At 54.3% G+C, this 230,686-nt stretch carries 181 protein-coding genes, 4 tRNA genes, 3 rRNA genes and 1 riboswitch (2 of these 189 running past the window's edge); of the genes, 115 read left to right on the top strand and 73 right to left on the bottom strand.

All coding sequences use genetic code 11. The features are described from left to right. The 5 genes from rapA to araB all read right to left on the bottom strand — a co-directional run. Positions 1–1,864, bottom strand: the 5' portion of a protein-coding gene (gene rapA, locus NQ842_RS20570) for an RNA polymerase-associated protein RapA (RefSeq protein WP_014830623.1). Its footprint begins 1,043 nt before the window's first position; 1,864 of the gene's 2,907 nt are visible here — the first part of the coding sequence; its start codon is at positions 1,862–1,864; its stop codon lies beyond the left edge, outside the window. A gap of 128 nt (positions 1,865–1,992) precedes the next feature. Continuing rightward, positions 1,993–4,350: a DNA polymerase II gene (polB, locus tag NQ842_RS20565; protein ID WP_257256268.1), complete on the bottom strand. Its 2,358-nt coding sequence runs from the start codon at positions 4,348–4,350 to the stop codon at positions 1,993–1,995. A 74-nt stretch (positions 4,351–4,424) separates the two neighbouring features. Next, positions 4,425–5,120, bottom strand: coding sequence for an L-ribulose-5-phosphate 4-epimerase (gene araD / locus NQ842_RS20560; RefSeq protein ID WP_014830625.1), 696 nt, complete (start codon positions 5,118–5,120; stop codon positions 4,425–4,427). Between the two features lie 86 nt (positions 5,121–5,206). Next, positions 5,207–6,709 (bottom strand): L-arabinose isomerase, encoded by a 1,503-nt coding sequence (gene araA / locus NQ842_RS20555; protein ID WP_020688483.1) that lies wholly within the window; start codon positions 6,707–6,709, stop codon positions 5,207–5,209. Positions 6,710–6,719: 10 nt separating this feature from the next. Continuing rightward, on the bottom strand, positions 6,720–8,429 hold the full coding sequence (gene araB, locus NQ842_RS20550; protein WP_257256267.1) for a ribulokinase: 1,710 nt from the start codon (positions 8,427–8,429) through the stop codon (positions 6,720–6,722). A gap of 336 nt (positions 8,430–8,765) precedes the next feature. Between araB and araC the strand changes: the two genes are divergently transcribed. After that, on the top strand, positions 8,766–9,611 hold the full coding sequence (gene araC, locus NQ842_RS20545; RefSeq protein WP_013095551.1) for an arabinose operon transcriptional regulator AraC: 846 nt from the start codon (positions 8,766–8,768) through the stop codon (positions 9,609–9,611). A gap of 128 nt (positions 9,612–9,739) precedes the next feature. Continuing rightward, complete coding sequence (locus tag NQ842_RS20540) at positions 9,740–10,507, top strand: DedA family protein (RefSeq protein WP_046889342.1); 768 nt, start codon at positions 9,740–9,742, stop codon at positions 10,505–10,507. Here the strand turns inward: NQ842_RS20540 and thiQ are convergent. From thiQ to sgrR, 4 genes are all read right to left on the bottom strand, one after another. Next, positions 10,497–11,198: a thiamine ABC transporter ATP-binding protein ThiQ gene (thiQ, locus tag NQ842_RS20535; RefSeq protein WP_014830629.1), complete on the bottom strand. Its 702-nt coding sequence runs from the start codon at positions 11,196–11,198 to the stop codon at positions 10,497–10,499. The two genes, NQ842_RS20540 and thiQ, sit on opposite strands and share 11 nt — an antisense overlap. Continuing rightward, complete coding sequence (thiP, locus tag NQ842_RS20530; protein WP_257256266.1) at positions 11,182–12,792, bottom strand: thiamine/thiamine pyrophosphate ABC transporter permease ThiP; 1,611 nt, start codon at positions 12,790–12,792, stop codon at positions 11,182–11,184. Before thiP ends, thiQ begins: the two co-directional genes overlap by 17 nt. After that, the gene (gene thiB, locus NQ842_RS20525; protein WP_257256265.1) at positions 12,768–13,751 is read right to left on the bottom strand and encodes a thiamine ABC transporter substrate binding subunit; all 984 of its coding nucleotides are present in this window, start codon (positions 13,749–13,751) and stop codon (positions 12,768–12,770) included. The genes thiP and thiB overlap by 25 nt, the downstream gene beginning before the upstream one ends. 31 nt (positions 13,752–13,782) lie before the next feature. Continuing rightward, a riboswitch (TPP riboswitch) is annotated at positions 13,783–13,883 on the bottom strand. A 36-nt stretch (positions 13,884–13,919) separates the two neighbouring features. Next, entirely contained in the window at positions 13,920–15,575 is a 1,656-nt protein-coding gene (gene sgrR / locus NQ842_RS20520; protein WP_046889339.1) for an HTH-type transcriptional regulator SgrR, read from the bottom strand. A gap of 88 nt (positions 15,576–15,663) precedes the next feature. Between sgrR and sgrT the strand changes: the two genes are divergently transcribed. The 3 genes from sgrT to NQ842_RS20505 all read left to right on the top strand — a co-directional run bounded on the left by sgrT (position 15,664) and on the right by NQ842_RS20505 (position 17,484). Beyond that, a complete protein-coding gene (sgrT, locus tag NQ842_RS20515; RefSeq protein ID WP_013095557.1) occupies positions 15,664–15,816 on the top strand; it encodes a glucose uptake inhibitor SgrT in 153 nt (50 codons plus the stop codon). A 120-nt stretch (positions 15,817–15,936) separates the two neighbouring features. Next, entirely contained in the window at positions 15,937–17,115 is a 1,179-nt protein-coding gene (locus NQ842_RS20510; RefSeq protein WP_257256264.1) for a sugar efflux transporter, read from the top strand. A gap of 216 nt (positions 17,116–17,331) precedes the next feature. Continuing rightward, entirely contained in the window at positions 17,332–17,484 is a 153-nt protein-coding gene (locus tag NQ842_RS20505; protein ID WP_010427008.1) for a Hok/Gef family protein, read from the top strand. 91 nt (positions 17,485–17,575) lie between these two features. Here the strand turns inward: NQ842_RS20505 and leuD are convergent, their stop codons facing one another. The 5 genes from leuD to leuL form a co-directional block, all read right to left on the bottom strand. Then, on the bottom strand, positions 17,576–18,181 hold the full coding sequence (gene leuD, locus NQ842_RS20500; protein ID WP_182381927.1) for a 3-isopropylmalate dehydratase small subunit: 606 nt from the start codon (positions 18,179–18,181) through the stop codon (positions 17,576–17,578). Positions 18,182–18,191: 10 nt separating this feature from the next. After that, a complete protein-coding gene (gene leuC / locus NQ842_RS20495; RefSeq protein ID WP_014830635.1) occupies positions 18,192–19,592 on the bottom strand; it encodes a 3-isopropylmalate dehydratase large subunit in 1,401 nt (466 codons plus the stop codon). Positions 19,593–19,594: 2 nt separating this feature from the next. Continuing rightward, on the bottom strand, positions 19,595–20,686 hold the full coding sequence (gene leuB, locus NQ842_RS20490) for a 3-isopropylmalate dehydrogenase (protein ID WP_014882533.1): 1,092 nt from the start codon (positions 20,684–20,686) through the stop codon (positions 19,595–19,597). Beyond that, a complete protein-coding gene (gene leuA / locus NQ842_RS20485) occupies positions 20,686–22,257 on the bottom strand; it encodes a 2-isopropylmalate synthase (RefSeq protein ID WP_257256263.1) in 1,572 nt (523 codons plus the stop codon). Before leuA ends, leuB begins: the two co-directional genes overlap by 1 nt. 91 nt (positions 22,258–22,348) lie before the next feature. Further along, positions 22,349–22,435 (bottom strand): leu operon leader peptide, encoded by an 87-nt coding sequence (gene leuL / locus NQ842_RS23445; RefSeq protein WP_071830037.1) that lies wholly within the window; start codon positions 22,433–22,435, stop codon positions 22,349–22,351. Positions 22,436–23,072: 637 nt separating this feature from the next. Between leuL and leuO the strand changes: the two genes are divergently transcribed. The 23 genes from leuO to mutT all read left to right on the top strand — a co-directional run bounded on the left by leuO (position 23,073) and on the right by mutT (position 50,251). Further along, positions 23,073–24,017: a transcriptional regulator LeuO gene (gene leuO / locus NQ842_RS20480; protein ID WP_046889336.1), complete on the top strand. Its 945-nt coding sequence runs from the start codon at positions 23,073–23,075 to the stop codon at positions 24,015–24,017. 379 nt (positions 24,018–24,396) lie between these two features. Beyond that, positions 24,397–26,121 (top strand): acetolactate synthase 3 large subunit, encoded by a 1,725-nt coding sequence (gene ilvI, locus NQ842_RS20475; RefSeq protein WP_063426370.1) that lies wholly within the window; start codon positions 24,397–24,399, stop codon positions 26,119–26,121. Between the two features lies 1 nt (position 26,122). Then, a complete protein-coding gene (gene ilvN, locus NQ842_RS20470) occupies positions 26,123–26,614 on the top strand; it encodes an acetolactate synthase small subunit (RefSeq protein ID WP_014830640.1) in 492 nt (163 codons plus the stop codon). Positions 26,615–26,793: 179 nt separating this feature from the next. Next, positions 26,794–27,798: a catabolite repressor/activator gene (gene cra, locus NQ842_RS20465; protein WP_013095565.1), complete on the top strand. Its 1,005-nt coding sequence runs from the start codon at positions 26,794–26,796 to the stop codon at positions 27,796–27,798. Between the two features lie 601 nt (positions 27,799–28,399). Next, positions 28,400–28,858 carry a division/cell wall cluster transcriptional repressor MraZ gene (mraZ, locus tag NQ842_RS20460; RefSeq protein WP_014830641.1) on the top strand — a complete coding sequence of 153 codons (459 nt, stop codon included), beginning with the start codon at positions 28,400–28,402 and terminating at the stop codon, positions 28,856–28,858. Between the two features lie 2 nt (positions 28,859–28,860). Then, positions 28,861–29,802: a 16S rRNA (cytosine(1402)-N(4))-methyltransferase RsmH gene (rsmH, locus tag NQ842_RS20455; protein ID WP_014830642.1), complete on the top strand. Its 942-nt coding sequence runs from the start codon at positions 28,861–28,863 to the stop codon at positions 29,800–29,802. Then, a complete protein-coding gene (ftsL, locus tag NQ842_RS20450) occupies positions 29,799–30,164 on the top strand; it encodes a cell division protein FtsL (protein ID WP_014830643.1) in 366 nt (121 codons plus the stop codon). Before rsmH ends, ftsL begins: the two co-directional genes overlap by 4 nt. Positions 30,165–30,179: 15 nt before the next feature. Continuing rightward, positions 30,180–31,946 carry a peptidoglycan glycosyltransferase FtsI gene (locus tag NQ842_RS20445; protein WP_014830644.1) on the top strand — a complete coding sequence of 589 codons (1,767 nt, stop codon included), beginning with the start codon at positions 30,180–30,182 and terminating at the stop codon, positions 31,944–31,946. Beyond that, positions 31,933–33,420, top strand: coding sequence for a UDP-N-acetylmuramoyl-L-alanyl-D-glutamate--2,6-diaminopimelate ligase (murE, locus tag NQ842_RS20440; protein WP_047360414.1), 1,488 nt, complete (start codon positions 31,933–31,935; stop codon positions 33,418–33,420). Before NQ842_RS20445 ends, murE begins: the two co-directional genes overlap by 14 nt. Next, on the top strand, positions 33,417–34,775 hold the full coding sequence (gene murF, locus NQ842_RS20435) for a UDP-N-acetylmuramoyl-tripeptide--D-alanyl-D-alanine ligase (protein WP_047360413.1): 1,359 nt from the start codon (positions 33,417–33,419) through the stop codon (positions 34,773–34,775). The genes murE and murF overlap by 4 nt, the downstream gene beginning before the upstream one ends. Then, positions 34,769–35,851 carry a phospho-N-acetylmuramoyl-pentapeptide-transferase gene (gene mraY, locus NQ842_RS20430; RefSeq protein WP_008501985.1) on the top strand — a complete coding sequence of 361 codons (1,083 nt, stop codon included), beginning with the start codon at positions 34,769–34,771 and terminating at the stop codon, positions 35,849–35,851. The genes murF and mraY overlap by 7 nt, the downstream gene beginning before the upstream one ends. Positions 35,852–35,853: 2 nt before the next feature. Next, positions 35,854–37,170, top strand: a complete 1,317-nt coding sequence (gene murD / locus NQ842_RS20425) for a UDP-N-acetylmuramoyl-L-alanine--D-glutamate ligase (protein WP_014830648.1) — start codon at positions 35,854–35,856, stop codon at positions 37,168–37,170. Next, positions 37,170–38,414 (top strand): cell division protein FtsW, encoded by a 1,245-nt coding sequence (gene ftsW, locus NQ842_RS20420; protein ID WP_046889332.1) that lies wholly within the window; start codon positions 37,170–37,172, stop codon positions 38,412–38,414. Before murD ends, ftsW begins: the two co-directional genes overlap by 1 nt. Further along, complete coding sequence (gene murG / locus NQ842_RS20415) at positions 38,411–39,475, top strand: undecaprenyldiphospho-muramoylpentapeptide beta-N-acetylglucosaminyltransferase (RefSeq protein ID WP_046889331.1); 1,065 nt, start codon at positions 38,411–38,413, stop codon at positions 39,473–39,475. Before ftsW ends, murG begins: the two co-directional genes overlap by 4 nt. A 57-nt stretch (positions 39,476–39,532) precedes the next feature. Continuing rightward, on the top strand, positions 39,533–41,008 hold the full coding sequence (gene murC / locus NQ842_RS20410) for a UDP-N-acetylmuramate--L-alanine ligase (RefSeq protein ID WP_013095575.1): 1,476 nt from the start codon (positions 39,533–39,535) through the stop codon (positions 41,006–41,008). After that, positions 41,001–41,921, top strand: coding sequence for a D-alanine--D-alanine ligase (locus NQ842_RS20405; RefSeq protein ID WP_257256262.1), 921 nt, complete (start codon positions 41,001–41,003; stop codon positions 41,919–41,921). Before murC ends, NQ842_RS20405 begins: the two co-directional genes overlap by 8 nt. A 1-nt stretch (position 41,922) precedes the next feature. Next, positions 41,923–42,765 (top strand): cell division protein FtsQ, encoded by an 843-nt coding sequence (ftsQ, locus tag NQ842_RS20400; RefSeq protein WP_014830652.1) that lies wholly within the window; start codon positions 41,923–41,925, stop codon positions 42,763–42,765. Continuing rightward, a complete protein-coding gene (ftsA, locus tag NQ842_RS20395) occupies positions 42,762–44,018 on the top strand; it encodes a cell division protein FtsA (RefSeq protein ID WP_006173845.1) in 1,257 nt (418 codons plus the stop codon). The genes ftsQ and ftsA overlap by 4 nt, the downstream gene beginning before the upstream one ends. Before the next feature lie 63 nt (positions 44,019–44,081). Then, positions 44,082–45,233 carry a cell division protein FtsZ gene (ftsZ, locus tag NQ842_RS20390; protein WP_008501978.1) on the top strand — a complete coding sequence of 384 codons (1,152 nt, stop codon included), beginning with the start codon at positions 44,082–44,084 and terminating at the stop codon, positions 45,231–45,233. Positions 45,234–45,334: 101 nt separating this feature from the next. Then, complete coding sequence (gene lpxC / locus NQ842_RS20385; protein ID WP_013095578.1) at positions 45,335–46,252, top strand: UDP-3-O-acyl-N-acetylglucosamine deacetylase; 918 nt, start codon at positions 45,335–45,337, stop codon at positions 46,250–46,252. A gap of 281 nt (positions 46,253–46,533) precedes the next feature. Further along, entirely contained in the window at positions 46,534–47,037 is a 504-nt protein-coding gene (gene secM, locus NQ842_RS20380; protein WP_072094895.1) for a secA translation cis-regulator SecM, read from the top strand. 59 nt (positions 47,038–47,096) lie between these two features. After that, positions 47,097–49,802, top strand: a complete 2,706-nt coding sequence (gene secA, locus NQ842_RS20375; protein ID WP_013095581.1) for a preprotein translocase subunit SecA — start codon at positions 47,097–47,099, stop codon at positions 49,800–49,802. Between the two features lie 56 nt (positions 49,803–49,858). Beyond that, on the top strand, positions 49,859–50,251 hold the full coding sequence (gene mutT / locus NQ842_RS20370) for an 8-oxo-dGTP diphosphatase MutT (protein WP_014830654.1): 393 nt from the start codon (positions 49,859–49,861) through the stop codon (positions 50,249–50,251). Between the two features lie 34 nt (positions 50,252–50,285). Here mutT and yacG read toward each other — a convergent pair whose 3' ends face one another. From yacG to coaE, 3 genes are read right to left on the bottom strand one after another with little or no spacing between them, the layout of a single operon-like run. After that, on the bottom strand, positions 50,286–50,480 hold the full coding sequence (yacG, locus tag NQ842_RS20365) for a DNA gyrase inhibitor YacG (protein ID WP_003856332.1): 195 nt from the start codon (positions 50,478–50,480) through the stop codon (positions 50,286–50,288). A gap of 9 nt (positions 50,481–50,489) precedes the next feature. Next, positions 50,490–51,233: a cell division protein ZapD gene (gene zapD, locus NQ842_RS20360; RefSeq protein ID WP_014830655.1), complete on the bottom strand. Its 744-nt coding sequence runs from the start codon at positions 51,231–51,233 to the stop codon at positions 50,490–50,492. Further along, the gene (gene coaE / locus NQ842_RS20355) at positions 51,233–51,853 is read right to left on the bottom strand and encodes a dephospho-CoA kinase (RefSeq protein ID WP_063412586.1); all 621 of its coding nucleotides are present in this window, start codon (positions 51,851–51,853) and stop codon (positions 51,233–51,235) included. The genes zapD and coaE overlap by 1 nt, the downstream gene beginning before the upstream one ends. 228 nt (positions 51,854–52,081) lie before the next feature. Here coaE and NQ842_RS20350 point away from each other — a divergent pair, with 228 nt between their 5' ends. Beyond that, the gene (locus NQ842_RS20350; RefSeq protein ID WP_046889326.1) at positions 52,082–53,125 is read left to right on the top strand and encodes a GMP reductase; all 1,044 of its coding nucleotides are present in this window, start codon (positions 52,082–52,084) and stop codon (positions 53,123–53,125) included. 32 nt (positions 53,126–53,157) lie between these two features. On the opposite strand, the gene hofC is transcribed toward NQ842_RS20350, so the two are convergent. From hofC to nadC, 4 genes are all read right to left on the bottom strand, one after another. After that, complete coding sequence (gene hofC / locus NQ842_RS20345) at positions 53,158–54,342, bottom strand: protein transport protein HofC (RefSeq protein WP_257256260.1); 1,185 nt, start codon at positions 54,340–54,342, stop codon at positions 53,158–53,160. After that, complete coding sequence (gene gspE / locus NQ842_RS20340; RefSeq protein WP_083021517.1) at positions 54,332–55,714, bottom strand: type II secretion system protein GspE; 1,383 nt, start codon at positions 55,712–55,714, stop codon at positions 54,332–54,334. Before gspE ends, hofC begins: the two co-directional genes overlap by 11 nt. A 12-nt stretch (positions 55,715–55,726) precedes the next feature. Next, positions 55,727–56,164 carry a prepilin peptidase-dependent pilin gene (ppdD, locus tag NQ842_RS20335; RefSeq protein ID WP_046889323.1) on the bottom strand — a complete coding sequence of 146 codons (438 nt, stop codon included), beginning with the start codon at positions 56,162–56,164 and terminating at the stop codon, positions 55,727–55,729. 175 nt (positions 56,165–56,339) lie between these two features. Beyond that, complete coding sequence (gene nadC / locus NQ842_RS20330) at positions 56,340–57,233, bottom strand: carboxylating nicotinate-nucleotide diphosphorylase (RefSeq protein WP_257256259.1); 894 nt, start codon at positions 57,231–57,233, stop codon at positions 56,340–56,342. An 87-nt stretch (positions 57,234–57,320) separates the two neighbouring features. On the opposite strand from nadC, the gene ampD reads away from it, so the two are divergent. Then, a complete protein-coding gene (gene ampD / locus NQ842_RS20325) occupies positions 57,321–57,872 on the top strand; it encodes a 1,6-anhydro-N-acetylmuramyl-L-alanine amidase AmpD (RefSeq protein WP_257256258.1) in 552 nt (183 codons plus the stop codon). Positions 57,873–57,881: 9 nt separating this feature from the next. Further along, on the top strand, positions 57,882–58,736 hold the full coding sequence (gene ampE, locus NQ842_RS20320; protein ID WP_257256257.1) for a beta-lactamase regulator AmpE: 855 nt from the start codon (positions 57,882–57,884) through the stop codon (positions 58,734–58,736). A gap of 18 nt (positions 58,737–58,754) precedes the next feature. On the opposite strand, the gene NQ842_RS20315 is transcribed toward ampE, so the two are convergent. The 3 genes from NQ842_RS20315 to aroP form a co-directional block, all read right to left on the bottom strand. Next, positions 58,755–59,705: a family 43 glycosylhydrolase gene (locus NQ842_RS20315; RefSeq protein WP_014830664.1), complete on the bottom strand. Its 951-nt coding sequence runs from the start codon at positions 59,703–59,705 to the stop codon at positions 58,755–58,757. After that, a complete protein-coding gene (locus tag NQ842_RS20310) occupies positions 59,698–61,110 on the bottom strand; it encodes a glycoside-pentoside-hexuronide (GPH):cation symporter (protein WP_257256256.1) in 1,413 nt (470 codons plus the stop codon). Before NQ842_RS20310 ends, NQ842_RS20315 begins: the two co-directional genes overlap by 8 nt. A 166-nt stretch (positions 61,111–61,276) precedes the next feature. After that, positions 61,277–62,647, bottom strand: a complete 1,371-nt coding sequence (gene aroP / locus NQ842_RS20305) for an aromatic amino acid transporter AroP (RefSeq protein WP_257256255.1) — start codon at positions 62,645–62,647, stop codon at positions 61,277–61,279. Between the two features lie 537 nt (positions 62,648–63,184). Here aroP and pdhR point away from each other — a divergent pair. From pdhR to lpdA, 4 genes are all read left to right on the top strand, one after another. Further along, positions 63,185–63,949, top strand: a complete 765-nt coding sequence (gene pdhR, locus NQ842_RS20300) for a pyruvate dehydrogenase complex transcriptional repressor PdhR (RefSeq protein WP_013095596.1) — start codon at positions 63,185–63,187, stop codon at positions 63,947–63,949. 123 nt (positions 63,950–64,072) lie between these two features. After that, on the top strand, positions 64,073–66,736 hold the full coding sequence (aceE, locus tag NQ842_RS20295) for a pyruvate dehydrogenase (acetyl-transferring), homodimeric type (protein WP_063412581.1): 2,664 nt from the start codon (positions 64,073–64,075) through the stop codon (positions 66,734–66,736). Positions 66,737–66,750: 14 nt separating this feature from the next. Continuing rightward, a complete protein-coding gene (gene aceF / locus NQ842_RS20290; protein ID WP_257256254.1) occupies positions 66,751–68,643 on the top strand; it encodes a pyruvate dehydrogenase complex dihydrolipoyllysine-residue acetyltransferase in 1,893 nt (630 codons plus the stop codon). A 197-nt stretch (positions 68,644–68,840) separates the two neighbouring features. After that, the gene (gene lpdA, locus NQ842_RS20285) at positions 68,841–70,265 is read left to right on the top strand and encodes a dihydrolipoyl dehydrogenase (RefSeq protein WP_014830669.1); all 1,425 of its coding nucleotides are present in this window, start codon (positions 68,841–68,843) and stop codon (positions 70,263–70,265) included. Positions 70,266–70,317: 52 nt separating this feature from the next. Here lpdA and NQ842_RS20280 read toward each other — a convergent pair whose 3' ends face one another. Continuing rightward, positions 70,318–71,109, bottom strand: coding sequence for a DUF2950 family protein (locus tag NQ842_RS20280; protein ID WP_248060478.1), 792 nt, complete (start codon positions 71,107–71,109; stop codon positions 70,318–70,320). Between the two features lie 10 nt (positions 71,110–71,119). Continuing rightward, on the bottom strand, positions 71,120–72,664 hold the full coding sequence (locus NQ842_RS20275) for a DUF3300 domain-containing protein (protein ID WP_257256253.1): 1,545 nt from the start codon (positions 72,662–72,664) through the stop codon (positions 71,120–71,122). Between the two features lie 891 nt (positions 72,665–73,555). Between NQ842_RS20275 and acnB the strand changes: the two genes are divergently transcribed. Next, complete coding sequence (gene acnB, locus NQ842_RS20270; RefSeq protein WP_257256252.1) at positions 73,556–76,153, top strand: bifunctional aconitate hydratase 2/2-methylisocitrate dehydratase; 2,598 nt, start codon at positions 73,556–73,558, stop codon at positions 76,151–76,153. A gap of 189 nt (positions 76,154–76,342) precedes the next feature. After that, on the top strand, positions 76,343–76,705 hold the full coding sequence (yacL, locus tag NQ842_RS20265; RefSeq protein ID WP_014830673.1) for a protein YacL: 363 nt from the start codon (positions 76,343–76,345) through the stop codon (positions 76,703–76,705). 31 nt (positions 76,706–76,736) lie between these two features. Here yacL and speD read toward each other — a convergent pair whose 3' ends face one another. From speD to NQ842_RS20250, 3 genes are all read right to left on the bottom strand, one after another. Then, on the bottom strand, positions 76,737–77,531 hold the full coding sequence (gene speD, locus NQ842_RS20260) for an adenosylmethionine decarboxylase (protein ID WP_013095609.1): 795 nt from the start codon (positions 77,529–77,531) through the stop codon (positions 76,737–76,739). After that, positions 77,532–78,401 (bottom strand): polyamine aminopropyltransferase, encoded by an 870-nt coding sequence (gene speE, locus NQ842_RS20255; protein WP_257256251.1) that lies wholly within the window; start codon positions 78,399–78,401, stop codon positions 77,532–77,534. Positions 78,402–78,516: 115 nt separating this feature from the next. Continuing rightward, entirely contained in the window at positions 78,517–78,864 is a 348-nt protein-coding gene (locus NQ842_RS20250; protein WP_014830675.1) for a YacC family pilotin-like protein, read from the bottom strand. Between the two features lie 145 nt (positions 78,865–79,009). Here NQ842_RS20250 and cueO point away from each other — a divergent pair, with 145 nt between their 5' ends. Next, on the top strand, positions 79,010–80,578 hold the full coding sequence (gene cueO, locus NQ842_RS20245; RefSeq protein ID WP_257256250.1) for a multicopper oxidase CueO: 1,569 nt from the start codon (positions 79,010–79,012) through the stop codon (positions 80,576–80,578). A gap of 91 nt (positions 80,579–80,669) precedes the next feature. Here cueO and NQ842_RS20240 read toward each other — a convergent pair whose 3' ends face one another. Then, on the bottom strand, positions 80,670–83,060 hold the full coding sequence (locus NQ842_RS20240; RefSeq protein WP_046889312.1) for a glucose/quinate/shikimate family membrane-bound PQQ-dependent dehydrogenase: 2,391 nt from the start codon (positions 83,058–83,060) through the stop codon (positions 80,670–80,672). Positions 83,061–83,268: 208 nt separating this feature from the next. Between NQ842_RS20240 and hpt the strand changes: the two genes are divergently transcribed. Then, positions 83,269–83,805, top strand: a complete 537-nt coding sequence (hpt, locus tag NQ842_RS20235) for a hypoxanthine phosphoribosyltransferase (protein ID WP_013095614.1) — start codon at positions 83,269–83,271, stop codon at positions 83,803–83,805. A gap of 60 nt (positions 83,806–83,865) precedes the next feature. On the opposite strand, the gene can is transcribed toward hpt, so the two are convergent. Continuing rightward, positions 83,866–84,528, bottom strand: a complete 663-nt coding sequence (can, locus tag NQ842_RS20230; RefSeq protein WP_014830678.1) for a carbonate dehydratase — start codon at positions 84,526–84,528, stop codon at positions 83,866–83,868. Between the two features lie 107 nt (positions 84,529–84,635). On the opposite strand from can, the gene NQ842_RS20225 reads away from it, so the two are divergent. The 4 genes from NQ842_RS20225 to NQ842_RS20210 all read left to right on the top strand — a co-directional run bounded on the left by NQ842_RS20225 (position 84,636) and on the right by NQ842_RS20210 (position 88,188). Then, positions 84,636–85,562 carry an ABC transporter ATP-binding protein gene (locus tag NQ842_RS20225; protein WP_047360401.1) on the top strand — a complete coding sequence of 309 codons (927 nt, stop codon included), beginning with the start codon at positions 84,636–84,638 and terminating at the stop codon, positions 85,560–85,562. Next, a complete protein-coding gene (locus NQ842_RS20220; RefSeq protein ID WP_013095617.1) occupies positions 85,559–86,329 on the top strand; it encodes an ABC transporter permease in 771 nt (256 codons plus the stop codon). The genes NQ842_RS20225 and NQ842_RS20220 overlap by 4 nt, the downstream gene beginning before the upstream one ends. Positions 86,330–86,436: 107 nt before the next feature. After that, positions 86,437–86,877 (top strand): PTS sugar transporter subunit IIA, encoded by a 441-nt coding sequence (locus NQ842_RS20215; RefSeq protein ID WP_083021511.1) that lies wholly within the window; start codon positions 86,437–86,439, stop codon positions 86,875–86,877. 63 nt (positions 86,878–86,940) lie between these two features. Beyond that, positions 86,941–88,188, top strand: coding sequence for a polysaccharide deacetylase family protein (locus NQ842_RS20210; RefSeq protein WP_046889398.1), 1,248 nt, complete (start codon positions 86,941–86,943; stop codon positions 88,186–88,188). 1 nt (position 88,189) lies between these two features. On the opposite strand, the gene NQ842_RS20205 is transcribed toward NQ842_RS20210, so the two are convergent. The 16 genes from NQ842_RS20205 to thpR form a co-directional block, all read right to left on the bottom strand. Then, positions 88,190–89,263, bottom strand: coding sequence for a fimbrial protein StkG (locus NQ842_RS20205; RefSeq protein WP_153907988.1), 1,074 nt, complete (start codon positions 89,261–89,263; stop codon positions 88,190–88,192). Positions 89,264–89,287: 24 nt separating this feature from the next. Beyond that, complete coding sequence (locus tag NQ842_RS20200) at positions 89,288–89,893, bottom strand: fimbrial-like protein (protein WP_257256249.1); 606 nt, start codon at positions 89,891–89,893, stop codon at positions 89,288–89,290. Positions 89,894–89,922: 29 nt separating this feature from the next. Further along, positions 89,923–90,480 carry a fimbrial protein gene (locus NQ842_RS20195; RefSeq protein ID WP_014830684.1) on the bottom strand — a complete coding sequence of 186 codons (558 nt, stop codon included), beginning with the start codon at positions 90,478–90,480 and terminating at the stop codon, positions 89,923–89,925. A gap of 24 nt (positions 90,481–90,504) precedes the next feature. Next, the gene (locus NQ842_RS20190) at positions 90,505–91,083 is read right to left on the bottom strand and encodes a fimbrial protein (protein WP_014830685.1); all 579 of its coding nucleotides are present in this window, start codon (positions 91,081–91,083) and stop codon (positions 90,505–90,507) included. A gap of 13 nt (positions 91,084–91,096) precedes the next feature. Then, complete coding sequence (locus NQ842_RS20185) at positions 91,097–93,676, bottom strand: outer membrane usher protein (protein ID WP_257256248.1); 2,580 nt, start codon at positions 93,674–93,676, stop codon at positions 91,097–91,099. A gap of 65 nt (positions 93,677–93,741) precedes the next feature. Further along, entirely contained in the window at positions 93,742–94,479 is a 738-nt protein-coding gene (locus NQ842_RS20180) for a fimbrial chaperone (protein WP_257256247.1), read from the bottom strand. A gap of 61 nt (positions 94,480–94,540) precedes the next feature. Continuing rightward, entirely contained in the window at positions 94,541–95,128 is a 588-nt protein-coding gene (locus NQ842_RS20175; RefSeq protein WP_014830688.1) for a fimbrial protein, read from the bottom strand. Positions 95,129–95,530: 402 nt separating this feature from the next. Beyond that, complete coding sequence (panD, locus tag NQ842_RS20170) at positions 95,531–95,911, bottom strand: aspartate 1-decarboxylase (protein ID WP_003856284.1); 381 nt, start codon at positions 95,909–95,911, stop codon at positions 95,531–95,533. A 59-nt stretch (positions 95,912–95,970) separates the two neighbouring features. Continuing rightward, complete coding sequence (panC, locus tag NQ842_RS20165; protein WP_014830689.1) at positions 95,971–96,822, bottom strand: pantoate--beta-alanine ligase; 852 nt, start codon at positions 96,820–96,822, stop codon at positions 95,971–95,973. Positions 96,823–96,833: 11 nt separating this feature from the next. After that, positions 96,834–97,625 (bottom strand): 3-methyl-2-oxobutanoate hydroxymethyltransferase, encoded by a 792-nt coding sequence (gene panB / locus NQ842_RS20160; protein ID WP_014830690.1) that lies wholly within the window; start codon positions 97,623–97,625, stop codon positions 96,834–96,836. Positions 97,626–97,748: 123 nt separating this feature from the next. Then, positions 97,749–98,228 (bottom strand): 2-amino-4-hydroxy-6-hydroxymethyldihydropteridine diphosphokinase, encoded by a 480-nt coding sequence (gene folK, locus NQ842_RS20155; protein ID WP_014830691.1) that lies wholly within the window; start codon positions 98,226–98,228, stop codon positions 97,749–97,751. Next, entirely contained in the window at positions 98,225–99,622 is a 1,398-nt protein-coding gene (gene pcnB, locus NQ842_RS20150) for a polynucleotide adenylyltransferase PcnB (protein ID WP_072094893.1), read from the bottom strand. The genes folK and pcnB overlap by 4 nt, the downstream gene beginning before the upstream one ends. 42 nt (positions 99,623–99,664) lie before the next feature. Further along, a complete protein-coding gene (gluQRS, locus tag NQ842_RS20145; protein WP_047360392.1) occupies positions 99,665–100,555 on the bottom strand; it encodes a tRNA glutamyl-Q(34) synthetase GluQRS in 891 nt (296 codons plus the stop codon). A 59-nt stretch (positions 100,556–100,614) separates the two neighbouring features. Then, the gene (gene dksA, locus NQ842_RS20140; RefSeq protein ID WP_013095632.1) at positions 100,615–101,070 is read right to left on the bottom strand and encodes an RNA polymerase-binding protein DksA; all 456 of its coding nucleotides are present in this window, start codon (positions 101,068–101,070) and stop codon (positions 100,615–100,617) included. 176 nt (positions 101,071–101,246) lie between these two features. Then, positions 101,247–101,951: a DNA/RNA nuclease SfsA gene (sfsA, locus tag NQ842_RS20135; protein ID WP_014830694.1), complete on the bottom strand. Its 705-nt coding sequence runs from the start codon at positions 101,949–101,951 to the stop codon at positions 101,247–101,249. Next, complete coding sequence (gene thpR, locus NQ842_RS20130; RefSeq protein ID WP_047360391.1) at positions 101,941–102,495, bottom strand: RNA 2',3'-cyclic phosphodiesterase; 555 nt, start codon at positions 102,493–102,495, stop codon at positions 101,941–101,943. The genes sfsA and thpR overlap by 11 nt, the downstream gene beginning before the upstream one ends. Before the next feature lie 73 nt (positions 102,496–102,568). On the opposite strand from thpR, the gene hrpB reads away from it, so the two are divergent. From hrpB to fhuB, 6 genes are all read left to right on the top strand, one after another. Further along, positions 102,569–104,998, top strand: a complete 2,430-nt coding sequence (gene hrpB / locus NQ842_RS20125) for an ATP-dependent helicase HrpB (protein WP_257256246.1) — start codon at positions 102,569–102,571, stop codon at positions 104,996–104,998. A 144-nt stretch (positions 104,999–105,142) separates the two neighbouring features. Beyond that, the gene (mrcB, locus tag NQ842_RS20120) at positions 105,143–107,671 is read left to right on the top strand and encodes a bifunctional glycosyl transferase/transpeptidase (RefSeq protein WP_014830697.1); all 2,529 of its coding nucleotides are present in this window, start codon (positions 105,143–105,145) and stop codon (positions 107,669–107,671) included. Positions 107,672–107,902: 231 nt separating this feature from the next. Beyond that, the gene (gene fhuA, locus NQ842_RS20115) at positions 107,903–110,113 is read left to right on the top strand and encodes a ferrichrome porin FhuA (RefSeq protein ID WP_257256245.1); all 2,211 of its coding nucleotides are present in this window, start codon (positions 107,903–107,905) and stop codon (positions 110,111–110,113) included. Between the two features lie 50 nt (positions 110,114–110,163). Then, positions 110,164–110,961: a Fe3+-hydroxamate ABC transporter ATP-binding protein FhuC gene (fhuC, locus tag NQ842_RS20110; RefSeq protein ID WP_014830699.1), complete on the top strand. Its 798-nt coding sequence runs from the start codon at positions 110,164–110,166 to the stop codon at positions 110,959–110,961. Next, positions 110,961–111,854, top strand: a complete 894-nt coding sequence (fhuD, locus tag NQ842_RS20105; protein ID WP_083021502.1) for a Fe(3+)-hydroxamate ABC transporter substrate-binding protein FhuD — start codon at positions 110,961–110,963, stop codon at positions 111,852–111,854. Before fhuC ends, fhuD begins: the two co-directional genes overlap by 1 nt. Continuing rightward, positions 111,851–113,833, top strand: a complete 1,983-nt coding sequence (gene fhuB, locus NQ842_RS20100) for a Fe(3+)-hydroxamate ABC transporter permease FhuB (RefSeq protein ID WP_063411462.1) — start codon at positions 111,851–111,853, stop codon at positions 113,831–113,833. The genes fhuD and fhuB overlap by 4 nt, the downstream gene beginning before the upstream one ends. 94 nt (positions 113,834–113,927) lie before the next feature. On the opposite strand, the gene hemL is transcribed toward fhuB, so the two are convergent. After that, positions 113,928–115,208 carry a glutamate-1-semialdehyde 2,1-aminomutase gene (gene hemL / locus NQ842_RS20095; RefSeq protein ID WP_050859450.1) on the bottom strand — a complete coding sequence of 427 codons (1,281 nt, stop codon included), beginning with the start codon at positions 115,206–115,208 and terminating at the stop codon, positions 113,928–113,930. A gap of 175 nt (positions 115,209–115,383) precedes the next feature. Here hemL and clcA point away from each other — a divergent pair, with 175 nt between their 5' ends. Both clcA and erpA read left to right on the top strand, forming a co-directional pair. Beyond that, positions 115,384–116,784: a H(+)/Cl(-) exchange transporter ClcA gene (gene clcA, locus NQ842_RS20090; protein WP_257256244.1), complete on the top strand. Its 1,401-nt coding sequence runs from the start codon at positions 115,384–115,386 to the stop codon at positions 116,782–116,784. Between the two features lie 85 nt (positions 116,785–116,869). Continuing rightward, entirely contained in the window at positions 116,870–117,214 is a 345-nt protein-coding gene (gene erpA / locus NQ842_RS20085; RefSeq protein WP_013095643.1) for an iron-sulfur cluster insertion protein ErpA, read from the top strand. Positions 117,215–117,307: 93 nt separating this feature from the next. Here the strand turns inward: erpA and NQ842_RS20080 are convergent, their stop codons facing one another. The 3 genes from NQ842_RS20080 to mtnN are packed head-to-tail and all read right to left on the bottom strand — an operon-like array spanning position 117,308 to position 119,450. Next, the gene (locus NQ842_RS20080; protein WP_013095644.1) at positions 117,308–117,931 is read right to left on the bottom strand and encodes a TRIC cation channel family protein; all 624 of its coding nucleotides are present in this window, start codon (positions 117,929–117,931) and stop codon (positions 117,308–117,310) included. A 27-nt stretch (positions 117,932–117,958) separates the two neighbouring features. Then, entirely contained in the window at positions 117,959–118,759 is an 801-nt protein-coding gene (gene btuF / locus NQ842_RS20075; protein ID WP_014830704.1) for a vitamin B12 ABC transporter substrate-binding protein BtuF, read from the bottom strand. Continuing rightward, a complete protein-coding gene (mtnN, locus tag NQ842_RS20070; protein WP_013095646.1) occupies positions 118,752–119,450 on the bottom strand; it encodes a 5'-methylthioadenosine/S-adenosylhomocysteine nucleosidase in 699 nt (232 codons plus the stop codon). Before mtnN ends, btuF begins: the two co-directional genes overlap by 8 nt. 82 nt (positions 119,451–119,532) lie before the next feature. On the opposite strand from mtnN, the gene dgt reads away from it, so the two are divergent. The 3 genes from dgt to cdaR all read left to right on the top strand — a co-directional run bounded on the left by dgt (position 119,533) and on the right by cdaR (position 123,919). After that, entirely contained in the window at positions 119,533–121,047 is a 1,515-nt protein-coding gene (gene dgt / locus NQ842_RS20065) for a dGTPase (RefSeq protein WP_014830705.1), read from the top strand. Between the two features lie 131 nt (positions 121,048–121,178). Further along, entirely contained in the window at positions 121,179–122,615 is a 1,437-nt protein-coding gene (gene degP / locus NQ842_RS20060) for a serine endoprotease DegP (RefSeq protein WP_014830706.1), read from the top strand. Positions 122,616–122,761: 146 nt separating this feature from the next. Next, the gene (gene cdaR, locus NQ842_RS20055; protein WP_023620759.1) at positions 122,762–123,919 is read left to right on the top strand and encodes a DNA-binding transcriptional regulator CdaR; all 1,158 of its coding nucleotides are present in this window, start codon (positions 122,762–122,764) and stop codon (positions 123,917–123,919) included. Between the two features lie 88 nt (positions 123,920–124,007). Here the strand turns inward: cdaR and NQ842_RS20050 are convergent, their stop codons facing one another. The 4 genes from NQ842_RS20050 to map form a co-directional block, all read right to left on the bottom strand. Further along, complete coding sequence (locus NQ842_RS20050) at positions 124,008–124,394, bottom strand: DUF3461 family protein (protein ID WP_014168696.1); 387 nt, start codon at positions 124,392–124,394, stop codon at positions 124,008–124,010. A gap of 111 nt (positions 124,395–124,505) precedes the next feature. After that, positions 124,506–125,330, bottom strand: coding sequence for a 2,3,4,5-tetrahydropyridine-2,6-dicarboxylate N-succinyltransferase (gene dapD, locus NQ842_RS20045; protein ID WP_013095650.1), 825 nt, complete (start codon positions 125,328–125,330; stop codon positions 124,506–124,508). Between the two features lie 32 nt (positions 125,331–125,362). Next, a complete protein-coding gene (gene glnD / locus NQ842_RS20040) occupies positions 125,363–128,038 on the bottom strand; it encodes a bifunctional uridylyltransferase/uridylyl-removing protein GlnD (protein WP_014830707.1) in 2,676 nt (891 codons plus the stop codon). Between the two features lie 63 nt (positions 128,039–128,101). After that, positions 128,102–128,896: a type I methionyl aminopeptidase gene (map, locus tag NQ842_RS20035; RefSeq protein WP_013095652.1), complete on the bottom strand. Its 795-nt coding sequence runs from the start codon at positions 128,894–128,896 to the stop codon at positions 128,102–128,104. A 321-nt stretch (positions 128,897–129,217) separates the two neighbouring features. Between map and rpsB the strand changes: the two genes are divergently transcribed. The 20 genes from rpsB (at position 129,218) to tilS (ending at position 152,702) form a co-directional block, all read left to right on the top strand. Further along, positions 129,218–129,943, top strand: coding sequence for a 30S ribosomal protein S2 (gene rpsB, locus NQ842_RS20030; RefSeq protein ID WP_013095653.1), 726 nt, complete (start codon positions 129,218–129,220; stop codon positions 129,941–129,943). A 117-nt stretch (positions 129,944–130,060) separates the two neighbouring features. Then, entirely contained in the window at positions 130,061–130,912 is an 852-nt protein-coding gene (gene tsf / locus NQ842_RS20025) for a translation elongation factor Ts (RefSeq protein ID WP_014830708.1), read from the top strand. Between the two features lie 151 nt (positions 130,913–131,063). Next, on the top strand, positions 131,064–131,789 hold the full coding sequence (gene pyrH / locus NQ842_RS20020; RefSeq protein ID WP_003856194.1) for a UMP kinase: 726 nt from the start codon (positions 131,064–131,066) through the stop codon (positions 131,787–131,789). A 167-nt stretch (positions 131,790–131,956) separates the two neighbouring features. Next, entirely contained in the window at positions 131,957–132,514 is a 558-nt protein-coding gene (gene frr, locus NQ842_RS20015) for a ribosome recycling factor (RefSeq protein ID WP_008501909.1), read from the top strand. Positions 132,515–132,609: 95 nt separating this feature from the next. Then, positions 132,610–133,809 carry a 1-deoxy-D-xylulose-5-phosphate reductoisomerase gene (gene ispC, locus NQ842_RS20010; RefSeq protein WP_014830709.1) on the top strand — a complete coding sequence of 400 codons (1,200 nt, stop codon included), beginning with the start codon at positions 132,610–132,612 and terminating at the stop codon, positions 133,807–133,809. Positions 133,810–133,995: 186 nt separating this feature from the next. Next, positions 133,996–134,754, top strand: a complete 759-nt coding sequence (gene ispU, locus NQ842_RS20005; protein WP_014830710.1) for a (2E,6E)-farnesyl-diphosphate-specific ditrans,polycis-undecaprenyl-diphosphate synthase — start codon at positions 133,996–133,998, stop codon at positions 134,752–134,754. A 12-nt stretch (positions 134,755–134,766) separates the two neighbouring features. Then, on the top strand, positions 134,767–135,624 hold the full coding sequence (gene cdsA / locus NQ842_RS20000) for a phosphatidate cytidylyltransferase (RefSeq protein WP_014830711.1): 858 nt from the start codon (positions 134,767–134,769) through the stop codon (positions 135,622–135,624). Between the two features lie 11 nt (positions 135,625–135,635). Beyond that, complete coding sequence (gene rseP, locus NQ842_RS19995; RefSeq protein WP_014830712.1) at positions 135,636–136,988, top strand: sigma E protease regulator RseP; 1,353 nt, start codon at positions 135,636–135,638, stop codon at positions 136,986–136,988. A 31-nt stretch (positions 136,989–137,019) separates the two neighbouring features. Further along, complete coding sequence (gene bamA / locus NQ842_RS19990) at positions 137,020–139,437, top strand: outer membrane protein assembly factor BamA (protein ID WP_014830713.1); 2,418 nt, start codon at positions 137,020–137,022, stop codon at positions 139,435–139,437. Positions 139,438–139,559: 122 nt separating this feature from the next. Continuing rightward, complete coding sequence (gene skp, locus NQ842_RS19985; protein WP_014830714.1) at positions 139,560–140,054, top strand: molecular chaperone Skp; 495 nt, start codon at positions 139,560–139,562, stop codon at positions 140,052–140,054. 3 nt (positions 140,055–140,057) lie between these two features. Continuing rightward, complete coding sequence (gene lpxD / locus NQ842_RS19980; protein WP_063426417.1) at positions 140,058–141,083, top strand: UDP-3-O-(3-hydroxymyristoyl)glucosamine N-acyltransferase; 1,026 nt, start codon at positions 140,058–140,060, stop codon at positions 141,081–141,083. A gap of 104 nt (positions 141,084–141,187) precedes the next feature. After that, the gene (gene fabZ / locus NQ842_RS19975) at positions 141,188–141,643 is read left to right on the top strand and encodes a 3-hydroxyacyl-ACP dehydratase FabZ (protein WP_010426706.1); all 456 of its coding nucleotides are present in this window, start codon (positions 141,188–141,190) and stop codon (positions 141,641–141,643) included. Between the two features lie 3 nt (positions 141,644–141,646). Then, entirely contained in the window at positions 141,647–142,435 is a 789-nt protein-coding gene (lpxA, locus tag NQ842_RS19970; protein WP_013095662.1) for an acyl-ACP--UDP-N-acetylglucosamine O-acyltransferase, read from the top strand. Next, a complete protein-coding gene (lpxB, locus tag NQ842_RS19965) occupies positions 142,435–143,583 on the top strand; it encodes a lipid-A-disaccharide synthase (protein ID WP_014830715.1) in 1,149 nt (382 codons plus the stop codon). Before lpxA ends, lpxB begins: the two co-directional genes overlap by 1 nt. Beyond that, the gene (rnhB, locus tag NQ842_RS19960; protein ID WP_047360381.1) at positions 143,580–144,176 is read left to right on the top strand and encodes a ribonuclease HII; all 597 of its coding nucleotides are present in this window, start codon (positions 143,580–143,582) and stop codon (positions 144,174–144,176) included. Before lpxB ends, rnhB begins: the two co-directional genes overlap by 4 nt. Before the next feature lie 38 nt (positions 144,177–144,214). Next, a complete protein-coding gene (gene dnaE / locus NQ842_RS19955) occupies positions 144,215–147,697 on the top strand; it encodes a DNA polymerase III subunit alpha (protein WP_014830717.1) in 3,483 nt (1,160 codons plus the stop codon). A 12-nt stretch (positions 147,698–147,709) separates the two neighbouring features. Then, on the top strand, positions 147,710–148,669 hold the full coding sequence (gene accA, locus NQ842_RS19950; protein ID WP_014830718.1) for an acetyl-CoA carboxylase carboxyl transferase subunit alpha: 960 nt from the start codon (positions 147,710–147,712) through the stop codon (positions 148,667–148,669). Positions 148,670–148,769: 100 nt separating this feature from the next. After that, entirely contained in the window at positions 148,770–150,902 is a 2,133-nt protein-coding gene (locus tag NQ842_RS19945) for a lysine decarboxylase LdcC (RefSeq protein ID WP_046889291.1), read from the top strand. A 65-nt stretch (positions 150,903–150,967) separates the two neighbouring features. Beyond that, a complete protein-coding gene (locus NQ842_RS19940; RefSeq protein WP_046889290.1) occupies positions 150,968–151,357 on the top strand; it encodes a VOC family protein in 390 nt (129 codons plus the stop codon). A 58-nt stretch (positions 151,358–151,415) separates the two neighbouring features. After that, positions 151,416–152,702: a tRNA lysidine(34) synthetase TilS gene (gene tilS, locus NQ842_RS19935; RefSeq protein WP_257256242.1), complete on the top strand. Its 1,287-nt coding sequence runs from the start codon at positions 151,416–151,418 to the stop codon at positions 152,700–152,702. A gap of 28 nt (positions 152,703–152,730) precedes the next feature. On the opposite strand, the gene rof is transcribed toward tilS, so the two are convergent. Further along, entirely contained in the window at positions 152,731–152,991 is a 261-nt protein-coding gene (gene rof / locus NQ842_RS19930; protein WP_014830722.1) for a Rho-binding antiterminator, read from the bottom strand. Beyond that, on the bottom strand, positions 152,978–153,178 hold the full coding sequence (locus NQ842_RS19925) for a YaeP family protein (protein WP_008501889.1): 201 nt from the start codon (positions 153,176–153,178) through the stop codon (positions 152,978–152,980). The genes rof and NQ842_RS19925 overlap by 14 nt, the downstream gene beginning before the upstream one ends. Positions 153,179–153,374: 196 nt before the next feature. On the opposite strand from NQ842_RS19925, the gene NQ842_RS19920 reads away from it, so the two are divergent. Genes NQ842_RS19920 through nlpE form a run of 3 tightly spaced genes read left to right on the top strand, consistent with a single transcriptional unit; the run spans position 153,375 to position 155,072 of the window. Continuing rightward, complete coding sequence (locus NQ842_RS19920; RefSeq protein ID WP_014830723.1) at positions 153,375–153,920, top strand: YaeQ family protein; 546 nt, start codon at positions 153,375–153,377, stop codon at positions 153,918–153,920. Further along, on the top strand, positions 153,917–154,339 hold the full coding sequence (arfB, locus tag NQ842_RS19915; protein ID WP_046889287.1) for an alternative ribosome rescue aminoacyl-tRNA hydrolase ArfB: 423 nt from the start codon (positions 153,917–153,919) through the stop codon (positions 154,337–154,339). The genes NQ842_RS19920 and arfB overlap by 4 nt, the downstream gene beginning before the upstream one ends. Before the next feature lie 34 nt (positions 154,340–154,373). Beyond that, entirely contained in the window at positions 154,374–155,072 is a 699-nt protein-coding gene (gene nlpE / locus NQ842_RS19910; RefSeq protein WP_046889286.1) for an envelope stress response activation lipoprotein NlpE, read from the top strand. A 50-nt stretch (positions 155,073–155,122) separates the two neighbouring features. On the opposite strand, the gene proS is transcribed toward nlpE, so the two are convergent. The 6 genes from proS to metN all read right to left on the bottom strand — a co-directional run bounded on the left by proS (position 155,123) and on the right by metN (position 160,703). Next, positions 155,123–156,841 carry a proline--tRNA ligase gene (gene proS, locus NQ842_RS19905; protein WP_014830726.1) on the bottom strand — a complete coding sequence of 573 codons (1,719 nt, stop codon included), beginning with the start codon at positions 156,839–156,841 and terminating at the stop codon, positions 155,123–155,125. A 112-nt stretch (positions 156,842–156,953) separates the two neighbouring features. Further along, complete coding sequence (tsaA, locus tag NQ842_RS19900; protein ID WP_014830727.1) at positions 156,954–157,661, bottom strand: tRNA (N6-threonylcarbamoyladenosine(37)-N6)-methyltransferase TrmO; 708 nt, start codon at positions 157,659–157,661, stop codon at positions 156,954–156,956. Beyond that, positions 157,658–158,062, bottom strand: a complete 405-nt coding sequence (rcsF, locus tag NQ842_RS19895) for an Rcs stress response system protein RcsF (RefSeq protein WP_014830728.1) — start codon at positions 158,060–158,062, stop codon at positions 157,658–157,660. Before rcsF ends, tsaA begins: the two co-directional genes overlap by 4 nt. A gap of 106 nt (positions 158,063–158,168) precedes the next feature. After that, on the bottom strand, positions 158,169–158,984 hold the full coding sequence (metQ, locus tag NQ842_RS19890) for a methionine ABC transporter substrate-binding lipoprotein MetQ (RefSeq protein ID WP_014830729.1): 816 nt from the start codon (positions 158,982–158,984) through the stop codon (positions 158,169–158,171). 41 nt (positions 158,985–159,025) lie between these two features. Then, positions 159,026–159,679, bottom strand: a complete 654-nt coding sequence (locus NQ842_RS19885) for a methionine ABC transporter permease MetI (protein WP_014830730.1) — start codon at positions 159,677–159,679, stop codon at positions 159,026–159,028. Then, positions 159,672–160,703: a methionine ABC transporter ATP-binding protein MetN gene (metN, locus tag NQ842_RS19880; RefSeq protein ID WP_014830731.1), complete on the bottom strand. Its 1,032-nt coding sequence runs from the start codon at positions 160,701–160,703 to the stop codon at positions 159,672–159,674. Before metN ends, NQ842_RS19885 begins: the two co-directional genes overlap by 8 nt. Before the next feature lie 188 nt (positions 160,704–160,891). Between metN and gmhB the strand changes: the two genes are divergently transcribed. From gmhB to dkgB, 8 genes are all read left to right on the top strand, one after another. Beyond that, a complete protein-coding gene (gene gmhB, locus NQ842_RS19875; RefSeq protein WP_046889285.1) occupies positions 160,892–161,458 on the top strand; it encodes a D-glycero-beta-D-manno-heptose 1,7-bisphosphate 7-phosphatase in 567 nt (188 codons plus the stop codon). A 371-nt stretch (positions 161,459–161,829) separates the two neighbouring features. Beyond that, a 16S ribosomal RNA gene (locus tag NQ842_RS19870) occupies positions 161,830–163,369 on the top strand. A 70-nt stretch (positions 163,370–163,439) separates the two neighbouring features. Next, positions 163,440–163,516 (top strand) — tRNA-Ile (locus NQ842_RS19865). Positions 163,517–163,622: 106 nt separating this feature from the next. Continuing rightward, a tRNA-Ala gene (locus tag NQ842_RS19860) sits at positions 163,623–163,698 on the top strand. A 171-nt stretch (positions 163,699–163,869) separates the two neighbouring features. Next, a 23S ribosomal RNA gene (locus NQ842_RS19855) occupies positions 163,870–166,773 on the top strand. Positions 166,774–166,842: 69 nt separating this feature from the next. Next, positions 166,843–166,958: ribosomal RNA gene (rrf, locus tag NQ842_RS19850) — 5S ribosomal RNA — on the top strand. The 16S, 23S and 5S rRNA genes sit together here with 3 tRNA genes alongside, the layout of an rRNA operon. 55 nt (positions 166,959–167,013) lie before the next feature. Next, a tRNA-Asp gene (locus NQ842_RS19845) sits at positions 167,014–167,090 on the top strand. 163 nt (positions 167,091–167,253) lie between these two features. After that, positions 167,254–168,057 carry a 2,5-didehydrogluconate reductase DkgB gene (gene dkgB, locus NQ842_RS19840; RefSeq protein ID WP_014830733.1) on the top strand — a complete coding sequence of 268 codons (804 nt, stop codon included), beginning with the start codon at positions 167,254–167,256 and terminating at the stop codon, positions 168,055–168,057. Positions 168,058–168,086: 29 nt separating this feature from the next. On the opposite strand, the gene yafC is transcribed toward dkgB, so the two are convergent. After that, positions 168,087–168,992, bottom strand: coding sequence for a DNA-binding transcriptional regulator YafC (gene yafC, locus NQ842_RS19835; RefSeq protein WP_063412777.1), 906 nt, complete (start codon positions 168,990–168,992; stop codon positions 168,087–168,089). Positions 168,993–169,096: 104 nt separating this feature from the next. Between yafC and NQ842_RS19830 the strand changes: the two genes are divergently transcribed. From NQ842_RS19830 to NQ842_RS19820, 3 genes are all read left to right on the top strand, one after another. Then, positions 169,097–170,272: an MFS transporter gene (locus tag NQ842_RS19830; protein WP_014830735.1), complete on the top strand. Its 1,176-nt coding sequence runs from the start codon at positions 169,097–169,099 to the stop codon at positions 170,270–170,272. Positions 170,273–170,409: 137 nt separating this feature from the next. Beyond that, entirely contained in the window at positions 170,410–171,207 is a 798-nt protein-coding gene (locus NQ842_RS19825) for an endonuclease/exonuclease/phosphatase family protein (protein WP_014830736.1), read from the top strand. Positions 171,208–171,284: 77 nt separating this feature from the next. Beyond that, on the top strand, positions 171,285–172,058 hold the full coding sequence (locus NQ842_RS19820) for a class I SAM-dependent methyltransferase (protein ID WP_014830737.1): 774 nt from the start codon (positions 171,285–171,287) through the stop codon (positions 172,056–172,058). A gap of 50 nt (positions 172,059–172,108) precedes the next feature. On the opposite strand, the gene mltD is transcribed toward NQ842_RS19820, so the two are convergent. After that, positions 172,109–173,473, bottom strand: coding sequence for a murein transglycosylase D (mltD, locus tag NQ842_RS19815; protein WP_257256241.1), 1,365 nt, complete (start codon positions 173,471–173,473; stop codon positions 172,109–172,111). Between the two features lie 68 nt (positions 173,474–173,541). Continuing rightward, positions 173,542–174,300 carry a hydroxyacylglutathione hydrolase gene (gene gloB / locus NQ842_RS19810; protein ID WP_257256240.1) on the bottom strand — a complete coding sequence of 253 codons (759 nt, stop codon included), beginning with the start codon at positions 174,298–174,300 and terminating at the stop codon, positions 173,542–173,544. A 32-nt stretch (positions 174,301–174,332) separates the two neighbouring features. On the opposite strand from gloB, the gene NQ842_RS19805 reads away from it, so the two are divergent. Further along, positions 174,333–175,049 (top strand): class I SAM-dependent methyltransferase, encoded by a 717-nt coding sequence (locus NQ842_RS19805; RefSeq protein ID WP_182382054.1) that lies wholly within the window; start codon positions 174,333–174,335, stop codon positions 175,047–175,049. Here the strand turns inward: NQ842_RS19805 and rnhA are convergent, their stop codons facing one another. Then, positions 175,050–175,517, bottom strand: coding sequence for a ribonuclease HI (gene rnhA / locus NQ842_RS19800; RefSeq protein ID WP_014830741.1), 468 nt, complete (start codon positions 175,515–175,517; stop codon positions 175,050–175,052). Positions 175,518–175,581: 64 nt separating this feature from the next. Between rnhA and dnaQ the strand changes: the two genes are divergently transcribed. The 4 genes from dnaQ (at position 175,582) to NQ842_RS19780 (ending at position 195,819) form a co-directional block, all read left to right on the top strand. Further along, positions 175,582–176,313, top strand: coding sequence for a DNA polymerase III subunit epsilon (gene dnaQ, locus NQ842_RS19795; RefSeq protein WP_047360741.1), 732 nt, complete (start codon positions 175,582–175,584; stop codon positions 176,311–176,313). A 131-nt stretch (positions 176,314–176,444) separates the two neighbouring features. Then, positions 176,445–176,521: transfer RNA gene (locus NQ842_RS19790), tRNA-Asp, on the top strand. A gap of 482 nt (positions 176,522–177,003) precedes the next feature. Continuing rightward, positions 177,004–194,778, top strand: a complete 17,775-nt coding sequence (locus NQ842_RS19785) for an Ig-like domain-containing protein (protein ID WP_257256239.1) — start codon at positions 177,004–177,006, stop codon at positions 194,776–194,778. Between the two features lie 201 nt (positions 194,779–194,979). After that, positions 194,980–195,819 (top strand): OmpA family protein, encoded by an 840-nt coding sequence (locus tag NQ842_RS19780; protein ID WP_303245924.1) that lies wholly within the window; start codon positions 194,980–194,982, stop codon positions 195,817–195,819. Between the two features lie 110 nt (positions 195,820–195,929). On the opposite strand, the gene NQ842_RS19775 is transcribed toward NQ842_RS19780, so the two are convergent. Continuing rightward, positions 195,930–196,625, bottom strand: a complete 696-nt coding sequence (locus tag NQ842_RS19775; RefSeq protein WP_043951568.1) for a LuxR C-terminal-related transcriptional regulator — start codon at positions 196,623–196,625, stop codon at positions 195,930–195,932. Positions 196,626–196,989: 364 nt separating this feature from the next. Between NQ842_RS19775 and NQ842_RS19770 the strand changes: the two genes are divergently transcribed. The 20 genes from NQ842_RS19770 (at position 196,990) to NQ842_RS19675 (ending at position 221,469) form a co-directional block, all read left to right on the top strand. Beyond that, positions 196,990–198,129 (top strand): polysaccharide export protein, encoded by a 1,140-nt coding sequence (locus tag NQ842_RS19770; RefSeq protein ID WP_014830746.1) that lies wholly within the window; start codon positions 196,990–196,992, stop codon positions 198,127–198,129. A gap of 1 nt (position 198,130) precedes the next feature. After that, positions 198,131–198,580 (top strand): protein tyrosine phosphatase, encoded by a 450-nt coding sequence (locus NQ842_RS19765; protein ID WP_257256238.1) that lies wholly within the window; start codon positions 198,131–198,133, stop codon positions 198,578–198,580. Between the two features lie 17 nt (positions 198,581–198,597). Beyond that, positions 198,598–200,745: a polysaccharide biosynthesis tyrosine autokinase gene (locus NQ842_RS19760; protein WP_257256237.1), complete on the top strand. Its 2,148-nt coding sequence runs from the start codon at positions 198,598–198,600 to the stop codon at positions 200,743–200,745. Positions 200,746–201,042: 297 nt separating this feature from the next. Continuing rightward, positions 201,043–204,915: a filamentous hemagglutinin N-terminal domain-containing protein gene (locus NQ842_RS19755; RefSeq protein ID WP_257256236.1), complete on the top strand. Its 3,873-nt coding sequence runs from the start codon at positions 201,043–201,045 to the stop codon at positions 204,913–204,915. Positions 204,916–205,245: 330 nt separating this feature from the next. Then, positions 205,246–206,622, top strand: a complete 1,377-nt coding sequence (locus NQ842_RS19750) for a ShlB/FhaC/HecB family hemolysin secretion/activation protein (protein ID WP_257256235.1) — start codon at positions 205,246–205,248, stop codon at positions 206,620–206,622. A gap of 16 nt (positions 206,623–206,638) precedes the next feature. Beyond that, positions 206,639–207,007 (top strand): holo-ACP synthase, encoded by a 369-nt coding sequence (gene acpS / locus NQ842_RS19745; protein WP_014830751.1) that lies wholly within the window; start codon positions 206,639–206,641, stop codon positions 207,005–207,007. 20 nt (positions 207,008–207,027) lie between these two features. Then, on the top strand, positions 207,028–207,783 hold the full coding sequence (locus tag NQ842_RS19740) for an SDR family NAD(P)-dependent oxidoreductase (protein WP_047360748.1): 756 nt from the start codon (positions 207,028–207,030) through the stop codon (positions 207,781–207,783). A gap of 3 nt (positions 207,784–207,786) precedes the next feature. Beyond that, on the top strand, positions 207,787–208,335 hold the full coding sequence (locus NQ842_RS19735) for a 3-hydroxyacyl-ACP dehydratase FabZ family protein (protein WP_013095700.1): 549 nt from the start codon (positions 207,787–207,789) through the stop codon (positions 208,333–208,335). Between the two features lie 21 nt (positions 208,336–208,356). Beyond that, positions 208,357–208,638: an acyl carrier protein gene (locus NQ842_RS19730; protein WP_013095701.1), complete on the top strand. Its 282-nt coding sequence runs from the start codon at positions 208,357–208,359 to the stop codon at positions 208,636–208,638. Between the two features lie 29 nt (positions 208,639–208,667). Beyond that, positions 208,668–209,828 (top strand): aminomethyltransferase family protein, encoded by a 1,161-nt coding sequence (locus tag NQ842_RS19725; protein ID WP_257256234.1) that lies wholly within the window; start codon positions 208,668–208,670, stop codon positions 209,826–209,828. A gap of 93 nt (positions 209,829–209,921) precedes the next feature. Continuing rightward, a complete protein-coding gene (locus NQ842_RS19720; RefSeq protein WP_257256233.1) occupies positions 209,922–212,480 on the top strand; it encodes a beta-ketoacyl-[acyl-carrier-protein] synthase family protein in 2,559 nt (852 codons plus the stop codon). 4 nt (positions 212,481–212,484) lie between these two features. After that, positions 212,485–213,702 (top strand): beta-ketoacyl synthase, encoded by a 1,218-nt coding sequence (locus tag NQ842_RS19715; protein ID WP_014830755.1) that lies wholly within the window; start codon positions 212,485–212,487, stop codon positions 213,700–213,702. A gap of 18 nt (positions 213,703–213,720) precedes the next feature. Beyond that, positions 213,721–214,671 carry an ATP-binding protein gene (locus NQ842_RS19710; RefSeq protein WP_072095031.1) on the top strand — a complete coding sequence of 317 codons (951 nt, stop codon included), beginning with the start codon at positions 213,721–213,723 and terminating at the stop codon, positions 214,669–214,671. 10 nt (positions 214,672–214,681) lie between these two features. Continuing rightward, positions 214,682–215,389 (top strand): ABC transporter ATP-binding protein, encoded by a 708-nt coding sequence (locus NQ842_RS19705; protein ID WP_014830757.1) that lies wholly within the window; start codon positions 214,682–214,684, stop codon positions 215,387–215,389. After that, positions 215,373–216,020, top strand: coding sequence for a hypothetical protein (locus NQ842_RS19700; protein ID WP_014830758.1), 648 nt, complete (start codon positions 215,373–215,375; stop codon positions 216,018–216,020). Before NQ842_RS19705 ends, NQ842_RS19700 begins: the two co-directional genes overlap by 17 nt. Next, positions 216,021–217,331, top strand: coding sequence for an ABC transporter permease (locus NQ842_RS19695; RefSeq protein WP_063427254.1), 1,311 nt, complete (start codon positions 216,021–216,023; stop codon positions 217,329–217,331). A gap of 9 nt (positions 217,332–217,340) precedes the next feature. After that, complete coding sequence (locus NQ842_RS19690) at positions 217,341–218,129, top strand: outer membrane lipoprotein-sorting protein (protein WP_257256232.1); 789 nt, start codon at positions 217,341–217,343, stop codon at positions 218,127–218,129. Next, entirely contained in the window at positions 218,126–219,514 is a 1,389-nt protein-coding gene (locus tag NQ842_RS19685) for a hypothetical protein (RefSeq protein ID WP_257256231.1), read from the top strand. The genes NQ842_RS19690 and NQ842_RS19685 overlap by 4 nt, the downstream gene beginning before the upstream one ends. 10 nt (positions 219,515–219,524) lie before the next feature. Further along, positions 219,525–220,457: an ACP S-malonyltransferase gene (locus tag NQ842_RS19680; RefSeq protein ID WP_257256230.1), complete on the top strand. Its 933-nt coding sequence runs from the start codon at positions 219,525–219,527 to the stop codon at positions 220,455–220,457. A 10-nt stretch (positions 220,458–220,467) separates the two neighbouring features. Further along, on the top strand, positions 220,468–221,469 hold the full coding sequence (locus tag NQ842_RS19675; RefSeq protein WP_047360754.1) for a hypothetical protein: 1,002 nt from the start codon (positions 220,468–220,470) through the stop codon (positions 221,467–221,469). 73 nt (positions 221,470–221,542) lie between these two features. Here the strand turns inward: NQ842_RS19675 and NQ842_RS19670 are convergent, their stop codons facing one another. The 5 genes from NQ842_RS19670 to NQ842_RS19650 all read right to left on the bottom strand — a co-directional run bounded on the left by NQ842_RS19670 (position 221,543) and on the right by NQ842_RS19650 (position 228,580). Beyond that, complete coding sequence (locus NQ842_RS19670; protein WP_257256229.1) at positions 221,543–223,264, bottom strand: TolC family protein; 1,722 nt, start codon at positions 223,262–223,264, stop codon at positions 221,543–221,545. A gap of 4 nt (positions 223,265–223,268) precedes the next feature. Continuing rightward, on the bottom strand, positions 223,269–224,621 hold the full coding sequence (locus NQ842_RS19665) for an HlyD family type I secretion periplasmic adaptor subunit (RefSeq protein ID WP_052950831.1): 1,353 nt from the start codon (positions 224,619–224,621) through the stop codon (positions 223,269–223,271). Then, on the bottom strand, positions 224,618–226,867 hold the full coding sequence (locus tag NQ842_RS19660; RefSeq protein ID WP_194516937.1) for a type I secretion system permease/ATPase: 2,250 nt from the start codon (positions 226,865–226,867) through the stop codon (positions 224,618–224,620). Before NQ842_RS19660 ends, NQ842_RS19665 begins: the two co-directional genes overlap by 4 nt. Positions 226,868–227,126: 259 nt before the next feature. Then, on the bottom strand, positions 227,127–227,762 hold the full coding sequence (locus NQ842_RS19655; RefSeq protein WP_014830768.1) for a hypothetical protein: 636 nt from the start codon (positions 227,760–227,762) through the stop codon (positions 227,127–227,129). A 155-nt stretch (positions 227,763–227,917) separates the two neighbouring features. Beyond that, complete coding sequence (locus tag NQ842_RS19650; protein WP_038418730.1) at positions 227,918–228,580, bottom strand: hypothetical protein; 663 nt, start codon at positions 228,578–228,580, stop codon at positions 227,918–227,920. A gap of 811 nt (positions 228,581–229,391) precedes the next feature. Between NQ842_RS19650 and NQ842_RS19645 the strand changes: the two genes are divergently transcribed. Together NQ842_RS19645 and NQ842_RS19640 are read left to right on the top strand one after the other, a co-directional pair. After that, positions 229,392–230,111, top strand: coding sequence for a FadR/GntR family transcriptional regulator (locus NQ842_RS19645; protein ID WP_046888780.1), 720 nt, complete (start codon positions 229,392–229,394; stop codon positions 230,109–230,111). Next, positions 230,108–230,686: the 5' portion of an ABC transporter ATP-binding protein gene (locus tag NQ842_RS19640; RefSeq protein WP_257256228.1), read on the top strand. The gene runs 435 nt beyond the window's last position; 579 of the gene's 1,014 nt are visible here — the first part of the coding sequence; its start codon is at positions 230,108–230,110; its stop codon lies beyond the right edge, outside the window. Before NQ842_RS19645 ends, NQ842_RS19640 begins: the two co-directional genes overlap by 4 nt.

The following is a 230,686-nucleotide window of genomic DNA, read 5'->3' as shown; positions in this document are numbered from 1 at the left end:
CCAGCACCGACTGGGCAGTTTTTTCCAGGTAAGGAACGTGGATCTGAATATCATGCGCCTGACCGATACGATCCAGACGACCGATACGCTGTTCCAGCAGGTCGGGGTTGAACGGCAGATCGAACATCACCAGGTTGCTGGCGAACTGGAAGTTACGCCCTTCAGAACCGATTTCAGAGCACAGCAGAACCTGTGCGCCGCTGTCTTCTTCACTGAACCAGGCCGCGGCGCGGTCGCGCTCGACGATGGACATCCCCTCGTGGAACACGGCGGCTCGAATACCTTCACGCTCGCGCAGAACCTGCTCCAGTTGCAGCGCGGTGGCCGCTTTGGCGCAGATCACCAGCACTTTCTGTGAACGATGAGCCGTTAAATAGCCCATCAGCCATTCAACACGCGGGTCGAAGTTCCACCAGGTTCCGGTATCGCCTTCAAATTCCTGATAAATCTGCTCCGGGTAGAGCATGTCGCGCGCACGTTCTTCCTGGCTTTTGCGCGCCCCCATAATGCCGGAGACTTTTATCGCCGTCTGATACTGCGTCGGCAGCGGCAGCTTGATGGTATGCAGTTCGCGTTTCGGGAAGCCCTTCACGCCGTTACGGGTGTTACGGAACAGCACGCGGCTGGTGCCGTGGCGGTCCATCAGCATATCGATCAGTTCTTTACGCGCGGATCCCGCGTTGTCGCTGTCACTGTTGGCTGCCTGCAGCAGCGGCTCAATGTCCTGTTCGCCAATCAGATCGCTCAGGGTGTTCAGTTCGTCATTCGAGAGGCGTTTGCCCGCCAGCAGCATGGCGACAGCATCGGCAACCGGGCGGTAATTATTCTGTTCTTCGACAAACTGCTCAAAGTCATGGAAACGGTTTGGATCGAGCAGGCGCAGACGCGCGAAGTGGCTCTCCAGCCCCAGCTGCTCCGGCGTTGCGGTCAGCAGCAGGACGCCCGGCACGCGCTCGGCAAGCTGTTCAATCGCCATGTATTCACGGCTCGGTGCCTCTTCGCTCCAGACCAGGTGGTGCGCTTCGTCGACCACCAGCAGATCCCACTCTGCGTCGCACAGATGCTCAAGACGCTGCTTGCTGCGGCGCACGAAGTCCAGGGAGCAGATGACCAGCTGTTCGGTTTCAAACGGGTTGTCCGCGTCATGCTGGGCTTCGGCGTAGCGCTCGTCGTCAAACAGCGAGAAACGGAGGTTAAAGCGGCGCAGCATCTCAACCAGCCACTGATGCTGCAGCGTTTCCGGTACCACGATCAGCACGCGCTCGGCGGCGCCAGAGAGCAGCTGTTGATGCAGGATCATACCGGCTTCAATGGTTTTACCGAGGCCCACTTCGTCTGCCAGCAGTACGCGAGGCGCATGACGACGGCCAACGTCATGGGCGATATTCAGCTGATGAGGGATCAGGCTGGTACGTTGACCACGCAGGCCGCTCCACGGCATGCGGTACTGTTCACTCTGGAACTTACGCGCGCGATAGCGCAGAGAGAAGCGATCCATACGGTCGATTTGCCCGGCAAACAGGCGATCCTGCGGCTTGCTGAAAACCAGTTTGCTGTCGAGCAGCACTTCACGCAGGATGACATTGCTCTCGTCAGTGTCGAGGCGAGTCCCAATATAGGCGAGCAGACCATTCTCTTCTTTTACGTCTTCAACCTTTAGCTGCCAGCCGTCGTGGCTGGTCACGGTGTCACCTGGATTGAACATCACGCGGGTAACAGGGGAGTCATTGCGAGCGTACAGGCGGTTTTCACCGGTAGCAGGGAAAAGGAGGGTGACCATGCGTGCGTCGACTGCAACCACGGTTCCCAATCCAAGTTCGCTTTCTGTATCGCTGATCCAGCGTTGACCAAGTGTAAAAGGCATATGTGTTCGGCTCTAATCTTTAATTGCAGGCAATAGTTCAACCACCGTCAAAAAAGACGGTCATCGAAAAATGGGTCCGGGAGTGGAAAGGGCGCTATGGTACTGGATGGCAGCGATTTCGTCACGTGTCAAAATAGGCCAAGTTGCCCTGTCACTAGTGTAGCAAAATCGTCGTCAATGAAAGGCAAAATTCCATCCGCGACGGGCTGAAGCTGGCGCGTCAGGTAGTGATCGTAATCCAGCGGAGACTGCTGATAATCTACCGGCTCTGGCCCGTTAGTCGTCCAGACATACTTGATGGTACCCCGGTTCTGATACTGCGGCGCGCGCCCACGACGGACGTTCTCTTCATCCGCCAGACGCGCGGCACGGACGTGCGGCGGAACGTTACGCTGATACTCCGCCAGCGGGCGACGCAGGCGTTTGCGATACACCAGCTGGTCGTCGAGCTCGCCGGCCATCAGGCTGGCTATCGTCTCGCGGACATAGTCCTGATAAGGCTCATTGCGAAAGACCCGCAGATAGAGCGTTTGCTGGAACTGTTGCGCCAGCGGTGTCCAGTCAGTACGCACCGTCTCCAGCCCTTTAAACACCATGCGCTGCTTTTCACCTTCCTGAATCAGTCCGGCATAGCGCTTCTTGCTGCCCTGATCGGTTCCGCGAATGGTGGGCATTAAAAAGCGGCTGAAATGTGTTTCAAACTCCAGCTCTAACGCACTGGTTAACCGCTCTTTTTGCAAATGCGCTTGCCACCAGTCATTCACGAAGGCGACCAGTTGTTTGCCAATTCGCGCGGCATCCTCTTCGGCGTGCGCGCCTTTCAACCAGACGAAGGTGGAGTCGGTATCGCCATAGATCACTTCATAGCCCTGGGATTCGATAAGCGCCTTTGTCTGACGCATAATCTCATGCCCGCGCATGGTGATGGAGGAGGCGAGACGCGGGTCGAAGAAGCGGCAGGCGCTGGTGCCCAGCACACCGTAAAAGGCGTTCATGATAATTTTTAGCGCCTGAGAAAGCGGCTTGTTGCCATGGCGCTTGGCCTCATCGCGACCGTGCCAGATCTGCCCCACGATCTCCGGCAGGCAGTGTTTCTCTCGTGAGAAACGCGCCCCCAGAAACCCGTCGGTGCTGTGCGTATCGTCCGGCTGCGCCATCCCCTCAACCAGCCCCACCGGATCAATCAGAAAGGTGCGGATAATAGACGGATAGAGGCTTTTGTAGTCCAGCACCAGCACGGAGTCATACAGCCCCGGCCGGGAATCCATCACGTAGCCGCCAGGGCTTGCCTGCGGCGGCACATCACCCAAATTAGGGGCGACGTAACCTGCCCGGTGCATACGGGGGAAGTAGAGGTGGCTAAATGCAGCCACGGACCCGCCGTGCCGGTCCGCGGCAAGACCGTTCACGGTGGCGCGTTCCAGCAGAAACGGCATGATCTCGGTTTTGTGGAAAATTTGCGTAACCAGTTCACAATCTTTCAGGTTGTAGGTGGCCAGTGCCGGTTTGTCTTCGTTGAAGCGGCGGTCGATCTCATCCATTCGGTCCCATGGGTTATCGATGGATTTCCCTTCACCCAGCAGCTCCTGCGCCACCGCCTCCAGCGAGAAGGAGGAGAAATTCCAGAACGCCGATTTCAGCGCCTCGATGCCGTCGATGATCAGGCGACCGTTGGCCTGTGCGAAGAAGACGCCGTTTTTGAAACCGTGCTCGCGCCATTCCAGTTCGCTATGACCCCGCCCAAGCATGAGCGGGATGCGGTAACGCTCGGCGTGTTTTTGCAGTACCCGCAGGTCGAACTGCACCACGTTCCAGCCGATCAGGACATCGGGATCGCGATCGGCAAACCACTGGTTCAGTTTCTCCAGCAGCTGCGGCCGGCTGTTGACATACTCCAGCCGGAAGTCCAGCGCGGAGGCATCACCATTCGGTGGCCCGAGCATATAGACAACCCGGTCGCCGCAGCCTTCAAGGCCAATACAGTACAGTTCACCGTGACGGGTGGTTTCGATATCCAGTGAGACCCATTTCAGCGGCGGACGGTAATGTGGGTTGGGCTTCAGACGGGCATTAATCAGCCCACCGTTGTGCGCCGTGCCATCAACCCAGACAGGGGCGGTAATAAACCGCTCCATCAGGAAACGTTCCGGGGGACGAATATCGGCTTCGTATAGCGTGACGCCCGCCTCGCGCAGCAGTTTCTCATAGCGCATGAGCTGGCGATGGGCACGACAATAGAGACCGTAAACCGGCTGGCGATGGAAATCTTTCAGCTCAAGTGGCGTGATGCGCCAGTTGTTTTCCCCGCGCAGTAGCGGCTTTACTTTGTCGACGTGGGCTTCAGGAATAAACGCCACGGACTCCTGTGGCGGCAGCGTAACGTGCAACGGGCCGTTGTCCGTTGCCAGCCAGAACTCCACCTCTGTTCCCTGAGGCGTATCCCGCCAGTGTCGGGTCAATAAAAAACCTTCTTGCGCCTGCGTCACGCCGTTATCCCATAAAACAAAACCAGGCCTGATTATAGCCTGGTTAGCGGTTTTATGCTGGGTTTATATACAGTTTATTGCCCGTAATAGGCTTTTGCACCGTGCTTGCGCAGGTAGTGTTTGTCCAGCAGCGTCTGTTGCATATCCGGCAACTGTGGTGCCAGTTGACGACAGAAGATGCCCATATAGGCTACCTCTTCCAGCACAATCGCGTTATGCACTGCATCCTCCGCATTTTTGCCCCACGCAAACGGACCGTGGGAATGCACCAGCACCCCGGGCATCTGTGCTGCGTCGATGCCCTGTTTTTCAAAGGTTTCGACAATCACATTGCCGGTTTCCCATTCATACTCGCCGTTGATTTCCGCATCGGTCATCAGGCGGGTGCACGGGATGGTGCCGTAAAAGTAGTCTGCGTGCGTGGTACCGGTAGCCGGGATGGACTGGCCTGCCTGCGCCCAGATAGTCGCATGACGCGAGTGGGTATGCACAATGCCGCCGATGGTCGGAAATGCCTGATACAGCAGGCGATGGGTGGGGGTATCGGAGGAGGGTTTTTTCTTCCCTTCCACCACTTCACCGGTTGCAATGCTGACCACAACCATATCGTCAGCGGTCATTATCGTATAATCCACGCCGGAAGGCTTGATGACGAACACCCCTTTTTCGCGGTCAACGGCGCTGACGTTGCCCCAGGTCAGGGTCACCAGATTATGTTTAGGCAGCGCCAGGTTAGCTTCGAGTACCTGGCGTTTGAGATCTTCTAGCATTGTTGTCTCCCGCCGGACGGCGCTTCGCTTATCCGGCCTACATAATCGTAGGCCCGGTAAACGCAGTGCCACCGGGCACGTCGTACTTAACGTTTCGAACCGTAATAGACTTCATTCCAGCGCAGCGCGTCTTTAAACGCGGGCAGGCGGGTATCGTTATCGATCACAGTCAGTTCGATATCGTGCAGTTCAGCGAACTGACGCATATCGTTGAGATCCAGCGCGTGACTGAAGACGGTATGGTGCGCGCCCCCGGCGACGATCCAGGCTTCGGAGGCGGTTGGCAGGTCGGGCTGCGCTTTCCACAGGGCGTTGGCGACCGGCAGTTTTGGCAGCGCGTGTGGCGTTTCAACCGCATCCACACAGTTCACCAGCAGGCGGAAACGATCGCCCAGGTCGATCAGGCTGGCGTTGATGGCCGGGCCGGTACGGGTGTTGAAGATCAAACGTGCCGGATCCGCTTTACCGCCAATGCCGAGATGCTGCACGTCGAGGATCGGTTTCTCTTCGACGGCAATGGACGGGCAGACTTCCAGCATGTGTGAACCGAGTACCAGGTCGTTGCCATTTTCGAAGTGGTAGGTGTAGTCCTCCATAAAGGAGGTGCCGCCCTGCAGACCGGTTGACATCACTTTCATGATGCGAAGCAGAGCGGCAGTTTTCCAGTCGCCTTCGCCCGCAAAGCCGTAGCCCTGCTGCATCAGACGTTGTACTGCCAGACCCGGCAGTTGTTTCAGACCATGAAGATCTTCAAATGTCGTGGTAAAGGCGTGGAAGCCGCCCTGTTCCAGGAAGCGTTTCATCCCCAGTTCAATGCGTGCTGCATCCAGCACGTTCTGGCGTTTGTCACCCTTCACCTGCGCCGCTGCAGTGAGGCGATAGCTGCTTTCGTATTCGTCGACCAGCGCGCTCACGTCGCCATCGCCGATCTCATTCACGACCTGCACCAGGTCACCCACGGCCCAGGTGTTCACGGAGAAACCGAACTTGATCTGCGCGGCAACTTTGTCACCGTCAGTGACTGCCACTTCACGCATGTTGTCGCCAAACCGCACCACTTTCAGGTGGCGGGTATCCTGTTTGGATACGGCCTGACGCATCCAGGAGCCGATGCGTTTCTGCGCATGTTGATCCTGCCAGTGTCCGGTTACTACGGCGTGCTGCTGACGCATGCGGGCACCGATGAAGCCGAACTCACGGCCACCGTGTGCGGTCTGATTCAGGTTCATAAAGTCCATATCAATGCTGTCCCATGGCAGGGAGGCGTTGAACTGGGTATGGAATTGCAGCAGCGGTTTGTTGAGGATAGACAGACCGTTGATCCACATTTTGGCGGGTGAGAAGGTGTGCAGCCACACCACCAGACCCGCGCATTTATCGTCGTAGTTCGCGTCACGGCAGATATGGGTGATCTCATCCGGCGTGGTGCCAAGCGGCTTCAGCACCAGTTTGCACGGCAGTTTGGCTTCCGCGTTCAGCGCGTTAACGACGTGCTCCGCGTGTTTCGTCACCTGTTGCAACGCTTGCGGTCCGTACAAATGCTGGCTGCCAATCACAAACCACACTTCATAATTATCAAAAATGGTCATCGTCGAGTCCTTAATGGGTCAGGGTTGCCGTCGTGTCCGCGGTGTGTTTTGACGGGGCGGCGACAGGGAGATAGTGAAGTTCGGCGCTTTTTGCCCATTGCTGGTAGCGCTGATAAAGCTGTTCAAAGCGTTGCGCCTGTTGAGCACGCGGCTGAAGGGTGTTTTCGACCGCGCTTGCCATATGCTGCTGTGCAGTCGGGATATCGGCGTGTACGCCCGCGGCAACGGCGGCGAAAATGGCCGCACCCAGCGCGCAACATTGATCGGACGCGACAATCTGCAGCGGACGGTTCAGCACGTCGCAGCAGGCCTGCATGATCACCGGGTTTTTACGGGCGATACCGCCCAGCGCCATGACGTTGTTGACGTCGATGCCCTGTTCGGTGAAGCACTCCATAATCGCACGGGCACCGAAGGCGGTGGCTGCAATCAGGCCGCCAAACAGGGCCGGGGCATCGGTCGCCAGATTGAGATCGGTGATAACGCCTTTAAGACGCTGGTTGGCAAATGGCGTACGGCGGCCGTTGAACCAGTCGAGCACCACCGGCAGGTGTTCAAGAGACGGATTTTTCGCCCACGCGGCGGTGAGCTGGGGCAGCAGCTGTTTCTTACTCTCGGCAATCTGGGTTTTCAGTTCCGGGTGCGCGGTCGCGAGCTGGTCCAGCGGCCAGCCCAGTACCCGACCAAACCAGGCGTAAATATCGCCAAACGCAGACTGGCCGGCTTCCAGACCGATAAAGTCCGGCACCACGCTGCCGTCGACCTGGCCGCAGATACCTTTCACTGCGCGGTCGCCGACGCTGGCTTTATCCGCCGTCAGGATGTCGCAGGTGGAGGTACCGATCACTTTCACCAGCGTATTGGGTTGGGCTCCAGCGCCCACCGCGCCCATATGGCAATCAAACGCACCGCCGGAGATTGCCACGTTTTGCGGCAGGCCCAGGCGTGTTGCCCACTCTTCGCAGAGCGTGCCCACCGGAATATCGGCGGTAAAGGTGTCGGTAAAGAGCGGGTATTTCAGGCTCTTGTTGATAATGGGATCGAGTTCATCGAAGAAGGCTGCTGGTGGCAGACCGCCCCAGCTTTCATGCCATAGCGATTTATGCCCGGCGCTGCAGCGGCCGCGGCGAATATCCTGCGGACGGGGGGTACCCGAGAGCAGGGCAGGAACCCAGTCACACAGTTCAATCCACGATGCGGCTGCCTGTGCAACCGCTGCGTCAGCGCGGGTGACATGCAAGATCTTGGCCCAGAACCATTCACTGGAATAAATTCCGCCGATGTAGCGCGAATAGTCGGTTTTGCCCGGCTGGTGGCACAACCGGGTGATGGCTTCGGCCTCTTCGACGGCGGTATGGTCTTTCCACAGCACAAACATGGCGTTCGGGTTGTCGGCGAACTCAGGACGCAGCGCCAGCACCCGGCCTTCCGCATCCACTGGCGCGGGGGTAGAACCGGTGCTGTCTACGCCGATCCCAACCACCTCTGCACGCTGTTCGTCAGTCAGTTCTGCCAGCACGGTTTTGATTGCCGCTTCCATCGACTCGATATAGTCGCGTGGATGGTGACGGAACTGGTTGTTTGGCGCATCGCAGTAGCGCCCCTCTTGCCAGCGTGGGTACCACTCAACGCTGGTTGCTATCTCCTGGCCGGACGTACAGTCCACTGCCAGGGCGCGAACCGAGTCGCTGCCAAAATCGAGGCCAATCGCAATTGCCATGGTGTTGCTCCATCAGAAAACAGGTATGAGAGAACATTAGAGACTGGGGGCGAAAATCGTCAGGCAGGATCCGCTAATCTTATGGACTAAATTGCTGTTGCGATGGAAAGTGTGACGCCGTGCAAATATTCAATGTGGACATTTCTGCCGCAGTTATAGACACTTTTGTTACTGCTTATCTGCCCACTCTGGCGGAGAAATCAGGGGGAAAGGCTGAAACATGGCGGACGTAAAAGAGGCGTGATACTTTTTGGATCTTTTCGCAGGCCATTTTTATGCGGCTTTTAACGATATGGACAATTGGTTTCCTTCAGGACCGTTGGGAGAACTGAATCTATGGCCGAAACGCAAAACGATCCCTTACTGCCGGGTTATTCGTTTAACGCCCATCTGGTGGCGGGGCTGACCCCTATCGAGGCTGAGGGATATCTCGATTTTTACGTTGACCGTCCGCTCGGGATGAAAGGGTACATTCTGAACCTGACCGTGCGTGGGGAAGGGATAATCAAAAACAACGATCAGCAGTTCGTCTGTCGTCCCGGCGATATGCTGCTGTTTCCGCCTGGCGAGATCCACCATTACGGGCGTCATCCGGATGCCAAAGAGTGGTATCACCAGTGGGTCTACTTCCGCCCCCGCGCCTACTGGCAGGAGTGGCTATCCTGGCCGGCCATTTTTGCGCACACCGGTTTTTACCGCCCGGACGACGCTCATCTGGCCCAGTTCCGCGAGCTGTTTGCCCAGATTATTGAGGCAGGGCAGGCGGGTGGGCGCTACGCTGAACTGCTGGCGATTAATTTGCTTGAACAGGTTTTACTGCGCCGGATGGAGGCAATTAACGCGTCGCTTAATCCGCCGCTGGATAACCGTGTGCGCGATGCCTGCCAGTACATCAGCGATCACCTTGCCGACAGCCAGTTTGATATCGCCAGCGTTGCCCAGCATGTCTGCCTGTCGCCGTCGCGGCTTTCGCACCTGTTCCGGCAGCAGTTGGGGGTCAGCGTGCTGAGCTGGCGCGAGGATCAGCGTATCAGCCAGGCTAAACTGCTGCTCAGCACCACCCGGATGCCCATCGCCACCGTAGGGCGCAATGTGGGATTCGAAGATCAGCTCTATTTTTCCCGCGTATTTAAAAAATGCACGGGGGCCAGCCCCAGCGAATTCCGGGCAGGATGTGAATAAACGGTAAAAAAAGATAAACAAGCAGGTGAACAACGGAAGCAACCTGTAAACTATTCAGACAATTGTTGTCTTGACGCGGTGCAGGGTGCTAAGCAGAATCCCTGATTCGTTTTCTGACCGGAATAGTTATGCAGGCATTGCTGGAACATTTTATTACCCAGTCCGTTATGTATTCGCTTATCGCCGTTGCGCTGGTGGCATTTCTGGAATCGCTGGCGCTGGTTGGGCTTATCCTGCCCGGCACTGTGATGATGGCGGCGTTGGGCGCGTTGATTGGCAGCGGTGAGGTCAATTTCTGGCAGGCGTGGCTGGCCGGTATTATCGGCTGCTTACTGGGCGACTGGATCTCCTTCTGGCTGGGCTGGCGTTTCAAGAAGCCGCTGCACCGCTGGTCTTTCATGAAGAAGAACAAAGCGTTGCTGGATAAAACCGAGCATGCGCTGCATCAGCACAGCATGTTTACTATTCTCGTGGGACGTTTTGTCGGGCCAACGCGTCCGCTGGTGCCGATGGTGGCCGGGATGCTGGATCTGCCCGTCGCAAAATTCGTTGTGCCGAACATTATCGGTTGCGTCTTCTGGCCTCCGTTTTACTTCCTGCCGGGGATCCTGGCGGGGGCGGCAATTGATATTCCTGACGATATGCAAAGCGGCGGTTTTAAATGGCTACTGCTGGCAACAGCGCTGCTGTTATGGCTCGCGGCATGGTTGTGCTGGCGACTATGGCGCAGCGCGAAAGCGAATGTCGATCGTCTTACGCGCTATCTGCCTCGCTCGCGTTTGCTGTGGCTGGCACCGCTGACGCTGGGTGTTGCCGTCGTGGCGCTGATTGCGCTGGTTCGTCATCCGCTGATGCCGGTGTACGGTGAGATCCTGTTAAAGGTTGTCAGCCGTTAAGGATCCCCAGCAGGTGCGACGCGCTTGCTTTGCCACTCATCAACTCTTCGGTTTCACCATCCCACACGATACGCCCCTCCGCGATCACCACCGATCGCGGGGCGATGCGTGCGGCATCCTCGATACTGTGTGACACCATCAGCATCGTCAGCTGCTGACGCTGGCAGACCTCCTGTACCAGCGTGAGCATCTCCTGGCGCAAGGCAGGGTCGAGTGCAGAGAAGGGCTCATCCAGCAGCAGCACCGGTTGTTCGCGTACCAGACAGCGAGCCAGCGCCACGCGCTGACGTTGTCCGCCAGAGAGCTCTCCGGGGAGCCGGTCAATAAACGTGGTGATGCCCATTTGCCCGGCAATCCTCTCCAGCTTCTGGCGCTGGGCGTCGTTCAGTTTCAGCCCCGGATCCATACCCAGCGCGATGTTTTGCCGCACCGTCAGATGGGTGAACAGATTATTTTCCTGGAACAGCATCGAGACCGGACGCCTGGCGGGCGGGGTGAGGGTATGGTCGTTGTTTTCAATCTCTATTGACCCGCTCGCCGGTTGCAGAAAACCGGCAATCAGATTGAGCAAGGTGCTCTTGCCTGCCCCGCTTGGGCCAAGTACGGCAATCATCTCCCCCTGACGCACAGAGAGGGTGAAACGCATAGGCAGATGCTGGTAGAGCCAGGTGACATCAGTCAGTTTTAACATTGCGCCCCGGAAGTTTTTCGATAACGGTAAATAAGGCAAAGCACAGCAACAGCAGTAACAGCGCCGTGACGGCCCCCTCCTGGCTGCGGTAGGACCCGATCTGCTGATACAGCCAGTACGGCAGCGTGCGGAAATCTTCATTGCCGAAGAGCGCCACCACACCAAAGTCACCAATGGAGAGCACACAAGCGAAGGCCAGCGCCTGAGCCAGCGGGCGTTTTAGCGCGCGCAGTTCGACTACCTTTAGCCGCTTCCAGCCCTGCATGCCGAGCGACTGACACAGCAAAGCATAGCGGCTGTTGATGTCGCGCATGGGATTTTCCAGAACCTTCAACGCATAGGGGATGGCCATCAGGGCGTTGGTAAAAATCACGATCCCGTCGGCGCTTTCCGGCAGACCAACCGTACTGTTGAACACTAAAAAGAAGCCGGTTGCCAGGACGATGCCCGGCATTGCCAGGATCAACATTCCCGTCAGCTCCAGCGCTTGCCCGGCTTTGCGCGCCTGGCGTGCATAAAGTTCACGGCTGCTCCACAGCAGCATCATGGTCAGCACGACACACAATAGCCCGGCAGCCAGCGCAATGCGCAAGGATGTCCAGGTCGCCTGCCAGAGGACGGGCTGTTGCAACACGGAGACGAGGTTAAGGTTAACGCCATCGACGATAACGGCCAGCAGCGGCGGCAGAAGCAGCAGCAGGGCCAGTACGATCAACATCCCATCCGCGATTCGGCTGTGCAGGCTGTCCTGTGGATCGCGCCAGCCTGTAATCTGATGACTGCCCGGTGGAATGGCTTTGCTCAGACGCTGACTCAGCAGGACCAGCACAAGACAGCACAGCATCTGTACCAGAGCCAGAAGCGCAGCGCGGCCGGGGTCGTAGTCGTAACTCAGCGCCTGGTAAATCGCCAGTTCGATGGTGGTGGCCTGTGGCCCGCCACCAAGTGAAAGTACGGTGGCGAAACTGGCAAAACAGAGCATAAAGATCAGCGCCGCAACCGGAGGGATTTGACGGCGCAGCCATGGCCATTCGACAAAGCGGAAGAATGACCAGCCGCGCATACCCAGCTGTGCCGCAAGCTGACGCTGCTCGCCGGGGATAGCCTCCAGCGCCTGTAAAAAAAGCCGGGTCGCCATGGGCATGTTGAAAAAGATGTGTGCCAGCAGAATACCTTTCAGCCCGTAAGGGGAGAAGGTCCACTCCAGACCAAGCAGGTTAAAGAGAGCGGCCAACCAGCCCTGACGACCATACACGCTCAGGATCCCAAATACCGCCACCAGAACGGGCAGGATCAGCGTCATGGCGCACAGTCTCAACAGCGCCTCCCTGCCGGGGAAGCGTCTGCGGTAGAGCGCCCGCGCGAGAAAAATGGCCGGGATCACCGACAGCAGGGCAGAGAGAAACGCCTGCCAGAAAGAGAACCGGATGACATGCCAGAGATAGCTGTCGTGCCAGAGGGAGAGCAGATCACTCTCCGGCGCGTTAAACCACAATGCCAGAAAAGCGCCGAGACTGACCGCCACCATCACTACGGCGGCGAGCAGTCCGGGAAATAACCAGCCGGGAATTAGCGGCTGACGGCGCGTTGCCATTCACTTACCCATGCTGCTCGCTGCGCGGCGACCTGCTGCGGCGTAAACTCCAGCGAGGTTTGCGGTTTGGTCAGTTGCTCAAAGCCGGCAGGCAGCGTCACGTTGGTCACCGGATACATCCAGTTACCCGTTGGGATCGCATTCTGGAACGCCGGGGAAACCATGAATTTCAAAAACTTCTCGGCCAGTTCCGGCTGCTTGCTGGCGGCAGTGCGGGCGGCCACTTCCACCTGCAGATAATGTCCTTCAGCGAAATCAGCGGCGGCGTAGTTGTCTTTCTTCTCGGCGATAATGTGATAAGCCGGGGAGGTGGTGTAGCTCAGCACCAGGTCGCTCTCCCCTTTCAGGAACAGACCATAGGCCTCGCTCCAGCCTTTGGTGACGGTCACGGTTTTGGCGGCCAGCTTCTGCCACGCTTCCGGCGTTTTATCACCATAGACCTTCTGCATCCACAGCAGCAGACCCAGACCCGGCGTGCTGGTGCGCGGATCTTCATAAATCACGCGCCATTTTTGGTCGCTTTCCACCAGCTCCTTCAGGCTTTTCGGCGGATTCTTCAGCTTGTTTTTATCGTAGACAAACGCAAAATATCCGTAATCGAACGGCACAAAGGTGTCGTTCTTCCAGCCGCCCGGCACGTTAACCGCCTCTGCCGCCACGCCGCTTTTGGCGAACAGTTTTGTTTGCGACGCCGCATCCAGCAGGTTGTTATCCAGGCCGAGTACCACGTCGGCCTTACTGTTTTTGCCTTCCATACGCAGACGATTAAGCAGCGAGACGCCATCTTCCAGCGCCACGAATTTCAGTTCGCAGTCGCAGTCGGCTTCAAAGGCTTTTTTGACTACCGGGCCTGGGCCCCAGTCGGCAGAAAAGGAGTCGTAGGTGTAGACCGTCAGGACGGGTTTTGCGAAAGCAGGCAGCGCAAACAGCGCCAGCAGGGGAAGCACTTTTTTTAACACTTTGCACCTCAAGGTTGAGTGGCAAAGGATTTTGAGCGACAGCCTCAAATCCCTTCGCCGGCGTTATCCGGATCAGGTTCGACGGGTATTATCTCAGCGCACATCAGTGATGCAGCACCCCGTTGAGAACGGCGGTATTGTAATGATTTGGCGAATATTACGAAAGTGTTATGGCTCGGGTGGCGCAAACCAGGCGGATTTAAAATCAAACCAGCCGAGCGTATTCATCCGTAACCCCCGCATACTGCGTTGACCCTGGATCATCAGCCAGTGGTGGATCAGCGGCACGATCGCCTGTTCGGCCAGCAGCGCCTGACACCATGTGGCCAGATTCATCTCGCCCGCGCGCCACTGTGCGGCGTCCTGCTGCCAGTCCCGATCGATACAGTGCTGGATCAGCGGGACTTCATACAGGTGTGAGAAGAGCGAGAAATCGAGCGGCAGGGTGAAGTTGGCGCTGTTCAGCCAGATATCGCTTACGATATCGCCACGATGCCACTCATCATAGTCGACCTCCTGGATCGTCAGCTGAACACCTTCTGCGGCCAGCAGTCTGGTCATGATTCTGGCGATAAAACGATGCTCCACGTGCTCGCGGTAGTAGGTCAGAGTGATGGACTCCAGCCCTGCCGGCTTGTCACACTGCACTGGCCGGGCGTGATGCCAGCGGGGAAGCAGACCGTACGCCGGGAACCAGTACGTCTGATACTGCTCTTCCGCATGGTAAATCAGATTGGAGGGGGATAAGACATGGCTAATCCATTTGCGTACCGCCTGATTGGCTCCCCGGTGGGTGCGACTGTCAAACAGCAGATAGTAGCAGCCCTCTTCAAGGCGACTTTCCACCGCCTTTTCACCCGTAGTGGGACCTTCAAGCGTCAGCCCGGCGCTGAGCTCTTCATTGAGATCCGGTAATACCCAGACGTTCACTTCGTCGATCAGCGCCCGGTAACCAAAATAGTCATCAAACGCGCGAATTTTCAGCTGGTTATTATTATTACGCGACACGGCATAGGGGCCGGTGCCAATAGGTTGACTGGCAAAATTGTCCAGTGATCCCCATTCACCGGGCAGAATCATCGAGGGCACATAGCCCAGCAACCAGGGAAGCCATTTGTCCGGCTGAGACAGTTCAATATCCAGCGTCCAGGCCGTAGGGGAGTGAATCCGCGAAATGTGCGAGTAGAGCGGAAGCTTGCGGGCACGTTCCAGAGACGCGATGACATCGCGCATTTCCAGCTCGCGGCCGTGATGAAAGTGGATGCCGGGACGTAAGAAGAAGCGCCAGTGAAGCGGGGAAAGTTGCTGCCAGTGGTGCGCAATATCAGCTTCCAGTTCCCCGTTTTCCTCATTTATCCGCGTCAGGCCGCTGAAAATTTGTCGGGCCATATGGGTTTCTGAACGGCGTAATGCCGTGCCGGGGAGCAGATTTTTCATCGGACGATAGTAGAGCACGCGCAGGATGTGGCGGCCCTGACGGAAACTTCGCCCGAGATGAGAGACCAGCATTTGACGTACTGCGGCTTTATCGCCCACCAGTTGCACCAGCTGATCGATTCGGTCCTGTTCCAGCAGATCTTCCGCTCGCTGTTGCTGCAAGGCCAGGCCGGTATAGAGAAAGGTCAGGCGTGAGCGTTTGCCGCGTCCTGCTTCGGCTTCCCAGTTTAACCAGCCCTGTTGCTGCATGGTGTTAAGCAGCGTGCGCATATGACGTCGGGAGCAGTTAAGGAGCTCTGCCAGTTCGTTGAGCGTGGTCTCCTGCGATTGCCCTTCGCAGCACTGCCAGAGGCGGATAAATTGTTGTTGCAGACGACCAGAAGGCATAAAAGGGGAACTCCTGACAAAAAATCAGCAATTTATTAATCCCTATATTAAGCCAATAATTCTTCCTGATGAAGTGAGGAGGTAAATTATGAAGAGGTCTACCGCTCGTCAGTTTTATCAGCAGTACTTTTCAGCGACAAAAGGAACGTCCTGGCTGGCCCGTCAGTGTGCTGAGCAACGGCTGAAAATGTTAGAAGAATTGATGCAGTGGGACGTTACGAAACCGACCTCTTCTCGCTAACTCGCCTCGATCATGTGTGACTGAGTATTGGTGCTTATCACCCGCCAGCAAAATGTTTTTTGCTGGCTTTTTTCGTTTATTCTTTCACCCAATTCGATTCGCTTTCACAAGGACTTGCAGATGCTCTGGTTAATGACAATGGGGCGACGCCTGAACGGCGTGTATGCCGCTTTTATGCTGGTGGCCTTTATGATGGGCGTGGCGGGGGCGTTGCAGGCACCGACGCTGAGTCTTTTTCTCAGTCGGGAGGTGGGGGCGCAGCCGTTCTGGATCGGTCTGTTTTATACCGTGAACGCCATCGCCGGGATCCTGGTCAGCCTGTGGCTGGCGAAACGATCCGACAGCCAGGGCGATCGCCGTAAGTTGATCCTCTTTTGTTGCGCCATGGCCGTGGGTAACGCGCTGCTGTTTGCCTTTAATCGTCACTACCTGACGCTGATCACTTGCGGCGTGCTGCTGGCCTCACTGGCAAACACCGCCATGCCGCAACTCTTCGCGCTGGCCCGGGAATATGCCGATAATTCGGCGCGGGAAGTGGTGATGTTTAGCTCGGTGATGCGTGCGCAGCTCTCTCTTGCATGGGTCATTGGTCCGCCGTTGGCCTTTATGCTGGCGCTGAATTACGGTTTTACCGCCATGTTTTCCATCGCTGCGGGGATTTTTGCCATTAGTCTGGCACTGATTGCCTTCGCGCTACCGTCAGTGGCGCGTGTCGAACAGACAGCGGATAAACCCATTACACAGGTGAGCGGCTGGCAGGATAAAAACGTCCGTATGCTGTTTATCGCTTCCACGCTGATGTGGACCTGCAACACCATGTATATCATCGATATGCCGCTATGGATCAGCAGTGATCTGGGGCTGCCTGATAAGCTCGCCGGGATCTTAATGGGGACGGCTGCCGGGCTGGAAATTCCGGCGATGATTCTGGCGGGGTACTACGTCAAATATCTCGGAAAACGCCGGATGATGGTGGTAGCCGTAGCGGCCGGGGTGCTGTTCTACCTGGGGCTCATTTTCTTCCATTCACGAGAGGCGTTGCTGGCACTGCAGCTGTTTAATGCTGTGTTTATCGGGATTGTGGCCGGAATAGGGATGCTCTGGTTCCAGGATCTAATGCCCGGGCGGGCGGGTTCGGCGACCACACTCTTTACCAACAGCATCTCCACGGGGGTGATTCTGGCGGGGGTGATTCAGGGGGCGCTGTCACAAAGCTACGGACATGCAGCGGTGTACTGGATGATAGCGGCCATATCTGTTCTTACGCTGATGCTGACCTGGCGCGTAAAAGACGTTTGATTCTGGAAGGCGTCTTCACGAAATGAAACGATTTTCTGACAGGACCTGAGAAGACACATAGAGTGCGTGGCGGGTGCTTGAGGCTGTTTGCCTCAGGCTTTCGCAAGAGGCAAACAGTGGAGAGTCCCACATCAAAAAACTGATGGGGAGACCAACTTCACAACCAACATTGCGAGGTTAGTCTCTTCATTGCCGAAAAGCAATAAGGAGGCTGGAATGCCAAAACGTACTCTGCTGTTAGGTTTGTTTCTGATCTGTACAACGCTGTTGATCTTCACCTGGATGGTGCGTGATTCACTGTGTGAACTGCATTTCAGACAGGAGAAAACAGAGCTGGCAGCAGTGTTGGCTTACGAAGCAAAACGTTAGCGGTATGGGCGGGGAAAGTTCCCCGCCTCTCCAGAGTGGTTGAGCCTCAATGCACCCTTATCAATGGCCCGCATCGTGCGGGCCATTGCCTTTAGCCCATAAACGCAGGCTGTTTTTTCTCGTACGCGGAGATGGCGTGTTCGTGCTGAAGCGTCAGGCCAATGCTGTCCAGGCCGTTCAGCATACAGTGACGACGGAAGGCATCGATGCTGAAGTTATAGATCTTATCCCCGGCTTTCACCACTTCCGCTTCCAGATCCACTTCAAACGACATGCCCGGATTTGCCTTAACCAGCACGAACAATTCATCCACTTGCTCGTCACTCAGCGTCACTGGCAGAAGCTGGTTGTTGAAGCTGTTGCCGTAGAAGATATCCGCAAAGCTCGGGGCGATCACGACTTTAAAGCCGTAGTCGGTCAGTGCCCATGGCGCGTGCTCGCGCGATGAACCGCAGCCAAAGTTTTCCCGCGCCAGCAGAATGGAGGCGCCTTTATATTCCGGGAAGTTCAGTACAAATTCCGGGTCAGGAACCTGGCCTTTATCATCCAGAAAACGCCAGTCGTTAAACAGATGAGCGCCAAAACCGGTGCGGGTGACCTTCTGCAAAAACTGCTTCGGAATGATTGCATCGGTGTCGACATTAGCGGCGTCCAGGGGGACAACCCGGCCTGTATGTTGGGTAAATTTCTCTGCCATGATTGTCTCCTTATTTCAGGCTGCGAATATCGGCGAAATGGCCGGTAACTGCCGCAGCGGCGGCCATGGCCGGGCTGACCAGATGGGTGCGCCCACCGCGGCCCTGGCGGCCTTCAAAGTTACGGTTACTGGTGGAGGCACAACGTTCGCCAGGATTCAGGCGGTCATTGTTCATGGCCAGACACATGGAGCAGCCAGGCAAGCGCCACTCGAAGCCCGCTTCGATAAAGATCTTATCCAGGCCTTCGGCTTCCGCCTGCGCTTTTACCGGGCCAGATCCTGGCACGACCAGCGCCTGTACGCCTGGTGCCACTTTACGGCCTTTGGCGATCTCCGCCGCGGCGCGCAAATCTTCGATGCGCGAGTTAGTGCAGGAGCCGATAAAGACTTTATCAATCGTCACATCGGTCAACGGCACGCCGGGTTTCAGGCCCATATAAGCCAGCGCTTTTTCGGCGCTGGCGCGTTCGACCGGATCGGCAAATGAGGCCGGATCGGGGATGGTGTCATTCACGGAAATGACCTGACCCGGATTGGTCCCCCAGGTCACCTGCGGGGCAATCTCTTCCGCCTGCAGGGTAACAACGGTATCAAAGACAGCGCCATCGTCAGTTTTCAGGGTTTTCCAGTACGCGACGGCGTCAGCGTAATCCTGACCTTTCGGCGCATGCAGACGCCCTTTCACATAGTTAAACGTGGTTTCGTCTGGCGCCACCAGGCCTGCTTTTGCCCCCATCTCGATGGCCATATTGCACAGAGTCATACGACCTTCCATGCTCAGCGCCTGAATAGCCTCACCGCAGAATTCAACAACGTGCCCCGTACCGCCGGCGCTGCCCGTTTTACCAATGATGGCCAGCACGATGTCTTTCGCGGTGATCCCTGGTGCGGCTTTGCCTTTCACTTCAATCTTCATGGTTTTGGCTCGGCCCTGTTTCAGGGTCTGCGTAGCCAGAACATGCTCAACTTCAGAGGTGCCAATACCGAACGCCAGGGCACCGAATGCACCGTGTGTGGCGGTATGGGAGTCACCGCAGACGATGGTCATGCCGGGCAGGGTAATACCCTGCTCTGGCCCCATGACGTGAACGATACCCTGATACGGATGGTTCAAATCGTAGAGCTCAACGCCAAACTCGTTACAGTTCTTAATCAACTCCTGCATCTGAATACGCGCCATTTCACCCGACGCATTGATATCTTTGGTCTGAGTGGAAACGTTGTGATCCATTGTCGCGAAGGTTTTACCCGGCTGACGTACCGGGCGTTTGTGCGCACGCAGGCCGTCAAATGCCTGTGGAGAGGTCACTTCATGTACCAGATGCCTGTCGATATACAGCAGTGGGGTTTCGTTTGGTGCCTCGTAGACAACGTGCGCATCAAACAATTTTTCATATAACGTCTTCGCCATGATTACACCCCTTCAGCGACATAGCGGGCAATGATGTCGCCCATTTCATCGGTACTGACTGCCGCCGTGCCGCGTGCTAAATCACCGGTACGGACGCCTTCTTCTAACGCGCGATTAATGGCGTTTTCAATTGCGGTCGCTGCATCGCCTGCATCCAGGCTGTAGCGCAGCAGCAGAGCCAAAGAGAGGATCTGCGCAATTGGGTTAGCAATGTTTTTACCTGCGATATCCGGCGCGGAGCCACCTGCCGGCTCGTACAGACCAAACCCTTCTTCATTCAGGCTCGCTGATGGCAGCATGCCCATGGAGCCGGTGATCATCGCGCACTCATCCGAGAGAATATCGCCGAACAGGTTAGAGCACAGCAGCACGTCAAACTGGGACGGATCTTTAATCAATTGCATTGTCGCGTTGTCGATGTACATATGCGACAGCTCAACGTCAGGGTATTGCTTCGCGACTTCACTGACGATTTCACGCCACAGGATGGAAGACTGCAGCACGTTCGCTTTATCAATAGAGGTCACTTTATGGCGGCGTTTGCGCGCAGACTCGAAAGCGATATGGGCGATACGTTCAATTTCGAAACGGTGATAAACCTCGGTATCAAAGGCTTTTTCATGCTGACCGCTGCCTTCGCGACCTTTTGGCTGGCCAAAATAGATGCCGCCAGTCAGTTCACGCACGCACAGTATATCGAAGCCATTGGCGGCAATATCCGCACGCAGTGGGCAGAACTCTTCCAGGCCCTGATAGAGCTTCGCCGGACGCAGGTTGCTGAACAGCTTAAAGTGTTTACGCAGCGGCAGCAGCGCACCGCGCTCTGGCTGCTCTGCGGGTGGCAGGTGTTCCCATTTCGGGCCACCCACGGAACCAAACAGGACGGCATCGGCGTTCTCGCAGCCCTCAACGGTTGCCTTTGGCAGCGGCGTACCGTGATTATCGATAGCAATACCGCCCACGTCGTAGTGGCTGGTGGTAATTTTCATCGCAAAACGCGAGCGAACGGCTTCCAGTACTTTCAGCGCCTGTGCCATCACTTCCGGGCCAATACCGTCACCCGGCAACACAGCAATATGGTAATTCTTCGACATTACACGGTTTCCTTGTTGTTCTCTTTATTCTGAGCTTTGTGTTGCAACTCTTTTTCAACTTCAGCGGCGCGCCAGATATTGTTCAGGACATGCACCATCGCTTTGGCAGAGGATTCGACGATATCGGTCGCCAGACCTACACCATGGAAGCGACGGCCGTTATAGTTGACCACGATATCCACCTGACCGAGCGCGTCTTTGCCATGGCCTTTGGCCGTCAGGTCATATTTGACCAGTTCAACGTCGTATTCGGTGACGCGATTAATGGCCTGGTAGATGGCATCGACAGGACCATTACCATTTGCCGCTTCCGCTTTAATCTCATCCCCACAGGCCAGCTTAACGGACGCCGTCGCGATATCGCTGGAGCCGGACTGCACGCTGAAGTAATCCAGGCGGAAGTGTTCTGGCTCTTCCTGCTGCTTATTAATGAAGGCCAACGCTTCCAGGTCATAGTCGAACACCTGACCTTTTTTGTCGGCCAGCTTCAGGAACGCGTCATACAACTGATCCATGTTGTAATCGCTGTCTTTGTAACCCATTTCTTCCATACGGTGCTTCACTGCCGCGCGACCTGAGCGGGACGTCAGGTTCAACTGTACCTGGTTCAGACCAATGGATTCCGGGGTCATGATTTCGTAGTTTTCGCGGTTTTTCAGCACGCCATCCTGATGAATACCGGAAGAGTGCGCGAATGCGCCGGTACCAACAATCGCTTTGTTGGCTGGAATAGGCATGTTGCAAATCTGGCTGACGGTCTGACTGGTACGCCAGATTTCATTGTGATTGATGCGGGTGTGCACGTTCATGATGTCTTTGCGCACCTTAATTGCCATGATCACTTCTTCCAGTGAACAGTTACCTGCACGTTCACCGATACCATTCATCGCACCTTCTACCTGTCGGGCACCGGCGTGAACGGCGGCGATGGCGTTCCCGACGGCCAGGCCTAAATCGTCGTGGGTATGAACAGAGATAATCGCCTTATCAATGTTTGGCACACGTTCATACAAGCCAGTAATGATGTTGGAGAATTCAAACGGCATGGTGTAGCCGACGGTATCCGGGATGTTGATGGTTTTGGCGCCGGCATTGATGGCGGCTTCCACTACCCGCGCCAGATCGTCAATTGGCGTGCGGCCTGCATCTTCGCATGAGAATTCAACATCATCCGTATAGTTACGTGCACGTTTGACCATGTATACCGCGCGTTCAATCACCTCGTCGAGCGTACTGCGCAACTTGGTGGCGATGTGCATGGGGGATGTGGCAATAAAAGTATGGATACGGAAGGCTTCAGCCACTTTCAGTGACTCGGCGGCAACGTCGATGTCTTTCTCAACGCAGCGTGCCAGACCACAGACGCGGCTGTTTTTGATGGTGCGTGCGATGGTCTGTACCGATTCGAAATCACCCGGAGAAGAGACAGGGAAACCCACCTCCATCACGTCGACACCCATACGTTCGAGAGCCAGCGCGATCTGCAGTTTCTCTTTCACACTCAGGCTCGCCTGTAATGCCTGTTCACCGTCACGTAAAGTGGTATCGAAAATAATGACTTGCTGGCTCATGGGTTAGGTCCTTGTCAGTCTTAGGGCGCCTTGCTACGAGCATAAAAAAACCCGCGCAATGGCGCGGGTTTCTAGTCTTACTGGTGACGATTCAACGCTGAATTTCGCCCGCCAGTCTACCGCGCACAGAGGATGCGTTTAGTAGTAGTAGACCGGTGAAACGAATGGTGCGAATCATGAATCGTGCTCCGTTAAATTCAATATGCTTTTAGTGGTACTGGATATGGTGGTTGATGTCAACCCCTGAAGAGAAAAACGAGCCCGAACGGAGAAAGTCGTGGTGAGTTTGTATTAGCTAATTGTGCTGGTTTTTATCTTTTATGCCTTTCGAAAAGTCTATTTTTGGACTGGAGATTCATCTTTGGAACGATTTAAATATAATTAGTATCAATTCAACATAGGTCTGTAATGGATGGGGTGGGCGAGAAAAGCAGTTTAAATTCATTAATTTATAATTGCGGTGAATGGTTTTGTAGCAAATAAGACGTGAGCATTGATACGACTTTGTTAATTGTTTGCTGTGCGATCAGGTGAATAGTTTAATAATACTAAAGTTATCATTAACTGAAGGGTGATTGAGTATTTGTCTTAATTATGGTTTCATGCAAACCATAATGTCATTGTTATCATTCATACTCAATTTCACCTCGTCATCAATAAGATGTGTAATGTCACTCTTTTGAAGCGGTGTTCTTTATATTTTCCGAATTTTAAATAATTCTCTTTCGCTGGTTGTATCTGCATGGTAAATCATATTTTTCGAGTTTATTACAGTAAATTGGCAAAGGGAGTTTAGCGTGACAGTGGAGCCAGGAATGCCAGAAAATAATATTAATCAACCTCAGGTTTATAATGGGGTCAAACCTCAGCTACGCACCGTTGATCTCAATCTGTTGACCGTCTTTGACGCGGTGATGCAGGAACAGAATATCACGCGAGCAGCGCAGTCTCTGGGGATGTCTCAGCCTGCCGTCAGCAATGCGGTATCCCGGCTTAAGCTGATGTTTAACGACGAATTGTTTGTTCGTTACGGCAGGGGGATTCAACCCACGGCGCGTGCATTTCAACTGTTTGGCTCCATCCGCCAGGCGCTGCAGTTGGTGCAGAACGAGCTGCCGGGATCGGGTTTTGAGCCCTTAAGCAGTGAGCGTGTTTTCCATCTTTGTGTATGCAGTCCGTTAGACAATTATTTGACATCGGTTATATACAATAAAGTGGAAGAAATAGCGCCAAATATTCACCTGGTATTTAAATCATCGCTTAATCAGAACACGGAGCATCAGCTTCGGTATCAGGAAATTGAGTTTGTTCTGGGATACGAAGAATTTCGTCGGCCGGAATTTTCCTGCGTACCTCTGTTTAAAGATGAAATGGTACTGGTTGCCAGTAAAACGCATCCGCGAATGAATACGCCACTGCGTGAAAGTGATGTTTATAACGAGCAGCACGCCGTGGTTGCCCTCGACCGATATGCCTCATTTAGTTTGCCGTGGTATGACACTGCGGATAAGCAGGCGAGCGTGGCTTATCAGGGAATGGCAATGGTCAGCGTATTAAACGTGGTTTCTCAAACCCACCTGGTGGCGATTGCACCGCGTTGGCTGGCAGAGGAGTTTTCTGAACAGTTAAATCTGCAAATTCTGCCGTTGCCACTCAAGCTCAATAGTCGTACCTGTTATCTTTCCTGGCATGAAGCAGCAGGCCGGGATAAAGGCCATCAGTGGATGGAAGAGCTGCTTATTAGCATTTGTCGCCGATAAGCGCGTCAGGGTAAATCGCATCCTGGTGTGTGGTTTATCCTGTGTGTTTTTATTTTTCCGGTGTTTTGTGCTGTTGTTATTTTTTCTGGCTGTTGCCAGGCTCGCAAAAATAGATGATTTCCTGAAACGTCGCGCTTTTCAACGATGATTTATCACCTCATCAACGAATCACAGAGGAATTAACCATATCCTCTCCTGAAGCCTGTCTTTTCTGCTTTATGCACCGTTTATCTCGCCTGGTTTGCTAATTGCCTGCCTCATAACGAGCGGTTAAGGTAACGATCACTCTGCAAAATATAAGATTGGTTCATCACGATCGTAAGACGGTGTGGAAATGAATTCTGCAGTCCGTCTATAACAAAATGCCTGGAGGCAAAGCATGGAGATGTTGTCTGGCGCGGAAATGGTCGTCCGATCGCTAATCGATCAGGGCGTGAAACAAGTGTTCGGCTATCCAGGAGGCGCCGTTCTCGATATTTATGATGCGCTCCATACGGTTGGCGGCATTGACCATGTTTTGGTGCGCCACGAACAGGCGGCGGTGCACATGGCTGACGGGCTGGCGCGTGCGACGGGTGAAGTGGGGGTGGTATTGGTCACCTCGGGTCCCGGTGCCACAAACGCGATTACCGGCATTGCGACGGCATATATGGACTCCATTCCGCTGGTCATTCTTTCCGGCCAGGTCGCAACATCCCTGATTGGCTACGATGCGTTTCAGGAGTGCGACATGGTGGGGATTTCCCGTCCTGTTGTGAAGCACAGTTTCCTGGTGAAGCAAACTGAAGACATTCCCGGCGTACTGAAAAAAGCGTTCTGGCTGGCGGCGAGTGGGCGTCCAGGTCCTGTGGTGGTTGATCTGCCGAAGGATATACTGAACCCGGCAAACAAACTGCCGTATGTCTGGCCGGAAACGGTAAGCATGCGCTCCTATAACCCAACGACTCAGGGACATAAAGGCCAGATCAAGCGGGCGTTGCAAACGCTGCTGTCCGCGAAAAAGCCGGTAGTCTATGTGGGAGGCGGCGCAGTTAACTCTGCGTGTGAAACGCAGTTGCGTGCGCTGATTGAAAAATTGAATCTCCCTGTCGCCTCTTCACTGATGGGACTGGGGGCGTTCCCGGCGACGCATCGCCAGGCTTTGGGTATGTTGGGGATGCACGGTACCTATGAAGCCAACATGACGATGCACCATTCTGATGTGATCTTCGCCGTCGGCGTGCGCTTTGACGATCGCACGACCAACAACCTGGCGAAATATTGCCCGAACGCCACCGTGCTGCATATTGATATCGATCCGACTTCTATCTCGAAAACGGTGCCAGCAGATGTGCCGATTGTTGGGGACGCCCGACAGGTCCTGGAACAAATGCTGGAGTTGCTGGCGCAGGAAACCCCTTCACAACCGTTGGATGAGATCCGCGACTGGTGGCAGCAGATTGAGCAGTGGCGTGCGCGTCAGTGCCTTAAATACGATACGCAAAGCGAGAACATTAAGCCGCAGGCGGTGATCGAAACCCTCTGGCGTCTGACAAAAGGTGAAGCGTATGTCACATCAGATGTGGGTCAGCATCAGATGTTTGCCGCCCTCTATTATCCGTTCGATAAACCACGTCACTGGATAAACTCGGGTGGTCTGGGGACGATGGGCTTTGGATTGCCTGCCGCGCTGGGCGTCAAGCTTGCGCTGCCGGATGAAACCGTCGTCTGCGTCACGGGTGATGGCAGTATTCAGATGAATATCCAGGAGCTTTCCACCGCGTTGCAATATGAGCTGCCGGTACTGGTTCTGAACCTCAATAACGGTTATCTCGGTATGGTGAAGCAGTGGCAGGATATGATCTACTCTGGTCGCCATTCTCAATCTTACATGAAGTCACTGCCGGATTTTGTTCGTCTGGCCGAAGCCTATGGTCATGTCGGGATGAGGGTGACCGAGCCGGCAGAGCTTGAAGCGAAACTTGCTGAAGCACTTGAACACGTTAAAAACAACCGCCTTGTTTTCATGGATGTCATTGTTGATGGCTCAGAGCACGTTTATCCGATGCATATTCGCGGTGGTGGCATGGATGAAATGTGGTTAAGTAAAACGGAGAGAACCTGATATGCGCCGGATATTATCTGTATTACTGGAAAACGAGTCTGGTGCACTGTCACGCGTCATTGGACTCTTTGCACAACGCGGCTACAACATCGAAAGCCTGACCGTGGCACCCACCGAGGATCCGACGCTGTCGCGCATGACGATCCAGACCGTCGGTGACGCCAAGGTGCTTGAGCAGATCGAGAAACAGTTACATAAGCTTGTCGATGTTCTGCGCGTGAGCGAGCTCGGGCAGGGGGCTTATGTTGAACGTGAGGTCATGCTGGTGAAAATCCAGGCCAGTGGCTACGGGCGTGAAGAAGTTAAACGCAATGCGGATATCTTCCGTGGGCAGATCATTGACGTCACGCCTTCTCTTTATACGGTTCAGCTGGCGGGAACGAGTGACAAGCTGGATGCTTTCCTGGCGTCTGTCCGGGATGTGGCAAAAATTGTTGAGGTTGCGCGATCGGGCGTTGTCGGTCTTTCGCGCGGCGAGAAAATCATGCGTTAGGTGTCAATAAGGTTCGCCTCTTTCTGCCCGGTCACCAAAGCCGGGCTTTTTTTTGCGTAATACGCCGATAACACAGATAAAAGCGGTTGCCGCGAAGGCTATTCTGCGTTTAGATGTTAAAAGATTTAACCATAACCTTGACAGGGCCATGGACTCTTTTCTTTTTTTAAGGGGCAATTGTGAAACTGGATGAAATCGCCCGGCTAGCCGGCGTGTCACGAACTACGGCCAGCTATGTGATTAACGGTAAAGCAAAGCAGTACCGTGTCAGCGACAAAACCGTTGAGAAAGTCATGGCGGTGGTTCGTGAGCATAACTACCATCCGAATGCTGTCGCAGCCGGCTTACGCGCCGGGCGCACCCGATCGATTGGTCTGGTGATCCCTGATCTGGAAAACACCAGCTACACCCGTATCGCTAACTATCTTGAACGTCAGGCTCGCCAGCGCGGCTATCAGCTCTTGATTGCCTGCTCAGAAGATCAGCCTGATAACGAGATGCGCTGTATTGAGCATCTGCTCCAGCGTCAGGTCGATGCCATCATTGTTTCGACCTCCTTACCGCCAGAGCATCCGTTCTATCAACGCTGGGCGAACGATCCCTTCCCGATTGTCGCACTGGATCGTGCCCTGGACAGAGAGCACTTCACCAGTGTCGTCGGCGCCGATCAGGATGATGCGGAAATGCTGGCCGCGGAGCTGAGAACCTTCCCGGCTGAAACCGTGCTTTATCTTGGCGCGCTGCCTGAGCTTTCCGTGAGCTTCCTCCGTGAGCAAGGTTTCAGGACGGCGTGGAAAGACGATCCGCGCGAGGTTCACTACCTCTATGCCAACAGTTATGAGCGTGAAGCCGCCGCGCAGTTGTTTGAGAAATGGCTGGAGACCCACCCGATGCCTCAGGCGCTGTTCACCACCTCATTTGCCTTACTGCAGGGCGTAATGGATGTTACCTTGCGTCGGGACGGTAAGCTGCCATCCGATCTGGCTATCGCCACCTTCGGTGATAACGAACTGCTCGACTTCCTGCAATGCCCGGTACTGGCCGTCGCGCAGCGCCATCGTGACGTGGCTGAGCGTGTGCTGGAGATCGTCCTGGCGAGTCTGGATGAACCGCGTAAACCGAAGCCGGGGCTGACGCGTATCAAACGTAATCTTTACCGTCGCGGAATTTTGAGCCGCCATTAATGAATGAGGGGGAGTGAAAACTCCCCCTTGTTTTGCCTGGATAATTCTGTCGAATAATTCCCGGAGAAAAATTAGGACGATTCCTTAGGAATCAGAATCTGCTATTTTTTTAATTCTTTTTGGCCTTTTAAAATGGCCTTGAAAGAAGATTTATACGATTTATAAAGCCTCTCTTTGTATTGTTTTGTTACAAAGCTGCCCGGTCGATGAATATTCAGACGTTTTTTCCCCTACCCTGGCGTGCTCGCCTGCCAGCCGGTTCGTTCATTGCGTGCTGTGGTGAATCTGGCGCTGTTATCCCCTGTGAATATGTCTTAAAATGCTGCCCGCGTCGCAAACTGACACTTTATATTTCGCTGCGATGATATTGAGTGAGCCTTAACGCTAGTGTGCATATTCGGTTTTTTTCTTACAAATATTCATAACGTTAATTTTGCCTCGCCAGTTGTGCAGTTATTAACCAGGACTGTTTATCTCTGTAAATAGAGGGCTTTCGGGCTTCTATAGAGAGAGTCCTGGCTTGACAAGCTTTTCCCTCGCTCCGTAAACTCCTTTAGGTGGGAATTTGTGGGTTAAAGTGGTGAGGAGGGGTAAGACTGGCATGTTCCGTGGAGCAACGTTAGTCAATCTCGACAGTAAAGGGCGTTTATCGGTACCAACCCGATACCGCGACCAGCTGATCGAGAACGCTTCGGGTCAACTGGTTTGCACCATTGACATCAACTCCCCCTGCCTGCTGCTTTACCCCTTGCCTGAATGGGAAATTATTGAGCAAAAGCTGTCGCGACTGTCGAGCATGAACCCACAGGAACGCCGCGTGCAGCGGTTGTTATTGGGACATGCCAGTGAGTGTCAGATGGATAGTGCAGGGCGATTACTGATTGCGCCCGTGCTGCGGCAACATGCCGGTCTGACCAAAGAAGTGATGCTGGTCGGGCAGTTCAACAAGTTTGAACTGTGGGACGAAACGACCTGGTATCAACAGGTCAAGGAAGATATCGACGCTGAGCAGTCTGATTCCGCAACCTTGTCGGAACGGCTGCAGGACTTGTCTCTATAAATATGATGGAAAATTATAAACATACAACGGTGTTGCTGGATGAGGCCGTCAACGGCCTGAATATTCGTCCGGACGGCATCTACATTGATGGCACTTTTGGTCGCGGTGGCCACTCGCGTTTGATCCTCTCCCAACTGGGAGCGGACGGACGTCTGCTGGCAATCGACCGCGATCCGCAGGCGATTGCCGTTGCGCAAACCATCGATGATCCACGCTTTTCCATCGTGCATGGACCTTTCTCTGCGCTGGCAGATTACGTTGCTGAGCGCGGCCTGACGGGCAAGATCGACGGGATTCTTCTCGATCTTGGCGTCTCTTCACCCCAACTTGATGATGCTGAACGCGGTTTCTCCTTTATGCGCGACGGCCCGCTGGACATGCGCATGGATCCTACGCGCGGTCAGTCTGCCGCCGAGTGGTTACAGACTGCGGATGAAGCGGATATTGCCTGGGTGATCAAAACCTTTGGTGAAGAACGTTTTGGCAAGCGCATCGCGCGCGCCATTGTTGAGCGCAATCGTGTTGAACCGATGACCCGCACGAAAGAGCTGGCCGAGGTGATTGCGGCGGCAACACCGGTGAAGGATAAACACAAACATCCCGCGACCCGTACCTTCCAGGCGGTGCGCATCTGGGTAAACAGTGAACTGGAGGAAATAGAGCTGGCGCTAAAAAGCTCGCTCGACGTGCTGGCCCCGGGTGGGCGGTTATCCATCATCAGCTTCCATTCGCTGGAGGACCGTATTGTGAAGCGCTTTATGCGTGAACAAAGCCGCGGTCCACAGGTTCCAGCAGGGCTGCCGATGACGGAAGAACAACTCAGGAAGCTGGGTGGCCGTCAGTTGCGAGCATTAGGCAAGTTGATGCCGGGCGAAGAAGAGGTGGCAGAGAATCCACGCGCCCGTAGTTCAGTGCTGCGTATTGCAGAGAGGACGAACGCATGATCAGCAGAGTGACAGAGACCCTAAGCAAAGTTAAGGATTCGTTAGGAAGCAACGAGCGCCATGCCTTGCCTGGCGTGATCGGCGACGATCTTTTGCGGTTTGGGAAGCTGCCACTCTGCTTGTTCATTTGCATCATTGTGACGGCAGTAACGGTGGTCACTACAGCCCACCATACACGTTTATTGACTGCGCAACGCGAGCAGATGGTACTGGAACGCGATGCGCTGGATATTGAATGGCGAAATCTGATCCTTGAAGAAAACGCGCTCGGCGATCACAGCCGGGTTGAACGGATCGCAACGGAAAAGCTGCAATTGCAGCATGTTGATCCTTCCCAGGAAAATATCGTAGTACAAAAATAAGGGAAAACGCGACGCATGAGAGCAGCGGCAAAAACGCTAAAACCAAAACGTCAGGAAGAACAGGCCAACTTTGTAAGTTGGCGTTTTGCGTTGCTTTGCGGCTGCATTTTACTCGCGCTGGGCTTCCTGCTGGGACGCGTGGCGTGGCTACAAATCGTCGCGCCTGACATGCTGGTACGGCAGGGCGATATGCGCTCGCTGCGCGTACAGGAAGTCTCCACATCCCGCGGAATGATCACCGACCGTTCCGGCCGTCCGCTGGCGGTGAGCGTACCGGTGAAGGCGATCTGGGCCGATCCAAAAGAGCTGCACGATGCTGGCGGTATTACGCTCGACAACCGCTGGAAAGCGCTGTCTGATGCCCTGAAAATGCCGCTGGATCAGCTTGCCTCCCGTGTTAACGCCAACCCAAAAGGGCGCTTTATCTATCTGGCGCGTCAGGTTAACCCTGACATGGCCGATTACATCAAAAAACTGAAGCTACCGGGTATTCATCTTCGTGAAGAGTCTCGCCGTTACTATCCTTCAGGCGAAGTGACTGCTCACCTCATTGGCTTTACCAACGTCGATAGCCAGGGGATCGAAGGGGTAGAAAAAAGCTTTGATAAGTGGCTTACCGGTCAGCCGGGCGAGCGAATCGTGCGAAAAGACCGCTATGGTCGCGTAATTGAAGATATCTCTTCCACAGACAGCCAGGCTGCCCACAACCTGGCGTTGAGCATTGATGAGCGTCTGCAGGCGCTGGTGTATCGCGAGTTGAACAATGCCGTGGCCTTTAACAAGGCGGAGTCGGGCAGCGCCGTGCTGGTGGATGTCAGCACCGGTGAAGTGCTGGCGATGGCCAACAGTCCGTCCTACAACCCGAACAACTTTACCGGTACCGCCAAAGATGCAATGCGTAACCGGGCCATTACTGACGTGTTCGAACCCGGCTCCACGGTGAAACCGATGGTGGTGATGACGGCGCTGCAACGCGGCATCGTCAATGAGAACACGGTTCTGAACACCATTCCTTATCGTATTAACGGCCACGAGATCAAAGACGTGGCGCGCTACAGCGAATTGACCCTGACCGGGGTATTACAGAAGTCGAGTAACGTCGGTGTTTCAAAGCTGGCGTTAGCGATGCCGTCCTCAGCGTTAGTAGAGACTTACTCACGTTTTGGGCTAGGAAAGGCGACCAATTTGGGGTTGGTCGGAGAACGCAGTGGCTTATATCCTCAAAAACAACGGTGGTCTGACATAGAGAGGGCCACCTTCTCTTTCGGCTACGGGCTAATGGTAACCCCGTTACAGTTAGCGCGAGTCTACGCAACGATTGGCAGCTATGGCGTTTATCGCCCGCTGTCAATTACCAAAGTTGATCCACCGGTTCCGGGCGAGCGTATCTTCCCGGAATCTATCGTTCGTACCGTTGTGCATATGATGGAAAGCGTGGCGCTACCTGGCGGCGGCGGCGTGAAGGCGGCGATCAAAGGCTATCGCATCGCCATTAAAACCGGTACAGCGAAAAAAGTGGGGCCAGACGGCCGCTACATCAACAAATACATTGCCTATACCGCAGGCGTTGCGCCTGCAAGCAATCCGCGTTTTGCGCTGGTGGTCGTGATTAACGATCCACAGGCGGGTAAATACTACGGCGGCGCCGTTTCCGCGCCTGTGTTTGGCGCCATCATGGGCGGCGTATTGCGCACCATGAACGTTGAACCGGATGCGCTGGCAACGGGCGAAAAAAGTGAATTTGTAATTAATCAAGGCGAGGGTACAGGTGGCAGATCGTAATTTGCGCGACCTTCTCGCTCCGTGGGTGCCAAACGCACCTGAGCGAGCGCTACGGGAGATGGTACTGGACAGCCGTGTGGCTGCTTCCGGCGATCTTTTTGTGGCTGTAGTTGGTCATCAGGCGGACGGGCGTCGATATATCCCGCAGGCGATTGCGCAAGGTGTAGCTGCCATTATTGCTGAGGCTAAAGATGAGGCAACCGACGGTGAAATCCGTGAAATGCATGGTGTGCCGGTTATCTATCTTAGCCAGTTAAATGAGCGACTCTCCGCACTGGCGGGACGTTTCTATAACGAGCCTTCAGACCAACTGCGTCTGGTGGGCGTGACGGGCACCAACGGAAAAACGACGACCACTCAGTTGATGGCGCAATGGGCGCAGTTGCTGGGTGAAACCGGCGCCGTGATGGGCACCGTGGGGAATGGGCTGTTGGGTAAAGTGAGCCCGACGGAAAACACCACCGGCTCCGCGGTTGACGTGCAGCATGTGATTGCCGGGCTGGCAGGGCAGGGCGCGACCTTTGCGGCGATGGAAGTCTCCTCTCATGGTCTGGTACAGCATCGTGTAGCGGCGTTGAAATTTGCCGCCTCCGTGTTCACGAACCTGAGTCGCGATCATCTTGATTATCATGGTGATATGGAGCATTACGAGGCCGCGAAATGGCTGCTCTTCTCCACGCATCACTATGGACAAGCCATCATCAACGCTGACGACGAAGTCGGGCGCCGCTGGCTTGCGAAGCTGCCGGATGCGGTGGCGGTGTCGATGGATGACCATATCAACCCGAACTGCCATGGCCGTTGGCTTAAGGCGGTTGAGGTTAATTATCATGACAGCGGCGCGACGATTCGCTTTGCCTCTTCCTGGGGGGAAGGCGAAATTGAAAGCCGCCTGATGGGGGCCTTTAACGTCAGCAACCTGCTGCTGGCACTGGCTACATTGCTGGCGTTGGGCTATCCGATGGCCGAACTGCTGAAATCCGCAGAGCGTCTGCAGCCAGTCTGTGGCCGTATGGAAGTGTTCAGTGCGCCAGGTAAACCGACCGTGGTTGTCGATTATGCCCACACGCCCGATGCGCTGGAAAAAGCGCTCGAAGCGGCACGCCTGCACTGCACCGGTAAGCTCTGGTGCGTGTTTGGCTGTGGAGGCGATCGCGACAAGGGCAAGCGTCCGTTGATGGGAGCCATTGCCGAACAGTTCGCGGATATTCCGGTTGTGACCGATGACAACCCGCGCACTGAAGAGCCGCGCGCCATTATCAACGATATCCTGGCCGGTATGCTGGACGCAGGACGTGCCCGCGTGGTGGAAGGCCGTGCAGAAGCCGTGACCAACGCCATTATGCAGGCGCAGGAGAACGACGTTGTGCTTCTGGCGGGTAAAGGCCATGAAGATTATCAGATTGTTGGCAACCGTCGTCTGGACTATTCGGATCGTGTAACGGCAGCGCGTCTGTTGGGAGTGGTGGCATGATTAGCTTAACGCTCGGCAAGGCGGCAACCCTCCTGCAGGGTACGTTGCATGGTCAGGACCTCACCATTGACGCCGTGACAACAGATACCCGCAAAGTGACCGCCGGGTGCCTGTTTGTGGCGCTGAAAGGCGAACGTTTTGACGCCCACGATTTTGCTGAACAGGCGAAAGAAAACGGTGCGGGTGCGCTGCTGGTGAGCCGCAAACTCGCTATCGATTTGCCACAGCTTGTGGTGAAGGATACGCGTCTGGCCTTTGGTGAGCTGGCTGCCTGGGTTCGTCAGCAGGTCCCGGCTCGCGTTGTCGCCCTGACGGGGTCGTCGGGTAAAACGTCGGTCAAAGAGATGACGGCGGCCATACTCAGTCAGTGCGGTAACACACTTTACACCGCAGGCAATCTAAATAATGACATCGGTGTGCCGATGACATTACTTCGCCTCACCAAAGAGCATGAGTTTGCGGTGATTGAATTAGGGGCAAATCATCAGGGCGAAATCGCCTGGACCGTGAGCCTGACGCGTCCGGAGGCCGCGCTGGTGAATAACCTGGCTGCTGCACATCTGGAAGGTTTTGGTTCACTCGAAGGCGTGGCAAAAGCCAAAGGCGAGATCTATACCGGCCTGCCGGATGATGGTATCGCCATTATGAATGCCGACAATAATGACTGGCTGAACTGGCAGAGCATTATTGGTTCGCGTAAGACGTGGCGTTTCTCGCCAAATGCGGCCAACAGTGATTTTACCGCAACCAATATCCATGTGACCTCGCATGGCACGGAATTCACACTCAATACCCCAACGGGGGGCATTGAGGTTCTGCTGCCACTGCCCGGGCGCCATAACATCGCCAATGCGCTCGCTGCCGCGGCGTTGTCGATGGCTGTAGGCGCGACACATGACGCGATAAAAACCGGTCTGGCAAATTTAAAAGCCGTACCGGGGCGTCTGTTTCCCATCCAGCTTGCAGAAAACAAACTGCTGCTGGATGACTCCTACAACGCGAACGTCGGTTCGATGACGGCGGCCGTACAGGTGCTGTCCGAAATGCCGGGTTATCGTGTGATGGTCGTTGGCGATATGGCCGAGTTGGGCGATGAAAGCGAAGCCTGTCATACCCAGGTGGGTGAAGCCGCGAAAGCGGCGGGGCTGGATTGTGTCCTGAGCGCCGGAAAACTGAGCCAGGCGATTAGCCATGCCAGCGGTGTTGGCGAACATTTTGCCGATAAAGCCGCACTGATTGAACGTCTGAAGGCGTTGATTGCTGAAAAACAAATGGTGACTGTGTTAGTGAAAGGTTCACGTAGTGCCGCCATGGAAGAGGTTGTGCACGCATTACAGGAGAACGGGACATGTTAGTTTGGCTGGCCGAACATTTGGTCAAATATTACTCAGGCTTTAACGTCTTTTCCTATCTGACGTTTCGCGCCATTGTCAGCCTGCTGACTGCGCTGTTCATCTCATTGTGGATGGGCCCGCGCATGATTGCCCGTCTGCAAAAACTCTCTTTTGGCCAGGTCGTGCGTAACGATGGTCCGGAATCGCACTTCAGTAAACGCGGTACGCCAACCATGGGCGGGATTATGATCCTGACCGCGATCGTGGTTTCCGTGCTGCTGTGGGCCTATCCATCCAATCCGTACGTCTGGTGCGTGCTGACTGTGCTGGTGGGCTACGGAATCATTGGGTTTGTCGATGATTATCGCAAAGTGGTGCGTAAAGACACGAAAGGTCTGATCGCCCGCTGGAAATATTTCTGGATGTCGGTGATTGCGCTGGGCGTGGCCTTCGCGCTGTATCTGGCAGGAAAAGACACTCCCGCTACCGAGCTGGTGGTGCCGTTCTTTAAAGACGTCATGCCGCAACTGGGGCTGTTCTACATTCTGCTGGCGTATTTCGTGATTGTGGGCACCGGTAACGCGGTGAACCTGACAGATGGTCTGGATGGTCTGGCGATTATGCCAACGGTCTTCGTGGCCGCAGGTTTCGCGCTGGTGGCGTGGGCGACCGGCAACATGAACTTTGCTAATTATCTGCACATTCCGTACCTGCGTCACGCGGGCGAGCTGGTGATCGTCTGTACGGCCATTGTCGGGGCGGGGCTGGGCTTCCTGTGGTTCAACACCTATCCGGCCCAGGTCTTTATGGGTGACGTCGGTTCACTGGCTCTGGGTGGCGCGCTGGGCATTATTGCCGTGCTGCTGCGCCAGGAGTTCCTGCTGGTGATCATGGGTGGGGTATTTGTGGTTGAAACCCTGTCGGTGATTCTGCAGGTCGGTTCCTTTAAGCTGCGCGGGCAGCGCATCTTCCGTATGGCGCCGATTCACCATCACTATGAACTGAAAGGTTGGCCAGAGCCGCGCGTCATCGTGCGCTTCTGGATTATTTCGCTGATGCTGGTGCTGATTGGCCTGGCAACGCTGAAGGTACGTTAATCATGGCAGATTACCAGGGCAAAAAAGTCGTTATCATCGGGTTGGGCCTTACTGGCCTGTCCTGCGTGGACTTTTTCCTCGCGCGCGGCGTGACGCCACGGGTGATGGATACGCGTGTTTCTCCGCCGGGTCTGGACAAACTGCCGGAACAGGTTGAACGCCACCTTGGTGGTCTGAATGATGACTGGCTGCTGGCAGCCGATCTGATTGTGGCCAGCCCCGGTATGGCGCTGGCGCACCCTTCACTGAGCGCCGCAGCCGATGCGGGCGTTGAGATTGTTGGTGATATCGAGCTGTTCTGCCGCGAAGCGCAGGCGCCTGTTATCGCCATTACTGGTTCTAACGGAAAAAGCACCGTCACTACCCTGGTCGGGGAGATGGCGAAAGCGGCGGGCATGAACGTTGGCGTTGGCGGAAATATCGGCCTGCCTGCACTGATGCTGCTGGACAAGGGCTGTGAACTGTATGTCCTGGAGCTTTCCAGCTTCCAGCTGGAAACAACCTCCAGCCTGCATGCGGCAGCGGCGACGATCCTCAACGTGACCGAAGATCATATGGATCGCTACCCATTTGGCCTGCAGCAGTATCGCGCCGCAAAACTACGCATTTATGAAAACGCGAAGGTCTGCGTCGTTAATGCCGATGATGCCCTGACCATGCCGGTACGCGGTGCCGACGAGCGCTGCATCAGCTTTGGTATCACCATGGGTGATTATCATCTGAACCGCCAGTTGGGGGAAACCTGGCTGCGCGTGAAAGGCGAGAAAGTGCTGAACGTGAAAGAGATGAAGCTTTCCGGCCAGCATAACTACACCAATGCGCTGGCGGCGCTGGCGCTGGCGGATGCCGCCGGTCTGCCACGCTCTTCCAGCCTGCAGGCGTTAACCACCTTTACCGGTCTGGCGCACCGTTTCCAGCTGGCGCTGGAGCATAACGGGGTGCGTTGGATCAATGATTCCAAAGCCACCAACGTAGGCAGTACTGAGGCCGCGCTGAATGGTTTGCAGGTTGAAGGTACCCTGCATCTGCTGCTGGGGGGCGACGGTAAATCCGCTGATTTCTCCTCACTGAAACAGTATCTTTCTGGCGATAACATCCGTCTGTACTGCTTTGGTCGTGACGGCAGTGAACTGGCTGAACTGCGCCCTGAAATTGCCGAGCAGACTGAAACCATGGAACAGGCCATGCGCCTGATTGCCCCTCGCGTGAAGCCGGGCGATATGGTGCTGCTCTCCCCGGCATGCGCCAGCCTCGATCAATTCAAGAATTTCGAACAGCGTGGTGATCTCTTTACCCGCCTGGCGAAGGAGTTAGGCTGATGCGTTTATCTCTCCCTCGCCTGAAAATGCCGCGCTTCCCAGGATTTGGTATCCTGGTGTGGTTGTTTGCGGCACTGAAAGGCTGGGTGATGGGCTCTCGTCAGAAAGATAACGACAGCCTGATTATGTACGATCGTACGCTCTTCTGGCTCACCCTGGGGCTGGCGGCGGTCGGCTTTATCATGGTGACGTCAGCATCGATGCCCGTCGGGCAGCGACTGGCGAACGATCCTTTCCTGTTTGCCAAGCGTGATGGTCTGTACATCATCCTGGCGTTCTGTCTTGCGCTGGTAACCTTACGTCTGCCAATGGCGTTCTGGCAGCGACACAGCACCGCGATGCTGATCGCCTCGATCATTATGCTGCTGATCGTCCTGGTGGTAGGTAGCTCCGTAAACGGGGCATCGCGCTGGATCGCCTTTGGCCCGCTGCGTATTCAGCCGGCAGAATTTACCAAACTGTCCCTGTTCTGCTACCTGGCGAACTACCTGGTGCGCAAAGTGGATGAAGTGCGTAACAACCTCCGCGGCTTCCTGAAACCGATGGGCGTGATTCTGGTGCTGGCGGTCTTACTGCTGGCACAGCCTGACCTCGGTACCGTGGTGGTACTGTTTGTAACGACGCTGGCGATGCTGTTCCTGGCGGGAGCGAAACTGTGGCAGTTCATCGCCATTATCGGGATGGGGATTTCAGCCGTTGTCCTGCTGATCCTCGCCGAACCCTACCGTATCCGCCGTGTAACCTCGTTCTGGAACCCGTGGGAAGACCCGTTTGGCAGTGGCTATCAGCTGACGCAGTCACTCATGGCGTTTGGCCGCGGTGAAGTCTGGGGACAAGGCCTGGGCAACTCGGTACAGAAACTGGAGTATTTACCCGAAGCGCATACTGACTTCATCTTCTCCATTATTGCGGAAGAACTGGGTTATATCGGTGTGGTATTAGCGCTATTAATGGTATTCTTCGTCGCTTTCCGCGCCATGTCGATTGGGCGGAAAGCGCTGGAGATCGATCACCGCTTCTCAGGTTTCTTAGCCTGCTCAATTGGTATCTGGTTTAGCTTCCAGGCATTGGTTAACGTCGGGGCCGCAGCGGGTATGCTGCCAACCAAGGGCCTGACGTTGCCGTTGATCAGTTATGGTGGTTCCAGTCTGTTGATTATGTCGACGGCCATCATGTTTTTGTTACGCATAGATTATGAGACGCGTCTGGAGAAAGCCCAGGCGTTTACACGAGGTTCACGATGAATCAACCGAAGCGGTTAATGGTGATGGCAGGCGGTACCGGTGGACATGTGTTCCCGGGGCTGGCGGTTGCGCACCATTTAATGGATCAGGGCTGGCAGGTACGCTGGCTGGGAACCGCAGACCGCATGGAAGCCGACCTGGTACCGAAGCACGGTATTGAGATCGACTTTATTCGTATTTCTGGCCTTCGTGGCAAAGGTATTAAGGCCCAACTTCTGGCGCCGGTGCGCATTTTCAACGCGTGGCGTCAGGCGCGCAGCATCATGAAGCGCTTTCAGCCTGATGTGGTGCTGGGCATGGGCGGTTATGTTTCAGGTCCGGGGGGACTTGCCGCGTGGTCGTTGGGCATTCCCGTCGTATTACATGAGCAGAATGGTATCGCCGGCCTGACCAACAAATGGCTGGCGAAAATCGCCACCAAAGTGATGCAGGCGTTTCCTGGTGCGTTCCCGAAAGCGGACGTCGTGGGTAACCCGGTGCGCGTGGACGTACTGGCGCTGCCGTTACCGGATGCCCGCATGGCTGGCCGTGAAGGACCGGTCCGTGTATTGGTCGTCGGTGGATCGCAGGGGGCACGTATCCTGAACCAGACGATGCCGCAGGTTGCCGCAAAGCTGGGTGATGCCGTGACGATCTGGCATCAAAGCGGAAAAGGTGCTCAGCAGACCGTTGAGCAGGCTTATGCGGCAGAAGGCCAGCCGCAGCACAAAGTAACAGAGTTTATCGACGATATGGCAGCAGCGTATGCCTGGGCCGATGTCGTGGTCTGCCGCTCTGGCGCATTAACGGTCAGTGAAATTGCCGCTGCAGGTTTACCGGCCCTGTTTGTGCCGTTCCAGCACAAAGACCGACAGCAGTACTGGAATGCGCTGCCGCTTGAAAAAGCCGGTGCCGCGAAAATTTTTGAGCAGCCACAATTTACCGCCGATGCGGTCGCCACCACCCTGGCGGGCTGGAACAGAGAAGCATTAATGGAGATGGCGCAACGCGCACGTGCGACAGCCATTCCTGATGCAACGGAACGGGTGGCAAAAGAAGTGAGCCTGGCAGCCCAGGCTTAACCCTCGCAGCGCGTGTTGCGCTGCACGAATTTTTAAGTAGTCGATGGCGTTTAGAGAATGAATACACAACAACTGGCAAAACTGCGTTCAATCGTGCCCGAGATGCGTCGCGTCCGGCACATTCACTTTGTTGGCATCGGTGGTGCTGGCATGGGCGGTATTGCCGAAGTGTTAGCTAACGAAGGCTATCAGATCAGCGGGTCTGACCTGGCGCCAAACCCTGTTACGCAGCAACTGGCGTCGCTTGGGGCGACTATCTATTTCAACCATCGCCCTGAAAACGTGCGCGATGCGAGTGTGGTGGTGGTATCCAGCGCCATCTCCTCTGATAACCCGGAAATCGTGGCCGCGCATGAAGCGCGTATTCCGGTGATCCGCCGCGCGGAAATGCTGGCAGAACTGATGCGTTTCCGTCACGGGATTGCGATTGCCGGGACGCACGGTAAAACAACGACGACGGCGATGGTGTCCAGTATTTATGCCGAAGCGGGTCTCGACCCGACCTTCGTTAACGGCGGCCTGGTAAAAGCAGCAGGTGTGCATGCACGTCTGGGCCACAGCCGTTATCTGATTGCGGAAGCAGATGAGAGCGATGCGTCGTTCCTGCATCTGCAGCCGATGGTGGCGATTGTCACTAACATCGAGGCTGACCACATGGATACATACCAGGGCGACTTCGAGAACTTAAAGCAGACCTTTATCAACTTCCTGCACAACCTGCCGTTCTATGGACGCGCGGTAATGTGTGTGGACGATCCGGTCATTCGCGAGTTGCTGCCGCGGGTTGGTCGTCAGATCACCACCTATGGCTTCAGCGAAGACGCGGATGTCCGCGTGGAAGAGTACAAACAGATTGGTGCGCAGGGGCATTTCACCCTGGCGCGTCAGGACAAAGAACTCCTGCACGTGACGCTGAACGCTCCAGGACGTCATAACGCCCTGAACGCAGCCGCGGCGGTGGCCGTCGCGACGGAAGAAGGCATTGATGACGATGCGATCCTGCGTGCGCTGGAAAGCTTCCAGGGAACCGGGCGTCGTTTCGACTTCCTGGGTGAGTTCCCGCTGGATGCCGTGAACGGCAAACCGGGCACCGCCATGCTGGTGGACGACTATGGCCACCATCCGACCGAAGTGGACGCGACCATCAAGGCGGCGCGTGCGGGCTGGCCAGAGAAGAACCTGGTGATGATCTTCCAGCCGCACCGTTTTACGCGTACGCGCGATCTGTATGACGATTTCGCCAGCGTGCTGTCGCAGGTGGACACATTGCTGATGCTGGATGTTTATTCTGCGGGCGAAACGCCGATCCCGGGTGCGGACAGCCGTTCTCTGTGTCGAACCATTCGCGGACGCGGCAAAGTAGACCCTATTCTGGTTTCTGATCCTGCTCAGGTCGCCGAAATTCTGGCGCCGGTACTTACAGGTAACGATTTGATTCTGATTCAGGGTGCGGGAAATATCGGCAAAATCGCCCGTACCTTAGCTGAAATCAAACTGAAGCCGCAAACGCAGGAGGATGAGCATCATGGCTGATAAGATTGCTGTCCTGTCTGGCGGCACCTCCGCTGAGCGCGAGGTTTCCCTGAATTCAGGCGCTGCTGTACTGGCGGGCCTGCGTGAGGCTGGCGTTAATGCACATCTGGTCGATCCGAAAGAGGTCGATGTGACGCAACTGAAAGCCATGGGCTTCGATAAAGTCTTTATTGCTTTGCACGGTCGTGGCGGTGAAGACGGTACCCTGCAAGGATTGCTGGATTTAATCGGTATGCCTTACACCGGCAGCGGCGTGATGGCCTCCGCCATCTCAATGGATAAACTGCGCAGTAAACTGCTGTGGCAGGGCGCCGGTTTGCCCGTCGCGCCGTGGGTTGCGCTGACGCGTCGCGAATTTGAAATGGGCCTTCAGGACAGCGTTAATACACGCATTGCTGAGCTGGGCTTACCGGTTATTGTAAAGCCCAGCCGTGAAGGGTCGAGCGTGGGGATGTCCAAAGTGGATAAAGCTGACGATTTATCGGCTGCGTTAGCGCTGGCATTTCAACACGATGAAGAAGTTCTCATTGAAAAATGGCTCAGCGGACCGGAATTTACCGTGGCGATGCTTGGCGAAGAAATTTTACCATCGATTCGCATCCAACCTGCTGGCGTATTCTATGATTATGAGGCGAAGTATCTCTCTGACGAGACGCAATATTTCTGCCCTGCAGGTCTTGAAGCAGAACGTGAAGCCGATTTACAGTCCCTGGTGCTTAAAGCCTGGCATGTTCTTGGGTGCAGTGGCTGGGGCCGCATTGATGTGATGCTCGACAGCGATGGGCAATTTTATTTGCTGGAAGCGAATACTTCTCCAGGCATGACCAGCCACAGCCTTGTGCCGATGGCCGCGCGTCAGGCGGGGATGAGCTTCTCGCAGTTAGTCGTACGTATTCTGGACCAGGCGGGCTGATATGTCTCAGGCTGCATTGAACACGCGCAACCGCGATGACGAGGAAGAATATTCTTCTTCACGCCGGAGTAATGGAACGCGTCTTGCAGGGATTATTTTCCTGCTCGGGGTGCTGTGCACCGTGTTTATCAGCGGCTGGATGGTACTGGGCTGGATGGAAGATGCGCAGCGGTTGCCGCTGTCGAAGCTGGTGGTCACCGGTGAACGCCACTACACGCGTAACGATGATATTCGCCAGTCGATTCTGGCACTGGGGTCGCCTGGCACCTTTATGACGCAGGATGTCAACATTATCCAGAGTCAGATTGAACGTCTGCCCTGGATAAAACAGGCGAGTGTAAGAAAGCAATGGCCTGATGAATTGAAGATTCATCTGGTTGAATATGTGCCCATTGCGCGTTGGAATGATCAGCACATGGTTGACGTAGACGGAAATTCCTTCAGCGTCCCGGCCGATCGTGTCAACAAGCAAAATTTACCGATGTTGTATGGTCCTGAAGGCAGCGAAAACGAAGTGTTACAGGGTTTTCGCGAGATGGGGCAAGTGCTGGCGAAGGACAGGTTTACGTTAAAAGATGCAGCGATGACGGCGCGCCGTTCATGGCAGCTCACCTTAACGAATGGCATTAAGCTCAACCTGGGCCGCGGCGACACAATGAAGCGTCTGGCGCGTTTCGTAGAACTTTACCCGGTTTTACAGCAGCAGGCACAGACTGACGGCAAACGGATAAGCTACGTTGATTTGCGCTATGACTCAGGCGCAGCAGTCGGTTGGGTACCGGCTCCGGTCGAGGAACCTAATCAGCAACAGAATCAGGCACAGGTACAGGCAGAACAACAATGATCAAGGCGACGGACAGAAAACTGGTAGTTGGACTGGAGATTGGCACCGCGAAGGTTGCCGCTTTAGTAGGGGAAGTTCTGCCCGACGGTATGGTCAATATCATTGGCGTGGGCAGTTGCCCGTCCCGTGGTATGGATAAAGGTGGGGTAAACGATCTTGAGTCGGTGGTGAAATGCGTCCAGCGCGCCATCGATCAGGCTGAATTAATGGCAGATTGCCAGATTTCCTCTGTCTATCTGGCCCTCTCTGGTAAGCATATCAGCTGCCAGAACGAAATCGGCATGGTGCCCATTTCTGAAGAAGAAGTGACGCAGGAAGACGTTGAAAACGTAGTACACACGGCGAAATCTGTGCGTGTCCGCGATGAGCACCGCGTATTGCACGTGATTCCGCAAGAGTACGCGATTGACTACCAGGAAGGGATCAAGAACCCGGTTGGCCTTTCTGGCGTGCGTATGCAGGCAAAAGTGCACCTGATCACATGTCACAACGATATGGCGAAGAACATCGTAAAAGCCGTTGAACGTTGTGGCCTGAAAGTTGACCAACTTATTTTCGCCGGTCTGGCGGCAAGCTATTCCGTGCTGACCGAAGATGAACGTGAACTGGGCGTCTGTGTGGTCGATATTGGTGGTGGTACAATGGATATGGCCGTGTATACCGGCGGTGCCCTGCGCCACACCAAAGTAATCCCTTACGCAGGGAACGTGGTAACCAGCGATATTGCCTACGCGTTTGGTACGCCGCCAAGCGATGCAGAAGCGATTAAAGTGCGCCACGGTTGTGCGCTGGGGTCTATCGTTGGTAAAGATGAGAGCGTTGAAGTGCCAAGCGTGGGCGGTCGTCCGCCGCGTAGCCTGCAGCGCCAGACGTTGGCAGAGGTGATTGAGCCACGCTATACCGAGTTGCTCAACCTGGTCAACGAAGAGATTTTGCAATTACAGGAACAGCTTCGCCAGCAGGGCGTAAAACATCATCTTGCGGCGGGGATTGTATTAACCGGCGGTGCAGCGCAAATTGAAGGTCTTGCGGCCTGTGCGCAACGTGTATTCCATACGCAGGTGCGTATTGGCGCACCGCTGAATATTACCGGTTTAACGGATTATGCCCAGGAGCCTTACTATTCAACGGCTGTGGGCCTGCTCCACTACGGGAAAGAATCCCATCTCAGTGGTGAAGCAGAAGTGGAAAAACGCGTCTCAGTGGGGTCGTGGGTCAAACGACTGAACAACTGGCTGCGAAAAGAGTTTTAATTTTTTTAAGAGGCCGGAGAGAATTAACGGTCTCGGGCGACAGGCACAACGGAGAGAGAAATTATGTTTGAACCTATGGAACTGACCAACGACGCGGTGATTAAAGTCATCGGCGTCGGTGGCGGCGGCGGTAACGCCGTAGAGCATATGGTGCGCGAGCGCATTGAAGGTGTCGAATTCTTTGCGGTTAACACCGATGCACAGGCACTGCGTAAGACGGCTGTAGGCCAGACGATTCAGATCGGTGGTGGCATCACTAAAGGTCTGGGCGCAGGGGCTAACCCGGAAGTGGGCCGCAATGCGGCTGAAGAAGATCGTGAGGCCCTGCGTGCGGCACTGGAAGGTGCGGACATGGTCTTTATCGCAGCAGGTATGGGCGGCGGTACAGGTACCGGCGCAGCACCTGTTGTGGCCGAAGTGGCTAAAGATTTGGGGATCCTGACCGTTGCTGTCGTGACCAAGCCTTTCAACTTTGAAGGCAAGAAGCGTATGGCATTCGCGGAGCAGGGTATCACCGAGCTGTCCAAGCATGTGGACTCGCTGATCACTATCCCGAACGACAAACTGCTGAAAGTGCTGGGTCGCGGTATCTCCCTGCTGGATGCCTTTGGCGCAGCAAACGACGTGCTGAAAGGCGCGGTTCAGGGTATCGCTGAACTGATTACCCGTCCTGGCCTGATGAACGTTGACTTTGCTGACGTTCGCACCGTGATGTCCGAAATGGGCTACGCGATGATGGGCTCCGGCGTGGCGAGCGGTGAAGACCGTGCGGAAGAAGCAGCAGAAATGGCTATCTCTTCTCCGCTGCTGGAAGATATCGATCTGTCGGGTGCGCGTGGCGTGCTGGTCAACATCACCGCTGGCTTTGACCTGCGTCTGGATGAGTTCGAAACCGTGGGTAACACCATCCGTGCGTTCGCCTCTGACAACGCTACCGTGGTAATCGGTACATCCCTTGACCCGGAAATGAACGACGAGCTGCGTGTGACGGTTGTAGCTACCGGTATCGGCATGGACAAGCGTCCTGAAATCACCCTGGTGACCAACAAGCAGACTCAGCAGCCGGTTATGGATCGTTACCAGCAGCACGGTATGTCTCCTCTGACTCAGGAGCAAAAACCGGCCGCGAAAGTGGTTAATGACCCAACGCCGCAAACGGCGAAAGAGCCAGATTATCTGGATATCCCGGCGTTCCTGCGTAAGCAAGCTGACTAAGAATTGGCTGGAATTTGGGGATTTCCGCTCTTTGTGCTAAACTGGCCCACCGTTAGTGATATACACTCTCGGTTGGATAGTTAATTTGGCGAGATTATACGATGATCAAACAAAGGACACTTAAACGTATCGTTCAGGCGACGGGTGTCGGTTTACATACCGGCAAGAAAGTCACCCTGACGTTACGCCCTGCGCCGGCCAATACCGGGGTCATCTATCGTCGCACCGACTTGAATCCACCGGTAGATTTTCCGGCCGATGCCAAATCTGTGCGTGATACTATGCTCTGTACTTGTCTGGTGAACGAGCATGACGTGCGGATTTCTACCGTAGAGCACCTGAACGCCGCCCTGGCGGGTCTGGGTATCGACAACATTATTGTTGAAGTCGATGCACCAGAAATCCCGATCATGGATGGTAGTGCTGCTCCGTTCGTTTATCTGTTGCTGGATGCCGGCATCGAAGAACTGAACTGCGCGAAGAAATTTGTTCGCATCAAAGAGACCGTTCGCGTCGAAGATGGCGACAAGTGGGCTGAATTCAAACCGTACAATGGTTTCTCGTTGGACTTCACCATCGATTTTAACCATCCGGCGATTGATGCCAGCACCCAACGCTATGCGATGAACTTCTCTGCTGATGCGTTTATGCGCCAGATCAGCCGTGCTCGTACTTTCGGCTTCATGCGTGATATCGAATATCTGCAGTCCCGCGGCCTGTGCCTGGGCGGCAGCTTCGATTGTGCCATCGTTGTTGACGATTATCGCGTACTGAACGAAGACGGTCTGCGTTTCGAAGATGAATTCGTTCGCCACAAAATGCTTGATGCAATTGGCGACCTGTTCATGTGTGGTCACAACATTATCGGTGCCTTTACCGCGTTCAAATCCGGTCATGCACTGAATAACAAACTCTTGCAGGCCGTCCTGGCAAAACAGGAAGCCTGGGAGTATGTGACCTTCGAAGACGAAGCTGAACTGCCACTGGCCTTCAAAGCGCCTGGCCTGGTTCTGGCGTAACGGTTCAAGCCGTTTCGTAAAAAAATCGACTGGTTAACCTGGTACTCTCTCCGACCAGGAAGACCAGTCGTTTTTATTTTTACCCTTCTAAGATTTGCCCCCAGTTTCTCCTTTCGCTTGGCAGGCGTAGAAAATCTGTGCGTTAGCTGCATTCTTGACCGTTTTTCCCCGCTGCAGTACGTCATTCCTGCTGCTGTGTATTGGCTTTAGTGGTAATATCTGGGCGCTTAAAAGAATAACTGAAATCAGCCTGTTTAAGACGGGCTTATGTGGTGGAGCAAGTGAGCGGAATTCTGACGCGCTGGCGACAATTTGGCAGACGTTACTTCTGGCCGCATCTCTTATTAGGGATGGTCGCGGCGAGTTTCGGCTTGCCTGCGCTCAGCAACAGCGCTGAAGCTGCCACACCGGCAAAGACGTCAACCACCAAACACGATCTCACCGCGCGCGTTAATTTCACCAATCTTGCGTGGCTTGAAGCCAGCCGCCGTCCTAACTTTTCGGTAGATTACTGGCAGCAGCACGCCATCCGCACGGTTATCCGCCATCTGTCATTTGCAATGGCCCCGCAGGCCATACCGGTTGCTGAAGAGACGCTACCGGTGCAGGCGCAACACCTTGCGCTGCTGGATACGCTCAACGCGCTGTTGACTCAGGACAGCCAGCCTGCTGTTACCGTTCAGCAGACAGCACAATCCGCCGTGGTTTCACCCGCCACTTTCTCTGTCTCGACGTGGATAAGCCAGGTTCACGGTATCCGCGCCGGGCCACAACGCCTCAGTTAAATTAACCTTTTTCAATACCTTAATTTATCTGCCCAGTATGGGGCGTTTGAGAATTTATTATGCTAATCAAATTATTAACCAAAGTTTTTGGTAGTCGTAACGATCGTACCCTGCGCCGTATGCGCAAAGCTGTCGCTGTCATCAACGGTATGGAACCGGCGATGGAAAAGCTGTCTGATGACGAGCTGAAAGCGAAAACCGCAGAATTCCGCGCACGCCTGGAAAAAGGCGAAACCTTAGAAAGCCTGATTCCGGAAGCCTTCGCGGTTGTGCGTGAAGCGAGTAAACGTGTATTCGGCATGCGTCACTTTGACGTACAGCTGCTGGGCGGTATGGTGCTTAACGAACGCTGCATCGCGGAAATGCGTACCGGTGAAGGTAAAACCCTGACTGCAACGCTGCCTGCGTACCTGAACGCACTGACCGGTAAAGGCGTGCACGTCGTGACCGTCAACGACTATCTGGCACAGCGTGACGCCGAAAATAACCGTCCATTGTTCGAATTCCTGGGGATGACCGTCGGCATCAACATGTCCGGCCTTCCTGCGCCTGCCAAGCGCGAAGCGTATAACGCCGATATCACCTACGGTACCAACAACGAATATGGCTTCGACTACCTGCGTGACAATATGGCGTTCAGCCCTGAAGAACGCGTGCAGCGTAAACTGCACTATGCGCTGGTGGATGAGGTGGACTCCATCCTGATCGATGAAGCGCGTACCCCGCTGATCATCTCCGGCCCGGCCGAAGACAGCTCTGATATGTACCGTAAAGTCGACAAAATCATTCCGCACCTGCTACGTCAGGAGAAAGAAGACTCCGATACCTTCCAGGGCGAAGGTCACTTCTCCGTCGATGAAAAAGCGCGCCAGGTGAACCTGACCGAACGCGGTCTGGTTAAAATTGAAGAGCTGTTAGTGGCTGAAGGCATCATGGAAGAGGGCGAGTCTCTCTACTCCCCGAGCAACATCATGCTGATGCACCACGTGACTGCCGCACTGCGCGCTCATGCGCTGTTCACTCGTGACGTCGACTACATCGTCAAAGACGGCGAAGTCATCATCGTTGATGAGCACACCGGCCGTACCATGCAGGGTCGTCGCTGGTCTGACGGTCTGCACCAGGCCGTTGAAGCCAAAGAAGGCGTGGATATTCAAAACGAAAACCAGACGCTGGCGTCAATCACCTTCCAGAACTACTTCCGCCTGTACGAGAAGCTGGCAGGGATGACCGGTACAGCAGATACCGAAGCGTTTGAATTCAGCTCCATCTACAAACTGGATACCGTTGTTGTTCCAACCAACCGTCCAATGATCCGTAAGGACATGCCGGACCTGGTATACATGACCGAAGCGGAAAAAATTCAGGCAATCATCGAAGATATTCGCGAACGTACTGCTAAAGGCCAGCCGGTGTTGGTGGGGACCATCTCCATCGAGAAATCCGAGGTGGTGTCTAATGAGCTGACCAAAGCGGGTATCAAGCACAACGTATTGAATGCCAAATTCCACGCCAAAGAAGCAGATATCGTTGCGCAGGCGGGTTATCCGGCGGCCGTGACCATCGCCACCAACATGGCGGGTCGTGGTACCGATATTATGCTGGGCGGTAGCTGGCAGGCTGAAGTGGCTGAGCTGGAAAACCCAACGCCGGAACAGATTGCGCAGATCAAAGCCGACTGGCAGGTGCGTCATGACGCGGTTCTGGCATCTGGTGGTCTGCACATCATTGGTACTGAGCGTCACGAATCACGTCGCATCGATAACCAGCTGCGTGGTCGTGCAGGTCGTCAGGGTGATGCCGGTTCTTCCCGCTTCTATCTGTCGATGGAAGATGCCCTGATGCGTATCTTCGCCTCTGACCGTGTTTCCGGCATGATGCGTAAGCTGGGGATGAAACCTGGTGAAGCCATTGAGCACCCATGGGTGACCAAAGCGATTGCCAACGCGCAGCGTAAAGTGGAAAGCCGCAACTTCGATATTCGTAAGCAGTTGCTGGAATATGACGACGTCGCCAACGATCAGCGTCGTGCTATCTATACCCAGCGTAACGAACTGCTGGACGTATCCGACGTGAGCGAAACCATCAACAGCATTCGTGAAGATGTGTTCAAAGCGACTATCGATGCGCACATTCCGCCTCAGTCTCTGGAAGAGATGTGGGATATCGAAGGCCTTCAGGAGCGCCTGAAAAACGATTTCGACCTCGACCTGCCAATCAAAGAGTGGCTGGATAAAGAGCCTGAGCTGCACGAAGAGACCCTGCGCGAACGTATCTACGAAACCGCGCTGGAGGTATATAAGCGTAAGGAAGAGGTTGTGGGCGCAGAGATGATGCGTCACTTCGAAAAAGGAGTGATGCTGCAGACGCTGGACTCACTGTGGAAAGAGCACCTGGCGGCGATGGACTACCTGCGTCAGGGGATCCACCTGCGTGGCTATGCGCAGAAAGATCCTAAGCAGGAGTACAAGCGCGAATCCTTCTCTATGTTTGCCTCCATGCTGGAATCGCTGAAATATGAAGTTATCAGCACCCTGAGCAAAGTGCAGGTGCGTATGCCGGAAGAAGTGGAAGCGATGGAGCAGCAGCGTCGTGAGGAAGCTGAGCGTCTGGCACAGATGCAGCAGCTCAGCCATCAGACTGACGATAGCGAAGCCGCAGCGGCGATTGCCGCGCAGACCGGCGATCGCAAAGTGGGGCGTAACGATCCGTGCCCATGCGGTTCCGGTAAAAAATATAAGGCGTGCCACGGCCGTCTGAGCTAAGTTCATAAAAAACGAAAAGGCGCAGAAATCTGCGCCTTTTTTATGGAAGTGACAATATGAAAATACTGCAAATTGCCGTCGGGATTATTCGCAACCCGCAAAACCAAATCTTTATTACGCAACGCGCCGCTGACGCCCACATGGCAAACAAGTGGGAATTTCCCGGCGGGAAAATCGAGTCCGGTGAAACGCCAGAGCAGGCGCTGGTACGTGAGCTGCAGGAAGAGGTCGGCATTACTCCGATTGGCGCAACGCTGTTTGATAAGCTGGAATACCAGTTTCCGGATCGTCACATCACGCTGTGGTTCTGGCTTGTGGAAAGCTGGGAGGGGGAACCCTGGGGGAAAGAGGGGCAACCGGGTGGCTGGGTTTCGCTTCACGCGAGTGATGCCGAAAAATTTCCTCCGGCAAATGCGCCCGTCATATCCCGTCTAACGGGCAACCAGTAGGCCTGCGAAGCGAAACGCCAGCAGGCTTTGAACTTTACTGCTGGTTCTCGCTCCAGTCATCGCTATCCGAGAGATCGCCTTCACTTGGAATGCGTTTCTCCTCCGCCGCCCATTCGCCCAGGTCAATTAACTGACAGCGCTTACAGCAGAATGGGCGAAACGGACTTACCTCTCCCCAGACAACAGTTTTGCCACAGGTTGGGCAGTTTACGGTGGTGACATCAGACATAGGCACTCCTTAACAACAGGCCAGTTCAAAATCGAGGCGTTCCGGCACGGTGCCATTTTCACTATCCAGCGGCATAAAGCGAATCGCAAAACGACTCTTATGCCCGGAGATTTGCGGGTAAAGCTGTTCACCCAGAGAGAGGTTCAGACGCAGCAGATCCGCATCATCACCGTTGTCCTGATAGAAACCGTTCAGGCTGGTTTGCTTGCGGAATGGCGCCGAGTTACGGATGAGATCGAGGATCAGGGATAACGTCTGATGCATCGGCTCCAGGCTGTCCAGCCAGCTTTTCACCTGTGCATCACGCTGAACCTGCGGCATATGCAACCACATATGCAGTGTCGGCAGGTCAAAGCTGCAGCAGCCGCCCGGGATACTCAGGCGCTGGCGCACCAGCCCGATTAAGCGGTCTTCGCGTAAAAACTGCCCGACGCGGGGAGCGGCCATCAGCGTACTGCTGCTGTTTTTAAGCTGCTGACGGAGTGAATCAATGCGGCTCTGGTCAACGCCCGGGACTTCGGCCCAGGCCTGTAATTTACGCTGCTGGCGCTCCAGCTCTTTCAGGAGCTCTGTGCGGACGTCGCCCCGCTCAATCACATCCAGAAGATCGCCCACATTGCGGAAGAAGTGCAGCGCCGCCGCGTGATCGTTGATGGGCAAATGTTGTGAGAGTTGTTGAATCAGAAATTCGATACGCAGCCAGGTACGCATTTTTTCGTTGAGCGGATGCTCAAAAAGGATGTGGGTCGACATTATGGTTTTTCCTGTGCAACGGCCTGCGCGGCATACGTCAGATACTGCGCGTGCAGGCGGGCAACATCCGATGCAATGGCATCTGGTGCGCCGTTATTATCAATAACATCATCCGCAACGGCAAGGCGCTGAGCGCGCGTGGCCTGAGCGGCAAGAATTTGTTCAGCCTGTTCGCGCGAGACATGGTCGCGCGCCACGGTGCGCTGGATTTGCGTTTCGGGTGAGACATCAATGACCAGTACCCGGTCCGCTTTATTGTGCAGTTGATTCTCTACCAGCAGCGGAACCACCCACAGAACATACGGTGAGCGGGCTGCGGCAATCTGACGCTGGGTTTCCTGGTGGATAATGGGGTGGAGCAGAGCATTAAGCCAGGCCTTTTCTGAAGAATCAGAAAAAATGCATTCGCGAAGCTTACGACGGTTTAGCGTGCCATCCGCATTGATAATTGCCTGACCAAAATGTGCCTGAATGGCGTTTAGTGCGGGTGTATCTGGCTCTACCACCTGACGGGCAATAATATCGGCATCGATTATGGTGATACCCAGACGAGAAAATGCGTCCGCAACGGTACTTTTCCCGCTACCGATGCCGCCGGTTAATGCGACGATATACCCCATTAAATCAAATCCTGGGAATTATTCATTATTAAAATCAGTTGGTTAAAATTCAAACGTGCGCCAGCCACTGTTTGGCTCTCTTTACCGGCTTTTTACCAGGTAAATTTATAGGATTGTAGCGTAAAAAAAGAGAATTTCGCAGTCTTGCGGAGCAGGTATTAGTGCGTATGATAACGTCACTGGAGTTGTGCTTTTAACATATTTGCCTCTAACCCCAGGAATCCGCACATGCGTATCGAAGAAGATCTGAAGTTAGGTTTCAAAGACGTTCTTATCCGCCCTAAACGCTCTACACTGAAAAGTCGCTCAGACGTTGAACTCGAACGTCAATTCACCTTTAAACATTCCGGTCAGACCTGGTCTGGCGTGCCGATTATCGCAGCCAATATGGATACGGTGGGAACCTTCGAGATGGCAACCGCGCTGGCGAAATTCGATATCCTCACCGCTGTGCATAAGCACTACACCCCGGAAGAGTGGAATGCCTTTATCGCCTCTGCATCCGATGATGTGGTGAAGCATGTCATGGTTTCCACCGGTACCTCCGATGCCGATTTCGAGAAGACCAAACAGATTCTCAACGCTAATCCGGCGCTCAATTTTGTCTGTATTGATGTGGCAAATGGTTACTCCGAGCACTTCGTGCAGTTTGTCAGCAAGGCACGTGAGGCCTGGCCCACCAAAACCATCATTGCGGGCAACGTGGTGACGGGGGAAATGTGTGAAGAGCTGATCCTTTCCGGTGCTGATATCGTGAAAGTCGGGATTGGTCCGGGTTCCGTGTGTACCACGCGTGTGAAGACCGGCGTGGGTTATCCTCAACTTTCCGCGGTCATTGAGTGTGCAGATGCTGCGCATGGTCTGGGCGGCCAGATCATCAGCGACGGCGGTTGCACCATGCCGGGTGATGTCGCGAAAGCCTTTGGCGGCGGCGCGGACTTCGTGATGCTCGGCGGTATGCTGGCGGGCCATGAAGAGAGCGGCGGTACCGTGGTTGAAGAGAACGGCGAGAAGTTCATGCTGTTCTACGGCATGAGCTCTGAATCGGCAATGACCCGTCACGTGGGCGGCGTGGCAAAATACCGTGCCGCCGAAGGCAAAACCGTGAAGCTGCCCCTGCGTGGCCCGGTTGAAAACACGGCTCGTGACATCCTGGGTGGCCTGCGTTCCGCATGCACCTACGTTGGGGCATCCCGTCTGAAAGAGCTGACAAAACGAACGACGTTTATCCGCGTTCAGGAACAGGAAAACCGCGTATTCAATAGCCTGTAATGTTTCCGCTGGCGTATGTCCGTACGCCAGCGTTATCCCGCGCTCATTGCATCCCCAAGATGGAAAATGGGCAGATACATCGCCACCACCAGCGTACCGATAATCACCCCCGTTACAATCAGTAGCGCCGGCTCCAGAAGGGCAGCCAGATTATCTGCCAGCTGAAAAGTTTGCTCCGTATGATGGCGGGCAAGGTTTTCCAGCATAATGTCGAGTGCCCCTGAGACCTCTCCGGTTCGGATGAGTTGAATGCACAGCGGGGTAAAGACCGCCGCTTTCTGAAATGACGACCAGACGGTAATGCCTTTTTCAATGTCCTCACGAACGCTGCGCAGTATGTCTTGCCAGTAGCGGCTATCAACGGTCTCTTCCGCGCTCTGTAATCCCTGTAAAAAGGGGATGCCTGCCTGCTGCGTGAGTGACAGTACGGTAAAGATCTGCCCCAGTTTTTGCCCTCTCGCCAGCCTTCCCGTCACGGGAATATGCATCAGGATGCGCTGCCAGCGCGGATCCTGTCGTAGCGCCCAGGCGATGGCCACGGGAATAAGCAGCAGCATGAACAGGGCGATGGCGTATGTCTGGATAAACGCCGAGAGGCCCATGACCATCTGTGTCAGCAGCGGCAGGGGAGTATTAAACGTTTTGTAGATGGCCGCGAACTCCGGCAAGACCAGGGTGACCATGGCCAGAACGACAAGAACGGCCAGCGCCAGGATGATCGTCGGATAGCGCAACGCCTTCTTCACTTTCGCTGTGAGTTGCTGCTGGGATTGTTGCTGCTGAGCGAGCTGGCGGCAGCACGTTTCCAGTTTCCCCGTTAGCTCCCCTGTTTTTACCATCGAGACATACAGCGGGCTAAATACCGCAGGCCATCGCTTCAGCGCCTCTGAAAAGGCACATCCCTCGCTCAGATCATCATTCATGTTTTCCAGCAGCGCCTGCCAGTGTTTGACAGGATGTTGATCGGCCAGCATTTGCAGACTTTGCGATAACGTCAGGCCAGCCTGCAACAGTGTGGCAAGCTGGCGAAACAGCTCATAGCAATGATGGGGTCGCCAGCGGTGCGTCAGCGAGCATCGGGTGAGCGAAAGTGGGTGTAACTCTTTACGCATCAGCCTGACGAAGGCCGTTTCGCGATCTAGCGCCCACAGTACCCCACACAGAGATTCGCCTTCACTGGACAGCGCCCGCCAGCGCCAGAGATGATTAACACTCATTAGGCATTCCCAGCACGCGCAGCAACTCTTCCAGCGTGGTCAGCCCTTGCTCAACGGCCAGACAACCCTGCTCAAATAACGATGTCATTCCCGCCTGACGGGCGCTGGCTTTGATGACCTCTATCGAGGCACCACTGGCGATGGCCTGCCGGAGCGTGGTGTCAATGGCGAGGACTTCAAAAATGGCGACGCGACCATAAAAGCCGTGATAGCAGCGATCGCAGCCGCCAGGTTGCCAGCGAGGAAGCGGTCGGGGCCATACGGTGCGCGGTAATTCTGCGCAGCTGTTGGCTTCCTGCCGACAGTGAGGGCACAGACGACGCACCAGCCGCTGGGCAATCACCAGCGAAAGTGCAGAGGAGATCATCCAGCGTGCGACCCCCATCTGCTGCAGGCGAATTAAGGTTTCCGTCGTGGAGTTGGTGTGCAGCGTCGACAGCACCAGATGCCCGGTCTGCGCGGCGTTAATGGCAATTTCTGCCGTTTCACCATCGCGGATCTCGCCTACCATAATGATGTCCGGATCCTGGCGCAGAAGCGCCCGCAGGACGCTCTGAAAGGTTAACCCCGCACGGGGATTGATCTGCGTTTGGTTCAGCCCCGCCAGCGGGATCTCAATAGGATCTTCCACGCTGCAGATGTTGACGTCAGGGGTATTACGCGCCTGCAAGGCGCTATAGAGCGTCACCGTTTTTCCGCTACCGGTGGGGCCCGTGACTAAAATCAGCCCCTGCGGTTGACGGAGGATCTCATTAAAGCGGGCCAGTTGTTCTGGGCTCATTCCCAGTTTTTCGGGTTCCAGCGCCTGATGCACCTGATGCAGCAGGCGCAGCACAATTTTCTCTCCGCCGCTGCAGGGAAGCGTGGCGATGCGAAAAGAGACCGGCTCGCTTGCCAGTTCAATTGTAAATTGACCATCCTGCGGTAAACGGCGCTCCGCAATATCCAGTTGGCCCAGCACTTTTAAGCGCGCGGTGAGGGTATTTGCCACCGCTGCAGAAAGCGGGGGCAGCGGGCAAAGCACACCGTCAACACGCAAGCGGACCTGACAGATATCCCCCATCGGTTCGATATGAATGTCAGATGCGCGCTGGTTGATCGCCTGCTGCAGGGTGTGGTTGAGAATATCCACCGTGTTGTGCGGCGTTAAAACAACCGGGAGGTGTGATTGCGCGGTTAACTGCCGGTGTTTTTCCATGCGCTCCGCTGTCCAGCATTCAATATCAATACGTTTTTGGGTGGCGAAACGCAGCGCTTCCATCAGTTCAGCGCCGGGATTTCCCACGACGGCGATGCTGATCATGTCGGTGTCGCTGGCGAGTAGCAGGGCATGGTGGCGCTGGCACAGGGCGATGAGTTGATCTGAATTCATTATTCACTCCTGTCAGTGACTGTCGAAGCGGAAAACGTCTTCACAGGCTTGTTTGAGCGCGCCGTCGTTACTGATATTGCAGCTACGGTTCCAGCCCGTCATACCGTTGCCACTGCTCCATTGCGGCGTCACTACCACCTCTAGTCCGTTAAGGCTCTCCTGGCCCGTTAACGACACGACGCCCTGCGTCACGCTCATTCCAGAGACATACCGTGTTGTCGTGGGGGAAGGGATACCGTTACTGCCGCCGTCACAGCTCGTTACGCCGCCATGTTCCAGCGCACAAAGCTCAATGGCCGTACGATAGGGCACGAACGTTTGCAGCATGTCGGTCAGGGCCGCTTTTCGCAGGTAGTTCTGGTAGGCGGGAATGCCGATGGCGCTCAAAATGGCAATAATGCCGATCACGACCATCAGCTCAATGAGCGTAAAGCCTTGTTGTCTGTCCATATCTGCTCCTCAGAGTTAAGTGGCACAACTCTGACAGAGGCAAAAAAAGTAGACGAGGGACAAAAAAAGGAACGTGAAGCGGCTTTCAGGGATTTCTCGCAGGCTTGCAAAGAAGAGCAGTGAATTTGCGAGTGAGGCTGAAATTTCCCCTCTCCGGGTGAGAGGGGAATAGACGTTATTTGAAGCGCATGGAGAGGTCGAGGGCGCGAATGTGCTTGGTCAGCGCGCCAACGGAGATGTAATCCACGCCAGTCTCGGCGAATTCGCGGATGGTCTCGAACGTCACGTTGCCGGACACCTCCAGCTGTGCCTGCCCGTTGGTGAGCTTCACCGCCTCACGCATCTGCGCTGTTTCAAAGTTATCGAGCATGATGATATCGGCGCCGGCCTTAATGGCCTGCTCCAGCTCTTCGAGGTTTTCGACTTCCACTTCAACCGGCACATCCGGATGCAGCCAGAAGGCTTTCTCCACCGCCTGACGCACGGAGCCAGAGGCAATAATGTGGTTCTCTTTAATCAGGAAGGCGTCGGACAACCCCAGACGGTGGTTGGCTCCCCCGCCACAAAGCACCGCGTACTTTAATGCCGTGCGCAGACCCGGCAGCGTTTTACGGGTGTCCAGCAGCTGCGTGCGGGTGCCGGCCAGCAGGTTAACGTAACGACGCACTTCGCTTGCCACACCAGACAAGGTCTGCACGAAGTTAAGGGCGGTACGTTCGCCAGTCAGCAACACGCGTGACGGGCCTTCAAGCTCAAACAGCGGCTGGTTTGCGATAATCGCGTCACCGTCTTCAACATGCCAGGTGATTTGCACTTCATCGCCAGCCAGTTGAGTAAAGACCTCTTCAACCCAGCGCTTGCCGCAAAACACGCCATCTTCACGGGTGATGATCACGGCGTGTGAGCGCGTCTCTTTCGGCAATAATTGTGCGGTAATATCGTTGTCCGCGCTGACGTCACCGCCCAGATCTTCTTTCAAAGCATGGGCAACGCTTGCCGGAATATCCATATTAATACGTTCCAGAAGCGCTTCACGTCGGTGGTCGGGGTTGTAGCGGCGAGGCGGCATGATAAAACTCCAAATTGGTAACGAATCATAATATTGAAACATGCTACTCTGAACCGAGTAACAGCACCATACATAAGGAGTTCCAGCATGTTGTTAGAAGACGGATGGCTGGTGGATGCGCGGCGTGTACCCTCGCCGCACCACGATGGCCGCCCGGAGGATGAAAAGCCCACACTGCTGGTGGTTCATAACATTAGTCTCCCGCCGGGTGAGTTTGGCGGTCCGTGGATCGATGCGTTATTCACGGGAACGATAGATCCCGATGCCCATCCTTTCTTTGCTGAGATTGCGCATCTGCGCGTATCGGCGCACTGCCTGATCCGTCGCGATGGCGAAGTGGTTCAGTATGTTCCTTTTGATAAGCGCGCCTGGCATGCGGGTGTCTCGATGTATCAGGGGCGCGAGCGTTGCAATGATTTTTCCATTGGGATTGAACTGGAAGGCACTGACACCACCCCTTATACCGATGCACAGTACCAACGGTTGGTGGATGTCACCCAAACGCTGATCGGGCTTTACCCTGAGATTGCAGAGAACATGACAGGACACTGTGATATCGCCCCGGCGAGAAAAACCGATCCTGGCCCTGCATTTGACTGGTCCCGGTTTCGCGCCATGCTTACCGCGTCGTCAGAATAAGGAGATAACATGACGTTGTTTACCATGCTGCTGGTCATCATCGCAGAACGCTTGTTCAAACTCGGTGAGCACTGGCATCTGGATCACCGGCTGGAGGTGCTTTTCCGCCGGATTAACCATTTTTCCATGCTGCGTACGCTGCTGATGACCGCGGGCGTGATGGTGATTACGTTCTTGCTGCTGCGCTCACTATACGGCCTCTTTTTCAACGTGCCGCTACTGGTGGTGTGGATCCTGCTCGGCGTGTTGTGCATTGGCGCAGGCAAAGTGCGTATGCACTATCACGCTTATCTGAAAGCCGCTTCCCGTGATGATGCGCATGCACGTAGCGCCATGGCCAGTGAGCTGACGATGATTCACGGCGTGCCGCCGGATTGTGATGAACGCGAGTTCCTGCGTGAACTGCAAAACGCGCTGCTGTGGATTAACTTCCGCTACTATCTGGCGCCGCTGTTCTGGTTTGTGGTGGGGGGCCCGTGGGGGCCGGTACTGCTGATGGGATATGCATTCCTGCGTGCCTGGCAGACCTGGCTTGCCCGCTATCTCACCCCGCATGAACGTTTGCTCTCCGGCATTGATGCGATCCTGCACGTGCTCGACTGGCTTCCGGTTCGTCTGGTGGGCGTGGTCTACGCGCTTATTGGGCACGGCGAGAAAGCGCTCCCGGCGTGGTTCGCGTCGCTTGGCGACCATCATACCTCGCAGTACCAGGTGCTCACACGCCTGGCGCAGTTCTCTCTGGCGCGTGAGCCGCATACCGACAAGATAGAAACGCCGAAAGCGGCGGTCTCGATGGCGAAGAAAACGTCGTTTGTGGTGGTCGTTGTTGTGGCGTTGCTGACCATTTACGGCACGCTGGTCTGAACCCGCGCGCCGTAGCGGTTACGGTGTATCAGCAGGCGGGATGCCAAAATCAGGCATCCCGTTTTCGTGCCAGCGGACGAGCTTCAGGCGGGTATGACGATTGGGGTCATAAAGCGGATCGCCTTCAATTTCGGTGTAATTTCGCGCGTGATACACCAGCACATCTTCTCCTTCCGGCGTTTGGGTAAAGCTGTTATGGCCTGGCCCATACTGGCGGTTTTCGTAGCTGGTGACGAAGACCGGGCGTGAGGCTTTGTGCCAGTTCGCTGGGTTTTGCGGATCGGCATTGATCTCTGTCCAGAGCAGCCCCATGCAGTAGTTCTCGTCGGTCGCGCTGGCGGAATAGCTGATAAACAGCCTGTCGCCGTGGAACAACACCGCCGGACCTTCGTTGACCCAAAAGCCCCGGCACTCCCAGTCATATTCCGGTTTACTGAGCATCACCGGCTCGCCTTTCAGCGTCCACGGGTTCTCCATTTCACATAAATAAAGGTTGGAGTTTCCGGAGATATCCGGGGCTTTTTGCGCCCACAGATACCAGCGTTTCCCCTGATGCACGAACGTGGTGGCATCCAGCGCAAAGGTGTCGAACGGCGTTTTTACCTGGCCTTTTTCAGTCCACGTGCCGGTTAGCGGGTCGCGGTCGGCACACTCCAGCACAAACATGCGGTGCTGGAACATGCCCAGACCGTCCAGCGCCTGGGTGTGCGCGGCGGCAAAATAGATGTACCACTTGCCGTCGATATGATGCAGTTCCGGCGCCCAGATAAGCTGGCTCATTGGGCCGGTCTGCGGTTTGCGCCATACGACCACCTCGTCGGCACTGCGCAGCCCTTCCAGCGACGCTGCCCGGCGGATCGCCAGCCTGTCGTATTGCGGCACGGAGGCGATAAAATAGTATTGCCCTTCATGACGCAGAATGTACGGGTCGGCGCGTTGTTCAATAAACGGGTTAGGCCAGTTATGCATGCGGCGTTCCTTCTTTTGTTTCGACTCTCGTTTCCTGCCAGGCGTTCAGTTCGCGGTAATTGGCGCGGCGTTTCTCCAGGTCGAGCTGGATCTGTTTCATGGTTTCCCGATCCACTTTCAGCAGTCGCACTACGCCGGCAGTGATCAAATACCCCACGCCCGGGATCACCGTAAACAGCAGGACGATCCCGTTAATAGCATCCGCGCTTTGTGCTTTCGCGCCGGCGTCGTAGCCATACCAGGAGAGCAGGAAGCCCACCATCGCGCCAGCAATCGCCAGCCCCAGCTTGAGGAAGAAGATATTGCCCGAGAAGCTGATCCCGGTGATGCGTTTACCGGTTTTCCACTCGCCATAGTCGTCCACATCGGCCATTAGCGACCAGTGTAGCGGAGATGGGATCTGGTGAAGAATGTTAAGCAGGAAGTAGAGCACCACGATGGTGACGGTGGCTTTCGGGTCGAAGAAATAGAACGCGCAGGAGAAAATCGCCAGCACGATGTTGGTCCAGAAGAACACTTTCAGCTTACACCAGCGGTCGGTCAGCACTTTCGCCAGCATACTGCCGAACATCATGCCCACCACACCCAGGCTGATAAACAGGGTGGCAAAGTGGGTGCTCTGGCTCATCACCCAGGTGACGTAATACATGGTGGCCGCCATGCGGATAAAGCCCGGGCAGACGTTGCAGAGGGTCAGCAGCAAAATGCGTACCCACTGGTCGTTTTTCCACACGTCCTTCAGATCGTTTTTCAGCTCATCATGGGTCTGTACCGCCGGACGCACACGCTCACGCACGGTGGAGAAGCAGAACAGGAACATACAGGTGCCAATCAGCGCCAGCACGGTCATCGCCATCTGATAACCTTTGGCTTTGTTATCGCCACCAAACCAGTCGGCCATCGGCAGGAGCGTGAGCGACAGCAAAAGCGTGGCAATACCGACCATGACAAAGCGATAGGACTGGCAGGCCACGCGCTCTTTTGGATCGTTGGTAATCACGCCGCCCAGCGAGCAGTAAGGAATGTTGATGGCCGTATAAGTTAACGAGAGCAGGAAGTAGGTCACAAAGGCATAGATAACTTTGCTGTTATAGCTCCACTCAGGGGTGGTGAACATCAGGATACTGAACAGCGCATAAGGGAACGCAATCCACAATAGCCATGGACGAAACCGCCCATACTTACTGCGGGTACGGTCCGCGATGGCCCCCATGATCGGGTCCGTAACGGCATCAATGACGCGCACAGACAGCAGCAAGACGCCGACCAGCGCAGGTGCCAGACCAAAAATGTCGGTATAAAAATAATTAACAAACAACATGATGGCGCCGAAGATGATATTGCATCCTGCATCGCCCATCCCATAGCCGATCTTCTCTTTTACTGACAGTTTATTGTTATCCATTGACTGCTCTCCGGGTGACGGTATGGAGAGAATTATTTGCTGGCTAATCGATATATGCGTTGCAGTATCAGGGCGGTGATATGGATAAAGCGGCTGACGAGGTGAATTTGTGAGGAAGGTAACAAACGCTCAGCACCCGCGAAGCGAGTGCTGAGCTGAAGGGCTATTAATGTGCTTTTACGGCTTTGCCGTTTTTCTGTTTAACCAGATAACCCACGCCGAGGATCGCAATCCAGACCGGGATCAGGTAAACGGAAATCGCCATGCCTGGGGTGATCAGCATAATCACCAGCACACCCGCCATAAACAGCAGGCAAACCCAGTTGCCCAGCGGATAGAGCAGGGCAGGGAAGCGGGTGGTTACGCCCTGCTGCTGTTTCGCGCGGCGGAACTTGATGTGCGCCAGGCTGATCATTGCCCAGTTAATCACCAGGGCCGAGACCACCAGGGCCATCAGCAGACCAAACGCCGATTCAGGTGCCATGTAGTTAATCAGCACGCAAAGCGCCGTCACGATAGCCGAAACAATGATGGTATTGACCGGCACGCCGCGCTTATCGACGTTGAGCAGCGCTTTTGGTGCGTTACCCTGCTGCGCCAGGCCGAACAGCATACGGCTGTTGCAGTATACGCAGCTGTTATATACTGAAAGCGCTGCCGTCAGCACGACGATATTAAGCGCATTCGCCACAAAGGTATCGCCCAGTTCGTGGAAGATCAGAACGAACGGGCTGGTGTCGGCCGTGACGCGCGTCCACGGCAGAAGCGAAAGCAGAACGGCCAGCGAACCCACATAGAAAATCAGGATACGGTAGATAACCTGGTTAGTGGCTTTTGGGATGCTCTGCTCCGGATTGTCGGCTTCAGCGGCGGTGATCCCCACCAGCTCCAGCCCCCCGAAAGAGAACATGATAATCGCCATCATCATCACCAGGCCGGTCATCCCGTGAGGCAGGAATCCCCCTTGCTCCCAGAGGTTACGCACTGTGGCCTGTGGACCGCCGTTGCCGCTGAACAGCAGCCAGCCGCCAAAGATGATCATCGCCACCACGGCAATCACTTTGATAATGGCAAACCAGAACTCCATCTCACCGAACACTTTGACGTTGGTCAGGTTGATGGTGTTGATAATAACGAAGAACGCTGCCGCAGAAGCCCAGGTTGGGATCTCGGGATACCAGAACTGAATGTATTTCCCCACGGCAGTCAGTTCTGCCATGGCCACCAGAACGTAAAGTACCCAGTAGTTCCAGCCTGAGGCGAAACCGGCAAAACTGCCCCAGTATTTGTAGGCAAAGTGGCTGAAAGAGCCTGCAACCGGCTCTTCAACGACCATCTCACCGAGCTGGCGCATGATCAGAAACGCGATGAAACCTGCGATAGCGTAACCCAGAATAATGCCCGGGCCGGCCGACTGAATGACGGATGCGCTTCCCAGAAACAGGCCAGTGCCGATAGCACCACCCAGTGCGATGAGCTGAATATGGCGGTTTTTAAGGCCGCGCTTTAGCTGATCGCCGTGCTGTTGAGCTTCCATTTGAAACCTCGTGTGTGGTTGTTATGTTCACGCTGTGCGTGTGTAATTATGAATATCCGTTTTCTGTATTTATTTCTTTACGGTTAATGAGACCGAAAAAAGCGGAGATGTCTTCCGTAAGCGCAAGAATAGTGGTAAGCGCCTGTGAATGCACCTGCTTTATGAAGGGCTGATGACGAGTTGAATAAAAAGAAAGCATTTGTAAATCGCACCGTTAATTCTCACTACCCCAACCTATAGAATAGAAATGCCTCAAAAGTGGGCGAATTTTCATTATTTGCCTTGTTGAATCGCTTCAGATTGCAAAAACCCTCGTTTCATTAAGGTTAAAACTCCCTCTTTAGTAGTAATCAACTCTTTTGTGCAAAGTTACATTTCTGAAACGTTATTTCTGTAAGGTTGTTAAAATGTGCAGGGTTTACTGATTTCAATCAAAACCAATATGGACAGAAGGTGAATACTTTGTTACTTTAGCGATACGAACTTGAAATTGGTAAGACCAATTGACTCCGGGCAAAAAGGCGTAAGACAGGGAATATGGCCTACAGCAAAATTCGCCAACCAAAACTATCTGATGTGATTGAGCAGCAGCTGGAGTTTTTAATCCTCGAAGGGACACTGCGCCCGGGTGAGAAACTTCCGCCAGAACGCGAGCTGGCTAAACAGTTCGACGTATCCCGTCCCTCTCTGCGTGAGGCAATTCAACGCCTCGAAGCAAAGGGCTTGCTGCTTCGTCGCCAGGGCGGCGGAACCTTTGTACAAAACAGCCTGTGGCAGAGCTTCAGCGATCCGCTGGTAGAACTTCTCTCTGACCACCCAGAATCCCAGTTTGATCTGCTTGAGACCCGTCACGCGCTTGAAGGTATCGCGGCCTATTACGCCGCCCTTCGCAGCACTGATGAAGATCGCGTGCGTATCCGCGAACTGCATCAGGCCATTGAACGGGCACAGCAGTCCGGCGACTTAGACGCCGAGTCCAATGCCGTCGTCCAGTATCAGATTGCCGTCACCGAAGCGGCACACAACGTGGTGCTCCTCCATCTGCTACGCTGCATGGAGCCGATGCTGGCCCAGAACGTTCGTCAGAATTTTGAATTGTTGTATGCCCGTCGGGACATGCTCCCACTGGTAAGCAACCATCGCACCCGAGTATTCGAGGCGATAATGGCCGGGGAACCGGAGCAGGCGCGCGAAGCGTCGCACCGACATCTGGCTTTCATTGAGGAAATCTTGCTGGACCGCAGCCGAGAACAATCGCGTCGCGAACGTTCATTACGCCGCATACAGCAACGAAAGGATTAAGCGCCAGGTACTTTTAGAGCGCGGCAACTAAACGCAGAACCTGTCTTATTGTGTTTTCTGACGAAAATACAATGGGACAGGTTCCAGACAAATCAACGTATTAGATAGATAAGGAATACCCCCATGTCAGAACGTCTCCAAAATGACGTGGATCCGATCGAAACTCGCGACTGGCTACAGGCGATCGAATCGGTCATCCGTGAAGAAGGTGTTGAGCGCGCTCAGTATCTGATTGATCAGCTGCTTTCTGAAGCCCGCAAAGGCGGCGTGAAGGTTGCTTCAGGTGCAGGGGCTAGCAACTACGTAAACACGATTGCCGTTGAAGACGAACCGGAATACCCGGGCAATCTGGATCTGGAACGCCGTATCCGTTCTGCCATCCGCTGGAACGCCATCATGACCGTTCTGCGCGCGTCCAAGAAAGATCTGGAATTGGGTGGCCACATGGCGTCCTTCCAGTCCTCTGCGACCGTTTACGAAGTGTGCTTCAACCACTTCTTCCGTGCAGCCAACGAGAAAGACGGCGGCGATCTGGTGTACTTCCAGGGCCACATCTCTCCGGGCATCTATGCACGTGCATTCCTGGAAGGTCGTCTGACTGAAGAGCAGATGAACAACTTCCGTCAGGAAGTTCACGGTAAAGGTCTGTCTTCTTATCCGCACCCTAAACTGATGCCTGAATTCTGGCAGTTCCCGACCGTATCCATGGGTCTGGGCCCAATTGGTGCGATCTATCAGGCGAAATTCCTGAAGTACCTGGAACACCGTGGTCTGAAAGATACCTCTGAGCAAACCGTTTACGCCTTCCTGGGCGACGGCGAAATGGATGAGCCAGAGTCTAAAGGTGCGATCACCATCGCTACCCGTGAGAAGCTGGATAACCTGTGCTTCATCATCAACTGTAACCTGCAGCGTCTGGATGGTCCGGTAACCGGTAACGGCAAGATCATCAACGAACTGGAAGGCATCTTCGCTGGTGCTGGCTGGAACGTTATCAAAGTGATGTGGGGTTCCCGTTGGGACGAACTGCTGCGTAAAGACACCAGCGGTAAACTGATCCAGCTGATGAACGAAACCGTTGACGGTGACTACCAGACCTTCAAATCCAAAGACGGTGCCTACGTTCGTGAGCACTTCTTCGGCAAATATCCTGAAACCGCCGCACTGGTTGCAGACTGGACTGATGAACAGATCTGGGCGCTGAACCGTGGTGGTCACGATCCGAAGAAAATCTACGCTGCACTGAAAAAAGCGCGCGAAACCAAAGGTAAAGCGACTGTAATCCTGGCCCACACCATCAAAGGTTACGGCATGGGTGATACCGCAGAAGGTAAAAACATCGCTCACCAGGTTAAGAAAATGAACATGGACGGCGTGCGCTACATCCGCGACCGTTTCAACGTGCCAGTGACCGATGAGCAGGTAGAAAACCTGTCTTACATCACCTTCCCGGAAGGTTCTGAAGAGTACAAGTACCTGCACGAACGTCGTCAGGCGCTGAAAGGCTACCTGCCAGCTCGTCAGCCTAACTTCACCGAGAAACTGGAACTGCCAGCGCTGGAAGACTTCTCTCAGCTGCTGGAAGAGCAGAACAAAGAGATCTCCACCACTATCGCTTTCGTTCGTGCCCTGAATGTGATGCTGAAGAACAAGTCGATCAAAGATCGTCTGGTGCCAATCATCGCTGACGAAGCGCGTACTTTCGGTATGGAAGGTCTGTTCCGTCAGATCGGTATCTACAGCCCGAACGGCCAGCAGTACACCCCGCAGGACCGTGAGCAGGTTGCTTACTACAAAGAAGACGAGAAAGGTCAGATCCTGCAGGAAGGTATCAACGAGCTGGGCGCAGGCGCATCCTGGCTGGCTGCTGCGACCTCCTACAGCACCAACAACCTGCCGATGATCCCGTTCTACATCTACTACTCCATGTTCGGGTTCCAGCGTATCGGTGACCTGTGCTGGCAGGCAGGCGACCAGCAGGCTCGCGGCTTCCTGATTGGTGGTACTTCCGGTCGTACGACCCTGAACGGTGAAGGTCTGCAGCACGAAGATGGCCACAGCCACATTCAGTCTCTGACTATCCCTAACTGTATCTCTTACGACCCGTCTTACGCGTACGAAGTGGCAGTCATCATGCATGACGGTCTGCAGCGCATGTACGGCGAAGCGCAAGAGAACATTTACTACTACATCACCACCCTGAACGAAAACTACCACATGCCGGCAATGCCAGCAGGTGCCGAGGAAGGTATCCGTAAAGGTATCTACAAACTCGAAACCCTCGAAGGTAGCAAAGGTAAAGTTCAGCTGCTGGGCTCCGGTTCTATTCTGCGTCACGTTCGTGAAGCAGCGCAGATCCTGGCGAAAGACTACGGTGTGGGTTCCGACGTATACAGCGTGACCTCCTTCACTGAACTGGCGCGTGATGGCCAGGATTGTGAGCGCTGGAACATGCTGCACCCAATGGAAACCCCACGCGTTCCGTACATCGCTCAGGTGATGAACGACGCGCCAGCGGTGGCGTCTACTGACTATATGAAACTGTTCGCTGAGCAGGTTCGTACTTACGTTCCAGCTGATGATTATCGCGTACTGGGTACTGACGGCTTCGGTCGTTCTGACAGCCGCGAAAACCTGCGTCACCACTTCGAAGTTGATGCTTCTTACGTGGTTGTAGCAGCACTGGGCGAACTGGCTAAACGTGGCGAAATCGATAAGAAAGTGGTTGCGGACGCAATTACCAAATTCAACATCGATGCAGAAAAAGTTAACCCGCGTCTGGCGTAAGAGGTAAAAGAATAATGGCTATCGAAATCAATGTACCGGACATCGGGGCTGATGAAGTTGAAATCACCGAGATCCTGGTCAAAGTTGGCGACAAAGTTGAAGCTGAACAGTCGCTGATCACCGTAGAAGGCGACAAAGCCTCTATGGAAGTCCCGTCTCCTCAGGCTGGCATCGTTAAAGAGATCAAAGTCTCTGTTGGCGATAAAACCGAGACTGGCAAACTGATCATGATTTTCGATTCCGCCGACGGTGCAGCAGCTGCTGCACCTGCGCAGGAAGAGAAGAAAGAAGCTCCGGCCGCCGCTGCTCCAGCAGCTGCCGCGGCAGCGAAAGAAGTTAACGTGCCTGACATCGGCGGTGACGAAGTTGAAGTCACTGAAATCCTGGTGAAAGTGGGCGATACCGTTGCGGCTGAGCAGTCTCTGATCACCGTAGAAGGCGATAAAGCGTCTATGGAAGTGCCGGCGCCGTTCGCAGGCACCGTTAAAGAGATCAAGATCAACACCGGTGACAAAGTGTCTACCGGTTCTCTGATCATGATCTTCGACGTGGCGGGTGCTGCACCTGCCGCTGCGCCAGCTCAGGCTGCTGCTCCGGCTCCTGCGGCTGCACCAGCAGCAGGCGGCGTGAAAGACGTTAACGTTCCTGACATCGGCGGTGACGAAGTTGAAGTGACCGAAGTGATGGTGAAAGTGGGCGACAAAGTTGCCGCTGAACAGTCACTGATCACCGTTGAAGGCGACAAAGCGTCTATGGAAGTGCCTGCGCCGTTCGCGGGTACCGTTAAAGAGATCAAAATCAGCACCGGCGACAAAGTGTCTACCGGCTCTCTGATCATGGTCTTCGAAGTGGAAGGCGCTGCGCCTGCCGCAGCTCCGGCTGCCGCGGCTGCTCCAGCACCGGCTGCTGCACCGACTCAGGCTGCTAAACCAGCGGCACCTGCTGCAAAAGCGGAAAGCAAATCTGAGTTCGCTGAAAACGACGCTTACGTCCACGCGACCCCGCTGATTCGTCGCCTGGCGCGCGAATTCGGCGTGAACCTGGCGAAAGTGAAAGGGACTGGCCGTAAAGGTCGTATCCTGCGCGAAGACGTTCAGGCTTATGTGAAAGACGCGGTGAAACGCGCTGAAGCTGCACCAGCTGCAGCCGCAGGCGGCGGTATCCCGGGCATGCTGCCATGGCCGAAAGTGGACTTCAGCAAGTTCGGCGAAATTGAAGAAGTGGAACTGGGCCGCATCCAGAAAATCTCTGGTGCTAACCTGAGCCGTAACTGGGTAATGATCCCGCACGTTACGCACTTCGACAAAACCGATATCACCGATCTGGAAGCGTTCCGTAAACAGCAGAACGCCGAAGCTGAGAAGCGTAAACTGGACGTGAAATTCACCCCAGTGGTCTTCATCATGAAAGCGGTTGCTGCGGCTCTGGAGCAGATGCCACGGTTCAACAGCTCCCTGTCCGAAGATGGTCAGAAGCTGACGCTGAAGAAATACATCAACATCGGTGTTGCGGTTGATACGCCAAATGGTCTGGTTGTTCCGGTCTTCAAAGACGTGAACAAGAAGAGCATCACTGAGCTGTCCCGTGAACTGACCACCATCTCCAAAAAAGCGCGTGATGGTAAGCTGACTGCCGGCGAAATGCAGGGCGGCTGCTTCACTATCTCCAGCATCGGCGGCCTGGGTACCACCCACTTCGCACCGATTGTTAACGCGCCGGAAGTGGCTATCCTCGGTGTGTCCAAGTCCGCGATGGAGCCAGTGTGGAATGGCAAAGAGTTCGTGCCGCGTCTGATGATGCCAATCTCTCTGTCCTTCGACCACCGCGTGATCGACGGTGCTGATGGTGCGCGTTTCATCACCATCATCAACAACATGCTGAGCGACATTCGCCGCCTGGTGATGTAAGTGAAAAGCCGGCCAGTCGGCCGGCTTTTTTCTGTTAATCTCATGTGGTTTGTGAGGTTATTGGCGAAAGCGACAATTCGTGAGCCGTTTGTTGTTTCAAAATTGTTAACAATTTTGTAAACTGCGGGCGGATAGAACGTCCCGGTGGATGAAGGGCGACAAGTACCTGGACCGCCGGAAATCAATAAGAGGTCATGATGAGTACTGAAATCAAAACTCAGGTCGTGGTACTTGGGGCAGGTCCCGCAGGTTACTCTGCAGCCTTCCGTTGCGCTGATTTAGGTCTGGAAACCGTCATCGTAGAACGTTACAACACCCTCGGCGGTGTTTGTCTGAACGTAGGTTGTATCCCTTCTAAAGCGCTGCTGCACGTCGCGAAAGTTATCGAAGAAGCCAAAGCGCTGGCTGAACACGGTATCGTCTTCGGCGAGCCGAAAACCGATATCGACAAAATCCGTACCTGGAAAGAGAAAGTTATCACTCAGCTGACCGGTGGTCTGGCGGGTATGGCGAAAGGCCGTAAAGTGAAAGTGGTTAACGGTCTGGGTAAATTCACCGGTGCGAACACCCTGGAAGTGGAAGGCGAAAACGGCAAAACCGTAATCAACTTCGACAACGCGATCATCGCGGCGGGCTCTCGTCCTATCGAACTGCCATTCATTCCACATGAAGATCCACGCGTGTGGGATTCCACCGATGCCCTGGAACTGAAAACCGTTCCAAAACGCCTGCTGGTTATGGGCGGCGGTATCATCGGTCTGGAAATGGGTACCGTGTACCATGCACTGGGTTCCGATATTGACGTGGTTGAAATGTTCGACCAGGTTATCCCGGCTGCGGATAAAGACATCGTTAAAGTCTTCACCAAGCGTATCAGCAAGAAATTCAACCTGATGCTGGAAACCAAAGTGACTGCCGTTGAAGCGAAAGAAGACGGTATTTACGTTTCCATGGAAGGTAAAAAAGCGCCATCCGAACCACAGCGTTACGACGCCGTGCTGGTGGCGATCGGCCGTGTGCCGAACGGTAAAAACCTCGACGCGGGCAAAGCTGGCGTGGAAGTGGACGACCGTGGCTTCATCCGCGTTGACAAACAGCTGCGCACTAACGTGCCGCACATCTTTGCTATCGGCGATATCGTTGGTCAGCCAATGCTGGCGCACAAAGGTGTTCACGAAGGTCACGTTGCCGCTGAAGTTATCGCCGGCATGAAACACTACTTCGATCCGAAAGTGATCCCATCTATCGCGTACACCGAGCCAGAAGTGGCATGGGTAGGTCTGACCGAGAAAGAAGCGAAAGAGAAAGGCATCAGCTACGAAACCGCCACCTTCCCGTGGGCTGCTTCTGGCCGTGCTATCGCTTCCGACTGCGCAGACGGTATGACCAAACTGATCTTCGACAAAGAGACCCACCGCGTTATCGGTGGTGCGATTGTCGGTACCAATGGCGGCGAGCTGCTGGGTGAAATCGGTCTGGCGATCGAAATGGGTTGCGACGCAGAAGACATCGCGCTGACCATCCACGCTCACCCGACTCTGCACGAGTCCGTGGGCCTGGCGGCAGAAGTGTTTGAAGGTAGCATCACCGACCTGCCAAACGCGAAAGCGAAGAAGAAATAAGTTTCTTCAGACAAAAAAAGCGGCCTCTGGCCGCTTTTTTTATGTGCTGGATTCAGGGAGCCACAGGCTGCCAGGTTTTATCCGGGTTATAAGCAGTTAACGCCCGGGCTTTCTGCTCAGAATCATTGCCGAGATCGGCCTGGTACACCTTGTCATCCTGGTTTATCACAAAGCTCATGACGCCGGTCTGACCATAGCTGACGGGCCATGCCACCATCGCAAAGCCTTTCTCATCAGGCAGGATACGGAACCGATAGCCGTGATAGCCTGCACCGGGCTCTTTGGGGCTGAAGGCCGGCCCCAGCGGGCTGGGGGCTTCACCCGGCGAAACGGGCCAGTAGAGACCATCTTTTTTCCCTTCAGAGCTGACAATTTTCTGCGCGTATTTTTGATTCATGGCGAAATAGCTCTGCTGGGCATCCACATAGGCATGTAATGCTTCGATGGCGGCAAGCTCGTTACGCCCGATCTCGCGGGTCAGGATCTCCTCGGCGCCCTCCTTGATATCGAATTGCCATCCGGCAGCGGTTTTGACAACCGGGATGGGCAGCTGCCAGTCGTTATTTCCGACAACCAGATGCGCCGTATTACCGTCGATAACCGTGTTGTGCCGCACCTTCCAGTCACGCAGGAAACGATCGACGGCATCAGGATCGACCCCTTCAGGCGGCAAAAAATCGCGCCAGTTCTCTCCAAGCAGATTGTTCATCGCCGTTTCATTCTGTTCACTGATGGCCTGCGCCAGCGCATCGGTCGCCTGAGCGGGCGTGCTGAAGGATTGCTGTGCCATCGCAGCGGCGGACATCATGAACAACACCATTCCACAGACAAGATTCGTTTTCATGTTGGCTCCCTTAACGATGACGGAATTCACGGTGTTCAGCACGTCCGGCAGGGGCCTGACGCGGCTGCTGATGACGGGCAGCCAGTTGTCTGCTTTGCGTACCCCTTTGCTGCTGGGCTTGCCAGTTGGCAGAGCGGCTGTCGTTACCGCTCAGCGCATTCGCGCGAGGCTGGCTGGTTCGCTGCGGGATATGGCGTTGCTGAGCAGGCTGCGCGATCCGTTTCTCCTGTCGCTGGGTTACGGCATGGCGATTATCACGCTGCTGCGAGGTGGTTCGCTTTGCCGTTTGCGATCTGGTGTCGTAGCCACGGTAGTTGTTGCGCTGGGATATCTGCTTCAGCTGTTCGCCTGAAGCCTGGCGCTGTGCATCTTTGGTTCCCGGACGCGCGGTTTGTGGGAAGGTTTTACCCGTCGATTTCTCCATCTGGCTCAGGGCCGCCTGACGCTGGCTGTCGCGGTTAACCGGTTTTTGCTGCGTAGAACTGAGCCCCGTTACCATGTCAGTGGAATGGAAGCGGTTATTGAGCTGGCTGGTGGGGTAGGGCACACCTTCCCGATATGCCGGGTTATGCTGCCAGGTGCGGTTGGCATCCGTCAGGCGTTGGCCACTGATTTTATTGAAGTTCTCAACGTTGATATTGATATTGTTATCACCGTTGCGGTTATAGCCGCCGTGATTCCAGTCATCGTCATGATGGTGGTCCCAGTCGTCGTCATCATCCCAGTCGATGTTGCTGAAGATGGCGTAGGTTGTCGCCACGCCCAGGCTGAAGCCTAAGCCTTTAACCAGACTGTCCGTAAACTGCTCTCCCGGAGAAGGAGGAAGATAGGTTGGCGGGTAGGCAGTGTTTGGCCAGGTACCGTAGACGGTATTGGGGTTATAGGTGGGGACGTAAACGACCTGCGGATCCGCGGATTCAATTTTGATCACCGTCGGGGCAGGCGTGGTGGAAGTCGTCGATTCGCTGGTGGCCGATTTGGCCGGGGCAGGTTTTGTCACGGTGGTGACCGTCTGCTGAGGCGTTGATTGTAAGGCGCCGGTCTTTTGTGCCAGCGCGCGCAGGCGTTGGACGGAATCCATGACATCTTTCGGTTGCGCGAGAAACGCATCCCCCAGATTTTGTACCCACGGCGGGTTTTCACCCATCAGCGACATCAGTTGAGGAAACGCGACCAGTGATTTTACGCTGGGATCCCAGGGCTGGCTGGCAACGGCCTGAATAGCGGCGTCTCCTTCCATTTTAGGGTTGTCTTTGGACCACTGCGCCGCCTGGATGACGTTGGCCGGGTAGGTCGAGGCCATTAAAATTTGTGACAGCAGGGCATCCGGATAGAGCGCGATGGGAGCAACCCACTGATCGATTTGCGCAGCCGTATAGGCTGGAGCGACGACGGGGGCGGGTTGCGCTGCTGCGGGGGTTACCGGTTGTTGTGCGACGGGAGCGGGGACGGCAGGCTCTGTCGCCCGACTTTTGACAAACATGACGCCTGAGGCGGCAAACAGCCCGGCACTGCACAGAAGAACAAGCAGATGGGGTTTAAAGGGCAACTTCATAAAATGACTCCAACGAGACAAGCGCTGTGCCGTGAGGCGTTACGGTTGGCGTGAGTATTATTCACTCGCCTTTTACTGTTTTGACTTTTGTTGGGGAGCTGCCGGTACGTCCGGATAAAGAGTGTGAGTATTTATTACACAATTATATGTGATAGCTGAAAAGCCGCTGGGATTTCAGAAGGCCGCTCTTGCGAGCGGCCAGCAGCTAGTTGCCGAGGTTGACAACAAACAGCACCGTGATGTCGGATATGTTCCAGCCACCGTGCAGTGCCGTAAGCAGTAAACCGAGCGCAACGATCAGCGCAGTGATTCGCATCTCCATTGCGTGCGTTGCTTTACAGGCTACGCGGGTTCATTCTTCACCGGGAAAGGCAGAACCAGGCAAATTGGGATTGCCGCGTAGGTTACGGAACTGCTTCCGGGCCCGGTGACTGGTTGCTACACCAGCGAAGCAGGCCGTGGAGAAGAGTAATCGACTCGGTAGTAATTCAGAAGGCTAAAAATGAAGTTAAAAGGGTTTTCATTCGAAACAGGAAGACGCTACGCAAAACTGACATGATGGCTTGCAAGCCAGCGGGTTGTGATGCAAAATTCATCGCGTTGGGATTGCCGCAAATCTGCCAACCCGGTGTGCTACCACCGCAAGGCAACAAATAAACCGCTTTCAGGCGGTTTTTTTGTTGCCAAAATTCCCCCCGTCAGCCCTCTACACCATGCTTAACGATTCAGCAAATTTTTTAATGTTGCTTTTTTGTAAACGGATTAACACTGTGCAGAAATCCTGCTATGCTGCCCGACGCGGTATCGGGCATTTACCCTACAAACTGCTGTCTCACAGGAGCGTGAAGGGAACGCCCGCCGCATATGACAATGAGAGCGAGGAGAACCGTCGTGCTAGAAGAATACCGTAAGCACGTAGCAGAACGTGCCGCCGAGGGAATTGTACCCAAACCGTTAGATGCAACCCAAATGGCCGCGCTCGTCGAGCTGCTGAAGAACCCGCCTAAGGGCGAAGAAGAATTCCTGTTAGATCTGCTGATCAACCGCGTACCGCCTGGCGTAGATGAAGCTGCCTACGTAAAAGCCGGATTCCTTGCTGCTATCGCCAAAGGCGAAGCCACCTCCCCACTGGTTACTCCTGAAAAAGCCATTGAACTGCTCGGCACCATGCAGGGTGGTTATAACATTCATCCGCTGATTGACACGCTGGATAACGACACGCTGGCCCCAATTGCCGCTAAAGCGCTCTCTTCAACGCTGCTGATGTTCGATAACTTCTACGATGTGGAAGAAAAAGCCAAAGCAGGCAACGTCTATGCGAAGCAGGTGATGCAGTCCTGGGCCGATGCCGAATGGTTCCTGAACCGTCCTGCGCTGGCTGAAAAAATTACCGTTACCGTATTCAAAGTTACCGGTGAAACCAACACCGATGACCTCTCTCCGGCACCGGATGCATGGTCTCGTCCGGATATCCCGCTGCACGCCCTCGCGATGCTGAAAAACGCCCGTGAAGGCATTGAGCCGGATCAGCCTGGCGTTGTCGGCCCGATCAAACAGATCGAAGCGTTGCAGAAAAAAGGCTTCCCGCTGGCATACGTCGGTGACGTTGTCGGTACCGGTTCTTCCCGTAAATCCGCAACCAACTCCGTCCTGTGGTTTATGGGTGACGACATTCCGCATGTGCCGAACAAACGCGGCGGCGGTCTGTGCCTGGGCGGTAAGATTGCCCCAATCTTCTTCAACACCATGGAAGATGCTGGCGCACTGCCAATCGAAGTGGATGTGTCTAACCTGAACATGGGCGACGTGATTGACGTTTACCCATACAAAGGTGAAGTCCGTAACCACGACACCAACGAACTGCTGGCGAGCTTCGAGCTGAAAACCGACGTGCTGATCGACGAAGTGCGTGCCGGTGGCCGTATCCCGCTGATCATCGGTCGTGGCCTGACCACCAAAGCGCGTGAAGCGCTGGGTCTGCCGCACTCAGACGTGTTCCGTCATGCGAAAGACGTCGCAGAAAGCAATCGTGGCTTCTCGCTGGCGCAGAAAATGGTTGGCCGCGCGTGCGGCGTAGCCGGCGTCCGTCCGGGGGCTTACTGCGAGCCGAAGATGACCTCCGTGGGTTCTCAGGACACCACAGGCCCAATGACCCGTGACGAACTGAAAGACCTGGCGTGCCTGGGCTTCTCGTCTGACCTGGTCATGCAGTCCTTCTGTCACACGGCGGCCTATCCGAAGCCGGTTGACGTAACCACGCACCACACGCTGCCAGACTTCATCATGAACCGTGGCGGCGTCTCCCTGCGTCCGGGCGACGGCGTTATCCACTCCTGGCTGAACCGTATGCTGCTGCCGGATACCGTCGGTACCGGCGGTGACTCCCATACCCGTTTCCCGATTGGTATCTCCTTCCCGGCTGGCTCCGGTCTGGTGGCGTTTGCCGCAGCGACCGGCGTGATGCCGCTGGATATGCCGGAATCGGTACTGGTGCGCTTCAAAGGTAAAATGCAGCCGGGTATCACCCTGCGCGACCTGGTTCACGCTATCCCGCTGTATGCCATCAAACAGGGCCTGCTGACCGTTGAGAAGAAAGGTAAGAAAAACATCTTCTCTGGCCGCATTCTGGAAATTGAAGGGCTGCCGGATCTCAAAGTTGAGCAGGCGTTCGAGCTGACCGATGCGTCTGCAGAGCGTTCCGCTGCGGGTTGTACCATCAAGCTGAACAAAGAGCCGATCATTGAGTATCTGAACTCTAACATTGTCCTGCTGAAGTGGATGATTGCGGAAGGCTACGGCGACCGTCGTACGCTGGAGCGTCGTATTCAGGGGATGGAGAAATGGCTGGCGGATCCGCAACTGCTGGAAGCCGATGCTGACGCAGAATATGCGGCGGTGATCGACATCGATCTGGCAGACATTAAAGAGCCAATTCTCTGTGCACCGAACGATCCTGACGATGCGCGTCTGCTGTCTGACGTGCAGGGCGATAAGATCGACGAAGTGTTCATCGGTTCCTGTATGACCAACATCGGCCACTTCCGTGCTGCCGGTAAACTGCTGGATACTCACAAAGGCCAGCTGCCGACCCGCCTGTGGGTGGCACCGCCAACCCGTATGGATGCGGCACAGCTGACCGAAGAGGGCTATTACAGCGTGTTTGGTAAGAGCGGTGCGCGTATCGAAATCCCTGGCTGTTCCCTGTGTATGGGTAACCAGGCGCGCGTGGCAGACGGTGCGACGGTGGTCTCCACCTCTACCCGTAACTTCCCGAACCGTTTAGGTACCGGTGCTAACGTCTACCTGGCGTCTGCTGAGCTGGCAGCGGTTGCGGCACTGATTGGCAAACTGCCAACGCCGGAAGAGTACCAGACCTTTGTGGCTCAGGTTGATAAGACAGCGGTGGATACCTATCGCTATCTGAACTTCGACCAGCTCTCTCAGTACACCGAGAAAGCTGACGGGGTGATCTTCCAGACGGCGGTATAAAAGCAAAACCGTCTCTACGAGAAGGTTTTTAGTGTTTGCACCCTCTCCCGTGGGAGAGGGACGGGGTGAGGGCATCAGGCCGCAGGGTCTTGCTCTCACCTTTTTATTTTCATTCCTCCCGCCTCACACGCTTTTTTTCTTCCTCTCTGCTGCGATAATTACCGTAATGGCTTTGCAGAGGAAAATACTATGGATTACGAATTTCTGCGCGACATCACCGGGGTGGTGAAAGTGCGTATGTCGATGGGCCACGAAGCCGTTGGACACTGGTTTAACGAAGAGGTGAAAGAAAATCTCGCGCTTCTTGATGAAGTTGAACAGGCGGCGAATACGGTGAAAGGCAGTGAACGCTCCTGGCAACGCGCGGGTCATGAATACACGCTGTGGATGGATGGCGAAGAGGTGATGGTGCGAGCCAACCAGCTGGAATTCTCGGGCGACGAGATGGAAGAGGGGATGAGCTACTACGACGAAGAGAGCCTGTCGCTGTGCGGCGTGGAGGACTTTCTGCAGGTCGTGGCGGCGTACCGGGCGTTCATGAAACAGAAATAGCACACGGGAGCGTCCTTGCTCCTCGCGCGTCTTACACGGCCGGAATATTGCGGCCGTAGTAGATTTCGCGCATCTCTTTCCAGAGCAGGTCGGTAATGACCTTGCGCTCTTCTTCGCTTAAATCTTCTGGCTTTGTGTGGAACATGTAGTGCTTAAGGTCAAACTCCTTAAGCAGCATCTTGGTGTGGAAGATGTTCTCCTGGTACACGTTCACGTCCATCATGTCGTACAGCGATTTCATGTCCTCGGACATAAAGTTCTGAATGGAGTTGATCTCGTGATCGATAAAGTGCTTCATGCCGTTGATATCACGCGTGAAACCACGCACACGATAATCAATGGTAACGATATCGGATTCCAGCTGGTGGATTAAATAGTTCAGCGCATTTAACGGCGAGATCACGCCGCAGGTGGATACTTCGATATCAGCGCGGAACGTACACAGTCCGCCTTCCGGGTGGCTTTCCGGGTAGGTATGTACGCAGATATGGCTTTTATCGAGATGCGCGACAACCACTTCCGGCAGCGGGCCTGGATGCTCGGTTTTATCGATTAGTTTTGGGTCGACCGGCTCTTCGCTGACCAGAATGGTCACGCTGGCGCCCTGGGGTTCATAATCCTGGCGGGCGATGTTCAGGATATTAGCGCCGATAATGGAACAGGTTTCCGACAGGATCTCGGTCAGTCGGTTGGCATTGTAGAGTTCATCGATATAGGCGATGTAGCCATCGCGCTCTTCCGCTGTTTTGGCGTAGCAGATATCGTAAATACAAAAACTCAGGCTTTTGGTCAGGTTGTTAAAGCCATGCAGTTTAAGCTTTTTCAATTAGTTCACCCCCTGGGAGGACAGTGCATCTTGCAGGTACTGCGGCAAGGCAAAGGCTGCGGTATGAACCGCGGGATTGTAGTAACGGCACTGGAGACCCGCCTGATGGAAGCGCGCCTGGATAATTTCCGTGGACAGATGGCGCAGGACATCGTTATCCGTCGCCCATGCAAAGGTCATGATCCCGCCGTAGTAGGTCGGAATGGCAGCCTGATAGAAGCTGACATCGCCAAAATAGGTGCTCAGTTTGCGGTGGCTGTCGAGCGCTTCATCCTGCTGCAGGAAGCAGACGCCATTTTGCGCCACAAAGATACCGCCAGGGTTCAGGCAACGCTTGCAACCTTCGTAGAACGACGAGGTAAACAGCGACGCGCCGGGGCCGATAGGGTCGGTACAGTCAGAGATAATGACGTCAAACGTCTGGGTCGTCTGGTTGACGAAGTTCACGCCATCGTCAATCACCAGCTTAAAGCGCGGATCGTCGTAGCTACCCGCATTATGGTTGGGCAGGTACTGACGACAGAATGAGACCACGCCCGCATCGATCTCCACCATGGTGATGCTTTCAATGGACTGGTGGCGGGAGACTTCGCGCAGCATCGCCCCGTCACCACCGCCGATAATCAGCACGTGTTTTGCGTGCCCATGCGCCAGCAGCGGGACGTGGGTCATCATCTCATGATAGATAAACTCATCCCGCTCGGTGGTTTGCACCACGCCGTCCAGCGCCATTACGCGGCCAAAAGCGGCATTCTCGAAGATGATCAGATCCTGATGATCGGTTTTCTCATGATAAAGCACGTTATCAACGGCAAAGTACTGACCAAACTGGTCATGCAGTGTTTCATGCCACAACGTGTGGTCGGCCATACGCGGACTCCTCCTTCGTTAACATCCGTTACACTCACGAAAAATGAGCGAAACATGATAGCTAACTATAACCGTGGTTGCACGGTTCCAGGCGAAACAAGAGGCGTCGGGAAGGTTATTTCACGTAGGCGAGCAGGCTAAGCGAATCGCGGGCCAGCGCTTTGCATTTTTTTGCCGTAGGGATACCGATACCGCTTAAATCGCGGTAGCTATCTTCACCGAGCGCTTTCATGTCAAAGCTGTCGTAGTTGCTGAGATCCCATTGGTTCTGCTGGGCAAAAAAGACCAGTGCGCGACGAATTTGCCCGTTGGGTAAATTCTGGTAGCCACAATCATTTTTCAGGAACACAAAAACTGCCGTCAGATCGGCCATATCTTCCGCTTCATTTTCACTGAGCGCATAGCTGTTCGCACACATTGCCATCAGGCTGGTGAACAAAATTGTCCTGAAAAACGTCTTCATTGCTTCTACCACTGCATCACGGAAAATCAACGTTAGCATATTTGGTGCCAGTGCGACGATCTTTATTATTGCCGCGTTACTTGACCTTCCGGTAAGGGGAGGGTTTATGCTCAAAAGATCGTCTGCACGAAATAAGGAAATGAATATGCAACGTCGTGAATTTCTAAAATATTCCGTTGCGTTGGGGGTTGCCAGCGCATTACCACTGTGGAGTCGCGCGGTTCTGGCGGCCGACAGACCTGCCTTACCCATTCCTGATTTATTGACCGCCGATGCCCGTGGCCGTATCCAGCTAGTGGTTCAGTCCGGTAAAACGGCGTTTGGCAAATATAACGCCACCACCTGGGGCTATAACGGCAATCTGCTTGGCCCGGCGCTGCAGTTGCGCAGAGGGAAAGCCGTCACCGTTGATATTCACAACACGCTGGCAGAAGAGACGACGCTGCACTGGCACGGACTGGAAGTGCCGGGCGAGGTTGACGGCGGCCCGCAAGGGATTATTAAAGCGGGCGGGAAGCGCACCGTGACTTTTACCCCCGAGCAGCGGGCGGCGACCTGCTGGTTCCACCCGCATCAGCACGGCAAAACAGGTCATCAGGTGGCAATGGGGCTGGCAGGCCTGGTGCTGATTGAAGATGACGAAAGCCGCCTGCTGCGTCTGCCCAAACAGTGGGGTATCGATGATGTGCCGGTTATTGTGCAGGACAAAAAATTTACCGCAGACGGTCAGATTGATTATCAGCTCGATGTGATGAGCGCGGCGGTCGGCTGGTTTGGCGACACGCCGCTGACTAATGGCGCGATTTACCCCCAGCACGCCGCGCCAAAAGGCTGGTTGCGGTTACGTCTGCTCAACGGATGTAATGCGCGCTCGCTGAATTTTGCCGCCAGCGATAAACGCCCGCTGTACGTGGTGGCGAGCGACGGTGGACTGCTGCCTGAGCCGGTCAAAGTGCAGGAACTCCCTATGCTGATGGGCGAGCGCTTTGAGGTGCTGGTGGACATCAGCGACGGTAAGCCGTTTGACCTGGTGACGCTCCCGGTCAGCCAGATGGGCATGGCCGTTGCGCCATTTGATAAGCCTCATCCGGTATTACGCATTCAGCCTCTGCAGATCGCCGCATCCGGGATCCTGCCAGATACCTTAACCACTTTGCCAGCCCTCCCGTCGCTTGATGGTCTAACCCAGCGCAAACTGCAGCTTTCGATGGATCCGATGCTCGATATGATGGGCATGCAGGCGCTGATGAAGAAATATGGCGACCAGGCGATGGCGGGGATGCACCACGGGCAGATGATGGGCCATATGAATATGGACCATGGCAAAATGGGTGGAATGGGCAACATGAATCACGGCGGTCACGGGTTTGATTTCCACAACGCCAACATGATAAACGGCCAGGCGTTCGACATGAACACGCCGATGTTCGCTGCCACAAAAGGGCAGTTTGAGCGCTGGGTGATTTCAGGCGAAGGCGACATGATGCTGCATCCGTTCCATATTCACGGCACCCAGTTCCGTATTCTTTCAGAGAACGGCAAAGCGCCGGATGCGCATCGCGCGGGCTGGAAAGATACAGTGAGAGTGGAAGGCGGCGTCAGCGAGGTGCTGGTGAAGTTTGACCATGCTGCGCCGAAGGAGTTTGCCTATATGGCGCACTGCCATCTGCTGGAGCATGAAGATACGGGGATGATGCTGGGTTTCACGGTTTAGGCACCCGCGGCCTGATGCCCTCACCCTGGCCCTCTCCCTGTGGGAGAGGGAACAAACATAAAAAACGGCAACCGAGGTTGCCGTTTTGCATTTATTTTGCGTCGTCCGGCAACGCATACGCGACAATATAGTCGCCCATCTTCGTGCCAAACGAACCGTGACCGCCCGCAGAGATGACAACGTACTGCTTGCCATTCACTTCATAGGTCATCGGCGTTGCCTGTCCACCGGCTGGCAGACGGCCTTGCCACAGTTTCTCACCGTTGGTCATGTTGTACGCGCGCAGGTAGTTATCTGCGGTTGCCGCGATGAACAGCACGTTACCGGCGGTGGAGATTGGGCCACCCAGCATTGGCATACCCATGTTGAACGGCACCGGAACCGGCATCGGGAACGGCATGCTGTCCTGCGGGGTACCAATACGTTTTTTCCACACGATCTGGTTGGTTTTCAGATCCAGACCGGAGATATATCCCCAGGCAGGCTGTTTACACGGCAGACCAAACGGAGACAGGAATGGATTCAGGGTGACGCCAAACGGTACACCATACTGCGGCTGAATACCGGCTTCGGTACCGCTGCCTTTCGCGTCTTTTGGCTGCTCCATCGGGTTACCTGGACCACGTGGGATCAGTTTAGAGACAAACGGCAGCGCCATCGGGTTGGCAATCGCCACCTGACGATTAGGGTCAACGGAGATCCCGCCCCATTCGAACATCCCCAGGTTACCCGGGAAGACCAGCGTACCCTGCTCAGAAGGCGGGGTGAAGATGCCTTCATAGCGCAGCTGATGGAACATCACGCGGCATACCAGCTGGTCAAACATGGTGGCACCCCACATGTCTGCCCCGCTGAGATCTTTCTTCGGACGGAAGCTCAGGTCAGAGAACGGCTGCGTTTTCGTGACGTAATCGCCTTTTGCCGCGCCCTGAGGAACCGGTTTTTCCGGTGCAGGCACAACCAGCTCGCCGTTACGACGGTCCAGGACGAAGATGTTACCGGTTTTCGCCGGAGCATAAATCACCGGAACGGTTTTGCCGTTAACGGTAATGTCCGCCAGCGTTGGCTGGGACGGCATATCCATATCCCACAGATCGTGGTGTACGGTCTGGTAACTCCAGGCCAGTTTACCGGTGGTCGCGTTCAGCGCCAGAATGGAGCTGGCATAACGTTCCTGCTCAGGGGTACGGTTACCGCCCCAGATATCAGGCGTGGTCACGCCCATTGGCAGGTAGACCAGATCCAGCTTCGCGTCATACGCGGCCGGTGCCCAGGAGTTTGGCGAGTTAAAGGTAAAGGTGTGTTCATCAGACGGGATCGCGTTAGGATCTTTCGCGCCCGGATCGAAGGCCCACAGCAGTTTACCGGTGTTCACGTCGAAACCACGGATAACGCCAGAGGTTTCGCGGGTGGAGAAGTTATCCGTGACCGAACCAGCAATCACAATAGTCTTATCTGTGATGATGGGCGGTGAGGTGGGTTCATACAGACCCGGCGTGGTGTCCGGCATGTTGGTCTGCAGATTCAGGATACCTTTGTTGGCGAAGGTTTCGCACAGCTTGCCCGTTTCGGCGTTAATCGCGAACAGGCGGCCATCGTTCACCGGCAGCATAATGCGGCGAGGACAGTCGGCAATGACGTCCGGGCTGGCATTGTCCGCGCGCGCTTCGTGGTAAGAGACGCCACGGCAGGTGATGTGCTGGAACGACGGGTTGGAGTTCAGCTGCGGATCGAAGTGCCATTTCTCTTTACCGGTGGCCGCGTCGAGCGCGAACAGACGCTGGTGCGCCGTACACAGATAAAGCATGTTGCCCACTTTAATCGGCGTCACTTCGTTGGTCAGCTCACCTGGATCGTTCGGCATCTTCAGATCGCCGGTACGGAATACCCAGGCTTCTTTCAGGTTTTTCACGTTGTCCGCGTTGATTTGCTTCAGCGGGGAGTAGCGCTGACCTTCCTGGTTACGCCCATACGCCGGCCAGTCACCGTCCGCGACCTGCGAGATAGCCGCAGCAGGGGTTGACTCTGCGTTCAGCGTTCCGTTGATCTCCTGCGGGTCGTTAAAGCCGGCCCAGGTCAGGATGCCGCCACTGATGAGCAGCGCAACCACCAGCGCCGCAACGGCACCGCTGGAAGGCACGATCAGGCGACGCCAGACGAACGGCAGGATCAGCCAGATACCGAAGAAGACCAGAATGTCACTGCGCGGCGTCAGTGCCCAGAAGTCGAAACCGACTTCCCAGACGCCCCAGATCATGGTGGCGAGGAGTAATGCAGCATAGAGCCACAGTGCGGATTGTTTTCTACGCCAGAGCAGGACGGTTACGCCAAGCATAACCAGACCCGCTATCGGGTAGTACCAGGAGCCGCCGATTGCGACCAGCCAGACGCCACCGATTAACAGGTACAGGCCGCAGAAGGCGGCGAATAACGCTGTTAGTGTCACCAGTAGACGCGGCTGTTTAGAGTTTGTTTCAGCCATAGAAAGTGTACTCGTCAGTTTTTGTTAATAATTTGCTAGCAACTAATTATAGGTATTAACAAGTGTGATCGGAATCACAATATTTGCTTTTTATAACTCATGCGCCAGGCTTAGCCATTTGCTGATATAATGGCTGGCTTGCGTATCGATGCCGGAATAACGTTCATCCGCATTGAGAGATTTTCATTAAAATCATATGGTTAGTAATATGAAACATACTGTTGAAGTGATGATCCCGGAAGCCGAGATCAAAGCGCGTATCGCCGAACTGGGTCGTCAAATCACCGAACATTACAAGGACAGCGGCAGCGAAATGGTGCTGGTCGGTCTGTTGCGTGGCTCTTTCATGTTCATGGCAGATCTGTGCCGTGAAGTGCAGGTGTCACATGAGGTCGATTTTATGACCGCCTCCAGCTACGGCAGCGGCATGTCCACAACCCGTGATGTGAAAATCCTGAAAGACCTGGATGAAGATATTCGTGGCAAAGATGTGTTGATCGTCGAAGACATCATCGACTCCGGTAACACGCTTTCTAAAGTGCGCGAGATCCTGAGTCTGCGTGAGCCGAAATCCCTGGCCATCTGTACTCTGCTGGATAAACCAGACCGCCGTGAAGTGCAGGTGCCGGTGGAGTTTGTGGGCTTCTCCATTCCGGACGAATTCGTCGTCGGTTACGGCATTGACTATGCGCAGCGTTATCGTCATCTGCCGTATGTTGGGAAGGTTGTGCTTCTGGACGAGTAGTGCGGCCTGGTGCCTTCACTCCAGCCCTCTCCCACAGGGAGAGGGAGAAAACCCCCGGCTTTATTTATGGTTCACGTGCTTAAGCTTAAGGTTGGCAATTCCTGAACGGTAACGCTGTTCCAGCGTTTCGCGGTTGGTGGCGGTCACTTCGAGGTTACGCAGCAGACCGTCATGAATACCGTATGCCCAGCCGTGGATAGAGACCTTCTGCCCGCGCTTCCACGCTGACTGCATGATCGTTGAATGACCCAGGTTATACACCTGCTCCATCACGTTCAGTTCACACAGCGTGTCCATCCGGCGTTCCTGCGGCATTTCACCCAGCAGTGAGCTATGTTTGAACCAGATATCGCGGATGTGCAGCAGCCAGTTATCGATGAGCCCCAGTTCCGGATTTTCGACCGCCGCCTGCACGCCACCGCAGCCGTAGTGACCGCAAATAATGATGTGCTCGACTTCCAGAACATCAACGGCGTACTGAACCACAGACAGGCAGTTGAGATCGGTATGAATCACCAGGTTGGCAACGTTACGGTGAACAAACAGTTCGCCGGGCTCAAGGCCCGTCAGGCGCTCAGCCGGAACACGGCTGTCGGAACATCCAATCCAGAGAAAGCGTGGATTCTGCGCTTGCGCAAGCTTTTCAAAAAATCCGGGGTCTTCCTCCACCAGCATTTTTGACCATAGTGCATTGTTGCTGATGAGTGTATCTATGTTGTTCATGGAGGTTAGCGACCTGTAACCGAGTGATTGCGTTGCGCTACTATAGGGTAACCCGACTTTTAATGAAACCACACAACGTGTGTCAGAACCTAAGGTAAGTTTAATTCATGGCGATTGCACTGGAGCTTGAGCAGCTTAAAAAAACCTATCCGGGCGGCGTTCAGGCGCTACGCGGGATAGATCTCAAAGTAGAGGCAGGGGATTTCTATGCGCTTCTGGGGCCGAACGGCGCGGGGAAATCGACGACCATCGGCATTATCAGTTCGCTGGTCAATAAGACCTCTGGCCGGGTCAGCGTCTTTGGTTACGATCTGCAAAAAGATGTGGTCAACGCTAAACGTCAGCTTGGTCTGGTACCGCAGGAGTTTAACTTCAACCCGTTTGAGACGGTGCAGCAGATCGTCGTCAACCAGGCGGGCTACTACGGCGTAGAGCGAAAAGAAGCGTTAGCACGCAGTGAAAAGTACCTGAAACAACTCGATCTATGGGAAAAGCGTAACGAACGTGCGCGTATGTTGTCTGGCGGCATGAAGCGCCGTCTGATGATTGCTCGTGCGCTGATGCATGAGCCGAAACTGCTGATCCTCGACGAGCCCACCGCCGGGGTAGATATTGAGCTGCGTCGCTCAATGTGGGGGTTCCTGAAGGATCTCAACGACAAAGGCACCACCATTATTCTGACGACGCACTACCTTGAAGAGGCGGAAATGCTGTGCCGCAACATCGGCATCATTCAGAACGGTGAGCTGGTGGAAAATACCTCGATGAAGGATCTGCTCTCGAAGCTGAAATCAGAGACGTTCATTCTCGATCTGGCGGCAAAAAGCGCGCTGCCGAAGCTTGAAGGGTACCAGTATCGTCTGGTCGATACCTCCACGCTGGAAGTCGAAGTATTGCGGGAGCAGGGCATCAACAGCGTCTTCTCCCAGTTGAGTGCCCAGGGCATTCAGGTTTTAAGTATGCGCAACAAAGCGAACCGACTGGAAGAGCTGTTTGTCTCTCTGGTGCAGGATAAACAAGGAGACAAGGCATGACGCATCTTTATTGGGTCGCGCTGAAAAGCATCTGGGCGAAAGAGATCAACCGCTTTATGCGCATCTGGGTACAAACCCTGGTGCCACCGGTGATCACCATGACGCTCTATTTCATCATCTTCGGTAACCTGATTGGTTCCCGCATTGGTGAGATGCACGGCTTTACCTATATGCAGTTTATCGTTCCGGGTTTGATCATGATGGCGGTGATCACCAACGCCTACGCCAACGTGGCTTCGTCATTCTTTAGCGCTAAGTTCCAGCGCAACATTGAGGAGCTGCTGGTGGCGCCGGTACCAACGCATGTGATCATCGCGGGCTACGTCGGCGGCGGCGTGGCGCGCGGCCTGTGCGTCGGGATCCTGGTGACGGCTATCTCCTTATTCTTCGTGCCGTTCCAGGTGCACTCCTGGCTGTTCGTGGGGCTGACGCTGCTGCTGACGGCGATCCTGTTCTCGCTTGCCGGTCTGCTGAACGCGGTGTTTGCCAAAACGTTTGACGATATCAGCCTGATCCCGACCTTTGTCCTGACCCCGCTGACCTATCTGGGTGGGGTGTTCTACTCCCTGACGTTGCTGCCGCCGTTCTGGCAGGCGTTGTCGCACCTGAACCCGATTGTCTACATGATCAGCGGGTTCCGCTTCGGCTTCCTCGGTATTACTGACGTTCCGCTGTTTACCACAGTGGCGGTGCTGGTGGTGTTTATCGTCGCCTTCTACCTGCTGTGCTGGTATTTAATCCAGCGCGGGCGCGGACTGCGCAGCTAACCTTCCGCCCGGTGGCTTTCTGGTTGCCGGGCACTTTTCTTTGACTGTTATCACCGTAAGCTAATCTTCACTCCGCTAAACTACTCGCCTGCTAAGGAGAGAACGTTATGCTGGGATGGGTCATTACCTGCCACGATGAACAGGCGCAGGAGATGTTGATAAAGCTTGAAGCCAGGTTTGGTCCACTGGCGCAGTGTCGCGCGGTGAATTACTGGCAAGGGCTGAGCACCAACATGTTGAGCCGGATGATGTGCGATGCTCTGCATGAAACCGACACCGGCGAAGGTGTTATCTTTCTCACCGATAAATCGGGTGCAGCGCCGTATCGCGCCGCCTCCTTACTGAGCCACAAACACGACTGCTGTGAAGTGATCTCCGGCATTAACCTTCCCTTACTGGAGTTAATGTATCCACAGCGTGAATTATTAAGCAGCGCAGAGTTTCGCCATGCCATCGTGGCACAAGGTGAGCTGGGCGTCAGCAGCTTGTGGCATCAACAGCAGAAAAATCCTCCCTTTGTCCTGCTTCACGACCTGTATAAGAATTAAACATTGGTATTGATGGTGCATTTGTTACAATGGCATCAGTTTATTCGTACCGATATCACAGACATGTTCACGCGTATTTTGTTCCTGTTCCTGCTGGTTCTCTCTGGTGGGGCATCAGCCAGTTTATTAAGTCAGCAAGGTCTTCCAGCCCAGTACATGCAAACCACCGAGGATGCGGCTATCTGGGCGCAGGTGGGTAATGAAGTCGTGAACGTCGGCCATGTCAGCGCCGGACAGATCCTCGCCGTTGTGCCTACCGCTGCGGATTACTACGAGTTTCGCTTCGGATTTGGGACAGGCTTTATTGATAAAGGCCATCTGGAGCAGGTGCAGGGAAAGCAGCGCGTTGAGGACAGCCTTGGCGATCTTAATAAGCCGCTCAGTAATCAAAACCTGATCACCTGGAAAGACACACCGGTGTACAACGCGCCGTCCAGCGGCAGTGCGCCATTCGGAACGTTGAGCGCCAATCTGCGTTACCCGGTTTTAAGCAAACTCAAGGACCGCTTAAACCAGACCTGGTACCAGATTCGCATCGGTAACCGTCTGGCGTGGATCAGCAGCCTGGATGCGCAGGAAGATAACGGCCTCCCGGTTCTGACCTACCATCATATTTTGCGTGATGAAGAGAACACGCGTTTTCGACATACGTCTACCACCACCAGCGTGCGTGCGTTCAATAACCAGATGGCCTGGCTGCGCGACCAGGGGTATACCACCCTGACGATGTATCAACTGGAAGGGTACGTGCGTAACAAAATGAACCTGCCTGCTAAATCGGTGGTGATCACCTTTGATGACGGGCTGAAATCCGTGAGCCGCTACGCTTACCCGATTCTGAAAGAGTACGGGTTTAACGCCACGGCATTTATCATCTCATCGCGCATTAAGCGCCATCCCCAGAAGTGGGATCCAAAATCGCTGCAGTTTATGAGCGTTCAGGAGCTGAAGGGCATCCAGGACGTGTTCGATATTCAGTCCCACACGCACTTCCTGCACCGCGTCGATGGTAATAAACATCCGATTTTACTGAGCCGCAGCTACCACGTGATTTTGTTTGATTTTGAACGCTCGCGGCGGGGGCTGGCGCAGTTTAACCCGCGCGTACTGTATCTCTCTTATCCCTTTGGTGGCTACGACAACAAAGCGATAAAAGCCGCGAATGACGCCGGTTTTCATCTGGCCGTCACGACGGTGAAAGGGAAGGTTAAGCCGGGGGATAATCCGTTCTTACTGAAACGCCTGTATATCTTAAGAACGGATTCGCTGGAGACGATGTCGCGGCTGATCAGTAACCAGCCGCAGGGATAAATTACTCATAGGTGAACTGCAGGGTGCCGATGGCGCTGAACGTGCCAGAGGTGACTTTTTCTGTACCAGACTTAACTAACCGGGCCGTAAGTAACCGGCTGAATAATGCAATGGTGGTGTTCTCCCGCGTGGTATAGCTGTTAGTGGAATTAGGCACCACCTGGCTGTTGTCCGGCCACATCAGAAACACTCCTACGCCTTTTGCTGCATTCGAGGATGCGGTATTGGCGAGTAATGTGCCATCAGTGCCGGTGGTCTTACTGGTGGTCAACTTCATGGTGATTTTACGTGTGTTGGTGCAATTCCCGGACACCGCCGCATATACGTTTAAGGTGTTATCGTTCTCCAGGTCGGATACACCATAATCCCCCAGATCCACGGTTTTGGGGGCCGTAAGGGTGCAGGTTGGTTTTATTATTGGTGTTGTGAATGCCATGTCGGCAATGCTGATGGTTGTGCCTGGATGGTCATCATTAGGTGCATAGGGATCGCCAATACCAAAGTCTCCGATAGTCCCTCCGGCAGGGCCAACGGAGACCACCTCCGCGGGAACCCCGGCAAAGCTGGGAAGCTGATAAAACTCGACCGCGGCCTCCCAGGTTCGGTATTGCAATAATTCATCCTGATCCTCCAAATGTAACGTCAGAAACCAGTTTGTGCTGGGGGCAAAATAGGCCGTGACTCCCGTACCTATTGTTCGAAACGCCAGGGCATAAGCAATGCCGGTCACATTGGTTTTGAATAAGGCTTTACCGTCGATGCTGCCCACCTGCAGGGTAGCCCGTGTTGCGGTAAAGATGTTTTCTCCATGTTGTCCACCTGAGCATACGCTCATCAACCGGGGGGTTAGGCTTAAGGGATAGAGGGTACTGATTTTTGTGGGAGCGGTGACGGCATCCACCGCTCTTAACGTCGGTTTTCCACCCGTAAAATCGCCAACCGCACGTGGCTTAGCACTCCCAATCTGGCACTCCTCGGCTGCACTGGCGTAAAAGGCACTCATGGTTAAGCACATAAATAAAATAATAAAACCGTAAAAACGTGGGGAAACAGTTATCCCAGGACGCTGTGCCATAGTTCTTCCTTTTAGCGTTGCCTGTTAGCGATATGTCACGCTGACCAATGCGCGCGCGGTCACTTTTCCTGCGCTGACCGGGCCGTAATTTTGGTAGCGGGCGTAAAAGTTATACGCTTTCAAATAGCTTTGCGGGTCTGAAGGCGTGGCTATTTTGACTGCCACATCAGACTGCCCCTCGCTGTCGAGGACGTTTTGATTACTGGATTCTGAAAAAATGACAATCCCCACATTCTCTGCGCCGCCTGCGATGGCGGACGTCTCATTACTGAATATTTGTTTGGAAATGCCATCAATTTGGGCAGACTGTGGTTTAAAGGTAAAGTGCAGCGCTTGCCCGGCTCCGGATTCATCCCCGCTACAGTCCAACACCTGAATCATGAAGCGTGTTCCTCCTGCGGGGTCCGCTGGCTTAAGGCGATCGGCGCCATCCGCAGTATAAAACCACGCCCTTCCCACCGTTGGCAGCGTTACGTTTCCGTTATCAGGAATACTCACCTGGCACGTATTGTTGATAATGTTTGCCGTCATATCCATTTCCAGGCTTGAGGTAATCCCCGCAGCGGGAAAACCCAGGCAGAGGGTGAGCCAGGACACCCTATTTTTAATAAAGAAGCGGGAGTGGAACATCCTGTTTAAGCTACCTGTCTGAATTAACATTATTGATAGGTCACGATAAACGTCACTGGTGCGCTGACCGACCCCGTGGTCACGTCAGAAATCGTTTTATCTTGCGCAATGACGATGCGCGCATCCATTTCAAACTTCCCCGTCCCGTTAGAGAGGTTGACGAGAGAGGTCGGGGCTGTGGCGCAGTTCAACAGGGAGCCTGAGTCGACAGTGCCTTTCCAGATTTCAAAACCGACGTTATGCCCGGCGGCATACGAGGTTCCATTTTTAGCATTACCGGTACACGACCCGCCTGCCCCCGGCGTGGCCTGAATGGCGGCATTTTTGACCCCGGCACAATTGGTGAACGCGATTTTGAATGCCCCTCTTCGGTTCTTGCTCACAAGGTCGGACTTAAACACGTCGCCAAACGGTAAAATGCTTATAGGTGCTCCGCCGGCATCTTGTATCTCCGCATTGCAGGTGCCGGCCTCTATGGTGGACGTAAACGTGGCCTCAACGCTTGTGGTGCCTGTAATGGTGCTTAACGCAACGGAAGGCAGGGTGGCAGTCATCGCAAGCACCAGTAATGTCATTTTCTTTTTCATCTCAACGCTCCGTATTGCTGCCAGTTATTCATAGGTGAAATTAAACGTAGCGATACCGCTAAAGTTGCCGGTCGTGCCTTGCCCGCTTGCGGTTTCCACCAGCGTCGCCAGGAGTGAAACCTCGCCAGCACTTATTTCTCCGCTCGACCAGATGAGGCGCTGCGTATCGGTGAATGAATTGATGACAAACGGGGCATCCGGGGTGGCGGTGCGGGAAATCGCCACACCAATATGCTCCGCGCTGCCTTCGCCGGAGAGTGAGTTCTTAATGGCCGTAGTTACAGGGCTGGCACTACCGCTAATGGTTGTTTTCAGCGATGTCAGACTTGACGGGCAGGAGACCATTTTGAGTTTAAAGTTGGTCGTCGCTTTGGCATTTTTCAGGATGATGTAATCCAGGCGCACCTTGCCGTTAGTGCCAATGGGGATAACGTTGCTGCTGCCATCACCGCTGCCGCCTTCAATTTTCATATCGCAGGTGGTGTCGCGGATATTAGCGGTAAAAGTAATATCGAGTGTGTCCGCGTATGATTCCAGTGACAGGGCCATCAGCCCTGTACTTAAAATAAAGAATCCTGTTTTTTTCCAGGCTTTAAAAAGCATGTTTTAACTCCCTTTATAAGGCTGTAACGTGGCAGGTCTGGCCCGTCAGCAGCGTTGTCGGTCCAATCTTTTTCGCATCCGGTGGGATCTGGTAGGTGGCGCTACAGGATGAGCCCGGCTCACTTCCCCAGACGATGTTTAACGTTCCTTTATCTTCAATTCCGCGGATCCAGGCTTGCCCGGCCTGACCCACGCTACCCACGGATACGCCCTGGTCGGTTTGCACATCGGCGCCTAATGGAATAAATCCACCGTCGTCACGCGTCAGTTCCATTAACACGGAACGCCCCTGATCGGTTTCAAAGTTAACCAGCACAACGGCACCGCTGCGGGGAACGGTGGTGGAGCGGGTATTTTTCACTTCCACGTCAGAGCGCATCTCGCTGATATCAAGACCTACGCTGTTTTCACGGTAGGCGGACAGATAGGGCATAACGGCATAGCCTGAGGCGCCGATTTCGCCATTACCGGTAGAGACGCGGGCACCGTCTGCTCCCTCTGCTTTAATCAACGCAAGCGTATCGCTTTCGCTGATGCTGCCGGGTGCAAGTGTTACGCCACCCGAGTGCAGAACCAACCCGCCGCTGTAGCTGGCAGAATATTGCCGCGAATCGTCATCTGAGGCTGAGACGGAAAGGCTCATCGGTCCATGCGGGCCGTTGTAACTGCCGTAGCTGCTGAGCTGGTTTAACGTATCGTCATTACGCGTGGTGCTTTCGGTAATGCTGTAACTGAAGCGATTATCTTCAGTGCTGCCATTGGCGCTGGCGTTAAAACTCCCGCCACCTTGTAAATCGCTGCCGATGCCCGTCGTGAGTGAGGAGAATCCGCCCGCACGCTTGCCGTTACCCATCAGCGTGTCGAATGGAATAGTGAGGTTCAGATAGACACTGTCATCTTTTTCCCCGAACTCATTGTAGGTGCGCTGCACGGAGAGGCTATAACTTCCCCAGCTTAGCGAATGACTGTGGCCAACGGAGTATTGCGCGGACGAACTACTTTCATTCCAGTAGTCCTGCCAGGTTGAGTTGACATACAGCGATCCCAAATCAAGGTCAGCCATTTTCAACGGCTGGCTGATATTTACCTGGATCTGGTTTTTCATGCGCTGGAAGGTCTGATACACGTCGCGGTTATTACGTTCAGGGTTACGTTCCCTGTCACGGTATTTGATCTCATTGGTCAACGAGGCTGCATCATTCAGGCTGAGGTAGTCAGACGTTGAAAACCGGTAAGCGGCGACGTTGAAAGAGGTATTCGTGGCTTCCATGAGTTTGCTGTAGGAGATGCGATAACTTTCGCCGGTGAGATGTCGTAAGCCGTCAATCCGGGCGTCAGAATGCGTGGCATCAAAGGCGAATGCACCCACACGGGTATTCATCGCAATACCCAGCAATGCGGCGTAGAAATCGCTATCGGTGTATTCCAGCCCTGCATAGCCCGTGAAGGTATTGGTTAAGCCATAATACCCCGTGGCATATCCCACCATTGGTTTGTCGTGCAGGCTGTCGTCACGCAGTTCACCTACGCCGATATCCCATCGCGAGTAGCCAGGGCGAAGCATTTGCGCGACGGAAGAATAGGCGACTGAGAAGGAACGTTTGCTCCCATCCGTCTCTTCTACCGTGACGATAAGATCGCTTCCGTAACCTGTTGTACTGAGATCCGAGATTTCAAATGGCCCTGGCGGTACGGACGTTTCGTAAATCGTATTGCCACTTTGGGCGATCGTGACTTTGGCATTACTGTTTGCGACTCCCCGGATCACCGGCGCATAGGTTGATATGCCGTTAGGAAGCATACGGTCATCGTTATATAAACGCGCCCCGCGCAGGCTAATGGAATCGAAGGCGTCACCACGGGTATAGGAATCTCCGGCGATAAACTGCGCTTTAAGGGGCGTGATATCACGCTGAAGATAAATGTCCTGGCTGGCGTAATGGGTACCGGAATCCTGATCCCAGTTCAGGTTGCCGCGTGCGCGGAGTCGCCATGGCCCCAGATTTGCCCCATAGCGTAAGCCTGCATAGGCCGTATCAGTGCTGGAGTCAGGCGTGTCGGCGTGCCAGCCATTGAGATCCCAGGAGAGCATGGCTACCGGGATACCGTCTTCCCAAAGCGAAGGATCGACAAACCCTGAGGGACGCTGAATAACGAAAGCCTGCGGAATGGAAAGGTCTAACTCCTGAGTGGAAGGATCGTAAGCCACGCGTGACCCGGGATAGGCGTTCGACACAGAGACACAGGTGTCCTCAGAATCTCCCTCTGCTTGTTTAAGTTGCTCGATGGTGACATTTGCCTGAGTGAGCAGTTTAGGGGTGATACAGGGCGTGGCGCGTGGAGTACCATTCTCCTTAAAGAGAAGGTCCGTGGTAACGGAAGGTTTCCCGTTAATAATCACCTTCACCTTATATGTTCCGGCAATTACAGGGTTGCCCTTTGAAAAGCGACTGACATCAATTGATGCACCGGTGTTATAAAGAAACTGCTCGTTAAACTGCACGTCTTCTTCTTTATTATTTTCAGCAGCAAATGCACATAACGGCAATACCGCACTTATCGATAAACATAGTAGCGAACGTCTAAAGTGCATGATGAACTCTGTCCAAGAGCAAAGCCAATTATAGTTCTTGCGAATGATATGAAATGAATACAGGGTCAATTCTGTATAAACTCATATTTATCAATTCCACCGTAATCATTGATGGCTTGCCAGGTTATTTTGCTATTGCCTGTCAGGGGGGCGTTTTTCACATTCATTGTCTGGCTTGAGAACGGCTCAATATAATGCGTTTCGATCTCGTAACGTTTACCGCCTGAAATAAGCGATGCACTCGCCAGCGAAACATAATACGGCGAGTCATTTTTCGCACTTAAAACGACTTTTTGCCCTTGTCGGGTTTGAGACCATTTAAGATTTTTGGCTGCCTCTGTCGGTTCCCCTTTCAACCCTGTAGGACGGAAAAAGAGTTTTATGCGGGTACGGAAAGCAAGCTGAAGCATGCTTTGGTTGTCGCTCTCCTTTGCTTTTGGCGGAACTTCCAGAACGTTAAACCAGAACAGGGACTCTTTATCTTTTGGCAATGTCTGACCAAGCCAGGTGATTCTGACGGTTTGCCCTTTTTGCGGTTCAACACGCGAAACCGGGGGGGTAACAATAAAGGGAAGTTTGAGCTCCTGAGGATTGGTGCTATCTCTTCCGTCGTCGAGCCAGGTTTGTACCAGTAAAGGCCGGGTGCCACGGTTATCCATCGATACCGTTACGTCCTTTGCCGATTCAGGATAAATGATACGGGTGGCAGAAATGACAATATCTGCACTGGCGTTAAGAGCAAAAACGCTCACCGAGGCCAGCAGCAGGGCTTTTAATCCGCTCTTAATATTCAGTACGTACATGTATATTCTCGAAAAAATACGAAAAATGTGCCCAGCGGGGCACATTAGCGGCAGGGATAAATTATTCGTAGCTCATGGTGAAGTAAGCGTTGGCGCTGACTTTACCTGACTGCACAGGATTCGTGTCTTTCACCCAGTTGGCGCCAGGGACATAAGCAACGCGGTAGAACAGTTTAGCGGAACCTGCATTCAGGTCGGCTTTCTGCGTATTATTGTCTGGCTGGCCGACCATAATACGAGAAGAGGTTGTTGGGGCATTGTTATACAGGGCAAGTGCAACGTTCGTTGCTGCGCCTGCTACGCCGGCGTCAGGTTCAATGGTACCGTTTGCAATGGCACCCATATTTTTAGACATGAAGTTTGCAGACGCACTCTTTAATGTTTCAGGGCAGTTGGTGAGCAGCAGTTCAAAATTCTTAGAGCCGACGCCGGTATCGACGGTGGTGGATTCAACCTCAGATTTTTTAACAACCGGTAAGGTGATGGTGATATTGTTTTGTGCTTCACCATTAGAAGTGGAAATATTACATGTTGTATCAGTTACTGCACCATCAAAGGTGATTAAACCCAGATCTGTGTCTGCAGTTGCTGAAAAAGAACCTGTTACGAATAAAGTTACAACTGAAGCTAATAGCGTTTTTTTTAACATGATTAAAATTCCATTTAAAAAACATTTCACTGATGTAATTCAAGCAAAAAAGATGATAGGGATCTCTGAATGCGTTGGGTATTTAAAATTGCTTAATATCATCGTTAGAAAAAGTGAGGGTCCGGATAAGTTACTGAAAATGATCTTGAAAATTCTATAAAAGAATGCAGGGAGGAGTTTTTTTAGCGCGTCGAACGCATTCTGGTACGATATAAATTATAAATGGTAAGGATCATTTCCATTATTATATTATTTAGGGAAATGTATTTTTTAAAAAAAACAGGCGCGATGGGGGAGGGAAACAGGATAAATAAATGAGGAGTGATGTTATTAGCGATAAAAGTATGAAGTACTTATCGTCACTTAAGGAGCGGATCCTGAGAAATCCGCTCCTCACCGGATTCAGGCAACCTGCACCGGGATCGCCTTCGCGGTGCGTTTCATCTCGTTGTCACCTTCAAAGTAGGCCACTTTAGGCTGCCAGCGGCGCGCCTCTTCGTCGGACATCATGACGAAGCTCGCGATGATCACAATATCACCCACGTCGGCACAGTGCGCGGCGGCACCGTTAACGGAGATAATTTTAGATCCGCGCTCGGCAGCGATAGCGTAGGTGGAGAAACGTTTACCGTTGTTCACGTTCCAGATATCAATGGCTTCGTTTTCAAGAATACCCGCCGCGTCGAGAAAATCCTGATCGATCGCGCAGGAGCCTTCATAGTGCAGGTCGGCCTGCGTGACTTTCACACGGTGAAGCTTACCTTGCAGCATTTTGCGAATCATTACGTGTACCTTTAATCATCATGCGTTAACCCCTCTCGTAAGAGGGGAGGGTAAGAATACTACGCCAGCTCGACCACTTTATTGTCGATGAGTCGCGCCTGACCGAGCCATGCTGCCACCAGAATAACCGCGCGTTTGCTGGCGTCGGTCAGCTCAAGCAGGGTGTCGGCATCACGGATTTGAATGTCGTCAGCACGGAAGCCTTTATCGTTCAGCGCTTGCTCAGCGAGGGCGACAATCTCCTCTGCGGACAACTCTTTGGCTAACAGTTGCTCTGCCATGGTGTTCATGACTTTGCTTAATCCTGGGGCAATCTTACGCTGCTCAGCGGTCAGATAACCGTTACGGGAGCTGAGCGCCAGACCATCTTTAGCCCGCACAATCGGCACGCCCACGATCTCGATATCATAGCCCATATCGGCCACCATCTTGCGGATCAGCGCCAGCTGCTGGAAATCTTTCTCACCGAAACAGGCGACGTCAGGCTGCACCAGATTGAACAGCTTGCTGACGATGGTCGATACGCCGCGGAAATGGCCTGGACGGCTTGCCCCTTCGAGCATGGTGGAAATACCCGGGACGTCAACGTACGTTGCCTCTCCCGTACCCTGAGGGTACACATCCGCAGGTGCCGGTGCGAAGACGAAGTCCGCATGGCGTTTTTTCAGTTTTTCGCAATCTTCCTGCAGCGTACGAGGATAGCGCGCCAGGTCGTCTGCGCGATCGAACTGCATTGGATTAACGAAGATACTGACCACCACGATATCTGCGCGGGCTTTCGCTTCGTCGACCAGTTTCATATGGCCGTCATGCAGGTTACCCATGGTCGGGACCAGTGCAATACGTTTACCTTCCTGTCGCGCACGACGGATATGCTGGCGAAGCAGCGGCAGGGTTTCAATGATTAGCACAACGAGACTCCTTAATGGAAACTGTGTTCTTCACCCGGGTAAACACCGGATTCGACGTCGGCAATATACTGCCTGACCGCGGCGCGCATGTCGCCCGCTTCAGTAAGGAAATTTTTGGCGAATTTCGGGATATGACCGCCGGTAATACCAAAGGCGTCATGCATTACCAGAATCTGACCGTCGGTGACGTTGCCCGCGCCAATCCCAATCACCGGAATCGACAGCGCGTCGGTGATGCGTTTTGCCAGTTCCACCGGGACACATTCCAGTACCAGCAACTGTGCGCCAGCCGCTTCCAGCGCGAGGGCATCATCAAACAGCGTCTGCGCGGCATCACCACGGCCTTGCACCTTGTAACCGCCAAAGATATTGACGGACTGTGGCGTCAGGCCTAAATGACCGCACACCGGCACGGCGCGCTCGGTGAGCATTTTTACCGTTTCCACAAGCCAGGCGCCGCCTTCGATTTTGACCATGTTGGCACCGGCACGCATCACGGCCGCCGCATTGTCGAAAGCTTGCTCTGGCGTGGCGTAGGCCATAAACGGCAGATCGGAAAGCAGCAGGCAAGCGGGGGCGCCACGGCGCACGGCACGGGTGTGGTAGGCAATATCCTCGACCGTGACCGGCAGGGTGGAGTCATGCCCTTGTACCGTCATCCCTAACGAATCCCCGACCAGCATGACGTTGATACCCTCTTCGGCAAACAGTCTGGCGAAGCTGTAGTCATATGCGGTGATGGTGGCGAAGCGTCTCTTTTCCTGTTTGCATTTCTGCAGTAAGGAGATGGTGGTTGGTTTCATACTGTTTCCTGATAGCCCAAAAGCGAATCTTTGCGCATTCTAACAGTAACATTCGAGGGAACAATGATTTTAGGTAGTCGATTAGCCACAATTATTTTATGGCTAATGGGCAGGGTTGCAGGCTTACCAGCGAGCGGGTTTTTCCGCGTGGAGGTTGTCCAGAATGTCCCTGAGCGGAATGCCGTCCGGGAAGGTGAGATCGGGGGCAACTTCAAACAGCGGCCAGAGCATAAACCCACGATTTTTCATGTCGTAATGCGGCACAATCAGGCGTGGGGTGTTAATCACCTCGTTGCCAAACAGCATAATGTCGAGGTCCAGGGTTCGGGGTCCCCAGCGTTCGGCTTTGCGCACGCGGCCCTGCTGCAACTCGATTCGCTGGGTGTTATCCAGCAATGTTTCGGCATCCAGCGCGGTATCCAGCACCACGGCGGCGTTCAGGTAGTCAGGCTGATCCTGAGGTCCCAGCGGTGGTGTGCGGTAAAAAGAGGAGACAGCGACGATCCGGCTCTGGGGGATCTCACCCAGCGCCTGAACGGCAGCATTAACCTGCTCCAGCGGAGAGGCCAGATTGCTGCCGATAGCGATATACGCGAGGGTCATGCGGTGCCTTCGCGACGCGGTGCGCGCTTGCGCGGACGACGGTGACGACGACGCGGTGCCGGCTCTTCATCAAGGCCGGTAAGCATATCTTTTTGCTCCGGCGGTGCGGAGACCTGGAACTCGGCCCACCACTGCGCCAGACGCTGCAGCTCCTGATTGCGTTCAATTTCAGCACGCAGAGAGAGCAGATCAAAGGCCGCGCGGAACTTAGGATGCTCCATCAGCTTCCAGGCGCGTTTGCCCTGACGACGGGACATACGCAGCTGAAGCTGCCAGATATCGCGCACCAGCGTGGTGATCCGTTTCGGGATGGCCAGCGTACGACAGCCTTCGTCCAGCACGTCGTTTGCCGCCAGCGCGAAAGCATCGTAATAGGCGAGACCGCTTTCCTGGGTAATGCGTTGAGCGGTTTCCAGCAGCGGATACCAGAACATTGCCGCAAACAGGAACGCCGGGTTCACGCGCATATCGTTGCGGATACGGGTGTCGGTATTCTTCAACACCTGTGCAATCATGCGTTCCATTGGGCTGTCACCATTTTCGGTGAAGTAGCGGGTAATGGTCGGGAATAACGGCTGGAAAAGGTTATATTCGCGCAGCAGGTTGTAGGTTTCAAATCCGTGACCGGCTTGCAGCAGTTTTAGCGCTTCTTCAAACAGACGGGCAGGTGGCACGTCGTTGATAAGTGTCGCCAGACGCGGGATCGGCTCTGCCGTCTCCGGGCTGATGCGCATATCCAGCTTGGCGGCGAAACGCACGGCGCGCAGCATACGCACAGGATCTTCGCGATAGCGGGTTTCCGGCGTACCGATCAGGCGAATCAGACCTTCTTTCAGATCCTGCATGCCGCCGACGTAATCACGCACGGTGAAATCCGCCACACTGTAGTAAAGGCTGTTGATGGTGAAATCGCGACGCTGAGCATCTTCTTCGATAGAACCGAAGATGTTGTCGCGCAGCAGCATACCGTTCTGGCCGCGCTGGGAGGTCGTGCGATCGGATGCCCCCGCTTCGTGGTGTCCACGGAACGTCGCCACCTCAATAATTTCTGGCCCGAACATGACGTGAGCCAGACGGAAACGGCGGCCAACGAGACGGCAATTGCGGAATAATTTACGCACCTGCTCGGGCGTGGCGCTGGTCGTCACGTCGAAATCTTTGGGTTTTTTGCCCAGCAGTAAATCACGTACTCCACCGCCAACGAGATAGGCCTCGTAGCCCGCTTTATTCAGACGATAGAGCACCTTGAGGGCATTTTCACTGATATCTTTGCGGGAAATATTGTGCTGCTCACGCGGAATAACCGACATGTGGGGTTGCGCAATAGCGTCATTCGCCATGCTCTCTTCGCGGCTTAGCACTTTACGGCAAAAATTAGCGACTCGGGTAAAAATGGTACACCTCGTAGTGTGTTTTGTTATGAAAAAAGCGGCTAATCATAGCTCAGCGCAACGCATTTGAGAATGCTGGATTTTTGGCACTGCCCTGAGCGTCCAGTTGGCAATGGCCATTTTCAGCAGTTCGTCAATGTGCAGATCCTGCCATTCATGGGTTACATTCTGGTTGAGAAATCGCAACGCGTCGATCAAAACGGGGCGCGGATCGCCGTCTGGCAGGGCAGGGGCGTGGTTTTGCTTTGACAGCTTACTGCCCCGTTCGTTGACGGCCAGCGGCAGATGAATGTAATCCGGCGCGGTCCAGCCAAACTGGTGATACAACGCTATTTGCCGCACCGTAGGCTCAACTAGATCGGCCCCGCGCACAATTTCGGTGACGCCCTGAAAGTGATCATCCACCACCACCGCCAGGTTATAGGCAAACAGTCCGTCACGGCGGTGAATAATAAAATCTTCCCGCGCCAGGCGCTCATCCGCCTGAATGTCACCGGAGAGCAGGTCGTTAAAGTGGAGCACGGGAGCGCGCTGCAACAGACGTACGGCGGCGTGTTCCGGGCCGTGATTGAGCGTGCGGCAATGGCCGTCATAGACGCCCCCCACGCTCTGGATGCGCGCGCGGGTGCAGGTGCAGTTATAGGACAGCCCCTGCTCCGCGAGCCAGGCCAGACGTTCCCGGTAGGCGTCGTGACGTGTTGACTGCCAGAGAACGTCGCCGTCCCAGTGAAGACCGTAATGTTCCAGCTGACGCAGAATGGTGTCTGCTGCACCGGGAACTTCACGCGGAGGATCAATATCTTCAATGCGAACGAGCCATTTGCCCAGGCTTGCGCGCGCCTGCAGGTAGCTGCCGAGAGCGGCAATTAACGAGCCGAAATGTAATTCACCGGAGGGGGATGGCGCGAAGCGCCCGATATAGTGAGATTCAGACATATCAACAGTAATAAGGCGGGAGAGACTCCCGCCTTTGGAGTGGGTAAACAGGACCGGGATTAACCCGCCATCTGTTTTTCGCGGATTTCTGCCAGCGTTTTACAGTCGATGCACAGATCGGCGGTTGGACGCGCTTCAAGGCGACGAATGCCGATTTCAACACCACAGGATTCGCAGTAGCCAAAATCTTCGTCCTCGACCTTCTTCAGCGTTTTTTCGATCTTTTTGATCAGTTTGCGCTCGCGGTCACGGTTACGCAGTTCCAGGCTGAACTCTTCTTCCTGAGCGGCACGATCTACCGGATCCGGGAAGTTAGCCGCTTCATCCTGCATATGACTAACGGTGCGATCGACTTCATCCCTGAGTTGATTACGCCATGCTTCAAGAATACGCTTGAAGTGCGACAGCTGGGCTTCATTCATATACTCTTCGCCCGGCTTCTCTTGATACGGCTCCACCCCAGCGATGGCGAGAATACTCAGGGACGATGTTTTACGGTTTTGCCCTTCTTGCATGTTGCTTCTCCTTAACACGCACTATCGATCCCCGTGTTGGGGGAAAAATCAGGTCGCTATAAATAGCAGATGCTTTTCCGTATGGCAATTATCTAAACGTAACACTTGACAAGCCTGTGAGGAAAAGCGTATTTGCGCACGCGGCCAGAACACTTAATCATCAATCATCTAATCCCTTATAAGACAATGGGAAGAGAGGATCTCAGAGTCATATTATCGGCAGAAAGTTCCGCTTTATAAGCCAAAACCTCTACCCCCTGCTTTTGTGCCTCATTCAACAATTGCGCGTATTTGAGATCAATATGGCGGGCTGGAGAAAATCGTTCAATGGCTGAGTGCAAAACCGCAAACAGCAATACGGCGCGTTTGCCCGCCGCCGCAACACTCATCAGCTCCCGCAGATGCTTCTGTCCCCGTAGCGTGACCGCATCCGGGAAGAAGCCGTTTTCCTGTTCCGCTAACGTGACTGATTTGACTTCAATATAGCACTCGGGGCGGTCTTCCGCCTGTAACATAAAGTCAATTCTGCTGCCTTCATCGCCATATTTCACTTCTGATTTATGCGTGCCGTAACCCACCAGTTCGGGAAGGGTTCCGTTGGTCAGGGCTTCCTTAACTAATTGATTCGCACGCAGGGTGTTAACGCAAATAAATGCCCCTTGCTGGGTTTGCGTCATTTCCCAGGTATAGGGATATTTGCGTTTAGTATTTTCTGACGTGGAATACCAGACCGTGTCACCCGGTGTCGCACATCCTGTCATTGCCCCGGTATTGGGGCAGTGCAGCGTTAACTGTTCCCCTTCAGGGGTAATGACATCGGCGAGAAAACGCTTGTAGCGTTGGATAAGCGTGGCGCGTTGCAGTGCAGGACTAAACTTCATCAGAATTCCTTAGGGTATCGCCCAGCGTCCAGCGCTGGAGCGGCGTATAGCGGGTGCGTCCTTGTGAAAAAACAGATTCGTACAGCGCGAATGAGGTCACCGGAAAGGCCCAGTGAAAACCCGGTGGCGGTATGGCAACGGCCTGACCGGCATCGCGCAGCAGCGTAATATGGGGATGAAACGGCTGCGGGCTCTGGTAACAGCCGCTACGCGCCGCCTGGGCGCGCAGCATATTTGCAAGCTGTAATAATCCGCGCGGCGGCTGGCGCGTCCCCAGCCAGACGACGCGGGAGCGGAGCCATTGCCTCGCATCATCAAGGGTCAGCGTGAACCCCGGCTGGGAAATCCGACCGGCCATCGCCGCCAGGGCGCGCTGTTTCTCTCCACTGACGTCGCCCAGAAAAGCCAGCGTCAGGTGGAGGTTTGCGGCGGCAACCGGGCGGCCCGCTTCGGGCGGGAAGTGTTCGGCGCGCCAGCGAACAATTTGTCGTTGGATCGGCGTGGGCAACTCAATGGCGAAAAACAGCCGTTTCGACTCAGACATACAGGGGACTCGGTAATGATATGCGCCGATGCTACAATGTACGCCGACTAATGTTAACCCTCTGGAGCTGTTAGTGTCCTCATTGCCGGTCGCCGTCGTCCTTCCTGAACTGCTCGCTGCCTTGCAGGATGCCCCGCAGGTTTTACTTAACGCCCCTACGGGTGCCGGTAAGTCCACCTGGTTACCGCTGCACATCCTCAACGCAGGAATTATCAGCGGGAAGATTATCCTGCTGGAGCCGCGCAGACTGGCCGCACGCAACGTGGCACAGCGCCTGGCGGAACTGCTGAATGAAAAACCGGGCGAAACGGTGGGCTACCGTATGCGCGCCGAAACCTGCGTTGGCCCGTCTACACGGCTTGAAGTGGTGACTGAAGGGATCCTCACCCGTATGCTGCAAAACGATCCGGAACTGACCGGCATCGGGCTGGTGATTCTGGATGAATTCCACGAGCGCAGCCTGCAGGCGGATCTGGCGCTGGCGCTGTTGCTGGATGTCCAGCAGGGGTTACGGGACGATCTTCGACTGCTCATCATGTCGGCCACGCTGGATAACGAGCGGCTACAGCAGACGTTACCGGAGGCGCCGGTCATCACCTCCGAAGGGCGTGCGTTTCCGGTTGAGCGCCGCTATCAGCCCCTTCCTGCCCATCAGCGTTTCGATGAAGCGGTGGCTATCGCCACTGCCGACTTGCTGCGTCAGGAATCCGGTTCGCTGCTGCTGTTTTTGCCGGGCGTTGGCGAAATCCAGCGGGTGCAGGAGCAGCTTGCCGCCCGCGTGGGCAGCGACGTAATGCTCTGCCCGCTCTACGGCGCACTGTCGTTGAGTGACCAGCGCAAGGCCATCCTTCCCGCGCCGACGGGGCAGCGTAAAGTGGTACTGGCCACCAATATTGCCGAAACCAGTTTGACCATTGAAGGCATTCGCCTGGTGGTGGACAGCGCCCAGGAGAGAGTAGCCAGTTTTGACCCGCGCACCGGGCTGACAAAGCTGCTGACGCAACGCATCAGCCAGGCGTCAATGGTACAGCGTGCTGGCCGCGCCGGGCGTCTTGAGCCTGGCATCTGTTTGCATCTCATCAGCCCAGAACAGGCCGAACGCGCGGCTGTGCAGAGCACGCCGGAAATTTTACAAAGCGATCTTTCGGGGCTGATCGTGGAACTGTTGCAGTGGGGGTGCCCCGAGCCCGCACAGTTGACCTGGCTCAATATGCCCCCGGCGGTAAACCTGGCGGCGGCGCGCGCCTTACTGACTCAGTTAGGCGCGCTGGACGGCGACAGGTTATCATCGCGCGGGCAGAAAATGGCCGCGCTGGGTAACGATCCCCGGCTGGCGGCGATGCTGGTGGCCGCGCAGGGCGATGATGAAATTGCCACGGCGGCAAAACTGGCGGCTATCCTTGAGGAGCCGCCTCGTGGTGCAAATTCTGATCTGGCCCAGGCCTTTTCGCGCAATCAGGGGAACTGGCAGCAGCGCGCGCAGCAACTCTGTAAACGGCTTAACAGCCGTGGTGGTACGCCGGACGCTGACAGCATTGCGCCCCTGCTGGCGCAGGCGTTTGCCGACAGGATCGCGCGTCGTCGCGGGCTGGATGGACGTTATCAACTGGCAAACGGCATGGGTGCTATGCTGGACAGCGATGACGCCCTGACGCGCCATGAATGGCTGATTGCGCCGCTCTTACTGCAGGGTAGCCACTCTCCTGATGCCCGTATTTTGCAGGCCGTGGCTGTGGATATTGATGCCCTCACGCGGGCGTGTCCGCAACTGCTTCAGCAGTCCGACATCGTTGAGTGGGATGATGTGCAGGGCACCCTGAAGGCATTTCGTCGTAGTCAGATAGGTAAACTGACCCTGGGGACGAAGCCGCTGGCAAAGCCGTCGGAAGAGGAGTTGCACCAGGCGATGCTGAACGGTATCCGGGAAAAAGGATTAGGTGTTCTGAACTGGACACCGGAGGCCGAGCAGTACCGTATTCGTCTGCTCTGTGCCGCACGCTGGTTGCCGGAGTATGCCTGGCCGGCGGTGGATGATGACTCGTTACTTGCGTCGCTGGAAAGCTGGCTACTGCCGCAAATGAGCGGTGTACACTCGCTGCGGGCGCTGAAAGCGCTTGATGTTAAGGTGGCGTTACAGAATTTACTCGACTGGTCATTACGTCAACGTCTGGATAGTGAACTGCCTGGGCATTACACTGTGCCGACCGGCAGCCGGATTGCCATTCGTTATCACGAGGATAATCCACCGGCGCTGGCGGTACGGATGCAGGAGATGTTTGGCGAGGCGACCACGCCGTCCATCGCCGAGGGGAGCGTGCCCATGGTGCTTGAGCTGTTGTCACCTGCGCATCGCCCGCTGCAGATCACCCGCGATTTGGGCGCATTCTGGGCGGGGAGCTACCGTGAAGTGCAAAAAGAGATGAAAGGGCGTTATCCCAAACATGTCTGGCCGGACGATCCGGCGAATACGGCGCCGACACGGCGGACGAAGAAATATTCGTAAAAGGGGAGTGCGGCCTGATGCCCTCACCCCGACCCTCTTCCACAGGGAGAGGGAGAAAAGCAATTTTGAGAGATTTCTTCTTTCACAGGTCAGTGGAAGAAAAGAGAATCGGGCCTTTGCGCCTGAACGTTGCGGAGAAAAAGCATGGCGGGGAATGACCGCGAGCCAATTGGGCGTAAGGGAAAACCAACGCGTCCGGCGAAAGAAAAGGTGAGCCGTCGTCGCCTCAGAGATGAGGACTATGACGATGACTATGAAGACGAGTATGAGGATGAAGAACCGATGCCGCGTAAAGGAAAAGGCAAAGGGCGTAAGCCTCGGGGCAAACGCGGTTGGTTCTGGCTGCTGCTGAAGCTGTTCATTGTTTTTGTTGTGCTGATGGCGATCTACGGCGTTTATCTGGATCAGAAGATCCGCAGCCGTATCGACGGGAAAGTCTGGCAGTTGCCTGCGGCGGTGTATGGCCGCATGGTGAACCTTGAGCCGGACATGTCGATCAGTAAGAACGAGATGGTGAAACTGCTGGAAGCCACCCAGTATCGTCAGGTGTCGAAAATGACGCGTCCTGGCGAATTTACCGTGCAGGCGAAAACCATTGAGATGATCCGCCGTCCGTTCGATTTCCCGGACAGCAAAGAGGGGCAGGTGCGTGCGCGTCTGACCTTTGACGGCGATCGTCTGGAAACCATCGAGAACATGGATAACAACCGCCAGTTCGGTTTCTTCCGTCTCGATCCGCGACTGATCACTATGCTTTCATCAGCGAACGGCGAGCAGCGTCTGTTCGTGGCGCGTAACGGCTTCCCGGACCTGCTGGTGGACACCCTGCTGGCTACCGAAGACCGTCACTTCTATGAGCACGATGGTATCAGCCTCTACTCCATTGGCCGTGCGGTGTTGGCTAACCTGACTGCCGGACGTACCGTGCAGGGGGCGAGTACGCTTACCCAACAGCTGGTGAAGAACCTGTTCCTCTCCAGCGAGCGCTCTTACTGGCGTAAAGCCAACGAAGCGTACATGGCCGTGCTGATGGACGCGCGTTACAGCAAGGATCGTATCCTTGAGCTGTATATGAACGAGGTCTATCTCGGTCAGAGCGGTGATAACGAAATCCGCGGCTTCCCGCTGGCGAGCCTGTACTACTTTGGCCGCCCGGTGGAGGAGCTGAGCCTTGATCAGCAGGCGCTGCTGGTGGGCATGGTGAAAGGGGCGTCCATTTATAACCCATGGCGTAACCCGAAACTGGCGCTGGAACGTCGTAACCTGGTGCTGCGTCTGCTGCAACAACAGCAGGTGATTGACCAGGAGCTGTACGACATGCTGAGCGCACGTCCGCTTGGCGTGCAGCCGCGCGGCGGTGTGATCTCACCTCAGCCTGCGTTTATGCAGCTGGTGCGTCAGGAGCTGCAGAGCAAGCTCGGTGATAAAGTGAAAGATCTCTCCGGCGTGAAGATCTTTACCACCTTTGACTCCGTGGCGCAGGATGCGGCAGAGAAAGCGGCCGTTGAGGGCATTCCGGCGCTGAAGAAACAGCGTAAGCTGAGCGATCTGGAAACCGCGATGGTGGTGGTTGACCGTAACACGGGTGAAGTCCGTGCGATGGTGGGCGGGGCTGAGCCGCAGTTTGCAGGCTACAACCGTGCTATGCAGGCGCGCCGTTCGATCGGTTCACTGGCGAAGCCCGCAACCTATCTCACTGCCCTGAGCCAGCCAAATCTGTATCGCCTGAATACCTGGATTGCCGACGCGCCGATCTCCCTGCGTCAGCCTAACGGCCAGGTCTGGTCACCGCAGAACGATGATAAACAGTTCAGCGGCCAGGTAATGCTGGTGGATGCGTTGACCCGCTCCATGAACGTGCCGACGGTAAACCTGGGGATGGCGCTGGGTCTGCCGGCGATTGTCGACACCTGGCAGAAACTGGGCGTCGCCAAAGATCAGCTGCACCCTGTACCAGCCATGATCCTGGGGGCGTTAAACCTGACGCCAATCGAAGTGGCACAGGCGTTCCAGACCATTGCCAGCGGCGGTAACCGTGCGCCGCTGTCAGCCCTGCGTTCGGTGATCGCCGAAGATGGCTCCGTGCTGTACCAGAGCTTCCCACAGGCGGAACGTGCCGTTCCGGCGCAGGCAGCCTATATGACGCTGTGGACGATGCAGCAGGTTGTGCAACGTGGTACCGGCCGTCAACTGGGTGCGAAGTATCCGGGCCTGCATCTGGCGGGTAAAACCGGGACCACCAACAATAACGTCGATACCTGGTTTGCCGGTATTGATGGTCGTGAAGTGGTGATCACCTGGGTGGGCCGCGATAACAACCAGCCAACCAAACTGTATGGTGCGAGCGGGGCGATGTCGATTTACCAGCGTTATCTGGCGAATCAGTCGCCGGTGCCGCTGGATCTGGTTGCACCGGAAGATATCGTGGATATGGGCGTGGACAGTTCCGGAAACTTTGTCTGTGGCGGCGGTATGCGTACCTTGCCTGTCTGGACCACCAACCCGGATTCCCTGTGCCAGCAGAGCCAGCCAGAGCAGCCGACGGGCAACCCGTTCGACCAGTCTTCTCAGCCTCAGCAGCCGCAGCAGCAACAACAGCCGCAGCAGCAGAACGAGAAGAAAGACAGCGACGGTGTCGCGGGCTGGATTAAAGATATGTTCGGCGGTAACTAACTGTTCCAGATCCCCCCGAAAGGGGGGATTTTTTTACCCGTTTTCCCCATTTTATTAACCCTCGTTTTAATTCTGATTAACCCTTCGTTTTCTCCTGGTTATTTCTTAAACCCTTAATTCTCGTAGGGCCGCTTACTGCTTGCTATACGGCCAACGTTTCGCCTATTATGCTGCGGTCATAATAATAATTCTCGTTTACGTTATCATTCACTTTTCCATCAGAGATACACCATGGCGCTTTCCAATACTGCTCAGCCAATTAACACGTCGCTGCGTAAAATCGCAGTTGTCGTAGCCACAGCGGTTGCCGGCATGTCTGCTTATACCCATGCTGCCGAAACCCCGAAAAAAGAAGAAACCATCACTGTCACTGCCGCTCCGGCTGCACAGGAAAGTGCCTGGGGGCCTGCACCAACGATTGCGGCGAAACGCACCGCGACGGCGACCAAGACCGATACACCTATAGAAAAGACGCCGCAGTCGATTTCCGTCGTTACGCGTGAAGAAATTGACATGAAGCAGCCGGGAACGGTCAAGCAAGCGCTGGCTTATACGCCGAGCGTTTTTGCCACCCGCGGCGCCTCAACGACATATGATGTGGTGTCGATTCGTGGTTTCACCACTTCCAGTACCGTGAATACCAACCAGTATCTCGATGGGATGAAGCTGCAGGGCGATAACTATTCTGAAGCGTCCATGGATCCGTACTTCCTTGAGCGCGTGGAACTGCTGCGTGGCCCAACGTCTGTACTGTACGGCAAAAGCCATCCGGGCGGTGTTGTGAGCATGGTCAGCAAGCGACCGACCACTGAGCCGCTGAAAGAAATTCAGTTCAAGATGGGCACCGATAACCTGTGGCAGACCGGGTTTGATTTCAGCGATGCGATTGATGATGACGGCGTGTGGTCATACCGCCTGACCGGTCTGGGTCGTAGTGAAAATGCGCAGCAGGAGATGGTCAAATCCACTCGCTATGCCATTGCACCTGCTTTCAGCTGGCGTCCTGACGACAAAACCGATTTCACTTTCCTGAGCAACTTCCAGAGCGATCCGGACGCGGGCTATTACGGCTGGCTGCCGCGGGAAGGGACCGTTGTGCCTTACTATGATGCCAACGGAAAAGCGCACAAGCTGCCGACCGATTTTAACGAAGGCGAGGAAGACAATAAGATCTCCCGTCGCCAGAAAATGGTGGGATACAGCTTCTCGCATGCGTTTGATGACACTTTTACCCTGCGTCAAAACCTGCGCTACACCAAAATCAACACCCTTTATCGTTCCGTCTACGGCAACGGCTATATCGCTCCGGCGCAAATCAGCCGCGCGTATGTACGTTCAGACGAAGATCTCAACTCGTTCACCGTTGATACTCAGCTCCAGTCAAAATTTGCGACCGGTGCCGTGGATCATACCCTGTTAACCGGGGTCGATTACCTTCGTATGCGTAATGATATCAACGCAGACTACGGTACTGCCGATCCGATCAGCATGACAAAGCCTGCGTATGGCAATTCGAATGTTGACGTTTACTACCTGTACAAAGTGCTTAATCGTCAGGAACAAACCGGCCTGTACGCGCAGGATCAAGCAGAGTGGGATAAGTGGGTACTCACAATGGGTGGCCGCTATGACTTTGCGAAAACCTCTGCGCTGACCCGTACTACCGGTTCTACCGCGGAAATTAACGATCAGGCATTCACCTGGCGCGGCGGGATTAACTACCTGTTCGACAACGGTATCACGCCGTACTTCAGCTATAGCGAATCATTCGAACCGATTTCGGGCACCACTCAGGGCGGAAAACCGTTCGATCCGGCGCGCGGCAAGCAATATGAAGCCGGTGTGAAATACGTACCGAAAGATCTGCCTGTGGTGGTGACGGCCGCGGTGTATCAGCTGACCAAAAACAATAATCTGACGGCCGATCCGGCTAACCCGACCAGCGGCTTCAGCGTGCAAGGGGGCGAAATTCGTTCCCGTGGTGTTGAGCTGGAAGCGAAAGCGGCCGTATCAGCCAACGTGAACGTGACGGCTTCGTACAGCTTCACCGATGCGAAATACACACACGATACCTGGTATGAAGGTCGTCGCCCGGCGGAAGTGCCGCGTAACATGGCCTCTCTGTGGGCGGATTACACCTTCCACGAGACGGCACTGAGCGGTCTGACGCTGGGGGCGGGTGCGCGCTACATCGGCAACACCGTTTCCTACTACTCCTCAACGTCTCCGAAAGCCTACGAATCGTTTAACGTCGCGGGTTACGCGCTGGCGGATGCGACAGTGAAATACGATCTGGCGCGCTTTGGGCTGCCGGGATCTTCAGTTGGCGTCAACGTGAACAATATCTTTGACCGTGAGTACGTTTCCAGCTGCTATAGCGAATACGCATGCTACTGGGGAGCTGGACGTCAGGTTGTGGCCACCGCGACCTTCCGCTTCTAATCTCTCTTCGGGCACGGTTCGCCGTGCCCTTTTTATTTAAGTTGGCTGATATGCAGGACAATAAAACGCACTCCGACACCACTTTTACGCTCAATCAACTCTCCTTTCGTGTTCCCGGGCGCACCTTGCTGCACCCGCTCTCGTTGACGTTCCCCGCAGGTAAAGTTACCGGCCTGATTGGTCACAATGGTTCCGGTAAATCGACGTTACTGAAAATGCTGGGCCGTCATCAGCCGCCTTCAGAAGGGGATATTTTGCTGGATGAACAGCCGCTGGAGAGCTGGAGCAGTAAAGCCTTTGCACGCAAAGTCGCGTATCTGCCGCAGCAACTGCCCCAGGCGGAAGGGATGACGGTGCGTGAGCTGGTGGCGATTGGGCGTTATCCGTGGCATGGCGCGCTCGGGCGCTTCGGTGTCGCCGACAGAGAGAAAGTGGAAGAGGCGATTGCGCTGGTGGGATTAAAGCCGTTGGCGCACCGTCTGGTCGACAGCCTTTCCGGGGGTGAACGTCAGCGAGCATGGATTGCGATGCTGGTTGCGCAGGACAGCCGCTGTCTGCTGCTCGACGAACCGACTTCCGCACTGGATATCGCTCATCAGGTTGATGTGCTTGCGCTGGTGCATCGCCTGAGCCAGCAGCGTGGCCTGACGGTTATCGCGGTCCTGCACGATATCAACATGGCGGCGCGCTACTGCGATTATCTTGTCGCACTTCGCGGCGGGGAGATGATTGCTCAGGGGACACCGTCGGAACTGATGCGAAGTGAAACCCTGGAACACATTTACGGTATTCCCATGGGGATCCTGCCTCATCCTGGTGGGGCTGCTCCGGTGAGCTTTGTTTACTGATGCTGAATTCTACTTTGTTGAGCCGCCGCCGCTTGCTGACGGCCATGGCACTTTCACCGCTGCTGTTAAAGATGAACCTCGCGCGGGCAGCGGCTGCCGTCGATCCGCACCGTATTGTGGCGCTGGAGTGGTTGCCTGTTGAACTGATGATGGCACTGGGCGTCACGCCGTATGGTGTCGCCGATATTCCCAACTACAGGCTGTGGGTGAACGAGCCGGCGCTGCCCGATTCGGTCATTGATATTGGTCTGCGAACGGAGCCTAACCTTGAGCTGCTGACGCAGATGAAGCCGTCATTTCTGTTCTGGTCTGCGGGGTATGGCCCGTCAGAAGAGACAATGGCGCGTATTGCGCCTGGGCGGGGGTTCTCCTTCAGTGACGGAAAAAAACCGCTCACGATGGCGAAAAACTCCATCAACGAGATGGCGCATTTCCTCAATCGTGAGGCGGAAGCCAAACAACATTTCGCTGAGTTTGATGCTCTGATTGACTCCCTGAAGCCGCGTTTTGCCCATCGCGGAGACCGCCCGCTGCTGATGGTGACGCTGCTGGATGCGCGCCATATGCTGGTGTTCGGTAAAAACTGCCTTTTCCAGGAAGTGCTCGATAGTTTTGGTATTCGTAATGCCTGGGAAGGGGAGATGACCTTCTGGGGCAGCACCGCCGTCGGTATCGACCGTCTGGCGGCGTTCCGCGATGTGGACGTGCTGTGCTTCGATCACGGCAACGAGCGTGAAATGCAGGCGCTGATGGCGACACCGCTGTGGCAGGCGATGCCGTTCGTGCGTGAGCAACGCTTTATGCGTGCACCGGCGGTCTGGTTCTACGGCGCGACGCTGTCGGCCATGCACTTCGCCCGGGTGCTGGATAACGCGCTGGGGGGAAAAGCATGAGTACGCGTATTGCCCGTTTCCCGGCGCTGTTGTTGGCTCTGATTTTCCTGACCGCGCTGGCGTTGACCTGGTTTAACCTCTCGACCGCCTTACCGCGGGGGCAGTGGGGCGCGGCCCTGGCTACGCCGGATATCGATAATATTCAGCAAATGCTGTTCCACTACAGCCTGCTGCCGCGTCTGGCGATTTCGCTGCTGGTCGGGGGGGGGCTAGGGCTGGTGGGCGTCCTGTTCCAGCAGGTTTTGCGTAACCCGCTGGCCGAGCCTACAACGCTTGGCGTCGCGACCGGTGCCCAGCTTGGGATCACGGTGACCACGCTGTGGGCACTGCCTGGCGCGTTAACCTCGCAGTTTGCCGCGCTTGCGGGCGCGTGCGTGGTCGGCGCGCTGGTCTTCGGCGTGGCCTGGGGGAAACGTCTCTCGCCCGTGACGCTGATCCTCGCAGGGCTGGTCGTCAGCCTGTACTGCGGGGCAATCAACCAGCTGCTGGTGCTGTTCCATCACGATCAGCTGCAAAGCATGTTCCTGTGGAGTACCGGTACGCTGACCCAGACGGACTGGAGCATTGTGCAGCGCCTGTGGCCGCAGCTCGTTGGCGGCGCCATGTTGACGCTGCTGCTGTTACGTCCGCTGACGCTGATGGGGCTGGATGACGGCGTAGCCCGCAATCTGGGGCTGGCGCTCTCCCTGGCGCGTCTGGCGGCGCTGACGCTGGCGATTGTCCTCAGCGCATTGCTGGTTAATGCGGTTGGGATTATCGGCTTTATCGGACTGTTTGCCCCGCTGCTGGCAAAAATGCTCGGGGCGCGTCGCCTGCTGGCGCGACTGCTGCTGGCCCCGCTGATTGGTGCGCTGATCCTCTGGCTTTCCGATCAAATCATTCTCTGGCTGGCGCGTGTCTGGATGGAAGTCTCTACCGGGTCGGTAACGGCACTGGTTGGCGCGCCGCTGTTGCTGTGGCTGTTGCCACGCCTGCGCAGTATGAGTGCTCCCGCGATGGACGCGGGGGATAAAGTTTATGCTGAGCGTCAGTCGGTGCTGTGGTTCAGCCTGGCCGGTCTGGCGGTGTTGATCATCGTCTCGTTTGTCGCGCTTGCTTTCGGGCGCGATGCGGTGGGCTGGCACTGGGCAACGGGCGATTTGCTCCAGGAACTGCTGCAGTGGCGCTGGCCGCGTATCCTCTCGGCGTTGATTGCCGGGGTAATGCTGGCGGTCGCGGGCTGTATTATCCAGCGCCTGACCGGCAACCCGATGGCCAGCCCGGAAGTGCTGGGTATCAGTTCGGGAGCCGCGTTTGGCGTGGTGCTGATGCTGTTCCTGGTGCCGGGAAATGCCTTTGGCTGGCTGATGCCTGCCGGGAGCATCGGGGCGGCAGTGACGCTGATGATCATCCTGATTGCCTCCGGGCGCGGCGGGTTTTCGCCTCACCGGATGCTGCTGGCCGGGATGGCGCTCAGCACCGCCTTTACCATGCTGCTGATGATGCTGCAGGCGAGCGGCGATCCGCGGATGGCGAAGATCCTGACCTGGATCTCCGGCTCAACGTACAACGCCACTGGCAGTCAGGTGGTGCATTCCGGGATCGTGATGATCGTGCTGCTGGCGATTGTGCCCCTGTGCCGCCGCTGGATGACGATCCTGCCGCTGGGGGGCGAAACCGCACGTGCGGTCGGCATGGCGTTAACGCCAACGCGCGTCGCGCTGTTACTGCTGGCGGCGTGCCTGACGGCCACAGCCACCATGACCATTGGCCCACTGAGTTTTGTCGGGTTGATGGCGCCGCATATCGCCAGAATGATGGGATTCCGCAGGACGATGCCGCATATCGTGATGTCTGCCCTGACGGGCGGGGTAATGCTGGTAGTGGCGGACTGGTGCGGAAGAATGGTGCTGTTCCCGTATCAGATCCCGGCAGGTCTGCTATCGACCTTTATCGGCGCGCCGTATTTTATTTATCTGTTGAGAAAGCAGAGTCGGTAATAAAAGTAAACGTCAATCCTAAGATTGACGTTTTAGGGTTTGCTCCCCCTCCCTGTGGGAGAGGGCCGGGGTGAGGGCGTCACGCCGCACGTGCTTACAACTTCGCAAACACCTTACGCGCCGCGTCGATGGTGTTATTGATATCCTCTTCGCTGTGCGCCACGGACATAAAGCCGGCTTCAAATGCTGACGGCGCCAGGTAGACGCCTTCTTCCAGCATCAGGTGGAAGAAACGCTTGAAGCGGTCAACGTCGCACTTCACCACGTCCTGATAGCTTGTCACGGTTTGGGCTTCCGTGAAGAAGATCCCGAACATCCCGCCCACGTGGTTCACCACCAGCGGAATACCCGCCTCTTCAGCCGCTTCCAGCAGACCATTTGCCAGCTGCGTCGTGCGATCAGTCAGGGTTTCATGGATGCCCGGCTGGGAGACTTCTGTCAGGCAGGCGAAGCCCGCCGCCATGGCAATCGGGTTACCGGAGAGCGTACCCGCCTGGTAAACCGGCCCTGTTGGTGCCAGGGCTTCCATCACATCCTTGCGCCCCCCGAATGCGCCCACCGGCATACCGCCGCCGATGATTTTGCCGAGACAGGTCAGATCGGGCTCAACGCCGTAATAAGACTGGGCACCCGCCAGCGCGACGCGGAAACCGGTCATCACTTCGTCGATAATCAGCAGCGCGCCAAACTCATCGCACAGGGCGCGCAGGCCCGGCAGGAACTCTGGCTGCGGTGGAATGCAGTTCATGTTGCCCGCAACCGGTTCAACGATGATGCAGGCGATCTCCTGTGGATACTGCTCGAATGCCGCACGAACGGTGTTCAGATCGTTATAAGTGCAGGTCAGGGTGTGTTTCGCGAAATCAGCCGGTACGCCCGGGGAGTTTGGCTGGCCAAGGGTCAGTGCGCCGGAGCCCGCTTTCACCAGCAGGCAGTCCGCATGGCCGTGGTAGCAGCCTTCAAACTTGATGATTTTGTCGCGACCGGTAAAGCCGCGCGCCAGACGGATAGCGCTCATGGTGGCTTCGGTACCGGAGTTCACCATACGCACCATATCCATGGTTGGCACCAGCTCGGTCACCAGCTCCGCCATTTTGACTTCCATCTCGGTAGGCGCGCCAAAGCTCAGGCCGCGCTGGGCCGCTTCAATCACTGCATTACGGATGGCGGGGTGGTTGTGACCCAGCACCATCGGGCCCCAGGAGCCGACGTAATCGATATAGGCCTTGCCGTCGACATCAAACAGGTACGCGCCATCAGCACGTTCAATAAACAGCGGCGTTCCGCCTACGCCTGTAAAGGCGCGAACAGGCGAGTTTACGCCACCTGGGATAAGCTCGCGGGCTGCACTGTAGAGGTTTTCAGACTTGCTCATGGCGTCGTTCCTGGTTCGTATAAAATGATTAAGCACACTATTCTAAGTGATCCGCGAAAGGTAATGAAATTTTTGCCCCTTTCATTGCTAAACAATTTTTAAGTATTTTTCACGGGACGACGTGACGCACTCTGGTAAAATCCCTGTGCGATTTGTATGACGAAAAGAAACGGTAATGAAAGCAGACTCACCTTCTTTTGAAGAACAACAGTTCCGACGCGCGCAACACCGGATCAGCATCCGGCGCTTGCTCAATCGCGATAAGACACCGCTGGCAATTTTACTGGCCGCCGCTGTAGTAGGGACGCTCGCCGGGCTGGCGGGGGTTGCCTTTGAAAAGGCGGTCAATGCGGTACTGAACTGGCGTATTGGTACGGTGGCCGGTTTCGCCGACAAAGGAGGGCTGGTCTGGTTCTGGGCGTTCGGGTTGTCCGCACTATTTGCCATAGTGGGCTACTTTCTGGTGCGTAAATTTGCGCCGGAAGCGGGCGGTTCCGGGATCCCTGAAATTGAAGGCGCACTGGAAGAGCTGCGTCCGGTGCGCTGGTGGCGCGTCATCCCGGTGAAGTTTATCGGCGGCATGGGAACCCTTGGTGCGGGTATGGTGCTGGGTCGAGAGGGGCCCACCGTGCAGTTGGGTGGGAACGTCGGGCGCATGGTGGGGGATCTGTTCAGGATGCGCAGCGCGGAAGCGCGCCATACGCTGCTGGCCACAGGCGCCGCAGCGGGGCTTTCGGCGGCGTTTAACGCACCGCTGGCGGGGATCCTGTTTATCATCGAAGAGATGCGCGCCCAGTTCCGCTATAACCTTATCTCGATCAAAGCGGTCTTTACCGGTGTGATCATGTCGAGCATTGTGTTTCGCATTTTCAATGGCGAAAGCCCGGTGATCGAAGTGGGGAAACTGACCAATGCGCCGGTGAACACGCTGTGGCTGTACCTGATCCTGGGCATGATATTCGGTGTTGTCGGCCCGCTGTTTAACACCTTTATCCTGCGTGCGCAGGATATGTTCCAGCGCATCCATGGCGGGAATACCACGAAATGGGTGTTGATGGGCGGCGTGCTGGGTGGCCTGTGTGGCGTGCTGGGGTTCATTGAGCCGAACGCCGCGGGCGGCGGGTTCGGGCTGATCCCGATTGCGGCCGCAGGCAACTTCAGCGTGGGTCTGCTTCTGTTTATGTTTATTTCTCGCGTCATCACGACGGTGCTCTGTTTTTCCTCCGGTGCGCCGGGTGGTATTTTTGCCCCGATGCTGGCGCTGGGGACGTTGCTTGGCACAGCCTTTGGCATGGCGGCTGCGGCCGGTTTTCCGGCATATCATCTGGAGGCCGGTACGTTTGCCGTTGCCGGAATGGGGGCGCTGCTGGCGGCCTCCCTGCGCGCGCCGCTGACCGGCATCGTGCTGGTGCTGGAGATGACAGACAATTACCAGCTCATTTTGCCAATGATCATTACCTGTCTCGGCGCGACACTATTAGCCCAATTCCTGGGTGGAAAACCGCTATACTCCACCATTCTTGCTCGCACCCTGGCGAAGCAAGAGGCAGAACGGGCCGCAATGCAGAATACTTGAATGAATTACCAGGGTATTAGATAATGACAAAAAGAATTGGGTGAATTTTACCCAATTGCAGTAGCAGTATTCATGGGAGCATAAGATGAGTGATGACGTAGCGTTGCCGCTGGAGTTTACCGAAGCAGCAGCCAACAAAGTGAAAACCCTGATTGCCGACGAAGACAATCCGGATCTGAAACTGCGTGTCTATATTACCGGTGGCGGCTGCAGCGGCTTCCAGTATGGTTTTACCTTTGACGACCAGGTTAACGACGGCGATATGACTATCGAGAAACAGGGCGTCGCGCTGGTGGTTGATCCGATGAGCCTGCAATATCTGGTGGGCGGTTCGGTGGATTACACCGAAGGTCTGGAAGGTTCGCGCTTTGTGGTGACTAACCCAAATGCCACCAGCACCTGCGGGTGTGGGTCTTCGTTCAGTATTTAAGAGGGGGCGGGCTGATGCCCTCACCCCGGCCCTCTCCCACAGGGAGAGGGAGAAAAGATTAAAAACGGTAACCTTGCGGTTACCGTTTTGCGTTTATCTTCCATTCTCATCCAATGCGAACGTCGGCAATTTAAGATGCCAGCGTATCGCCGCCAGACGTATCGCCAGCGTCACCACCATTCCCAGCATGGCTGAATTTTCCAGCGGTATCGCAAAGGTATAGTACGCCGTGGCATGTACAATCCCGCCAATAATGCAGGCCGTAGCATAGATTTCGGTACGCAGGATCATCGGCACTTCTCGTGCCAGAATATCGCGAATAATCCCGCCGCCTACGCCAGTCAGCACGCCCATGCAGATGGCAACCATGGGCCCTGTCCCCGCATTAAAGGCTTTATTCACCCCAATGCCGACAAACACAGCCAGACCGACGGCATCCAGCACCGGGAGGATCCATTTTGGTAAGCGGCGGGGCTGGCGAACCAGCACGATGGTTAACAGGCAGGTGACCATCGCCACCACCAGATCGGTAGGATCTTTCACCCAAAACACCGGGCCATTATCCAGCGCCATATCACGGATCGTTCCACCACCAACGGCAGTTACCACGCCAAGCACCAGCACGCCAAACGGATCCATGCGCAGTTTTCCGGCGAGTAAAACGCCGGAGATAGCAAAAACGGCTGTGCCAAGAATATCCAGCCAATAAACGAGCATCGTTAAATCCTCGAAGGGGGTCTTATGTTAATGACTCTCGGCCAGTGCGGCACAGAGTTGTTTTGCGGCGAGGATAATACGCGGGCTGGCGCGTTCAAACCAGTCGCTGGTGAGGGGGATCACCGGAATTTTTAGCTGGCTTTGCCAGAATTGTTCAATTTTAGGAATCTCGCTCGCATTTCCGACCACAACGATAGCCTGCGGTCTGCGAGCCAGAACCTGTTCCCGGCTGACCTGCGGCCACGGTATCCGGCTGGCCGCAAAGATATTTTCTCCGCCACAGACTTCCAGGACCTGATTCTGAATAGAGCCTTTCCCGGTGGTGAACAGCGGCTGGCTGCCAAACTGCAAAAAGATGCGCTTTTTAACGGGGGTATCGTATTTTGCTTTGAGTGCCGCATAGTCGCTGAGCAGTTGTTTTGCCGCATCCTCGGCTTTGGCCGGGGTTGGACTATAGGGAGCCAGAGATCGTAACGCCTGAGCGACCTGCTCAATGCTCACGGCATCCACCCACATGACCTTGATCCCAAGCGACGTAAGCTGGTTAACCTGCCGCTCGGCGTTACCGCCACGCCAGGCGAGTACGAGATCGGGCTTAAGCGCCACGATGCGTTCAATGTTCATCCCTTGCCAGGTCGCGACCTGTTCAATACGCGTGGCCTGGGGTGGATAATCAGAAAAGCTACTCACGCCAACGGGGGTGATCCCGGCGGCAAACGCCAGTTCGGTGTTAGCGGGGGAGAGGGTTATCACACGCGGCGCGGCGCAGAGCCAGGCCGGTGCGAGCAGAAGCAGGGCGACCAGCGCCCTGACGGCATGTTTAGCCACGAGCCAGTTTCTGCACAAGGCTCTCCACCATCACGGTGGACTGTTTTGCCGCGACAACCAGGAATTCGTCGAAGCTGATATGAGACTGCTGATCGGCCACGTCAGAGATGGCACGAACCACCACGAACGGGACGTTGAAGTTATGACAGACGTGAGCAATCGCGGTCGCTTCCATCTCAACGGCGATTGCCTGTGGGAAGTTGTGACGGATTTTTGCCAGGCCGACGGAGCCATTGATGAAGGCATCACCGCTCACAATCAGGCCGCGTACGGCGTTGAGGTTCAGCTCAGCAATGCACTCTTCTGCCGCCGCAACCAGCTTATCGTCGGCCTTAAAGCCGGCCGGGCAACCCGGAAGCTGACCGTATTCGTAGCCGAATGCGGTAACGTCTGCATCGTGGTAACGCGCTTCATCGGAGACGACGATATCACCCACTTTCAGGGTCGGTGCCAGACCGCCCGCAGAGCCGGTGTTAACGATCACGTCTGGCTTGCAACGCTCAAGCAACAGCGTTGCGCCCAGCGCAGCAGCAACTTTACCGATGCCTGATTTCAGCAGAGCCACGTCAACACCGTTCAGTTGACCGGTATAGATCTCACAACCCCCCAGAGAGAGTGTCTGACGGTTCTCAATTTTGTCACGCAGCAGCGTAACTTCTTCTTCCATTGCACCAATAATGCCGATTTTCATAGATTTACTCGCGATGTGCCTTGTTAAGATGCATAGTCTATCATGCGCTTAAGGGGAAACGCATTCTCACGCGGGGGAGCACATGTCACAGATCGATTTTCGCACCAAAATTAACTGGCACCGACGTTTCCGTTCGCCGCAGGGGGAAAAGAGCGAACATGAGATCCTGCGTATCTTCGAAAGCGATCGCGGGCGGATCATTAATTCGCCTGCCATCCGTCGTCTGCAGCAAAAGACCCAGGTGTTTCCGCTTGAGCGTAACGCTGCCGTGCGCACACGCTTAACCCACTCAATGGAAGTTCAGCAGGTGGGGCGCTACATTGCCAAAGAGATTTTAAGCCGCCTCAAAGAGCAGCGCTTGCTGGAAACCTATGGTCTGGATGAGTTGACCGGGCCCTTTGAGAGCATTGTTGAGATGGCCTGCCTGATGCATGACATCGGCAACCCGCCGTTTGGCCATTTCGGCGAGGCGGCGATCAACGACTGGTTCAGGCAGCGACTCTTCCCGTCAGATGCCGTCAGCCAGCCGCTCAGTGATGACCGCTGCGTGGTCCGGGATTTACGTCTGCGTGAAGGCGAAGAAGCGCTGAACGATCTGCGTCGTAAAGTGCGTCAGGATCTCTGTCACTTTGAAGGCAATGCACAGGGGATCCGGCTGGTGCACTCCCTGATGCGCATGAACCTGACCTGGGCACAGGTGGGATGCATCCTCAAATATACCCGTCCCGCCTGGTGGATGGGCGAAACGCCCGCTTCGCACAGTTATCTGATGAAAAAGCCGGGCTATTATCTCTCTGAAGAAGCCTATATTGAGCGGCTACGTAAAGAACTTTCATTGACTGCAAATGGCCGCTTCCCGTTAACGTGGATTATGGAAGCCGCCGATGACATCTCCTATTGTGTTGCCGACCTGGAAGACGCCGTTGAGAAAAGAATATTCAGCGTCGAGGAGTTGTATCAGCATCTTTATGATGCGTGGGGGAAACATGAAAAAGGTTCGCTGTTTGCGCAGGTCGTCGAAAATGCCTGGGAAAAATCGCGCGCAAATACATTAAGCCGCAGTACGGAAGATCAGTTCTTTATGTATTTGCGGGTCAATACATTAAATAAACTGGTGCCTTACGCCGCCTCGCGTTTTATTGACAATTTGCCGATGATTTTTAGCGGGGAATTTAATCATGCGTTGCTGGAGGATGACAGCAGCTTTAGTCAGTTGCTTGAGTTATATAAACATGTCGCAATGCGCCATGTCTTCAGCCACCCTGATGTTGAACAGTTAGAGCTGCAGGGATATCGGGTTATCAGCGGCTTACTGGAAATCTATCGACCCCTGCTGCAATTATCGGTCGATGAATTTAGCGAGCTGGTGGAACACGAGCGCGTGCGACGAATACCGATTGAGTCCCGGCTTTATCAGAAACTTTCTACCCGTCATCGTCTGGCTTATGTTGAAGCCATCGGCAAACTGGATCGCCACGCTCCTCAATGGCCGGTGCTCGAATATTATTATCGCTGTCGTCTCATCCAGGACTATATCAGCGGGATGACCGATCTGTATGCCTGGGACGAGTACCGCAAGCTGATGGCTGTGGAATAACCGGTGAGTTTTGTAAAGACGACCAATAAATTTTTACTTTTTCCATAAACTTATCGCCGGAACTAAGCGGTATAAAACGAATCTGAGTTACACAGCAATTTTGCGTTATCTGTAAATCGAGATTGAGAAACATGAAAAAAACCACATTAGCAATGAGTGCACTGGCTCTGAGTTTAGGTTTAGCGCTGTCTCCTCTGACTGCTACTGCAGCCGAGACCGCGTCGTCGGCAGCAACCGCGCAGCAGATGCCAAGCCTGGCACCGATGCTCGAAAAAGTGATGCCATCGGTGGTGAGTATCAACGTTGAGGGCAGCACGACCGTCAATACGCCGCGTATGCCGCGTAACTTCCAGCAGTTCTTCGGCGATAACTCGCCATTCTGCCAGGACGGTTCGCCATTCCAGAGTTCTCCGTTCTGTCAGGGCGGTGGCGCAGGGGATGACGGCCAGGGCGGCGGCCAGCAGCAGAAATTCATGGCGCTTGGCTCGGGGGTCATTATCGACGCTGCGAAAGGCTATGTCGTGACCAACAACCACGTGGTGGATAACGCCAACAGCATTAAGGTTCAACTGAGCGACGGGCGCAAATTTGACGCCAAAGTGGTGGGCAAGGACCCACGCTCTGATATCGCACTGATCCAGATTCAGGATCCTAAAAACCTGACGGCGATTAAAATTGCCGACTCCGACGCGCTGCGTGTCGGTGACTACACCGTGGCCATCGGTAACCCGTTCGGTCTGGGTGAAACCGTGACGTCGGGTATTGTCTCAGCGCTGGGCCGTAGCGGTCTGAACGCGGAGAACTATGAAAACTTCATCCAGACGGATGCGGCGATCAACCGCGGTAACTCCGGCGGTGCGCTGGTGAACCTGAACGGTGAGCTGATTGGTATTAACACTGCCATCCTGGCGCCGGACGGCGGCAACATCGGTATCGGTTTTGCTATCCCAAGTAATATGGTGAAAAACCTGACCGCACAGATGGTGCAGTATGGCCAGGTGAAACGCGGTGAGCTGGGTATTCTGGGTACGGAGCTGAACTCTGAGCTGGCGAAAGCGATGAAAGTTGACGCCCAGCGCGGCGCGTTTGTGAGCCAGGTTATGCCGAATTCCTCCGCAGCAAAAGCGGGGATTAAAGCCGGGGATGTGATCACCTCCCTGAACGGTAAACCGATCAGCAGCTTTGCCGCCCTGCGTGCCGAAGTGGGCTCAATGCCAATTGGCAGCAAAGTGACGCTCGGCCTGCTGCGTGACGGTAAGGCGGTTAACGTGAGCCTGGAGCTGCAGCAGAGCAGCCAGAATCAGGTCGATTCCAGCACCATCTTCAGCGGGATTGAAGGGGCGGAGATGAGCAACAAAGGTGCAGATAAAGGCGTGGTGGTGAATAACGTGAAAGCGAACTCACCGGCAGCCCGTATCGGCCTGAAAAAAGGTGATGTGATCATGGGGGCTAACCAGCAGCCGGTGAAAAACATCGCTGAACTGCGCAAAATTCTCGACAGCAAGCCATCCGTGCTGGCGCTGAATATTCAGCGTGGTGACACCTCTATTTATCTGCTGATGCAGTAATCCTCTTAAGCCCCTGCTCGCAGGGGCTTTCTCGTTTCTGTGACCTTTTCCACAAGTCCACATTTCTCTCCCTGACTTTGTGCATTTGCACAATGCGACCGCGATTGAACTCCCCTATGCTGGAGCACTGCTCACAGGAGGGTTACATGGCTGGCTGGCATCTTGATACCAAAATGGCGCAGGACATCGTGGCGCGCACCATGCGCATCATTGATACCAATATCAACGTAATGGATGCCCGTGGGCGCATTATTGGCAGCGGCGATCGCGAGCGTATTGGGGAATTGCACGAAGGTGCGTTGCTGGTGCTTTCCCAGGGGCGGGTCGTGGATATCGATGATGCCGTGGCGAAACACCTGCACGGCGTCCGTCAGGGCATCAATTTACCGCTGCGCCTTGAAGGGGAAATTGTTGGCGTAATAGGCCTGACCGGTGAACCCGAATCACTGCGTAAATATGGCGAGCTGGTCTGCATGACGGCGGAGATGATGCTGGAGCAGTCGCGCCTGATGCACCTGCTGGCGCAGGATAGCCGTCTGCGCGAAGAGCTGGTGATGAACCTGATTCAGGCAGAGGAGCATACGCCTGCGCTGAGCGAGTGGGCTCAGCGTCTGGGCATCGACCTGAACCAACCACGCGTGGTGGCGGTGATTGAGGTGGATAGCGGCCAACTGGGGGTCGATAGCGCAATGGCTGAATTGCAGCAACTGCAGAATGCGCTGGCGACGCCGGAGCGTGACAACCTGGTGGCGATCGTTTCCCTGACGGAAATGGTGGTGCTCAAGCCGGCGCTTAACGCGTTCGGTCGCTGGGATGCGGAAGATCACCGTCGTCGTGTGGAGCAGCTGATTTCCCGTATGAAAGAGAACGGCCAGCTGCGTTTTCGCGTCGCCCTGGGAAATTACTTTACCGGACCTGGCAGTATTGCCCGCTCATGGCGTACGGCGCGTACCACGATGATGGTGGGTAAACAGCGAATGCCGGAAAGCCGCAGCTATTTTTATCAGGATCTGATGCTGCCGGTACTGCTCGACAGCCTGCGCGGTGGCTGGCAGGCCAATGAGCTGGCGCGTCCGCTCGTGCGCCTGAAAGCGATGGACAACAATGGCCTGCTGCGTCGGACGTTGCAGGCATGGTTCCGGCATAACGTGCAGCCGCTGGCGACGTCGAAAGCGCTGTTCATTCACCGCAATACGCTGGAGTATCGGCTCAACCGGATTTCGGAGCTGACAGGGCTGGATCTGGGGAGTTTTGACGACAGGCTGCTGCTGTATGTGGCGCTGCAGCTGGATGAACAGCGATAGCTGAGTGCGGTATGGTACACTCACCCCATCCCTCACAGGAAGAGGGCGCAAACACGAAAAACGGCAATCAAGGATTGCCGTTTTGCTTTTATTTCCGGGTTAATTTCTCAAGATCCGCTTCAATCTCGCTGATCTTATTAGTCACAACGCTTTCAAGGTGACGCAGATCGTCAAGGATCTTACGCTTGAGATCGACTTCGGTACGGTCGCGCTGGCAGATCTGATCGAGTTCATCAATCACATAGCGCAGGTTAGGGCTGATTTCCTGAACCTCTTTGTATCCCTGTCCTACACCGTCTGCGACGACGGTCTTACGCTGGCGTGGGTATTTGAACTTCACGCTCTTGGCGAAAAACTCTCCTTTGTCCTTGTGAAAATAGATTTTTAAAATATCGTTGTTGGCTTCCTGGCGAAGGCTGTAACGATCAATTTCATCAGGATTGGTAATGCCCAGACTTTTCAGATTATCGTACATAGCGGTACCCTTGATCTCAACATAACCTTTGAATAATTAACGAAAAAATCTATTTTCGCCACCCTCAGATATGAAAAAAGCGGGGTTGCCCCCGCTTTTTGTTATATCCGATTAATCGATGGTGCGCAGCAATTCGTTGATGCCCACTTTACCGCGGGTTTTCGCGTCCACTTTCTTCACGATAACCGCACAGTACAGGCTGTACTTACCATCTTTAGACGGCAGGTTGCCGGAAACCACCACGGAGCCCGCCGGAACGCGGCCGTAATGGATTTCGCCGGTTTCACGGTCGTAAATACGGGTGCTCTGACCGATGTAAACGCCCATAGAGATTACTGAACCTTCTTCAACGATCACGCCTTCTACCACTTCAGAGCGCGCGCCGATGAAGCAGTTGTCTTCGATGATGGTTGGGTTAGCCTGCAGGGGTTCCAGTACGCCACCAATGCCGACGCCGCCGGACAGGTGAACGTTTTTACCGATCTGCGCGCAGGAGCCCACGGTTGCCCAGGTGTCCACCATGGTGCCTTCGTCTACATAGGCACCGATGTTTACGTAGGACGGCATCAGTACGGTGTTACGGGCGATGAACGCACCCTGACGCACCGCAGCAGGTGGCACTACGCGGAAGCCTTCTTTCTGGAAACGCGCTTCGTCGTAATCAGCGAATTTCATTGGCACTTTATCGAAGTAGCGGCTTTCAGCTCCGTCGATAACCTGGTTATCGTTGATACGGAAAGAGAGCAGCACGGCTTTCTTCAGCCATTGATGAGTGACCCACTGACCGTCGATTTTTTCTGCTACACGCAGCGCGCCGGAATCCAGCAGAGAAATCACCTGATTAACCGCTTCGCGGGTAACGGTATCCACATTTGCCGGGGTAATCTCGGCGCGACGCTCAAAAGCGGACTCAATAACGTTCTGTAACTGCTGCATTGTTTACTCTTTCCATTTCACTAAAAAACACGTCACCCTTTATCGTTTGGATTGAGGGCTGCTGTCAACCGTTGTTGCACTTCAAGTTGCAGGTCATTATTAAGGGCACGCCGGTCCGCTGTTGCGATTATAAATAAATCTTCTACTCGCTCGCCAATGGTTGTAATTCGGGCTCCGTGGAGCGAAATTCCCAGATCGGCAAAGACCTGGCCGACGCGGGCGAGCAGTCCTGGCTGATCCAGGGCAATCAGCTCCAGGAACGATTTACGATCGGTGTGGGTCGGCAGGAAATTGACCTCGGTATCGACGGTAAAGTGGCGCAATTTTGCCGGCTGACGACGCGGCTGTGGTGGCTGCCAGCTGCGCTGGGTGATGGCCTGTTCCAGACCAAAACGTATCCCTTCATGACGATCCGACGACAGCGGGCTGCCGTCCGGCTCCAGCACAATAAAGGTGTCCATCGCCATGCCGTCGCGGGTAGTAAAAATCTGCGCGTCGTGCACGCTCAGGTTTCGTCTGTCCAGTTCAGCGCATACCGCAGCAAACAGATAAGGACGGTCCGGGCTCCAGATAAAGATCTCGGTACCACCGCGTGTCGCCTGCGGGCTGAGCAGGATCATCGGTTGCGACAAATCATGCTGCAGCAGATGCCGTGCATGCCAGGCCAGCTGGTTTGGGCTGTGGCGGACAAAGTAGTTGGCGCGACAGCGGGCCCAAATCTGATGCAATGCCTCTTCATCAATGTTGTCCATCCGCAGCAGGGCCAGAGCCTGCAGCTGATGATGGCGAACACGCTCGCGCATGTCCGGAGTATTTTGCATGCCGCGACGCAGCTGTTTTTCGGTCGCAAAGTACAGTTCACGCAGCAGGCTCTGCTTCCAGCTGTTCCACAGCGTTTCGTTGGTGGCGCAGATATCGGCCACCGTCAGGCAGACCAGATAGCGCAGACGGTTTTCTGTTTGTACCTCTTCTGCGAACTGCTTGATCACTTCAGGATCCTGAATGTCACGGCGCTGAGCGGTAACCGACATCAGCAGGTGATGGCGGACCAGCCAGGCAACCAGCTGCGTTTCGCGCGAGTTCAGACCGTGCAGTTCGGCAAACTTCAGCACATCCTGCGCACCCAGCACCGAGTGGTCACCCCCACGGCCTTTGGCGATATCGTGGAACAGGGCGGCAATCAGAATAAGTTCCGGGTGGGTCAGACGTGGCCACAGCTCTACACAAAGCGGGTGGCGGGAGCGCGTCTCTTCTTTCGCAAAGCTCTCCAGCTTGAGCATGACGCGGATCGTGTGTTCATCCACGGTATAGGCATGGAACAGATCGAACTGCATCTGCCCGACAATGTGCGACCATTGCGGCATATAGGCCCACAGTACGCTGTGACGGTGCATTGGCAGCAGCCCGCGACTGACGGCGCCCGGATGGCGGAGCATGCTCAGGAACAGCGAACGCGCTTCCGGGATATAGCACAGCGGCTGCGTCAGATGGCGGCGCGCATGGCGCAAATGGCGCAGGGTTGTGGAGTAGATCCCGGTGATCGTACTGTTGCGGACCATCGTATAGAACATCCGCAGGATCGCCTCCGGCTCGCGCATAAACAGGGTTTCGTCACGCAGATCGATAAGCGTGCCGCGCAGCTGGAACTCGTCATCGATGGGGCGCGGTTTTTCGTCCGCCGTCAGCGCAAGAATGGCTTCGTCGAACAGCTGTAGCAGCATCTGGTTGAGCTCGGTGACGCGGCGAGTCACGCGGAAGAAATCCTTCATCATATGCTCAACCGGTTCGTTACCCTCGCCGCTGTAGTTGAGGCGCTGGGCCACGCTGAGCTGGCGGTCAAACAGCAGACGGTTATCGTAGCGATTAAGTTCAAGATGGAGGGCAAACCGAATGCGCCACAGTAGATGCAGACACTCGTTCAGCTCGTTTCGCTCGGCTTCGGTCAAAAAGCCAAAGCCCACCATCTCATCCAGCGAGGTGGCGCCAAAGTGGCGACGGGCCACCCACTGTAATGTGTGGATGTCGCGCAGGCCGCCGGGGCTGCTTTTAATATCCGGTTCAAGGTTATAACTTGTCCCGTGATAGCGCTGGTGGCGCTGATTTTGTTCCTCGACCTTTGCGGCGAAGAACTTTTCTGACGGCCAGAAGCCGTCACTGAAAATGTGTTTTTGCAGTTCCAGGAACAACGCGACGTCGCCGATCAGCAGGCGGGTTTCGATCAGGTTAGTGGCAACGGTCAGATCCGATAACCCTTCCAGCAAACACTCTTCCAGGGTGCGCACGCTGTGGCCAACTTCCAGCTTGATATCCCAGAGCAGCGTCAGCAGTTCGCCAATTTTTTGCGCCTGTTCGTCCGGCAGCTTTTTGCGGCTTAAGATCAGTAAGTCGATATCGGAGAGCGGATGCAGCTCACCGCGGCCATAGCCCCCGACGGCAACCAGCGCCACGTCGCTGACCTGCCCGAACCCGTTCTCAATCCACAGGCGTTGCAGGAGCTGGTCGATAAATTCGGTGCGCGCTTCGATCAGCTGTTCGGCGGAAATGCCCGCGTCAAACGCGCTTCCCAGCCAGCGCTGGAAGACATCCATATGGGCTTTGATGCCGGCACAGCTCAGCTCGTGCTGCGGCCAGACGCCCGGGTTATCGGGCTGGTCGGGGAGGGTGGGAAGTGCTGTGTTAGCATACTGTTCGGGTAATAGATTACTCATCGTGCGCCACCCATAAGAAAAAGCTATAGCCATTAAAAAAGCCGGCATTTGCCGGCTTTTTTATCATTCATCGTGCGTCAGTATTGCCGGGATGGTGTCATCCTTGCGCAACGTCATAATTTCGCAGCCGTTGTCTGTTACCACAATAGTATGCTCGTACTGCGCAGACAAGCTTCTGTCTTTGGTTTTCACCGTCCAGCCATCTTTCATGGTGCGGATACGGTAGTCACCCGCGTTAACCATTGGCTCGATGGTGAAGGTCATGCCTTTTTGCAGCACCACGCCGCCGTCATCCGCATCATAGTGCAGAACCTGCGGCTCTTCGTGGAAAACGCGACCAATGCCGTGACCACAATATTCGCGAACCACGGAGAAACCTTCCGCTTCCACAAACTTCTGGATGGCGGCACCAATGGTGCGCAGGCGAATGCCCGGTTTTACCATCTTCAGTGCCAGGTAGAGGCTCTCCTGCGTCACTTTACACAGGCGCTCGCCCAGGATGGTTGGCTTGCCCACGATAAACATCTTCGAGGTGTCACCGTGGTAATCATCTTTAATGACGGTGACGTCGATGTTGACGATGTCGCCATCTTTCAGCAGTTTTTCGTCGTCCGGAATACCGTGGCACACCACTTCATTTATAGAAATGCAGACGGATTTCGGGAAACCGTGGTAGCCGAGGCAGGCGGAGACCGCGTGCTGCTCGTTAACGATATAGTCGTTACAGATGCGGTCCAGTTCGCCGGTGCTGACGCCCGGTTTCACGAACGGCTCGATCATTTCCAGCACTTCCGCGGCCAGACGACCGGCGACGCGCATCTTTTCAATTTCTTCAGGGGTCTTAATAGAGATAGCCATGTAATCTGTCCATCGGTGTCGATTTTTTCGACAATACTAGTCTAAGTGCCGTCAATGGTACCAGTCAGGCGCACCCCGTGCCAAACTGAGAATCATTAACAGCACACTCAGCCAACAACTATTGGTTTCTGGCCGTGTTTTGTGGTATAAAGCGCGCCGGACTTCCGATCCATCTCAGATACACAGGCTGGACGGAAGCGACAAATCTCACTTTGTGTAACAACACACACGTATCGGCACATATTCCGGGGTGCCCTTCGGGGTCGGTAATATGGGATACGTGGAGGCATAACCCCAACTTTCAATATAGAGGTTTTAAACATGGCAACTGTTTCCATGCGCGACATGCTCAAGGCTGGTGTTCACTTTGGTCACCAGACCCGTTACTGGAACCCGAAAATGAAGCCTTTCATCTTCGGCGCACGTAACAAAGTTCACATCATCAACCTTGAGAAAACGGTACCAATGTTCAACGAAGCCCTGGCTGAGCTGAACAAGATCGCTTCCCGTAAAGGTAAGATTCTGTTCGTTGGTACTAAGCGCGCTGCAAGCGAAGCTGTGAAAGATGCTGCTAACAGCTGCGACCAGTTCTTCGTGAACCATCGCTGGTTGGGCGGCATGCTGACCAACTGGAAAACTGTTCGTCAGTCCATCAAGCGCCTGAAAGATCTGGAAACCCAGTCTCAGGACGGTACTTTCGACAAGCTGACTAAGAAAGAAGCGCTGATGCGCACTCGTGAGCTGGACAAGCTGGAAAACAGCCTGGGCGGTATCAAAGATATGGGCGGCCTGCCAGACGCGCTGTTCGTAATCGATGCAGACCACGAGCACATCGCAATCAAAGAAGCTAACAACCTGGGTATCCCGGTATTCGCTATCGTTGATACCAACTCCGATCCGGACGGTGTTGACTTCGTTATCCCGGGTAACGACGACGCAATCCGTGCTGTTAGCCTGTACCTGAGCGCTGTAGCTGCTACCGTTCGTGAAGGCCGTTCCCAGGATCTGGCTTCTCAGGCGGAAGAAAGCTTCGTAGAAGCTGAATAATAAGGTTTCACCCCTTATTAGTACCGTGTATGAATAGGGGCCCATTATCGGCCCCTTTTTTCAATTTATACTGTTTGGCCGCAGGCCGGGCAGTTCACATCTCCCGAGGATTTAAGAATGGCTGAAATTACCGCATCCCTGGTAAAAGAGCTGCGCGAGCGTACTGGCGCAGGCATGATGGATTGCAAAAAAGCGCTGACTGAAGCGAACGGCGACATCGAGCTGGCAATCGAAAACATGCGTAAATCCGGTGCGATCAAAGCAGCTAAAAAAGCAGGCAACGTTGCTGCTGACGGCGTGATCATCACTAAAATCGACGGCACCTACGGCATCATTCTGGAAGTTAACTGCCAGACTGACTTCGTTGCTAAAGATGGTGGTTTCCAGGCATTTGCTAACAAAGTTCTGGACGCAGCTGTTGCTGGCAAAATCACTGACGTTGAAGTTCTGAAAGCACAGTTCGAAGAAGAACGTGTTGCGCTGGTTGCTAAAATCGGTGAGAACATCAACATCCGTCGCGTGGCTTCCCTGGAAGGCGACGTTCTGGGTTCTTACCAGCACGGTGCGCGTATCGGTGTTCTGGTTGCGGCTAAAGGCGCTGACGAAGAGCTGGTTAAACAGCTGGCAATGCACATCGCTGCAAGCAAACCAGAATTCGTTAAGCCAGAAGACGTGTCTGCTGAAGTGGTAGAGAAAGAGTACCAGGTTCAGCTGGACATCGCGATGCAGTCTGGTAAGCCAAAAGAAATCGCAGAGAAAATGGTTGAAGGCCGCATGAAGAAATTCACCGGCGAAGTTTCTCTGACTGGCCAGCCTTTCGTTATGGATCCAAGCAAGTCCGTTGCTCAGCTGCTGAAAGAGCACAACGCTGACGTCACTGGCTTCATCCGCTTCGAAGTGGGCGAAGGCATTGAGAAAGTTGAGACTGACTTCGCAGCAGAAGTTGCTGCAATGTCCAAGCAGTCTTAATGATGAAAAAGGAGCCGCCTGAGGGCGGCTTCTTTTTGTCACCCGTCAGACGAAAATCAGACAGGATCCCGTATCGCTGTGCTGGTATGCGACATACTATGTCGCCAGAATTTACCCCCATCTTAATCGTTGACAGTCTCAGGAAAGAAACATGGCTACCAATGCAAAACCCGTGTACAAACGCATTCTGCTTAAGCTGAGTGGCGAAGCGCTGCAGGGATCGGAAGGCTTCGGTATTGACGCAAGCATTCTCGACCGCATGGCACAGGAGATCAAAGAACTTGTCGAACTGGGTATTCAGGTCGGCGTGGTCATTGGCGGTGGCAACCTTTTCCGTGGTGCTGGTCTGGCGAAAGCGGGGATGAACCGCGTTGTGGGCGACCATATGGGTATGCTGGCAACCGTGATGAACGGTCTGGCAATGCGTGATGCGCTCCATCGTGCCTATGTGAATGCCCGCCTGATGTCCGCTATTCCTTTGAATGGCGTGTGCGATAACTACAGCTGGGCAGAAGCCATCAGCCTGCTGCGCAACAACCGCGTGGTGATCCTCTCCGCCGGTACGGGTAACCCGTTCTTTACGACCGATTCCGCTGCCTGCCTGCGCGGTATCGAAATCGAAGCCGATGTGGTGCTGAAAGCCACCAAAGTGGATGGCGTGTTTACCGCCGACCCGGCAAAAGATCCCTCTGCTACCATGTACGATCAGCTGTCCTACAGCGAAGTACTGGAAAAAGAGCTGAAAGTGATGGATCTTGCCGCCTTCACGCTGGCTCGCGACCACAAACTGCCGATCCGTGTCTTCAACATGAACAAGCCTGGCGCACTGCGTCGCGTGGTCATGGGTGAAAAAGAAGGCACATTGATCACGGAATAATTTCCGTCGGCGATAAATACAGGTAAGATTCCGCTTTATTTTGTAGTGGTATCTTACCCGGGCGCGCCTTTGGCGTTGTCATGAATTAAACGCGACTATACTTAGCACACCTGTAGCGCTGTGCTGGCGGATAGTCTGCCTGAGACAAGTTTTCAAGGATTCGTAACGTGATTAACGACATCAGAAAAGATGCTGAAGTACGCATGGAAAAATGCGTAGAAGCGTTCAAAACCCAAATCAGCAAGATCCGTACTGGCCGTGCTTCCCCAAGCCTGCTGGATGGCATCATCGTAGAGTACTACGGTACGCCAACCCCGCTGCGTCAGCTGGCGAGCGTTACCGTAGAAGATACCCGTACGCTGAAAATCAACGTGTTCGATCGTTCTATGGGACCGGCGGTTGAGAAAGCGATCATGGCGTCTGACCTTGGTCTGAACCCAAGCTCTGCGGGTGCTGATATCCGTGTTCCGCTGCCTCCGCTGACGGAAGAGCGTCGTAAAGACCTGATCAAAGTGGTGCGTGGTGAAGCTGAGCAGGGTCGTGTTTCCGTGCGTAACGTCCGTCGCGACGCGAACGATAAAGTGAAAGCGCTGCTGAAAGAAAAAGAGATCAGTGAAGATGACGATCGTCGTTCCCAGGACGACATTCAGAAAATGACTGACGCGGCCATCAAGAAAATTGATGCGGCGCTGGCAGATAAAGAAGCGGAACTGATGCAGTTCTGATTTCTGTCTTACACTGATAAACGCCGTTCAGAGGGACTTCGGGTCTTGCTGGCGGCGTTTTGCTTTTATCTGGTCTAACTTTTTTCGGGCATCTCATGAAGCATTTAACTCTCCTTGGCTCAACCGGATCTATCGGTTGCAGCACTCTCGACGTTGTACGCCACAACCCCGCGCTTTACACCGTGACAGCACTGGTGGCCGGGAAGAATGTGCAGCGAATGGTCGAGCAGTGTCTGGAGTTTACGCCCCGCTATGCGGTCATGGATGACGAAGAGAGCGCCCGCCAGCTGAAAGCCGTTCTGCAAGAGAAGGGCTGTCGTACCGAGGTCCTGAGCGGGCAACAGGCTGCCTGTGAGATGGCTGCGCTGGATGAGGTCGATCAGGTGATGGCCGCCATTGTTGGCGCTGCCGGGTTGCTGCCGACGCTGGCCGCCATCGATGCCGGTAAAGATGTTCTGCTGGCGAATAAAGAGTCGCTGGTGACCTGCGGACGCCTGTTTATGGAGGCGGTTAAGCAGCGCGGAGCACGACTTTTGCCGGTCGACAGCGAGCACAACGCCATTTTTCAGAGTTTACCGCAACCTTTTCAGCAGAACCTGGGGTACGCTGACCTGGAGCAGAATGGGGTTGTATCGATTTTGCTTACCGGGTCTGGTGGCCCGTTTCGTGAAACGCCACTGTCTGAACTGAGCGCAATGACGCCAGATCAGGCGTGCCGTCATCCGAACTGGTCAATGGGGCGTAAGATCTCCGTTGATTCCGCCACTATGATGAACAAAGGTCTGGAATACATTGAAGCTCGCTGGCTGTTTAACGCGTCGGCGAAACAGATGGAAGTGCTGATCCACCCGCAATCGGTGATTCACTCGATGGTGCGCTATCAGGACGGCAGCGTGCTGGCACAGCTGGGAGAGCCGGATATGCGTACGCCAATTGCACATGCAATGGCGTGGCCGGAACGGGTGAAATCTGGCGTGAAGCCACTCGATTTCTGCAAGCTGAGTTCCCTGACGTTCAGTGAACCTGACTACGATCGCTATCCGTGTCTGAAGCTTGCAATGAATGCCTTTGACCAGGGGCAGGCGGCGACGACAGCACTGAACGCAGCCAATGAAATTACCGTTGAAGCATTTCTGAATCAGCAGATCCGTTTTACCGATATCGCTATGCTGAATTTGTCGGTGCTGGAGTTGATGGATCTGCGCGAACCACAAAGCGTGGAAGAGGTGCTGGCGGTGGATGAGCAGGCTCGTATTATTGCGCGTAAACAGGTGACACGTCTCGCAAGCTGGTGATAAAGCAAGCACTAGTCGTCGTGCTATTTGTTAGCGTTGGGCTTCGGTGATATAGTCTGCGCCACCTGATCGCAGGTATTTGACTTTAAGTGGTCAGGTAAGCCGTGGTTTGACACGGCTTTTTTACGTATAGGCTTCAGTATTCCTGAGTACCGTTAAATCCTTTTCAGGGACTAAAAACGCGTTATGTTGTCTGCGAATCAACCAATAAGCGAAAACTTGCCAGCTCATGGCTGCCGTCATGTAGCAATCATCATGGATGGCAATGGCCGCTGGGCGAAAAGACAAGGGAAGATACGAGCCTTTGGGCATAAAGCTGGGGCGAAATCTGTTCGCCGCGCCGTTTCTTTTGCCGCCAATAACGGCATTGATGCGTTAACGCTCTATGCTTTTAGCAGTGAAAACTGGAATCGACCTGCGCAGGAAGTCACTGCGTTGATGGAACTGTTTGTGTGGGCGCTCGACAGCGAAGTAAAAAGCCTGCACCGCCACAACGTCCGCCTGCGCGTCATCGGCGAAACCAGTCGTTTTAACTCACGTTTGCAGGAACGGATTCGTAAAGCAGAAGCGCTGACTGAAAATAACACGGGTCTGACGCTGAATATCGCGGCGAATTACGGCGGACGCTGGGATATTATCCAGGGTGTTCGGCATCTGGCTGAACAGGTTCAGGAAGGGCTGTTGAGACCCGACCAAATTGATGAAGAAGCGCTGAGTCAGCAAATCTGCATGAATGAACTGGCACCGGTGGATTTGGTAATTAGGACAGGGGGAGAACATCGCATAAGTAACTTTTTGCTGTGGCAAATTGCCTATGCCGAACTTTACTTTACGGATGTGCTTTGGCCCGATTTTGATGAACAAGACTTTGAAGGTGCGCTGCATGCCTTTGCCAATCGAGAGCGTCGTTTCGGCGGCACCGAGCCTGGTGGCGACAAAGCCTGATGGGGGTAGCTTTTGCTGAAGTATCGCCTGATTTCCGCTTTTGTATTAATACCCATTGTCATTGCGGCGCTGTTTTTACTGCCCCCGGTGGGATTCGCTATTGTCACGCTGGTGGTGTGTATGCTCGCCGCGTGGGAATGGGGACAGTTTAGCGGCTTTACGTCGCGCAGTCAGCGGGTATGGCTGGCGGTACTCTGTGGCTTAATCCTGGCCCTGATGCTGTTTACCTTGCCTGAATATCACCATGATATTCACCAACCACTGGTTGCCGGTTCCCTGTGGGTATCGCTGGCCTGGTGGATTGCCGCGCTGGTTCTGGTGCTTTTTTATCCGGGATCCGCGTCGCTGTGGCGTAACTCAAAAGTGCTGCGCCTCATTTTTGGCCTGCTCACCATTGTGCCTTTTTTCTGGGGTATGGTTGCCCTGCGCGCCTGGCACTACGACGAAAACCACTACAGCGGTGCGCTTTGGCTGCTTTATGTGATGATTCTGGTCTGGGGGGCTGACTCTGGGGCCTATATGTTTGGTAAACTGTTTGGCAAACATAAACTGGCTCCGAAGGTGTCGCCGGGCAAAACCTGGCAAGGATTCATCGGCGGCTTGTTTACGGCAGCGATTATCTCCTGGGGCTATGGTGTCTGGGCGAATCTGGAGGTTGCACCGTCAATACTGCTGGTGTGCTCGATTTTTGCCGCGCTGGCCTCGGTACTCGGTGATTTAACCGAAAGTATGTTCAAGCGAGAAGCAGGGATTAAGGACAGCGGACATCTGATTCCAGGGCATGGCGGGATACTGGATCGCATTGACAGCCTGACAGCGGCTGTTCCCGTGTTTGCTTGTCTGCTTTTACTGGTATTCGGGACGATTTAACGGAAGGTTTTATGCTGAGCATTCTCTGGAATCTGGCGGCGTTCATTGTTGCACTGGGTGTACTGATTACCGTGCATGAATTTGGCCATTTCTGGGTTGCTCGCCGCTGCGGTGTGCGCGTAGAGCGATTCTCCATCGGTTTTGGCAAATCGCTCTGGACGCGAACCGATCGTCACGGCACCGAATTTGTCATCGCCCTTATCCCGCTTGGTGGCTACGTCAAAATGCTCGACGAACGTGTTGAGCCTGTGGCCCCTGAGCTTCGGCACAGCGCGTTCAACAACAAAACCGTTGGACAACGTGCCGCCATCATTGCTGCCGGACCGGTAGCCAATTTTATCTTCGCTATCTTCGCCTACTGGCTGGTGTTTATCATCGGCGTCCCTGGCGTGCGTCCGGTTGTGGGTGAAATCGCCCCCAATTCCATCGCGGCAAGTGCGCAAATTACACCAGGGATGGAACTTAAAGCGATTGATGGCATCGAAACCCCTGATTGGGATGCCGTGCGACTGCAGCTGGTCGCCAAAATCGGTGATGAGCAGACCACGGTCAGCGTGTCGCCGTTTGGCTCTGACCAGCGACAGAATAAAGTGCTGGATTTGCGTCACTGGAGTTTCGAACCTGACAAAGAAGATCCCGTCTCTGCGCTGGGGATTCGCCCACGTGGTGCGCAGATCGAACCGATATTAGCCGAAGTTCAGGCAAATTCGGCGGCGAGCAAAGCGGGTTTGCAAGCTGGCGACAGGATCGTTAAAGTCGATGGTCAGCCATTAACACAGTGGATGACCTTTGTTACTCTGGTGCGCGATAATCCGGGTACGTCGCTCGCGCTGGAAGTTGAAAGGCAGGGCAGTCCGCTCTCGCTGACGCTGATCCCGGATAGTAAATCGGTCGGCAAAAAGGCAGAAGGGTTTGCAGGGGTTGTGCCTAAAGTGATCCCGCTGCCAGATGAGTACAAAACAATACGCCAGTATGGGCCGTTCAGCGCCATCCTTGAAGCCACGGATAAAACATGGCAACTGATGAAGCTGACGGTAAACATGTTGGGGAAATTGATAACCGGTGATGTGAAACTGAACAACCTCAGTGGGCCAATTTCGATAGCCCAGGGGGCTGGGATGTCAGCGGAGTTCGGGGTGATTTACTATCTCATGTTTCTCGCGCTCATTAGCGTGAACCTTGGGATCATCAACCTGTTCCCGCTTCCCGTTTTAGACGGGGGTCATCTGCTGTTTTTAGCGATTGAAAAGCTAAAAGGCGGGCCGGTATCCGAGCGAGTTCAAGACTTTAGTTATCGCATTGGCTCGATTTTGCTGGTGCTGTTAATGGGGCTTGCACTTTTCAATGATTTCTCTCGGTTGTAAGAGAGTTAGTTAGGAAGAACGCATAATAACGATGGCGATGAAAAAGTTGCTCATAGCGTCGCTGCTGTTTAGCAGCGCCACCGTATACGGTGCTGACGGGTTCGTAGTGAAAGACATTCATTTCGAAGGCCTTCAGCGTGTCGCCGTTGGTGCGGCCCTCCTCAGTATGCCTGTGCGCCCCGGCGATACGGTTAATGATGATGACATCAGTAACACCATCCGTGCTCTGTTTGCCACCGGCAACTTTGAGGATGTCCGCGTCCTGCGCGATGGTGATACGCTGCTGGTTCAGGTGAAAGAACGTCCGACGATCGCCAGTATCACTTTCTCCGGTAACAAGTCGGTGAAAGATGACATGCTCAAGCAGAACCTTGAAGCATCCGGTGTTCGTGTGGGGGAGTCTCTGGACCGCACAACCCTTTCAGACATTGAAAAAGGTCTGGAAGATTTCTATTACAGCGTCGGTAAGTACAGTGCCAGCGTGAAAGCGGTAGTCACTCCGCTGCCGCGTAACCGTGTTGACCTGAAACTGGTCTTCCAGGAAGGTGTCTCTGCGAAGATCCAACAGATCAACATCGTAGGGAACCACGCGTTCACCACCGACGAACTGATCTCCACCTTCCAGCTGCGTGATGAAGTGCCGTGGTGGAACGTGGTGGGCGATCGCAAATACCAGAAACAGAAACTGGCGGGCGACCTTGAGACCCTGCGCAGCTACTATCTGGATCGTGGTTATGCCCGTTTCAACATCGACTCGACTCAGGTGAGTCTGACCCCGGATAAGAAAGGGATCTACATTACGATTAACATCACAGAAGGCGATCAGTACAAGCTTTCGGGTGTTGAAGTGAGTGGCAACCTGGCGGGGCATTCTGCTGAGATCGAATCGCTGACCAAAATTCAGCCGGGCGATCTGTACAGCGGTTCTAAAGTAACCAAAATGGAAGACGGCATTAAGAAGCTGCTCGGCCGCTATGGTTATGCCTATCCGCGTGTTCAAACTCAGCCAGAAATCAACGATGCGGATAAAACCGTTAAGCTTCACGTCAACGTTGATGCGGGCAACCGTTTCTACGTGCGTAAGATCCGCTTCGAAGGTAACGACACCTCCAAAGATTCTGTTCTGCGTCGCGAAATGCGCCAGATGGAAGGTGCATGGTTAGGTAGCGACCTCGTTGACCAGGGTAAAGAGCGTCTGAACCGTCTGGGCTATTTTGAAACTGTTGATACTGATACCCAGCGTGTGCCGGGCAGCCCGGACCAGGTTGACGTCGTTTACAAGGTGAAAGAGCGTAATACCGGTAGCTTTAACTTCGGTGTGGGCTACGGTACTGAAAGCGGCGTGAGCTTCCAGGTGGGCGTTCAGCAGGATAACTGGCTGGGTACCGGTTACTCTGTTGGCATCAACGGGACCAAAAACGACTACCAGACCTACTCTGAGTTCTCTGTTACTAACCCATACTTCACCGTCGATGGTGTGAGCCTGGGTGGTCGTATCTTCTATAACGACTTTAAAGCAGACGACGCGGATCTGTCTTCCTACACCAACAAGAGCTACGGTGTAGACGGTACGCTTGGATTCCCGGTTAACGAATACAACACCCTGCGTGCGGGCTTAGGTTACGTGCATAACGACCTGTCCAATATGCAACCGCAGGTGGCAATGTGGCGTTATCTGGACTCTATCGGCCAGTCGGCGAGCACCTCCAGCGATAACAACGGTTTTGCTGCGGATGACTTCACCTTCAACTACGGCTGGACGTATAACCGCCTTGACCGTGGTTACTTCCCTACGGAAGGTTCTCGTGTCAACCTGAATGGTAAAGTGACTATTCCAGGGTCTGATAACGAGTTCTACAAGTTAACGCTTGATACTGCCTCGTACTTCCCGATCGATGACGATCACAAGTGGGTGGTTCTGGGTCGTACCCGTTGGGGCTATGGCGATGGTTTAGGCGGCAAAGAGATGCCGTTCTATGAGAACTTCTACGCCGGTGGTTCCAGCACCGTTCGTGGCTTCCAGTCCAATAACATTGGTCCGAAAGCGGTTTATTACGGCGGTAATGACGAAGATAACTGCGCAAGCCGGGATTCAAAACAGGTTTGTAGCTCTGATGATGCGGTAGGCGGTAACGCTATGGCCGTGGCGAGCCTTGAGTTCATCACGCCGACGCCGTTTATCAGCGACAAGTACGCAAACTCTGTCCGTACCTCCTTCTTTATGGATGCCGGTACAGTGTGGGATACCAACTGGGAGAATACTGCCCAGATGCGTGCGGCAGGCGTTCCAGACTACAGCGATCCGGGCAACATTCGCATGTCTGCAGGTATCGCATTACAATGGATGTCACCGCTGGGGCCGTTGGTCTTCTCTTACGCCCAGCCGTTTAAGAAATATGATGGAGATAAGTCGGAGCAATTCCAGTTTAACATTGGTAAAACCTGGTAATTCTCCGCGGCAAAGGAATGCGTTGGCAGTGTAGCGCTGACAACCGGCGATCGGTAAAACGATCGCCTTGCCACGCAAAGAACGGTACCTTCGGGTACCAATGGGATGGTAAGGAGTTAATTGTGAAAAAGTGGTTATTAGCTGCAGGTCTCGGTTTAGCGATGGCAACTTCTGCTCAGGCAGCAGACAAAATTGCAATCGTCAACATGGGTAATTTGTTCCAGCAGGTTGCACAGAAAACAGGCGTTTCTGCGACTCTGGAAAACGAATTCAAAGGCCGTGCAAGCGAACTGCAGGGTATGGAAAACGATCTTCAGTCCAAAATGCAGCGTCTGCAGCGTGATGGTTCTACCATGAAAGCAAGCGACCGCAGCAAACTGGAAAAAGACGTAATGGCTCAGCGCCAGACGTTCTCCCAGAAAGCGCAGGCTTTTGAGCAGGATCGTCAGCGTCGTTCTAACGAAGAGCGTGGCAAGCTGGTGACTCGCATTCAGACTGCTGTTAAAGCAGTTGCTGCCGATCAGAACATCGATCTGGTTGTCGATGCGAACGCCGTTGCTTTCAACAGCAGCGATGTTAAAGACATCACCGCTGATGTTCTGAAACAGGTTAAATAAGTAATGCCTTCAATTCGACTGGCTGATTTAGCTCAGCAGTTGGATGCAGAATTACACGGTGATGGCGATATCGTCATCACCGCTGTTGCGTCCATGCAATCTGCTAAAGCTGGCAATATCACCTTCATGGTAAGCGCTAAGTACCGTGAACATCTGGCTCAATGCCAGGCGTCGGCTGTTGTTCTGACGCAGGACGATCTTCCGTTTGCCACTGGTGCGGCACTGGTAGTGAAAAATCCCTACCTGACCTATGCCCGCATGGCACAAATTCTTGATACCACGCCGCAGCCGGCGCAAAATATTGCTGCCAGTGCAGCAATCGATCCGACGGCTCAGCTGGGTAACAACGTAGCAGTCGGCGCAAATGCCGTTATTGAGTCTGGCGTCGTGCTGGGCGATAACGTCGTTATCGGCCCGGGCTGCTTCGTTGGGAAAAACACAAAAATCGGCGCCGGGACCCGTTTGTGGGCCAATGTGTCCGTCTACCATGAAGTGGAAATCGGCGAAAATTGCCTCGTTCAGTCCAGCACTGTGATTGGTTCTGACGGTTTTGGCTACGCTAACGATCGTGGTAATTGGGTTAAGATCCCGCAACTTGGTCGCGTTATCATTGGCGATCGCGTTGAGATCGGTGCCTGCACCACCATTGACCGTGGTGCGCTTGACGACACCATTATCGGCAACGGTGTTATTATCGATAATCAGTGCCAGATTGCGCATAACGTTGTGATTGGCGACAATACCGCGGTTGCAGGTGGCGTCATCATGGCAGGCAGCCTGAAAATTGGCCGTTACTGCATGATCGGCGGTGCCAGTGTGATCAATGGTCATATGGAAATATGCGACAAGGTTACAGTGACGGGAATGGGCATGGTGATGCGTCCTATCACTGAGCCGGGCGTCTATTCCTCAGGCATCCCGCTGCAACCTAACAAGGTATGGCGTAAAACAGCAGCTCTGGTGATGAATATTGATGATATGAGCAAGCGACTCAAGTCCCTTGAGCGCAAGATCGATCAACAAGACTAAGCGTTCATCTTTTTAACGCTTAATTTCCCGGCCTGTCGGCTTTCTTTTAAACCGGCAGGCCGTGTTATTATTGCTAATCAGTACATTTTGACAGGAAGAGTATTTTGACTACCGACACTCATACTCTGCATATTGAAGAGATTTTAGAACTTCTGCCGCACCGCTACCCGTTTTTGCTGGTAGACCGTGTGCTGGATTTTGAAGAAGGTCGTTTTCTGCGCGCAGTGAAAAATGTCTCCGTTAACGAGCCATTCTTCCAGGGACACTTCCCTGGTAAACCCATCTTCCCGGGTGTGTTGATCCTGGAAGCGATGGCACAAGCTACCGGTATTCTTGCGTTTAAAAGCGTAGGCAAACTGGAGCCGGGTGAACTGTACTACTTCGCGGGTATCGATGAAGCGCGCTTCAAGCGTCCTGTCGTGCCTGGTGATCAGATGATCATGGAAGTCACTTTTGAAAAAACGCGTCGTGGCCTGACTCGCTTCAAAGGCGTAGCGCTGGTTGACGGCAAAGTTGTTTGCGAAGCGACGATGATGTGTGCTCGTAGCCGGGAGTCCTGATACGTGATTGATAAATCTGCCTTTATTCATCCTACCGCTATTGTGGAAACCGGTGCCATCATTGGTGCTAATGTCCACATTGGCCCGTTCTGTATTGTTGGTCCCCATGTCGAAATTGGTGAGGGTACAGTACTGAAATCTCACGTTGTCGTGAATGGTCATACGACCATTGGCAGCAATAATGAGATCTATCAGTTCGCCTCCATCGGCGAAGTTAACCAGGATTTAAAATATGCTGGTGAGTCGACCCGTCTGGAAATTGGCGATCGTAACCGTATCCGCGAAAGCGTCACTATTCATCGTGGAACAGTACAGGGTGGTGGGTTGACGAAGGTGGGCAGCGATAACCTGTTTATGGTTAATGCGCACATCGCGCACGACTGTACAGTAGGTGACCGCTGTATTCTTGCCAACAACGCAACGCTGGCAGGACACGTATCGGTTGATGACTTCGCAATTATTGGCGGTATGACCGCAGTCCATCAGTTCTGCATCATTGGTGCACACGTGATGGTCGGCGGATGCTCCGGTGTGGCGCAGGACGTCCCACCGTATGTAATTGCGCAGGGCAACCATGCCACGCCATTTGGCGTGAACATCGAAGGCCTCAAGCGTCGTGGCTTTAGTCGTGAAGCGATTACTGCTATCCGCAACGCGTATAAATTATTGTACCGTAGCGGCAAAACGCTGGAAGAGGCGAAGCCGGAAATTGCCGAGCTGGCGGAAAAGCACCCTGAAGTGAACGCGTTCATGGAATTCTTTGACCGTTCCACAAGGGGTCTGATTCGTTAATGGTCGACAGTCGTCCGCTTACGATAGCCCTGGTCGCCGGAGAAACCTCCGGCGATATTCTTGGTGCCGGTCTTATCCGCGCGCTTAAGGCTCGTGTACCTGATGCTCGCTTTGTTGGCGTTGCAGGCCCGCTAATGCAGGCTGAAGGCTGCGAAGCCTGGTACGAAATGGAAGAGCTGGCCGTGATGGGCATCGTTGAGGTGCTGGGGCGGCTGCGTCGTCTGCTGCATATCCGCGCCGATCTTACCCGCCGCTTCACCGAGCTTAAACCCGATGTCTTTGTCGGTATTGATGCACCTGACTTCAACATTACCCTCGAAGGGAATCTGAAAAAGCAGGGCATTAAAACCATTCATTACGTCAGTCCGTCCGTTTGGGCGTGGCGACAGAAACGCGTTTTCAAAATCGGACGGTCAACCCATCTGGTGCTGGCTTTCCTGCCTTTCGAAAAAGCGTTTTACGACAAATTTAATGTTCCGTGCCGTTTTATCGGGCATACCATGGCGGATGCGATGCCGTTAGATCCGGATAAAAACGCAGCGCGAGACGTGCTGGGGATCCCCCATGATGCGCACTGTCTGGCATTGCTGCCGGGCAGCCGTGGCGCAGAAGTGGAGATGCTGAGCGCGGACTTCCTGAAAACCGCGCAAATTCTGCGTAATACGTATCCCGATCTCGAAGTGGTTGTGCCACTGGTGAATGCCAAACGCCGCGAGCAGTTTGAGCGCATTAAAGCCGAGGTAGCGCCGGATCTTCACATCCATCTGCTGGATGGAAAAGGCCGTGAGGCGATGGTCGCGAGCGATGCCGCGTTGCTGGCGTCCGGCACGGCTGCCCTGGAGTGCATGCTGGCGAAATGTCCGATGGTGGTGGGCTATCGCATGAAGCCGTTCACCTTCTGGCTGGCCAAACGCCTGGTGAAGACGGAGTACGTCTCGCTGCCAAACCTGCTTGCCGGGCGTGAGCTGGTGAAAGAACTTCTGCAGGACGAGTGTCAGCCTCAGGCGCTGGCCGATGCGCTGTTACCGCTGCTTGCCAACGGCAAGACCAGCCACCAGATGCATGATACGTTCCGCGAACTGCATCAGCAGATCCGCTGTAATGCCGATGAGCAAGCGGCTGATGCGGTGCTGGAGTTAGCAAGATGATGGAATTTATTTATCCTCACACCCACCTTGTGGCGGGTGTGGATGAAGTGGGGCGCGGTCCGTTAGTGGGCGCTGTCGTGACCGCGGCGGTGATCCTCGATCCTGCCCGTCCGATTATCGGGTTGAACGACTCCAAAAAGCTGTCTGAGAAGCGCCGACTGGCGTTATTCGATGAGATTCAGGACAAGGCACTGGCCTGGAGCCTTGGGCGTGCCGAGCCGCATGAAATCGACGAGTTGAACATCCTGCATGCCACCATGCTGGCGATGCAGCGTGCGGTGGCGGGGCTGAAAATTGCCCCGGAGTATGTTCTTATTGACGGTAACCGTTGCCCTGCATTACCCGTGCCTTCCATGGCGGTAGTGAAAGGGGATAGCCGGGTCGCGGAAATCAGTGCGGCTTCTATTATTGCCAAAGTGACCCGCGACGCTGAAATGGCCGCGCTGGATCTCACTTACCCTCAGTATGGCTTCGCTCAGCATAAGGGGTATCCAACAGCATTCCATCTGGAAAAGCTGGCTGAACATGGCGCAACCGAGCATCACCGGCGCAGTTTTGGCCCGGTGAAACGCGCGCTGGGACTGGTGTCCTGAATCAATACGCAAGCAATTAAGTAACGCGGAATCTGAAGATGGCTGAACCACGTTTCGTACACCTGCGGGTGCATAGCGACTACTCCATGATCGATGGGCTGGCGAAAACCGGGCCGCTGGTAAAAAAGGCGGCCTCACTGGGCATGCCTGCGCTGGCGATCACCGATTTTACCAACTTGTGTGGTCTGGTGAAGTTCTATGGAACGGCGCACGGGGCGGGGATGAAACCCATCGTCGGTGCTGATTTTCATGTGCAGAGCGAACTGCTCGGCGACGAAATGACGCAAATTTCCGTGTTAGCGATGAATAACACGGGCTATCAGAATCTCACCCTGCTTATCTCCAAAGCCTACCAGCGCGGTTACGGCGCCCTGGGGCCATGGATTGACAGAGACTGGCTGGCGGAGCTGAACGAAGGGTTATTGCTGATCTCCGGCGGCCGCATGGGTGATGTAGGCAAATGCTTGCTGCGCGGCAATAGCGCGCTGGTGGATCAGTGCGTGTCTTTCTACGAAGAATACTTCCCGGATCGTTACTATCTGGAGCTGATCCGCACTGGTCGTCCGGATGAAGAGAGCTATCTGCATGCTGCTGTGGCGCTTGCGGAAGCGCGCGGGCTGCCCGTGGTGGCAACCAACGATGTACGCTTCCTTGAAGCCGGGGATTTTGACGCTCATGAGATTCGCGTGGCGATCCATGATGGCTTCACTCTCGACGATCCGAAGCGCCCGCGCAATTATTCTGCTCAGCAGTACATGCGTAGCGAAGAGGAGATGTGCGAACTCTTCTCTGATATTCCTGAAGCGCTGGAAAACAGCGTCGAAATCGCCAAGCGCTGCAACGTCACTGTGCGTCTTGGTGAGTACTTCCTGCCGCAGTTCCCGACGGGGGAAATGACCACAGAAGACTTCCTGGTCATGAAATCGAAAGAAGGTCTGGAAGAGCGTCTGGAATTCCTTTTCCCGGATGAAGAAGAGCGTAAAAAGCGTCGTCCGGAGTATGACGAGCGCCTGGATATTGAACTTCAGGTTATTAACCAGATGGGCTTCCCGGGCTACTTCCTGATCGTCATGGAGTTTATCCAGTGGTCGAAGGATAACGGCGTGCCGGTTGGTCCGGGACGTGGTTCGGGTGCAGGGTCACTGGTGGCCTATGCGCTTAAGATTACAGACCTCGATCCTCTGGAGTTTGACCTGCTGTTCGAACGTTTCCTTAACCCGGAACGTGTCTCCATGCCCGACTTTGACGTCGACTTCTGTATGGAAAAACGTGACCAGGTGATTGAGCACGTGGCGGATATGTATGGCCGTGACGCGGTATCGCAGATTATTACCTTCGGTACGATGGCGGCAAAAGCGGTTATCCGCGACGTGGGCCGCGTGCTGGGGCATCCGTACGGTTTTGTAGACCGCATCTCTAAGCTGGTGCCGCCCGATCCGGGGATGACGTTGGCAAAAGCATTTGAAGCTGAGCCGCAGCTGCCGGAAATCTACGAAGCTGATGAAGAAGTCAAAGCGCTGATCGACATGGCGCGTAAGCTGGAAGGCGTCACGCGTAATGCCGGTAAGCATGCGGGTGGCGTGGTTATCGCCCCGACCAAAATTACCGATTTCGCGCCGCTGTACTGCGATGAAGCCGGTCAGCACCCGGTTACCCAGTTTGATAAGAACGACGTGGAATACGCCGGGCTGGTGAAGTTCGACTTCCTCGGTTTGCGTACGCTCACCATCATCAACTGGGCGCTGGAGATGATCAACGCCCGCCGCGAGAAGAATGGCGAGCCGCCGCTGGATATCGCGGCCATCCCACTGGATGACAAGAAAAGTTTCGACATGCTGCAGCGCTCGGAGACCACCGCGGTCTTCCAGCTTGAATCCCGCGGCATGAAAGATCTGATCAAGCGTCTGCAGCCAGACTGCTTCGAAGATATGATCGCACTGGTGGCGCTGTTCCGTCCGGGACCGCTGCAGTCGGGGATGGTAGATAACTTTATCGACCGTAAGCATGGTCGGGAAGAGATTTCCTACCCGGACGTTCAGTGGCAGCACGAAAGCCTGAAGCCGGTACTTGAGCCAACCTACGGCATCATCCTGTACCAGGAACAGGTTATGCAGATTGCCCAGGTGCTTTCCGGCTATACGCTCGGCGGCGCGGATATGCTGCGTCGTGCAATGGGTAAGAAAAAGCCGGAAGAGATGGCCAAGCAGCGCTCTATTTTTGAAGATGGCGCGAAGAAAAACGGCGTTGACGGCGAGCTGGCCATGAAAATCTTTGACCTGGTGGAGAAATTCGCCGGGTATGGATTTAACAAATCGCACTCTGCCGCCTATGCTTTGGTGTCGTATCAAACCCTGTGGCTGAAGGCGCACTATCCGGCTGAATTTATGGCGGCGGTAATGACCGCCGATATGGATAACACCGAGAAGGTGGTTGGCCTGGTGGATGAGTGCTGGCGCATGGGGCTGAAGATCCTGCCGCCGGATATTAACTCGGGTCTTTACCATTTCCACGTTAACGACGACGGGGAGATCGTGTACGGGATCGGCGCGATCAAAGGCGTAGGTGAAGGGCCGATTGAGGCAATCATCGAAGCGCGTAATAACGGTGGTTATTTCCGTGAGCTGTTTGATCTGTGTGCCCGTACCGATACCAAAAAACTGAATCGCCGCGTGCTGGAAAAACTGATCATGTCCGGTGCGTTCGACAGGCTGGGGCCGCACCGCGCCGCGCTGATGAACTCGCTTGGCGACGCGCTGAAAGCGGCGGATCAGCACGCAAAAGCGGAAGCCATTGGCCAGGCGGACATGTTCGGCGTGCTGGCGGAAGAGCCAGAGCAGATCGAGCAGTCTTACGCCAGCTGTCTGCCGTGGCCAGAACAGGTGGTGCTGGATGGTGAGCGTGAAACGTTAGGCTTGTACCTGACGGGGCACCCGATCAACCAGTACATCAAAGAAATTGAGCGCTATGTCGGAGGCTACAGGCTGAAAGACATGCATCCGACAGAACGTGGTAAAATCACCACGGCTGCGGGGCTCGTGATTGCTGCAAGGGTTATGGTCACCAAGCGCGGCAATCGTATCGGCATCTGTACCCTGGATGACCGTTCCGGGCGTCTGGAGGTGATGTTATTCACCGACGCGCTGGATAAATACCAGCAATTGCTGGAAAAAGACCGCATACTTATCGTCAGCGGACAGGTCAGCTTTGATGACTTCAGCGGGGGGCTTAAAATGACCGCCCGCGAAGTGATGGACATTGACGAAGCCCGGGAAAAATATGCTCGCGGGCTTGCTATCTCGCTGACGGACAGGCAAATTGATGACCAGCTTTTAAACCGACTCCGTCAGTCTCTGGAACCCCACCGCTCGGGGACAATTCCAGTACATCTCTACTATCAGAGGGCGGATGCACGTGCGCGGTTGCGCTTTGGTGCAACGTGGCGTGTCTCTCCGAGCGATCGTTTACTGAACGATCTCCGTGGCCTCATTGGTTCGGAGCAGGTGGAACTGGAGTTTGACTAATACAGGAATACTATGAGTCTGAATTTCCTTGATTTCGAACAGCCGATTGCTGAGCTGGAAGCGAAAATCGATTCTCTGACAGCGGTAAGCCGTCAGGATGAAAAACTGGATATTAACATCGACGAAGAAGTGCATCGTCTGCGTGAGAAAAGCGTAGAACTGACGCGCAAAATCTTTGCCGATCTCGGCGCATGGCAGATCGCCCAGTTGGCGCGTCACCCACAGCGTCCGTACACCCTGGATTATGTCCGCCTGGCGTTTGACGAATTTGACGAACTGGCAGGCGACCGCGCTTACGCTGACGATAAAGCTATCGTTGGCGGTATCGCTCGTCTGGATGGACGTCCGGTGATGATCATTGGCCATCAGAAAGGTCGTGAAACCAAAGAGAAGATCCGTCGTAACTTTGGTATGCCGGCACCAGAAGGCTACCGTAAAGCCCTGCGTCTGATGGAGATGGCTGAGCGTTTCAACATGCCCATCATCACCTTTATTGACACCCCGGGTGCTTACCCTGGCGTGGGTGCGGAAGAGCGCGGTCAGTCTGAAGCCATCGCACGTAACCTGCGTGAGATGTCTCGCCTGAAGGTGCCTGTCATCTGTACCGTCATCGGTGAAGGTGGTTCCGGTGGTGCACTGGCGATTGGTGTGGGTGATAAAGTGAATATGCTGCAGTACAGCACCTATTCCGTTATCTCTCCGGAAGGGTGTGCCTCTATTCTGTGGAAGAGCGCCGACAAAGCGCCTCTGGCTGCAGAAGCGATGGGTATCATTGCCCCACGCCTGAAAGAGCTGAAGCTGATCGATACCGTCATCCCTGAGCCTCTGGGTGGTGCGCATCGTAAGCCGGAAGTGATGGCCGCTTCACTGAAAGCGCAGTTGCTGGCCGATCTGGCCGACCTGGATGTGCTGAGCAAAGATGATCTGCTCAACCGCCGTTACCAGCGTCTGATGACCTACGGTTACGCGTAAGTTACACAATTATCTGAAAAGCCGCACACTGTTGCGGCTTTTTTTATACCTGCGGTTTACCCTGGCTATGCTTAGCTAATGTTTTTTAAGGAGGAAGCCCGTGAATATTATTGCCATTATGGGGCCACACGGCGTCTTTTATAAAGATGAGCCCATCAAGGAGCTGGAGCAGGCCCTGCAGTCACGCGGCTACCAGTTGATCTGGCCGCACAACAGCGCTGACTTGCTGAAGTTCATTGAGCATAACCCGCGTATCTGTGGCGTGATCTTCGACTGGGATGAATACGACCTGGAGCTGTGCAGCGATATCAATAAGCTGAATGAATATCTCCCGCTGTATGCGTTTATCAATACCCACTCGACCATGGATGTCAGTGCCCAGGATATGCGTATGGCACTGTGGTTTTTCGAATACTCCCTCGGCGTGGCTGAAGATATTGCGACCCGCATTCAGCAATATACCGGCGAGTATCTGGATAACATCACGCCGCCATTTACCCGGGCGCTGTTTACCTATGTGAAGGAAGGGAAGTACACCTTTTGCACGCCGGGCCATATGGCGGGAACGGCCTATCAAAAAAGTCCGGTAGGCTGTCTGTTCTATGATTTCTTTGGCGGCAACACGCTGAAAGCCGACGTATCGATTTCGGTTACCGAGCTTGGTTCGTTGCTGGATCATACCGGCCCGCATCTGGAAGCCGAAGAGTACATCGCCCGTACCTTCGGTGCCGAGCAGAGTTACATGGTGACCAACGGCACCTCGACGTCAAACAAAATCGTCGGCATGTATGCCGCCCCAGCCGGGAGTACGTTACTCATTGACCGGAACTGCCATAAGTCGCTGGCCCATCTGCTGATGATGAGCGATGTCGTGCCGCTCTGGCTGTCGCCCACGCGTAACGCGCTTGGGATCCTGGGGGGAATTCCGCGCCGTGAATTCACTCACGCAGCCATCGAAAATAAGGTCGCGGCGATCCCGGGGGCAAGCTGGCCGATCCACGCGGTGATCACCAACTCCACCTATGACGGGCTGCTGTACAACACCAACTGGATCAAACAGACGCTGGATGTCCCCTCGATCCATTTTGATTCCGCGTGGGTTCCCTATACCAATTTCCACCCCATCTATGCCGGAAAAAGCGGGATGAGCGGTGAACGCGTGCCGGGCAAGGTGTTTTTCGAAACGCAATCGACGCACAAAATGCTGGCTGCGTTTTCCCAGGCCTCGCTTATTCATATCAAAGGTGAATACGACGAAGAGACGTTTAACGAAGCCTTTATGATGCACACCACCACCTCACCGAGTTATCCGCTGGTGGCCTCTATTGAAACAGCAGCGGCGATGTTGCGCGGCAATCCGGGCAAGCGTCTCATCAATCGTTCTGTTGAGCGCGCGCTGCATTTCCGCAAAGAAGTCCAGCGGTTAAAAGATGAAGCTGACGGATGGTTCTTTGATATCTGGCAGCCGGATGAGATTGACGAGGCCGAATGCTGGCCGGTCGCGCCGGGTGAAGAGTGGCATGGCTTCCGTGATGCCGATACCGACCATATGTTCCTCGACCCGGTAAAAGTGACGATCCTGACGCCGGGCATGGATGAACAGGGCAACATGAGCGATGAAGGCATTCCCGCCGCGCTGGTGGCGAAATTCCTTGATGAGCGCGGCGTGGTGGTGGAGAAGACCGGACCGTATAACCTGCTGTTCCTGTTCAGCATTGGGATTGATAAAACCCGCGCGATGGGTCTGCTGCGCGGTCTGATGGAGTTTAAGCGTGCGTACGATCTCAACCTGCGGGTGAAGAATATGCTGCCGGATCTCTACGCCGAAGATCCTGACTTTTATCGCAATATGCGTATACAGGATCTGGCCCAGGGGATCCACAAGCTGATCCGCCAGCACGATCTGCCGCGCCTGATGCTGCAGGCGTTTGACGTCTTGCCTGAGATGAAACTGACCCCGCACAACGCCTGGCAGCGCCAGGTGAAAGGGGAGGTGGAAACCGTTGAGCTGGAAAATCTGGTTGGACGCGTATCGGCCAACATGATCCTGCCCTATCCGCCGGGCGTTCCGCTGTTGATGCCAGGGGAGATGATCACCGAAGAGAGTCGGGCGGTGCTCGATTTCCTGCTGATGCTCTGCTCTGTCGGGCGCCACTATCCGGGCTTCGAGACGGATATCCACGGTGCGAAACGTGATGAGCATGGGGTTTACTGGGTGCGAGTCCTAAAATAAAGGTAGCCGCTTGCAAGGTGCGGGTTTTCGGTTGTAACGTTCAGGGATCATAAAAAGGAGAAGCTATGCTGGGTTTAAAACAGGTTCACCATATTGCGATCATTGCCACCGATTACGCGAAAAGTAAGGCTTTCTACTGCGACATTCTGGGCTTTACGCTGTTAAGCGAAGCGTATCGCGTGGAGCGCGACTCCTGGAAAGGCGATTTAGCGTTAAACGGACAATATGTGATTGAACTGTTCTCTTTTCCTTTTCCGCCTGCGCGTCCATCCCGTCCGGAAGCCTGCGGCCTGCGCCATCTGGCTTTTAGCGTGGATAATCTTGATCGTGCGGTAAAACACCTGGAAGAGCATGGCGTGAAGTGCGAAGCGATTCGTGTCGATCCGTTTACCGATAAGCGGTTTACTTTTTTCAACGATCCGGACGGCCTTCCGCTGGAGCTTTACCAGCAGTAAGCGCCATCCTGTGTGATAATGCCCGCTCAGTTCGGGCATTTTTTATGTGTAATTCTCTATGACCTTACCCGCTATTGCGCAAGCCGTTTCACCGTACCGCCAGTTGCTGGTGGGATTTAGCGGTGGACTGGATTCCACTGTGCTGCTTCATCGCCTCAAACTCTGGCGCGATCAACAACCTGATATTCAGCTCCGGGCGATGCATATCCATCACGGGCTGAGTCCGCATGCCGATGCCTGGGTGTCGCACTGTGAAGCGGTGTGCTCGGCCTGGGGGATCCCGCTGGTGATTGAACGGGTGATTCTCAGGGACGAGGGGCTGGGGATTGAAGCCCAGGCGCGTAAGGCGCGCTATGCTGCGTTTGCCGCGGCATTACAGCCAGGCGAAGCGCTGGTCACAGCACAGCACCTGGACGATCAATGCGAAACCTTTTTGCTGGCGCTAAAACGGGGAAGTGGCCCGGCGGGGCTCTCCGGCATGCCTGAACGCTCTGATTTCACCGGGACGCAATTATTGCGTCCGTTGCTAGGTGAGACACGCGCATCGCTGGAAGCCTGGGCGCGGGAATACCAGCTGAGCTGGATCGAAGATGAAAGTAATCAGGACGATAGCTACGACCGTAACTTCCTGCGTCTGCGCGTTGTACCGCTACTGACCGAACGCTGGCCGCATTTTGCTGACGCAACAGCAAGAAGCGCCATGCTGTGTGCCGAACAGGAGAGCCTGCTGGATGAGCTGCTGAGTGAACAGCTGGCTGAAGTGATTTCCGTAAACGGGGCGCTGGCGATTGCGCCGCTGGAGGCGATGAGTCCGGTTCGTCGGGCCGCACTGCTGCGCCGTTGGCTGGCCTCTCACCATGCAACAATGCCATCGCGTGCCATGCTGGGACGTATCTGGGACGAAGTCGCCCTGGCGCGGGAGGATGCGACGCCGTGTGTGCACCTGAACGGTTTTGACGTCAGGCGCTTTAAAGGAGAGCTCTGGTGGGTTAAATCGATCCCCTCGCTTACGGACGCGGTGCTCGCCTGGCCGTCGCATGATGAGCCGCTGGTGTTGCCCTGTGATATCGGAAGCCTGTCTCTGGTGACGCCCGGTCATGTACGTTTACCGAAAGCCGATGAACCGGTCACCGTGCGCTTTAAGGCCAGCGGTATGCTGCACATTGTCGGACGTAACGGTGGAAGGAAGCTCAAAAAAATCTGGCAGGAGTGCAATGTGCCGCCCTGGTTACGAGATACCACCCCATTACTTTTCTACGGTGAAACGCTGATTGCGGCTGCAGGGGTGTTCATTACAGAAGAGGGGTGGACAGAAACGGGTGTAAGTCTGGAGTGGAAAGCGTAACGGGCAGCCAGGCTGCCCGTTAATGACATCAGGATTCGCTCACCACGACGGTGCCGATTTGCGGGTGGCTGAAGCTGGCAATTTTGTCCAGGCGTAGCTCACGCGTCGCACCGGCATCTTCCACTATCAGATATTCCACATTCTTACGTGAAACCAGGTCGCTGGCTTTCGCCTTCAACACTTCGCCATCTTTTAACTCCAGCGTCAGTATTAAATGATGCTGGCAGGCGAGTTCGAGGTTGTCATAGTCATCACAATTGATGGGTTGATAAGTATCATTCATCGACATAATCGCTCACCAGTAAATTCGCCGCAGCATACGCTGCTTTTTCCCTGACCGATTCTGAAAGGCTCTCATCAGAGGCCACTTCATTAAGCACTTTCAATACACAGCCCAACGCATCCGGGACATACCCCAGATCTCCGCTGGCGATTTCCGCATACCGTTTGCGAATTAGCTCACAATAATTATTCACATCCCCTCCCGCCAGCGCACTGACTTACTGTGAGATATCATTAAGCCTACGAAGATAAACTCGGTTTAGCAAGGTGACTATACCATACTCATTTAAGCAATATCAGAGCCTTGATAGCCCCGTATTCATCACGGCGTAACAGCCTTTTGCCGCTGTTTTCGCTACAATGTGCGCCTGATTCGAAAGGAGTTCTCCCATGGCGCTGAAAGCGACAATTTATAAAGCGGTGGTCAATGTGGCTGACCTTGACCGCAACCAGTTTCTGGATGCGTCACTGACGCTGGCGCGTCACCCCTCTGAAACCCAGGAGCGCATGATGCTGCGCCTGCTGGCATGGATTAAATATGCCGACGAGCGTCTGCAGTTTACCCGTGGCTTAAGTGCAGAAGACGAGCCAGAAGCCTGGCTGCGCAACGATCATCTGGGTATCGATTTATGGATTGAACTCGGCCTGCCGGATGAACGTCGCCTTAAAAAGGCGTGTACCCAGTCTGCGGAAGTGGCGCTATTCGCGTATAACCAACGCGCTGCGGAAATCTGGTGGCAGCAAAACAAGAGCAAGTGCGGACAATTTAAAAACCTCACGGTCTGGTATCTGGATGATGAACAACTGGCGCACCTGAGCGAGTTCGCCAGCCGGACGATGGTGCTGCAGGCGACGATTCAGGATGGCGCGATCTGGCTTTCTGACTCTCAGAATAATCTGGAAATTCATTTGACGGCGTGGCAGCCTGCGTCATGATTGTGTTGTCCCGCAACGTCAGCATCCCCGACAATGAGCTGGAGATCACTGCCATCCGCGCTCAGGGAGCCGGAGGGCAGCATGTTAACAAGGCTTCAACGGCTATCCATTTGCGCTTTGACATTCGGGCCTCAAGCCTGCCAGAGTATTATAAGGAAAGTCTGCTCGCCGCCAGTCATCACCTGATCACCAGTGACGGTGTCATTGTGATCAAGGCGCAGGAGTACCGTAGCCAGGAGTTAAACCGGGAAGCGGCGATTGCCAGGCTGGTGGCGGTGATAAAAGAATTAACTGCGGTGCAAAAAAGCCGTCGGGCAACGCGACCAACCCGCGCATCGAAAGAGCGTCGGTTGTCGTCGAAGGCCCAAAAATCCACAGTGAAAGCACTACGCGGTAAAGTTCGTCGCCCTATGGATTGACGAAAAGGAACACTATTTTCATAAGGAATTCATTGTGAAAAAAACATTATGGTCAGCGCTGGCAGTGAGTACGCTCTTTGCGCTTTTCGGGTGTAACAACCGTTCGGAAACGCAGGTCCTGCAGCCAACGCAGAATGAAGAATTAAAACCAATGCAGCAGAGCTGGCGCGGTGTACTGCCTTGTGCCGACTGTGAAGGCATTGAAACGTCACTGTTCCTGCAAAAAGACGGTACGTGGGTCATGAATCAGCGTTATCAGGGCGCGAAAGAGCCCTCCTCTTTTGCGACTTACGGGACATGGGCACGCACGGCCGAGAAGCTGGTGTTGACAGATACGAGCGGTGAGAAAACGTATTTCCGCGCCAAGGGCGAGGGGATGGAGATGCTCGACCGTGAAGGCAATCCGATTGAATCCCAGCTCAACTATACGCTGGCACCGGTGAAAGCGGCTCTGCCAGCCACGCCGATGCCGATGCGGGGCATGTATTTCTATATGGCTGATGCAGCCATCTTTACAGATTGCGCAACAGGTAAGAAGGTGAGCGTGGCGAACAACGCTCAACTGGAGCGGGATTATGCGGTCGCGCGCGGCAATGACAGCAAGCCGGTATTACTGACGGTGGACGGTCACTTTACGCTGGAGCCAAACCCGGATAGCGGCGAGTTGGTGAAAACCCTGGTGGCAGATAAAGACGCGAAGTTCGCGGCAGGTAAAGACTGTAATAGCAAATAACGCTGTCATTGCGCCATAAAAAAACCCCGCTCAGGCGGGGTTTTTCTTATTTAACCTTTGATGGCTTTCACCAGGTAATCAAGGATATCACCGGTCTTGATCATCTGTTTTTCGCCGCTACGACGGTATTTATATTCAATCTCGTCGCTGTCGAGGTTACGGTCACCGATAACGATGGTGTGAGGAATACCAATCAGTTCCATATCAGCAAACATCACGCCCGGACGCTCTTTACGGTCGTCCATCAGCACTTCGATACCCTGCGCGCGCAGCTCTGCGTACAGTTTCTCAGCCAGCTCCTGCACACGGTAAGATTTGTGCATGTTCATTGGCAGGATCGCCACCTGGAACGGCGCGATGTTATCCGGCCAGACAATGCCACGCTCGTCGTAGTTCTGCTCAATCGCCGCAGCCACCACGCGCGTTACCCCGATACCGTAGCAACCCATGGTCAGGATCTGGTTACGGCCATCTTCACCCTGAACGGCAGCGTTCAGCGCACGGGAATATTTATCACCCAGCTGGAAGATGTGGCCCACTTCGATGCCGCGTTTAATCATCAGGGTACCCTGACCATCCGGGCTTGGATCACCGGCGACGACGTTGCGGATATCCGCCACTTCTGGCGTTGCCACATCGCGATCCCAGTTGATGCCGAAGTAGTGTTTGCCATCAATGTTAGCGCCGGCGGCGAAGTCGCTCATCGCAGCGACCGTGCGGTCAATCACAACAGGCACTGGCATATTCACCGGACCCAGTGAACCTGGGCCTGCGTTCACTACGGCGCGGATTTCCGCTTCCGTTGCAAAGGTCAGTGGGCTGGCCACCTGTGGCAGCTTCTCTGCTTTCACTTCGTTCAGCTCGTGGTCACCGCGAACCAGCAGGGCAACCAGCGGGTATGCACTGCCTTCTGTGGATTTCACCAGCAGCGTTTTAACGGTTTTTTCGACTGGCAGAGCAAACTGCTCAACCAGCTCGGCAATGGTTTTTGCGTTCGGCGTGTCAACCAGCGTCATTTCCTGGGTTGCCGCAGCACGCGGTTCTTTTGGTGCCAGTGCTTCAGCAAATTCAATGTTCGCTGCGTAGTCAGAGGAATCAGAGAAGATCACATCGTCTTCACCGCTTTGCGCCAGAACCTGGAATTCATGGGACGCGCTACCACCGATAGAGCCGGTATCGGCCTGTACAGCACGGAAATCCAGACCCATGCGGGAGAAGATTTTGCTGTAAGCCTCGTACATTTTGTCGTAGGTCTCTTGCAGAGATTCCTGAGACGTATGGAAAGAGTACGCATCTTTCATCAGGAATTCGCGAGAACGCATAACGCCGAAACGTGGGCGAACTTCGTCACGGAACTTGGTCTGGATCTGGAAGAAGTTCAACGGCAGCTGTTTGTAAGAGCTCAGCTCATTACGAATCAGATCGGTAATCACTTCTTCATGCGTCGGGCCGAGGACGAACGGACGCTCGCCACGGTCAACGAAGCGCAGCAGTTCCGGGCCATATTGCTCCCAACGGCCGCTCTCTTGCCACAGGTCAGCGGGCTGAACCACGGGCATGGACACCTCGATAGCACCGGCGTTGTTCATCTCTTCACGCACGATGTTTTCGACTTTTTTCAGGACGCGCACGCCGGTCGGCAGCCAGGTGTACAACCCGGAGGCCAGCTTGCGGATCATCCCGGCGCGCAGCATCAGCTGATGGCTGATGACTTCGGCGTCGGCAGGTGTCTCCTTCAGAGTGGAGAGCAGATATTGGCTAGTACGCATGTTGTTACGGTTCCATTTCGACGATTGGAACAGGCTGAAACACCAGCCTGACACAAAAAAAGTGGTTTAGTTTACCAGTGTGGCAAAGATGCCAAAAGAGAGGAAAAGAAAATTACCTGGGTTCCAGGGCAAACACTTCAAAACCGGTCTCCGTCACGCGCCAGCGGACATTAAAATCAAGCAGCCAGACGGCGTAGGTTTTCCCGGCTTCCTCTTCTTTACGGTAGGCTGGACGCGGGTCCTGTGCCAGTACTTCTACGATAAAGTCCCGCAAACGGGGATAGCGCTTTTCCAGTTGGCCAAGTTGCGTCAGTAGCGCTGGCGTGAAGTGAACCGGCATGTCCGCCTGCGGTGCTTGTTGGGCATAGCTGGCCCTGGCATCCGGTAAAGCTTCGGCAAAAGGCAGATAGGGTTTGATGTCGATAACCGGCGTGCCATCAACCAGATCAAGGCTGCCTAACTCCAGTATCACCTGATCTTTCTGGCAGCGTATGCCCTTCAGCTCAACCAGCGACATGCCGATCGGGTTTGGACGAAAGGTAGAACGGGTTGCGAATACCCCCATCCTGGCATTTCCGCCAAGACGAGGAGGGCGCACCGTGGGACGCCAGCCACCGTCCATTGTCTGGTGAAACACAAACACAACCCATAAGTGGCTGAACGCCTCGAGCCCGCGTACCGCATCGGCCTGATTATAGGGGGCAACCAAATGAAGTTCACCGCCACCGCTGGTGACCAGACCTGGCTGGCGTGGCACGGCAAACTTCTCTTTGTAAGGAGAGCGGATAACGCCTATCTGTTCGAACTGAAATGCACTCATTTCGCCGAAATGGTCAGCGCCGAACCAATACATACCGCCTGACGATAGCAACCTGGTGTACCGCTGGTGACTTCACAGCTGTGCAGCAGTACCGCGTTGGCTTTCATTTTGGCCGCGTTGATCTGCATACGCTTACGGGCTGTCGGAATGTTGGGTGGGGAGTCCTGGTTGGTTGCCTGACAGGATTCACCGCTCACCTCACCCAGTTCACGGAAAGGCTTGCCCACAAGTTCGTCGGCTTTGGTAATGATACGTACCGGCGCAGGGCGAGGCGCTTTAGGTTTTACGGGCTCTGCTTTTGGCGGGGTTGCAGTGCTTTGAACGGGTTCAACTGGAGATCTGCTTAGCATAGAACAGCCGCTCAGCATCAGTGCTAAAAGACAGATCGGTAAAGCACGCATAATAATTCCTCAATGGATAATCAAAACGTCAGATATTGAATCAGTTGACTGCACAAATGACAAGACGGGCAGAAGCCCGTCTTGATGATATTACACTGAGGTGAGATTACCAGCCTTTAACCGCGCCGCCGTTAAACACTTTGTTGGCTTCCTGGTAAACTTCGTCAGACTGATAAGCCTGAACGAATTTCTTCACGTTTTCCGCGTCTTTGTTGTCTTCGCGAGTCACGATCAGGTTAACGTACGGGGAATCTTTGTCTTCAACAAAGATACCGTCTTTTGCCGGGGTCAGGCCAATCTGGCTGGCGTAGGTGGTGTTGATCACCGCGAGTGCAATCTGCGCATCGTCCAGAGAGCGCGGCAGCTGTGGCGCTTCCAGCTCAACAATTTTCAGATTTTTCGGGTTCTCGGTCACGTCGAGAACGGTCGGCAGCAGACCAACACCGTCTTTCAGTTTGATCAGGCCCACTTTCTGCAGCAGCAGCAGGGAACGGCCCAGGTTGGTTGGATCGTTTGGCACCGCTACCTGAGAGCCAGGCTGCAGTTCGTCCAGCGATTTAATTTTCTTGGAGTAGCCCGCGATTGGGTAAACGAAGGTGTTACCCACAGCAACCAGTTTGTAACCGCGATCCTTGATCTGCTGATCCAGATACGGTTTGTGCTGGAAGGCGTTGGCGTCGATATCGCCTTTGCTCAGCGCTTCGTTCGGCAGAACGTAATCATTGAAGGTCACCAGCTCAACATCAAGGCCATACTTCTCTTTTGCCACTTTCTGAGCGGTTTCAGCAACCTGCTGTTCCGCACCCACGATAACGCCCACTTTAATGTGGTTTGGATCTTTTTCGTCCTGACCACAACCCACCAGTGCCAGAGAGCCGATCAGCGCGCCTGCTGCTGCAAAGGTCTTTAATTTAAACGCCATGTTTTTATCCTTAACTCGTCGAGTTTGTGTTGTGTGTAACGTTATTTGTGCGTAACAGCCCGGACGATGCGATCGCCAGAGAACTGGATAAGATAAACCAGTACTACCAGCAATATCAGAACGGTATTCATTACGGTCGCGTTATATCCAATATAGCCGTATTGGTAACCAATTTGACCTAAACCGCCAGCGCCAACCGCACCGCCCATTGCGGAATAACCCACCAGGGTGATAAGCGTAATGGTCGCCGCGTTGACCAGGCCTGGCAGTGCTTCCGGCAGCAGAACCTTGCGTACGATCTGCATCGGCGTGGCACCCATCGCACGGGAGGCTTCGATCAACCCGGTTGGAATTTCCAGCAGGGCGTTTTCAACCATACGCGCGATAAACGGCGCAGCGCCGACAGTCAGCGGAACGATGGCCGCCTGCAGTCCGATAGAGGTACCGACAATCACGCGGGTGAATGGAATCATCCATACCAGCAGAATAATGAATGGGATAGAACGGAAGATATTCACCAGCGCAGAGAGCGTGCGGTACAGCTTCGCGTTCTCAATGATTTGACCCGGACGTGTTACGTACAGCAGTACGCCGACCGGCAGGCCAATCACAAAACCAAAGAAACCGGATACAAAGGTCATTGCCAGCGTTTCCCAAACGCCGCGAACCAGCAGCCACATCATCGGCTCAGACATAACCCAGTACCTCTATTTTTACGTGATGTTCTTGCAGCCAGGCAATTGCCGCCTGGGTTTCTTCTTGTGTGCCGTGCATTTCCGTCAGCATGATGCCGAACTTCACGCCGCCGGCGTAATCCATCTGCGCGCTGATGATATTGTTGTTCACATTGAAGCGGCGCGCGGTTTCGGAAAGCAGCGGCGCATCGACGGACTGACCGGTGAACTCCATACGCAGCATAGGAACGCTGTCTGCCGTAGGTTCTGTTTTCAATCGCTCCAGATAATCTTCCGGAATGTCCAGATGCAGTGTGGACTGAATAAATTGCTGCGCCAGTGGGGTCTTCGGATGCGAGAACACTTCACTTACCGTGTCCTGCTCTATCAGTTCACCGTTGCTGATCACGGCAACACAGTCACAGATGCGTTTTACGACATCCATCTCATGCGTAATAAGGAGGATCGTCAGGCCGAGACGACGGTTAATGTCTTTCAGCAGTTCCAGAATAGAACGTGTGGTGGCCGGGTCTAACGCGCTGGTGGCCTCATCGCACAGCAGCACTTTGGGATTGCTTGCCAGCGCACGGGCAATGGCCACACGCTGCTTTTGGCCGCCGGAGAGATTGGCCGGATAGCTATCATGTTTATCACCCAGACCAACGAGATCCAGCAGTTCGGTTACGCGACGCTTAACCTCGTCTTTAGGCGTGTTGTCGAGCTCCAGCGGTAAGGCAACGTTGCCGAACACCGTGCGTGAGGCCAGTAAGTTAAAGTGCTGGAAGATCATGCCAATCTGGCGACGCGCTTTAGTCAGTTCTTTTTCTGAGAGCGCGGTCAGTTCTTGTCCGCCAACTTCTACGCTGCCCTGGGTTGGGCGCTCAAGCAGGTTAACACAACGGATCAGTGTACTTTTACCTGCACCCGATGCGCCAATGACGCCATAAATCTGACCAGCAGGAACATGCAGGCTGACATTGTTCAGCGCCTGAATGGTTCGGTTCCCCTGCTGGAACACTTTGGTGATATTGGAAAGTTTAATCATTAGATTATTTTTATCGTATGTAAGTTAGCCGTGGCATTTTCTTCTGCCAGATACGGGTGATGACCGTAAACAAAACGGATGTTAAGGCATCCAGACGTCTAAATCAATCCAACTCTGTGCGATGAGCACTTTATTGCGCTGCGATTCATGAGATACTAGCTGAACATGCCTTTTTCAGGAGCAAACCGGTGGCAAAATCAGTACCCGCAATTTTTCTCGATCGTGATGGCACCATTAATGTCGATCACGGTTATGTCCATGAGATTGATGAGTTCGAGTTTATCGAAGGCGTAATCGATGCCATGCGCCAGCTGAAAGAGATGGGCTATGCGCTGGTGGTTGTCACCAACCAGTCTGGCATTGCACGTGGCAAATTCACCGAAGCGCAATTCGAAACGCTGACGGAATGGATGGACTGGTCACTTGCTGACCGCGGTGTTGATCTTGATGGCATCTACTATTGTCCGCATCACCCGCAGGGAACCGTAGACGAGTATCGCCAGACCTGTGATTGCCGTAAGCCGCACCCGGGGATGTTTATCTCGGCGCAGGAATTTCTGCATATTGATATGGCCGCTTCTTATATGGTGGGCGACAAACTGGAAGATATGCAGGCGGCAACCGCGGCGGGTGTGGGTACCAAAGTATTAGTTCGCACCGGCAAGCCCGTGACGCCTGAAGCAGAGACTGCAGCGGATTGGGTGATTAATAGTCTGGCCGAGCTGCCTGAAACGATTAAAAAGCACCAAAAATAGACGTTTTGGCGAAAAGATGAGCGGTTGAAATGAAAATGCATATTTCCGCTTGTCATTCCCCGGCGGCTGCCTATAATGCGCCTCCATCGACACGGCGGATGTGAATCACTTCACAAACAACCCGGTCGGTTGAAGAGAAAAAATCCTGAAAATCAGGGTTGACTCTGAAAGAGGAAAGCGTAATATACGCCACCTCGCGACAGAGCGCTGAAGCGCGTCGCAACTGCTCTTTAACAATTTATCAGACAATCTGTGTGGGCACTCAAAGTGACATGGATTCTTAATGTCTTCGGACACTAAATGAATACCAAGTCTCAACGAGTGAACACGTAATTCATTACGAAGTTTAATTCATTGAGCATCAAACTTTTAAATTGAAGAGTTTGATCATGGCTCAGATTGAACGCTGGCGGCAGGCCTAACACATGCAAGTCGAACGGTAGCACAGAGAGCTTGCTCTCGGGTGACGAGTGGCGGACGGGTGAGTAATGTCTGGGAAACTGCCTGATGGAGGGGGATAACTACTGGAAACGGTAGCTAATACCGCATAACGTCGCAAGACCAAAGAGGGGGACCTTCGGGCCTCTTGCCATCAGATGTGCCCAGATGGGATTAGCTAGTAGGTGGGGTAACGGCTCACCTAGGCGACGATCCCTAGCTGGTCTGAGAGGATGACCAGCCACACTGGAACTGAGACACGGTCCAGACTCCTACGGGAGGCAGCAGTGGGGAATATTGCACAATGGGCGCAAGCCTGATGCAGCCATGCCGCGTGTATGAAGAAGGCCTTCGGGTTGTAAAGTACTTTCAGCGGGGAGGAAGGTGTTGTGGTTAATAACCACAGCAATTGACGTTACCCGCAGAAGAAGCACCGGCTAACTCCGTGCCAGCAGCCGCGGTAATACGGAGGGTGCAAGCGTTAATCGGAATTACTGGGCGTAAAGCGCACGCAGGCGGTCTGTCAAGTCGGATGTGAAATCCCCGGGCTCAACCTGGGAACTGCATTCGAAACTGGCAGGCTAGAGTCTTGTAGAGGGGGGTAGAATTCCAGGTGTAGCGGTGAAATGCGTAGAGATCTGGAGGAATACCGGTGGCGAAGGCGGCCCCCTGGACAAAGACTGACGCTCAGGTGCGAAAGCGTGGGGAGCAAACAGGATTAGATACCCTGGTAGTCCACGCCGTAAACGATGTCGATTTGGAGGTTGTGCCCTTGAGGCGTGGCTTCCGGAGCTAACGCGTTAAATCGACCGCCTGGGGAGTACGGCCGCAAGGTTAAAACTCAAATGAATTGACGGGGGCCCGCACAAGCGGTGGAGCATGTGGTTTAATTCGATGCAACGCGAAGAACCTTACCTGGTCTTGACATCCACAGAACTTTCCAGAGATGGATTGGTGCCTTCGGGAACTGTGAGACAGGTGCTGCATGGCTGTCGTCAGCTCGTGTTGTGAAATGTTGGGTTAAGTCCCGCAACGAGCGCAACCCTTATCCTTTGTTGCCAGCGGTTAGGCCGGGAACTCAAAGGAGACTGCCAGTGATAAACTGGAGGAAGGTGGGGATGACGTCAAGTCATCATGGCCCTTACGACCAGGGCTACACACGTGCTACAATGGCGCATACAAAGAGAAGCGACCTCGCGAGAGCAAGCGGACCTCATAAAGTGCGTCGTAGTCCGGATTGGAGTCTGCAACTCGACTCCATGAAGTCGGAATCGCTAGTAATCGTAGATCAGAATGCTACGGTGAATACGTTCCCGGGCCTTGTACACACCGCCCGTCACACCATGGGAGTGGGTTGCAAAAGAAGTAGGTAGCTTAACCTTCGGGAGGGCGCTTACCACTTTGTGATTCATGACTGGGGTGAAGTCGTAACAAGGTAACCGTAGGGGAACCTGCGGTTGGATCACCTCCTTACCTTAAAGAACCTGCCTTTGTAGTGCTCACACAGATTGTCTGATGAAAAACAGCAGTAAAAAACCTCTACAGGCTTGTAGCTCAGGTGGTTAGAGCGCACCCCTGATAAGGGTGAGGTCGGTGGTTCAAGTCCACTCAGGCCTACCAAATTTTCCCTGATACTGCGTTGCGGCAACGCTCACATACTGATGTATGCGTCGCGTTACCACGCCTTGTCTCAGGAAAAATTACCGGTACAGAGGTTGCAAACGATGGGGCTATAGCTCAGCTGGGAGAGCGCCTGCTTTGCACGCAGGAGGTCTGCGGTTCGATCCCGCATAGCTCCACCATCTTTTACTGCGAACACAAGAAAACTTCAGAGTGAACCTGAAAAGGTGCACTGCGAAGTTTTGCTCTTTAAAAATCTGGATCAAGCTGAAAATTGAAACGACACACATGTTATGTGTGTTCGAGTCTCTCAAATTTTCGCAATCATGAAGTGAAACATCTTCGGGTTGTGAGGTTAAGCGACTAAGCGTACACGGTGGATGCCCTGGCAGTCAGAGGCGATGAAGGACGTGCTAATCTGCGAAAAGCGCCGGCGAGGTGATATGAACCCTTGACCCGGCGATGTCCGAATGGGGAAACCCAGTGCAATTCGTTGCACTATCGTTAACTGAATACATAGGTTAACGAGGCGAACCGGGGGAACTGAAACATCTAAGTACCCCGAGGAAAAGAAATCAACCGAGATTCCCCCAGTAGCGGCGAGCGAACGGGGAGCAGCCCAGAGTCTGAATCAGCTTGTGTGTTAGTGGAAGCGTCTGGAAAGTCGCACGGTACAGGGTGACAGTCCCGTACACGAAAATGCACAGGTTGTGAACTCGAAGAGTAGGGCGGGACACGTGGTATCCTGTCTGAATATGGGGGGACCATCCTCCAAGGCTAAATACTCCTGACTGACCGATAGTGAACCAGTACCGTGAGGGAAAGGCGAAAAGAACCCCGGCGAGGGGAGTGAAAAAGAACCTGAAACCGTGTACGTACAAGCAGTGGGAGCACCTTCGGGTGTGACTGCGTACCTTTTGTATAATGGGTCAGCGACTTATATTCTGTAGCAAGGTTAACCGTATAGGGGAGCCGAAGGGAAACCGAGTCTTAACTGGGCGTTAAGTTGCAGGGTATAGACCCGAAACCCGGTGATCTAGCCATGGGCAGGTTGAAGGTTGGGTAACACTAACTGGAGGACCGAACCGACTAATGTTGAAAAATTAGCGGATGACTTGTGGCTGGGGGTGAAAGGCCAATCAAACCGGGAGATAGCTGGTTCTCCCCGAAAGCTATTTAGGTAGCGCCTCGTGAATTCATCTTCGGGGGTAGAGCACTGTTTCGGCTAGGGGGCCATCCCGGCTTACCAACCCGATGCAAACTACGAATACCGAAGAATGTTATCACGGGAGACACACGGCGGGTGCTAACGTCCGTCGTGAAGAGGGAAACAACCCAGACCGCCAGCTAAGGTCCCAAAGTCATGGTTAAGTGGGAAACGATGTGGGAAGGCCCAGACAGCCAGGATGTTGGCTTAGAAGCAGCCATCATTTAAAGAAAGCGTAATAGCTCACTGGTCGAGTCGGCCTGCGCGGAAGATGTAACGGGGCTAAACCATGCACCGAAGCTGCGGCAGCGACACTATGTGTTGTTGGGTAGGGGAGCGTTCTGTAAGCCGTTGAAGGTGGCCTGTGAGGGTTGCTGGAGGTATCAGAAGTGCGAATGCTGACATAAGTAACGATAAAGCGGGTGAAAAGCCCGCTCGCCGGAAGACCAAGGGTTCCTGTCCAACGTTAATCGGGGCAGGGTGAGTCGACCCCTAAGGCGAGGCCGAAAGGCGTAGTCGATGGGAAACAGGTTAATATTCCTGTACTTGGTGTTACTGCGAAGGGGGGACGGAGAAGGCTATGTTAGCCGGGCGACGGTTGTCCCGGTTTAAGCATGTAGGCGGAGGTTCCAGGTAAATCCGGTACCTTTTTAACGCTGAGGTGTGATGACGAGGCACTACGGTGCTGAAGTAACAAATGCCCTGCTTCCAGGAAAAGCCTCTAAGCATCAGGTAACACGAAATCGTACCCCAAACCGACACAGGTGGTCAGGTAGAGAATACCAAGGCGCTTGAGAGAACTCGGGTGAAGGAACTAGGCAAAATGGTGCCGTAACTTCGGGAGAAGGCACGCTGATATGTAGGTGAAGCCCCTGCGGGTGGAGCTGAAATCAGTCGAAGATACCAGCTGGCTGCAACTGTTTATTAAAAACACAGCACTGTGCAAACACGAAAGTGGACGTATACGGTGTGACGCCTGCCCGGTGCCGGAAGGTTAATTGATGGGGTTAGCGGTAACGCGAAGCTCTTGATCGAAGCCCCGGTAAACGGCGGCCGTAACTATAACGGTCCTAAGGTAGCGAAATTCCTTGTCGGGTAAGTTCCGACCTGCACGAATGGCGTAATGATGGCCAGGCTGTCTCCACCCGAGACTCAGTGAAATTGAACTCGCTGTGAAGATGCAGTGTACCCGCGGCAAGACGGAAAGACCCCGTGAACCTTTACTATAGCTTGACACTGAACACTGGTCCTTGATGTGTAGGATAGGTGGGAGGCTTTGAAGCGTGGACGCCAGTCTGCGTGGAGCCAACCTTGAAATACCACCCTTTAATGGCTGGTGTTCTAACGTAGACCCGTAATCCGGGTTGCGGACAGTGTCTGGTGGGTAGTTTGACTGGGGCGGTCTCCTCCCAAAGAGTAACGGAGGAGCACGAAGGTTAGCTAATCCTGGTCGGACATCAGGAGGTTAGTGCAATGGCATAAGCTAGCTTGACTGCGAGAGTGACGGCTCGAGCAGGTGCGAAAGCAGGTCATAGTGATCCGGTGGTTCTGAATGGAAGGGCCATCGCTCAACGGATAAAAGGTACTCCGGGGATAACAGGCTGATACCGCCCAAGAGTTCATATCGACGGCGGTGTTTGGCACCTCGATGTCGGCTCATCACATCCTGGGGCTGAAGTAGGTCCCAAGGGTATGGCTGTTCGCCATTTAAAGTGGTACGCGAGCTGGGTTTAGAACGTCGTGAGACAGTTCGGTCCCTATCTGCCGTGGGCGCTGGAGAATTGAGGGGGGCTGCTCCTAGTACGAGAGGACCGGAGTGGACGCATCACTGGTGTTCGGGTTGTCATGCCAATGGCACTGCCCGGTAGCTAAATGCGGAAGAGATAAGTGCTGAAAGCATCTAAGCACGAAACTTGCCCCGAGATGAGTTCTCCCTGAGACTTAAAGTCTCCTGAAGGAACGTTGAAGACGACGACGTTGATAGGTCGGGTGTGTAAGCGCAGCGATGCGTTGAGCTAACCGATACTAATGAACCGTGAGGCTTAACCTTACAACGCCGAAGCTGTTTCGGCGGTGAGAGACAGAAGATTTTCAGCCTGATACAGATTAACAGAATTTGCCTGGCGGCTTTAGCGCGGTGGTCCCACCTGACCCCATGCCGAACTCAGAAGTGAAACGCCGTAGCGCCGATGGTAGTGTGGGGTCTCCCCATGTGAGAGTAGGGAACTGCCAGGCATCAAATTAAGTAGTAAGCCGGTGCATTAATCCGGTGGTTACAGCAGTCTTCGGTGGAGCGGTAGTTCAGTCGGTTAGAATACCTGCCTGTCACGCAGGGGGTCGCGGGTTCGAGTCCCGTCCGTTCCGCCACTTATTAAAAGCCCTGAGTTAACGCTCAGGGCTTTTTTCTTATCTGTTTCCCAATTATTGCTAAATCAGCAAAAATCCTCTGCGTTTTACGACCTTTTTCAGCATAACGGCAGAAGCGATAATCTTCCTCAGTTAACGAACATTACGAATAACGAGGAATGACATGACTATCCCTGCATTAGGCCTGGGCACTTTCCGCCTGAAAGACGACGTTGTTATCGCATCGGTCAAAACCGCCCTTGAACTTGGCTATCGCGCAATTGATACCGCGCAGATTTATGAAAATGAAGCTGCGGTTGGCCAGGCGATTGAAGAAAGCGGCGTACCGCGTAACGAACTTTTTATCACCACCAAAATCTGGATCGAGAACCTCGGCAAAGACAAGCTGATCCCAAGTCTGAAAGAGAGCCTGAAGAAGCTGCGTACAGACTATGTTGATCTGACGCTGATCCACTGGCCTTCTCCGAATGATGCCGTTTCTGTGGAAGAATTCATGCAGGCGCTGCTGGAAGCGAAAAAGCAGGGCTTAACCCGTGAAATTGGCATTTCCAACTTCACCATCCCGTTGATGGAAAAAGCCATTGCCGCCGTTGGTGCAGAGAACATTGCGACGAACCAGATCGAGTTGTCCCCCTACCTGCAAAACCGCAACGTGGTGGACTGGGCCAGACAGCACGGCATCCACATCACCTCTTACATGACGCTGGCATACGGTAAAGCGCTGAAAGATGAAGTCATTGCACGTATTGCTGATAAACATAACGCGACGGCTGCACAGGTGATCCTGGCCTGGGCGATGGGTGAAGGTTACGCCGTTATTCCATCGTCAACGAAGCGTGAAAATCTGGCCAGCAACCTGTTAGCGGTGGATCTCCAGCTGGACGACGAAGACAAAAAAGCGATCGCTGCCCTGGAATGCAACGATCGCCTGGTGAGCCCGGAAGGTTTAGCGCCAGACTGGGATTAATATTGACCCACCCTCTGTACGCTTAACCCTCACACAGCTCCTTCGGGAGCTGTTTTTATATGCTCGCTCAGGAAGTCGATAAAGGCACGGATACGCGTGCTCACGGCTCTGTCGCTGTAGTAAACCGCACTGAAAGGCATCTCTACCGGCAAACGTTTATCTGCCATTAGCTCCACAAGCTCACCGCGCGCAATTTCTTTATCTATCATGTAATCAGACAAACAGGCGATCCCGTTTCCTTCGAGACACAGCTGCTTCAGCGTTTCCCCGCTGTTGGAGGACAACCCGCAGGTGATCTCATACAGCTGACCGTCAGGGCAGGCGACAGGCCAGGTATTCAGTGATACCGGCTCCGTGAAACCCAGACACAGATGCTGCTTCAGCTCTTCAACGGTTTCAGGTTTACCGTGCTCCGCGATGTATTGCGGTGAGGCGATGATTTTCCGGTAGCTGGCAAACAGAGGACGTGCGCGCAGGCTTGAGTCCGTCAGGGTTCCCGCCCGGATCGCCACGTCGACTTTACGTTCAATAAGGTTGATAAAGGTCTCGGAGGAGACCAAAGAGAGCGTCATCTCCGGATAGCGTTCACGAAAAGGTTTAATCAGCGGCATCAGAAAGTGCAGAACCACCGGTGTGGCCGCATCAATACGCAGCAACCCACGCGGTGTGCTGCGCGTTTCCATGATCTCGGTCTCTGCTGCAGCCATCTCCTGTAAGACAGACTGCACGCGGCGGAAATACCGTTCACCTTCTTCCGTCAGGCTCAACTGCCGCGTCGTTCGGTTGAGAAGACTCACCCCAAGCTTCATCTCAAGCTTTTTCACCGAGCGGCTAACGGCAGAGTTTGCCTGCCCCAGCTGCTCTGCCGCGCGGCTAAAACTGCCACTTTCGACGACGGCGACAAAGATTGTCAGCTCTTCCGACGTTGCTTTCATTGTTGCACCACCTGCAAAATTCTATTGATATTTTGACCATTTTTGTTATTTAACCACTGGCGCATACTGCCTGTCATCTTAATCCTGATGATATGGAGTATTTTATGCCACTGGCGCTACTTGCCCTGACGATCAGTGCCTTTGCAATTGGCACGACTGAATTTGTTATTGTAGGACTGGTTCCTACCATCGCTAACCAGCTTGCTATCTCATTACCTTCAGCCGGGCTGTTGGTCTCTATCTATGCTTTGGGTGTCGCTGTCGGCGCGCCCGTACTGACGGCGTTGACCGGACGATTCCCGCGTAAGCAACTGCTGGTCGCGCTGATGGTGCTCTTCACCGCCGGCAATATTCTGGCCTGGCAGGCGCCGGACTACACGACGCTGGTCATTGCCCGCCTGCTGACAGGCCTCGCGCATGGTGTGTTCTTCTCAATCGGTTCCACCATTGCAACCAGCCTGGTGCCGAAAGAGAAAGCCGCATCAGCCATTGCGATCATGTTTGGTGGATTGACCGTCGCACTGGTCACCGGCGTACCATTAGGGACGTTCATCGGGCAACATTTCGGCTGGCGTGAAACCTTCCTCGCGGTCTCCTTGCTGGGCGTAATTGCCCTGGTGGCCAGCCTGCTGCTGGTTCCGTCGAATATTCCCGGCCGTGCAAGCGCAAGCCTGAGCGATCAACTGAAGGTGCTCACACATCCTCGTTTGCTGATCATTTATGCCGTTACGGCGCTGGGTTATGGCGGGGTATTCACTGCTTTCACCTTCCTTGCTCCAATGATGCAGGATCTGGCTGGCTTCTCTCCAGCAGCGGTAAGCTGGATTTTACTGGGGTATGGCGTCTCTGTGGCCATTGGCAATATCTGGGGCGGTAAGCTTGCGGATAAGCATGGTGCAGTACCGGCGCTTAAGTTTATCTTTGCGGCACTGGTCGTCCTGCTGATGATCTTCCAGTTCACGGCATCGATTCAGTACGCCGCACTGGTAACGGTGCTGGTCATGGGTATCTTTGCCTTTGGTAATGTACCCGGCCTGCAGGTTTACGTGGTGCAAAAAGCCGAGCGCTATACGCCAAATGCGGTGGACGTGGCTTCAGGTCTGAACATTGCCGCCTTCAACATTGGTATCGCTATCGGTTCCATCGTTGGCGGGCAGACGGTGGAACACTTCGGCTTAACCCAAACCCCGTGGATTGGTGCCGTCATTGTTCTCGTTGCCTTCCTGCTGATTGGTCTGAGCGGACGCCTTGATAAACCCTCTCGCGTAGCGCTTGGTTAAACCTCAGTAAGTGCTTGCTTACAAAACTGGAAAGAGGTTTCTCAGTAATTGCGTTGAAAGTGTGACCTAAAATCCCTATAACATTAGAACCAGTCCGTTTTCCGGGCTGGTTCATGTTACAGAGGCTGTTTCCAAAAGTGCGAAAAAATACTTATGCCATGCGTTATGTTGCCGGAATGCCCGCGGAGAGGATCTTACCTCCGGGGTCGTTTGCGAGCATCAGCCAGGCATTACCTGCCGGTACACCGTTAAGCAGTGATGAAAAAATTCGGGTGCTGGTGTGGAATATCTTTAAACAGCAGCGTGCGGAGTGGTTATCCGTACTCAAGAATTTTGGCAAAGACGCCCATCTGGTGCTGCTGCAGGAGGCGCAAACCACGCCTGAGCTGGTAAGGTTTGCAACCACTAACTATCTCGCCGCCGACCAGGTGCCCGCATTTGTGTTACCGCAACATCCCTCTGGCGTGATGACCCTTTCTGCCGCCCATCCGGTCTATTGCTGTCCGCTGCGCGAGCGCGAGCCAATCCTGCGTCTGGCAAAATCGGCACTGGTGACGGTTTATCCGTTGCCGGACACGCGGCTGCTGATGGTCGTGAATATCCACGCGGTAAACTTCAGTCTGGGCGTGGATGTGTATAGTAAGCAGTTACTTCCCATTGGCGACCAGATTGCTCATCACAGTGGGCCAATCATTATGGCCGGGGATTTCAATGCCTGGAGCCGTCCACGCATGAACGCGTTGTATCGCTTTGCCCGGGAAATGTCGCTGCGTGAAGTCCGTTTTAGTGATGACCAGCGCAAGAAAGCGTTTGGTCGTCCTCTCGATTTCGTCTTCTATCGTGGTTTGAGTGTGCATGACGCCTCTGTTCTAGTCACTCGCGCCTCCGATCACAACCCGCTACTAGTAGAATTCAGTCCCGGCAAACCTGATTAAACATGGTGAGTCAGGTCTGCCGTGGGGCAGGCCTGTTGAGTGCTGCCCTTTATTTTAACCAACGCAAGGACAGTACAATGACAACAACACACTCTCATCACGACAATGTCGAAAAACAGTTTGGTTCCCAGGCAAATGCCTATCTGAACAGCGCCGTACACGCTTCCGGCCGCGATCTGGTGCGTCTTGGCGAGCGTCTCGCGGCGTTCCCGCAGGCGACCGTGCTGGATTTAGGCTGTGGAGCAGGGCATGCCAGCTTCACTGCTGCGCAGCATGTGGCTCAGGTTACGGCGTATGATTTATCCAGCCAGATGCTGGAAGTGGTGGCTGAGGCGGCAAAAGCCAAAGGGCTCAACAACGTCGATACGCGCCAGGGCTATGCCGAATCCTTACCTTTCGAAGAGGCATCGTTTGACGTGGTAATCAGCCGTTACTCCGCGCACCACTGGCATGATGTCGGTCAGGCATTGCGGGAAGTCAAACGTGTGCTGAAGCCGGGCGGGACCGCCATCATTATGGATGTCATGTCTCCGGGTCATCCGGTACGGAATATCTGGCTGCAGACGGTTGAAGCGCTGCGTGACACCTCGCACGTGCAGAATTACTCGAGTGGGGAGTGGTTAACGTTTATCACTGAGGCCGGTTTAATTTCACGTTCACTGATAACCGATCGCCTGCCGCTGGAATTTAGCTCGTGGATCGCACGTATGCGCACCCCGGACGCGTTAAGCCAGGCCATACGGTTGTATCAGGACAGTGCTTCCTCAGAGGTGAAGGCCTACTTTGAATTGCAGGATGACGGTTCGTTTACCAGCGATACCATCATGGTTGAAGCGCAAAAAGCGAAGTAAAAAAAAAGCACCGAGGGGAATCGGTGCCTTTTTATCTTTGTATCGTGTAATCAGGAGTCTGGCGTGGCGCTGTTTTTCACAAACAGCGTCAGCTGGTCGCCTGGTTGCAGGTTGTCAGTATCGTTATTCCAGCGCATCACATCTTTAATGTTCACGCCGTGTCGTTTTGCGATACTGGACAGTGAATCGCCTTTACGCACGCGATAGGTAATGCTATCGCTGTTACTGGCGAGACGCTGTGCGCTGCTACCCGCACCCACCGTCAGTGTCTGACCCACTCTCAGGCCCGAGCTGCGCAGGTTATTCCACTGCTGCAGATCTTTTGCTGTCACGCCAAGACGTGATGCAATACCCGAAAGCGTATCACCGCTACGAACCTTATAGCTGCGGCTGTTGACTGATGATGCATCCGCAATCAGCGTTGACTGAACGGCGGCAATTTCACCAGACGCTAAAGACTCACGTAACTGTTCAGCATGTTTCTGCGGAACCATCACATACTGTGGGCCACTCGCCCCCAGCGTTGAGCCTTTAACACCCGCGTTAAAGGTTTTCAGTTTACTTACCGACATACCCGTCATATCGGCAACCTGTTGAATATCAACCGGGTTGCTGAGGCGAACGCGCGCCAGCGCACGACTTTCGTCTGGTGTTGGCAGTTGTACACCGTAACGCTTGCTGTTTTTGAGAATATCACTCAACGCCAGCATCTTCGGTACGTAAATCTTCGTTTCCTGTGGCAGTGAGAGCGACCAAAAATCGGTGGATTTACCCCGTGCTTTATTCGCTTTCATTGCCTTCAGTACACGACCTTCGCCACTATTATACGCCGCAACCGTTAACAACCAGTCGCCGTCAAACATCTTGTTCAGACGTTGCATCATGTCGAGAGCGGCTGTCGTGGAAGCGACAACATCGCGACGCGCATCATAGTTACGGGTCTGTTTCAAACCGTAATTTCGCCCCGTGCTCGGAATGATCTGCCAAATACCTGCGGCATTGGCGCCAGACGTCGCGTGTGGGTCAAAAGCGCTCTCCACTATGGGTAGGAGTACCAGCTCGATAGGCATGTTACGTTTCTTAACTTGCCCGGCTATCCAGTACATATACGGCTCTGCCCGTAACGTTACATCGTGGAGATAGCTCTTATTTCTTAAATACTTCTGTTTCTGTTCGCGAATCCGGCTGTTTTCCGGAATTCCCATCTTTAGCTCGTCGCCAATAGAGGTCCACAAGTTTTGATCCTGCGCGAAAGATGTCCCATCGTCCAACCAACGCGCTGAGCTTGTAAACTTCCCTGCTTCCCCTTGACCAGCTGCAGAAAGGCTCTGTGCGTGCTGTTGTACGTTGCTGCCGTTCTGCGACTGGCAACCTACAAGCAGGACAGAGGCGAGTAAGATCGCTTTTGCCTTCATGTGTGTGTCAATAGTTGCTTAAAAGACGAGCGATGATAACGGCGAAATTTTGAAAAGGCAACCCGCAATTATCTGAAGTTATCTTTCTTTGACCTTAACCATGCAAATCGTTGTTCTGGTTGTTGCAATTTTGTTTCTTGGTTAATTTTATTAATTAAATCAACATCATCTGTTCTGAGAAATAAATTAATTTTACGCTCGTTTTTCAGAATTACGGGGAGTGTTTTTTGGTTTTTTGCACGTAACTCCTTCACTTTCTGATAATAATCCTGAATCGCCCGATCCTCGGGTAAAATGCTTGCCGCAAACTTCATATTTCCTAATGTATACTCATGAGCGCAACAAATAACGGTATCGTCGGGTAAGGCGTTAATCTTCTGTAAAGACTGATACATCTGGGCTGGTGTGCCTTCAAACAGTCTTCCACAGCCGCCAGAAAACAGCGTATCACCGCAAAACAGATAAGGTTTGCTGTAGAAACACAGATGTCCCAAAGTGTGACCTGGTGTAGCAAATACGGAAAACTCCCACTCGCGTATGAGGATATTTTCGCCTTCTTCGACTAATTGCGTGGTTCCCTTATCTTGTGCCTCTGCCGGTCCGTAAACCACCAGATGCTGGAACCGGGCGCGCAGCTCAGGCACACCGCCGGTGTGATCGTGATGATGGTGGGTCAGAAGGATGGCTTCAGGCTGCCAGCCATTCTCTTTTATGGCCTGCAGAACCGGGGCGGACTCACCGGGGTCGACGATGACGCATCGACGCTCGTCGTCAACTAAAACCCAGATGTAATTGTCCTCAAAGGCAGGAATACTGATAAGATTCATACATTACCTCTTATAGCGTGGCAGGTGTTTTGATGAAACCGGCAAGGATACCTCAGACTGTCGCAGCACCGGAACGTTGGGCGGAATTGCCCTGGGGTGAATACTATCGCGAGGCGTTAGAACTACAGCTTAAGCCGTGGCTCGCAAAAATGTATGGCTTTCACCTGCTTAAGATTGGCAATCTCAGCGCGGAAATCAATACCGAAAGCTGCGCTATCTCGCATCAGGTCAATGTCTCTCTCGGCGGATCGCCGGTTCAGGTGAAAGCGGATCCTTTACATCTGCCGTTTGCGGAGAAGTCGGTTGATGCGTGCCTGCTGGCGCATACGATGCCCTGGTGCAGCGATCCTCACCGCATGCTGCGTGAAGCCGATCGCGTGCTGATAGATGACGGCTGGCTGGTGATAAGCGGGTTTAATCCGCTGAGCCTGATGGGGCTACGCAAGCTGGTGCCCGTGTTACGCCGCACTCCCCCTTATAACTGCCGGATGTTCACCATGATGCGCCAGCTGGACTGGCTTTCGCTGCTGAATTTTGAAGTGCTCAACTACGGCGGATTTCAGGTGCTGCCCTGGGCGCGGCGGGGCGGGGTTTTACTCAGTACCCATCTGCCCGCATTAGGCTGCATGCAGTTCATTGTCGCGCGTAAGCGGACCATTCCCCTTACGCTTAACCCGATGAAGCAGAGCAAATCGAAAACGCCGATCCGCCAGACCGTAGGTGCCACGCGACAGTACAGAAAACCGTGATCAGGACTCTGGCTGATAGCCCGCATCCTCATGTGCAGGATTGGATGCCGCGGCCCGTGCCAGTTCGTCGCAGCGTTCGTTTTCCGGGTGGCCGGCATGGCCTTTGACCCATTCCCATTTGATCTCGTGCTGGCCCAGCGCCGCATCCAGCCGTTTCCAGAGATCGACGTTCTTGACCGGCTTTTTATCTGCCGTCTTCCAGCCACGTTTTTTCCAGTTGTGGATCCACTGGGTGATCCCCTGGCGCACGTACTGGCTGTCGGTACTGAGCACCACGTCACAATGTTCTTTTAAGGCTTCCAGCGCCACGATGGCCGCCATTAACTCCATGCGGTTGTTGGTGGTCAGAAAATACCCTTCACTAAAAGTTTTTTCGTGCTGACGATAGCGCATAATCGCGCCATAGCCGCCAGGCCCTGGGTTACCGAGACAAGATCCATCGGTGAAAATTTCTACCTGTTTGCGCATCTCTGGTAGACTTCCTGTATTTGAAACGTTCAGTTAAACGATAAGTCTGACATAAATGACCGCTATGAGCACTGCAATTACTCGCCAGATTGTTCTTGATACCGAAACCACCGGTATGAACCAGATCGGCGCGCACTACGAAGGACACAAGATCATTGAGATCGGTGCCGTTGAAGTGGTGAACCGTCGTCTGACGGGTAACAACTTCCACGTCTACCTCAAGCCCGATCGGCTGGTGGATCCAGAGGCGTTTGGCGTTCACGGTATTGCCGATGAGTTCTTGCTGGATAAACCCACCTTCGCCGAGGTGGCAGACGAGTTCCTGGACTACATCAAGGGTGCCGAGCTCATCATCCACAACGCCTCGTTCGATATCGGCTTTATGGACTATGAGTTTAGTAAGCTCCAGCGCGATATTCCGAAAACGAACACCTTCTGCAAGGTCACTGACAGCCTGGCGCTGGCCAGGAAGATGTTTCCCGGCAAGCGTAACAGCCTCGATGCACTCTGTTCGCGCTATGAGATAGACAACACCAAGCGAACGCTGCACGGCGCATTGCTCGATGCCCAGATTCTGGCGGATGTCTATCTGGCGATGACCGGTGGCCAGACGTCAATGAAGTTCAGCATGGAGAATGAATCCCAGCAGACGCAGGGCGAAGCGGGAATTCAGCGCGTGGTTCGCCAGGCCAGCCGTTTGCGGGTCGTTTTAGCCAGTGATGCAGAGTTACTTGATCACGAATCCCGTCTGGATCTGGTGCAGAAGAAGGGCGGAAGCTGTATGTGGCGCGCCTGAAAAACGCCAGAACGCCTGTAAAATCATCGTTTGGGTGATTTTTGCAGCAAACGATTCAAAACGTGAGAAAAAGCATTGACGACTCCAGAGGCACACCGTAATATGCGCCTCGTTCCCCAAACGGGAACAGTGGAGCGGTAGTTCAGTCGGTTAGAATACCTGCCTGTCACGCAGGGGGTCGCGGGTTCGAGTCCCGTCCGTTCCGCCACTATTCAGGCCCACGTTATTTATAACGTGGGCCTTTTTCATTTCTGCGTTTCCTCAATCCTGATTTTCTCTCTTCCATCCGGTCTCGTTGTCGTCATCGTACGGCGAACGGCTGCATCGCTCTTCAATTGATTTTTTATAAAAACATCCGCTTCTTATATTTTTATTAATATATTCAATTTCATTTATTATTCTTTTGGTGTAAGTTCTTTAAGGTAAATTATTCTCTTCTGCCATTATTCCTTGTTCTCTCAATAATGCCTGTAGTGATGTTAACTATTCCTATTGCTGCGTAGAGTGTTACGTAGTTTATTCCTAACCATATAAAGAAGCCCGGCATGATATTTTTAAGCATCATGTCGATGAACCCTATGGACATGGATTATTTCAGGAAGGCATCAACGTAAGGCAGTGCAGGGTGTACCAACAAAAATGTTTATACATCCTTAATTTAGCGAGTGAAATTTACCAAGGACTTTAAGTATGACGGATAATAAAGTCATTTTAGCGGTCAATAACGGAGACGGAAAAACTCGGTTGTTGACGGCAGAAGCAGGCCGGACGGTTAAGGTGAAACTTATCCCCGGCAATAAATATTTATTGAAGAATTTTAACGACGACTTCGCACCAGAAAATATTACGCTGCAGCGCGTAGACAAGGCGTTGCACATTATTCAGGAAGGCGATACACAGCCAAGCATAATTATTGAAGATTACTTCAATGGTGATCCTACGAATCCGGTCCTGATGGGCATGGCGGAAGATGGATTACTCTACGCCTATGTTCCTCTGTCTGGTGACAGCTACGACACCGGTTATCTGATGGCGGATGGCAGCATGTCTCCTGTGGCGTTAGGGGGCGAACCGCTGGGGGCGGGTGGCCCTCTTCTGACGGCACCGGATGACGACAACGACATGCTGTTTGGCATGTTGGGATGGTTTGCACTCGCGGCGGCGGGTGTAGGGGCTGCTTTCGCGTTGTCTGAGATGGACAACGACGACGGCGATAACCACTCCACGCCTGATAAGCCGAGCATCGGCACCACGATGGATGATGAAGGCTCAATCAAAGGCCCGTTAAAATCAGGTGATACGACCGATGACTCAACGCCGACGCTGAGCGGTAAAGGTAAGCCTGGTGATACCATCCATATCTACGATAACGACAAAGAGATTGGCTCTGTTATCGTCGATGATGAAGGCGAGTGGAGCTATACGCCTGATAAGCCACTGGGTGAAGGTGAGCACGAGCTGACCGTCGTGGAAAAAGATCCTGACGGCAACGCGAGTCCTCCATCAGACCCGATTGTCATCGTCGTTGATACGGTTGCGCCAAAAGCGCCGACGATTGAACACATCATGGACAAAGTGGGTAAAACCACCGGTGAAATTCATGATGATGCTTACACCGACGATCCGAAACCAGAAATGAGCGGTACCGGTGAAGCAGGCGCAACGATCGCGATTTACGATAACGGTAAAAAGATCGGCGAAACCACCGTTAACGAGGATGGCCGTTGGTATTTCAAACCTGCTGAAAACCTCACTGACGGTAGCCACAGCATCACGGTCAGCCAGACGGATAAAGCGGGTAACGTCAGCGAACCGTCTGACGAGCGTGATTTTATTGTATTGACTGAACCTCCGGGAAAAGCAGAAACGCCTGAGGTCATTGACAATACCGGTCCGGTAACCGGTCCGCTCAAACCGGGTGATGTAACGGATGACAGTCAGCCTTCTTTCAGTGGAGAGGGAACACCGGGCAATACCATCATTATCAAAGATAATGATAAAGAGATCGGCTCGGTTATCGTCGACGACGAAGGTAAATGGTCATTTACACCTAAGGATGAACTTACCGAGGGTGAACATAATGTCGTGGTCGTTGAGGAAGATCCGCTCGGCAATGAAGGCGATCCTTCCGATCCGATTCAGATTATTGTGGATACCACGCCGCCAGCCAAACCGGATATGGCCGATGCCCAGGATAATACCGGGCCGATTACGGGCCAGCTGAAAGGCGGTGACGTCACGGATGAAACCCGTCCGGTATTCAGCGGTAAAGGTGAACCGGGCGACACCGTGACCATTTATGATGGTGACGAGGTGCTTGGCACAACCGTTATTGACGATAAAGGCAACTGGACGCTGAAACCAGAGAAACCGCTGGGTGAAGGCGATCACAGTATCACCGTTACGCAGACGGATAAGGCGGGCAATACCAGCGATCCCTCGGAAGCGCTGGAGTTTGAAGTTGACACTACCGCGCCTGATGCTTCAGCAAATGTTCTGAATATTACCGGCGTTGCGGATGACGTAGGCGATCGTCAGGGCAATGTAGCTAGCGGTGACATCACCGATGACAGCAAACCGCTCATCAGTGGTATCGGTGAAGCCGGGAACACCGTCTTTGTCTACACCACCGACTCTTCCGGCAAACACCTGATTGGTACAGCGGTGGTAGGCAGTGATGGCACCTGGAGCCTGACACCAGAAACCCCACTGACGGAAGGCCTGAACAAGCTGACCCTGGAGACGCAGGACCCGGCGGGCAACCGCGTTGCCGGTGAAGCGCCGTCTTACGACATCAATCTGCTGATCCCGGTGAGTACTGCACCGTCCATCAACAGCGTTGTGGACAACGCCGAGCCGCACGTCGGTCCAATGCAGAAAGGCGAATCCACCAACGACACCACCCCAACCCTGAGCGGCAGCGCTGCACCGGGCGACGTTGTGTCTATCCTCGACAACGGGAAAGTGATTGGCACCGTCAAGGCGGACAGCAACGGGAAGTGGTCGTTCACCCCGGATACTGCGCTGGCGGATGGCAAGCACACCTTCACCGTCACGGCGACTGACGCAGCGGGCAACGCGCGCACCAGCGGCTCCTTCCCGATCGTGATTGACACTGCGGCACCGTCTCCGGCAGAAAATATCGTTATCAATGATAACGTGGGCGACAAGCAGGGACCGGTAGGTCCAGGCGACACCACCGACGATCAGTCCCCGACCCTGAGCGGCGAAGCCGAGCCGGGCAGCGTGGTGGACATCTATGATAACGACGAGAAGATCGGTTCCGTCATCGTTGATGACGAAGGTAAATGGTCCTACACGCCAGACACGCCTCTGGCTAAAGGCGATCATGAGATCACCACCACCGTGACCGATCCGTCTGGCAACACCAGTGAACCGTCTCCGGGGATCTCCTTCACCGTCGATCCGGATCCAAACCAGGTCACCGTGGGTGAAGTGGTGGATGACCAGGGCCCGATCGTGGGCAACCTGAAGCCAGGCACCGTGACCGATGATGTCCGCCCTGAACTGAGCGGTAAAGGTAAGCCAGGCAGCACCGTGACCATCATGGATGGCGACGATGTACTGGGCTCCACCGTGGTGGATCCGGATGGCAACTGGACCTTTACCCCTGAACAGGATATGGCCGATGGCGATCACAGCCTGACCGTGATTTCCAAAGACCCGGCCGGAAACGAGGTGACCTCTCCGTCCTTTGATATTACCGTTGATGCGACCGCCCCGGAAAAACCTGTACTGGGATCCGCAACGGATGATGTGGGAACAATTCGTGGCGATCTGAGCAACGGCGGCACCACCGACGACGCAAACCCAACCTTCAACGGCTCTGCAGAGCCGGGCAGCCGTGTCGATATTTATGACAACGGTGAGCATATTGGTTCGACGATTGCGGACGACAACGGCGCCTGGCAGTTCACGCCAACCACACCTCTGCCAGAAGGTGAGCACCATATCACCACCACCGCAACGGATGAAGCGGGCAACACCGGTCCGGAATCGGATGATTTTGTGCTGGTGACCGACTACACCCCACCAGTGGCAAGCAGCGATGTACTGAACATTACGTCCGTAATGGATGATGTCGGCGGCCGTCAGGGTAACGTGGCCAGCGGTGAAATCACCGATGACAGCAAACCGGTTATCAATGGTATTGGTGAAGCGGGAAGCACCGTCTTTGTTTACAGCACGGATGCTAACGGCAAACATCTGCTGGGCTCAGCCGTGGTCGACAGTGAAGGCAACTGGACGCTGGCACTGGATACACCGCTGGTGGAAGGGCTTAATCAGCTGACGCTGGAAACCCAGGACGCAGTAGGCAATCGCGTAGCGGGTGAAGCACCGTCTTACGACATTACTGTTCTGATCCCGGTCAGCACCGAGCCGTCCATCAACAGCGTGGTGGACAACGCCGAGCCGCACGTCGGCCCAATGCAGAAAGGCGAAACCACCAACGACACCACCCCAACCCTGAGCGGCAGCGCTGCACCGGGCGACGTTGTGTCTATCCTCGACAACGGGAAAGTGATTGGCACCGTCAAGGCGGACAGCAGCGGTAAGTGGTCGTTCACCCCGGATACCGCGCTGGCGGATGGTCAGCACACCTTCACCGTCACGGCGACTGACGCAGCGGGCAACGCGCGCACCAGCGGCACCTTCCCGATCGTGATCGATACTGCGGCACCGTCTCCGGCAGAAAATATCGTTATCAATGATAACGTTGGCGACAAGCAGGGGCCGGTAGGTCCGGGCGACACCACCGACGATCAGTCCCCGACCCTGAGCGGCGAAGCCGAGCCGGGCAGCGTGGTGGACATCTACGATAACGACGAGAAGATCGGTTCCGTCATCGTTGATGACGAAGGTAAATGGTCCTACACGCCAGACACGCCTCTGGCTAAAGGCGATCATGAGATCACCACTACCGTAACCGATCCGTCAGGCAACACCAGTGAACCGTCTCCGGGGATCTCCTTCACCGTCGATCCGGATCCAAACCAGGTCACCGTGGGTGAAGTGGTGGATGATCAGGGGCCGATCGTGGGCAACCTGAAGCCAGGCACCGTGACCGATGACGCACGTCCTGAACTGAGCGGTAAAGGTAAGCCGGGCAGCACCGTAACCATCATGGATGGCGACGATGTACTGGGCTCCACCGTAGTGGATCCGGATGGCAACTGGACCTTTACCCCTGAACAGGATCTGGCCGATGGCGATCACAGCCTGACCGTGATTTCCAAAGACCCGGCCGGAAATGACGTGACCTCTCCGTCCTTTGATATCTCTGTCGATACCGTGGCACCGGAAAAACCGGTTATTGGTGTTGCGACTGATGACGTCGGCTCCAGCCGTGGCGATCTGAGCAGCGGCAGCACCACCGATGACGCAAACCCGACCTTTAACGGTACCGCAGAGCCGGGCAGCCGTGTCGATATCTATGATAACGGGGAACTGATTGGTTCTACCGTGGTGGACGAAAATGGCGGCTGGCAATTTACGCCAACCACCGCGCTGCCAGAGGGTGAGCACCATATCACCACTACCGCAACCGATAAGGCCGGTAACACGGGTCCGGAATCAGATGATTTTGTACTGATCACCGACTACACCGCGCCTGACGCGAGCAAGCTGGCGATCACCGAAGTCTATGACGACGTGAACACCGCAGGCGTGATTGCCTCCGGCGAAGAAACCGACGACAACCGTCCGCTGATCAAGGGGACGGGCGCAGAGCCGGGCAACACCATCACCGTGTACAACGGCGACAAGGTGATTGGCACCGCGAAAGTACAGGCTGACGGCACCTGGTCCCTGGAGCCGACCACGCCGCTGCCGGACGGGAAGTACACCCTGACGGCGAAAGAGACCGACGGCGTGGGCAATGTCTCCGGTCCGTCCGGTGAGTACATCATCAACGTGGCCACCGTACCGCCGCAGGCGCCGACGCTGGATACCGTCTATGACGACGTGGCCCCGCATGCGGACTACCTGCAGAAGGGCGATGTCACCAACGACACCACCCCGACCCTGAGCGGCAGCAGCGGCGTGATCGGCGGCACCATCAGCATCTACGATAACGGTCGCCTGATCGGCACCGCCACCGTGGGCAGCAACGGCAGCTGGAGCTTCACGCCGGATACGGCGCTGGCTGACGGTAGCCATAACTTCACCGCCACCGTCACCGACGGCGTGGGACGCACCAGTGAGCCAACCGGCGGCTTCGGTATCGTGATTGATACAAAAGCCCCGGACGCGGCCTCTGACCTGCTGGTCACCGACAACGTCGGTGCGTACCAGGGCCCGGTCGTGAGCGGCGACACCACCGATGACAACACCCCGACCCTGAGCGGTAAGGCCGAGCCGGGCAGCACGGTGAACATCATCGACAACGGCCAGGTCATCGGCACCGCGCAGGTGAAACCGGACGGTACCTGGAGCTTCACCCCGGATCAGGCGCTCTCCAACGGCGAGCATGACCTGACCACCACCGTCACCGATCCGTCGGGTAACACCGGGCCGGAAGGCTCGCACGTGGTCATCACCGTTGACGTGGTCCCGGGCAAGGTGGAAATCACCGCCGTGACCGATGACACCGGCAGCGTCACCGGCAGCCTGTCGCAGGGCGCGCTCACCGACGACACCCGTCCGCAAATCAGCGGCACGGCGAAGGCGGGCAGCACCGTGACCATCATGGACGGCAGCAACGTGCTGGGCACCACCACGGCAGGCGCTGACGGCACCTGGAGCTTCACGCCGAGCGTGGACCTGGGCCGCGGCGACCACACCTTCACCGCCACGGCGAAGGACCCGATGGGTAATGAGTCGAGCAGCAGCAGCTGGACCGTGACCATCGACACCGATGCGCCGGTGAAACCGACCATCGACGCGGCGCTGGACGACGTGGGCACCGTGCAGGGTAACCTGGCGAACGGCGGCACCACCGACGATCCGACCCCGACCCTGAGCGGCAAGGCGGAAGCGGGCAGCACCGTGAAGATCTACGATCAGAACGGCCTGCTGGGCGAGGTGACGGCGAAAGCTGACGGCACCTGGAGCTTCTCGCCGGTGGCGAAACTGCCGGAAGGCGAGCACCGCTTCCACGTGACGGCGACCGACAAGGCGGGCAACACCAGTTCTGCGTCAGACGACTTCGTTCTGACCCTGGACTACACCGCCCCGGATGCGAGCAAGCTGGCGATCACCGAAGTCTACGACGACGTGAACACCGCAGGCGTGATTGCCTCCGGCGGGGAAACCGACGACAACCGTCCGCTGATCAAGGGAACGGGCGCAGAGCCGGGCAACACCATCACCGTCTACAACGGCGACAAGGTCATTGGCACCGCGAAAGTGCAGGCCGACGGCACCTGGTCCCTGGAGCCGACCACGCCGCTGCCGGACGGGACGTACACCCTGACGGCGAAAGAGACCGACGGCGTGGGCAACGTCTCCGGTCCGTCCGGTGAGTACATCATCAACGTGGCCACCGTACCGCCGCAGGCACCGACGCTGGACACCGTCTATGACGACGTGGCCCCGCATGCGGACTACCTGCAGAAGGGTGACGTCACCAACGACACCACCCCGACCCTGAGCGGCAGCAGCGGCGTGGCGGGCGGCACCATCAGTATCTACGACAACGGTCGTCTGATTGGTACCACCACCGTGGGCAGCAACGGCAGCTGGAGCTTCACGCCGGATACGGCGCTGGCAGACGGCAGCCATAACTTCACCGCCACCGTCACCGACGGCGTGGGCCGCACCAGTGAGCCAACCGGCGGCTTCGGTATCGTGATTGATACAAAAGCCCCGGACGCAGCCTCTGACCTGCTGGTCACCGACAACGTCGGTGCGTACCAGGGCCCGGTCGTGAGCGGCGACACCACCGATGACAACACCCCGACCCTGAGCGGTAAGGCCGAGCCGGGCAGCACGGTGAACATCATCGACAACGGCCAGGTCATCGGCACCGCGAAGGTGAACCCGGACGGCACCTGGAGCTACACCCCGGACCAGCCGCTGGCGAACGGCGCACACGACCTGACCACCACCGTCACCGATCCGTCGGGCAACACCGGGCCGGAAGGCTCGCACGTGGTCATCACCGTTGACGTGGTCCCGGGCAAGGTGGAAATCACCGCCGTGACTGACGACACCGGCAGCGTCACCGGCAGCCTGTCGCAGGGCGCGCTCACCGACGACACCCGTCCGCAAATCAGCGGCACGGCGAAAGCGGGCAGCACCGTGACCATCATGGACGGCAGCAACGTGCTGGGCACCACCACCGCGGGCGCGGACGGCACCTGGAGCTTCACGCCGAGCGTGGACCTGGGCCGCGGGGACCACACCTTCACCGCCACGGCGAAGGACCCGATGGGCAACGAGTCAGCCAGCAGCAGCTGGACCGTGACCATCGACACCGATGCGCCGGTGAAACCGACCATCGACGCGGCGCTGGACGACGTGGGCAGCGTGCAGGGTAACCTGGCGAACGGCGGCACCACCGACGATCCGACCCCGACCCTGAGCGGTAAGGCGGAAGCGGGCAGCACCGTGAAGATCTACGATCAGAACGGCCTGCTGGGCGAGGTGACGGCGAAAGCTGACGGCACCTGGAGCTTCTCGCCGGTGGCAAAACTGCCGGAAGGCGAGCACCGCTTCCACGTGACGGCGACCGACAAGGCGGGCAACACCAGTTCTGCGTCAGACGACTTCGTTCTGACCCTGGACTACACCGCCCCGGATGCGAGCAAGCTGGCGATCACCGAAGTCTACGACGACGTGAACACCGCAGGCGTGATTGCCTCCGGCGGGGAAACCGACGACAACCGTCCGCTGATCAAGGGAACGGGCGCAGAGCCGGGCAACACCATCACCGTGTACAACGGCGACAAGGTCATTGGCACCGCGAAAGTGCAGGCCGACGGCACCTGGTCCCTGGAGCCGACCACGCCGCTGCCGGACGGGACGTACACCCTGACGGCGAAAGAGACCGACGGCGTGGGCAACGTCTCCGGTCCGTCCGGTGAGTACATCATCAACGTGGCCACCGTACCGCCGCAGGCACCGACGCTGGACACCGTCTATGACGACGTGGCCCCGCATGCGGACTACCTGCAGAAGGGTGACGTCACCAACGACACCACCCCGACCCTGAGCGGCAGCAGCGGCGTGGCGGGCGGCACCATCAGTATCTACGACAACGGTCGTCTGATTGGTACCACCACCGTGGGCAGCAACGGCAGCTGGAGCTTCACGCCGGATACGGCGCTGGCAGACGGCAGCCATAACTTCACCGCCACCGTCACCGACGGCGTGGGCCGCACCAGTGAGCCAACCGGCGGCTTCGGTATCGTGATTGATACAAAAGCCCCGGACGCAGCCTCTGACCTGCTGGTCACCGACAACGTCGGTGCGTACCAGGGCCCGGTCGTGAGCGGCGACACCACCGATGACAACACCCCGACCCTGAGCGGTAAGGCCGAGCCGGGCAGCACGGTGAACATCATCGACAACGGCCAGGTCATCGGCACCGCGAAGGTGAACCCGGACGGCACCTGGAGCTACACCCCGGACCAGCCGCTGGCGAACGGCGCACACGACCTGACCACCACCGTCACCGATCCGTCGGGCAACACCGGGCCGGAAGGCTCGCACGTGGTCATCACCGTTGACGTGGTCCCGGGCAAGGTGGAAATCACCGCCGTGACTGACGACACCGGCAGCGTCACCGGCAGCCTGTCGCAGGGCGCGCTCACCGACGACACCCGTCCGCAAATCAGCGGCACGGCGAAAGCGGGCAGCACCGTGACCATCATGGACGGCAGCAACGTGCTGGGCACCACCACCGCGGGCGCGGACGGCACCTGGAGCTTCACGCCGAGCGTGGACCTGGGCCGCGGGGACCACACCTTCACCGCCACGGCGAAGGACCCGATGGGCAACGAGTCAGCCAGCAGCAGCTGGACCGTGACCATCGACACCGATGCGCCGGTGAAACCGACCATCGACGCGGCGCTGGACGACGTGGGCAGCGTGCAGGGTAACCTGGCGAACGGCGGCACCACCGACGATCCGACCCCGACCCTGAGCGGTAAGGCGGAAGCGGGCAGCACCGTGAAGATCTACGATCAGAACGGCCTGCTGGGCGAGGTGACGGCGAAAGCTGACGGCACCTGGAGCTTCTCGCCGGTGGCAAAACTGCCGGAAGGCGAGCACCGCTTCCACGTGACGGCGACCGACAAGGCGGGCAACACCAGTTCTGCGTCAGACGACTTCGTTCTGACCCTGGACTACACCGCCCCGGATGCGAACAAGCTGGCGATCACCGAAGTCTACGACGACGTGAACACCGCAGGCGTGATTGCCTCCGGCGGGGAAACCGACGACAACCGTCCGCTGATCAAGGGAACGGGCGCAGAGCCGGGCAACACCATCACCGTGTACAACGGCGACAAGGTCATTGGCACCGCGAAAGTGCAGGCCGACGGCACCTGGTCCCTGGAGCCGACCACGCCGCTGCCGGACGGGACGTACACCCTGACGGCGAAAGAGACCGACAGCGTGGGCAATGTCTCCGGTCCGTCCGCAGAGTACGTCATCAACGTGGCCACCGTACCGCCGCAGGCGCCGACGCTGGACACCGTCTATGACGACGTGGCTCCGCACGCGGACTACCTGCAGAAGGGCGATGTCACCAACGACACCACCCCGACCCTGAGCGGCAGCAGCGGTGTGATCGGCGGCACTATCAGCATCTACGATAACGGTCGCCTGATTGGCACCGCCACCGTGGGCAGCAACGGCAGCTGGAGCTTCACGCCGGATACGGCGCTGGCAGACGGCAGCCATAACTTCACCGCCACCGTCACCGACGGCGTGGGCCGCACCAGTGAGCCAACCGGCGGCTTCGGTATCGTGATTGATACAAAAGCACCGGACGCGGCCTCTGACCTGCTGGTCACCGACAACGTCGGTGCGTACCAGGGCCCGGTCGTGAGCGGCGACACCACCGATGACAACACCCCGACCCTGAGCGGTAAGGCCGAGCCGGGCAGCACGGTGAACATCATCGACAACGGCCAGGTCATCGGCACCGCGAAGGTGAACCCGGACGGTACCTGGAGCTTCACCCCGGACCAGCCGCTGGCGAACGGCGCACACGACCTGACCACCACCGTCACCGATCCGTCGGGTAACACCGGACCGGAAGGCTCGCACGTGGTCATCACCGTTGACGTGGTCCCGGGCAAGGTGGAAATCACCGCCGTGACCGACGACACCGGCAGCGTGACCGGCAGCCTGTCCCAGAACGCGGTCACCGACGACACCCGTCCGCAAATCAGCGGCACGGCGAAGGCGGGCAGCACCGTGACCATCATGGACGGCAGTAACGTGCTGGGCACCACCACCGCGGGGTCTGACGGCACCTGGAGCTTCACGCCGAGCGTGGACCTGGGCCGCGGCGACCACACCTTCACCGCCACGGCGAAAGACCCGATGGGCAACGAGTCAAGCAGCAGCAGCTGGACCGTGACCATCGACACCGATGCACCGGTGAAACCGACCATCGACGCGGCGCTGGACGACGTGGGCAGCGTGCAGGGCACCCTGGCGAACGGCGGCAGCACCGATGACCCGACGCCAACCCTGAGCGGCAAGGCCGAGCCGGGCAGTACCGTGAAGATCTACGATCAGAACGGCCTGCTGGGCGAAGTGACGGCGAAAGCCGACGGCACCTGGAGCTTCTCACCGGTGGCGAAACTGCCGGAAGGCGAGCACCGCTTCCACGTGACGGCGACCGACAAAGCCGGTAACACCAGTGTGGCATCGGACGACTTCGTCCTTAACCTGGACTTCACCGCCCCGGATGCCAGCAAAGTCAGCATCACCGATGTGGTGGATGATTTTGGTTCTGTCACCGGATCGATTGCCTCGGGTGGTAAGACGGACGATAACACGCCGCTGATCAAGGGGACGGGCGCAGAGCCGGGCAACACCATCACCGTGTACAACGGTGACAAGGTGATTGGCACCGCGAAAGTACAGGCTGACGGTACCTGGGAACTTCAGGTCACCAAAGCCCTGCCTGACGGGACGTACAACCTGACGGTTAAAGAGACCGACAGCGTGGGTAACACCACGGCGGCATCACCGGAATACATTATTCAGATCGATGCGGGCGGTCAGCCGCTGCCACCGACACTGAGCAGTGTGGAAGATGATGTTGCGCCGCATACCGGCCCATTACAAAAGGATGCCTTGACCAACGACAACACGCTGCTTCTGACCGGTACGGCTGAAGCCAACGTAACGGTTCGCATTTATGGCGGCCCGAACGGCACCACCTTGCTGGGTGAAACCAAGGCCGATGCACAGGGCAAATGGAGCTTCAATACGCCGAAACTGGCGGACGGTGTCCATACGTTTGTCGCGGAAGCGATTAACGACATTGGTCAGGTGAGCCCGCAGACTGGCGGCTTCCCGATCACGGTGGATACCAGCGCGCCGGGTGAGGTCACAGGCTTTATCGTGAGCGATAACGAAGGTCCGAAGACCGGTACGTTGTCCAATGGCGATACCACTGACGATGCGACACCGACCATCAGCGGTAAAGCAGAGCCAGGCAGCGTTGTTCACATCTATGTGAACGGCCAGGAAAACGGTACTGCGGTGGCAGACGCGAACGGTAACTGGACTTACACCACCGGTTCTCTGGCGGATGGGGAATACACCTTCACCGCGCGTGCTGAAGATTCAGCAGGCAACCTGGGGGCTGAAAATGCCGGTGTCACCGTCACGCTTGATACCTCCAGCGTACCGGTCACTATCGTTCGCGTGATGGACGATAAAGGCACCGTAACGGGCGAACTGAAGGCCAATGATGTGACTGACGATGCCCGTCCGGACATTATCGGCAAGGCAAAAGCAGGCAGCATCGTGACCATCAAAGATGGCAGCGTGGTGCTGGGCACCGTGACGGCAGATGCCAGCGGTAACTGGACATTCACCCCTACCAGCGATCTGGGCGATGGCGTACATAACATTACGGCGACCGCTAAAGATCTGACCGGTAAAGAGGATACCTCCAGCACCTTCAGCTTCGAAATTGACAGTAAAGCACCGAATCGTCCGAGCATTGATTACGCGGAAGATCAGGTGGGTACCGTTAAGGACGACCTGAACAGCAACGACGTGACTGACGATCCGCAGCCAATCCTGCACGGTACGGCCGAAGCGAACAGTACCGTCAACATCTACTCCGTTGATGGCACGCTGTTGGGTTCAGTCACCGCGAACAGCAGCGGCGCGTGGAACTTCAAGCCGGGCAGTAAGTTGCCAGAAGGGAAAAACACCTTCTATGTGACGGCGACGGATAAAGCCGGAAACGTCAGCGACAAGTCTGCGGCCTTCGTACTGACCACCGACTACACCGCGCCGGATGCGAGCAAAGTGACCATTGATTCCGTTACGGATAACGTGGGTAACGTTCAGGGGATAGTTGCGGATGGCGGCGTTCTGGACGATTCACGTCCGGTGATCCGCGGCTCTGGTGCTGAAGTGGGCAACGTCATTACGGTCTACACCACCGATAAAGACGGCAACACGAAGGTACTGGGTACCACCACGGTTGATCAGAACGGCAAATGGGAACTGACGCCATCTGAGTCTCTGTATGGTGACTCCATCAACAAACTGACCGTGACGGAAACCGATCGGGTTGGCAACGTGGCGAAACCGGCTGACAGCTATGACGTCATTATGTCCGATACCCCGGATGCACCAGCGATCGTTAACGTTCTGGACGATACCGGCACAACCGTTATCAACCTGGCCAACAATGCGTTGACCAAAGACGATACGCCGACCCTGAACGGGACGGCGGACGGTGCTGCGGGCGATACGATCACCATCTACAACGGCAGTCAGGTTGTAGGTAAAACAACGCTGAACAGCGATGGCACCTGGAGCTTCACGCCATCTCCGGCACTGGCTGACGGTAGCTACACCTTTACGGTGACCAATACCAACAGCGCGGGTCAGGAGAGCGATCGCAGCGGTTCGTTCACGGTAACCATTGATTCAACAGCACCGAATCCGGTTTCCGGCCTGCAGGTGTCTGACGATCAGGGGGCCTGGAAAGGTCAGTTGACCGAGGGCATGACCACGGACGACAACAAACCGACCTTCACCGGTAAAGCGGAGCAGGGCAGCACGGTCACTATCTATGATAATGGCCAGGCGATCGGTTCAGTCACCGTCACCAACCCTGACGGTAGCTGGCAGTTCACCCCGTCCACGCCGCTGGTTGATGGCGAACACCAGTTCGCGACTCAGGTAACGGATCCGGCGGGTAACGCGAGCGCGATCGTTGACGATATCACTGTTAACGTCTCCACGGGCGCAAGCTATCTGCAACTGCTGCAGGTGGTGGATGATGTGCAGGAAACGGGCGGCTCACGCGTGCTTCGCGAGGGTGAAGTCACCAATGATAGCCAGGTACAGCTGGTCGGTAAGGCGACGGCAGGCAGCACCATTATCATCACTGACGTCGGTGGCGTTCAGCTTGGCACGGTGAAAGCAGATGCCAACGGTGACTGGGAATTCACGCCGCTGAGCAGCCTGAGTGATGGCGCGCATACGCTGCGTATTACCGGGACCGATCCGTCCAATAACCCGCTCACGCCGATCGACTTTGATCTGGTGGTGGACACGGTTGCGCCTGTCGCGCCGGTTATTACGGATGTGCTGGACGACGTTAACCCGGTTCAGGGTTCTGTTGCCCACGGCAAACCTACCAACGACACCACGCCTGAAATTACCGGTACGGCAGAGAAGGGCAGCACGGTGAATGTGTACCATCAGGTGGATGCGACAACGCGCATTCTGCTGGGTACCGCCGTGGCCGATAGCACGACGGGCCAGTGGACGCTGCAGATCACTGACGCGAACAAGCTGACTGAAGGCACCTGGAATCTGGTGGCAACCTCTACGGATGCGGCGGGCAACATCAGTACGCCGAGCAACACCTGGACGATTGTTGTCGATACCACCGTGTCTGACGCGGTTATCAATATCAGCTCTATATCAGAAGACCGGGGGTCATCAGATACTGACTTCGTCACCAGCGATAACACGCTGTTGATTAACGGTCAGCTGACGAAAGCCCTGCAGGCGGACGAATGGGTTGAGATTAGCCTCGACAACGGTGCAACCTGGACGCGTGCCTCAACGGTGACCAGTACATCCTGGACTGTGGATATGCAGAACACGACGCTGAATGATGGTGCTTACACCATTCAGGCTCGCGTGGTGGATAACGCCGGTAACGTTGGCAGCACTGATTCTCAGGCGCTGCAGGTGGCAACAGGCGGCAGTGACATGAATGGTCTGTCTACGACCACCAAAGTCACCACCGATACCAGCCATGGTCTGACGACAGGTGATCACTTCAGCCATGCTGCGACAGCAACCAACAGCGACATGGTCACCCGTGACCGTACGGTGACCATTAGCGGTAACCTGAGCGCGGCGCTACAGGCGGGTGAGCATCTGCAGATCTCCCTGGATAACGGCAAAACCTGGCAAACGCTGGCACTTAACGGCCAGAGCTGGAGCTATGTACTGCCGGAAGCGACAGCAAGCACTACTCACAGCTTCAAGCTGCAGGTCATTGACGTTGCGGGCAACCCAGGTACGAACACGAAGTTTGCGGATAGCTACAACGTGGTTATCGATCTGGATTCTCCGAACGGTATTACCGGGGCGCCAGATGTGCCGCAGCACACCACCACAGGAGATTCGTTCACCTTCTCCAGCGGTCAATACGGTCGTGTTGAAGCGGGGGCGATTGTCTCGCTGGTGAGTGACGTCAACAACAACGGGACCTATCAGGAAGGTCTGGATCAGGTCATTGGCTTCGTGAAGGCTAACGCTGACGGCTCCTGGAGTCTGAATACGTCGCTGCCTTCTGGCGCACATAACCTGGCCTTTGTGGTCTGGGATGAAGCGGGTAACCGCTCAAGCATGAGCGCCAGCACCAGTACAGGTGTCACCGAAGGTGGCGGCAGTACGCTGATTGAACAAACCTGGGGGGGAACGACCGATGCGGACAGCCGCGGTCTGAACGCCGCTGCGGTGACCATCAGTCAGGATGGTCTGTGGTCATTCTTCCAGAGTGCTCGTGGCACTTCTGGCACATCGACCGCTAACGCCGGACGTGTCTATGACTCCGTCACGCGTGAAGACTACGATTCAACGTACCTTGCCCAACCGTCAACTGAAAACGGTGCGGGTTACGACGTAGATAGCACGTCATACAGCCGTTATGTTAACTCCGCAGCCTTTGCGGACATTAACCGCGATGGCTATGCCGACGTCATGTCTCAGATCAGTAGTTATAGTAACGCGGGTCGTACCGCCTACTGGCTGCAGAATGCGGACGGTAGTTACTCCGCGAAGGCGCTGGATCAGGGCACCCTGAACCACCTCGGCGGCGTGATTTCCTATGACCGTGAAGGTGATGGCTATCTGGACTTTGTGCTGGGTGACTCCGAAGCAGACTCCATTTCGTTCATCAAAAATACGCAGGGCACGCTCAGTTACGAGGACAATTCCGGCTTCTCTGACGGACATCCTGGCGGAGCATTGCCAACGTCGCTGAGTGTGCTGCACGAAGTCGGGGCTGTGGATATCGATAACAACGGTACCGTAGATATTACGGCACATATCGACTACAACGGCGCTGGCAACCTCGTCGGCAACAACTCCCGCGGTCTGGGTATCTTGTATAACCAGACTACCGGGACGTCGAAGACCAACTTCGGTGAAGTTGGCTACTACGCGAACGTGTTCCGTGACGATGGCCATGAAGACTACGGTAACTTGTCTATCTCCATGACCTATGCGGATTACAACAACGATGGTTGGCTGGATCTGTTCCTGAGCCGTGGTTCGAAGGGGGGCAGTAACAGCGACGAGAGCCGTATCTATCTGAACGATGGTACCGGCAAGCTCAATGCAACGGACAGCCAGGCGCAGTGGTTTGGCGATAACGTTGATGGCGGCACGTCGCTGGCAGTGGACTGGAACCACGACGGTAAGATGGACATCATCGAAGTGCCACGCTCTGGCGTGACTGGCTCGCCAATGTTGTATACCAATACCGGTAGTAACAATTGGGGCGCCAATAAAGTCAGCCTGACAGGTAGCACGACGTTCAACAACATGACGGGTGCCGTCGCACTCGACTATGACTGGGACGGTTCGATGGACCTGGTGCTGTACCGTTCTGGCGCAGATGCTGATGTCGTGGCAAGAGACGACGCGGGACGCACGATGCTGGTGAAAAACACCAATATCGCGGCGGACGGCACGAGCCTGCAGATCCGTATTGTTGACGGCAACGGCATCAATACCTTCTACAGCAACACCGTGAAGTTATACAACTCAGCGGGCGAGCTTGTGGCAACCCAGTTGATTAACCCGCAGTCCTCTGGTTCCAGCAACAGTATGGGTCTGGTGAGCTTCTTCGGGCTGGATCCGAATGAAGTTTACTCCGTGCAGATGCTGCGCATTACCGACGGTAAAGCGGATCACGTTGGCGCAACGGGCAGCATTGGTGGCTACACCAACGGTACGGTAAATGAGAACTGGGGTGGCCTGACAACAGGTAAAGCCCATGACTCCTACGTACTGACGGCGGAAAGCAGCAATGCGGCGAACAACACCTCCGGCAACAACGGGATCATCGGGACGGGCTATAACGACACCTTCTTCGGTTCTGCAGGCAATGACACCTACAACGGTGGCGGCGGCTGGAACCAGATTGTGAGCGGTAAGCCAGTCTGGAGCGAAACTGCCGGTATGGACGTTGTTGACTATAGCCGTTCAACCACTGCGATCAACGCGAACCTGTGGACAGGCACTGCAACCGGTAACGGCACCGATAAGCTCCTCAACATCGAGGGGCTCGTAGGTTCCAGCCAGCAAGATACGTTTACGGATAACTCCGCGAATAACGTGTTTGAAGGACGTGGTGGCAACGACGCCTTCTACCTGGTCAACGGCGGTAACGATACGCTGATGTACAAGGTGTTGGCAGGTCTGAGCAACGACAGCACCGGTGGCAATGGTCATGACACGATCCACGGCTTTAAGGTGGGTAATCTGGTGAAAGACAGTGATGCAGATCTGCTCGATATGAGTGAACTGCTTGACTACAAAGGTTCTATCTCCTTCTTCGAAGACGAAGGAAAACTGGAGCTGGATTACTCCTCCCGCGGCGTACTTGACTACGTCAAGGTGGAAGTTGTGGGTAGTGATACCGTGATCAGTATCGACCGTGACGGTCAGGGCGGACAGCATGGATTTACGCAGGTTGTCACGCTGGCTGACGTGCAAACGGATTTGGTGACGCTGCTACAGAATAACCAAATCATGATGTAACCCAGTAAATACCCGCCATCTTCGGATGGCGGGCTTTCTGCACGCATCTACCCATCGTTGTTACACAGTCATTCACTGGGTTAATCGGGAATTTGATAAATGAAAGTAACCCTTAATAAGTTTAAAAAAATAAACCTGGCGTGTGCTATTACTGCCGCGCTCAGCGTATTGATATCCAGCACTGCATATTCAGCAGAACGAGTGAAGCACGTCATCGATATACCGGCAGACGTCAAAACCGCTTCAGGGAAGACGGCACCACAGCCCTACCGCCCGGTCGCAGATGTGACACCGGAACAGGCACAAATTGTGGTTTATTACCCTGAGGGGAGCGTACCCGCGACGATCTACGTCGACCGCGAGCTGCAGTCGGTACTGCTGCCGGGGCAATTTACCGTCCTGTGCGCCGCGCCAGGCACGCATGCGGTGGAGTCCTGGTTCAACGATCACCCTGCTTATCAGGGGAAACAAAATCCTCTGCAACAGCTCAATGCCGAAAGTGCGCAAACCTATTTTATTCAGGTTAATCCAGGTACGGCAGGAAATACGGCGGCCCTGGAAGAGCGTTCTAAGGCTGAAGCCCTGTTGAGTAAAATGCATAAACAGACCAAAATTATTAACCGTGCATCGCAGGTAAAAACCTGTGATTACGTTAATAACAGCGGTGTGGTGCTTATTCAGGAGCAAGTCCTGTTCCGCTTTGCGGCAAGTAATGCGGCAGGGATTTTTGCTGAATCCCGCAATAAGCTGGACGAGGTGGTGAAATTTACCAAAAAGGCGAATAACGTCAGTGAGATCCAGATTGTGGGTTATACCGACGCAATTGGTAGCCGTGAGGCTAACCAGCGCCTGTCTGAAGCACGTGCCGATACCGTTCGTTCATTGCTGATCGAGAAAGGGATTAAACCGGAGCTGATCAATAACACGACGGGCAAAGGAATAGCACAAAGCGCTGAAGGCTGCGGTACCTCTGCCAGCCAGCAAGCGGCAGGATGTAACGTCAATAGCCGTCGCGTAGAAATTTTAGTGAAAAGCCACTAAGTCAGCATCGATACAAAAATACGGATTGCGGAGACGCTTTCCGTATTTTTTTTGTGAATAATTTGACGGTGTTATGGAGACACGGGTGACGTGTTAGAGGCGGTGAGGGTTTAAGCAGTTTGTGGTTCGTACATCTTAATGTGGGCAATGCTGTAGTACTTTTTCTTTTCTCTGATTATGTCATGGTCAATCGAGGATTTAATGATTTCGCCGCAGGAATAGATTTTCTTTAAAGAGTTAAACCCCAACTGTTTCATTATGCTGTTGCTGTAGGTATAGGTGGTTTTTGGCTTGATGTTATATAAGGTACTGATGTCGTCAATCGTGTAGCCTGAGATCATTAACTTCAGGACACAGAACTCCATATGCGTCAGTTCGATATGTTTTTTGACGATCACGCTTTTGCTGGGGTGACGCTGGGTATGCATTTTCCTGACAATTTCATCGTTGGTCAGATTATTGATATTCACGAGACGATGTTTGTAATGCGAGCAGATGCAGGCGAAAAGCTCCGGAAAGATATCCGAGTGGTAAGCGATGATGATCTCTTCAATGGCGTGGAGGTTTGTTTTCTGTTTTAGTGAGATAAGCCACTGAAAGTAGATGATGTTGCTATAAATAGAGTCAGGAAGCACCAGGTACAAGGTAAAAAAACTATCTTTTTTCATACCTTTTACCCAGTCGTGTAAATGGTGCTGATTATAAAAAGAGAGAATCTCTTCTTTTTTGAACGTATTGGAAAGTAAATGGCGCAATCCGATGTTGCTGAAATGACATCTTGATAATATGACCCGCGACGTATCCATTTTTATCCCTTTGGTTAATGTATTCTGCACGCCTCTTTTTGGTGTAAGATTTGCATGCTAACGATCTTATGATACGGTATGTATATATTTTCATTTTACACGATGTCTCAGGGTTAATATGTGAGAATAGTCCCCGCACAAATGGGAATTGTTTACGTGCCTGATGATTGGACGGCTTTCTATATTAATGATAAGAAAGAGATGTCAGGGGTTAGGATTACTCCACGTCTACAGGACATGCATACTTTTAAGGTTTATCATTTAATCAATTGTGGAATGCCACGCTTCATTCTCTCTGCACCATCATGGGTGATTGATTAATTATAAGGAAATGTCATTTCACCGAAATGGCATAAAGAAAAGTATGAGAAAACTGCCAGCTCTGTTTATTTTCACCACGCTATTTTTACTGGCAGGGTGTCAGATAACCCCCGGAAGCCATATTGATACCGACGGAAAAACGGTTGTCGAAACGCCCGACCCCGATAATATTAATGACGTGAAGGTGAATGTTTACCCCGTTACGCCGGCACTGATTGAGAAATTACGTGAAAACGTCGTGGTCGCCCACGCCAATGCGGAGCTGAATAAACGACTCGAAGCGTATGAGTACCGTATTGGGGTTGGTGACATCATTATGGTCACGGTGTGGGAACATCCTGAGCTTACCACCCCGTCTGGCCAGTATCGTAGCGCCAGCGATACGGGAAACTGGGTCCATTCAGACGGCACTATTTTTTATCCGTACATCGGGAAAATCCATGTTAAGGATAAAACAGTCACTGAAGTCAGAGAGCTGATTACCGAACACCTGGCGAAATACATTGAGTCCCCACAGGTCGATGTGGGGATTGCCGCGTTTCGCTCTCAGAAAGTGTATGTCTCTGGTGAAGTTAATCAGTCCGGGCAGCAGCCCATCACTAACGTTCCATTGACCATCATTGATGCGGTTAATCTGGCGGGTGGGCTGACTGAAAACGCAGACTGGGGGAATGCTGTTTTAACCCAGGGGGGTAAAAAATCAATCATCTCGCTGCAAGCGCTTATGCAGTATGGCGATCTGCAGCAAAACAAGTTGCTCTATTCCGGCGATATTCTGTATATCCCGCGTAATGATGATTTAAAAGTCTTTGTTATGGGCGATGTGGTGAAGCAAACCACCATGAAAATGGATCGCTCAGGCATGACGCTGACCGAAGCGTTGGGTAATGCGGAGGGCATGAATCAATTAACCAGTGATGCCAGCGGTATTTTTGTGATCCGTTCGGAAAACAAACCGGATGCGTCAAAAGGAAAACAGGCAAATATTTATCAGCTTGATGCCAGGGATGCGACGGCGCTGGTGCTTGGCACCGAATTCAGGCTCAAGCCGTACGATATTGTGTATGTGACGACCGCACCGATTGCGCGCTGGAACAGAGTCATTAATCAATTAATGCCAACCATTAGTGGTGTCTACAGCCTGACTGAAACGACGCGCTTCATCAGAAACTGGAGTAATTAATATGAATGGCAGGTATCAGTCCATTCTTGTCGTCTGCACAGGCAATATTTGTCGTTCCCCGGTGGGGGAACGCATTTTGCGTTCTCGCTTGCCCAATATGATCGTGGATTCCGCCGGGATTGCTGCGTTAACGGGGGAAGCGGCAGATCCCGTCATGGTAGACACTGCCCGCGAGCATGGCCTTTCATTAGAGGGTCATTGTGCCAAACAACTTACACCGCTGATGTGTCGTGAATATGATTTGATTCTGGCCATGGAGCAAAACCATATTGAAGCCGTGACCCGCCTGGCAATGGAAGCCCGGGGAAAGACATTTTTATTCGGGTATTGGCTCCAGCAAATGGAAATTCCTGATCCTTATCGTCGGGGTCGAGATATCTCAGGTGTTATTTTTAAACAACTTTTTTCCGCTGCCGAAGAATGGGTCAAGGTTTTCCAGCAGGTTAAATAATCAGGGCTGATTAGAGCATGTTTGACAAACAGTTTAGCAATTCGCAAACCGATAATGTTCCGCGGCAGGAGGATATTGACATCGTTCAACTCCTCAAAGTCTTATATTACAGTAAGGTCTGGATAGCGGCGACGACATTACTGTTTATCGCTTTCGGCATCGTTATTGCTTACACCTTAGCGCCGGTCTATAAAAGTGATGCGTTAATTCAGGTTGAGAGAAATGCATCTACGGGGCTGTTGAATAAGCTCTCTACGATGCTACCTGAAGGCTCCGGGGTCGCTTCAGAATCTGAAATTTCGTTAATTAAATCGCGAATGGTGATCGGTAAAACCGTGCGCGATCTGGGGCTGGATATCTCCGTGACTGAAAAACGCTATCCGTTTGCGAATACCCTGCTCCTGCGCCTGTTTGGCAAATCCACGGGTAACATTGAGGTTGCAATTTTAACTGTCCCCGAGGAGTTCCTGAACGAAGCGTTGATCCTGACGATAACTGCTGCGGGTGAGTACACCCTGCAGGTCGGCGAGGCCGTTTTGCACGGTAAAGTGGGTGTCCCTCTTCACGCGCACGGCATTGATTTTATGATTGAACGTGCCGAACTGACCCAGGACACCGTGTTCATTTTACGTAAGCACAATGAATATTCGGTAATTGATGAGATCAAAAACAATATCGTCGTGGATGGAAAATCCGGTGGCAATGGGATGCTGCATCTGAGCATGACCGGCACCGATCCGGTGATGATCAGCAAAATCCTTGAAACGATCAGCCACAATTATCTTGCCCAGGACGTTGAGCGTAAGTCAGAAGAGGCCAGCAAGAGTCTGGCCTTTGTTAACGAACAATTACTGCAAATCAAAAACAATCTGGTGACGGCAGAAACGAAACTCAATGATTTCAGAAAGAATAATGAGTCGGTGGATTTATCCCTTGAAGCGAAATTCATTTTAGACAATGTGGTGTCCATTGATACCCAACTGAATGAATTAACCTTTAAAGAAGCTGAAATTTCAAAGCTCTATAAACGTTCGCATCCGGCTTATAAAGCGCTGTCAGAAAAACGTGCGGTACTGCAGGAAGAGAAAGAGAAGCTCAATCAACGTATCAGTACGATGCCGCGGACTCAGCAAGAAATTTTGAGCATGACCCGTGATGTGCAGATGGGAAATGATATCTATATGGTGCTGTTGAATAAGCAGCATGAACTCAATATCAATAAGGCCAGCACGCTGGGCAATGTTCGCATTATTGACAATGCCGTTACGCAGCATAAGCCGATTAAACCGAAAAAAACGTTGATTGTCATCCTGTCGGCGCTGTTGGGCTTCCTGTTCGCCTCCGGCGTGATTCTGCTACGCAACATGTTAATTAAAGGGATCAAACAACCCGCGGAGCTGGAAAAACGGGGCATCCCTGTCCACGCCGTCGTACCGCTGGCACCTGAACTGACAAAGAGCAGACGCTGCCGGGCGATTACCACCTATCAGTCTGATGAGCTGTTAGTGAAATCGTCGCCAACCTCGCTGGCGGTCGAGGCGATAAGAGGGCTGCGGACCAGCCTTCATTTCGCCATGCTGAAGTCAGAAAATAAAATATTAATGATTTCAGGCACCTCTCCGGGGGTGGGTAAATCCTTCGTCAGTTCAAACCTGGCGGTGCTGATGGCGCAGGCCGGTTCACGGGTGCTGCTGATTGATTGCGATCTGAGAAGGGGATATTTGCACAGCATCTTCTCGCAGGCGGAAGGCCATGTCGGGCTTGCTGATTATCTCTCAGCGAATGTGGCGGTGTCCCAGGTGATAGAAGAGACAGAGTACCAGGGCGTCGATTTTATTGGCCGGGGAAGAATGGTCAATAACCCCGCCGAGCTGTTTATGACGGAGAAATTCCAGGCACTCGTTGCCGCCTGTTCAGCGCAATACGATGTCATTATTCTCGATACGCCGCCTATTCTGAGCGTTACGGATGCCGCGATTATTGGCCGATTTGCCTCAACATCTCTGATGGTCGTCAGGTTCGAACAGAACTCGATCCAGGAGGTGGAAGCGGGGCTGCGTCGATTCAATCAAAACGGGATCGCCATCCAGGGGGTCATATTCAACGGCGTTGAAAAACGCGCTTCGGCCGCCTATAGCTATGGCGATTATTCATACCAGGAGTAATTCATCTCTCTTCTTTTAAGGAATAAGTCTTGACAGGCAGGGAATGTGTAATATTCCTAATGCCTGTGGACTTGTTCCTGGTTAAAAGTTCCCGTTATGTAATGCAGTCTGAATGCCAATTCCAGATAAAAATGCCAGAATTAATACCAAGGAATGCTCTTAAAATCTAAATTAATGAACCATCAGGGAACCACAAGGGGGGATAAACAGTAATCAACGGATATGAAGTAGTGATTTAGAGTGGTGATGTTATATTTTTGAAAAAATGTAATGATTCCGAAATAAAGAGTCGATTAAATGAATAGTAATAAAAATAAAGTCTTTCAACTAGAGTTGAAGTGGCATCCTGTTGCCGCTTCTGTGCTACTCGCTCTGCCAATTGTTGCGCACTCAGCAGCGATCAACATCAAGAACGGCGTGGTTTATACTGCCGGGAATGTGCCTGTCATTAACATTAATAAAGCCAACGATAAGGGGCTTTCTCATAATGTGTATGACAACTTAAACGTTGATAAGAATGGGCTTATCTTCAATAACAGCATGACTGAATCAAATACCGTTCTGGCGGGTAAGATTCAGGGGAACAGCAATCTGACGTCCGGGACGGCGAAAGTCATCCTGAACGAAGTCACGTCTAAAAATGCCTCTGCAATTAACGGCATGATGGAAGTGGCCGGCGATAAAGCCGATTTAATAATTGCTAACCCGAACGGTATTACCGTTAACGGTGGCGGCGCCATTAACACCAGTAAACTGACCCTGACAACCGGTACGCCGGATATTCAGAACGATCAGTTAGCCGGTTATTCTGTTAACGGTGGTACCATTACGCTGGGTAAACTGAATAACGCCAGCCCGACGGAAATTTTGTCTCGCAATGTTGTCGTGACCGATAAAGTCACAGCTAACGAGCTGAACGTTGTCGCCGGTAATAACTACGTTAACGCTGCAGGTCAGGTGACCGGTTCAGTAGCCGCAGCCGGAACGCGTAATGCCAACAGCATTGACGTTGCTGCGCTGGGCGGTATGTATGCCAATAAGATTAACCTCGTCAGCACCGAAAGCGGTGTCGGCGTGCGTAACCAGGGCATTATTGCGGGTGGCATCAACGGCGTAAATATTGACGCTAACGGTCAGCTGCTGAACAACACTGCGCGCATTGAGTCCTCTGGTCAGATCAATATTAAAACCAACGGCGCACTGAGCAACGTCACCGGGGATATTACCTCTGTGGGTACCATCGCGCTGGACACCAATAAAAACAGCCTCAACAACAGCCGTTCAGGCAACATTTCGACAATGGGAGACCTCTATGTCAATAGCGGCGCCATCGATAACACCAACGGCAAAATGGCGGCGGCAGGCATGCTGGCTGCGGATACCAACGGCAACACCTTAACCAACTACGGTAAAGGAAATACTGTCGGTATTGAAGCCGGTATCGTGGCGTTAAAAACCGGTACCCTGAATAACAGCAACGGCCAGATCAAGGGCGGGTATGTGGGTCTTGAATCTGCTGCTGTGAACAACAACAGCGGTTTAGTCGACTCCCTTGGCGATGTGAACGTGGTGAGCGGCGGTAACGTCGATAACAACCGGGGCATGATCCGTTCTGCGGGCGGTTTCACCAAGATTGCCGCGAAAGGTACGATTAACAACGGCGCGACCAAAACCGCCGACACGGCCAGCAATGACTCGTTAGGCATTATCGCTGAGAAGGGCGTGCAGATTGCCGCGAACAGCATCAATAACAACGGTGGGCAGATGGCGTCAAACGGCGATATCTCCCTTGAAAGTGCCGGCGCGATTGATAACTACTCGGGCAAACTGAACTCAAACAGCAAGGTTATTGCCAAAGCGGCCTCTATGCGTAACGACAACGGCGGTGTTGCGGGTCGTACCGGTGTGAGTGCCGCAGTGGGTGGAAACATCACCAACTACATCGGCGTCTTCAGCTCTGAAGAAGGGGATGTTGCCCTGGCATCGAATGCCCTGAACAACCGCGGTGGCTTCATTATGGGACAAAACGTCACCATTAATGCCAACGCAGGGGTGAACAACAACACCGCGTTCATCGTTGCCAGTAAGGTATTGAGCGTCACTGCAGGCGATAACATCGAAAACCGTTACGGTACCGATTTCGGATCCGCATTTGGAACCTACTTCGGCATGCCGCAGCAGAACGGCGGTATGGTTGGTAAAGAAGGCGTCTCGCTGTCCGGGAACTATATCTATAACGGCGAAAGCCGCATCATTGCTGAAAATGGCCCGCTTACAATGCAGGCACGAGGCAGCATTGATAACGCGCGTTCGTTGCTGGTCAGCGGCGGGGATGCCTCCATCAAAGCGGGAAGCACCCTGACTAACAACTACGCAACCATCTACAGCGTGGGCGACCTGCTGATTGATGCGAACAGCGTGAGCAACTACAGCAACGGTGCGCTGGAAGATAACAACGCGACTGGCGTTATCGCGGCAGATAAAAAACTGACCATGAATGTGAAGAACAGCTTCACCAACTATGGCTGGATCAGCAGCCTCGGTGATGCCATTCTCAATATTCTGAACGGTTCTTTAACTAACCGTAATACGCTCTCCGCTGAGAAGTCTCTGACCGTGTCTGCACAGACCGGGGTTGAAAACCTGAAAGATATCGCCGCGGGCGAGCATCTGGTGGTGAACAGCCAGCGTGGTGTAACCAACAACTCCAACAGCAATATGGTGGGTGATAAGGTCACGATCTCTGCGGTCTATGATATTAACAACCGTGGCAATATCGTGGCTGACAGCAGCCTGGCGATGAGCGCTAAAGGCAATATCTATAACGATCTGAATATGATCAGCTATGGTGACATTGCCTTAAGTGCCAATAACATTGATAACGGCTCGCGCAAAATCAAAGCGGTGGGTGATGTCACGCTGACAGCGGCCGGGAATGTGAGCAACAGCCGCGGCGAAATCAGCTCTGAGACTGGCGATATCACTATCAATGCGGGTGGCACCGTAGATAACTACTATGGTCAGCTCCTGTCCGGTAGCGATATTGCGCTGAAAGCGAACCGTCTGAACAACGACTACGGTCGGGTTGCCGCTTACGGCAATATCGATCTGGCGCTGACGGGGTATTTCGACAGCAACCGTGGTTCCGTCCTTTCTCAGACGGGGGATATCACACTGGCTGCCAACACCGTTGATAACAACAACGGTCTGATTGCCGGTAAGAATGTCACCGTCGAGTCAAAAGGTGCGGTTTACAACAACACTGCCATGATCGTGGCGGACAAAAAGCTCTCCGTGAACGCGGCAGGGAATGTTGAAAACCGTGACGGTAACAACTTCGTACGTAATCATGGCGAAACCTTCGGTGTGACGGGCGATGTGGGTGGCATGATTGGCCGTGAAGGTGTCGCTGTTTCCGGTCAAAACGTCTACAACAACAACAGTAGCATCATCGCTGATAACGGTGCGCTGAGCGTGCTGTCTAAAGGGACGCTGGACAACACCCGCGCGATGCTGGTGAGCGGCGCTGACGCCATCATCAAAGCGGCCGGTACGTTCTATAACAACTATGCCACCACCTACAGTGCAGGCAACCTGGATATCACTGCGGGTACGCTGAACAACTACAGCGATGGCAGCATGGAGAGCAACACGGCGACCGGCGTTATCGCGTCAGATAAGAATCTCAATCTGACGGTTGATAACAACGTCACCAACTACGGTTGGATCAGCGGTAAAGGCGATCTGAACTTCACTATCCTGAAAGGTGCACTGACTAACCGCAATGCAATCTCTTCAGGTAACGCTCTGGCGATTAATGCCCTGAACGGTGTTGAGAACTTTAAAGACATCGTGGGTGTGGCCAGCGCGAAAATTGATACTCAGCGTCATGTTACCAATAATGCCAACGGCAATATCCTTGCACAGAATATCGTGATTAATGCCGGTGCCGACATTAACAACCGCGGTAATATTGTGAGCGATTATACGCTGTCTGTGAAAACAGCAGGGAATATCTATAACTACCTCAATATGCTGACGTATGGCGTTGCGGGTGTCACGGCGAATAACGTGACAAACAGCGGTCAGGATGCAGTATTTGGTGGCTTATACGGTATGGAACTGATTACCAATAAAGTGACCAATACCGGCACGATTGTTGGTATGTAATCTAAAAGTGTAACAAAAGGCAGCAGCTATTGTCTGATAGCGCAAAGTCAGCACGAGACCCTGCTGCCTTTTTTTCTGAGAAAGTGAATGGAACTGCGATTTAAATTTTTACTGTCATTGCTGGTAATGTCGTCTCAAGCGTTTGCAGTTGACGATATTAATGCCCTGATTAAACAGCAGCAAAATGCAGATCTAAATACTTTCAAAGAACACAAGGTGTATCGGCAGGATGTTTTCTCCAGCACCGAACGTAAAGTATTTAGACTGGATAAATTACCTGAGGAGAAAAACTGTTTTACCCTTAAAGCACTTGTTCTTGATAATGATTTTTTGAAACGTAAAACCGAAAAGGCGATAAAAAAAGAGATCGTCGGACGCTGCGTGGGCAGCATCGGTGTGGTGAAAATTGCCGCCGCGTTACAGGATTTTTATATCGATGCCGGTTACATCACGACCCGCATTACGATCCCTTCGCAGAATATTTCGTCTGGTACGCTGAAGCTTGACGTCAATGCGGGGAAGATAGAAAAAATTATTGTCGAGCATAATGATATTAATCCATGGATGCTGCCGTTTGCGAAAGAGGACATCCTTAATATTCGCGATATCGAGCAGGGTCTGGAAAACCTGCAGCAAGAACCCGGCGTGGATGTGAAGATCAATATCGAGCCGGGTACGAAGCACGGGTATAGCACCATTCGCATCAGCACCAACCGGGAAAAACAGTGGAGCGTGCGGGCGAGCTATAACAACTGGGGCGATAAAGCGACAGGAGAACACCTGACCTCTGTGGTGGGCTATCTCTATAACATCGCCCGGTTTAGCGATCTGTTTTATCTCGCCGGAACGAAGAGCACGACGGGTCAGTATCAGAGTGTAAGTGGTTACTATGCCTTGCCGGTAGGCTACTGGAACTATTCGCTGTTTTATAGCAGCAGCAAGTCGCGTCAGGCGATACCGCTCTATTACACCACGGTGGATTACGCCGGTAAGAGTGACTACGGGAGCATTAAGGCGACGCGCACGGTCTACCGGGATAAAAGCCGGAAGGTGACGGGGAATGCCGAGCTGATCCGTCGAAAAGCCAGTTATACCCTTAATGGCGAGGAACTTGTTTTACAGAAGCGTGACATGGATAACGTCAGGTTTGGCGTGAATTACACGCAGCAGCTGGCAAATGCACACTGGGATTCAACGGTATCCTGGCAGCGTTTTGTCACCTGGTTCGGCGCTGAAAAAACGCCGGATATGGTGTATGGCAATGTCAGTCCCGTCAGTCAGCTGGTGAATGTGGAAAGTCGCTATACCCGACAATTTTCTCAAACCGCCTATAGCGCTTTTTTTTTGGCGCAATACGCACCGCGTGAGCTGACGCTGCAGGATCAAATGACGATGGGCGATCGCTGGAGCGTGCGCGGGTTTGAAAACAGCGTTGGCCTGACCGGGAACAGCGGGTACTACCTGCAAAATACATTTTATCGCCCGGTGCGAGGAATGAACGCAAATTATTATGTTGGCGTAGATGCCGGTCATATAAGACGGGACAGTGTCTATGGCGAAGAGATTATCGTCGGCAGCACCCTGGGTATTCAGGGAAGTGTGAAAAGCCTAGCGTACGATTCATCAGTCTCCATGCCGGTTAAATATCCTGGCAGCATGGACGTGAATAAATTTAATTTTAATCTGAATCTTTCTTATCAGCTTTGAAAGGGAAGCATGATATATGCGTATCGGCACGGACATTGTGGAAGTTTCGCGCATACAGCGAGCGATAACAAACTGGCAAAGCGATTTTTTACAGCGCGTCTTTACCCCGCAAGAAAATATAAAAATTAACCGGGAAGATCCTAACTATGAGCGCGCATCAGGTTTCTGGGCGGCAAAAGAGGCGGTCGTTAAGGCGCTTGGCTGTGGATATCGCGACGGCATCACCTTTAAGGATATTGAAATAAACCATGACGAATTGGGTTGTCCCCATCTGATTTTCTCTGGGCGAGTCAAAGAGCTGCTTATTGAAAAGCAGATGGCGAATGCCTCGCTCAGTATTTCGCATTGTCAGCACTATGCGACAGCCGTTGTCATACTTTATTAACCTAACTAATTGTGAATATTATGTATCAATATAATGATCTTAAGGAAAAGACGGTTCTGGTCACCGGCGCCAGTGGTGATATTGGCCTGGCGATCTGCGCTAAATTTCTTGACCAGAATTGCGATGTTTATGCGCTGTATAAATCCAATGCCACGCAATTAACGGAACTGAAAGAAACGCATCCGGCAGGAAGCAAGCTCACCGTAATTCAGTGCGATCTCGCCGATGCGCAGAGTGTCACTGCACTCTGTTCACGCCTGACCGAGGAAGCAGGCAAGCTGGATGTGCTGGTTAACAACGCCGGGATTGTGAAAGACAGCCTGTTTGCCTCGATGAGCTTTGATGATTTCAGCCAGGTGGTAGACACCAACCTGTTCAGCATTTTCCGTCTGACGAAAGAGGCTTTAATGCTGCTGCGCTCCGCAGAACACCCGGCCATCATCAATGTGGCCTCCATTGCGGCCATTATCCCAAGCGTCGGGCAGGCGAACTACAGCGCGTCGAAGGGCGCAATCCTGGGATTCACCCGCACGCTGGCGGCTGAACTGGCGCCGTATGGCGTGCGCGTAAATGCCATCGCGCCGGGGATGATTGAATCCAAAATGGTGAAAAAAGTATCCCGCACGGTGGTGCGTGGCGTAACGGCTTCTATTCCATTGCGTCGTCTGGGCAAATGCGACGAGGTTGCCAATACCGTCGTTTATCTGGGCTCCACTGCCTCCAGCTACATTGTGGGTCAAACCATCGTTATCGATGGCGGCCTGGTGATGCGGTGATTTATGTCTAAATACGTTATCCCCTCGAAGATCTTTCTGGAAATGGGCGGCTGGCGTCAGCCGCTGCTGATGGTCGACAGAATTGATGACTTCAAATATGGCGAAAATGGCTTTGTGAAGGTGACGAAGCATATCACCTACAACGAGCCCTATTTGCTCGGGCATTTCCCGGACGATCCGATCATGCCTGGGGTTATTATTTCTGAGATTTTTGGTCAGGCCAGCGAGTACCTCTCGTTCCTCACCGATATTTGCGATATCTACAACCAGACATACGGCACGGAACTGAAATCGTTACGCGATATTCATGCACTCATTCAGCGTGACGAGATGCGGGAGATCATTCGCACGCGCCGCGCGCAGGTTCGTGGTGTTCTGGCGGCCCAGAATTTGAAATTTAAAGATATTGCCTACCCAGGTGATTCGATTGAAGTGACCAGCAAGCTGGCATTTTCTGATGCCCATGGCTTTAAGCATTATTCCGTGACGGCTAACGTCGGCAAGCGGTTAATCAGCCATGGCACCATTATTAATTTCCGCGAAACAAAGTAAACCCCTGAGAGAGTTAAAACCATGTCTACAATGAAAAACGAAATTGACCAGCGCAAGGACGTGCTGATGACAATTAAAACTGAGATCATTCAGCGTTTAAATATCCAACGTGATGAATCTCAAATTGATGATGATACCGCCCTGTTTGGTAATGGTTTAAAACTGGACTCCGTTGATGCAACGGAAATCGTGGTCATGCTGGATAAAGTTTTCGATATCAAAGTGAGCGAAAGCGATGATCCTTCTTATATGAGAAGTATCAATAATCTGGCGACGTTTATCATCCAGAAGAAAAAAGCTTAATTTATCATTGCGAATAACAGGATCACGTTATGAAGTCTCTTTATGATTTTCATTTAAAAAACAATGCGAAAATGGGCATTTACAACAATGCCAACGTTCCTTCTGCCTATCACGATCCGATGGTGGAATATAAAGCCGTACGTGAAAATGCCCTGCTGGTGGACTATTCACACATGTCCATTGTCAGCGTGATGGGTGATGATGCCTGGGCACTGGTGAATTATTTTGTCTCTGCCGATGTATCAATTATCCGTGACGAGCAAGGGATCTACTCGCTGGTACTGAATGAAGACGGTACGGTGCGCGGTGATGTGTATGTGCTCTGCTCATCCGACGGCTATTACATCATGTCCGAGAACATTCCGGCGGCGGAAATTATCGCTGGCCTGAACGCCCTTCTGGAAAAAGCCGTCGAACTGGATATCCAGGAAACCCCTGAAATTGCTGATATGCGCGAGCAGAACTGGGGCGCGATCATGGTAGAAGGGCCGTACTCCTGGGAACTGATGTCTGAGATCCACGGTTTCGACGTGATTGGTCTGCCTTATTACGAATACATGAATACCGACGACGAGCTGATGGTATTCCGCTGCGGTAAACACGGTGAATTCGCCTATATGGTTATTGGCCAGCAGGAACAGCTGCTGGATCAGTGGCAGCAACTGCTGGAGCACGGCGGCAAATACCTGCTGCAGACCGGCGGGCTGGATTACCAGAAAATTGTGCGTATCGAAAACCCAGGCTGGGATGAGGCGCTGTGGGCTGAGTACAACCTCAATCCGGTAGAGCTGCAGCTGCAATGGGCTGTGCAGTACGACAAAGAGGGCTTTGTGGGTAAAGACGCGGCCGAAGAGCTCTCTCACCGCGAAGGCGCACGCAAGGTGATCGGCATGATTGTCGAGGGCGAATGTTCGGGCATTGAATCCGGCGATAACGTACTGGTTGAGGATCAGGTGGTAGGGAAAGTCGCTAAGGCTATCTATTCTCCAGCCCTGCAGTGCTTTATTGCCCTGGCGCTGATCGACAATGAATATGCATGGTCTGATATTAGCGGCTTTGCTATTCAAACGCGTTCTGAGACGGTGGCCGCGAAAACCAAAGGTATGCCATTTATTTATAACCTGAGCATGCTGGTTAATCCAACTGAACACAGTTTTGTGGATGCCTCTAAAGCGAAAAGCGCACTGTAATTATTAATCGAAACAGCGAGAAGCGAATCCGTGGGAATAACACCACGGATCCTTTTCGCTGCTCATTGCCTGTACATGGCGGTACATATATTTATGAAGACAAACAGAAAACGGGTTGTCATTACCGGGATCGGTATTCTCTCTTCGCTGGCTGAAAACCTGCAGGATTTCAGAGACGCCTTACTGAATAAAAAAAATGGCGTCACGGACAGCGTGCGTTTTTCAAAATGGTTTGAAAACGCCAGAGCCGCTGAAGTCTTGCATGACATTGACTATTCGGAATTACCGGACGACGTTATCGCCTCCTTGGATAATGCCGCACTCTGGGCCTACAAAGTGGGTAAAGATGCGCTGAATCAGGCGGGGCTGGCGGAGAACAAAGCGCACCTCAAAGAAACCGGTTTAATTGTCGGCGTGTCGTCTGCCGGGACCGAGGCATTTCTGCCGCTGTTTGAGCAACGCATGGAAGACTTTTCCCTGCGTAAGGCGCTGTTCTCTGGCGGTTTCTCCTCCTGCTGTTCCAGCGTCTCCACGCTGCTCGGGTTACAGGGCGGTGTTGAACTGGTCGCGACCGCCTGTACGGCCAGCCCTAACGCGGTCGGCATGGCGTTTGACTACATCCAGAACGGCAAAAGCAAAACCATGCTGGCGGTCGGGACAGAACCTATCTACCTGCCCACCTTCGCGGGCTTTTATGCCCTGAACGTGATGCATCCGGACGCCTGCACGCCATTCTCCGGCAATTCGGGTATGTCCATCGGTGAAGGAGCCGGGGCGATCGTGCTGGAAGAGTACGAACATGCTGTCGCACGTGGCGCCACCATTTACGGTGAAATTCTCTCTTATGCCACCTCCTGCGATGCGTTCCACGAAACCGGACCGGATCCACGCGCCAGCGGCGCGGTACAGGTGATGCATAAGGCGATGGAAAATGCCGGCGTTACCCCGGATCAGATCGAATACGTCAACGCCCACGGTACCGGAACAGAAGCCAACGATCGTATCGAAACGCTGGCGATGAAAAAGGTGTTTGCCAACAATGAGAAACTGTTGGTGAGCTCTACCAAGTCTTATTTTGGTCATAACATCGGCGCGGCGGGGATCGTCGAACTGATCGCCTGCCTGGTCACGCTGCCGGATAACCGCGTGCTGCCGACGCTGAACTTCACCAACGCGCGTCCAAACTGCGATCTGGATTACGTGCCAAACGACTTCCGTGACCAGAAAATCAACCTCTTCATGAAGAACAATTATGCCTTCGGCGGTAACAACTGCAGCATGATTATCAGCATGGAGCCTTGTTCGGTCCCGGTCAGTGCCTACGACGAAAAGCGCGTGGCGATCACCGGCCTGGGTGCCGTTTCCGCGATTGGTCACACCGTTCACGAGATCCTCGACAACGTATGGCAACAGAACCATACCGTTGAGCTGGGCGGCGTCACCTTCCCGGAAGACACGCTGGAAGAGGCAAAAGAGTTACTGGATGTGCTGGAAACCACCCGTCAGTTCGAAGCGCTGTTTGGTGACGATTTCAACGCACTGATCGAAACGCTGCCGGAAGCGAATGAACACTTTAAGACTTTCCAGGTCTCCGGGCTTGAACCGCGTAAACATCTGCGCCGCTTTGACCCTCGCAAGGCCACGCGTGGCGGTACGTTCGCATTAATTGCCCTGTCCGAAGCGCTGGAGCAGGCGAAGCGTAAAATCAAGCGTGATGGCGATGAGCTTGGCATGGTCATGGGAATGTCCAGTGGCCCGCAGGAGACGACCTACAAATATCTGCAGAGCCTTAAGCCAGACCCACGTAAAGTCAGAACCTCTGAATTCCCGGGATCGTTAATGAACTCCATCCCGACGTTCTGCGGTATTTCGGAAGGGATCAAGGGCTACACCACTACGCTGGCGACCGGCGAGAATGCAGCATTAGGCGCATTAACCTACGGCTACGAAATCGTGCGTCAGGATCTGCAGCCGCAGGTGCTGGTGGGCGGCGCGGACGAGTATTTCCCGTCCATGTCACTCTATATGGACGCCGTTACCCGCAAGCTGCATATGACCTCTGACGCCAGGGAATATCAGATCTACGGTAACGATCCGAAGGGTTACATTCCTGGCGAAGGCGCTTGCATGTTGCTGCTGGAAGATCCGCAGCGTGCAGCCGCGCGTGGTGCAGAAGTGCTGGCGGAAGTGGCCGGTTACGGTAAAGCCTGTAGCAACAGCTATTTTGATGCCTCTCAGCGGGACGAGAAATCCTCCTCCATGGCGCTGGCTATCGCCCGTGCGCTGGCGGATGCCGGTATTACGGCGCAGGAGATCGACCTGGTCTGTGGTACCAGCAACGGCAGCGATGACAGTTCGCGCATTGAAATCGATGCGATCTACGACACCTTCGCCGGGGCAAAACCGGACGTGCCGGTCGTGAACTACAACGCCTGCTTTGGCTTTGTCGCGTCAGCTGCCGGACTGCTTAACCTGGCCGTCATCATTGACTGTTTTAAGACGCAGGCAGTTCCCGCTATTCCTCATACCGTCGAGTTTTTCGATAAGCGAATTAACTTCGTTCGTGAACCGTTAAAACTTGCCCTGAAGCACGTATTGCTGGTGGGTGCGACGGAAGGCGGTAACTACTACGCGTTTGTGATTAAAGGATAATATTGTGGATAATGCCGCTATCATTTCGGGGTTCAGTTCTTGTCTGCCGTTTGCCGAAGACAGTCTTCAGCTTATTCAAAATCTGAAGCTGGGCAAACGCGTTGAAAGAAAGCCCTGGTTTAAATCCGACGACGAGGCAATTAAATGTGGGTTCGATGGCAATAAACATATTGCCACGCTGGATCATACGGATGATAGCGCATTAGATCTGCTTTATCGTCTGATTGACGATGCACTCGACCAGGCCGACCTGGATGTCCAATGGCTGGCCGGGTGCAATGCCCGGGTTTATTTAACCGGTATCGGCCCGCGGGTCGATGGCATGGCCTTTAAAAGTTTCTATAACAAAAATGATGTGGAGGATATTTATCTTTCAAAATCATTAATGCAGCTGCATGTGGATAATATGTCGCAGGATCGTATTGCCGGTCACCTTGCGCGTAAATACAACCTGCAGTATTTACCCCCGAATATGAATTGCACCAGTAATTCATCCATGACAGCCGTGCATTTAGGTTGCCAGGCCATCGAGCATGGCGGCGTAGATATTGTGCTCGTGGTGAACTGCTCAAAAATTAAAACGCAGGATATCTGGTTTCTGGATACGCAATCCATGCTGGATAGCCATCTTGTTCAGCCCTTTGGTGAAAACAGCCAGGGGGTGCTTTTCGCGGAAGGCTATAGTGCCATTCTGCTGGAAAATTCCCGCCACCGTCGCGCCAGAAAGGCGAAGGGCGGCGTGCGGTTGCAAACAACCTATACCCAAATCAGCGCAGGCAGAAGCAACGACAGCTCATGGCTCAGCACCAATATTTTAAAAGTGATGCAGGCCACAATGAAGAAAGCCGAACTGGACGTTGAGGCATTGTGCGCGATTATCCCTCACGGTAACGGTTCATCCGTCAGCGATAAAGCGGAAGCCAAAGCGATAGCGATGTTGACGGAAGGAAATCCGGTTCCGGTACTCGCTTATAAAGGCCAGATTGGCTATACCGCAACCGGCTCAGGGATTGTCGATTTAATCATTGGTCATCATTCGCTAACCCAGCAGGAGCTTATTTCCCCCGTTGGCAATGACACCATTATTGATGCCGTTGCTCAACATGTCCTGATTGACCGTGGCGTTATTGGTCATCACAAAAACCACCTGCTTAAAGTCGGGGTTGGCGTGGATGGTTCCATTATTGGCGCCGTGATGTCTGATATTCATCCAGGCTGTTGAACGATCATGGAGAGTAACATGTATTTATCCTCATTTTCGCTCATTGAGCCGGAAGATAAATTTTATTTCTATCAGCCCAGCTGGCTAAACGCGTGGGAGTCGCATTTATTTAATAAAGCGCTCAAATCAACCCATGCAAACGGCTGGGGGCTGAAACGTTTTGGTACGCAGCCGGAGTTATATGCCGGTGAGATGATCCGCAATCCTCAGTATCAAAAATACCTGGATGCGATGGAGCAAGCGGCGGATGACGCGCTCATGGCGCTGCCGGCGAAAGAGCGAATGAAGCTGCTAAAGCAGCGCACGGCATTTATTTATGTCGACTCCTGGGGCGAATCCGGGCCGTTTGAAAATATCTCCAGCGCATTACACATCTCAATGATTGATACGCTGCCAAAGAACCTGGTGAAGAAATTTTCTGTGAATTCACCGACGTGCAAAATCCGGGGTGAAAGGCAATCCTTCATTCAGGCCCTGAGTCTGGCACAGGATTATCTGAGCTGGGATGTGTTTGATTACGTGGTGATCTGCGCCGCCTACCGTGCGATCCCGGTGCTGGTGTTTTCGGACGAAGATATCGCGCTGAAGTGGGGAGAGAAGCACAGGGGGAAAGCCCAGGATGTCAATTTAACCGTTGAGCGTGCGGGCTGTTTCATCTTTAGTCAGCATGAAAGCGCAATCCGGGTGAACGGCGGTCAATACGTGATGGCCGATACCCTTGAGGACACGCAGGCAGCGGATCGCGTGGCGTTTGCCGGTCTGCGTAAAGAGATGCTGTCCCGCTCAACCGTTTCGCCGCATAAGACGTTAGATCTGGTCGATACCTTTGGTGCCAGTGGCTGTCTGACGCCGGCATTAAGCTTTGCGTATCTCCAGCAGGCTCCTCATTTTGCGGGAAAATTAAGAACTGTCGTTCCCGATAAACAGTTCGGTTACAGCTATTTCGACATTGACTATTGCAAGGAATAACGACACCCCCATGAGCGGAATGATTAAAGAACTCCCAATGATATCGCTGAACAATATCTATAAGAGTTATGGCTCGGGCGAAGGCAAAGTCGATGCCCTGAAAAATATCAATCTTGAAATAGAGAAAGGCGAATTTCTGGCACTGTGCGGCCCCTCCGGCAGCGGTAAAAGTACGCTGTTAAATATCCTGTCGGGTATTGATAAGCCGGGATTTGGTTCGGTGATGTTTTTGCGAAAATTACTCAACAATTTACCGGAAGAACAATTATCAGAAATTCGTGGCAAGCATCTGGGGTTCATATTTCAGTTTTTTAACCTCATCCCCGTGCTGAGCGTATTTGATAACGTTTTTTACCCGCTGGTGCTGAATGGGCACATTGGCAAAAAAGAGGCGAAAGAGCGGGCGCTGCATTTTATCGAGAGCGTAGGACTGGCGGGATATACCGAACGTAAGCCGGGCCAGCTTTCGGGTGGACAACAGCAGCGCGTGGCTATTGCCCGTGCACTGGCGCATGACCCTCAGGTCGTGATTGCCGATGAGCCAACCGGAAACCTCGACCTGGTCACCGGTGAGGCCATTCTCGATCTGCTGCTGAAAATCAACCGGGAGACACGCACCACTTTCATTATTTCGACGCACTCAAGCCAGCTGAAAGAGCGCGCGCGGCGTGTGGTTGAAATTAAGGACGGAGTATTAGTTCATGATTCACAATCGTAATTTCTTCATTCTCTGCTGGCTACTGATCTGCATGGCCTATGCCGGGAGCGTTAAAGCCGCCGCGGCCCCCATGGCTGAGCAGGTGATAAAAAATGGCTTCCCGACGCAGGCCGATAAGCTAGCCGATATCACCCGTGCGTTGTTTACCGAATACAAGGCCAATGATAACGCGCTGTCGCTGGTTTTTTATGCCTACGGTATGCTGCGCCAGGCGGAACATGCCCTCAATACCAATGACGTCATTCGGGCGTCTGAGTATGGCAAAACGGGCTTTTTCTATCTCGATGAAGCGGTGGACCTCTACGAGGGCAATCAACGGGTGCGCTACATGCGTGCCCGTGTGGACGCGTACCTGCCAGCCGATATTGGCCGCTGTGTGGTGACGTTAAAAGATACGGAACAGATGGCGAAAAGCCCTGACGTATTCAATGCCGGGTTGATGAAGCACATTGACGAAATGCGTTATCGCGCGCTGTTGAGCTGTAACCGTACCGCCGAGGCAGACGCGCTGCTGGCGCAAACAGAACTGCGTCACGCCAACTCTGCATTACCACTGGCTTCTGGCGATGCGCCAGAGTGGGATATCAACGAAGTGACAGAGGTCTTGTTACCGCTGGTGAAAGGGAACTAAATGTCCGGGGTTATGGTGTTAGCGAATAGTGTTGTTGTACTGATTCTGATTTTTGTCCTCTGGTGCGTATTATTCCGCTCGCGGGATGTGAAGTTTGCTTTTTTAAACCTCTTTCGCCACAAGAGACGATCTTATTCAACCATTGCCGCCATTATGCTCGGTGGCGTGTCGATTTTTCTGTATGGCGGGTTTATCGATTACTCTTTCTGGATTTTGAAAGAGCAAACGATTCGAACCAATATTGGTCACGTGCAAATTTATAATGAAAATTATTTCCAGACGTCGAATAAAAACAAAAGCCTGATTGCAGATTATGCGTCCCTGAAAAAGGCGATTCTCAACGATCCGGATCTTGCACCGCATATTTCGACGCTGTCCGGTCAGCTGGAATTTACCGGGGTGATTTCGCAATATGAAAGCGAAACCTCCAGCTATTTTTCCGCCCTGGGTGTGGAGCCGCTGCCTGCGTTAAAGCTGGGATCGTTTGATAAATTAATTTCCGGCAGCGATCTCTCCCGGGTGCGTACCGACGAAATCACGCTGGGCAGTGGGCTGGCGAAAACGCTTAATGCACACTACGACGACTGGCTGGATGTGCTGGTGGTGAATACCGAGGGCGGGCAGGGCGCGTTATCGATGAAGCTTCGCGGCATCTTTGAGTCCGGTATTAAGGATTACGATGATGTGGCGATGAAAATCCCGCTTGATACCGCACAGCGCATCATGGGAACCCACAGCGTCAGTAAGGTATTAATCCTGCTGAAGGACGACGATACCGCCGTCTTTAGCGCCAAACTGCGTCAGTTTATTGCGAAGCATCATTTACCGCTGCTGGTCAAAGACTGGAAAGAGACCTCGATCTTTTATCAGCAAGTAGAAGGCTTATTATCCGGGATCTATTTCTTCATTAAGCTCATCGTCGGATTGATCGTGATCTTTATGATCGGCAATTCGATGACCATGAATATTATCGAACGTACCCGGGAAATAACCACCCTCAGGGCGATTGGCCTGAAACCCCTGCACGTCACCAGGCTGTTTTTACTGGAAGGGATTTTTATTGGTCTTATCGGCGCCCTTGGCAGTCTGGCGACAGGTTATGCCATTGCCTCTGCCATCAATCTTTACGGTATTGCGATGCCGCCGTCACCGGGGCAATCGCTGGGCTATACGGCCTTTATTAAAACCGACAGCGTAGCACTGACCTGGATAACCCTGGTATTACCGATCCTGGCCGCAACCGGCGCCTCTGTGCTGCCTGCATTACGTGCTTCACGGCTGAATATTTCAGATGCTTTTAAATTTTCGTAAGGAAGCGATATGAAACGCGTTGTCATCACAAAACTGCTCTTTTGTCTGTGCCTGTTTTCCTCGGCGGTATTATCAGCGCCGGTGGATAACAAAGCATCAGAGATTATTCGTCGTGCCGATGAGGTTCGTTCCCCGAATAAACCTTTTCGCTACACCCTGACCATTCATGAATATAAGTCGGGCGCATCTCAGCCTGACAATAAGCAGGTGCTGGATATTTCCATGCGCTTTATGAAACCCGAAGGGGGAATGAAAGCCGATGCCCGCTCGCTGGCGCGTTTTATTTATCCCCCGCGGGACAAAGGCAAAGTGCTGCTCTCTGACTGGTACGATCTTTGGTTCTACACGCCAGAACTGCGTCGACCGGTTCCCGTTTCGCGCCAGCAGCGCCTGATTGGACAAATCTCCAATGGCGACGTCATTGTCACCAATTTTGAGTACGCCTACCACGCTACGCTGCTGGGAGAGGAAGCATGCGGTGATACACACTGCTATAAGCTGGAGTTGGTGCGCAAAACGAATGACGTCACGTGGCCAAAAGTCATCTATTACGTCGAAAAAGAGGGGGACAACCGTCCTTTTAAAGCGTCGTATTACTCTCTGGATAATAAATTGATTAAAGAAGTGCTGTACCAGGATTTTCAGATGGTATTAGGGAAGATGCGTCCGATGAAAATTATTGTGAAGGAGGCCCGTCACGGTAACAGCTACTCCGTGATGGAGTACAGTGATGTTCGCCTGGAATCCTTGCCGGAATCCCACTTTACTCGCGAGTCTATTCAGCGAGGTGCCAATTGAAACGCACATTACTGGGGTTAACCCTGGCACTCTCCGCTCTGCCGTTGAGCGCACTGGCGGACTGCCTGTCCGGTTCCGACTTTGCAAAAAACAGCACTGTCACGCTGTATGAGCAGGTGTCGCTGGTCAAAAAACAAATTTCAGACTGGCGAATTAACGGCCGAAATCCGTATACCAGACACAATATCTACAATGACGCGGGCGTGAATCTCACCAGCAAGTGCGCGATCGTTGAAAATGCGCTGGATCTGGATTTGTCTCTCTACGGGCTCACCTGGTACTCCCCGCGTAAGCTGGGGGCATTTGAAGAGGACGACAGCCGCTCTCAGCTGTTGATTGAGCGTCTGAGACTGGTTTACGCCGTTTCAGACAGCGTGCAGCTTGAAGTAGGAAAACTTCAGGCGAAGCAGGGTCTCTTTTTCCTGCGCTCACCTTCCGATCTGACTCCGCATTACTACGCCGGGTTCAAACCGACGCGGCTTTACGATCCCGCGCTTCGCACTGCGTATCAGTCCTCGTCCTGGGCCGCGACGCTGTCAATGGACAACCGGGATGAGTCGCTCTCGCTGACCATGATCCCGAAGCTGGCGACGATCGATAAATACTATCTGACCTCCAGCAACTGGTCCGCAAACCAGCGTGGCAACAGCAGCGAGACCTGGCTTCTGAGCTATACCTCACATGCCTTCCGTCAACATACGCCGGGGATGCGCATTCTGCTGGGAGACTCGCAGTCGGTTGCCGTCTCTGACAGCTATCACTACACCCCACAGTTGACCCTGAATGCCGGGATGGCCTGGCACCGGGAGCAGCGCTGGCGTCATCTCTCTGAGGAGAAAAGTGCAGAAGTCCAGGACTATGCGTTTCCTTCGTCGCTGTATGACACCGAGGACAAAAATGGCGTTGAGCTGGCGGTGGGCGGGCAATATACCACTGATACCTTTAACGTTTTCGGCCTGGAATATTATTACCAGAGCGAAGGTTATTCCCGCTCAGAATGGCGCAAACAGCGCGACCTGATGACCTTTTTAAATACCCCGACAGGCTATGCACCGCTCGACAGGGCATTTGATTCCTATAAGTACCTGATGGCGTCTGAAATCAGCAATACGGGCAACAAAGGCATGTTGCAGGGGAAACACTATCTCAACGCCTGGTCCAGCGTGCAGCTCACGCATCAGATCGCCGTGCAGCCTTATTTCGTCGTCAATCTGATGGATAAAAGCACCCTGTCAGGGCTCCACATCAGCGCACCGCTGACATTTATTGATGACCAGCTGGAAGCGTATACCGGCGTCTATTCAGCACTGGGTAGCGCAAATTCTGAGTTTGCTTTCTTCGGCGATGTTGCCGGTGGCTATGTTGGCTTTAAGTATTACTTATAAGGAAATGACTATGACGCTTGATAATCCATCGCAGCCTGTGGTGCTGCTGTTTTCCGGCCAGGGAAACCCGGTGATTGGTATGGGCAGCGATCTGTGGGATCTCAATGCAACGACGAAACAGATCTGGGATTGTGCCAGCGATGTGTCAGGGCTCGATCTGCGCCGACTCTGCCTCAAAGGGCCGATGAACAGGCTGATCCAGACCACGGTACAACAGCTGGCCGTTACGGCAATCAACGTATCGCTTTATAGCCTCTGCCGCGAGCGCTTCCCCGCGCTGCACGTCGTGGGTGCCTGTGGCCATAGCGTTGGCGAATACAGTGCCCTGTACGCGGCAGGCGCGATCTCGCTGGAGACCCTGTTCCGTACGCTGCATTTTCGCGCCAGCACCATGGATGCGGTGAGTAAAAAGCAGAAAGGCGCGATGCTGGCGCTGAAGGGGGCCGATTTTGCCACGCTGAGTGACATCATCACCCGCAGCGGGATCGCGCTGGATATCAGCTGCGACAACACCCCGCGTCAGCAGGTGATTGGCGGGACCCCGTCTGCGCTGAGTGATGTTGCCAAAGTGCTGGCCGATGAAGGCTATGAGCCGATCAAGCTCGGCGTCAGCGGGGCCTGGCATACCCGTTTAATGGCTGAGGGCGTGCAGCTGATGCGTGACTTCCTGGCGGGGCAGCCTTTCACCTCGCCAGCCTATGACGTGCTGATGAATGTGACCGCCAGAGTCGAAACGGTGCCGGACAATATCAAAGAGAACCTCTCTTTGCATCTTACGCAGACGGTGAAATGGGCCGATTCCATGGCCAGATTCATCCATCATCCAGACCAGCCGCTGTTCCTGGAGATGAGCAACAAACCCTATCTGGGACAGATGCTGAACGATTTTTCCGGTTTTTCTGCCGGGCGTGTCCTGCACTGCAGAAAAGTGTTAGGGATGTAATGACCGAGCTATGATTCCAGATTATTTAACCTTCATCCGTTATCAGGATAAAAGGAACGTGCTTTTTATCTATATCGTGACGTTTATCCTGCTGGGCTTTTACTGGAAAAATGCCGGTTTCTCTTTTTCCCGGCAGGATGCCTGGGTCGCGAGCGGTATTTTCGCGCTGATCGGGTATAGCTTCATTGCCGACCTTAAGGCCTTCTGGGCCTATAAATGCGTCGTCAAGAATGTTGATTTGTCGGTATTTGTCGGCAAAGAGAGCCCGAAAATGAATTCGATCATCTTCGAACCGTTTATCGTGCTGGCCGTCTCGATCCTGATTTTCGCGGGCATCACGGGGTTCTTCCTTGCGCTGACCACACCAGGCATCACGCTGCTGTTCATGGTTTTCGTGGCGCCGCTGATTATCTGGGGGATCTTTGCCGCACTGCGCCATGTCTATATTCAGCAGGTCGTTGCCTCAGCCAGAGACAAGGCAAAATACACGCAGCTTTCACAGTATGTGGCCGTTGCTGTCGTGATGAGTGTGGTGATGAATCTCCTGACCATCAGCCCCTTACGCAACAGTGCGCAGTTTGATCTCTATGGGCGCTACTTCACCTTAACCGCCATTATTACCATGGTGGTGCTCTGCGTGGTGGTGCTGGCAATCAATCTGCTGTTCTTGCGCTTTACCCGACGCTATGTGTTTCTGGGCCATCTGTTCCTTAACGAGATTGATCTTTATTTCTCTCCGTCAATCCCGTGGAGGACGCTGTCTGAGAAACCATTATGGCTGCGGCTGGTGATGCTGGTGGGCGTGGAATGTGTCTGGTCGGCTGTTATCGGCGTGCTGCTTACGCTTTCGGGATGGCAGGTCTGGTTTGAGGTCTATTTCCTGCTTTGCTATCTGCCGTGCCTGGTGTACTACACGCTGCACACCTGGTGGAAATGGCATACCGATTTTATGATGTCGAGCGACATGTATCTGCGCTGGGCGGAGATCAGCAGAGAGGACACCCCCTGGTAGTCGCCTTCTGAAAGACATAAAAAAGCCAGACCCTCATCACTGACGGTCTGGCTTTTTATGACGTCTGTTTCGCTTAGCTCATTTTCATCCATGACAGCAGCATGGAGGCGCTGGCAATGACGTTAATGTTGGAAATATAGCCGTCGTAGCGGTTGTTAATGGCAGAAAGCTGATTATTAAAATGATCGTTTTCTGCCGTCAGCACGTCGAGCAAGGTGCGTTTGCCAAGGTGATACCACTGTTCGTAGAACATACGACGCACCCGATCCGTTTCACTTGTCAGGCGATCGTAATCATCGGCGCGCAGGAAAGAGGAGTCACGTACCTGAATCTGATAGTTAATCTGATACTCCAGATCTTTGTAACTCACTTCATATTGCTGCTGCGCCATATTGGCTTTCGCCCGTGCCGACATCTCAGCGGCACGCTGAGAGCCGCCGCTAAACGCCTCCCACTCGACGTTTAAGCCCGTATACCAACCCGCTTCGTTGCCGTTGCTGTCTTTGGCGGTGCTTTTGGAGATGACCCAGTTCACCTGCGGCAGGGCCGACGATTTAATGCTTTCTGCCTCATACTCTGCCGCCCGGACTTTGGACTGCAGGTTCAGCATCATCGGGTTCTTATCCAGCCCAGAAAGGGCCACCGACGCCGGGATGACCGTGTCGTGCCAGCTTATGTCTTCCGGTAATTCAGGCTCGGTCCCCAGCAGACGCACCAGTTTGATTTTGCTGGCGCTCAGCTGATGCTCAATATTGTCGAGACTTGCCTGGGCCGACATCAGTTTTGCTTTGGCCTGCACCAGTTCACTCTCTCTGCCGCGGTCCGCCTGGGTAATTTGCGACAGCATGCTGACCAGCTCTTTCATGCGGCCAACGTACTGTTTCGCCACAACCTTACTGTGCTGGTAGCGCCCCATGTTCATCAGTTCGGACACGGTGTTGTAGGCCAGCTGTTCGCGGGAATACTCTTTTGAATAACGGGCTGCTTTTGCCGTTTCCAGAGAGTTGTCCACCTGATTACTGATCCTTCCCCAGTCAATAATTGGCGTATTAACGGAGACCGTACCGCTTGAGTCGCTGATATGGCTATTGTTGGATGATGACTGGCGATCGCCACCCACGGTCGACAGCGGCGAGGTTACGCCCAGACGTACCTGGGGCATGCGCTGGCCTTTTACCTGATCGACCATGTAGTCAGACGCCATCACCTCTGCTGAGGCGGCCCGCAATTCAGGGCTATACGCCAGCGCTCTGGCCACCATGCTTCGCAGGAAGACTAGCGAATCCTGACCGCCGGCACGGTAGCCCTGCGACATGCCGCTAATGGCTTGACGCGCACCGCCCTCACGACGCACCCCGGCGTACGCCGGGTCCGGTTTGTAATACTCGGTGACGGGCGGGAAGAAGTCTGCGTTTTTCTTCAGCGCAGCCCGGCTTTCCGCCGGTTTTGACGGGGCGGGGGCAAACTCCCTGGCTGTCGGTGCAGAGGCGTAACGTTCAGGGCGCGCAGTGGATTGCGTTGGCATCGCCTTTTGCGTACTGACGTATTGCGACTGGGTACGCATGGCGGGCAGCGAACGCGGCGATGCCGCACTGTGCGACACCGTCGGCTGCACAGGCTGCACGTCGCGGTTGAGCTGTGACTGTGTGCGCATCGGCGGCAATGACGCCAGGCTGCTTTTAGCCTGAGCAATGTCAGCCGCGTGCAGCGGAATGACAAAAGAAGAGCAGGGCAAGCAGAGTGCAACTGCGGTTGCTACCCTTGCCCAACGACGCTCTTTACGTGCCTTAACCATATAATTATCTCTCCCTGAAGGCTTCGCGCGCTTTCAGTATCGGTTTGAGGATGTAAGACAAAATGGTCTTCTCCCCCGTTCTGATTTCTACGTTTGCCACCATTCCCGGCATGATCGGGAATGACTTGTCTTTTACCTGTAACGCGGCACGGTCGGTGCGGACGAACACCCGGTAATAGGTAGAATCTCCACGCCCCTGACGGGCTTTCTCTTCATCGATCAGCGTGTCTGAACTGAGGTGTTCAACGACACCGTTTAATCCGCCATAAATGGCATAGTCGTAGGCGGTAATTTTTACCGTGGCGGGCAGGCCCGGATGGATAAAGGCCACATCAGAGGGTTTGATTTTGGCTTCAACCAGCAGGTTATCTTCAAGCGGAATGAGGGTCATGATCTCCGCCCCCTGCTGAATGACGCCGCCACGGGTTGTCACCCGGATGTTGTTGACGGTGCCGCGCACGGGCGCCACCACCGTGGTACGGTTCATCACGTCCTGGCGTCCGCGCAGAATTTCTTCCGCCTGCGCCAGCTCAGATTCCAGACGGTTCAGTTCGCTGTTGGCATCAGAGCGGAAGCGGTTGGTACGCTCGGTGATCTGCAGGCTGAATTCGTTCGCCTGGCGCTTGAGGCGCAGGATTTCGACATCCGACATTAACCCTCTGCGCGCCAGCGGCTCCGACAGACTGACCTCGTTTTGCGCCAGCGTCAGGCTCCGTTTTAAGGCCTCTACGCTTTCATTCAGGGTTTTCAGGCGGGCGTTATAGGCCTGGGTCTCATCACGCACGATTGACTCAATCCCGGCGATATCCGGCGGGAAGGTCAGGGGCGTGTCGTAGGCTTCCGCCCTGAGACGGGCAATGCTGCCTTTCAGCCCCTGCACTTTGGACAACGATTCGCCATAGCTGGCCCCGGCGCGAGTCGGGTCAATCTTCAGCAGAATCTGGCCTTTCTCGACAATGTCGCCTTCCTGCACGTTCAGCTCTTCGAGAATGCCGCCTTCCAGGCTCTGAATGAGCTGCTCGCGGCTGGCGGGGATCACTTTCCCGTCGCCACGGGTAATTTCCTCAACCCGGGCGAAATGCGCCCAGACCAGCGCCACCACCACAACCAGGGTGATGGTGTAGAGCATGATCATGCTGAAAGGGGTCTTCTGTGCGATCAGCGCGCCCTGCAGGTCGTGCATGAATTTCAGATCGTCGGCTTTCACTTTCCCCGTTGGCTGTGTGGGGTGTAATGCCAGCCCGGTGCCTGTTCTCTGCGTAGCGTTGACGTTATCCAGTGCCGTTGAGGGTACGCCTGCATCCGTTTCGGCCTCTCCCTTTGAGGCGTTATGATTCACTTCGTCCTCGTTCATCATTCATTCACACCTTGTTTCTGTTGCTTCTCTTCGACTGAATGCATTGCTTGCTTTTTCTTCATGACATTCTCATTCAGGCTGGCCATCACCTGATCTTTGGGACCGTCTTTCACTACATGTCCGTCTTCCATGACGATCAGACGCTCTACCAGGCTCAGTACGGACATGCGGTGGGTCACAATGACCAGCGTTTGTCCTTGCGTCGCTTCTTTGAGCCGACGAAGGAACAGGGTTTCCGTCATCGCGTCCATTGAGCTGGTGGGTTCATCCATCAGCAAAATCTTTGGTCGCAGCAACAGGCAGCGGGCGAGGGCGACGAGCTGTTTTTGTCCACCGGAAAGGCAATTGCCCATTTCGCCGATAGGCATGTCAAAACCCAGTGGATGTCTGGCCGCCACGTGATCAAGCCCGGTCAGGCGAACGACTCGCAGAAACTCTTCCGTGCTCACGCCCGGATTGCCAATGACGATGTTATGGCGCAAGGTGCCGTAAAACAGGCGGCAGTCCTGCCCGACGTAGCCCACCGCGGCGCGCCAGTCGGCGGGATCCACCTGTGTCGCATCCACACCATCAATAAAAAGCTGTCCGCTGCTCTGCTGGTACAGGCGCGCCATCACCCGCAGCAGGGTCGACTTCCCGCTGCCAATTTTGCCCAGCACGGCCACCTGCTCCCCGGCCTCGATGTTGATATTGATGTTGTCCAGAATGCGTGGCGCGACCATCATTCCCGGTACCGGATAGGTGAATCCCACCTTTTTCAGACGCAGGCTGCCGGTGAAATTGGGCGTCGGCAGATAATTGATGAGCGCATCGCGCTCGGTCGGCGTTTCCATTAGCTGGTTAAGGGATTTCAGCGCGGTTTTGGCGTGCTGATAACGCAACGCCAGCCCGACCACAGAAGCCAGGGGCGCGAGCGAACGGCTGGAGAGGATCACCACCCCAATCATGGCCCCCATGGTCAGCTCTCCGGCGTGGATTAAATAGACGCCGAGCACCACGATGCAGACGGTGGTAATTTGCTGCACAAAAGAGACAAAGTTGGTGGTCAGCATGGAGAGATAGCGGGTTTTCATCGAGGACGCCGCAGCCAGTGCGCTGAAATCATTCCAGCGCTTTTGCATCACTCCTTCGCCCTGAGCGGCTTTTAAGGCCTCAAGCCCTTCGATGCTCTCGATCAGCAGACCCTGCTTAAGCGAAATTTCCCGGACGTTTTCTTCCATGTAGCGACCCAGCGGCCACTGGATAATGACGCTAACAATCAAAATCAGTGGCATGGCGACCAGCGGTACAACGGCCAGTGGGCCGCCAATCATGTAAATGATGAACATGAACAGCAGACAGAACGGCAAATCGGACAGCGTGGCGAGGGTCGCAGAGGTGATAAAGTCGCGGACGGCCTCAAAATCGCGTAACTGGTTCGCAAAGGTTCCGGAGGATTGCGGCTTGTATTCCATGCGCATCGACATCACCTGGCGAAACAGCTTCGCCCCGAGGATCAGATCTGCTTTTTTACCGGCGATGTCGATCAAATAGGCACGGATTTGTCGGCTGGCAAATTCAAAAATAATGGCAATCACCACGCCAATCGCCAGCGACCACAGGGTGACGTACGCCTGGGTGGGGATCACGCGGTCATAGACGTTCATGGTGAAGAAGGTACCGGCCAGCGTAAGAATGTTCGCCAGCAGCGCCGCCAGTGCCGCGCTGTAGAAGTAATGTCGGTAGCGCCACAGCGTCGAATAGAGCCAGTGGCCTTCATCCTGGGCTTTCGGTAACAGCTGGTCTTCAGCACGCGCGTCCAGCGTGGGTTTTGGCGTTGTCACAAGGGCATAACCGCCATAAACCTCGTGTAAATCCGCCTCTGCAACGAGAAGCGTTCCGTTGTTTTCAGGTACCACAATCTGATATGTATGTTGCCCGCGCTTTCCCTTGCGCGCGGTAAGAATGCAGTATGTCCCGTCTTTGCGTGCAATAAGCAAAGGGAACAGCCAGGAGGAAAGCGAATTCAGATCGCGCTTAACCCAACCGGCGGATATGCCCATTTGCTCAAGCATACGTAATGCCATTTCAGGCTCCAGCTTGTCGCTTTTTGGCAGGCCTGCATACAGCACCTCTTTGCTGGCATACTTAGAATGATGCCCACAAAGCCATTCAACGCCCCACAGAAGAGAATCTTTTTCAGGGGCTTCAATATCATCAAGAGTATGCTCTGAATTAATTTTTACCGTGGAGAGATGCGTGTTCATTTTCGAATTCAGACCTGTAGTTGCGTTCCTCACTTAGAATTAAAAAGTAAAGAATATGTTATTTAAAAACGACCGGGGGCATCCGTAAATACAACGGGTGACGCGGGTGGATTATGTAAAAATACAAGCACTGGTAATATCGTAGTGTAGGGTTTTATCCCTCTTACACACAATAAGGAAAAGTAACTGTTCCTTTAAGAATATTCTACGTCATATTTGCTATGCTGATGTTTTAACGTCTTTTTTTAACATGGACGTGTTAGCTCGCCAGCCTTGAAATAGGAACGCCCAGCTTTGTTTCAATCCTTATTTTCATGGCGTAAATGTTTTTGACATTCGTGGCATTTTTCATGGCAATCTTTTTAGGCAGTTGACCTTTATACAGTTCAGAAAACAGTGCATATTCATTTGCGCTAAGTTTGGCTCTTTTTTCTGAAGGCCGTATTATTTTACCCATAAAAGACTGGCTGATCTTCATTTTGATATCCTCAGCCAGGTCATCATGAAAGATGACCGTGCTGATAATCGTGTCTGCCGTGTCATTGTAAAACCAGTAGTGGGCAATGGCCGCCATTTTTTTATCGGTGATCAGAATCAGACGTGAGTTTCTGAACTGAGATAACCAATTGTTTGATAAGAAGTAATTTACATTTTTGTAATTAAAGTCTATCACCACAATGGGTTGTGAAATTATTTTTGAATTTATACCCGCAAAGTATTGTAAAATGCCTTCTATCAGAAATGAGTTATTTTCTGGCCAAATATAAAACTCGGTTCCTGAACATTCATCGCACTTTGTGCTGCGAATGGGAGCATAAGCGCATTTATGCACACATCCGTAACAACGCATAGTGTAGTTGTCATTCTCATTTTGTTTAATAGTAATAATGTTCATGTGATCAAACGCTACGCGTCCATATAATATATGTAAAATATTATGTAATATATCAACAATCAGATTAATTATGCATTACGGAAAAACACGAGTGACAGTCAGAGTACGCTCTGTTCGTCCAGGAATTTTCGACAGAGCGTATTGTCCGTTTTACACTAACTTGCAAGCCGTGTGATGGACACGCCCAGCTTGCGTTCAATTCGGTTCTTCATGGCGTAAGTGTTTTTAACACTGGTACCGTTCCGGTAGGCGATTTTCTTTGGCGACCAGCCGTTAAAGAGGAATGAAAACAGGCTGTATTCATTCTGACTCAATTTGGGTCTGTTACCTGTCGGTTTAATCGTTTTTGCCAGGAACGTTTTTTTCAGTTTCGTCGAGACTTCTTCTGCGCTATCGTCATAAAAGATAATTGAACTGATAGTGGTTTCTAACGTGTCGTTGTAGAACCAGTAGTGTGCAATTGCCGTCATCTTTTTATCAGTGACTAGAATCAGTCTCATGTTTTTGAACTGATCTAACCAGTTTTCAGATAAAAAATAATTGATGTTTTTATGACTGAAGTCGATGATGACAACCGGCTGCGAAATATATTTATCATTTACCTCACCAAAGTGATGACGAATGCCTTCAACCAAAAAGGTGTTATTGTCAGGCCAGATATAATATTCAAGAGCGTGGCAATCACGGTTTTGGCCATCTTCAGACGTATTAAAGCGGCATTGCTTTTCGCAACCATAACAACGCATGTCAGGGGTATGACAAACGGGTTGTCCACCCGTATGAGATAAATAGCCAGGATTGTTAGTTGCACAGTACATATTATACCTCACACGCGATGTTTTCTTACGTTAATGATATTAAACCGGAGTCTAACAAACGCCGTCGTTCTTTAGGAATAATCATATTCTGGACCAGGCAATAATCTTAATTAAATAGTCTGAACTGACTATTATGAATGCGATTTAAGAATTAATTTTATATAAAACAAGGTTTTATAAAAGATCTTAAATGAGAGTGAGATTCATTTATTTTTATCTAAAATGCTGTAATTGTTGTTTTTTGGTTAATTTTTGGCAGAGTCGTTTACTTTCTGAAATACCGGGTGAGGGACACGGTTTAATAAGCCGAAAAAGCAGGGACTTTATTAACTAAAGTAAGCGGCGTGGAGCAATAAAATACGCATTTAAATATAGCCGGGGAAAATAGTTGTTCTGTTTATAAAGCGTATTATTTACCTGTTTCTTGTCACTCGTCGTCCGTAATATCAGTGCCCGGCGTTACCAGTCGGCGGCATCTTTGCCTGTTTTATCGGTTACATAATCTTTGGTTAACAAAGATTATACATAACGGGTGCATTTATTTAACATTTGATCGTTTTTGGTGCGTTTGTTGCACTGTTTTTGTGCAATCAGCGGAGTGGCTAATGTGCTGGCGCAACGTTTGACGTGCCAATGCGTTTTTGGTGTTTAGCTTATAAATTAACAGGTTACCATCCTTTACACGGCGAAATTTTGAACCAATATAAAATTGGTTCGTTTATTGCTTAATCATTAGCACGATAAGTAGCGCCTCATATCAATAACTTATCGTTAATAACAATAAAGCAATGATGAAAGCGAGCGAACCAATATGGAAAAACCGTCACGGTTTCTGGCAAATTCCAGCACCGCGCTTGAACAATTGCGCGGTCTTATTCACCAGCACGAGTCAACACCAGGCCTTCCGCTGCCCACAGAACGTGAGCTGTCGGAAACTCTCGGCGTAGGACGACGTGAAGTGCGTCGTGCGCTGGATGTGCTGGAAGAAGAGGGACGGATCTGGCGTAAGCAGGGCAAAGGTACCTTTATTGGTCCTGCTGCGCCTGTGGAACCGCTTGCCCTTCAGGGATTGGTTCAGCAAACCAACCTTCTGGAAGTGATGGAAGCTCGTCTACAGCTCGAACCCGGCTTAGCCCGGCTTGCGGCACTGCGTGCCACCAGGGAAAACCTCGCGCTCATGCAGCGCATGCTGGAACGCATCGATAAGGTCAGCCCGGATGACCGCGATCTGAATGAACTGTGGGACAGCGCCTTTCACCGCGCCATTGCGGAGGCCGCAGGCAATCGCCTGATGCTCGGTCTTTTTGATGCCATTGATGCCGTGCGGCGTGAGCCGGGCTGGCAGCATTTGCGTGAGCTTGCCCGAACCCCCGAACGCGTCGATGTCTACAACGACCACCATCATAAAATCATGTCTGCGATTATCCATCGCCAGCCCAACGAAGCAGCGGCCGCCATGCGCGAACATCTGCTTAGCCTGCAAAACGCCCTGATACAGGCGATTCACCTTGAGGACGACTTCACGCTATGACGACGATTCCGTTTAAGGAAGCCACTCCTGTACTGCGCCTGCAAAACCTCAACGTTAAATTCGCCGGCTCGCCGGTGAGCGTGCTTGACGGTATCTCGCTGACGGTGAAAGCGGGCGAAACGCTGGCGCTGGTGGGGGAGTCCGGCTGCGGGAAGAGTATCACCTCCTTAGCACTGATGGGTCTACTGCCCGCCAGCGCGCAGATTGTCAGCGGTGACATGCAGTTTCGTCGCCACGATCTGCGAAAACTCTCCCCGCGGGAATATGCCGATCTTCGCGGTAACGAGCTGGCGATGATTTTCCAGGAGCCAATGACCTCACTCAACCCCGCCTTTACCCTGGGGGATCAGCTCAGCGAAGCGGTTATGCGCCATCAGAATGTTCCGCGCGCACAGGCGATCAAGTTCGCGCTGCAGATCCTCGAGAAGGTACAGATCCCGGCGGCAGAGATGCGCCTGAAAGCGTATCCGCACCAGCTTTCCGGCGGCATGCGCCAGCGCGTGATGATTGCGATGGCACTGATTAACCATCCGCGTTTGCTGATTGCCGACGAGCCGACCACCGCACTGGACGTT

It is taken from the genome of Enterobacter cloacae complex sp. R_G8 (genome assembly GCF_024599795.1).
Taxonomy (GTDB): Bacteria; Pseudomonadota; Gammaproteobacteria; order Enterobacterales; family Enterobacteriaceae; genus Enterobacter; species Enterobacter dissolvens.
This window is presented reverse-complemented; position numbering and strand designations above follow the sequence as displayed.

What these genes read in the sequence shown, in the direction of transcription:
- araD (WP_014830625.1), bottom strand. Translation starts at nt 5,120, where the DNA reads ATGCTAGAAGATCTCAAACGCCAGGTACTCGAAGCTAACCTGGCGCTG.
- araA (WP_020688483.1), bottom strand. Translation starts at nt 6,709, where the DNA reads ATGACCATTTTTGATAATTATGAAGTGTGGTTTGTGATTGGCAGCCAG.
- araB (WP_257256267.1), bottom strand. Translation starts at nt 8,429, where the DNA reads ATGGCAATTGCGATTGGCCTCGATTTTGGCAGCGACTCGGTTCGCGCC.
- araC (WP_013095551.1), top strand. Translation starts at nt 8,766, where the DNA reads ATGGCCGAAACGCAAAACGATCCCTTACTGCCGGGTTATTCGTTTAAC.
- NQ842_RS20540 (WP_046889342.1), top strand. Translation starts at nt 9,740, where the DNA reads ATGCAGGCATTGCTGGAACATTTTATTACCCAGTCCGTTATGTATTCG.
- thiQ (WP_014830629.1), bottom strand. Translation starts at nt 11,198, where the DNA reads ATGTTAAAACTGACTGATGTCACCTGGCTCTACCAGCATCTGCCTATG.
- thiP (WP_257256266.1), bottom strand. Translation starts at nt 12,792, where the DNA reads ATGGCAACGCGCCGTCAGCCGCTAATTCCCGGCTGGTTATTTCCCGGA.
- sgrR (WP_046889339.1), bottom strand. Translation starts at nt 15,575, where the DNA reads ATGCCTTCTGGTCGTCTGCAACAACAATTTATCCGCCTCTGGCAGTGC.
- sgrT (WP_013095557.1), top strand. Translation starts at nt 15,664, where the DNA reads ATGAAGAGGTCTACCGCTCGTCAGTTTTATCAGCAGTACTTTTCAGCG.
- NQ842_RS20510 (WP_257256264.1), top strand. Translation starts at nt 15,937, where the DNA reads ATGCTCTGGTTAATGACAATGGGGCGACGCCTGAACGGCGTGTATGCC.
- NQ842_RS20505 (WP_010427008.1), top strand. Translation starts at nt 17,332, where the DNA reads ATGCCAAAACGTACTCTGCTGTTAGGTTTGTTTCTGATCTGTACAACG.
- leuD (WP_182381927.1), bottom strand. Translation starts at nt 18,181, where the DNA reads ATGGCAGAGAAATTTACCCAACATACAGGCCGGGTTGTCCCCCTGGAC.
- leuC (WP_014830635.1), bottom strand. Translation starts at nt 19,592, where the DNA reads ATGGCGAAGACGTTATATGAAAAATTGTTTGATGCGCACGTTGTCTAC.
- leuB (WP_014882533.1), bottom strand. Translation starts at nt 20,686, where the DNA reads ATGTCGAAGAATTACCATATTGCTGTGTTGCCGGGTGACGGTATTGGC.
- leuA (WP_257256263.1), bottom strand. Translation starts at nt 22,257, where the DNA reads ATGAGCCAGCAAGTCATTATTTTCGATACCACTTTACGTGACGGTGAA.
- leuL (WP_071830037.1), bottom strand. Translation starts at nt 22,435, where the DNA reads ATGATTCGCACCATTCGTTTCACCGGTCTACTACTACTAAACGCATCC.
- leuO (WP_046889336.1), top strand. Translation starts at nt 23,073, where the DNA reads ATGCCAGAAAATAATATTAATCAACCTCAGGTTTATAATGGGGTCAAA.
- ilvI (WP_063426370.1), top strand. Translation starts at nt 24,397, where the DNA reads ATGGAGATGTTGTCTGGCGCGGAAATGGTCGTCCGATCGCTAATCGAT.
- ilvN (WP_014830640.1), top strand. Translation starts at nt 26,123, where the DNA reads ATGCGCCGGATATTATCTGTATTACTGGAAAACGAGTCTGGTGCACTG.
- mraZ (WP_014830641.1), top strand. Translation starts at nt 28,400, where the DNA reads ATGTTCCGTGGAGCAACGTTAGTCAATCTCGACAGTAAAGGGCGTTTA.
- rsmH (WP_014830642.1), top strand. Translation starts at nt 28,861, where the DNA reads ATGATGGAAAATTATAAACATACAACGGTGTTGCTGGATGAGGCCGTC.
- ftsL (WP_014830643.1), top strand. Translation starts at nt 29,799, where the DNA reads ATGATCAGCAGAGTGACAGAGACCCTAAGCAAAGTTAAGGATTCGTTA.
- NQ842_RS20445 (WP_014830644.1), top strand. Translation starts at nt 30,180, where the DNA reads ATGAGAGCAGCGGCAAAAACGCTAAAACCAAAACGTCAGGAAGAACAG.
- murF (WP_047360413.1), top strand. Translation starts at nt 33,417, where the DNA reads ATGATTAGCTTAACGCTCGGCAAGGCGGCAACCCTCCTGCAGGGTACG.
- mraY (WP_008501985.1), top strand. Translation starts at nt 34,769, where the DNA reads ATGTTAGTTTGGCTGGCCGAACATTTGGTCAAATATTACTCAGGCTTT.
- murD (WP_014830648.1), top strand. Translation starts at nt 35,854, where the DNA reads ATGGCAGATTACCAGGGCAAAAAAGTCGTTATCATCGGGTTGGGCCTT.
- ftsW (WP_046889332.1), top strand. Translation starts at nt 37,170, where the DNA reads ATGCGTTTATCTCTCCCTCGCCTGAAAATGCCGCGCTTCCCAGGATTT.
- murG (WP_046889331.1), top strand. Translation starts at nt 38,411, where the DNA reads ATGAATCAACCGAAGCGGTTAATGGTGATGGCAGGCGGTACCGGTGGA.
- murC (WP_013095575.1), top strand. Translation starts at nt 39,533, where the DNA reads ATGAATACACAACAACTGGCAAAACTGCGTTCAATCGTGCCCGAGATG.
- NQ842_RS20405 (WP_257256262.1), top strand. Translation starts at nt 41,001, where the DNA reads ATGGCTGATAAGATTGCTGTCCTGTCTGGCGGCACCTCCGCTGAGCGC.
- ftsQ (WP_014830652.1), top strand. Translation starts at nt 41,923, where the DNA reads ATGTCTCAGGCTGCATTGAACACGCGCAACCGCGATGACGAGGAAGAA.
- ftsA (WP_006173845.1), top strand. Translation starts at nt 42,762, where the DNA reads ATGATCAAGGCGACGGACAGAAAACTGGTAGTTGGACTGGAGATTGGC.
- ftsZ (WP_008501978.1), top strand. Translation starts at nt 44,082, where the DNA reads ATGTTTGAACCTATGGAACTGACCAACGACGCGGTGATTAAAGTCATC.
- lpxC (WP_013095578.1), top strand. Translation starts at nt 45,335, where the DNA reads ATGATCAAACAAAGGACACTTAAACGTATCGTTCAGGCGACGGGTGTC.
- secA (WP_013095581.1), top strand. Translation starts at nt 47,097, where the DNA reads ATGCTAATCAAATTATTAACCAAAGTTTTTGGTAGTCGTAACGATCGT.
- mutT (WP_014830654.1), top strand. Translation starts at nt 49,859, where the DNA reads ATGAAAATACTGCAAATTGCCGTCGGGATTATTCGCAACCCGCAAAAC.
- yacG (WP_003856332.1), bottom strand. Translation starts at nt 50,480, where the DNA reads ATGTCTGATGTCACCACCGTAAACTGCCCAACCTGTGGCAAAACTGTT.
- zapD (WP_014830655.1), bottom strand. Translation starts at nt 51,233, where the DNA reads ATGTCGACCCACATCCTTTTTGAGCATCCGCTCAACGAAAAAATGCGT.
- coaE (WP_063412586.1), bottom strand. Translation starts at nt 51,853, where the DNA reads ATGGGGTATATCGTCGCATTAACCGGCGGCATCGGTAGCGGGAAAAGT.
- NQ842_RS20350 (WP_046889326.1), top strand. Translation starts at nt 52,082, where the DNA reads ATGCGTATCGAAGAAGATCTGAAGTTAGGTTTCAAAGACGTTCTTATC.
- hofC (WP_257256260.1), bottom strand. Translation starts at nt 54,342, where the DNA reads ATGAGTGTTAATCATCTCTGGCGCTGGCGGGCGCTGTCCAGTGAAGGC.
- gspE (WP_083021517.1), bottom strand. Translation starts at nt 55,714, where the DNA reads ATGAATTCAGATCAACTCATCGCCCTGTGCCAGCGCCACCATGCCCTG.
- ppdD (WP_046889323.1), bottom strand. Translation starts at nt 56,164, where the DNA reads ATGGACAGACAACAAGGCTTTACGCTCATTGAGCTGATGGTCGTGATC.
- nadC (WP_257256259.1), bottom strand. Translation starts at nt 57,233, where the DNA reads ATGCCGCCTCGCCGCTACAACCCCGACCACCGACGTGAAGCGCTTCTG.
- ampD (WP_257256258.1), top strand. Translation starts at nt 57,321, where the DNA reads ATGTTGTTAGAAGACGGATGGCTGGTGGATGCGCGGCGTGTACCCTCG.
- ampE (WP_257256257.1), top strand. Translation starts at nt 57,882, where the DNA reads ATGACGTTGTTTACCATGCTGCTGGTCATCATCGCAGAACGCTTGTTC.
- NQ842_RS20315 (WP_014830664.1), bottom strand. Translation starts at nt 59,705, where the DNA reads ATGCATAACTGGCCTAACCCGTTTATTGAACAACGCGCCGACCCGTAC.
- NQ842_RS20310 (WP_257256256.1), bottom strand. Translation starts at nt 61,110, where the DNA reads ATGGATAACAATAAACTGTCAGTAAAAGAGAAGATCGGCTATGGGATG.
- aroP (WP_257256255.1), bottom strand. Translation starts at nt 62,647, where the DNA reads ATGGAAGCTCAACAGCACGGCGATCAGCTAAAGCGCGGCCTTAAAAAC.
- pdhR (WP_013095596.1), top strand. Translation starts at nt 63,185, where the DNA reads ATGGCCTACAGCAAAATTCGCCAACCAAAACTATCTGATGTGATTGAG.
- aceE (WP_063412581.1), top strand. Translation starts at nt 64,073, where the DNA reads ATGTCAGAACGTCTCCAAAATGACGTGGATCCGATCGAAACTCGCGAC.
- aceF (WP_257256254.1), top strand. Translation starts at nt 66,751, where the DNA reads ATGGCTATCGAAATCAATGTACCGGACATCGGGGCTGATGAAGTTGAA.
- lpdA (WP_014830669.1), top strand. Translation starts at nt 68,841, where the DNA reads ATGAGTACTGAAATCAAAACTCAGGTCGTGGTACTTGGGGCAGGTCCC.
- NQ842_RS20280 (WP_248060478.1), bottom strand. Translation starts at nt 71,109, where the DNA reads ATGAAAACGAATCTTGTCTGTGGAATGGTGTTGTTCATGATGTCCGCC.
- NQ842_RS20275 (WP_257256253.1), bottom strand. Translation starts at nt 72,664, where the DNA reads ATGAAGTTGCCCTTTAAACCCCATCTGCTTGTTCTTCTGTGCAGTGCC.
- yacL (WP_014830673.1), top strand. Translation starts at nt 76,343, where the DNA reads ATGGATTACGAATTTCTGCGCGACATCACCGGGGTGGTGAAAGTGCGT.
- speE (WP_257256251.1), bottom strand. Translation starts at nt 78,401, where the DNA reads ATGGCCGACCACACGTTGTGGCATGAAACACTGCATGACCAGTTTGGT.
- NQ842_RS20250 (WP_014830675.1), bottom strand. Translation starts at nt 78,864, where the DNA reads ATGAAGACGTTTTTCAGGACAATTTTGTTCACCAGCCTGATGGCAATG.
- cueO (WP_257256250.1), top strand. Translation starts at nt 79,010, where the DNA reads ATGCAACGTCGTGAATTTCTAAAATATTCCGTTGCGTTGGGGGTTGCC.
- NQ842_RS20240 (WP_046889312.1), bottom strand. Translation starts at nt 83,060, where the DNA reads ATGGCTGAAACAAACTCTAAACAGCCGCGTCTACTGGTGACACTAACA.
- hpt (WP_013095614.1), top strand. Translation starts at nt 83,269, where the DNA reads ATGAAACATACTGTTGAAGTGATGATCCCGGAAGCCGAGATCAAAGCG.
- can (WP_014830678.1), bottom strand. Translation starts at nt 84,528, where the DNA reads ATGAACAACATAGATACACTCATCAGCAACAATGCACTATGGTCAAAA.
- NQ842_RS20225 (WP_047360401.1), top strand. Translation starts at nt 84,636, where the DNA reads ATGGCGATTGCACTGGAGCTTGAGCAGCTTAAAAAAACCTATCCGGGC.
- NQ842_RS20220 (WP_013095617.1), top strand. Translation starts at nt 85,559, where the DNA reads ATGACGCATCTTTATTGGGTCGCGCTGAAAAGCATCTGGGCGAAAGAG.
- NQ842_RS20215 (WP_083021511.1), top strand. Translation starts at nt 86,437, where the DNA reads ATGCTGGGATGGGTCATTACCTGCCACGATGAACAGGCGCAGGAGATG.
- NQ842_RS20210 (WP_046889398.1), top strand. Translation starts at nt 86,941, where the DNA reads ATGTTCACGCGTATTTTGTTCCTGTTCCTGCTGGTTCTCTCTGGTGGG.
- NQ842_RS20205 (WP_153907988.1), bottom strand. Translation starts at nt 89,263, where the DNA reads ATGGCACAGCGTCCTGGGATAACTGTTTCCCCACGTTTTTACGGTTTT.
- NQ842_RS20200 (WP_257256249.1), bottom strand. Translation starts at nt 89,893, where the DNA reads ATGTTCCACTCCCGCTTCTTTATTAAAAATAGGGTGTCCTGGCTCACC.
- NQ842_RS20195 (WP_014830684.1), bottom strand. Translation starts at nt 90,480, where the DNA reads ATGAAAAAGAAAATGACATTACTGGTGCTTGCGATGACTGCCACCCTG.
- NQ842_RS20190 (WP_014830685.1), bottom strand. Translation starts at nt 91,083, where the DNA reads ATGCTTTTTAAAGCCTGGAAAAAAACAGGATTCTTTATTTTAAGTACA.
- NQ842_RS20185 (WP_257256248.1), bottom strand. Translation starts at nt 93,676, where the DNA reads ATGCACTTTAGACGTTCGCTACTATGTTTATCGATAAGTGCGGTATTG.
- NQ842_RS20180 (WP_257256247.1), bottom strand. Translation starts at nt 94,479, where the DNA reads ATGTACGTACTGAATATTAAGAGCGGATTAAAAGCCCTGCTGCTGGCC.
- NQ842_RS20175 (WP_014830688.1), bottom strand. Translation starts at nt 95,128, where the DNA reads ATGTTAAAAAAAACGCTATTAGCTTCAGTTGTAACTTTATTCGTAACA.
- panD (WP_003856284.1), bottom strand. Translation starts at nt 95,911, where the DNA reads ATGATTCGCAAAATGCTGCAAGGTAAGCTTCACCGTGTGAAAGTCACG.
- panB (WP_014830690.1), bottom strand. Translation starts at nt 97,625, where the DNA reads ATGAAACCAACCACCATCTCCTTACTGCAGAAATGCAAACAGGAAAAG.
- folK (WP_014830691.1), bottom strand. Translation starts at nt 98,228, where the DNA reads ATGACCCTCGCGTATATCGCTATCGGCAGCAATCTGGCCTCTCCGCTG.
- gluQRS (WP_047360392.1), bottom strand. Translation starts at nt 100,555, where the DNA reads ATGTCTGAATCTCACTATATCGGGCGCTTCGCGCCATCCCCCTCCGGT.
- dksA (WP_013095632.1), bottom strand. Translation starts at nt 101,070, where the DNA reads ATGCAAGAAGGGCAAAACCGTAAAACATCGTCCCTGAGTATTCTCGCC.
- sfsA (WP_014830694.1), bottom strand. Translation starts at nt 101,951, where the DNA reads ATGAAGTTTAGTCCTGCACTGCAACGCGCCACGCTTATCCAACGCTAC.
- thpR (WP_047360391.1), bottom strand. Translation starts at nt 102,495, where the DNA reads ATGTCTGAGTCGAAACGGCTGTTTTTCGCCATTGAGTTGCCCACGCCG.
- mrcB (WP_014830697.1), top strand. Translation starts at nt 105,143, where the DNA reads ATGGCGGGGAATGACCGCGAGCCAATTGGGCGTAAGGGAAAACCAACG.
- fhuA (WP_257256245.1), top strand. Translation starts at nt 107,903, where the DNA reads ATGGCGCTTTCCAATACTGCTCAGCCAATTAACACGTCGCTGCGTAAA.
- fhuC (WP_014830699.1), top strand. Translation starts at nt 110,164, where the DNA reads ATGCAGGACAATAAAACGCACTCCGACACCACTTTTACGCTCAATCAA.
- fhuD (WP_083021502.1), top strand. Translation starts at nt 110,961, where the DNA reads ATGCTGAATTCTACTTTGTTGAGCCGCCGCCGCTTGCTGACGGCCATG.
- fhuB (WP_063411462.1), top strand. Translation starts at nt 111,851, where the DNA reads ATGAGTACGCGTATTGCCCGTTTCCCGGCGCTGTTGTTGGCTCTGATT.
- hemL (WP_050859450.1), bottom strand. Translation starts at nt 115,208, where the DNA reads ATGAGCAAGTCTGAAAACCTCTACAGTGCAGCCCGCGAGCTTATCCCA.
- clcA (WP_257256244.1), top strand. Translation starts at nt 115,384, where the DNA reads ATGAAAGCAGACTCACCTTCTTTTGAAGAACAACAGTTCCGACGCGCG.
- erpA (WP_013095643.1), top strand. Translation starts at nt 116,870, where the DNA reads ATGAGTGATGACGTAGCGTTGCCGCTGGAGTTTACCGAAGCAGCAGCC.
- NQ842_RS20080 (WP_013095644.1), bottom strand. Translation starts at nt 117,931, where the DNA reads ATGCTCGTTTATTGGCTGGATATTCTTGGCACAGCCGTTTTTGCTATC.
- mtnN (WP_013095646.1), bottom strand. Translation starts at nt 119,450, where the DNA reads ATGAAAATCGGCATTATTGGTGCAATGGAAGAAGAAGTTACGCTGCTG.
- dgt (WP_014830705.1), top strand. Translation starts at nt 119,533, where the DNA reads ATGTCACAGATCGATTTTCGCACCAAAATTAACTGGCACCGACGTTTC.
- degP (WP_014830706.1), top strand. Translation starts at nt 121,179, where the DNA reads ATGAAAAAAACCACATTAGCAATGAGTGCACTGGCTCTGAGTTTAGGT.
- cdaR (WP_023620759.1), top strand. Translation starts at nt 122,762, where the DNA reads ATGGCTGGCTGGCATCTTGATACCAAAATGGCGCAGGACATCGTGGCG.
- NQ842_RS20050 (WP_014168696.1), bottom strand. Translation starts at nt 124,394, where the DNA reads ATGTACGATAATCTGAAAAGTCTGGGCATTACCAATCCTGATGAAATT.
- dapD (WP_013095650.1), bottom strand. Translation starts at nt 125,330, where the DNA reads ATGCAGCAGTTACAGAACGTTATTGAGTCCGCTTTTGAGCGTCGCGCC.
- glnD (WP_014830707.1), bottom strand. Translation starts at nt 128,038, where the DNA reads ATGAGTAATCTATTACCCGAACAGTATGCTAACACAGCACTTCCCACC.
- map (WP_013095652.1), bottom strand. Translation starts at nt 128,896, where the DNA reads ATGGCTATCTCTATTAAGACCCCTGAAGAAATTGAAAAGATGCGCGTC.
- rpsB (WP_013095653.1), top strand. Translation starts at nt 129,218, where the DNA reads ATGGCAACTGTTTCCATGCGCGACATGCTCAAGGCTGGTGTTCACTTT.
- tsf (WP_014830708.1), top strand. Translation starts at nt 130,061, where the DNA reads ATGGCTGAAATTACCGCATCCCTGGTAAAAGAGCTGCGCGAGCGTACT.
- pyrH (WP_003856194.1), top strand. Translation starts at nt 131,064, where the DNA reads ATGGCTACCAATGCAAAACCCGTGTACAAACGCATTCTGCTTAAGCTG.
- ispC (WP_014830709.1), top strand. Translation starts at nt 132,610, where the DNA reads ATGAAGCATTTAACTCTCCTTGGCTCAACCGGATCTATCGGTTGCAGC.
- ispU (WP_014830710.1), top strand. Translation starts at nt 133,996, where the DNA reads ATGTTGTCTGCGAATCAACCAATAAGCGAAAACTTGCCAGCTCATGGC.
- rseP (WP_014830712.1), top strand. Translation starts at nt 135,636, where the DNA reads ATGCTGAGCATTCTCTGGAATCTGGCGGCGTTCATTGTTGCACTGGGT.
- bamA (WP_014830713.1), top strand. Translation starts at nt 137,020, where the DNA reads ATGGCGATGAAAAAGTTGCTCATAGCGTCGCTGCTGTTTAGCAGCGCC.
- lpxD (WP_063426417.1), top strand. Translation starts at nt 140,058, where the DNA reads ATGCCTTCAATTCGACTGGCTGATTTAGCTCAGCAGTTGGATGCAGAA.
- lpxB (WP_014830715.1), top strand. Translation starts at nt 142,435, where the DNA reads ATGGTCGACAGTCGTCCGCTTACGATAGCCCTGGTCGCCGGAGAAACC.
- rnhB (WP_047360381.1), top strand. Translation starts at nt 143,580, where the DNA reads ATGATGGAATTTATTTATCCTCACACCCACCTTGTGGCGGGTGTGGAT.
- dnaE (WP_014830717.1), top strand. Translation starts at nt 144,215, where the DNA reads ATGGCTGAACCACGTTTCGTACACCTGCGGGTGCATAGCGACTACTCC.
- accA (WP_014830718.1), top strand. Translation starts at nt 147,710, where the DNA reads ATGAGTCTGAATTTCCTTGATTTCGAACAGCCGATTGCTGAGCTGGAA.
- NQ842_RS19940 (WP_046889290.1), top strand. Translation starts at nt 150,968, where the DNA reads ATGCTGGGTTTAAAACAGGTTCACCATATTGCGATCATTGCCACCGAT.
- tilS (WP_257256242.1), top strand. Translation starts at nt 151,416, where the DNA reads ATGACCTTACCCGCTATTGCGCAAGCCGTTTCACCGTACCGCCAGTTG.
- rof (WP_014830722.1), bottom strand. Translation starts at nt 152,991, where the DNA reads ATGTCGATGAATGATACTTATCAACCCATCAATTGTGATGACTATGAC.
- NQ842_RS19920 (WP_014830723.1), top strand. Translation starts at nt 153,375, where the DNA reads ATGGCGCTGAAAGCGACAATTTATAAAGCGGTGGTCAATGTGGCTGAC.
- arfB (WP_046889287.1), top strand. Translation starts at nt 153,917, where the DNA reads ATGATTGTGTTGTCCCGCAACGTCAGCATCCCCGACAATGAGCTGGAG.
- proS (WP_014830726.1), bottom strand. Translation starts at nt 156,841, where the DNA reads ATGCGTACTAGCCAATATCTGCTCTCCACTCTGAAGGAGACACCTGCC.
- tsaA (WP_014830727.1), bottom strand. Translation starts at nt 157,661, where the DNA reads ATGAGTGCATTTCAGTTCGAACAGATAGGCGTTATCCGCTCTCCTTAC.
- rcsF (WP_014830728.1), bottom strand. Translation starts at nt 158,062, where the DNA reads ATGCGTGCTTTACCGATCTGTCTTTTAGCACTGATGCTGAGCGGCTGT.
- metQ (WP_014830729.1), bottom strand. Translation starts at nt 158,984, where the DNA reads ATGGCGTTTAAATTAAAGACCTTTGCAGCAGCAGGCGCGCTGATCGGC.
- NQ842_RS19885 (WP_014830730.1), bottom strand. Translation starts at nt 159,679, where the DNA reads ATGTCTGAGCCGATGATGTGGCTGCTGGTTCGCGGCGTTTGGGAAACG.
- metN (WP_014830731.1), bottom strand. Translation starts at nt 160,703, where the DNA reads ATGATTAAACTTTCCAATATCACCAAAGTGTTCCAGCAGGGGAACCGA.
- dkgB (WP_014830733.1), top strand. Translation starts at nt 167,254, where the DNA reads ATGACTATCCCTGCATTAGGCCTGGGCACTTTCCGCCTGAAAGACGAC.
- yafC (WP_063412777.1), bottom strand. Translation starts at nt 168,992, where the DNA reads ATGAAAGCAACGTCGGAAGAGCTGACAATCTTTGTCGCCGTCGTCGAA.
- NQ842_RS19830 (WP_014830735.1), top strand. Translation starts at nt 169,097, where the DNA reads ATGCCACTGGCGCTACTTGCCCTGACGATCAGTGCCTTTGCAATTGGC.
- NQ842_RS19820 (WP_014830737.1), top strand. Translation starts at nt 171,285, where the DNA reads ATGACAACAACACACTCTCATCACGACAATGTCGAAAAACAGTTTGGT.
- mltD (WP_257256241.1), bottom strand. Translation starts at nt 173,473, where the DNA reads ATGAAGGCAAAAGCGATCTTACTCGCCTCTGTCCTGCTTGTAGGTTGC.
- gloB (WP_257256240.1), bottom strand. Translation starts at nt 174,300, where the DNA reads ATGAATCTTATCAGTATTCCTGCCTTTGAGGACAATTACATCTGGGTT.
- NQ842_RS19805 (WP_182382054.1), top strand. Translation starts at nt 174,333, where the DNA reads ATGAAACCGGCAAGGATACCTCAGACTGTCGCAGCACCGGAACGTTGG.
- rnhA (WP_014830741.1), bottom strand. Translation starts at nt 175,517, where the DNA reads ATGCGCAAACAGGTAGAAATTTTCACCGATGGATCTTGTCTCGGTAAC.
- dnaQ (WP_047360741.1), top strand. Translation starts at nt 175,582, where the DNA reads ATGAGCACTGCAATTACTCGCCAGATTGTTCTTGATACCGAAACCACC.
- NQ842_RS19785 (WP_257256239.1), top strand. Translation starts at nt 177,004, where the DNA reads ATGACGGATAATAAAGTCATTTTAGCGGTCAATAACGGAGACGGAAAA.
- NQ842_RS19775 (WP_043951568.1), bottom strand. Translation starts at nt 196,625, where the DNA reads ATGGATACGTCGCGGGTCATATTATCAAGATGTCATTTCAGCAACATC.
- NQ842_RS19770 (WP_014830746.1), top strand. Translation starts at nt 196,990, where the DNA reads ATGAGAAAACTGCCAGCTCTGTTTATTTTCACCACGCTATTTTTACTG.
- NQ842_RS19765 (WP_257256238.1), top strand. Translation starts at nt 198,131, where the DNA reads ATGAATGGCAGGTATCAGTCCATTCTTGTCGTCTGCACAGGCAATATT.
- NQ842_RS19760 (WP_257256237.1), top strand. Translation starts at nt 198,598, where the DNA reads ATGTTTGACAAACAGTTTAGCAATTCGCAAACCGATAATGTTCCGCGG.
- NQ842_RS19755 (WP_257256236.1), top strand. Translation starts at nt 201,043, where the DNA reads ATGAATAGTAATAAAAATAAAGTCTTTCAACTAGAGTTGAAGTGGCAT.
- acpS (WP_014830751.1), top strand. Translation starts at nt 206,639, where the DNA reads ATGCGTATCGGCACGGACATTGTGGAAGTTTCGCGCATACAGCGAGCG.
- NQ842_RS19740 (WP_047360748.1), top strand. Translation starts at nt 207,028, where the DNA reads ATGTATCAATATAATGATCTTAAGGAAAAGACGGTTCTGGTCACCGGC.
- NQ842_RS19735 (WP_013095700.1), top strand. Translation starts at nt 207,787, where the DNA reads ATGTCTAAATACGTTATCCCCTCGAAGATCTTTCTGGAAATGGGCGGC.
- NQ842_RS19730 (WP_013095701.1), top strand. Translation starts at nt 208,357, where the DNA reads ATGTCTACAATGAAAAACGAAATTGACCAGCGCAAGGACGTGCTGATG.
- NQ842_RS19725 (WP_257256234.1), top strand. Translation starts at nt 208,668, where the DNA reads ATGAAGTCTCTTTATGATTTTCATTTAAAAAACAATGCGAAAATGGGC.
- NQ842_RS19720 (WP_257256233.1), top strand. Translation starts at nt 209,922, where the DNA reads ATGAAGACAAACAGAAAACGGGTTGTCATTACCGGGATCGGTATTCTC.
- NQ842_RS19710 (WP_072095031.1), top strand. Translation starts at nt 213,721, where the DNA reads ATGTATTTATCCTCATTTTCGCTCATTGAGCCGGAAGATAAATTTTAT.
- NQ842_RS19705 (WP_014830757.1), top strand. Translation starts at nt 214,682, where the DNA reads ATGAGCGGAATGATTAAAGAACTCCCAATGATATCGCTGAACAATATC.
- NQ842_RS19700 (WP_014830758.1), top strand. Translation starts at nt 215,373, where the DNA reads ATGATTCACAATCGTAATTTCTTCATTCTCTGCTGGCTACTGATCTGC.
- NQ842_RS19695 (WP_063427254.1), top strand. Translation starts at nt 216,021, where the DNA reads ATGTCCGGGGTTATGGTGTTAGCGAATAGTGTTGTTGTACTGATTCTG.
- NQ842_RS19690 (WP_257256232.1), top strand. Translation starts at nt 217,341, where the DNA reads ATGAAACGCGTTGTCATCACAAAACTGCTCTTTTGTCTGTGCCTGTTT.
- NQ842_RS19680 (WP_257256230.1), top strand. Translation starts at nt 219,525, where the DNA reads ATGACGCTTGATAATCCATCGCAGCCTGTGGTGCTGCTGTTTTCCGGC.
- NQ842_RS19675 (WP_047360754.1), top strand. Translation starts at nt 220,468, where the DNA reads ATGATTCCAGATTATTTAACCTTCATCCGTTATCAGGATAAAAGGAAC.
- NQ842_RS19670 (WP_257256229.1), bottom strand. Translation starts at nt 223,264, where the DNA reads ATGGTTAAGGCACGTAAAGAGCGTCGTTGGGCAAGGGTAGCAACCGCA.
- NQ842_RS19665 (WP_052950831.1), bottom strand. Translation starts at nt 224,621, where the DNA reads ATGATGAACGAGGACGAAGTGAATCATAACGCCTCAAAGGGAGAGGCC.
- NQ842_RS19660 (WP_194516937.1), bottom strand. Translation starts at nt 226,867, where the DNA reads ATGAACACGCATCTCTCCACGGTAAAAATTAATTCAGAGCATACTCTT.
- NQ842_RS19655 (WP_014830768.1), bottom strand. Translation starts at nt 227,762, where the DNA reads ATGAACATTATTACTATTAAACAAAATGAGAATGACAACTACACTATG.
- NQ842_RS19650 (WP_038418730.1), bottom strand. Translation starts at nt 228,580, where the DNA reads ATGTACTGTGCAACTAACAATCCTGGCTATTTATCTCATACGGGTGGA.
- NQ842_RS19645 (WP_046888780.1), top strand. Translation starts at nt 229,392, where the DNA reads ATGGAAAAACCGTCACGGTTTCTGGCAAATTCCAGCACCGCGCTTGAA.